The 228579-nt window shown below is 45.6% G+C and carries 232 protein-coding genes, 8 tRNA genes, 3 rRNA genes, 5 pseudogenes and 1 riboswitch (1 of these 249 only partly in view); of the genes and pseudogenes, 122 read left to right on the forward strand and 126 right to left on the reverse strand.

The window, feature by feature from the left end:
* The 4 genes from gshB to BOQ04_RS08700 form a co-directional block, all read right to left on the reverse strand.
* Positions 1-772 (reverse strand): glutathione synthase (gene gshB / locus BOQ04_RS08685; RefSeq protein WP_076024353.1); only part of this gene is annotated, 772 nt, incomplete at its 3' end.
* A gap of 18 nt (positions 773-790) precedes the next feature.
* Positions 791-2089: a glutamate--cysteine ligase gene (gene gshA, locus BOQ04_RS08690; protein WP_076024354.1), complete on the reverse strand. Its 1299-nt coding sequence runs from the start codon at positions 2087-2089 to the stop codon at positions 791-793.
* Between the two features lie 102 nt (positions 2090-2191).
* Positions 2192-3667, reverse strand: coding sequence for an ammonium transporter (locus BOQ04_RS08695; RefSeq protein ID WP_076024355.1), 1476 nt, complete (start codon positions 3665-3667; stop codon positions 2192-2194).
* Positions 3668-3682: 15 nt separating this feature from the next.
* Positions 3683-4021 (reverse strand): P-II family nitrogen regulator, encoded by a 339-nt coding sequence (locus BOQ04_RS08700; protein ID WP_076024356.1) that lies wholly within the window; start codon positions 4019-4021, stop codon positions 3683-3685.
* 228 nt (positions 4022-4249) lie between these two features.
* Here BOQ04_RS08700 and BOQ04_RS08705 point away from each other — a divergent pair, with 228 nt between their 5' ends.
* Complete coding sequence (locus BOQ04_RS08705; protein WP_420875843.1) at positions 4250-4459, forward strand: accessory factor UbiK family protein; 210 nt, start codon at positions 4250-4252, stop codon at positions 4457-4459.
* A gap of 29 nt (positions 4460-4488) precedes the next feature.
* On the opposite strand, the gene BOQ04_RS08710 is transcribed toward BOQ04_RS08705, so the two are convergent.
* From BOQ04_RS08710 to BOQ04_RS08720, 3 genes are read right to left on the reverse strand one after another with little or no spacing between them, the layout of a single operon-like run.
* Complete coding sequence (locus tag BOQ04_RS08710; RefSeq protein WP_143742182.1) at positions 4489-5073, reverse strand: hypothetical protein; 585 nt, start codon at positions 5071-5073, stop codon at positions 4489-4491.
* A 16-nt stretch (positions 5074-5089) separates the two neighbouring features.
* Positions 5090-5665 (reverse strand): pentapeptide repeat-containing protein, encoded by a 576-nt coding sequence (locus tag BOQ04_RS08715; protein WP_076024358.1) that lies wholly within the window; start codon positions 5663-5665, stop codon positions 5090-5092.
* Positions 5666-5685: 20 nt separating this feature from the next.
* A complete protein-coding gene (locus tag BOQ04_RS08720) occupies positions 5686-7380 on the reverse strand; it encodes an outer membrane beta-barrel protein (protein ID WP_083657575.1) in 1695 nt (564 codons plus the stop codon).
* A gap of 209 nt (positions 7381-7589) precedes the next feature.
* Between BOQ04_RS08720 and BOQ04_RS08725 the strand changes: the two genes are divergently transcribed.
* Together BOQ04_RS08725 and BOQ04_RS08730 are read left to right on the forward strand one after the other, a co-directional pair.
* The gene (locus BOQ04_RS08725) at positions 7590-7907 is read left to right on the forward strand and encodes an EF-hand domain-containing protein (protein ID WP_076024359.1); all 318 of its coding nucleotides are present in this window, start codon (positions 7590-7592) and stop codon (positions 7905-7907) included.
* Between the two features lie 145 nt (positions 7908-8052).
* On the forward strand, positions 8053-8418 hold the full coding sequence (locus tag BOQ04_RS08730) for a hypothetical protein (RefSeq protein ID WP_076024360.1): 366 nt from the start codon (positions 8053-8055) through the stop codon (positions 8416-8418).
* Positions 8419-8471: 53 nt separating this feature from the next.
* Here the strand turns inward: BOQ04_RS08730 and BOQ04_RS08735 are convergent, their stop codons facing one another.
* The 8 genes from BOQ04_RS08735 to BOQ04_RS08770 all read right to left on the reverse strand — a co-directional run bounded on the left by BOQ04_RS08735 (position 8472) and on the right by BOQ04_RS08770 (position 19382).
* Positions 8472-9983, reverse strand: a complete 1512-nt coding sequence (locus BOQ04_RS08735; RefSeq protein WP_076024361.1) for an efflux transporter outer membrane subunit — start codon at positions 9981-9983, stop codon at positions 8472-8474.
* An 8-nt stretch (positions 9984-9991) separates the two neighbouring features.
* Entirely contained in the window at positions 9992-10723 is a 732-nt protein-coding gene (locus BOQ04_RS08740; RefSeq protein WP_143742183.1) for a hypothetical protein, read from the reverse strand.
* 39 nt (positions 10724-10762) lie between these two features.
* Complete coding sequence (locus BOQ04_RS08745) at positions 10763-10978, reverse strand: hypothetical protein (protein ID WP_143742184.1); 216 nt, start codon at positions 10976-10978, stop codon at positions 10763-10765.
* Between the two features lies 1 nt (position 10979).
* Positions 10980-14231 (reverse strand): efflux RND transporter permease subunit, encoded by a 3252-nt coding sequence (locus BOQ04_RS08750; protein WP_076024364.1) that lies wholly within the window; start codon positions 14229-14231, stop codon positions 10980-10982.
* Positions 14232-14280: 49 nt separating this feature from the next.
* A complete protein-coding gene (locus BOQ04_RS08755; protein WP_083657576.1) occupies positions 14281-15552 on the reverse strand; it encodes an efflux RND transporter periplasmic adaptor subunit in 1272 nt (423 codons plus the stop codon).
* A gap of 266 nt (positions 15553-15818) precedes the next feature.
* Positions 15819-16337, reverse strand: coding sequence for a hypothetical protein (locus BOQ04_RS08760; protein WP_076024365.1), 519 nt, complete (start codon positions 16335-16337; stop codon positions 15819-15821).
* Between the two features lie 129 nt (positions 16338-16466).
* Entirely contained in the window at positions 16467-18188 is a 1722-nt protein-coding gene (locus BOQ04_RS08765) for an outer membrane beta-barrel protein (RefSeq protein ID WP_083657577.1), read from the reverse strand.
* Between the two features lie 471 nt (positions 18189-18659).
* The gene (locus BOQ04_RS08770; protein WP_076024367.1) at positions 18660-19382 is read right to left on the reverse strand and encodes a winged helix-turn-helix domain-containing protein; all 723 of its coding nucleotides are present in this window, start codon (positions 19380-19382) and stop codon (positions 18660-18662) included.
* A 124-nt stretch (positions 19383-19506) separates the two neighbouring features.
* Here BOQ04_RS08770 and BOQ04_RS08775 point away from each other — a divergent pair, with 124 nt between their 5' ends.
* Positions 19507-20196 (forward strand): response regulator transcription factor, encoded by a 690-nt coding sequence (locus BOQ04_RS08775; protein WP_158025493.1) that lies wholly within the window; start codon positions 19507-19509, stop codon positions 20194-20196.
* A 1-nt stretch (position 20197) separates the two neighbouring features.
* On the opposite strand, the pseudogene lipA reads toward BOQ04_RS08775, so the two are convergent.
* From lipA to BOQ04_RS08805, 6 genes and pseudogenes are all read right to left on the reverse strand, one after another.
* Positions 20198-21166 (reverse strand): annotated as a pseudogene (lipA, locus tag BOQ04_RS08780) (lipoyl synthase); the annotation flags it as partial.
* 53 nt (positions 21167-21219) lie between these two features.
* On the reverse strand, positions 21220-21864 hold the full coding sequence (gene lipB, locus BOQ04_RS08785; RefSeq protein WP_076024370.1) for a lipoyl(octanoyl) transferase LipB: 645 nt from the start codon (positions 21862-21864) through the stop codon (positions 21220-21222).
* Between the two features lie 11 nt (positions 21865-21875).
* On the reverse strand, positions 21876-22142 hold the full coding sequence (locus BOQ04_RS08790; RefSeq protein WP_076024371.1) for a DUF493 family protein: 267 nt from the start codon (positions 22140-22142) through the stop codon (positions 21876-21878).
* A 7-nt stretch (positions 22143-22149) separates the two neighbouring features.
* Positions 22150-22866, reverse strand: coding sequence for an alpha/beta hydrolase (locus tag BOQ04_RS08795; RefSeq protein ID WP_076024372.1), 717 nt, complete (start codon positions 22864-22866; stop codon positions 22150-22152).
* A 12-nt stretch (positions 22867-22878) separates the two neighbouring features.
* Positions 22879-23187, reverse strand: coding sequence for a (2Fe-2S) ferredoxin domain-containing protein (locus tag BOQ04_RS08800; RefSeq protein WP_076024373.1), 309 nt, complete (start codon positions 23185-23187; stop codon positions 22879-22881).
* Positions 23188-23194: 7 nt separating this feature from the next.
* The gene (locus tag BOQ04_RS08805; RefSeq protein ID WP_076024374.1) at positions 23195-24292 is read right to left on the reverse strand and encodes a VanZ family protein; all 1098 of its coding nucleotides are present in this window, start codon (positions 24290-24292) and stop codon (positions 23195-23197) included.
* A gap of 38 nt (positions 24293-24330) precedes the next feature.
* On the opposite strand from BOQ04_RS08805, the gene BOQ04_RS08810 reads away from it, so the two are divergent.
* Complete coding sequence (locus BOQ04_RS08810; protein ID WP_076024661.1) at positions 24331-25134, forward strand: biotin--[acetyl-CoA-carboxylase] ligase; 804 nt, start codon at positions 24331-24333, stop codon at positions 25132-25134.
* Complete coding sequence (locus tag BOQ04_RS08815) at positions 25131-25952, forward strand: type III pantothenate kinase (RefSeq protein WP_076024375.1); 822 nt, start codon at positions 25131-25133, stop codon at positions 25950-25952. The genes BOQ04_RS08810 and BOQ04_RS08815 overlap by 4 nt, the downstream gene beginning before the upstream one ends.
* On the opposite strand, the gene rfaE2 is transcribed toward BOQ04_RS08815, so the two are convergent.
* Complete coding sequence (rfaE2, locus tag BOQ04_RS08820) at positions 25949-26437, reverse strand: D-glycero-beta-D-manno-heptose 1-phosphate adenylyltransferase (RefSeq protein WP_076024376.1); 489 nt, start codon at positions 26435-26437, stop codon at positions 25949-25951. The genes BOQ04_RS08815 and rfaE2 overlap by 4 nt on opposite strands.
* Positions 26438-26525: 88 nt before the next feature.
* Here rfaE2 and BOQ04_RS08825 point away from each other — a divergent pair, with 88 nt between their 5' ends.
* From BOQ04_RS08825 to BOQ04_RS08845, 5 genes are read left to right on the forward strand one after another with little or no spacing between them, the layout of a single operon-like run.
* The gene (locus tag BOQ04_RS08825) at positions 26526-27098 is read left to right on the forward strand and encodes a glutathione peroxidase (protein ID WP_076024377.1); all 573 of its coding nucleotides are present in this window, start codon (positions 26526-26528) and stop codon (positions 27096-27098) included.
* Complete coding sequence (locus tag BOQ04_RS08830; RefSeq protein WP_076024378.1) at positions 27098-28486, forward strand: NAD(P)/FAD-dependent oxidoreductase; 1389 nt, start codon at positions 27098-27100, stop codon at positions 28484-28486. The genes BOQ04_RS08825 and BOQ04_RS08830 overlap by 1 nt, the downstream gene beginning before the upstream one ends.
* On the forward strand, positions 28487-29272 hold the full coding sequence (locus BOQ04_RS08835) for a DUF1365 domain-containing protein (RefSeq protein WP_076024379.1): 786 nt from the start codon (positions 28487-28489) through the stop codon (positions 29270-29272).
* Entirely contained in the window at positions 29269-30543 is a 1275-nt protein-coding gene (locus BOQ04_RS08840) for an SAM-dependent methyltransferase (protein WP_076024380.1), read from the forward strand. Before BOQ04_RS08835 ends, BOQ04_RS08840 begins: the two co-directional genes overlap by 4 nt.
* Positions 30524-31309: an SDR family NAD(P)-dependent oxidoreductase gene (locus tag BOQ04_RS08845; RefSeq protein ID WP_076024381.1), complete on the forward strand. Its 786-nt coding sequence runs from the start codon at positions 30524-30526 to the stop codon at positions 31307-31309. Before BOQ04_RS08840 ends, BOQ04_RS08845 begins: the two co-directional genes overlap by 20 nt.
* A 4-nt stretch (positions 31310-31313) precedes the next feature.
* Here BOQ04_RS08845 and BOQ04_RS08850 read toward each other — a convergent pair whose 3' ends face one another.
* From BOQ04_RS08850 to argS, 3 genes are read right to left on the reverse strand one after another with little or no spacing between them, the layout of a single operon-like run.
* Positions 31314-31955 carry a thiol:disulfide interchange protein DsbA/DsbL gene (locus tag BOQ04_RS08850; protein WP_076024382.1) on the reverse strand — a complete coding sequence of 214 codons (642 nt, stop codon included), beginning with the start codon at positions 31953-31955 and terminating at the stop codon, positions 31314-31316.
* Positions 31952-32572, reverse strand: a complete 621-nt coding sequence (locus tag BOQ04_RS08855; protein ID WP_076024383.1) for an SPOR domain-containing protein — start codon at positions 32570-32572, stop codon at positions 31952-31954. Before BOQ04_RS08855 ends, BOQ04_RS08850 begins: the two co-directional genes overlap by 4 nt.
* 39 nt (positions 32573-32611) lie before the next feature.
* Positions 32612-34339: an arginine--tRNA ligase gene (gene argS, locus BOQ04_RS08860; RefSeq protein ID WP_076024384.1), complete on the reverse strand. Its 1728-nt coding sequence runs from the start codon at positions 34337-34339 to the stop codon at positions 32612-32614.
* A gap of 35 nt (positions 34340-34374) precedes the next feature.
* Between argS and BOQ04_RS08865 the strand changes: the two genes are divergently transcribed.
* A complete protein-coding gene (locus BOQ04_RS08865; RefSeq protein ID WP_076024385.1) occupies positions 34375-34692 on the forward strand; it encodes a DUF1840 domain-containing protein in 318 nt (105 codons plus the stop codon).
* Here the strand turns inward: BOQ04_RS08865 and metH are convergent.
* Positions 34689-37433, reverse strand: coding sequence for a methionine synthase (gene metH / locus BOQ04_RS08870; protein ID WP_076024386.1), 2745 nt, complete (start codon positions 37431-37433; stop codon positions 34689-34691). The genes BOQ04_RS08865 and metH overlap by 4 nt on opposite strands.
* Positions 37430-38494, reverse strand: a complete 1065-nt coding sequence (locus BOQ04_RS08875) for a homocysteine S-methyltransferase family protein (protein WP_076024387.1) — start codon at positions 38492-38494, stop codon at positions 37430-37432. The genes metH and BOQ04_RS08875 overlap by 4 nt, the downstream gene beginning before the upstream one ends.
* 73 nt (positions 38495-38567) lie before the next feature.
* On the opposite strand from BOQ04_RS08875, the gene BOQ04_RS08880 reads away from it, so the two are divergent.
* A complete protein-coding gene (locus BOQ04_RS08880; protein ID WP_076024388.1) occupies positions 38568-39020 on the forward strand; it encodes a PhaM family polyhydroxyalkanoate granule multifunctional regulatory protein in 453 nt (150 codons plus the stop codon).
* Here BOQ04_RS08880 and BOQ04_RS08885 read toward each other — a convergent pair.
* Positions 38932-40017 (reverse strand): MBL fold metallo-hydrolase, encoded by a 1086-nt coding sequence (locus BOQ04_RS08885; RefSeq protein WP_076024389.1) that lies wholly within the window; start codon positions 40015-40017, stop codon positions 38932-38934. The two genes, BOQ04_RS08880 and BOQ04_RS08885, sit on opposite strands and share 89 nt — an antisense overlap.
* A 21-nt stretch (positions 40018-40038) precedes the next feature.
* Here BOQ04_RS08885 and BOQ04_RS08890 point away from each other — a divergent pair, with 21 nt between their 5' ends.
* A complete protein-coding gene (locus BOQ04_RS08890; protein ID WP_083657578.1) occupies positions 40039-40215 on the forward strand; it encodes a DUF1289 domain-containing protein in 177 nt (58 codons plus the stop codon).
* Between the two features lie 4 nt (positions 40216-40219).
* Here BOQ04_RS08890 and acuI read toward each other — a convergent pair whose 3' ends face one another.
* Entirely contained in the window at positions 40220-41203 is a 984-nt protein-coding gene (gene acuI, locus BOQ04_RS08895) for an acrylyl-CoA reductase (NADPH) (protein WP_076024391.1), read from the reverse strand.
* Positions 41204-41379: 176 nt separating this feature from the next.
* Here acuI and BOQ04_RS08900 point away from each other — a divergent pair, with 176 nt between their 5' ends.
* Together BOQ04_RS08900 and BOQ04_RS08905 are read left to right on the forward strand one after the other, a co-directional pair.
* Positions 41380-41880, forward strand: a complete 501-nt coding sequence (locus tag BOQ04_RS08900) for a flavin reductase family protein (RefSeq protein WP_076024392.1) — start codon at positions 41380-41382, stop codon at positions 41878-41880.
* A gap of 13 nt (positions 41881-41893) precedes the next feature.
* Positions 41894-42556 (forward strand): glutathione S-transferase family protein, encoded by a 663-nt coding sequence (locus BOQ04_RS08905; protein WP_076024393.1) that lies wholly within the window; start codon positions 41894-41896, stop codon positions 42554-42556.
* A 4-nt stretch (positions 42557-42560) separates the two neighbouring features.
* Here the strand turns inward: BOQ04_RS08905 and BOQ04_RS08910 are convergent, their stop codons facing one another.
* The 8 genes from BOQ04_RS08910 to BOQ04_RS08945 all read right to left on the reverse strand — a co-directional run bounded on the left by BOQ04_RS08910 (position 42561) and on the right by BOQ04_RS08945 (position 54050).
* Complete coding sequence (locus BOQ04_RS08910; RefSeq protein WP_076024394.1) at positions 42561-45596, reverse strand: efflux RND transporter permease subunit; 3036 nt, start codon at positions 45594-45596, stop codon at positions 42561-42563.
* A 7-nt stretch (positions 45597-45603) separates the two neighbouring features.
* Positions 45604-46743, reverse strand: a complete 1140-nt coding sequence (locus BOQ04_RS08915) for an efflux RND transporter periplasmic adaptor subunit (protein WP_076024662.1) — start codon at positions 46741-46743, stop codon at positions 45604-45606.
* A gap of 115 nt (positions 46744-46858) precedes the next feature.
* Complete coding sequence (locus BOQ04_RS08920) at positions 46859-48433, reverse strand: efflux transporter outer membrane subunit (protein ID WP_076024395.1); 1575 nt, start codon at positions 48431-48433, stop codon at positions 46859-46861.
* Positions 48434-48563: 130 nt separating this feature from the next.
* Positions 48564-50396 (reverse strand): glutamine--fructose-6-phosphate transaminase (isomerizing), encoded by a 1833-nt coding sequence (glmS, locus tag BOQ04_RS08925; RefSeq protein WP_076024396.1) that lies wholly within the window; start codon positions 50394-50396, stop codon positions 48564-48566.
* The gene (gene glmU / locus BOQ04_RS08930) at positions 50396-51868 is read right to left on the reverse strand and encodes a bifunctional UDP-N-acetylglucosamine diphosphorylase/glucosamine-1-phosphate N-acetyltransferase GlmU (RefSeq protein WP_076024397.1); all 1473 of its coding nucleotides are present in this window, start codon (positions 51866-51868) and stop codon (positions 50396-50398) included. The genes glmS and glmU overlap by 1 nt, the downstream gene beginning before the upstream one ends.
* Entirely contained in the window at positions 51865-52773 is a 909-nt protein-coding gene (gene ttcA / locus BOQ04_RS08935; protein ID WP_076024398.1) for a tRNA 2-thiocytidine(32) synthetase TtcA, read from the reverse strand. Before ttcA ends, glmU begins: the two co-directional genes overlap by 4 nt.
* A gap of 21 nt (positions 52774-52794) precedes the next feature.
* Complete coding sequence (locus tag BOQ04_RS08940; RefSeq protein WP_076024399.1) at positions 52795-53190, reverse strand: dihydroneopterin aldolase; 396 nt, start codon at positions 53188-53190, stop codon at positions 52795-52797.
* 29 nt (positions 53191-53219) lie between these two features.
* Positions 53220-54050 carry an SDR family oxidoreductase gene (locus BOQ04_RS08945; protein ID WP_076024400.1) on the reverse strand — a complete coding sequence of 277 codons (831 nt, stop codon included), beginning with the start codon at positions 54048-54050 and terminating at the stop codon, positions 53220-53222.
* Between the two features lie 37 nt (positions 54051-54087).
* Here BOQ04_RS08945 and BOQ04_RS08950 point away from each other — a divergent pair, with 37 nt between their 5' ends.
* The gene (locus BOQ04_RS08950) at positions 54088-55263 is read left to right on the forward strand and encodes a class I SAM-dependent methyltransferase (protein ID WP_233126751.1); all 1176 of its coding nucleotides are present in this window, start codon (positions 54088-54090) and stop codon (positions 55261-55263) included.
* A 12-nt stretch (positions 55264-55275) separates the two neighbouring features.
* On the opposite strand, the gene BOQ04_RS11030 is transcribed toward BOQ04_RS08950, so the two are convergent.
* The 3 genes from BOQ04_RS11030 to BOQ04_RS08965 are packed head-to-tail and all read right to left on the reverse strand — an operon-like array spanning position 55276 to position 59296.
* Complete coding sequence (locus BOQ04_RS11030) at positions 55276-56412, reverse strand: tRNA nucleotidyltransferase/poly(A) polymerase-related protein (RefSeq protein ID WP_076024402.1); 1137 nt, start codon at positions 56410-56412, stop codon at positions 55276-55278.
* Positions 56412-57320, reverse strand: coding sequence for a complex I NDUFA9 subunit family protein (locus BOQ04_RS08960; RefSeq protein WP_076024403.1), 909 nt, complete (start codon positions 57318-57320; stop codon positions 56412-56414). Before BOQ04_RS08960 ends, BOQ04_RS11030 begins: the two co-directional genes overlap by 1 nt.
* Before the next feature lie 14 nt (positions 57321-57334).
* Positions 57335-59296, reverse strand: a complete 1962-nt coding sequence (locus tag BOQ04_RS08965; RefSeq protein WP_076024404.1) for a lytic transglycosylase domain-containing protein — start codon at positions 59294-59296, stop codon at positions 57335-57337.
* Positions 59297-59367: 71 nt separating this feature from the next.
* Between BOQ04_RS08965 and BOQ04_RS08970 the strand changes: the two genes are divergently transcribed.
* Positions 59368-59985 carry a 5-formyltetrahydrofolate cyclo-ligase gene (locus BOQ04_RS08970; protein WP_233126753.1) on the forward strand — a complete coding sequence of 206 codons (618 nt, stop codon included), beginning with the start codon at positions 59368-59370 and terminating at the stop codon, positions 59983-59985.
* On the opposite strand, the gene metF is transcribed toward BOQ04_RS08970, so the two are convergent.
* The 3 genes from metF to metK form a co-directional block, all read right to left on the reverse strand.
* A complete protein-coding gene (metF, locus tag BOQ04_RS08975) occupies positions 59977-60813 on the reverse strand; it encodes a methylenetetrahydrofolate reductase [NAD(P)H] (protein WP_076024406.1) in 837 nt (278 codons plus the stop codon). The two genes, BOQ04_RS08970 and metF, sit on opposite strands and share 9 nt — an antisense overlap.
* A 32-nt stretch (positions 60814-60845) precedes the next feature.
* Positions 60846-62297, reverse strand: a complete 1452-nt coding sequence (gene ahcY, locus BOQ04_RS08980; RefSeq protein ID WP_076024663.1) for an adenosylhomocysteinase — start codon at positions 62295-62297, stop codon at positions 60846-60848.
* Positions 62298-62358: 61 nt separating this feature from the next.
* Positions 62359-62468, reverse strand: a riboswitch (S-adenosyl-L-homocysteine riboswitch).
* A gap of 57 nt (positions 62469-62525) precedes the next feature.
* Positions 62526-63692: a methionine adenosyltransferase gene (metK, locus tag BOQ04_RS08985; RefSeq protein ID WP_076024407.1), complete on the reverse strand. Its 1167-nt coding sequence runs from the start codon at positions 63690-63692 to the stop codon at positions 62526-62528.
* Positions 63693-63896: 204 nt separating this feature from the next.
* Here metK and BOQ04_RS08990 point away from each other — a divergent pair, with 204 nt between their 5' ends.
* The 3 genes from BOQ04_RS08990 to dapF are packed head-to-tail and all read left to right on the forward strand — an operon-like array spanning position 63897 to position 66593.
* Entirely contained in the window at positions 63897-64772 is an 876-nt protein-coding gene (locus BOQ04_RS08990) for a lysophospholipid acyltransferase family protein (protein ID WP_076024408.1), read from the forward strand.
* A gap of 10 nt (positions 64773-64782) precedes the next feature.
* Positions 64783-65682 (forward strand): LpxL/LpxP family acyltransferase, encoded by a 900-nt coding sequence (locus BOQ04_RS08995; protein WP_076024409.1) that lies wholly within the window; start codon positions 64783-64785, stop codon positions 65680-65682.
* Between the two features lie 47 nt (positions 65683-65729).
* Positions 65730-66593 carry a diaminopimelate epimerase gene (gene dapF / locus BOQ04_RS09000; RefSeq protein WP_083657594.1) on the forward strand — a complete coding sequence of 288 codons (864 nt, stop codon included), beginning with the start codon at positions 65730-65732 and terminating at the stop codon, positions 66591-66593.
* Positions 66594-66610: 17 nt separating this feature from the next.
* Here dapF and pyrE read toward each other — a convergent pair whose 3' ends face one another.
* Positions 66611-67279 (reverse strand): orotate phosphoribosyltransferase, encoded by a 669-nt coding sequence (gene pyrE / locus BOQ04_RS09005; protein ID WP_076024411.1) that lies wholly within the window; start codon positions 67277-67279, stop codon positions 66611-66613.
* 8 nt (positions 67280-67287) lie between these two features.
* Between pyrE and BOQ04_RS09010 the strand changes: the two genes are divergently transcribed.
* Positions 67288-68070, forward strand: a complete 783-nt coding sequence (locus tag BOQ04_RS09010; protein WP_076024412.1) for an exodeoxyribonuclease III — start codon at positions 67288-67290, stop codon at positions 68068-68070.
* On the opposite strand, the gene BOQ04_RS09015 is transcribed toward BOQ04_RS09010, so the two are convergent.
* The 12 genes from BOQ04_RS09015 to gatC form a co-directional block, all read right to left on the reverse strand.
* Positions 68067-69323, reverse strand: a complete 1257-nt coding sequence (locus tag BOQ04_RS09015) for an AmpG family muropeptide MFS transporter (protein ID WP_076024413.1) — start codon at positions 69321-69323, stop codon at positions 68067-68069. The genes BOQ04_RS09010 and BOQ04_RS09015 overlap by 4 nt on opposite strands.
* Positions 69320-69901 carry a methionine biosynthesis protein MetW gene (gene metW, locus BOQ04_RS09020; RefSeq protein WP_076024414.1) on the reverse strand — a complete coding sequence of 194 codons (582 nt, stop codon included), beginning with the start codon at positions 69899-69901 and terminating at the stop codon, positions 69320-69322. The genes BOQ04_RS09015 and metW overlap by 4 nt, the downstream gene beginning before the upstream one ends.
* Complete coding sequence (gene metX / locus BOQ04_RS09025) at positions 69898-71037, reverse strand: homoserine O-succinyltransferase MetX (protein WP_076024415.1); 1140 nt, start codon at positions 71035-71037, stop codon at positions 69898-69900. The genes metW and metX overlap by 4 nt, the downstream gene beginning before the upstream one ends.
* Entirely contained in the window at positions 71034-71687 is a 654-nt protein-coding gene (gene slmA / locus BOQ04_RS09030) for a nucleoid occlusion factor SlmA (protein WP_076024416.1), read from the reverse strand. Before slmA ends, metX begins: the two co-directional genes overlap by 4 nt.
* Positions 71688-71709: 22 nt before the next feature.
* Complete coding sequence (argB, locus tag BOQ04_RS09035) at positions 71710-72612, reverse strand: acetylglutamate kinase (RefSeq protein ID WP_076024417.1); 903 nt, start codon at positions 72610-72612, stop codon at positions 71710-71712.
* Positions 72613-72620: 8 nt separating this feature from the next.
* Positions 72621-72998: an RNA polymerase-binding protein DksA gene (gene dksA, locus BOQ04_RS09040; RefSeq protein ID WP_198929330.1), complete on the reverse strand. Its 378-nt coding sequence runs from the start codon at positions 72996-72998 to the stop codon at positions 72621-72623.
* A gap of 198 nt (positions 72999-73196) precedes the next feature.
* On the reverse strand, positions 73197-74258 hold the full coding sequence (locus tag BOQ04_RS09045) for a CobW family GTP-binding protein (protein WP_076024419.1): 1062 nt from the start codon (positions 74256-74258) through the stop codon (positions 73197-73199).
* A gap of 68 nt (positions 74259-74326) precedes the next feature.
* A complete protein-coding gene (locus tag BOQ04_RS09050; RefSeq protein ID WP_076024420.1) occupies positions 74327-75328 on the reverse strand; it encodes a tyrosine recombinase XerC in 1002 nt (333 codons plus the stop codon).
* Positions 75309-75983 (reverse strand): DUF484 family protein, encoded by a 675-nt coding sequence (locus BOQ04_RS09055; protein ID WP_076024421.1) that lies wholly within the window; start codon positions 75981-75983, stop codon positions 75309-75311. Before BOQ04_RS09055 ends, BOQ04_RS09050 begins: the two co-directional genes overlap by 20 nt.
* 26 nt (positions 75984-76009) lie before the next feature.
* Entirely contained in the window at positions 76010-77479 is a 1470-nt protein-coding gene (gene gatB, locus BOQ04_RS09060; protein ID WP_076024664.1) for an Asp-tRNA(Asn)/Glu-tRNA(Gln) amidotransferase subunit GatB, read from the reverse strand.
* On the reverse strand, positions 77479-78996 hold the full coding sequence (gene gatA / locus BOQ04_RS09065; RefSeq protein ID WP_076024422.1) for an Asp-tRNA(Asn)/Glu-tRNA(Gln) amidotransferase subunit GatA: 1518 nt from the start codon (positions 78994-78996) through the stop codon (positions 77479-77481). Before gatA ends, gatB begins: the two co-directional genes overlap by 1 nt.
* On the reverse strand, positions 78993-79286 hold the full coding sequence (gatC, locus tag BOQ04_RS09070; protein WP_076024423.1) for an Asp-tRNA(Asn)/Glu-tRNA(Gln) amidotransferase subunit GatC: 294 nt from the start codon (positions 79284-79286) through the stop codon (positions 78993-78995). Before gatC ends, gatA begins: the two co-directional genes overlap by 4 nt.
* A 61-nt stretch (positions 79287-79347) precedes the next feature.
* Here gatC and BOQ04_RS09075 point away from each other — a divergent pair, with 61 nt between their 5' ends.
* The 5 genes from BOQ04_RS09075 to rodA are packed head-to-tail and all read left to right on the forward strand — an operon-like array spanning position 79348 to position 84909.
* Positions 79348-80391 (forward strand): rod shape-determining protein, encoded by a 1044-nt coding sequence (locus BOQ04_RS09075; protein WP_076024424.1) that lies wholly within the window; start codon positions 79348-79350, stop codon positions 80389-80391.
* A gap of 21 nt (positions 80392-80412) precedes the next feature.
* A complete protein-coding gene (gene mreC, locus BOQ04_RS09080; protein WP_076024425.1) occupies positions 80413-81342 on the forward strand; it encodes a rod shape-determining protein MreC in 930 nt (309 codons plus the stop codon).
* Positions 81339-81863, forward strand: coding sequence for a rod shape-determining protein MreD (gene mreD, locus BOQ04_RS09085; protein ID WP_076024426.1), 525 nt, complete (start codon positions 81339-81341; stop codon positions 81861-81863). Before mreC ends, mreD begins: the two co-directional genes overlap by 4 nt.
* A 5-nt stretch (positions 81864-81868) precedes the next feature.
* Entirely contained in the window at positions 81869-83776 is a 1908-nt protein-coding gene (gene mrdA / locus BOQ04_RS09090; protein ID WP_076024427.1) for a penicillin-binding protein 2, read from the forward strand.
* Positions 83758-84909 (forward strand): rod shape-determining protein RodA, encoded by a 1152-nt coding sequence (rodA, locus tag BOQ04_RS09095; RefSeq protein WP_076024428.1) that lies wholly within the window; start codon positions 83758-83760, stop codon positions 84907-84909. Before mrdA ends, rodA begins: the two co-directional genes overlap by 19 nt.
* A gap of 86 nt (positions 84910-84995) precedes the next feature.
* Here the strand turns inward: rodA and BOQ04_RS09100 are convergent, their stop codons facing one another.
* Positions 84996-85280: an HU family DNA-binding protein gene (locus BOQ04_RS09100; RefSeq protein WP_015422181.1), complete on the reverse strand. Its 285-nt coding sequence runs from the start codon at positions 85278-85280 to the stop codon at positions 84996-84998.
* A gap of 103 nt (positions 85281-85383) precedes the next feature.
* The gene (locus BOQ04_RS09105; protein ID WP_076024429.1) at positions 85384-85758 is read right to left on the reverse strand and encodes a hypothetical protein; all 375 of its coding nucleotides are present in this window, start codon (positions 85756-85758) and stop codon (positions 85384-85386) included.
* A 168-nt stretch (positions 85759-85926) separates the two neighbouring features.
* Between BOQ04_RS09105 and BOQ04_RS09110 the strand changes: the two genes are divergently transcribed.
* On the forward strand, positions 85927-86823 hold the full coding sequence (locus BOQ04_RS09110) for an aspartyl/asparaginyl beta-hydroxylase domain-containing protein (RefSeq protein ID WP_233126773.1): 897 nt from the start codon (positions 85927-85929) through the stop codon (positions 86821-86823).
* 3 nt (positions 86824-86826) lie between these two features.
* Here the strand turns inward: BOQ04_RS09110 and BOQ04_RS09115 are convergent, their stop codons facing one another.
* A complete protein-coding gene (locus tag BOQ04_RS09115; RefSeq protein WP_076024431.1) occupies positions 86827-87123 on the reverse strand; it encodes a DUF167 domain-containing protein in 297 nt (98 codons plus the stop codon).
* Positions 87124-87151: 28 nt separating this feature from the next.
* Between BOQ04_RS09115 and can the strand changes: the two genes are divergently transcribed.
* The 6 genes from can to BOQ04_RS09145 all read left to right on the forward strand — a co-directional run bounded on the left by can (position 87152) and on the right by BOQ04_RS09145 (position 93393).
* Positions 87152-87817, forward strand: coding sequence for a carbonate dehydratase (gene can / locus BOQ04_RS09120; protein ID WP_076024432.1), 666 nt, complete (start codon positions 87152-87154; stop codon positions 87815-87817).
* A complete protein-coding gene (locus BOQ04_RS09125; protein ID WP_233126755.1) occupies positions 87798-88706 on the forward strand; it encodes an LpxL/LpxP family acyltransferase in 909 nt (302 codons plus the stop codon). Before can ends, BOQ04_RS09125 begins: the two co-directional genes overlap by 20 nt.
* Positions 88707-88739: 33 nt before the next feature.
* Positions 88740-89492 carry a metallophosphoesterase family protein gene (locus tag BOQ04_RS09130; protein ID WP_076024433.1) on the forward strand — a complete coding sequence of 251 codons (753 nt, stop codon included), beginning with the start codon at positions 88740-88742 and terminating at the stop codon, positions 89490-89492.
* Positions 89493-89499: 7 nt separating this feature from the next.
* A complete protein-coding gene (locus BOQ04_RS09135; RefSeq protein ID WP_076024434.1) occupies positions 89500-90918 on the forward strand; it encodes a protein kinase domain-containing protein in 1419 nt (472 codons plus the stop codon).
* Between the two features lie 53 nt (positions 90919-90971).
* Entirely contained in the window at positions 90972-91709 is a 738-nt protein-coding gene (locus BOQ04_RS09140; RefSeq protein WP_076024435.1) for a pseudouridine synthase, read from the forward strand.
* Between the two features lie 64 nt (positions 91710-91773).
* Entirely contained in the window at positions 91774-93393 is a 1620-nt protein-coding gene (locus tag BOQ04_RS09145) for a peptide chain release factor 3 (RefSeq protein ID WP_076024436.1), read from the forward strand.
* A gap of 6 nt (positions 93394-93399) precedes the next feature.
* Here BOQ04_RS09145 and BOQ04_RS09150 read toward each other — a convergent pair whose 3' ends face one another.
* Positions 93400-93636, reverse strand: coding sequence for a hypothetical protein (locus BOQ04_RS09150; RefSeq protein ID WP_076024437.1), 237 nt, complete (start codon positions 93634-93636; stop codon positions 93400-93402).
* 183 nt (positions 93637-93819) lie between these two features.
* Here BOQ04_RS09150 and BOQ04_RS09155 point away from each other — a divergent pair, with 183 nt between their 5' ends.
* Together BOQ04_RS09155 and BOQ04_RS09160 are read left to right on the forward strand one after the other, a co-directional pair.
* On the forward strand, positions 93820-94002 hold the full coding sequence (locus tag BOQ04_RS09155; protein ID WP_076024438.1) for a hypothetical protein: 183 nt from the start codon (positions 93820-93822) through the stop codon (positions 94000-94002).
* A gap of 49 nt (positions 94003-94051) precedes the next feature.
* Entirely contained in the window at positions 94052-94696 is a 645-nt protein-coding gene (locus BOQ04_RS09160; RefSeq protein WP_076024439.1) for a histidine phosphatase family protein, read from the forward strand.
* 50 nt (positions 94697-94746) lie between these two features.
* Here BOQ04_RS09160 and BOQ04_RS09165 read toward each other — a convergent pair whose 3' ends face one another.
* The 7 genes from BOQ04_RS09165 to BOQ04_RS09195 all read right to left on the reverse strand — a co-directional run bounded on the left by BOQ04_RS09165 (position 94747) and on the right by BOQ04_RS09195 (position 101398).
* Positions 94747-94986, reverse strand: coding sequence for a hypothetical protein (locus BOQ04_RS09165; RefSeq protein WP_076024440.1), 240 nt, complete (start codon positions 94984-94986; stop codon positions 94747-94749).
* A 56-nt stretch (positions 94987-95042) separates the two neighbouring features.
* Positions 95043-96245 carry a 3-oxoadipyl-CoA thiolase gene (gene pcaF / locus BOQ04_RS09170; RefSeq protein WP_076024441.1) on the reverse strand — a complete coding sequence of 401 codons (1203 nt, stop codon included), beginning with the start codon at positions 96243-96245 and terminating at the stop codon, positions 95043-95045.
* 23 nt (positions 96246-96268) lie between these two features.
* Complete coding sequence (locus BOQ04_RS09175; protein WP_076024442.1) at positions 96269-96913, reverse strand: 3-oxoacid CoA-transferase subunit B; 645 nt, start codon at positions 96911-96913, stop codon at positions 96269-96271.
* Positions 96910-97635 carry a 3-oxoacid CoA-transferase subunit A gene (locus BOQ04_RS09180; RefSeq protein WP_076024443.1) on the reverse strand — a complete coding sequence of 242 codons (726 nt, stop codon included), beginning with the start codon at positions 97633-97635 and terminating at the stop codon, positions 96910-96912. Before BOQ04_RS09180 ends, BOQ04_RS09175 begins: the two co-directional genes overlap by 4 nt.
* A 63-nt stretch (positions 97636-97698) precedes the next feature.
* Positions 97699-98979 (reverse strand): MFS family transporter, encoded by a 1281-nt coding sequence (locus BOQ04_RS09185; protein WP_076024444.1) that lies wholly within the window; start codon positions 98977-98979, stop codon positions 97699-97701.
* Between the two features lie 334 nt (positions 98980-99313).
* Positions 99314-100594 carry an MFS transporter gene (tcuC, locus tag BOQ04_RS09190; RefSeq protein WP_076024445.1) on the reverse strand — a complete coding sequence of 427 codons (1281 nt, stop codon included), beginning with the start codon at positions 100592-100594 and terminating at the stop codon, positions 99314-99316.
* Positions 100595-100714: 120 nt separating this feature from the next.
* Positions 100715-101398, reverse strand: a complete 684-nt coding sequence (locus BOQ04_RS09195; protein ID WP_076024446.1) for a haloacid dehalogenase type II — start codon at positions 101396-101398, stop codon at positions 100715-100717.
* Between the two features lie 192 nt (positions 101399-101590).
* Between BOQ04_RS09195 and BOQ04_RS09200 the strand changes: the two genes are divergently transcribed.
* Entirely contained in the window at positions 101591-101872 is a 282-nt protein-coding gene (locus BOQ04_RS09200; protein WP_076024447.1) for a DUF7352 domain-containing protein, read from the forward strand.
* A gap of 26 nt (positions 101873-101898) precedes the next feature.
* Here the strand turns inward: BOQ04_RS09200 and BOQ04_RS09205 are convergent, their stop codons facing one another.
* The 4 genes from BOQ04_RS09205 to BOQ04_RS09220 all read right to left on the reverse strand — a co-directional run bounded on the left by BOQ04_RS09205 (position 101899) and on the right by BOQ04_RS09220 (position 106405).
* Entirely contained in the window at positions 101899-102597 is a 699-nt protein-coding gene (locus BOQ04_RS09205) for a response regulator (protein WP_233126757.1), read from the reverse strand.
* Between the two features lie 12 nt (positions 102598-102609).
* Positions 102610-104112 carry a DUF4118 domain-containing protein gene (locus tag BOQ04_RS09210; protein WP_158025494.1) on the reverse strand — a complete coding sequence of 501 codons (1503 nt, stop codon included), beginning with the start codon at positions 104110-104112 and terminating at the stop codon, positions 102610-102612.
* A gap of 91 nt (positions 104113-104203) precedes the next feature.
* Complete coding sequence (locus tag BOQ04_RS09215) at positions 104204-105820, reverse strand: outer membrane beta-barrel protein (protein ID WP_076024450.1); 1617 nt, start codon at positions 105818-105820, stop codon at positions 104204-104206.
* 123 nt (positions 105821-105943) lie between these two features.
* Complete coding sequence (locus tag BOQ04_RS09220; RefSeq protein WP_143742187.1) at positions 105944-106405, reverse strand: hypothetical protein; 462 nt, start codon at positions 106403-106405, stop codon at positions 105944-105946.
* 114 nt (positions 106406-106519) lie between these two features.
* Between BOQ04_RS09220 and BOQ04_RS09225 the strand changes: the two genes are divergently transcribed.
* Complete coding sequence (locus BOQ04_RS09225) at positions 106520-106870, forward strand: DUF3147 family protein (RefSeq protein ID WP_076024452.1); 351 nt, start codon at positions 106520-106522, stop codon at positions 106868-106870.
* Between the two features lie 240 nt (positions 106871-107110).
* A complete protein-coding gene (locus BOQ04_RS09230) occupies positions 107111-107320 on the forward strand; it encodes a hypothetical protein (protein ID WP_076024453.1) in 210 nt (69 codons plus the stop codon).
* A 467-nt stretch (positions 107321-107787) separates the two neighbouring features.
* Here the strand turns inward: BOQ04_RS09230 and BOQ04_RS09235 are convergent, their stop codons facing one another.
* The 6 genes from BOQ04_RS09235 to BOQ04_RS09260 form a co-directional block, all read right to left on the reverse strand.
* Positions 107788-108894, reverse strand: a complete 1107-nt coding sequence (locus tag BOQ04_RS09235; protein ID WP_076024454.1) for a patatin-like phospholipase family protein — start codon at positions 108892-108894, stop codon at positions 107788-107790.
* Positions 108895-108982: 88 nt separating this feature from the next.
* Complete coding sequence (locus BOQ04_RS09240) at positions 108983-109372, reverse strand: tautomerase family protein (RefSeq protein WP_076024455.1); 390 nt, start codon at positions 109370-109372, stop codon at positions 108983-108985.
* A gap of 148 nt (positions 109373-109520) precedes the next feature.
* Positions 109521-109706 (reverse strand): hypothetical protein, encoded by a 186-nt coding sequence (locus BOQ04_RS09245; RefSeq protein WP_076024456.1) that lies wholly within the window; start codon positions 109704-109706, stop codon positions 109521-109523.
* A gap of 23 nt (positions 109707-109729) precedes the next feature.
* Positions 109730-111025, reverse strand: a complete 1296-nt coding sequence (locus BOQ04_RS09250; protein ID WP_076024457.1) for a lipase family protein — start codon at positions 111023-111025, stop codon at positions 109730-109732.
* A 122-nt stretch (positions 111026-111147) separates the two neighbouring features.
* On the reverse strand, positions 111148-112167 hold the full coding sequence (locus tag BOQ04_RS09255; protein WP_076024458.1) for a patatin-like phospholipase family protein: 1020 nt from the start codon (positions 112165-112167) through the stop codon (positions 111148-111150).
* A 135-nt stretch (positions 112168-112302) separates the two neighbouring features.
* Entirely contained in the window at positions 112303-112950 is a 648-nt protein-coding gene (locus BOQ04_RS09260) for an aquaporin (protein ID WP_076024459.1), read from the reverse strand.
* A gap of 242 nt (positions 112951-113192) precedes the next feature.
* Between BOQ04_RS09260 and BOQ04_RS09265 the strand changes: the two genes are divergently transcribed.
* Positions 113193-113618: a hypothetical protein gene (locus tag BOQ04_RS09265; protein ID WP_143742188.1), complete on the forward strand. Its 426-nt coding sequence runs from the start codon at positions 113193-113195 to the stop codon at positions 113616-113618.
* 33 nt (positions 113619-113651) lie between these two features.
* Here BOQ04_RS09265 and BOQ04_RS09270 read toward each other — a convergent pair whose 3' ends face one another.
* Both BOQ04_RS09270 and BOQ04_RS09275 read right to left on the reverse strand, forming a co-directional pair.
* Entirely contained in the window at positions 113652-114047 is a 396-nt protein-coding gene (locus BOQ04_RS09270) for a BLUF domain-containing protein (RefSeq protein ID WP_076024461.1), read from the reverse strand.
* A 220-nt stretch (positions 114048-114267) separates the two neighbouring features.
* Positions 114268-114927: a substrate-binding domain-containing protein gene (locus BOQ04_RS09275; protein ID WP_233126759.1), complete on the reverse strand. Its 660-nt coding sequence runs from the start codon at positions 114925-114927 to the stop codon at positions 114268-114270.
* Between the two features lie 394 nt (positions 114928-115321).
* Between BOQ04_RS09275 and BOQ04_RS09280 the strand changes: the two genes are divergently transcribed.
* Positions 115322-116902 carry an alpha/beta hydrolase domain-containing protein gene (locus tag BOQ04_RS09280; RefSeq protein ID WP_076024462.1) on the forward strand — a complete coding sequence of 527 codons (1581 nt, stop codon included), beginning with the start codon at positions 115322-115324 and terminating at the stop codon, positions 116900-116902.
* 7 nt (positions 116903-116909) lie between these two features.
* Here the strand turns inward: BOQ04_RS09280 and BOQ04_RS09285 are convergent, their stop codons facing one another.
* From BOQ04_RS09285 to sorA, 3 genes are all read right to left on the reverse strand, one after another.
* Positions 116910-117650 carry an alpha/beta fold hydrolase gene (locus BOQ04_RS09285; protein WP_076024463.1) on the reverse strand — a complete coding sequence of 247 codons (741 nt, stop codon included), beginning with the start codon at positions 117648-117650 and terminating at the stop codon, positions 116910-116912.
* A 102-nt stretch (positions 117651-117752) separates the two neighbouring features.
* Complete coding sequence (sorB, locus tag BOQ04_RS09290) at positions 117753-118064, reverse strand: SorB family sulfite dehydrogenase c-type cytochrome subunit (RefSeq protein ID WP_076024464.1); 312 nt, start codon at positions 118062-118064, stop codon at positions 117753-117755.
* A gap of 10 nt (positions 118065-118074) precedes the next feature.
* The gene (gene sorA, locus BOQ04_RS09295; RefSeq protein WP_076024666.1) at positions 118075-119295 is read right to left on the reverse strand and encodes a SorA family sulfite dehydrogenase catalytic subunit; all 1221 of its coding nucleotides are present in this window, start codon (positions 119293-119295) and stop codon (positions 118075-118077) included.
* Between the two features lie 348 nt (positions 119296-119643).
* Here sorA and BOQ04_RS09300 point away from each other — a divergent pair, with 348 nt between their 5' ends.
* Positions 119644-120051 (forward strand): GNAT family N-acetyltransferase, encoded by a 408-nt coding sequence (locus BOQ04_RS09300; RefSeq protein ID WP_076024465.1) that lies wholly within the window; start codon positions 119644-119646, stop codon positions 120049-120051.
* 99 nt (positions 120052-120150) lie between these two features.
* Here BOQ04_RS09300 and BOQ04_RS09305 read toward each other — a convergent pair whose 3' ends face one another.
* The 5 genes from BOQ04_RS09305 to BOQ04_RS09325 all read right to left on the reverse strand — a co-directional run bounded on the left by BOQ04_RS09305 (position 120151) and on the right by BOQ04_RS09325 (position 123262).
* Positions 120151-120414: a Txe/YoeB family addiction module toxin gene (locus tag BOQ04_RS09305; RefSeq protein WP_076024667.1), complete on the reverse strand. Its 264-nt coding sequence runs from the start codon at positions 120412-120414 to the stop codon at positions 120151-120153.
* The gene (locus BOQ04_RS09310) at positions 120411-120653 is read right to left on the reverse strand and encodes a type II toxin-antitoxin system Phd/YefM family antitoxin (protein ID WP_076024466.1); all 243 of its coding nucleotides are present in this window, start codon (positions 120651-120653) and stop codon (positions 120411-120413) included. The genes BOQ04_RS09305 and BOQ04_RS09310 overlap by 4 nt, the downstream gene beginning before the upstream one ends.
* 162 nt (positions 120654-120815) lie before the next feature.
* Positions 120816-122006 carry an MFS transporter gene (locus BOQ04_RS09315; protein ID WP_072582005.1) on the reverse strand — a complete coding sequence of 397 codons (1191 nt, stop codon included), beginning with the start codon at positions 122004-122006 and terminating at the stop codon, positions 120816-120818.
* A gap of 103 nt (positions 122007-122109) precedes the next feature.
* Entirely contained in the window at positions 122110-122343 is a 234-nt protein-coding gene (locus BOQ04_RS09320) for a DUF3106 domain-containing protein (protein ID WP_076024467.1), read from the reverse strand.
* 16 nt (positions 122344-122359) lie between these two features.
* Positions 122360-123262: a LysR family transcriptional regulator gene (locus tag BOQ04_RS09325; protein ID WP_076024668.1), complete on the reverse strand. Its 903-nt coding sequence runs from the start codon at positions 123260-123262 to the stop codon at positions 122360-122362.
* A gap of 198 nt (positions 123263-123460) precedes the next feature.
* Between BOQ04_RS09325 and BOQ04_RS09330 the strand changes: the two genes are divergently transcribed.
* Positions 123461-124207, forward strand: coding sequence for an SDR family NAD(P)-dependent oxidoreductase (locus BOQ04_RS09330; RefSeq protein ID WP_076024468.1), 747 nt, complete (start codon positions 123461-123463; stop codon positions 124205-124207).
* A gap of 47 nt (positions 124208-124254) precedes the next feature.
* Complete coding sequence (locus BOQ04_RS09335) at positions 124255-124545, forward strand: YciI family protein (protein WP_076024469.1); 291 nt, start codon at positions 124255-124257, stop codon at positions 124543-124545.
* A 186-nt stretch (positions 124546-124731) separates the two neighbouring features.
* Here BOQ04_RS09335 and BOQ04_RS09340 read toward each other — a convergent pair.
* A pseudogene (locus BOQ04_RS09340) lies at positions 124732-124923 on the reverse strand (HU family DNA-binding protein); the annotation flags it as partial.
* Positions 124924-125031: 108 nt separating this feature from the next.
* Here BOQ04_RS09340 and BOQ04_RS09345 point away from each other — a divergent pair.
* The 3 genes and pseudogenes from BOQ04_RS09345 to BOQ04_RS09355 form a co-directional block, all read left to right on the forward strand.
* Positions 125032-125526 (forward strand): annotated as a pseudogene (locus BOQ04_RS09345) (ATPase); the annotation flags it as partial.
* On the forward strand, positions 125523-125729 hold the full coding sequence (locus BOQ04_RS09350) for a hypothetical protein (RefSeq protein WP_076024471.1): 207 nt from the start codon (positions 125523-125525) through the stop codon (positions 125727-125729). The pseudogene BOQ04_RS09345 and the gene BOQ04_RS09350, both read left to right, overlap by 4 nt.
* A gap of 179 nt (positions 125730-125908) precedes the next feature.
* Entirely contained in the window at positions 125909-126322 is a 414-nt protein-coding gene (locus BOQ04_RS09355) for a hypothetical protein (protein ID WP_076024472.1), read from the forward strand.
* Positions 126323-126525: 203 nt separating this feature from the next.
* Here the strand turns inward: BOQ04_RS09355 and BOQ04_RS09360 are convergent, their stop codons facing one another.
* The 3 genes from BOQ04_RS09360 to BOQ04_RS09370 form a co-directional block, all read right to left on the reverse strand.
* Entirely contained in the window at positions 126526-126735 is a 210-nt protein-coding gene (locus tag BOQ04_RS09360; protein ID WP_076024670.1) for a BrnA antitoxin family protein, read from the reverse strand.
* Positions 126736-126746: 11 nt separating this feature from the next.
* Positions 126747-127025, reverse strand: a complete 279-nt coding sequence (locus BOQ04_RS09365; RefSeq protein ID WP_076024671.1) for a BrnT family toxin — start codon at positions 127023-127025, stop codon at positions 126747-126749.
* Between the two features lie 154 nt (positions 127026-127179).
* The gene (locus BOQ04_RS09370) at positions 127180-127713 is read right to left on the reverse strand and encodes a hypothetical protein (RefSeq protein WP_076024473.1); all 534 of its coding nucleotides are present in this window, start codon (positions 127711-127713) and stop codon (positions 127180-127182) included.
* Positions 127714-127926: 213 nt separating this feature from the next.
* Here BOQ04_RS09370 and BOQ04_RS09375 point away from each other — a divergent pair, with 213 nt between their 5' ends.
* The 3 genes from BOQ04_RS09375 (at position 127927) to BOQ04_RS09385 (ending at position 129009) form a co-directional block, all read left to right on the forward strand.
* On the forward strand, positions 127927-128250 hold the full coding sequence (locus BOQ04_RS09375; protein ID WP_072582000.1) for a type II toxin-antitoxin system RelE/ParE family toxin: 324 nt from the start codon (positions 127927-127929) through the stop codon (positions 128248-128250).
* On the forward strand, positions 128247-128558 hold the full coding sequence (locus BOQ04_RS09380) for a helix-turn-helix domain-containing protein (RefSeq protein WP_370623372.1): 312 nt from the start codon (positions 128247-128249) through the stop codon (positions 128556-128558). The genes BOQ04_RS09375 and BOQ04_RS09380 overlap by 4 nt, the downstream gene beginning before the upstream one ends.
* Before the next feature lie 103 nt (positions 128559-128661).
* Positions 128662-129009 carry a DUF3024 domain-containing protein gene (locus BOQ04_RS09385; RefSeq protein ID WP_072582001.1) on the forward strand — a complete coding sequence of 116 codons (348 nt, stop codon included), beginning with the start codon at positions 128662-128664 and terminating at the stop codon, positions 129007-129009.
* Between the two features lie 131 nt (positions 129010-129140).
* Here BOQ04_RS09385 and BOQ04_RS09390 read toward each other — a convergent pair.
* The 6 genes from BOQ04_RS09390 to BOQ04_RS09410 all read right to left on the reverse strand — a co-directional run bounded on the left by BOQ04_RS09390 (position 129141) and on the right by BOQ04_RS09410 (position 133276).
* Positions 129141-129216 (reverse strand) — tRNA-Phe (locus BOQ04_RS09390).
* A 149-nt stretch (positions 129217-129365) separates the two neighbouring features.
* Positions 129366-129548, reverse strand: coding sequence for a hypothetical protein (locus BOQ04_RS09395; RefSeq protein ID WP_076024672.1), 183 nt, complete (start codon positions 129546-129548; stop codon positions 129366-129368).
* A 138-nt stretch (positions 129549-129686) separates the two neighbouring features.
* Positions 129687-131894, reverse strand: a complete 2208-nt coding sequence (locus BOQ04_RS09400; RefSeq protein WP_076024474.1) for a beta strand repeat-containing protein — start codon at positions 131892-131894, stop codon at positions 129687-129689.
* 263 nt (positions 131895-132157) lie between these two features.
* Positions 132158-132442: a hypothetical protein gene (locus BOQ04_RS09405; protein ID WP_076024475.1), complete on the reverse strand. Its 285-nt coding sequence runs from the start codon at positions 132440-132442 to the stop codon at positions 132158-132160.
* A 194-nt stretch (positions 132443-132636) separates the two neighbouring features.
* Complete coding sequence (locus BOQ04_RS10860) at positions 132637-132783, reverse strand: hypothetical protein (RefSeq protein WP_198929323.1); 147 nt, start codon at positions 132781-132783, stop codon at positions 132637-132639.
* A gap of 52 nt (positions 132784-132835) precedes the next feature.
* On the reverse strand, positions 132836-133276 hold the full coding sequence (locus BOQ04_RS09410) for a DUF6641 family protein (protein ID WP_076024476.1): 441 nt from the start codon (positions 133274-133276) through the stop codon (positions 132836-132838).
* A 321-nt stretch (positions 133277-133597) separates the two neighbouring features.
* Here BOQ04_RS09410 and BOQ04_RS09415 point away from each other — a divergent pair, with 321 nt between their 5' ends.
* Positions 133598-134047: a hypothetical protein gene (locus tag BOQ04_RS09415; RefSeq protein ID WP_076024477.1), complete on the forward strand. Its 450-nt coding sequence runs from the start codon at positions 133598-133600 to the stop codon at positions 134045-134047.
* 57 nt (positions 134048-134104) lie between these two features.
* Here the strand turns inward: BOQ04_RS09415 and BOQ04_RS09420 are convergent, their stop codons facing one another.
* Positions 134105-134815 (reverse strand): AAA family ATPase, encoded by a 711-nt coding sequence (locus BOQ04_RS09420; protein WP_076024478.1) that lies wholly within the window; start codon positions 134813-134815, stop codon positions 134105-134107.
* Between the two features lie 58 nt (positions 134816-134873).
* Complete coding sequence (locus tag BOQ04_RS09425) at positions 134874-135836, reverse strand: hypothetical protein (RefSeq protein ID WP_076024479.1); 963 nt, start codon at positions 135834-135836, stop codon at positions 134874-134876.
* 143 nt (positions 135837-135979) lie between these two features.
* Here BOQ04_RS09425 and BOQ04_RS09430 point away from each other — a divergent pair, with 143 nt between their 5' ends.
* On the forward strand, positions 135980-136915 hold the full coding sequence (locus BOQ04_RS09430; protein ID WP_076024480.1) for a hypothetical protein: 936 nt from the start codon (positions 135980-135982) through the stop codon (positions 136913-136915).
* Between the two features lie 33 nt (positions 136916-136948).
* Here BOQ04_RS09430 and BOQ04_RS09435 read toward each other — a convergent pair whose 3' ends face one another.
* The 4 genes from BOQ04_RS09435 to BOQ04_RS09450 form a co-directional block, all read right to left on the reverse strand.
* Positions 136949-137515 carry a tyrosine-type recombinase/integrase gene (locus tag BOQ04_RS09435; RefSeq protein ID WP_076024481.1) on the reverse strand — a complete coding sequence of 189 codons (567 nt, stop codon included), beginning with the start codon at positions 137513-137515 and terminating at the stop codon, positions 136949-136951.
* A gap of 407 nt (positions 137516-137922) precedes the next feature.
* Positions 137923-138594, reverse strand: a complete 672-nt coding sequence (locus tag BOQ04_RS09440; RefSeq protein WP_076024482.1) for an aquaporin — start codon at positions 138592-138594, stop codon at positions 137923-137925.
* A complete protein-coding gene (locus tag BOQ04_RS09445) occupies positions 138591-139070 on the reverse strand; it encodes an arsenate reductase ArsC (protein WP_076024483.1) in 480 nt (159 codons plus the stop codon). The genes BOQ04_RS09440 and BOQ04_RS09445 overlap by 4 nt, the downstream gene beginning before the upstream one ends.
* Positions 139067-139396: an ArsR/SmtB family transcription factor gene (locus BOQ04_RS09450; protein ID WP_076024484.1), complete on the reverse strand. Its 330-nt coding sequence runs from the start codon at positions 139394-139396 to the stop codon at positions 139067-139069. The genes BOQ04_RS09445 and BOQ04_RS09450 overlap by 4 nt, the downstream gene beginning before the upstream one ends.
* A 94-nt stretch (positions 139397-139490) precedes the next feature.
* Here BOQ04_RS09450 and arsH point away from each other — a divergent pair, with 94 nt between their 5' ends.
* On the forward strand, positions 139491-140201 hold the full coding sequence (gene arsH, locus BOQ04_RS09455) for an arsenical resistance protein ArsH (RefSeq protein ID WP_076024485.1): 711 nt from the start codon (positions 139491-139493) through the stop codon (positions 140199-140201).
* Positions 140202-140332: 131 nt separating this feature from the next.
* On the opposite strand, the gene BOQ04_RS09460 is transcribed toward arsH, so the two are convergent.
* Both BOQ04_RS09460 and BOQ04_RS09465 read right to left on the reverse strand, forming a co-directional pair.
* The gene (locus BOQ04_RS09460; RefSeq protein ID WP_083657584.1) at positions 140333-141547 is read right to left on the reverse strand and encodes a tyrosine-type recombinase/integrase; all 1215 of its coding nucleotides are present in this window, start codon (positions 141545-141547) and stop codon (positions 140333-140335) included.
* A gap of 403 nt (positions 141548-141950) precedes the next feature.
* Positions 141951-142247, reverse strand: a complete 297-nt coding sequence (locus tag BOQ04_RS09465; RefSeq protein ID WP_076024486.1) for a hypothetical protein — start codon at positions 142245-142247, stop codon at positions 141951-141953.
* Between the two features lie 248 nt (positions 142248-142495).
* On the opposite strand from BOQ04_RS09465, the gene BOQ04_RS09470 reads away from it, so the two are divergent.
* On the forward strand, positions 142496-143644 hold the full coding sequence (locus BOQ04_RS09470) for an HPP family protein (RefSeq protein ID WP_076024487.1): 1149 nt from the start codon (positions 142496-142498) through the stop codon (positions 143642-143644).
* On the opposite strand, the gene BOQ04_RS09475 is transcribed toward BOQ04_RS09470, so the two are convergent.
* From BOQ04_RS09475 to def, 7 genes are all read right to left on the reverse strand, one after another.
* Positions 143620-145854 (reverse strand): OsmC domain/YcaO domain-containing protein, encoded by a 2235-nt coding sequence (locus BOQ04_RS09475; protein WP_076024488.1) that lies wholly within the window; start codon positions 145852-145854, stop codon positions 143620-143622. The two genes, BOQ04_RS09470 and BOQ04_RS09475, sit on opposite strands and share 25 nt — an antisense overlap.
* A gap of 98 nt (positions 145855-145952) precedes the next feature.
* Entirely contained in the window at positions 145953-146636 is a 684-nt protein-coding gene (locus BOQ04_RS09480; RefSeq protein ID WP_076024489.1) for a response regulator, read from the reverse strand.
* 2 nt (positions 146637-146638) lie between these two features.
* A complete protein-coding gene (locus BOQ04_RS09485) occupies positions 146639-148969 on the reverse strand; it encodes a sensor histidine kinase (protein ID WP_076024490.1) in 2331 nt (776 codons plus the stop codon).
* A complete protein-coding gene (locus tag BOQ04_RS09490; RefSeq protein ID WP_076024491.1) occupies positions 148966-149547 on the reverse strand; it encodes a DUF4390 domain-containing protein in 582 nt (193 codons plus the stop codon). Before BOQ04_RS09490 ends, BOQ04_RS09485 begins: the two co-directional genes overlap by 4 nt.
* Positions 149544-150860 (reverse strand): 16S rRNA (cytosine(967)-C(5))-methyltransferase RsmB, encoded by a 1317-nt coding sequence (gene rsmB / locus BOQ04_RS09495; RefSeq protein WP_083657585.1) that lies wholly within the window; start codon positions 150858-150860, stop codon positions 149544-149546. The genes BOQ04_RS09490 and rsmB overlap by 4 nt, the downstream gene beginning before the upstream one ends.
* Positions 150853-151857 (reverse strand): methionyl-tRNA formyltransferase, encoded by a 1005-nt coding sequence (gene fmt, locus BOQ04_RS09500; RefSeq protein ID WP_076024493.1) that lies wholly within the window; start codon positions 151855-151857, stop codon positions 150853-150855. Before fmt ends, rsmB begins: the two co-directional genes overlap by 8 nt.
* 9 nt (positions 151858-151866) lie before the next feature.
* Positions 151867-152382: a peptide deformylase gene (gene def / locus BOQ04_RS09505; RefSeq protein WP_076024494.1), complete on the reverse strand. Its 516-nt coding sequence runs from the start codon at positions 152380-152382 to the stop codon at positions 151867-151869.
* Positions 152383-152453: 71 nt separating this feature from the next.
* Here def and dprA point away from each other — a divergent pair, with 71 nt between their 5' ends.
* Both dprA and BOQ04_RS09515 read left to right on the forward strand, forming a co-directional pair.
* Positions 152454-153101, forward strand: coding sequence for a DNA-processing protein DprA (dprA, locus tag BOQ04_RS09510; RefSeq protein WP_076024495.1), 648 nt, complete (start codon positions 152454-152456; stop codon positions 153099-153101).
* Positions 153102-153334: 233 nt separating this feature from the next.
* Positions 153335-156007, forward strand: coding sequence for a DNA topoisomerase III (locus BOQ04_RS09515; protein ID WP_233126761.1), 2673 nt, complete (start codon positions 153335-153337; stop codon positions 156005-156007).
* Here BOQ04_RS09515 and mnmC1 read toward each other — a convergent pair.
* From mnmC1 to rpmH, 7 genes and pseudogenes are all read right to left on the reverse strand, one after another.
* Positions 155980-157068, reverse strand: a pseudogene (gene mnmC1 / locus BOQ04_RS10960) (FAD-dependent 5-carboxymethylaminomethyl-2-thiouridine(34) oxidoreductase MnmC1); the annotation flags it as partial. The gene BOQ04_RS09515 and the pseudogene mnmC1 overlap by 28 nt on opposite strands.
* A 29-nt stretch (positions 157069-157097) precedes the next feature.
* Positions 157098-158963: a phosphoenolpyruvate carboxykinase (GTP) gene (locus BOQ04_RS09525; protein ID WP_076024497.1), complete on the reverse strand. Its 1866-nt coding sequence runs from the start codon at positions 158961-158963 to the stop codon at positions 157098-157100.
* 86 nt (positions 158964-159049) lie between these two features.
* Positions 159050-160426: a tRNA uridine-5-carboxymethylaminomethyl(34) synthesis GTPase MnmE gene (gene mnmE, locus BOQ04_RS09530; protein WP_076024675.1), complete on the reverse strand. Its 1377-nt coding sequence runs from the start codon at positions 160424-160426 to the stop codon at positions 159050-159052.
* Between the two features lie 43 nt (positions 160427-160469).
* Positions 160470-162146 carry a membrane protein insertase YidC gene (gene yidC / locus BOQ04_RS09535; RefSeq protein ID WP_076024676.1) on the reverse strand — a complete coding sequence of 559 codons (1677 nt, stop codon included), beginning with the start codon at positions 162144-162146 and terminating at the stop codon, positions 160470-160472.
* 14 nt (positions 162147-162160) lie between these two features.
* Positions 162161-162499, reverse strand: coding sequence for a membrane protein insertion efficiency factor YidD (gene yidD, locus BOQ04_RS09540; protein WP_342394328.1), 339 nt, complete (start codon positions 162497-162499; stop codon positions 162161-162163).
* A complete protein-coding gene (gene rnpA, locus BOQ04_RS09545) occupies positions 162396-162713 on the reverse strand; it encodes a ribonuclease P protein component (RefSeq protein WP_198929324.1) in 318 nt (105 codons plus the stop codon). Before rnpA ends, yidD begins: the two co-directional genes overlap by 104 nt.
* A gap of 8 nt (positions 162714-162721) precedes the next feature.
* Positions 162722-162856 (reverse strand): 50S ribosomal protein L34, encoded by a 135-nt coding sequence (gene rpmH, locus BOQ04_RS09550; protein ID WP_011903922.1) that lies wholly within the window; start codon positions 162854-162856, stop codon positions 162722-162724.
* A gap of 224 nt (positions 162857-163080) precedes the next feature.
* Here rpmH and dnaA point away from each other — a divergent pair, with 224 nt between their 5' ends.
* The 10 genes from dnaA to BOQ04_RS09600 all read left to right on the forward strand — a co-directional run bounded on the left by dnaA (position 163081) and on the right by BOQ04_RS09600 (position 173779).
* Positions 163081-164523: a chromosomal replication initiator protein DnaA gene (gene dnaA, locus BOQ04_RS09555; RefSeq protein ID WP_083657597.1), complete on the forward strand. Its 1443-nt coding sequence runs from the start codon at positions 163081-163083 to the stop codon at positions 164521-164523.
* Positions 164524-164785: 262 nt separating this feature from the next.
* Complete coding sequence (gene dnaN, locus BOQ04_RS09560; RefSeq protein ID WP_076024500.1) at positions 164786-165901, forward strand: DNA polymerase III subunit beta; 1116 nt, start codon at positions 164786-164788, stop codon at positions 165899-165901.
* 11 nt (positions 165902-165912) lie between these two features.
* Positions 165913-168411, forward strand: coding sequence for a DNA topoisomerase (ATP-hydrolyzing) subunit B (gene gyrB / locus BOQ04_RS09565; RefSeq protein WP_076024501.1), 2499 nt, complete (start codon positions 165913-165915; stop codon positions 168409-168411).
* A gap of 3 nt (positions 168412-168414) precedes the next feature.
* On the forward strand, positions 168415-168909 hold the full coding sequence (locus tag BOQ04_RS09570; protein WP_076024502.1) for an SET domain-containing protein: 495 nt from the start codon (positions 168415-168417) through the stop codon (positions 168907-168909).
* Positions 168910-168926: 17 nt separating this feature from the next.
* Complete coding sequence (locus BOQ04_RS09575) at positions 168927-169166, forward strand: DUF3717 domain-containing protein (protein ID WP_076024503.1); 240 nt, start codon at positions 168927-168929, stop codon at positions 169164-169166.
* 71 nt (positions 169167-169237) lie between these two features.
* Positions 169238-170005: an ABC transporter ATP-binding protein gene (locus BOQ04_RS09580; RefSeq protein ID WP_083657586.1), complete on the forward strand. Its 768-nt coding sequence runs from the start codon at positions 169238-169240 to the stop codon at positions 170003-170005.
* Positions 170002-170706, forward strand: coding sequence for an ABC transporter ATP-binding protein (locus tag BOQ04_RS09585; protein WP_076024505.1), 705 nt, complete (start codon positions 170002-170004; stop codon positions 170704-170706). Before BOQ04_RS09580 ends, BOQ04_RS09585 begins: the two co-directional genes overlap by 4 nt.
* A 26-nt stretch (positions 170707-170732) precedes the next feature.
* Complete coding sequence (locus tag BOQ04_RS09590; RefSeq protein WP_076024506.1) at positions 170733-171935, forward strand: ABC transporter substrate-binding protein; 1203 nt, start codon at positions 170733-170735, stop codon at positions 171933-171935.
* Between the two features lie 3 nt (positions 171936-171938).
* Positions 171939-172823, forward strand: a complete 885-nt coding sequence (locus BOQ04_RS09595; RefSeq protein WP_076024507.1) for a branched-chain amino acid ABC transporter permease — start codon at positions 171939-171941, stop codon at positions 172821-172823.
* On the forward strand, positions 172820-173779 hold the full coding sequence (locus tag BOQ04_RS09600; RefSeq protein WP_076024508.1) for a branched-chain amino acid ABC transporter permease: 960 nt from the start codon (positions 172820-172822) through the stop codon (positions 173777-173779). Before BOQ04_RS09595 ends, BOQ04_RS09600 begins: the two co-directional genes overlap by 4 nt.
* Here BOQ04_RS09600 and BOQ04_RS09605 read toward each other — a convergent pair whose 3' ends face one another.
* From BOQ04_RS09605 to BOQ04_RS09615, 3 genes are read right to left on the reverse strand one after another with little or no spacing between them, the layout of a single operon-like run.
* Complete coding sequence (locus tag BOQ04_RS09605; RefSeq protein ID WP_420875850.1) at positions 173780-174790, reverse strand: phosphotransferase family protein; 1011 nt, start codon at positions 174788-174790, stop codon at positions 173780-173782.
* 19 nt (positions 174791-174809) lie between these two features.
* Positions 174810-175580 (reverse strand): SDR family NAD(P)-dependent oxidoreductase, encoded by a 771-nt coding sequence (locus BOQ04_RS09610; RefSeq protein WP_076024510.1) that lies wholly within the window; start codon positions 175578-175580, stop codon positions 174810-174812.
* A 4-nt stretch (positions 175581-175584) separates the two neighbouring features.
* Positions 175585-176745: an acyl-CoA dehydrogenase family protein gene (locus tag BOQ04_RS09615; protein WP_076024511.1), complete on the reverse strand. Its 1161-nt coding sequence runs from the start codon at positions 176743-176745 to the stop codon at positions 175585-175587.
* 238 nt (positions 176746-176983) lie between these two features.
* Between BOQ04_RS09615 and mnmG the strand changes: the two genes are divergently transcribed.
* The 15 genes from mnmG to priA all read left to right on the forward strand — a co-directional run bounded on the left by mnmG (position 176984) and on the right by priA (position 192025).
* On the forward strand, positions 176984-178903 hold the full coding sequence (gene mnmG / locus BOQ04_RS09620; RefSeq protein WP_076024512.1) for a tRNA uridine-5-carboxymethylaminomethyl(34) synthesis enzyme MnmG: 1920 nt from the start codon (positions 176984-176986) through the stop codon (positions 178901-178903).
* Positions 178900-179571 carry a 16S rRNA (guanine(527)-N(7))-methyltransferase RsmG gene (rsmG, locus tag BOQ04_RS09625; RefSeq protein WP_076024513.1) on the forward strand — a complete coding sequence of 224 codons (672 nt, stop codon included), beginning with the start codon at positions 178900-178902 and terminating at the stop codon, positions 179569-179571. The genes mnmG and rsmG overlap by 4 nt, the downstream gene beginning before the upstream one ends.
* Positions 179572-179583: 12 nt before the next feature.
* On the forward strand, positions 179584-180372 hold the full coding sequence (locus BOQ04_RS09630; protein WP_076024514.1) for a ParA family protein: 789 nt from the start codon (positions 179584-179586) through the stop codon (positions 180370-180372).
* Positions 180373-180378: 6 nt separating this feature from the next.
* Entirely contained in the window at positions 180379-181266 is an 888-nt protein-coding gene (locus tag BOQ04_RS09635) for a ParB/RepB/Spo0J family partition protein (protein ID WP_076024515.1), read from the forward strand.
* A gap of 68 nt (positions 181267-181334) precedes the next feature.
* Positions 181335-181829 carry an ATP synthase subunit I gene (locus tag BOQ04_RS09640; RefSeq protein ID WP_076024516.1) on the forward strand — a complete coding sequence of 165 codons (495 nt, stop codon included), beginning with the start codon at positions 181335-181337 and terminating at the stop codon, positions 181827-181829.
* Positions 181830-181878: 49 nt separating this feature from the next.
* Positions 181879-182754, forward strand: a complete 876-nt coding sequence (atpB, locus tag BOQ04_RS09645) for a F0F1 ATP synthase subunit A (protein ID WP_076024517.1) — start codon at positions 181879-181881, stop codon at positions 182752-182754.
* Positions 182755-182799: 45 nt separating this feature from the next.
* On the forward strand, positions 182800-183063 hold the full coding sequence (atpE, locus tag BOQ04_RS09650; RefSeq protein ID WP_076024518.1) for a F0F1 ATP synthase subunit C: 264 nt from the start codon (positions 182800-182802) through the stop codon (positions 183061-183063).
* 62 nt (positions 183064-183125) lie between these two features.
* Positions 183126-183596, forward strand: a complete 471-nt coding sequence (locus BOQ04_RS09655; RefSeq protein WP_076024519.1) for a F0F1 ATP synthase subunit B — start codon at positions 183126-183128, stop codon at positions 183594-183596.
* Position 183597: 1 nt separating this feature from the next.
* Entirely contained in the window at positions 183598-184134 is a 537-nt protein-coding gene (locus BOQ04_RS09660) for a F0F1 ATP synthase subunit delta (protein WP_076024520.1), read from the forward strand.
* A 45-nt stretch (positions 184135-184179) separates the two neighbouring features.
* Positions 184180-185721 (forward strand): F0F1 ATP synthase subunit alpha, encoded by a 1542-nt coding sequence (gene atpA, locus BOQ04_RS09665; protein ID WP_076024521.1) that lies wholly within the window; start codon positions 184180-184182, stop codon positions 185719-185721.
* A 17-nt stretch (positions 185722-185738) separates the two neighbouring features.
* The gene (gene atpG / locus BOQ04_RS09670) at positions 185739-186608 is read left to right on the forward strand and encodes a F0F1 ATP synthase subunit gamma (RefSeq protein ID WP_076024522.1); all 870 of its coding nucleotides are present in this window, start codon (positions 185739-185741) and stop codon (positions 186606-186608) included.
* Positions 186609-186663: 55 nt separating this feature from the next.
* Positions 186664-188064, forward strand: a complete 1401-nt coding sequence (atpD, locus tag BOQ04_RS09675; protein WP_076024523.1) for a F0F1 ATP synthase subunit beta — start codon at positions 186664-186666, stop codon at positions 188062-188064.
* 21 nt (positions 188065-188085) lie between these two features.
* Entirely contained in the window at positions 188086-188502 is a 417-nt protein-coding gene (locus BOQ04_RS09680) for a F0F1 ATP synthase subunit epsilon (protein WP_076024524.1), read from the forward strand.
* A gap of 15 nt (positions 188503-188517) precedes the next feature.
* Positions 188518-189630 carry a uroporphyrinogen decarboxylase gene (hemE, locus tag BOQ04_RS09685; protein WP_076024525.1) on the forward strand — a complete coding sequence of 371 codons (1113 nt, stop codon included), beginning with the start codon at positions 188518-188520 and terminating at the stop codon, positions 189628-189630.
* A gap of 265 nt (positions 189631-189895) precedes the next feature.
* A complete protein-coding gene (priA, locus tag BOQ04_RS09690; RefSeq protein WP_076024526.1) occupies positions 189896-192025 on the forward strand; it encodes a replication restart helicase PriA in 2130 nt (709 codons plus the stop codon).
* Between the two features lie 8 nt (positions 192026-192033).
* Here priA and gcvH read toward each other — a convergent pair whose 3' ends face one another.
* Positions 192034-192420, reverse strand: coding sequence for a glycine cleavage system protein GcvH (gene gcvH, locus BOQ04_RS09695; protein ID WP_076024527.1), 387 nt, complete (start codon positions 192418-192420; stop codon positions 192034-192036).
* Between the two features lie 72 nt (positions 192421-192492).
* On the opposite strand from gcvH, the gene BOQ04_RS09700 reads away from it, so the two are divergent.
* Positions 192493-193137 (forward strand): MBL fold metallo-hydrolase, encoded by a 645-nt coding sequence (locus tag BOQ04_RS09700; protein ID WP_425334243.1) that lies wholly within the window; start codon positions 192493-192495, stop codon positions 193135-193137.
* The gene (locus BOQ04_RS09705) at positions 193130-193342 is read left to right on the forward strand and encodes a hypothetical protein (protein WP_143742191.1); all 213 of its coding nucleotides are present in this window, start codon (positions 193130-193132) and stop codon (positions 193340-193342) included. Before BOQ04_RS09700 ends, BOQ04_RS09705 begins: the two co-directional genes overlap by 8 nt.
* Positions 193343-193368: 26 nt before the next feature.
* Here BOQ04_RS09705 and BOQ04_RS09710 read toward each other — a convergent pair whose 3' ends face one another.
* Positions 193369-194511 carry a fatty acid desaturase gene (locus BOQ04_RS09710; RefSeq protein ID WP_076024529.1) on the reverse strand — a complete coding sequence of 381 codons (1143 nt, stop codon included), beginning with the start codon at positions 194509-194511 and terminating at the stop codon, positions 193369-193371.
* Positions 194512-194596: 85 nt separating this feature from the next.
* Positions 194597-194672, reverse strand: a tRNA-Arg gene (locus tag BOQ04_RS09715).
* A gap of 104 nt (positions 194673-194776) precedes the next feature.
* On the opposite strand from BOQ04_RS09715, the gene BOQ04_RS09720 reads away from it, so the two are divergent.
* Positions 194777-195277, forward strand: a complete 501-nt coding sequence (locus BOQ04_RS09720) for a c-type cytochrome (RefSeq protein ID WP_076024530.1) — start codon at positions 194777-194779, stop codon at positions 195275-195277.
* 43 nt (positions 195278-195320) lie between these two features.
* Here BOQ04_RS09720 and rsmI read toward each other — a convergent pair whose 3' ends face one another.
* Positions 195321-196226 carry a 16S rRNA (cytidine(1402)-2'-O)-methyltransferase gene (gene rsmI, locus BOQ04_RS09725; RefSeq protein ID WP_076024531.1) on the reverse strand — a complete coding sequence of 302 codons (906 nt, stop codon included), beginning with the start codon at positions 196224-196226 and terminating at the stop codon, positions 195321-195323.
* Between the two features lie 109 nt (positions 196227-196335).
* Between rsmI and BOQ04_RS09730 the strand changes: the two genes are divergently transcribed.
* The 38 genes and pseudogenes from BOQ04_RS09730 to rplX form a co-directional block, all read left to right on the forward strand.
* Complete coding sequence (locus tag BOQ04_RS09730) at positions 196336-196938, forward strand: phosphoheptose isomerase (protein ID WP_076024532.1); 603 nt, start codon at positions 196336-196338, stop codon at positions 196936-196938.
* Between the two features lie 33 nt (positions 196939-196971).
* Positions 196972-197622 (forward strand): BON domain-containing protein, encoded by a 651-nt coding sequence (locus tag BOQ04_RS09735; RefSeq protein ID WP_076024533.1) that lies wholly within the window; start codon positions 196972-196974, stop codon positions 197620-197622.
* Positions 197623-197628: 6 nt separating this feature from the next.
* Positions 197629-197979, forward strand: a complete 351-nt coding sequence (locus BOQ04_RS09740) for a c-type cytochrome (RefSeq protein ID WP_076024534.1) — start codon at positions 197629-197631, stop codon at positions 197977-197979.
* Between the two features lie 834 nt (positions 197980-198813).
* Positions 198814-200346, forward strand: a 16S ribosomal RNA gene (locus BOQ04_RS09745).
* 59 nt (positions 200347-200405) lie between these two features.
* Positions 200406-200482, forward strand: a tRNA-Ile gene (locus BOQ04_RS09750).
* Between the two features lie 29 nt (positions 200483-200511).
* Positions 200512-200587, forward strand: a tRNA-Ala gene (locus tag BOQ04_RS09755).
* A gap of 269 nt (positions 200588-200856) precedes the next feature.
* Positions 200857-203730: ribosomal RNA gene (locus tag BOQ04_RS09760) — 23S ribosomal RNA — on the forward strand.
* A gap of 105 nt (positions 203731-203835) precedes the next feature.
* A 5S ribosomal RNA gene (gene rrf / locus BOQ04_RS09765) occupies positions 203836-203949 on the forward strand.
* The 16S, 23S and 5S rRNA genes sit together here with 5 tRNA genes alongside, the layout of an rRNA operon.
* 113 nt (positions 203950-204062) lie before the next feature.
* Positions 204063-204147: transfer RNA gene (locus BOQ04_RS09770), tRNA-Tyr, on the forward strand.
* A gap of 5 nt (positions 204148-204152) precedes the next feature.
* Positions 204153-204226: transfer RNA gene (locus tag BOQ04_RS09775), tRNA-Gly, on the forward strand.
* Positions 204227-204246: 20 nt separating this feature from the next.
* Positions 204247-204321 (forward strand) — tRNA-Thr (locus tag BOQ04_RS09780).
* A 76-nt stretch (positions 204322-204397) separates the two neighbouring features.
* Entirely contained in the window at positions 204398-205588 is a 1191-nt protein-coding gene (gene tuf, locus BOQ04_RS09785) for an elongation factor Tu (RefSeq protein ID WP_076024535.1), read from the forward strand.
* Between the two features lie 11 nt (positions 205589-205599).
* Positions 205600-205675: transfer RNA gene (locus BOQ04_RS09790), tRNA-Trp, on the forward strand.
* 21 nt (positions 205676-205696) lie between these two features.
* Positions 205697-206074, forward strand: coding sequence for a preprotein translocase subunit SecE (gene secE / locus BOQ04_RS09795; protein ID WP_076024536.1), 378 nt, complete (start codon positions 205697-205699; stop codon positions 206072-206074).
* Positions 206075-206083: 9 nt separating this feature from the next.
* Positions 206084-206656 carry a transcription termination/antitermination protein NusG gene (gene nusG / locus BOQ04_RS09800; protein WP_076024537.1) on the forward strand — a complete coding sequence of 191 codons (573 nt, stop codon included), beginning with the start codon at positions 206084-206086 and terminating at the stop codon, positions 206654-206656.
* Positions 206657-206824: 168 nt separating this feature from the next.
* Entirely contained in the window at positions 206825-207256 is a 432-nt protein-coding gene (rplK, locus tag BOQ04_RS09805; RefSeq protein ID WP_011901890.1) for a 50S ribosomal protein L11, read from the forward strand.
* Positions 207257-207258: 2 nt separating this feature from the next.
* Positions 207259-207960, forward strand: coding sequence for a 50S ribosomal protein L1 (rplA, locus tag BOQ04_RS09810; RefSeq protein ID WP_076024538.1), 702 nt, complete (start codon positions 207259-207261; stop codon positions 207958-207960).
* A 236-nt stretch (positions 207961-208196) separates the two neighbouring features.
* A pseudogene (gene rplJ, locus BOQ04_RS09815) lies at positions 208197-208721 on the forward strand (50S ribosomal protein L10); the annotation flags it as partial.
* Between the two features lie 159 nt (positions 208722-208880).
* On the forward strand, positions 208881-209255 hold the full coding sequence (rplL, locus tag BOQ04_RS09820) for a 50S ribosomal protein L7/L12 (protein WP_011901893.1): 375 nt from the start codon (positions 208881-208883) through the stop codon (positions 209253-209255).
* A gap of 226 nt (positions 209256-209481) precedes the next feature.
* The gene (gene rpoB, locus BOQ04_RS09825; protein WP_076024540.1) at positions 209482-213582 is read left to right on the forward strand and encodes a DNA-directed RNA polymerase subunit beta; all 4101 of its coding nucleotides are present in this window, start codon (positions 209482-209484) and stop codon (positions 213580-213582) included.
* Position 213583: 1 nt separating this feature from the next.
* A complete protein-coding gene (gene rpoC / locus BOQ04_RS09830) occupies positions 213584-217846 on the forward strand; it encodes a DNA-directed RNA polymerase subunit beta' (protein ID WP_076024541.1) in 4263 nt (1420 codons plus the stop codon).
* Positions 217847-218023: 177 nt separating this feature from the next.
* Positions 218024-218404, forward strand: a complete 381-nt coding sequence (rpsL, locus tag BOQ04_RS09835) for a 30S ribosomal protein S12 (protein WP_076024542.1) — start codon at positions 218024-218026, stop codon at positions 218402-218404.
* Positions 218405-218557: 153 nt separating this feature from the next.
* Positions 218558-219028, forward strand: a complete 471-nt coding sequence (gene rpsG, locus BOQ04_RS09840) for a 30S ribosomal protein S7 (protein ID WP_076024543.1) — start codon at positions 218558-218560, stop codon at positions 219026-219028.
* A gap of 34 nt (positions 219029-219062) precedes the next feature.
* On the forward strand, positions 219063-221165 hold the full coding sequence (fusA, locus tag BOQ04_RS09845; protein ID WP_076024544.1) for an elongation factor G: 2103 nt from the start codon (positions 219063-219065) through the stop codon (positions 221163-221165).
* Positions 221166-221215: 50 nt separating this feature from the next.
* Positions 221216-222406 carry an elongation factor Tu gene (gene tuf / locus BOQ04_RS09850; RefSeq protein ID WP_076024535.1) on the forward strand — a complete coding sequence of 397 codons (1191 nt, stop codon included), beginning with the start codon at positions 221216-221218 and terminating at the stop codon, positions 222404-222406.
* Positions 222407-222519: 113 nt separating this feature from the next.
* Complete coding sequence (rpsJ, locus tag BOQ04_RS09855; RefSeq protein ID WP_011901899.1) at positions 222520-222831, forward strand: 30S ribosomal protein S10; 312 nt, start codon at positions 222520-222522, stop codon at positions 222829-222831.
* 198 nt (positions 222832-223029) lie between these two features.
* Positions 223030-223686, forward strand: a complete 657-nt coding sequence (rplC, locus tag BOQ04_RS09860; RefSeq protein ID WP_076024679.1) for a 50S ribosomal protein L3 — start codon at positions 223030-223032, stop codon at positions 223684-223686.
* A gap of 11 nt (positions 223687-223697) precedes the next feature.
* The gene (gene rplD / locus BOQ04_RS09865) at positions 223698-224318 is read left to right on the forward strand and encodes a 50S ribosomal protein L4 (RefSeq protein WP_071464439.1); all 621 of its coding nucleotides are present in this window, start codon (positions 223698-223700) and stop codon (positions 224316-224318) included.
* Positions 224315-224629: a 50S ribosomal protein L23 gene (gene rplW, locus BOQ04_RS09870; RefSeq protein ID WP_076024545.1), complete on the forward strand. Its 315-nt coding sequence runs from the start codon at positions 224315-224317 to the stop codon at positions 224627-224629. The genes rplD and rplW overlap by 4 nt, the downstream gene beginning before the upstream one ends.
* A gap of 2 nt (positions 224630-224631) precedes the next feature.
* Positions 224632-225462, forward strand: a complete 831-nt coding sequence (rplB, locus tag BOQ04_RS09875) for a 50S ribosomal protein L2 (RefSeq protein WP_076024546.1) — start codon at positions 224632-224634, stop codon at positions 225460-225462.
* Between the two features lie 20 nt (positions 225463-225482).
* Positions 225483-225761: a 30S ribosomal protein S19 gene (gene rpsS, locus BOQ04_RS09880; protein ID WP_011901904.1), complete on the forward strand. Its 279-nt coding sequence runs from the start codon at positions 225483-225485 to the stop codon at positions 225759-225761.
* Between the two features lie 7 nt (positions 225762-225768).
* Positions 225769-226101: a 50S ribosomal protein L22 gene (gene rplV, locus BOQ04_RS09885; RefSeq protein ID WP_198929325.1), complete on the forward strand. Its 333-nt coding sequence runs from the start codon at positions 225769-225771 to the stop codon at positions 226099-226101.
* Positions 226102-226109: 8 nt separating this feature from the next.
* Positions 226110-226931 carry a 30S ribosomal protein S3 gene (gene rpsC / locus BOQ04_RS09890; RefSeq protein WP_076024547.1) on the forward strand — a complete coding sequence of 274 codons (822 nt, stop codon included), beginning with the start codon at positions 226110-226112 and terminating at the stop codon, positions 226929-226931.
* Between the two features lie 2 nt (positions 226932-226933).
* On the forward strand, positions 226934-227347 hold the full coding sequence (rplP, locus tag BOQ04_RS09895) for a 50S ribosomal protein L16 (protein ID WP_076024548.1): 414 nt from the start codon (positions 226934-226936) through the stop codon (positions 227345-227347).
* A gap of 13 nt (positions 227348-227360) precedes the next feature.
* Complete coding sequence (gene rpmC, locus BOQ04_RS09900; protein WP_076024549.1) at positions 227361-227555, forward strand: 50S ribosomal protein L29; 195 nt, start codon at positions 227361-227363, stop codon at positions 227553-227555.
* A 12-nt stretch (positions 227556-227567) separates the two neighbouring features.
* Positions 227568-227837 carry a 30S ribosomal protein S17 gene (rpsQ, locus tag BOQ04_RS09905; RefSeq protein WP_076024550.1) on the forward strand — a complete coding sequence of 90 codons (270 nt, stop codon included), beginning with the start codon at positions 227568-227570 and terminating at the stop codon, positions 227835-227837.
* Positions 227838-228024: 187 nt separating this feature from the next.
* Positions 228025-228393, forward strand: a complete 369-nt coding sequence (gene rplN / locus BOQ04_RS09910) for a 50S ribosomal protein L14 (protein ID WP_011901910.1) — start codon at positions 228025-228027, stop codon at positions 228391-228393.
* 9 nt (positions 228394-228402) lie between these two features.
* A protein-coding gene (gene rplX, locus BOQ04_RS09915) for a 50S ribosomal protein L24 (RefSeq protein ID WP_076024551.1) crosses the window boundary here: on the forward strand, positions 228403-228579 show its 5' portion. Its footprint extends 132 nt past the window's final position; only the first 177 of its 309 coding nucleotides appear in the window; it begins with the start codon at positions 228403-228405; its stop codon lies beyond the right edge, outside the window.

The following is a 228579-nucleotide window of genomic DNA, read 5'->3' on the forward strand; positions in this document are numbered from 1 at the left end:
CCAACCGCTCAGCAACTCTTTTTTCAGAATCAGTTAAAGGCATTGCTACACCCTTACCACCAGCGGCTAAGTTGCCACGAATTTCACTACCTTGCGGAATGCGCGCCAATGCGAATGGCACAACCTCCCCATCAATTAAAAGTACGCGCTTGTCGCCCTGGGAGATTTCTGGCAAGAAACGTTGAACCATTAAGGTTCTTGCACCATTCTCGCCTAGCGTTTCAACAATGCTCGCCAGATTAAGGCCGTCAGGCCCTACCCGGAAAATACCCATGCCGCCCATTCCATCTAAAGGCTTCACAACAATATCGGCATGCTGTTGATGAAAGGCTTGTACTGCCTCAAGCTCACGCGTCACCAAAGTTGGTGGAATCAGCTCCGGGAACTCAGTAATCGATAATTTTTCAGAGTGATCACGAATTGCTGCAGGATTATTCATGACCACAGCCCCCTGCCGGACAGCGGCGGATAACATCCAAGTGGTATTGAGATATTCAATATCAAAAGGTGGGTCGGTGCGCATCAGCACGGCAGAAAAACTATTTAATTTACGCTGCTCTATTTCACCTAACTCATACCAAGAAGTTCCACTTGGCTTAATTGCCACAGTCTGGCAATCGGCTACGACAAAATTATCTTTCCATAGAATTTGGCAACTTTGACAAAACCAGAGGCGATGACCTGCCCCTTGCGCAGCGCGCATCATTGCCAAAGTAGTGTCTTTATAGATCTTGAAAGACTCTAGGGGGTCGGCAATAAATAAAAAATCCATTTTTTATTTATTTAGCTATTAAGAAAATTCAGCATTGGGATCGGTGCGCTCTAGCTCTAAGGAGGCAGCCAACAGGGCTAGACGTGCAACTACACCATACAAATAAAAGCGATTTGGCGCAGCACTACCGGGCTTAGCAGATAAATCAGGCATGGAGTTTTGCTCAAAGGCCAAAGGCACAAAATGCATACCGGGTGCATTTAAATTCTCATTCGGGCCGCGATCTGTATGCACGCGGTAGAAGCCGCCAATGACATAACGATCAATCATGTAAACCACCGGCTCTGCCACGGCCTCATTTACTTTTTCAAATGAATAGACGCCCTCTTGAATGAGCACATCACTTACTTCAAGACCCTCTTTGACCACACTCATTTTATTACGGTCTTTGCGATTCAAACCTTTGAGCTGGGCTGGATCTTGAACAACCATCACACCCATGCCATATGTGCCAGCATCTGCCTTGACTACGACATACGGTTTTTCTTTAATGCCGTACTCACGATATTTTTTGGCAGTCTTTTTTAGAATCTGTTCGACGGCTGTTTGTAACTCATCTTCACCCTTACGCTCATGAAAATTCACATTCGAGCAACTCGTAAAGTAAGGATTAATCATCCAAGGATCAATGTTGACCACCTTGGCAAACTTCTTGGCCACTTCTTCATATGCGGCAAAGTGCGCCGACTTACGACGCACATGCCAGCCGGCGTGCAGGCCGGGCAATAAATATTGTTCGTGAATATTTTCTAGAACAGGGGGAATCCCAGCCGATAAATCATTATTCAATAAGATGGAGCAAGGATCAAAATCCTTTAATCCCAAGCGCTGCTTTTTCAGTCCAGTGCGCGCCAAAGGCTCCATTAATAAACGATTGCCATCGGGCAAATCAATCCAAGTGGGTTTTTTGATTTCATCAGACAAGCTACCGAGGCGAACATTCAAACCCGCTTGACGCAAGATCGATGAAAGCCGTGCGATATTTTGCAAATAGAAGGTATTACGCGTATGACGCTCAGGAATCAATAATAAATTTTTGGCTTCTGGGCAGATCTTCTCGATCGCAGCCATTGCTGCCTGAACCGCCAATGGGAGCATTTGTGGCGATAGGTTATTAAATCCACCTGGAAATAGATTGGTATCTACTGGAGCAAGCTTAAATCCAGAATTACGCAGATCAACCGAGCAGTAAAACGGTGGGGTGTGCTCTTGCCACTCCAGCCTAAACCAGCGCTCAATTGTTGGGGTTGCTTCTAATACCTTTGTCTCGAGTTCAAGCAAAGGGCCGCTCAGGGCAGTGATGAGATGTGGGACCATTTCATCATTGTAAGATTTTTAAAAGAAAGACGCGGGATACTGAGATCCCGCGCTTAAAAACTAGGCAGCCAAGCAAGCCTGCCCAATCAGGGTAAGTATGGATTAACTCTCGTAAGCGGTCTCGCCGTGGGAGCTGATATCCAAGCCTTCGCGCTCTTCGTCCTCTTTCACACGCAAACCAATCACGATATCGATCAATTTGAAGGCGATGAAGGATACAAGTGCTGACCAAATGACTGTGGTAATCACACCCTGAGCCTGAACCCAAAGCTGACTAGGAATGGAATAGTCTGGGCTAACAGCATTAGCAACATAATCCCAGATACCTGTACCGCCCAGAGCTGGATCAGCGAAGATGCCAGTCAACAAGGCGCCCAAGATACCGCCAACGCCGTGTACACCGAACACATCCAAACTGTCATCAGAGCCAAGCATACGCTTGAGGCCAGTAACACCCCACAAGCACACCACACCAGCAGCAGCACCGATTGCTAGAGCGCCCATTGGGCCTACAAAACCAGCAGCAGGGGTAATTGCAACCAAGCCTGCTACGCAACCAGAAGCTGCGCCCAATACTGAAGGCTTACCTTTGTGAACCCACTCACCCAATGACCAGCTCAATACTGCAGCTGCAGTAGCCAAATAAGTATTCACGAATGCCAATGCTGCACTGCCGTTTGCCTCTAAAGCAGAACCCGCATTAAAACCAAACCAACCGAACCACAAGAGAGCGGCACCAGTCATTACATAGACTAAGTTATGTGGCTTCATGGCTTCTTTACCGTAACCAATACGCTTACCGATAACGAATGAACCAACCAAACCAGCAATCGCCGCATTGATATGAACCACTGTACCGCCAGCAAAATCAAGTACGCCTTTTTGGAACAACCAACCAGCACGCGCAGTTACCGCTTCCAGTGAAGCAGCATCTTTGATGTCATCAGGACCAGGCCAGAACCAAACCATGTGTGCGATTGGCAAATAGCTAAATGTGAACCAAATCACCATGAATACTAAAATTGCAGAAAACTTAGCGCGCTCTGCAAAAGAACCAATGATCAAGCAGCAGGTAATGGTGGCAAATACTGCCTGGAATGCCATAAATACATACTCAGGAATAACAACACCCTTAGAGAAAGTAGCGGCTACAGAATCAGGAGTAATACCAGATAAGAACAAGCGATCTAATCCACCCAAGAATGGTCCACCTTCAGTAAACGCGATGCTATAGCCATAAAGGGACCATAAGACCGTAATTACCGAGAAAATGACCATACATTGCATGCAGATCGATAGAATATTTTTGCTACGTGTCAAACCGCCGTAGAACAAAGCCAAGCCCGGCAAAGTCATCAACAAAACCAAGGCAGTAGAAACCAACATCCAAGCTGTATCGCCTTTATTAGGTACGGCTGTAGGTGCAGTTGCGGCTGCGGCTGTACCAGCAGCTGGAGCTACTACTGCAGGCTTTTTAGCTTCATCTGCATGTGCTGGTGCAGTCACCATTACACCGGCTACGCCAAGACTTAAGGCAATCGCGCCGCCAGCGACAAGTTGTTTTATCCAAGTGAACATTTTTTACCTCTCTTATTAAAGGGCTGCCACACCGGTTTCACCGGTGCGAATACGAATGACATGCTCAATCGGAGAAACAAAAATCTTGCCATCCCCAATCTTGCCTGTACGAGCAGATTTTTCAATGGCTTCAAGCGCACGCTCGAGAATGCCATCTTCAACAGCCGCTTCAATTTTTACCTTAGGCAAAAAATCCACTACATACTCAGCACCGCGATATAGCTCAGTGTGGCCCTTTTGGCGACCAAAGCCTTTTACTTCAGTTACGGTAATGCCGGAAACGCCGACTTCCGATAAGGCTTCACGTACTTCATCAAGCTTGAAGGGCTTTATGATGGTAGTAATTAATTTCATACATTTCTCCGTTCAGGAAAAGAATTAAATAATCTTATTAAGGCGGAAAGAATCCACCTTCCACGCTAAAATAATGACTTAAGATACCTTGAATTGAATTAATAAATTCACGTTATCAATGCAAATGCACCAAAATAGTTCATTTAATTGCACCAAAATAAAGCACCACGGCTACCTATGAAAAAAACTGGCGAGATTCTTGAGCAAATTCAGCAAATTGCCTCTGGCATGCAAGCAAAAGTGGGGGATGCCATTCGCAACTCACCAGCGCAAGAGATTGAAAAGAACGTCAAAGCGCTCATGAATCAGGGTTTCCAAAAAATGGACTTAGTGACCCGCGAAGAATTCGAACTGCAATCTAAAGTTCTAGCCAAGACTAGAGAAAAGCTTGAGGCCCTTGAAAAGAAAGTGGCGGCGCTAGAGCAAGTCGGCAATTAAGCTCAAGCAGCAACTCACCCACCAATCCTCTAAAGAGGATGGAACTCTTCAAAAAAAGTAGCGTACTGCTCTTGAGAGAGCATTTGTTCCACAGTGCCACTTTTCACATTCTGTAGCAATACAGAAACCTGATAAATAAAAACTTCTCCCGCAGGAGTGCGTCTCACGATCCACCTTGATCGCATGAACTGCGAATGGTTTGGCATCTTCACTTCAAAATAATAATCTTTGACTGCAAAGCGCTGGTGATCGGCCGTTTGATAACTTGCTTCCTTAATGAGAGACGCATCTTTCACTAAATCAGCTTGTTGACTCAGTGCATTTTTCGAGCTTTCCAGGATGCCATCTTCAAGGCTAGCTTGATCTTTTTTGAGTTCAATAGTGCTAATTGAAAAAATGGCATCATCTATTTTTACAGCGTCTAGAACCTGCAAAATATCCTGATCTTGATATACCAGATGACGCTCAAGGTGTTCTGGCTTTGCCGGAAATAAAGCCGAGTACTGCGCTTGAGTAGATGTGACTGTGCGCCAATCTAATTGAGGGCTACAAGCGCAAAGCATAAAAGTCAGTAAGCCAATAAAGGCAAAGACTACAAAGGAACGTTTGAACAATTGATTTGGGAAAAAATTAATTACACTCACCCAAGCTACCTGGCTTGCATACGCGATCGCCCGTAACCCAAGTAGCGCCACCTAATTTGGCATATTCAAAGTTAGCATCATCAATATTAGCTCCCGTTAAGTCCGCATTAGACAAGTCAGCCGCAGTCAGATCGGCAGAGCTTAAATTTGCGCCCTTGAGATTTGCTTGTCGCAAATACACACCATACAGCCGAGCATGACTCAGATTGGCGCTTGAGAGATTTGCGCCAGTCAGGTTAGCGTAAGTGAGATTGGACTCCTTAAACGAAGTCTTCACCAACGTGGCATTCGTCAGGTTAGCCTCTTGCATAAGAGTCTCATTTAGATTGGCATTGCTCAAATTGGCATCAACCAAAATGGTTTGACTTAAATTGGCGTTCTCTAAATTCAAACCACTAGAGAGATTAGCCTTGGTGTAATCACAACCAGCCCAGGTGGTGCCTTTGAGCGCACCTGGTGCTGCAGATGCAATCGCTTGAGCCGACGGACAGTCAGCTGCAGCAGCAGTCAATGACAGCATAGCAAAACAAAGAGTGGTAGCAATAGAAATGAACTTAAGCATAGAAACTCCAAACTCTCTGATTAAAAGTGCCAAATAATATCGCCAGCCAAAACCGTTTGATTATTCCGATTGGGAGCAATCCCTAAATTAGAATTTCCATTAAAGGCGGCAGTATTTGCCTTCATGTAGCCAATCTCAGGACGCACTTCAATTTGTGGTGAGAACCAATGTTGCCAACCTACCGCAATATTACGGTAGGTGGTTGCCGTACCAGTACGTTGACCCTGATAGTCCCAATAAATTTCTGGACGTAATGAGAAATTATTCATTGGATCAGGAGAGTAATTGAGATAGCCAGTTAAGCCAGTTGATGAGGATGTACAAGTCAAGACGCTGGCATTTGCACACTGCGCCAAACTAGGGGCGTTGTATGGCATAAATTGAGATGCAAATGGCGAACCGTTATTGGCATAGATGGTTTGCACTGTGGAATTGAGGGCATTTGGCGCATTATTCTGATGCTCGTTGTACAGCTCTGCATCAAGATGCCAGTGCTCATCAATCTGGTGATACACGGTAATACCGTACCACTGTAAATTGTTGTAGCCGTAATTACCGCGATTGATATCATTGGCGCAAAAATTCACATCATCCTTGCCATCATCGGAGTTCCAACGACCGCAAAGGGTAAAGTTTGGATTGGCTCCTGGATCAACGCGAAAAGTGGTGCCTGGATAGAGCGGGTTAATCTGTCCAGCAGCAGGATTATTCGGGTAAGGATTTGTTTGCTTCTGATACATATGTGGAATCGTTGCTTCCGTACCATCGGCAACACCAAACTGGACAATCCAATTTTTATTGACTGCCAACGAGGCCATAATGCCGGTGTTGGTGTAGTTGTCATATGTATACGTCATTGAGTGCGTATACATATAGTTATTTGGTGCCAATTGGGCTTCAATATCTGGCAAAGAAATATAGCGACCCACCCGAATATTTAAGCCTTCCATTACAAATGGGGTATACCAGTCTGCATAAATCATTGGCGTATCCCAACCATTGGCCAGATTCTTGGTGATCAATTGATTACTGCCCAGGCCATAAGAGGTTGTGTAGCGATAGTCGGAACCATAAATTCCTGAGAGACGGAAACCCCAGTCATTGTGTTCTTTTTGAACCATATCTGGAAAGCGATCGATGTATAAAACAATTTGATTCAAATCCAAAGCATTTGGGTTGTAGTCATACGCTGCTGGTGAGTTACCACCGTGGCTCACTTTACTGGTACTGACATTTCCGCCGACGTCCACCCAGCCGTAAGCCTGGATATGATTTTCAAACATCCACTTACCAATATCGGTATCCCCAATAGCTGCCATCAATGGACTATCAACTGAGTTCGGAATGGTTGCGCCCAATGGATTGGTTCCGCCATAAGGCCACTCAGTAAAAGGCATTGGCGGAATAGTCTGGGCTTCTGGTGGGAAATCATCCCGACGCGACAAAGGACCATCAGGATCAACAGGTGGAGTAGCCTGCCCCATCTCTAACTTGTAATAATTTTTTAAGCGCTGCCAAAAACCTGTACCCAAATAATCATCAAGACAGGTGTACTCCTCATAAGGGTTGCAATCTGTGGCGCCAGGAGCTGGAATCACCGCAACCGTTGCCGATTCATCGGCGTAGGCCAACTGAAAAGCGAGGGAAAAAGTAATCCCTAACCCGCATAAGACAGTTTTTAGACCAAGGGATGACTTGGAGAATGCTCTTTTCATTAAATCATTACCGTTAGAAAGATATATATTGCAAATTTTAGTGTGGGGTAATCACTCAGTTTTGAATTGTGCACTTTGCTAGTGCAGAACTGGAAAGCGCTTGCACCAATTTGGTGGCGCCACAATATTTGATGGATTTTAGAGAATAAGTATCCTTATACTAATATCAAGTACTTAATTAAGCCGTATCCGTTTATTCAGGGTGTTTTATGACTAAGTTATTGAAGTTATTCTCTATTTTTGCAGTACTACTGGGGCTTTCTTTAGCCTACTCTGCATTTGGAGCCGGTGGATCACACTCTACGCCAACAGGAAATTACCAAATTACCAAAGGTGAGCCCTTGGTAAAGCGTCTCTTATTGCTCATGGATGCTGACAACGATGGCATGGTCTCTAAAACCGAGTTTATGAACTACATGTCAGCTGAGTTTGATAATTTGGATGTCAACAAGGCAGGCAAATTGGACATTACAGAACTCAAAAAACTCAATATCACTCAACCTCACACTGGTGGCGGTAGTAAATAAGCAGCAAGCTCTGCCTTGATCATCAAGACCTCAAAGATATGAACATGGGGTATTCACTGAATAATCCCCTATCAATTTTGAGGCATTATCTTCATTCATTGCATGATCCAACACAATTAATGCTCAAGCATTAGGGGAGACAAGTATGGCCATTTTTACAATCAAAGTGAGCGGCAATAAATCCTACGGAACCACGAAGTCTATTTCCAAGGTTATTTTGGATATGAACCTGCAATACCTCCGTGGCAGAAAAGACTACACCGTAGTGATGGTCGAGTACATACCGCTAGATCTTTGGGTCATTGGTGGAGTGCCATTAAGTGAACAGCAAAAAAATTGCATGATCATGAATGTCACTATTTCCGATTTAATCAATGACGAAGAGAAGGCAAACTTTATTCGTGAAACATTTGTAGCGCTCAATGAGGTGCTTGGCGACTTGCATCAAGATTCTTACATCTCTATTCACCAGTTTGATCAGAACTCATTTAGCTACAACCGACCTTTCTAATTGGCGTCGGCGCTATTTAAAGAGCCCTGTTGATGATTCACAGGGCTTTTTTATTAGTCTAATAACTTTTGCAAAGGCGATTGATTGGCCTGACTAGGCGTCTCCTTTGCTTTCTGTGCAGCTTGAGCCTGCTCAGGAGAAACCCAACCGCCACCCAATGATTGATACAGTGCAGCCGTATCGCCCAAGTAAACAGCAAATGCTTGCACGCGATTAATCTTAGATTGCAGATATTGTTGCTGCGCCATCAACATGCCAGGCTCAGATGCATAACCTAATTTCAGTTGAGATTGGGTCATTTCATAAACAGTCTTATTGGCCTGCTCACTGTCTTTTGCTAGCGCATATAACTTGCCATCATTATCAAGGGCATACAAAGTATCCGCTACGTTCTGAAATGCAGTCAGTACAGTTGCTTTGTATTGTGCAACGGATGCATCTAAGCCAGCTTCAGCTGCTTTTTGGCGAGCCGCTAAGGTACCGCCAGCAAAGATCGGCGCTGTGACACCACCGGTAAGACCCCAGATTGAATCATTGCCAAAGAGATTAGAAAATGCTGGGCCCGTCACGCCACCAACCAGCCCGGTGATGGAGAATTGTGGAATGCGGTTAGCAATGGCTACGCCAATTTGCGCATTACTTGCGCGCACCAATTCTTCGGCTGCACGTACGTCAGGACGTTGCGTAACCAAGCTAGAAGGCAAGGCATTTGGCAAGTTTTCAGGTATGTGCAAAGACTCCAAATTCGGCAATAGCAATTGTTCATTTGGAAACTTACCGCAATACACTGCCAACAAATCTAAGGCTTGCTCATGCATCTTTCTCAAAGTAGGTACTTGAGCTGCGGCAGCCGCATAAGCGGATTGCGCATTAGCTAAATCCATGCCACCCAAATAGCCTAAGCGCACCATATGACCCGTGTGCTCTAGCTGAAGACGCTGTGCCTCTACCGATTGAATGGCTGATTGCAGCTCTTCTCGGTAAACCGCTTCTTGTGCAGCTGTAGCAATAACGTTTGTGATGATAGTGATGCGCAAAGCATCTAATTGATATTGTTGTGAATTCGCTTGACCAACTAAGGACTCCACCGCTCTACGATTTCCACCAAAAATATCAGGCGTAAATCCAACGCTTAATTGCGCAGTTTGGAAGGTATAAATAGATGGCGGCGTTACGTTAATCGCAGGCTGAAGGTTGTTGCCAGTGCTCTGTCTTGAAACCGCATAGCCAGCATTGACCTGTGGAAAAAAGAAGCCCTGCTGCGCGATCACGTTTTGCTGCGCTACTCTCAAGTTAGCAGAAGCCGCTTCAATGTTCGGATTATTTTTAAGGGCCAACTCAACCAAATCATTTAACTGTGGAGAGCCGTAAGCTTTCCACCAATCTTGATCAATAGTAGAAGGTTTAGCCGTCTCAACGGCATTAGCATCACGCGTAAAGGATGATGTGCTTGCAGGTACGACATCCGGTCTTTTGTAGTCAGGGCCAACTGCGCAAGAAATTAAACCAGAGCCAACCAAGGCACCCAAGCTTGCAACTAGAATTCGTTTTTTGAAATTATGCATAGTAAGTATTAAGTTCTTTCACTGGCCGAAGTCTTGATTATTTGCCCACAAGACCAAAACAGAGCAATCAAAATAAATGGCGCATGCCCTAAAAAAGTAGATAGCACCGGCATCTTCAATGCCAGACTAATATGAATTGCTAGGGGAGCGATCACAATCGTTTGAAGCGTCACCAAGATCAAAAATGAAATCGGCGCCAACACCAAATCCATTAAAGATTTACTCAAAATAGAGAGGGGGTCTTCCAAGCTCACGGTATAGCGCGCTGAACTAGCTCCAATAAACAATAAACAAATAGCTTCAGACAGCGTATATGGAAGCAACGCCACCATCTCGTTTGGCAGCACTCCAACAGGGAGCGAAATACGTTGAATGAGATCGGCAATCACGCGGAACATCAGCAAGCCTAGCGCACCATAAAGAAACAAAGAGAAGGCGACAGATAACTGACTTTTAAGAGCAAGAATGCGCTTACCCAATAGCTTTGGCGCTAAACGCCAAGACGGCTTTTGAGTATTCAGAATATCTACGCAAGCGAAGACTAAGTACGGCCAAGTAAACCAAGCAAAAAACGGAATAAATAATGCACAGATCTGAATGAGAGCCGCAAACAATAGCAAACTCACAACAAACGAAGTATTTCCTGTCTGCAATTCTTGTAAATGCGAAACCCGCCCTGCAAGATCAAAACGAAACAGGCCTTTAACCCAGGCCATTTTGGCTAGAGTTGGTTTTCGCATTTCGAGGGCTTGAGTAGAGTGATTCATGGCGAGGGTTGATTATTTCTTCACCGGTTTTGCATCAGGCACATTCGGTGTTCCAGGAGCTGGACCACCTGTTGGTCCAGGCGTCTTCTTGGTCTGAGCTGGCGGACCGGCTGGAATCATAGGAGCAGCCGCCTTAGCCCCACCCACTTGTGCAGCTAAGGCTAAAGAAGAACTCGCTAAAACCAACAGGAAGCAGAGAGCCCTTGAGAACAAGAAGTGTCTTTTCATATTAGTGATGTGCATCTTCAGAAATATGACTTGGACCTTTGAGCTCGCCTTCCTCTTTGATCATCAGCAAGCAAAGTGCTGGAACCACGATCAATAGCATGATTGGGCCAATCAACAAGCCGCCCACAACTACCGTTGCCAGTGGTTTCTGAACTTGACTACCAATACCTGTTGCAATCGCTGCAGGGAAAAGACCGATACATGCTGACCATGCGGTCATCAGCATAGGTCGCATACGGTGTGTCGCAGCATGGTACATCGCATCGATACTATTCATCTTGCCGGTTTTATAGGTTTCATTGAAGTATGTAGTCATCAAAATACCGTTCATCACACTAATACCAAACAAGGAGATGAAACCAATTGCCGCAGAAATACTGAAATCAAGACCCGAAATCCACAGGCCTAAGATGCCTCCGCCAATCGCAAACGGCAAACCAGAGAGTACAAATACCACGTCGCGGACATTATTAAACAAGCAGTACAAGAGAATGATGATCACGATCAAAGTAATTGGAACAATCACCATCAAGCGAGCAGATGCTTTTTGCAAACTCTCGAACTCACCCGCCCACTCAATACGATAACCCCGAGCCAACGGTACAGCCTTAGCAATTCTCTGCTGCGCTTCGGAAACCGTACTACCCAAGTCACGACCACGCACGCTAAATTTAATTGGAATGTAACGCACAGTCGATTCGTGATAAATGAATGACGCCCCAGTATCTAGGCTGATATCAGCCACATCTTTAAGTGGAACGTAAGAGGTGCCACCGTTATTATTTTGGTAACCCACCCGCAACTCTTTGATCTTATCGATATCGTTTCGATACGATTTATCCAAGCGCACAGAAAGATTGAATTGGCGTGGCCCCTCCAACACAGTAGTAGCAACTTGATCAGAAAGGGCGGCCTGGATATAGGCATTGACATCACCCGTATTCAAGTTATAGCGCGCAGCTTTTTCACGGTTAATCTTAATATTTAAGTTGGGTTGACCGAGCACGTTAAAAATACCGAGATCATCAACACCTTTGATCTTAGCCATTACATCCTTAACTTGCACAGCATACTTCTCTAATTCTTTTAAATCAGGGCCAATAATTTTGACTGAGTTTGCACCCTTCACACCGGAGAGCGCCTCCTCAACGTTATCTTGAATATATTGAGAGAAGTTAAAGACAACGCCAGGTAATTCATCATTAAATTCTTTTTGAATCTTAGCCACCAACTGCTCTTTATCTTCACCCTTAGGCCATTCATCCATTGGCTTTAGCGGTACAAACAGCTCTACGTTTGAGAATGGCGAAGCATCGCTTCCGTTATCAGGACGACCGTGTTGCGAAACCACTGTAACCACCTCTGGATGACGTAGCAAGATTTCGCGCATCTTACGTGTTGGCTCAGTACCTGCGTTCAGACCCATGGTCATGGGCATCGCCGCACGAATCCACAAGTTTCCTTCTTCTAGGGCTGGTAGAAACTCAGAGCCTAAGCGTGAACCTGCAATTCCGCAGACCACCAAAAAGAGAACACCGTACATCACAGACTTCTTGCCATTGTTTAATGACCACTTGAGCAATGGCTCATAGCGCTCACGCAACCAACGCACAATGAATGTCTCTACTTCTTCAATATGCTCTGGCAACATATAGGAGCATAAGACCGGAGTAATTGTGAAGGTTGCAAGCAAACCACCGGTCAATGCATAAGCATAGGTTTTTGCCATTGGTCCAAAAATTTGACCTTCCACACCTTGCATCGTGAAGAGCGGAATAAATGCGGCTACTGTAATGACAACCGAGAACAAAACTGAGGTATCAATCTGACAGGCACTGATATAAATCATTTTTAAGCGGTCAGACCAAGGCTTGGATGCAGATCCCTCGCCACCACCATCAGCAACCTTAGGATCAATACCTAAACGACCCGAAGATAAATCACGCAACATACCCACTCGTTGGGCAGGCGTTGATTGAAAGTTTCTGAAAATATTCTCAACAAGAATTACCGCCGAGTCAACAATAATTCCGAAGTCCACCGCACCGATAGATAAGAGGTTGGCGTCCTCATCGCGCAACACCAAAATAATGATACTAAATAGCAATGCGAATGGAATGTTGATACCCACAATGATTGCGCTTCGTAGATCACCCAAGAAAATCCACTGGATAAAGAATACGAATAAACAACCTAAGACTAAGTTTTCTAATACGGTATGCGTAGTAACGCCAACCAAGCCAGAACGGTCATAGTAAGAAACAACCTTGACACCTGCCGGCAAGCTACCGTCAGTGTTCATCTTCTCAACCATCTCCTTGACTTTAGGAATCATGTCATTGGTATGTTGATTGCGACCCATCGCCACAATCGATGCAACTATGTCATCGTTATGGTCTTTACCAGCAATACCTAAGCGAGGGACAAAACCAACCTCAACGGTACCAATATCTTTCACACGAATCGGCACGCCATTCGTTTGAGAAAGAACGACGTTTTCAATATCTTTGGTGTGGTAACCATCAACAATGTTGTACTCACCACCATCATCAATCAAACCAACGCCACGGATGTTGATTGACTGCTGACCGTACTCAATCTCACGACCACCAACGTTAATATTCGAGCTCCCCAGATTAGTGAGCACTTGATTCAGAGTCATGCCATAAGCTTGTAGCTTGGCCATATCCACATGAACCTGGAATTCTTTAGTAGTACCACCCCAGCTATTGATCATCACAATTCCGGGAATGGTGGCGAGACGACGGGCAACAATCCAATCTTGAACTGTACGCAAATTGCTCAAACCAAATCCGGGAGGACCTACTACTTCGTAACGATAAATTTCACCCGTTAAGCTTGATTGCTGAATGGTGGGCACCAAATTGCCTGGCAAATTAATGTTTTGCTGAATTGCAACTGCAGCTTGTGAATAGGCAAAATAGAAATCAATACCGTATCTAAAAGTAACCCGCACAAATGACAGGCCATAGAAAGAAGTTGAGCGAATATTGGTAATGCCCGGAGTTGAATACAAACCAATTTCCATTGGAATGGTGTAGTACTTCTCCATCTCCTCGGCAGACAAACCGGGGGCCTGAGCAGTAATCTCCAGAATCACCGGCGCTGGATTTGGATAAGCCTCGATATTGAGTTTGCTAAAAGCAAACAAACCCGCCCCCAAGAAGACGAAGAGGGTTAATAAAATAATTGGGCGTCGTGAAAGGCCAAAAGCAATGAGCGACTTAATCACAAGAAATCTTTCTTAAATTTTTTCAATAGCAGTAATGGTTACTAAGCTCTTATTCGCCAACAACTAATAAGTTGCTGAGGAAAATAGCATTCGCGGTTGCAATCACTTCACCCTCTTGCAGACCTTCAGTAACTTGTACCAAGCCATTACTCCGAATTCCCAATTTCACAGAACGCACATTCATGTGTTTTCCGCCATCAGTGGTCACCCAAACTGTATTGGAGCCATCGCCTTCGCGTACAACTGCTTCAATTGGAACGGCAATTCCTTTGATTGGCGCATCGGCATGGACCACATAGTTGGCATACATACCACCACGCATCATGTTTTTAGGGTCGGCTACATCGGCACGCACATTAACCGTTCTAGTAACTGGATCAACGATGGAACCGACAATCTTCACCTTAGCTGTGAATTTCTCGTTGGGCAAAGCAGGCACAGTCACATCCAATTCTTGACCCTGTGCCAAGCGTGTACTTTCAGATTCAGGCGCATTGATCACCAACCATTTCATTGTTGGATCTGCCACAATAAATGGAGCAGGTGTATTGCCTGGCTGGACTAATAAACCAGGCTGAACATTACGCGCTACTACCTGACCATCCAATGGGCTTAACACTGCCAAAGTGGAATCCATCTTGCGCTTGGTTTCGATCTGCTGAATATCACTAGCTGACTTACCAAACATACGAACGGTATCGCGCGCCGCTTTTAAAGATGCATCTGCAGCAGTTTGATCGGCAACGTTTTGTTGATACTGCTGCAAAGAAATGGACTTTAATTCATATAACTGTTTTGCTCTGTTGAGCACAGCAGTAGTGTTGTCATAAACGCCCTTAGCGCTTAACAATGCGGACTCGGCACTAGCCAAATCTGGACTATCTACAGTAAAGAGTACATCTCCTTTTTTAACGGCATCACCTACATCAAAGTTCGCCTTAATGACTCTACCTTGATAGTTGGTAAATACTTGAACGGCTGAGTTTTGATTGAAATCAATGCTGCCGTATGCTGGAAATTCAGCGGTAAATTCAGCACTTCCAACTGCCTTGAGTGCGATAGTGGAAACCTGCTTTTCATTGAGAACAACGAAGGTTTTAGGTCCAGTCTCCACTTTCTCTTCTTCGGCATGCTTTAAGAATGGCAAGCCAAAGTACAAAATCAACACAATCACCACGCCGATGACAATCAGTGTGCGCTGCTTTTTAGTGAGCTTCGTATTCCAAGCAACGATTGCTTCATCAACGCTAGGCTTCACTTTGGTCGCATACCAAGCTTGGACACGTTGCTTTAGTTCATTTAGATTTTTTGGTGTATTCATTTTTTAATCAAATTAAGAATCGTTGCCGCTCAATGAAAAATTGTGCATTTGCACATAATAAAAACAATGCAAAAGCCTGTCTGCTGTCATAAATCGCAGTAAAAAAAGTGTAAAAATTAACTAATCCAGGTTTTGGGCATCAATTTTTTGCCCACACTATCTACCCGCTCATTCTAGTTATGCCAGATGGCTGAAATATTACTTATGCACCTTATTAGTGCACAAGTAACCCACCCTGGTTCACTAACCACAAAAACTAAGAACATCTACTCAGAACAAAATAACTCAGTAGTGGCAATTGGGGTTTGCTCATTGTCTGCAAAATAGATTTGTCCTTTACCAGTGCCCGTATTAATGTCAACAATGATGTAGATCTGTTTACCATTAATCTTCTGAGATTCACGGCTTTTTAAGGCAAATGCATTATTTTTGCGTACCAAAACATTAAATTCGATTTTGTGAGGATCGTCGATCGACTTTGTCATCTCTGCGATATTGTCGATCACCGCAAAATGAAATATGTCTTTCTCATCTTTCGTGGCCTTGCAGATGAATTTGACATCGCCACGGTCGTCTAATTTAGGCATTTTGGGATAGCGTTTTCGACAAATCTTTTCAATGTAACCCTCGGTAGTGCCTTCACCATATTTTGATTTCAAACTCTTATAGCAATCATCATAAGAGTAGTCGCCAAATATCCCCGCCCACGATGGACTGGACAAAGTTAATAAAACGATTGCGGTCAAACTAGCGCATAAGGTCACTATATTTGTTTTATTCGACATAAATGACTTCCTTAATCTTGAAATGACTTCAAGTGTAGTGCGAAACATCCTAATAAAAAAACAGCATGGGTTTAAATCCATGCTGTTTCTATTGATACAGATATTACTTAACTTCTACTTCAAACATACTTACCAGTGCCAGATAATGTCACCAGACCAAACTGTTTGATAGCGTGTTTGACCGTTGTTAAACACTGGGTTGGAAGCTGAGTACCATGCCACTTCAGGACGTACTTCGATCTGCGGGGAGAACCAGTGTTGCCAACCGAATGCATAGTTACGATAAATAGCACCCGCTGTAGAACCACCTAGAGCTGATTGATAGTTTGAAGCGCCAGTACGCTGACCTTGCGCATCCCAGTAAAACTCTGGACGGAATGACAGGTTGTTCAGAGGATCAATCTGATAGTTAATGTAAGTGACTGAACCATTGGCCATTGCTCTACAAGTCAAAGCATTAACGTTACCGCAAGCTGCTAAGTTCGGTGCATTGTAGGCAAACTGTGAAAATGGAGCCTGTGATCCTACACCAGCACCCGGGGATCCAGAATAGATACTCTGAACTTGTGCGTTTTGAATGTTAGGAACATTCTTCTGGAATTCGTTATAGAACTCAGTAGAAATATGCCAGTGTTCATCAAACTGGTGGTAGAAAGTAGCACCGTGCCATTGCAAGTTGTTGTAACCCCACTGACCACTATTGATGCCGTTTACAACACCCTGAACACTAGTCTTACCATCATCCGAGTTCCAACGAATTGCACCGGTAAAGGATGGCTTAGCACCTGGGTCTTGCAACATACCTTGAGTCTGAGAGCTCAATGCACCATTAGCAAGGTTGTAATTAGCCCCTTTACATGGATAAAGAACCGAACAGTTAATAGTGTTGGTAGTCCACATATGTTGCACGGTTGTGTCAGTACCAGCAGTTACACCAGCTTGCACTTGCCAGTTCTTGTCCAATGCCAATGTGCCTAAGATGCCTTCGTTCGTATAGTTGTCATAACCATACGTAATCGAGTGTGAGTACATATAGTTGTTTGGAGCCAACTGCGCTTCAATATCCGGAATCGCAATGTAACGACCAATACGAATATTCAAACCTTGTGCAACAGATGGCGTGAACCAATCGAAATAAGCCATCACAGCATCAAAGCCATACTGGAAGTTTTTGTTCATCAACTGGCCACTGAAGACACCGTATGAAGTGGTGTAACGATAGTCTTCACCGTAAATCATGTTCAGACGGAAGCCCCAATCGTTGTGCTCTTTTTGCACTGTATCTGGCAGACGCTCAACGTACTCAACGATTTGGTTCAATACAGGAACGTTCGGGTTGTAGTCATACGCTGCAGGAGCGTTACCACCGTGGGTGTTATTTGTACTGAAGTTAAAACCCGCGTTAGCCCAACCGTATGCTTGAATGTGGTTATCAATCATCCACTGACCAACAGTAGTGTTGGCAATCGCGTTCATGAACGGACTGTCAACCATGTTTGGCGTAGTGACCCCAATTCCAGGATTACCACCGTTTGGCCATTCAGTAAATGGCATTGGAGGCGTAGTTTGGGCCGCAGGTGGGAAATCTTCACTACGTGAGGGAGGTGCATTTGGATCGGCAGGAGCCGCATCTTTACCCATCTCTAATTTGTAGTAATTTGTTAAACGGTTCCAGAAACCATCACCCAAATACGAATCTAAACAGTCGTATTTGGCGTAGGGGTCACAAGGAACGGATTTCGCCGTTACCTGGGCTTCTGCGCTGGCGTTCTGCGCTACCCCAAATGCAGCGGCAGTAATAGCAACTGCCATTACCCCCTTGACTGCGTTACTTCGCCATTTGTTAGACATATCGTCCTACCTTTCATTTAAAACGCTAAAATTCCAAAAATCCGGAACAGCTGATTTGCATTGCATTCTTCATAGGAAATTCGGTGACACTTTTGTTACTCATTTATCCCATGTAGCTATGCTAAGAAAGTAAAGTAAAAAAATAATTATTAAATGGCTAAAAACGTAAAATAATTAATTAACGTCTTTCTGAGCCTTATAAATAAAGGCTCAAATTGATTTAATTTAATTAAAAAATAATTAAATTCAGATTCAAATAAGTAAAATAAAAATTAAAATAAAATGGGGGCATTGCTGATAAACCCAATAAAACCAAGGGTTTATAGGTGTTTCCCCTTATTTTTGAGCATGATCACTCAGGAGCGCCAATGTGGCAGCAGGCGCTAAAAATGAAAATAAAGACTTGAAGTCAGTTTTGTTGCAGATGCACAACAATCTGGCATCCCAATCAAGGCTGGTCGGTTGGAACGACTAAATGCTTTCATCCATAAACCGATAGCCCAAACCCTTATCCGAAACAATCCACTGGGGATTGCTTGCCGAGTCGCCGATTCTTTTGCGGATTTTGCCGATATAAAGAACTACATAGTGACTATTAAAGGGCTTATCGACCCCCCAAACATGGGAAAAAATTTGCTGCTGAGTCAGCAGTACACCTTTGTTTTTCTCAAAATATTTGAGGAGCCGATACTCGATGGGCGATAAGTTGCTAGTCTCGCCATTCAAGGAAATCGTGTGCTTTGTAAAGTCAATGACACAGTCGCCAAGTTGCATGATTTCCGAAGCCGGCGCCTTCTCAAACCCATATCTGCGTATCAATGCCTTCATTTTGGCTAGCATTTCACGGGGGGTCTCATTGGGACTGAGGCACTCATTCAAGCCTGTATTAATCAATGCCACTTTCTCATGACCCTCTAAAGCAATGCCATAAGTGGCAACTGGCAGCGTATCTTGAGCACGCAAGAGTTTGAGTTCCGCAAACAATCGATCCATGATGGCTTGATCTGCTCTGCCAAGCACAAACAGAATGATGTCCAAATGATGGACAGATTCGCTATTGATCTCAGTGAGAACTTGCAGATGCTCATCTGGAATCTCTGCGGCAAACGAGATGCTCATGAGATCGACAGGAGCGCCCAAAAAAATGCATCCAATCTTGCCAACCCAAGGCTGATTCTTAATAAATGCAGGCACTATCTATTTTTCCGAGGATGGTTGCATGATCATATGTAAACAGTATGAGCCCAAGGCCTTGCAAATGTTAGAATTTTTTCAAAGCTGGGGCCCAATAGCCCTCGCAATATATCATTGCTCCGAGATGATCACAATTTTAGTAATCGAAGACGAGAACTCGCTTCAACTTTTGTTGAAAAGACTATTTGGTCGAGAAGGCTTTAAAACCTTTGCCGCAAAAAATGGTAGCGAAGGCATGCAGTTGGCCAAGTCAAGACGTCCAGACTTAATCATCTTGGATCTTGGGCTTCCTGACGTCAATGGCCAGTATGTGATTTCTGAAATCCGTAAATGGTCTAAGGTGCCGATCATTGCTGTATCCGCCTTTAATGATGAAAACACCATCGTCAATATCCTAGAGCTGGGGGCAGACGCCTTTCTAGAAAAGCCTTTTTCCCTAGATGAGCTCAATGCGCGCATTCGCCTATTTCTGCGCAAGAAGATGATCGACAATTCCTCTGATTTATCACTGCAATTAGGTGATCTAAAAATTAGCAATTTAGACAGAAAGCTGCAGGGGCCCAAAGGCAGTATCAGCCTAAGCGTATTCGAATATCGCGTGCTCTCTCTTTTGCTCACTCAACCGGGGAAAATTTTCTCCCACGAAGAGCTGATCAATGAAATCTGGGGGCCATCCTACAAGCATGCCATTGGCTCACTACGAGTCAGCATTTGGGGAATTAAGAACAAGATAGCGGAAGCTGGAGAAACGCGCGAATTGATTTCTTCAATTCCTAAAGTGGGCTACTCCATCAACCCACTAGTCCTTACTTAAATCAAGCGATTTGATTTTCCATTAGGCCGGCATGATGGGCCTGCTGGTCAGCGTGATAGCTCGAACGCACCATAGCACCGACTGCCGCATGCGAAAAGCCCATGGCATAAGCCTCTTTTTCAAAATGCTTAAAGACATCTGGATGAACATAACGCTGCACTGGGAGATGATGTCCAGAAGGCGCTAGGTATTGGCCAATCGTGAGCATGTCAATATTGTGCTCGCGCATGTCGCGCATCACTTTCAAGATTTCTTCATCGGTTTCGCCCAGACCCACCATTAAGCCACTCTTGGTTGGGATATGCGGGAAGCGCTCTTTAAATTCTTTCAACAACTTCAATGAATGCGCATAATCAGCGCCGGGACGAGCCTGCTTGTACAGACGTGGCACGGTTTCTAAATTGTGATTCATCACATCAGGCAAACCTTGTGGCGCATGCTCAGAAAAAATATCGAGAGCCTTGTCAAGACGACCCCGAAAATCTGGCACCAATACTTCAATACGTGTCTTTGGCGAAAGCGCTCTTGATTGGGAGATGCAATCAACATAGTGCATGGCACCGCCATCACGCAAGTCATCACGATCAACACTTGTAATCACGACGTAATTGAGCTTTAAAGCAGCAATTGTTCTTGCTAAATTGCCTGGCTCTTTTTCATCCAGTGGATCTGGTCTACCATGCCCCACATCGCAAAATGGACAACGTCGTGTGCATTTGTCGCCCATGATCATGAAAGTAGCCGTGCCCTTACCAAAGCACTCACCAATATTGGGGCAACTGGCTTCTTCACATACTGTAACCAATTCATTCTCACGCAAGATCTTTTTGATTTCAGAAAAACGTGAATTGCCTGAGGCTGCCTTTACCCTAATCCAATCCGGTTTTTTCAATACCTCTGCCAACGGAACAATCTTGATTGGAATGCGCGCAGTCTTCTCGCTCGACTTTTGCTTACGCGTTGCATCGTAAGCCAAGTCTTGGCGTACTTCTTTATCGGAATTGATACTTGTTTTGTCAGTGGTCATGATTTGATCAATTGCTGTTGCAAATGCCCTAAGAGCGTTTGGCTAATAAGATCTATATTGTCCCCGATCCCAAGGGTTTGCATATCAACCGTCTTCAAACCCTCATAGCCGCAAGGATGAATACGGGCAAAAGCCCCTAAATCAGTGGCCACATTGAGGGCTAAACCATGATACGAGCACCCTTTTGAGACCTTTAAGCCCAGTGCAGCGATCTTAGCGCCCACCCAAGACTGGGATATTTCATCTTGTTCTGCCACATAAATGCCCGGTGCTCCAGCATGCCTCTCCGCCTTCAATCCATATTCAGCGAGCGTATCGATGAGGGCTTGCTCAATCCGCAAAACCAATTCTTTTACAAAGATACCTAATCGACGTAGATCCAAGAGCAGGTAAATCACAATCTGCCCTGGTCCATGATAGGTAATCTCACCCCCACGATCAACCTGCACCAATGGAATTTGATTGCTCGGTGAATGCAAATTACCCGCATCTCCAGCCAATCCCAAAGTAAATACCGGTGGGTGCTCTAAGACCCAAATCTCATCAGGAGTATCGCTATCGCGCTCTTGTGTAAATGAACGCATCGCTTCATAAGTCGATGAATAATCCACCAAACCCAAATGCTTGACTAGGATGGTCATGAAGACTGCAACTAGAGAACGATGCTCACGAGCGGATGAGTAGAGAGGGTGCGATACAACTCATCCAACTGCTCGCGACTGGTTGCAGTAATTGGCAAAGTCAGGCCTAAATAGTTACCATCTTTTGATGGCCGCTGCTCCACCTTGCTTTCATCAAAAGTCGGATCAAATTGTTTTGCAATGTGCACAATGGCCGGCAAATATTCTGGGCTAGCTTTGCCCATCACCTTAATCGGAAATTCTGATGGGTATTCAATTAAAGATTTTTCTTCAGTCATAGCGCTCTCACTTAATGCGATGATCAGGCATGCCTAACCAAGCGCCTGTAATAATGTTTCGGATGCAATGCAGTCTGCGATGAAAGAAGTGGTCTGCACCAGGCACCACCTGCACGGTTAACTCCTGTGGTCGCGCCCAATCCAGTACCGCACCCAAGGTAATGGTTTCGTCCACCTCACCATGAATCAATATCGTATCTGCTGGTACTGGCACCAACTCCCATTTGCCGGCAGCACTACCCACCATCACTAAACGCTCTGCCGGTCTCCCCAATTCAGCTAGGCGTTGCACAAGATGCGTGCCCACGTAACTTCCAAATGAAAAGCCAGAGACCACTAAAGGCAATGTATTGGCTGCACTCACCCATGCTTGATGCTCAATCGCAGGTAAATGCGCCCAACTCGATGGGGTGCGCATCCAATCAGTGACATGTAACAAGTCTTCTAGCTCGCCAACGCCATCATCATGAATTCCGCCGGTATCACCCACGCCACGAAAATTAGGCCGAACACTGACATAACCCAACTGATTAAAAGCGCGTGCCATCGTCTGCGCTACTTTGTTATCCATGGTTCCACCCATGAGCGGGTGAGGATGCGCTACTAAGGCTAGGCCACGCACTGCAAAGTGAGGGTCATTCTTGAGCTCATCTGGCAAATCAATTGACATCTGAATGGGGCCAACCAAGCCATCAATATGAATAATTTGTGTACGGCTGTTCATTTTGCAAACTTTCTAAACTAATTGCAAACGCTCTACAGGATTTCCTGCAATCAAATGAGACTGAATAATTTCTTCCACGTCTTCCGTATCAACCAATGTATACCAAACTCCAGACGGATAAACTACCAATACTGGGCCGTCAGCACATCGATCAAGGCAACCCGCCTTGTTGATGCGGATTTTGCCGGGCCCCGATAGACCAAGTTCTTTGATGCGATTTTTTGCGTACTCAAATAAAGCAAAGGCATTGTGTCGCTCACAACAATCCTCACCATTTGCGCGCTGGTTTAAACAGAAAAAAACATGGTGCTTAAAGCTCATACAAATTTCATTCAGAGTAAGTTTTAAAAGGCAGCGCATTTCGTACTGCCCAAATCAATGCCATTGGTAACCATACCACCGAAACCCATTGCATGAGCTCATTAAAATGCAATAGAGGCCCTTGATACCAATGGCGCATGGTTAAAACGAAATATGGATTATCAGGCAGTAAGTTGACTGCAATCGTTGCCGCAAGCAAGCAGAGAAAAGCAAGCCAAAATTTCATTGCATTGGAAAAGCGCAAAGCCCACCTGAGGGCCAGACTGGCTAAGGCCATTCCCCAAGCAGCCCCAGCGGTTAACCAGAGCAAGCTTAATTCAATCCCAAATTGCAGAGCAGTAAAAAAAATCTTGACTACGAGTGTTACACACAGCAGCTCATTGAGAATGCGCCATTGCGGCGCTTTGACCCTCATGCCCAAGGAAAGCAATAAAGCCGTCCCGAACCAGCAAACCGCGGTAATCACCGTTTCTTGGGCAACCTGATTGATGACGGTAGTGCCCCAATCAATCGAACCAAAAATGGCATGACCCCAAACACCCATCCCTAACCATGAACTTTGTGGATAAATCTGTGACCACGGAAATAAGATAAATAAGGCGCAAGCGCCCCAATTTGCCCCAAACCAAAGATCAAAGCGCCGCCGAATCGCACTGCCTGAAAGCCATTGAGGACCCAAAGGAATGGCGAGCAGGCCGCCCAAGAGACCTCCCAACATATTGGTCCACCAGTCGATTTGACTGGGTATACGCGTTGGCAACCAGGTTTGTAAAGATTCGACACTAAATGCCAAAATAGCCGTCAAGGTCAGCGTCATACCCAAGGCCACAAAGTTTTGCCAACGTGGATAAGCAGCAAATACCAACAAAAACCCCAAGGGAATATATGCCAAGATATTCACAGATACATCAAAAACCGTTATGAAACGCGGCAATGGCGCATCTAGCCAAGCCCATCCGGCAACCCCATTTTGAAAGTCAAAATCAAAGGGGTTTAAGCTCACGTAAATAATGAGCAAAGCATAAGCAATACTGATGACTCTGGCCAGAGGCATGGCCTGGAGCGGCCAAATAAACTTGCGGGGACGTATTTCTTCCGGATGCATTCCCCAATTCTAGGTCAGACCTTTCTACAATGGACAAAATGAGCACAAATTGCATCCTTGAACGCGTAGAAGAGACCCGGTCGACCAATGACGATCTGCTAGGGCGCTGGCGCGCTGGCGAGCTAAGCTGCCCAGTAGCCCGCATTGCCTATCGGCAAACCGCTGGTAAAGGCAGGGCTGGACGATCCTGGTTAGCAAACCCAGAAGACTCCCTTTGCTTTTCCTTAGCCTACCCCTTCAAAAAAAATATTGCTCAGCTGAGCGGCCTGAGTTTGGTGGCAGGGCTAGCAGTGATTACCGGCATCAGCACCGCCCTCAACTTGGACCTGACTACCCTACATCGACAAGGCTTACGACTGAAATGGCCCAATGATCTCTTAATCCATCAGGCTAAATTAGGTGGCATCTTGATTGAGGGTGGCCAAACAAAGCCTACAGAATCGACATGGATGGTGATTGGAGTAGGAATAAACCTAGGCCATGCCATGAAAATCCAGACTCAACTTCAATCTATCGGAGCTCAAAAGGTCGCCGCCTTAGATGAGTTGATGGGCTCTGAAAATGATGCGCTACCAGAAGTTGATTTCCTCTGGCTCAAGATCATTGAATCACTCGAACACTATTTAACCCAATTTGAAGAAGGCGGTTTTTCCCAGTTTCGCGACCAGTGGATGAAATGGGATGCCTATCAAGATCAAGCCGTTAGCATCTTAGGTGGGGGCAAGCAGCCGATTGAAGGGCTCGCTAAAGGTGTGGATGAGACTGGGGCCTTACTTCTCGAGCAGGCAGGTAAGATCATCACCATCCATGCCGGCGATGTTTCTTTGCGAGTTCAACCATGAGTCTGTATTTAGTATTTGATGTTGGCAATACACGCCTGAAATGGGCCGCCGTTGAATCCACCCAAAATCCCGCCGATCGACAAAAAAAGGGGTGGGCTTACTCTGGGTCTATTAGCACCAAGCTGCTTGCATCTGCAGATCACCGCACAGAACTGGCTGACTATATTGCCAAGACGATTCCCAAACCGGATGCCATTGGCTTTTGCTGTGTTGCTGGCAGCGAGGCTATTGCCAATCTTCAATCCCTCTTTCCCCAATGGAACGATGTCTCGTGGAAACAGCTACAAGGGGATAGCATCTATCCAGGCATTCGCACCTTGTATGCAGATCCTGTGAAATTAGGGGCTGACCGTTGGGCTGCCGTTATTGGAGCCCGCGCACTCGCGACTAGCAACACCCTAGTCATTAGCGCAGGCACGGCCACTACGATTGATTTATTAGGCAGTAACGGTGTTCATTATGGCGGCTGGATCATGCCTGGCTTGGCCTTGATGCAAGAAAGCTTGCATACCAATACCGCCCAACTGCCCCTAGTCGAAAGCGACCCTCGGCAAGCACAATCAGGGGGCTTTGGGCTTTCCACTACAGAAGCGATTGGCTTTGGCTGCGAAGCTGCTCAGTTTGGCGCCATTACACGCGCCGTGCAATTAGCCAAAGAAATCAATCACCCAATTGAGCGTATTTGGATTGATGGCGGAAATGCCCCAATTTTGGCAAAACAACTTGATCTCTTAGCTAAGCAATGTGGCCTATTAATAGAACCAATTGAAGGTTTAGTACTGCGTGGAATTTGGGCGTGGTTACTAAAGGCGTCTTAAGACCGAATACGCCCTAATAATTTTGTTGTAGAACGCTCATATAAAAACGGAATGGCAACCGCTGTTCCACCCCAGCTTTTTACCAGACGAGTTTCTTCCAAGGCATCAATCTCATAATCCCCGCCCTTCACATAAATATCAGGGCGAATTTGCGCAATCAGATTTACGGGGGTTTGCTCCCTAAACAGCACTGTCATATCAACACTAGCCAAGGCAGCCAGCAGGGCCTGGCGATCTTCTTCAGAATTAATAGGCCGGTCGTCGCCTTTGCCAAGCATCTTTACCGATGCATCCGAATTCACCCCCACCACTAAGCTAGCCCCCAAATCACGTGCTTGGGCCAAATAACTAGCATGCCCACGATGCAGAATATCAAACACCCCATTCGTGAAGACTAAAGGTCTAGGCAATTGGGCAATGCGAGCCTGCAAATCCCCTGGAGGACATACTTTTGACTCAAATGAAGGCGGTAGTAAGGTGCTCATGTCTCAATATTAATAGCATTGACTAAATCCCAGCGATATTGTCCAGAATGTCTTAGACTGGGCGCTATCCATTACAACGCCAAAGACCATGATCAAGCGCCTGCTCAGTACTAGCTTAATTGCCTTTTTTCTTCTCACTTCTATGATCGGAATGGTTCACGCTGCGCCGGCTACATGCAGTCCTCTACTTTCCCATACCTTCCCCCGCTTGCAAGATGAGACCCCTCAAAACCTATGTCAGTACCAGGGCAAGGTCATTCTGGTGGTCAATACAGCCAGTTATTGTGGCTTTACCAGTCAATACGACGGCCTTGAAAAACTGTATGCCAAATACAAAGATCAGGGGCTGGTTGTTCTGGGCTTTCCATCAAATGATTTTGGACAACAAGAGCCTGGCAGCAATAAGGAAATTGCTGACTTTTGCAAAAATACCTATGACGTCAAGTTTCCCATGTTTGCTAAATCATCAGTCAGCGGGTCTTCTGCCAACCCATTATTTAAGATGCTCATTGCAAAAACGGGCACCACACCGAAATGGAATTTTTATAAATACCTAATAGATCGCAATGGCAATGTGATCGATTCCTATAACAGCATGACTAAACCCACCAGCGAAAGCATTGTGAATGCAATTGAAAAATTGCTACAGGAAAAAATATAGTGAGCAAGAAAAAAGTTGCCATTATTGGCGCAGGAATATCCGGTCTTGGATGTGCCTACGCACTAAGAAATGATCCAAATATAGAAGTCACGATTTTCGAGGGTGGCTCGCATATTGGCGGCCATAGTAATACCGTTGATATGACCCTGCAGACACCAGCAGGACCCATCACCCATGGGATTGATACAGGATTTTTGGTTTTCAATCGCAAAACGTATCCCCGCCTTGTCAGACTCTTTGAAGAAATTGCCGTGCCAATTAGCGCATCAGAAATGTCATTTTCTGTTTCGATTGACCAAGGACGCTCCTCCTTCTTTCACAAAAAGATCGAGTGGGCGGGCAATGATCTCAATTCCTTTTTTGGCCAAAGAGTAAATTTGTTATCGCCGTCTTTTTGGAGAATGGCTTATGACATCCTCCGTTTTAATCGCTTGGCAACAAAGCTCGCTCATCAGCACATTGCAAATGAAACCGATTACCTAGAACCACAAGAGTCAATTGATCAATTTCTAAATCGTTACCGCTTTAGTTCTAGTTTTCGGGAAAATTATTTCCTGCCAATGATTGGTGCAATCTGGTCTTGCTCCGTAGAACAAATGCTGGAGTTTCCGATTCAAACCATGGTGCGCTTTTGCCATAACCATGGCTTACTCCAGATTCAAAATCGACCCCAATGGCTTACTGTCAAAGGTGGCTCACGTGAATATGTGAAACGACTTGTAGCGGTATTAGAAAGTCACCAGGTAAAAATAATCCGCGAAAGCGTTCATCAAATCAATGCGGCCTCTGAGGCTCAGCCCATGGTTGAAGTAATGAGCCAAGTTGGGTCTAGCTGGTTTGATGAGGTAGTCATGGCCTGTCATAGCGATCAATCACTTGGGCTGGTACATGGAATTACCCAAGAAGCTAAGCATATTTTGGCCTCGATTCCGTATCAACAAAATCGCGCCATCCTGCATACCGATCGGCATTTTTTACCGCAAGCAGAACGTTGTTGGGCTGCCTGGAACTACACCGCAAAATCCGGTGTTGCAAGCACTTCAACAAAACATGTCAGCGTGCATTACCTCATCAATCGCCTGCAACCCTTACCTCAGGCAATTGAACAAGTGCCTATCATTGTGAGCCTAAATCCTTTAACCAATCCTGATGAAAAACTCGTCCATGCGGAAATTGAATACGCCCATCCGGTTTTTGATATGCGCGCAATTCAGGCTCAAAAAGAATTGCCCCTCATACAGGGATTGAACTCCATTTGGTATTGTGGTGCGTGGACTGGATTTGGCTTTCATGAAGATGGCTTGCGCTCAGGTGAATTGGTAGCCAAGGATTTGCTGGAGAGCATCCACTCCCCGTCGCGATTCAACCCAAGCTCAAGCACTCAGTAAATGCATCAGGCAACTATTAATTTTGGCTTGGTAAAGCATCGCCGTTTTCGGCCTGCATCCAATGCATTTGGATATGGTGTTTTTACCTTATCCATACCCATGCGCTCACGAAAAAAAGAGTCTGACTTATTAAGTAAATGCGGTCTTGGGGATAATCAAAATAAATTATTGTCTTTCTTTGACAAAGATCATGGTGAAGGCGGCTCTGACAGCTTGCAATGGATTGAAAACATTCTTCAAGAAAATCAAATACCCCATGTTGATGGTGAAATTTGGTTGCAAACCTTTCCAAGGGTACTTGCTTACGTCTTTAATCCTGTCAGTTTTTGGATCTGCACTCGCGCTGACGGGCAAGTACAAGCAGTCTTAGCTGAAGTCAATAACACCTTTGGCGAGCGTCATTGCTATTTACTTTATAAGGAATCTGGTGAGGCCTTACGATCTGGTGAGACTCTCAAAAGTAAAAAGGTGTTTCATGTTTCTCCTTTTTGTGATGTCACGGGGGAATATCATTTCCGCTTCTTATTTCCCCAGGATAGTCAGAGCAAAAGGAATAGTGTTTGCAGAATCGAATTACACCGAGATGGTATGCCCTTGATTAATACCAGCATCAGCGGAATGAGCTCACCCCTTTCAAAGCGCGCCCTATATAGTGCTTTCTTGCGCTACCCACTAATGAGCTTAGGTGTGGTTATGCGCATTCACTGGCAAGCATTGAAATTATTTGTAAAAGGTGTACCCTTTCATTCAAAGCCAACACCCCCTGAATTTGAGGTTAGTAGATGAATCGCCCAGGCCAAACTTTACTCTCACGCCTATATTTTTCCAAGGCCGAGAAACCAAATACCCTGATACCCCGAAACCGCTGGAGCACCAAAACAGTCTTAAGCCTGTTAGTGCAATTGCGCGCTGGGCATCTGCGTCTGACACTCCCAGATGGTCAGATAAAAGAATTTGGCAAGCCGAACGATGAACTGCATGCCGATATAGACATTCTAGACTGGGCTGTATTTAAAGAGCTTCTCTCTCATGGTGATATTGGCTTTGCGGAATGCTACATTCGCGGCCAATGGAGCACATCGAACCTGAAAAGTCTTCTCGAGCTAGCTATTCGCAATCGCACAGTTTTAGAAAAAGCGATTTACGGGCACTGGCTTGGCTCCCTGTTTTATCGCTTGAAGCATTGGCTCAGGGATAACAGTAAAGAAGGCAGCCGCAAAAATATTCACGCGCACTATGACTTAGGCAATGCCTTTTACACCCTTTGGCTAGACCCAACGATGAGTTACTCGAGCGCATGGTTCTCTGGTGCCGATAAAGAATCGCTAGCAGAAGCACAAAAAGCAAAGATTGCCCGCATTCTGGACTCATTAAATACAAAACCCGGAGATCGCATCTTAGAAATTGGTTGCGGATGGGGCGGCGTGATGGAAGAGGCTTTGCGTAAACAGACCAGCATTACCGGCCTGACTTTATCTACCGAGCAGCAGGCCTTTGCACAGCATCGCTTAGAGGGGGTGCAAAAAGAACTTACAAGACCGCCTGGGTTTGAAGTGCGTCTGCAAGACTATCGTGACTGCAATGAGCAATTCGATGGGATTGCCTCAGTTGAAATGTTTGAAGCCGTTGGTGAAAAGCATTGGCCAGAATTTTTTCAGACTGTTGCAAAAAATCTCAAGGCAGGCGGTAAAGCATGCATACAAACTATCGTTATTGCAGAAGAATTTTTCGAGCGGTATCGTGCTGGCACTGACTTTATTCAGCAGTATGTATTCCCCGGGGGTATGCTGCCATCGATTGAGAGGTTTAGATCCAGCGCCGCCAAGGCCGGTCTAAAAGTAGAGGGTGAATTTGCCTTCGGACAGGACTACGCCAAGACCTTATGCATATGGCGAGATCAGTTCAATGCCAAACTACAAGAAGTCAAACAACTTGGATTTGATGAGGCATTTATTCGCTTGTGGAATTTTTATTTAATGTATTGTGCTGCTGGGTTTTCAGAGCGCAGTATTGATGTTGTGCAATTTACACTAAGCCATGAAACAAAACGGCATTGATACCTTTTTTGGTAAACGCATCTGGATTATTGGAGCCTCTAGCGGCATAGGCGAGGCATGCGCCAATGCGCTCATGGCTTCAGGAGCTAAGGTAGCCTTGTCAGCCAGACGAGTTGAACGCCTCAATATCATGGCAGCCAAAGCAAAAGACAATCACTGGGGGTCAGCATTGATTGTGCCACTTGATGTCACAGAGCAATCTCAGGTTGAGGAAGGCTATCAAACCATTCTCAATCTTTGGGGTGGTCTTGATATCCTACTGTTTGTATCTGGCGTATACGTTCCTCTGCGCGCCGATAACTTTGAATATGAAGCCGCGAAAAAAACCATTGATGCCAATCTTATAGGCCCAATGGGGGCTGTAGCTACAGTACTCCCCCATATGCTTCGAGCGCACTGCGGTCATATTGCAATTGTTGGTAGCGTTGCAGGCTATAGTGGGCTACCAAAAGCGCTTGCTTATGGCCCTAGCAAGGCAGGCATTATTAATTTTTGCGAAACCCTCTATTACGACTTATTGCCAACCGGGGTCAGCGTACACATGATTTCCCCGGGATTTGTTGCCACGGAGGCAACGGCGCAAAATGATTTTTATATGCCAGCACTCATTAGCGCAGATCAGGCAGCACAAGCAATTTTGCAAGGCATCAAGAAGGGGAAGTTTGATATTCACTTCCCCAAGCGTTTTTCGGGCTTTCTGAAATTTCTCAGAATTTTGCCCTACCCCATTTACTTCTGGTTTGTACGCCGCTTTTTAGCGATCTAAACGTTTACTTATATTTGTCTTTGCGGACCTTTTCGACCAAGTAATCCATCACCAAGAGCGCCTTCGCCTTAGTTCCAGCTATTGATGGTGAAGTGACATACTTTCCTTGAATCACCACGGTTGGTACGCCATCAATCCGATAGGCTTCAGCAAGCTGCTTGGCTGCACGCACTTTAGATACCACCGCAAAGGAATGGTAAGTAGTTAAAAAGGTATTGCGGTCTAAACCTTGAGCAACTGCCCAATCTGCGATTTCAGACTCCGTCAAAAGATGATTGTTGCTATGGTGAATCGTATCCATCACCTTAATATCTAAATTACTCTTACCCATTACTTGTAGGGTGTAGAACAACTGACTGTGTGGCAAAAAGTCATCACGAAATGCCACGGGCACTCTGCGGAATACAACATCTTTGGGTTGACGCTTTACCCAGGACATCAGATCTGGATCAAAGTCATAGCAATGAGGGCAGCCATACCAAAAGAACTCAATCACCTCGACCTTGCCCTTAGCTTCGACTGGTTGCGCAACTGGTAGGACGCGGTAGTCCAAGCCCTCTTCATATTTTTGAGCCTGGGCAACAGCAATACCACTTAAAGAAATCAGTGCAAGAAAAGTAATGAGTCTTCGATTAAAGGAAATCATGATTTATTCGATTTAATAATGGTTGATTTAACGCCCATGCCACTTAACTTATCGCGCACGGGATTGCTTTCTTCTGGGGTAGTAAATGGGCCAACACGCACACGCCATACAGTATTGCCATCGCTAGTCACTTCGCTCAATTGCGAAGAAATACCTTGAATCGCTAAATTCGCTTTCTGCGCATCAGCGTCTGCGCGTTGAGCATAAGCGCCCACTTGCAAGAAATAAATCGACTCCGCCTTAGGCGTAGCCACAGGGGCTGGGGCATCCGTTGATTTTTTGCCATTAACCAAATCACCAATTGGATCCGAACCATTAGAGGTCGGGACTGGCATGGATTTGCCCTTCAAGCCCTTATTCAAATCTAATGGTTCAGCTGGGGCTGGTGTCTCACCCTCTGCAGTCGCTGGGGCGGATTTAATCGTGAGCGGTAAATTGGGAGCGCGTACCCCAGGTCTTTCTTGTGGAGTATTTTTAGACATGTAAAAGGCGATAAAAAATGCGATGCCCAGACCCACGCCCAGACCCACAATAAAGCCTAAAATCGTGCCGCCGTACTCTGCACTATTGCTGCTCTCACGATGTATGAAGCCAGTTTGTTGATTCGATCTTTTCATCACATCCCCATCTTCTATGTTCACTTCATTGCCTGCAATTTACATCTTAGCCGGAGCGGATACACCTAGTAGTTTTAAACCATTTTCCAATACTTGGCGAGTGGCCGAGAGAAGTGCTAAGCGAGCCAGCTTAAGTGCCTGATCATCTATTAAAACTCGGTCTGCGTTATAGAATGTGTGGAAATCACCTGCTAGATCTCGCAGATAAAAGGCTAAAGCATGTGGCGCCAAATCGGCAGCGGCATCCGCAAGCACTTCAGGGTACTCAGCCAAACGGCGCAACAAGTGATCTGAAGCTTTACTATCGAGCAAGGATAAATCGGCTGCCACTAAGTCAGCAGCTTGTCCGCCCCACTGGGCCAGGATGGAGCAAATACGTGCATGTGCATACTGCACATAAAACACGGGATTCTCATCATTTTGCTGCAAAGCCAAGTCAATATCGAAAACAAATTCAGTATCTGCTTTGCGCGAAATCAAAAAGAAACGTACTGCATCACGCCCACGCTGCAGTGCAAGCTCACGCTCAGCAGAAGTCATTTCAGGCGTAACCCCGCCAGACCATTCGACTAAATCACGCACGGTGACATAGGAACCAGCACGTTTAGAGATTTTGACTTCCTCTCCATTGCGCATCACTGTAACCATTTTATGCAAAACATAGTCTGGGTAAGATTTTGGAATATCCCAGCCACGTTTTAAAGCAACGCCCTGCAAGCCAGAGCGAACACGGGCAATAGTTCCATGGTGATCGCTACCTTGAACATTAATGACCTTCTCAAAGCCACGCTTCCACTTACTAGTATGGTACGCAACGTCTGGTACAAAGTAGGTAAAGCTACCATCCGACTTACGCATGACGCGATCTTTATCATCACCATCATCAGTGGTTTTTAACCACAGCGCACCCTCGGCTTCGTAAGTCTTGCCAATAGTTTGTAAGTCATCCACAATTTGCGCAACACTACCGTCGGTATACAAAGACGACTCTAGGTAATAGCAATCAAATTGCACGCCAAAGGTTTTTAAATCAATATCTTGTTCATTACGTAAATAGGCAACTGCAAATTGACGAATAGCCTCGAGGTCTTCACGATACTCTGGAGATGCTTTGAAGGCTGTAGCAATTTCAGCAATATATTCACCGTTGTAGGCTTGTTCAGGCCAATTCGCATCGCCTGGCTTTAAGCCCTGCAAACGAGCTTGCACTGAGAGCGCCAGATTGGCAATCTGCACGCCAGCATCGTTGTAATAAAACTCGCGGTGTACAGCAATTCCTTGGGTGCCCAATAGATTGGCCAGGGCATCACCGAGTGCCGCCTGGCGGCCATGCCCAACATGAAGTGGTCCTGTTGGGTTTGCGGATACAAACTCAATCATGGCGCTTGGAACTACGCCGCTGCCTTGCGGCAACACGCCAAACTGGGATTTTGCGCCAAGTATTTCTGCAATGACTTTGGTTTTAGCAGCCTTAGTGAGGCGAAAGTTGATAAATCCGGGGCCAGCTATCTCACAAGAGGCAATCAAATCACCGAATCCAGATTGCTGCTGTAAGCGCTCAACTAAGTCCTGCGCCAAATCCCTTGGATTGAGCTTCCAGGCCTTTGAGAGTTGCAGCGCAATGTTGCATGCCACATCGCCATGATCAACTGCCTTAGGGCGCTCTAAACGGGGCTGCGGCACATCCCCAAAGCCACGATCCTGAGCAAGCCCCTGCAAGGCAGCGCTCAGCATGGAAATTAATTGGTTTTTATTATTTGACAACATAGAACAGTGAGTTTATCAGGTGGTAAGCTATACAAATGATCTATCAATTTCGCTCCAAAGCGGGTCCAGACGTCATTATGTTGGCTGATCTATCCCAACGAATATTTGATATCTTGGGTCGCCCGCTTGAATCTCGGGGAATCCTGACTACAGAACAATTGCCTAGTTTGATTCATATGCTAGAGACCGCCATTCTGAAGGATTTAGAGGATCGCGCCCAAATTAATACAGCAGAAGAGCCTGGAAGCACAAAACCGAAGCTCGCCGATCGATTGGGTCAGCGAGCTTACCCTTTTTTGGAGTTGATGAAGCAAGCCAATTCCATGGGCGAACCCGTCATGTGGGGCGTTTAATCTAAAGAGCTGGAAAGCTGACGGCGTACATTCTCAACAGAATCACCGCGCCGCTGGGCTAAATCCTCGAGCTGATCAGGGGAGATTTTGCCCACATTGAAGTAACGGGCATCCGGGTGTGCCAAATAGAAACCACTCACGCTAGAAGCAGGATTCATAGCCATTGATTCTGTCAATGTCATACCAATATCCTCAGAACCTATGACACGCAATAAATCCTCCTTAACCTCATGTGCCGGGCAAGCTGGATAGCCAGGCGCCGGACGAATACCACGGTACTCTTCATTGATCATTTGATCGTTGGTCAACATCTCATCCGTGGCATATCCCCACAAATCAGTGCGCACACGATGGTGCATGAGCTCAGCGAACGCTTCAGCCAAGCGATCAGCCAAGGCTTTCAACATAATTGCACTGTAGTCATCATGCTTGGCTTGAAACTCAGCGACTTTTTTCTCAACACCATGACCAGTAGTCACAGCAAAGCAACCTAAGTAGTCGGCCACACCAGAATCCTTTGGTGCAACGTAATCCGCTAGGCAGCGATTGGGTCGACGTAAGCCATCTACCACAGGGCGCTCAGCCTGTTGACGCAGGTTATGCCACACGAAAAGAGGGTGTTCACGCGACTCATCGCTATATAAAACAATATCGTCACCTACTGCATTAGCAGGATAGAAAGCGACTACAGCATCAGCTTGCAGCCATTGACCTTTAATCAATTTGTCGAGCAAGACTTGCGCATCTTCAAATACTTTGCGAGCTTCAACTCCAACTACTTCGTCATTTAAGATAGCTGGGAATTTCCCCGCTAAATCCCAAGTCTGGAAAAAAGGGGTCCAGTCGATGTATTTTGCGATATCACTTAAGGCAAAGTTCTTAAATAAGCGACGACCAATAAATTTTGGCTTCGCGGGTACATAAGATGCCCAATCAATTAGCTCACGATTTTTGCGAGCCGCCTCCAATGAGATAGTTGGCGCCGCCTTTTTATTCGCATGCTGCTCACGAATGCGTACATAGTCATCACGCAGCTCTTGAATAAACTTCTTAGCACTCTCATCCGAAAGCAAGCTAGAGGCTACCGATACCGAACGTGAGGCATCAGGCACGTAAACCACTGGTCCATCATAGTGCGGAGCAATTTTTACAGCGGTATGCACACGTGAAGTCGTTGCGCCACCAATCATTAATGGAATCTGACGCTCACGGAAATAATCATCACGCTGCATCTCTTGCGCAACATAAGTCATCTCTTCTAAAGATGGAGTGATTAAACCGGAGAGACCGACAATATCCGCCTTCTCTTCTTTGGCACGCTTGAGAATTTCTGCGCAAGGCACCATCACACCCATATTAGCCACTTCAAAGTTATTACATTGCAGTACAACAGTCACAATATTTTTACCAATATCATGGACGTCGCCCTTCACAGTCGCCATCACAATTTTGCCCTTGGCTTTTGCCTCACCACCGGCTGCAATGTGTAGGCGCTTTTCTTCTTCAATGTAAGGAATGAGTAAGGCTACTGCCTGCTTCATCACGCGCGCACTCTTAACTACTTGAGGCAAGAACATTTTTCCAGCGCCAAATAAGTCGCCGACGACATTCATGCCATCCATGAGTGGGCCTTCGATTACCTCAATTGGTCGACCGCCCGCACCCATGATTTGGGCACGCAACTCCTCGGTATCTTCTTCAATAAAGCTTGTAATGCCGTGAACGAGTGCGTGGGTTAAACGTTCACGCACAGGCGCTTCGCGCCAAACCAAATTCTCCACTTGCTTTGCACCACCACCTTTAAATTGATCAGCAATTTCAAGCAGACGCTCAGTAGGGGTTTTACCTTCTTTTTCTTTAAAGCGATTGAGAACGACGTCTTCTACGCGCTCACGTAGCTCTGGATCAAGATCAGCATACACACCCAACTGGCCAGCATTCACAATACCCATATCCATGCCTGCTTGGATAGCGTGGTACAGGAATACGGTGTGTATTGCTTCGCGCACGCGATCATTGCCGCGGAATGAGAAACTCACATTCGATACGCCGCCACTGACCTTTGCACCGGGGAGATTTTCTTTAATCCAACGCGTTGCATTAATAAAATCTACTGCGTAGTTATCGTGCTCTTCAATGCCTGTAGCAATCGCAAAAATATTCGGATCAAAAATAATATCTTCGGCCGGAAAACCAATCTCATTCACCAGCACTTTGTAACAACGCTGACAGATTTCTGTTTTACGCTCAAAGGTATCGGCTTGACCCTGCTCATCAAAAGCCATCACTACTGAAGCAGCGCCGTAACGACGGATCAAGCGTGCTTGTTTTCTGAAGGGTTCTTCACCCTCTTTCAGAGAAATCGAATTAACAATGGGTTTGCCTTGAATGCATTTAAGACCTGCTTCAATGACGCTCCATTTAGAAGAGTCAATCATGATGGGCACACGCGCAATATCTGGCTCAGAGGCAATGAGATTTAAGAAGCGAACCATCGCCGCCTCTGAATCTAACATGGCTTCATCCATATTGATGTCAATTACCTGCGCACCATTTTCAACTTGCTGGCGAGCAACAGCCAATGCCTCGTCAAATTGATTATTGAGAATCATGCGCGCAAACGCTTTAGAACCAGTGACATTGGTACGCTCACCAATATTCACAAAGCCTACGTCTGCTGTCACATTAAATGGCTCTAAGCCCGACAACTTCATTGCAGGCATTACTTTTTTATCGCTCATACTGCAGTCTCAGTAGCTTCGCGGTAAAAAGCGCGTGGCTTTCGTTTTGCAACAGCATTGGCTATTGCGCGAATGTGATCCGGGGTTGTACCGCAGCAGCCACCCACCAAGTTAACCAAGCCATCCTTAGCAAATCCATCAACTAAGCCTGAAGTAATGTCCGGTGTTTCATCAAAGCCGGTATCACTCATGGGGTTAGGCAGGCCAGCATTGGGGTAGCAGGAAACGGCTGCATCGCATATACGCGCTAACTCGGCAATGTAAGGGCGCATGAGAGCAGCGCCCAAAGCACAGTTCAAACCAAATGTCAGGGGCTTAATATGACGCAAGCTATTCCAAAACGCCTCTACAGTTTGCCCCGAAAGAATGCGTCCCGAAGCATCGGTCACCGTTCCAGAAATCATGACAGGCAAACGCTCGCCAGTTTCCTCAAAGAATTCATCCAAAGCAAATAGAGCGGCCTTGGCATTCAAAGTATCAAAAATTGTTTCCACTAAAAACAGGTCAACGCCACCTGCAAATAAACCTTCAATTTGTTCGCGGTAAGATGCTCGCAGCGCATCGAATGTGATGTTGCGTGCGCCTGGGTCGTTCACGTCCGGAGAAATGCTGGCGGTCTTCGGCGTTGGCCCAATAGCGCCAGCCGCAAAACGAGGCTTATCAGGCGTACTATATTTATCGCAGGCAGCGCGCGCCAATTTAGCAGAAACTTCATTCATCTCGCGCGCTAAACCAGCCATCTTGTAATCTTCTTGCGCTACTGAGGTCGCACCAAAAGTATTGGTTTCAATGATGTCTGCGCCAGCATCCAAGTACTGCTCATGAATGGTGCTAATAATCTGTGGCTGAGTTAATACCAATAACTCATTGTTTCCTTTGATATCGCCCGGGTGATCACTAAAACGTGTCTTAGCAGGCTGGCCACGATAATCTGCCTCTGTTAGCTTGTATTGCTGAATCATGGTCCCCATTGCCCCGTCCAATATGAGGATACGTTGCTTTAAAAGCTCGGGAAGCGCCTGACCGCGCGTATAGCGCTGGGATAAACCATTAGATTGCATTTTTTACCGGGATAACTCTCTAGAATCCCTTATTCTATTGGTAAATGCCACTCTTTATCTAACCGGAGTCTATATGTTTGGAACCATTCCAGAATTCAATCAAAGCATGGACATGCTAAAGACCATGTGGGGGCAAACGGCCGCAGGCCAAATGCCCGGGCAATTTCCCTTCACTACCGATGCCTCTAAGGCGGCAGGTGGGTTTGGAGCCGCTTTTCCTGGATTAGACGTAGACGAGCTCGAAAAGCGCATTAAAGACCTGAAAAGCGTCGAAAACTGGCTGAGCATGAACCTGAACATTCTCAAGTCAACCATTCAGGGGCTAGAAGTTCAGCATGCCACCATGATGGCGCTTAAATCATTTGGGGAAGCTGTATCTGCTGCAGGAGCTGCTGCTACGGGAACTTCTGAGGGTGCAAGCACCAAGGCGAAGAAGCCTACCGCACGCAAAACCGCAACACGCCGTCGTCGCAAAGCTGGCGATCCAACTTTCCTCGACGAAGTAGGTAATTCAGATGAGCAATAGCCTCGCCCATGGCAAAGGTCATTTGGTGAATATCTAATTCCCGCTTAAATAAAACCGGCACTATCTCACGAGCAGTTGCCGGTTTTTTGCAGGCGCTCATAGTATCGGCCAAGCGTTCATCGTGGTGCGTCTTTAGCTGAGCAATACGAGGCTTCATCCCGATAAATGGCTTGCCATGAGAAGGTAGGACTAAAGTGTCGTCAGGCAGGGGTAAATAGCGCTCCAAGGAATCGAGATATAAGCCGAGGGGATCACCATCCGGATCGGCGTCATACACGCTCACATTCGTTGATATTCGCGGCAACAACATGTCCCCAGAAATCAATACCCCGAGAGCCTGGCAATACAAGCTGGCGTGCTCAGGAGCATGACCATAACCCATGATGACTTGCCAAGCATGACCGCCGATAGCAATCATTTCACCATCCATGATGCGGCGGTATTGCCGTGGCACCCCAGGGACCATCTTGCTATAGTAATTTGCCCGCCCACGTATTTTTTCTAAGTCTTCTGGGGCATTTAATCCATGACGCTGAAAATGATCAGCCGAGCCGCCACTTCCGGCTCGAGCGCCTATGGCGGCGCCACCTTCTTTATGACTCAACCATTGCGCCGTTAAATAATCGGTCATGGAGATCCACAATGGGGCCTTCAACCGCTCACAGAGCCACTGAGCTAGGCCAATATGATCTGGGTGCATATGCGTCACAAGGACACGTAGCACCGGCAAACCTTCTAATTGGCTAGCAAATACAGTCTCCCAAGCCAACTGCGTTTCTTCGTTTGCAATACCGCAATCGACTATCGTCCAGCCAGATACACCATCGATAGAGTCACGCAAAAGCCATAAATTAATATGATCTAAGGCAAAAGGAAGTCGCATTCTCAGCCAACGCACTCCAGGAGCGACCTCAACCGTTGACCCCAATTCAGGTAATACATCACCTAAGGGATAATGAATAGCACTTTGAGAATCTGACTGATTTTTTGTATTCATATTTTTGATCTTAGGCTTGTCTTGATAACAGTTCCATCACCTTGCATTAATTGGTGCGACATCGACCCTTTAAATGGGTATTGTCGTGGATGCTATCGTACCCTGAATGAAATCGCCGCTTGGTCTGAGCTCACTAATGAAGACAAGCTCAAAGTTTGGGAGCAACTTCATGCTCGCAAACCTGAGCAAGCTTCTTAGAAGCCTATTGATTTACATCTACAATCACGCGCCCACGCACATTGCCCGCCATTAATTGGTCGGCATAAGTAATCGCATCTTGCAACGAAATTTCTTTAGAGATTTCATCTAAGGTATTGAGATCAACCAATTGACTTAATTGCTCATAAGCAGCAATGCGTTTTGCACGTGGCACCGTCACGCTATTGATGCCATACAGCGTTACACCACGCAAAATAAAAGGCGCGACCGATGATGGGAAATCCATGCCTTGCGCTAAACCACATGCGGCTACGGCACCATCGCTCTTGGTTTGGGCACAGGCATTTGCCAAGGTATGACTTCCTACGCTATCAACTACCGCTGCCCAGCGCTCTTTAGCGAGGGGCTTGCCTGGTGCGGACAGGGAAGCACGATCAATGATTTCATTGGCGCCTAATTTTTTCAAATAGTCTGCCTCATCAAGGCGTCCAGTGCTAGCCACAACAGTAAAACCAAGTTTGCTCAAAAGACTGACCGCAAAGCTGCCAACGCCACCGGCTGCGCCAGTAACCAATACTTCACCATCACTAGGCTTAGTTCCGTGTTTTTGTAGAGCCATAATGCACAGCATGGCGGTATAGCCTGCAGTACCAATGGCTAAGGCTTGTTTAGCAGTAAAACCCTTTGGAAGCGGAATGAGCCAATCAGCCCTCACGCTGGCACGCTGCGCCAAACCACCCCAATGGCCTTCGCCCACACCCCAGCCGTTTAACAAGACCAGATCCCCGACCTTAAAGTCAGGACTGGCGCTTTCAGTGACGCAGCCCGCGAAATCAATGCCTGGCACCATTGGAAAGCTACGCACTACTGGACCTTTGCCAGTAATGGCCAAACCGTCTTTGTAGTTCAAGGTCGAATAGAGAACATCTACCTTCACCTCACCTGCAGGGAGAGCAGCCTCTTCAAGCTGTTGGAGCTGTGCACGATAGCCCTGCTCATCTTTATTAATTACGATTGCTTTAAACATGTCACTTCCTTTTGTAAGCGTGTGTAGCCTCACAACAAATACTTAATAGGTTTATTCTAAGGAGCATTGTTGCCTAAAGAGGTTTCTGTGAAAAAAATTCTACTATTAACCGCAATTTCTGGCTTGGGTTTCGCCTTTTCCCACGCAGAATGCACTACAAGCCCACTCATCAAATAATGACGCCTTTTACATCGCAAGAATTACGCAAGGGATTTGCCTCTTTCGCAACCGGAGTGACGGTCATTACCTGCTTAGATGCGCAGGATCAATCGCACGGAATCACCATTAGCTCCTTTAATACAGTCTCACTCGAGCCGCCTCTCATTTTGTGGAGCCTAAAGAAGCACTCGCGCTTAATGCCTTTTTTTGAAGTTGGGCATAAGCAGTTGATTCATGTGCTTGAGCGCTCACAAGAAGCGCTGGCAATGCATTTTGCAACCGTGAAAGAAAATCAGTTCGTCAATATCGCCCACCAACGCGCAGCAAGCGGCTTAAATCAAATTGATGGTTGTGTGGCTTATTACGAATGTGAGACCGTCTCCGTCCATTTGGGCGGTGATCACAACATCATTGTGGCAAAGGTCTTGAATTTAAAAAATGATCCGGAGAAAGAACCCCTTATATTTGCGCGCAGCAAATTTGTGGGACTCAATCCAATGGATCTTAAAACCGCTTAAAAAGGAAATTCAAATGCGCTTATGGGGTAGAAAAAATTCTATTAATGTCCAAAAGATTCTGTGGACTCTTTTGGAGCTAGGCTTTGAAGAAGGTAAGGATTTCGAGCGCATCGACGCAGGCCTACAGTTTGGAAAAAATAACAGCCCTGAATTTCTAAAGCTCAATCCCAATGGTCTAGTACCCGTATTGGAAGATGAGGGCATCGCCCTGTGGGAGTCCAATACCATCATGCGCTATTTGGCGCGAACACATGATAAGCAAGGCCGTTTCCCAACTGACATTAACAGTCAGTATCAATCTGAAAAATGGATGGATTGGCAATTAAATGCGATGTGGCCAGACTTGAGACAGTCATTTTTGGGGCTGACACGCACTGCGCAAGCCGATAGAAACTACCCAGCAATACGTCAACAATTCCAAAATTCAAACAAACACTTTAGTGTGCTCGATCAGGCACTAGAAACTCAACAGTACTGCGCGGGTGAACGCTTTCATCTAGGTGATATTGTCCTTGCCCTATGCGTGCACCGCTGGATTTTATTAAATGAAACCTTCCCCGAAGAAACTGGTCCACGCACTCCATTAAAAAATATTGATGCCTGGATGGAGCGCATGAATAACAATACTCACTTTAATGAGTTTGCTGACAAGCAACTCAATATCGTCACGAAATAGTTTCTTACTCTTGCGTAAATTTCCTAGCGTGGTGATCGGCGCCAATAAATAGATACATTGCAGGCACCACGAATAAAGTAAATAGAGTACCAATAGATAAACCGGTAAAGATCACGATACCCATTGACTGACGCCCTGCTGCACCCGCCCCAGAGGCGACGACCAAGGGCAATACGCCCAATACCATTGCAGCAGTTGTCATTAGGATGGGTCTGAGACGAACACTGCTTGCCTCAATAATTGCATCTAACTTACTGCGCCCTGCGAGTTGTAATTCATTTGCAAATTCGACAATCAAAATTCCGTGCTTACTAATTAAACCCATTAACGTGACCAGACCTACCTGCGTATACACGTTTAAGGTGGTGAATCCCAGATTGATAAAGATCAGAGCACCAAACAATGCCAGTGGTACTGATACCAAAATCACAATCGGATCACGGAAACTTTCAAATTGAGCTGCGAGTACCAAGAACACGATCAGAATCGCAAAGAACATGGTTACTAAAAATCCGCCTGACTCTGCCATGAACTGGCGGGAAGGTCCTGCATAGTCCATGGTGTAACCGCTTGGCGCAACTTCTTTTAAGGTCTGGCGCATAAACTCCAACAAATCCGCCTGCGAAATAAATGGCGTACTCACCCCAGAAATCGTTGCTGAATTCAATTGCTGAAAGTGATTAATCGACTCTGGAACTACTTTTTGCTTAATCGTGGCAAAAGTGCGCGCCTGAATCATCACACCACTCGGCGTACGAATGTAATAGTCCAAGATTTGATCGGGATTTAATCGATCCACCTGTTTTACTTGTGGAATCACGCGATAAGACCTACCTGCAACGGCAAAATAATTAACGTAGCCACCACCCAATGCATTGGTAAGTGCGGCACCCACTTGTTGCTGGGTCATACCGAGCGCTGCAACTTTGTCACGATCAATTACCAAGACATCTTGCGGTTTATCAATCTTTAAATCTGAATCGACAAAAAAGAAATTGCCGCTGCGGCGCGCTTTATCCAATACCTGCTGCGCTACTTCATTGAGTAATTCATAAGACTCCGTACTATTAATAACCACTTGCACTGGTAAGCCTTGTGCGCCAGGTAAAGCAGGAAATTGAAATGCCGCCACCCTAGCGCCAGCAATCGAATTCCACTTATTCTGCATATCCTGCTGGAACGAAGTGGCGCCACGCTTACGCTCACCCCAGTCCTTGAGAATCACACCGCCGAAGCTGGTAGTAGGGCTGGTGATTTGGAAAATTTGCTGATACTCAGGTTCAGCAGCCGCAATTTGATAAATCTGATCGGCATACATTTGCATCTGGTTGACGGTACTATTCGGTGGCCCAGAAGCTTGCATCAACACAATGCCTTGATCTTCTGTTGGAGCAAGTTCAGCGCGCGCAGTTGCATAGAGATAAGCAACACCGCCCAAAAGCAATACACCCATCACAATAATGACTTGCCAGGTGCTCAATAGGTTACGTAAAGTGGCCTGATAACTATGATGGACTCTGTCAAAGATGTGATCAATCTTTTGTACAAAAGGAGACGCCTCTTGAGCTTCAGTAAAAATACGGGAGCACATCATTGGGGAGAGCGTTAGCGCAATTAAGCCTGAAACAGCAACAGCACTGGCTAATGTAAAAGCAAACTCAGTAAACAAAGCGCCTGTTAAGCCGCCCTGGAAACCAATAGGTATGTACACCGCAATAAGCACTACCGTCATCGCTAAGATTGGGCCGCCTAATTCACGAGCGGCAATCAAAGAGGCTTCTAGGGGTGACTTCCCCTCTTTCATATGGCGGTCAACGTTCTCCACCACAATAATGGCATCGTCTACGACTAATCCAATGGCAAGCACCAAAGCCAACAGGGTCAGCAAATTAATCGAGTAGCCCAGCATCTGCATTAAAAAGAAAGTGCCAATCAATGAGAGGGGCATAGCAATGACAGGCACTGCAACTGCACGATAGCTACCCAAGAAAAGGTAAATCACCACCGTCACAATCAATAGTGCTTCGAGTAGGGTATGAATGACTTCACTAATCGAGCTAGTGATAAATTGAGTGGAGTCATAAACCACTTTGCCAGTCATGCCAACTGGGAGTTGCCTCTGAATATCTGGTATCACCTTGCGGACTCGCTCAGCAACATCTAATAAGTTAGCCTGCGGCGCTACCTTAATACCTATAAAAACAGATTGCTTGCCACTAAAAGCGACATTGGTGTTGTAGTCCTCTGAACCCAGACTCACACTAGCGACTTGCTCCAAATGAACAATGTTGATGCCATCTTGCTTCACAATGAGCTTACGGAATTCTTCTAATGTGTGTAGATCGGTACCCGCAACCAAGTCGACGGCAACCATGTCTCCTTTGGTACTTCCAACGGCAGAAATGTAGTTGTTAGCAGCCATTGCGTTATATACATCATCAGCCGCAATGCCTAATCCAGCCATCTTTTCACGATCTAGCCAAGCTCGTAAAGCAAATTTTCTGCCGCCAATAATTTCAGCATTCTGCACGCCCTCAACTGAATCAAGCTTAGGCTTTACAACACGGAGTAAGTAATCGGTAATTGCATTACTGGGCAAGTTCTCACTATCAAAGCCCATGTACATGGCATCAGTAGACTGACCCATTTGTACCGTCAAGATTGGCTGTTGGGCTTGCACTGGAAGTTGATTCTTGACAGCACTAATTTGTGTCTGAATTTGCGTTAAGGCCGCATTTGAATCGTAGTTCAACTTGAGCGTTGCAACAATAGTTGAGACGCCACTCACGCTTGTAGAAGAAAGGTAATCAATCCCCTGCGCTTGAGAAACTGAAGCCTCCAGTGGTTGAGTAATAAAGCCTGCAATCGTTTCTGGATCAGCGCCGTAATAGGCGGTTGTTATCGTCACTACTGCGTTCTGAGTTTGCGGATATTGATTGATTGGCAAGGAGCCAATCGCCTTCAAGCCAAACACCAATACCAGCGCGCTCACAACCAGTGATAACACTGGCTTACGAATAAATAGGTCGGTCCATTTCATTGGGGACTTATTCCTGTGGCTTTGGATTAGGAGAGTTAGCGGGCAATACGGTATTGTTAATAATTAAAGGGGTACCATTTTTTAATTTAAGCTGTCCACTGGTCACTACCGTGTCGCCCTCTTGCAAGCCCTTCAAAATAGCAACCTGATCACCCCGGGTAGAACCAGTGGTTACAAATACTTGTTGAGCTTCTAATACAGGCTTACCTTCTTTATCTTTCTTATCCGTTGCTTTCGCAATAAATACCGTAGAGCCATATGGGTTATAGGTCACCGCTGTCTGGGGGAGAGTCAATAACTTGGTTTCTTGGCCGACTTTGATATTTACGTTTGCAAACATCCCGGGCAAAATTTTCTTATCCGGATTGGCCAATTGGGCTTCAATCTGAATATTACGAGTATTGGTATCCACCTTTGGACTAACTGCTGTGATCTTGCCAGTGAAGGTAGCATCCTTAAATGCATCGGTCGTCACGATAATGTCTTGCCCAACTGCAATTTGCTCGGCATTGCTTTGTGGCAGTGTGAAATCTAGAAAAATAGGATCTAGTGTTTGCAGGGTCATCAACTTATCGCCAGGATTGACATATTGACCTGGATTGATAGTCACAATACCAACGCGCCCACTAAAAGGCGCCTTTAAAGTCTTTTTAGCGACTAAGGCAGCTTGCTGTTCCACTTGTGCTTGCTTAGACTGGGCATCTGCTTTGCTGGTGTCATAGACATTCTTGCTAATCGCTTGAATTGCTAATTGCTGACGATCTCGCTCATTAATCACTTTCGCTAAATCAGCCAAAGCCCTTAAAGAATGTAGCTGGGCAACATCAGACGCATCATTTAATTTAATCAAGAGGTCTCCTTCTTGCACATCTTGACCTGATTTCACCGCCACTGTTTGCACCAAACCACCAAGCTCAGTACTTAATTCAACCCCCCTGAAAGCGCGTACATTTGCCACGCTAGTTAAATTAGGCTGCCATAGGGTAGAAGTAATATCCATCGTCGACACAGTTGCTGGAGGTAAGCCGGCCCCCGAGATAAATTTCTTAATCATGTAGCTCTTAAACTGGTTGAAACCAAAAATAAGGCCAAGCAACAAACAGACACAGCAGAGCATGATGATCATGCGACGACGCAGGGGATTCATCTCCTGTAATTTTGCATAGGCCCGAGTTGTTTTAAACCATGCACGTAAACGCATCTTCTGTCCAAGATAGCCAAAAACTGCTTTTATCTTTAGCCACACCGCAACCAGGGTGGAATTAATTTTCTCGAGGAGTGTCATTTGAGTTCTTACTTAATCCGTTAGTGAGATCGGCATTACTTAAAGAATTACTTTCGCTATGCGCTTGGAACGCTGGAGCTTCACGATTCCACCAACCACCTCCCAATGCGGCAAAGAGAGCCGCTGTATCTGAGAAGCGGGTTGCTTGTGCTTGAATCGATTTAATTTTGGCTTGCTGGTACTGGCTTTGGTAATACAAAACTGCTAGGTAGCTTTGGGTCCCCAACTTATATTGCTGCTGCACCAAGTCCAATGTTTCATAGGCATAACGCTCTGCATTGGAGGCGGCCTTCAATGACCTTGCGCCCGTATCTAAGGCACGCAAAGCATCAGCCACTTCTTTAAACGCATTTAATACTGTGGCCTGGTATTGATATACCGCCTGATCATAATTAGCCATTGCACCGCGACGTTGTGCCTGCAGTTGGCCGCCCTGGAACAGGGGTTGGAAGAGCCCGCCACCAACACTCCACAGCGCTGCACCCGGGCCAAAAAGTGCGCCCGTTGTCAAAGCCTCAGAACCCATGGCAGCTGTTAAATTCACCTGCGGTAATAAATTAGCAGTCGCCACACCCACTAGTGCATTAGTGGATTTAAGCTGGGCTTCAGCAGCCCGAATGTCAGGTCGCTGACGCACTAAATTCGATGGCAAAGAGAGTGGCAGCTTACTCGGTAAATTGAGGGTGCTTAGATTGAATGCCGCAATGTCTGCATTACCAGGAAGCTCCCCGGTATAAATTGCCAATTGATTGCGCGTAATTGATAGATTTTTCTCGTAGCCAATTAAATCACCTTGCGTGTTAGCTACTAATGCTTGTTGCGAAGTGACGTCAACCTTAGACACGGTTCCTATTTGCAATTGCTGCTCAGTAAGCTCAGCCAAGTTTTCTTGAGCCTTCAAAATTTCATCTGTAGCCTTCAATTGCGCCTCAAGCGCTGCCTCACGAATGGCTGAGGCAACTATATTCGAGGTGAGAGATAAGTACGCCGCTTCTAACTGAAATTGTTGGTACTCAGCTTGAGCTCGAGCGCTCTCAACTGTGCGGCGTGCACCACCAAACACGTCTAACTTATAGCTCACGTTAACCGTAGTGTTATATAAGTTATAAATATTGCTCCCATTCCCGGGCAGGCCAAAAGCAGCATTGGGTGTTTGTTGGCGACTACCGTTTGCCCTCAATCCTACGGCAGGAAAGTATTGACCGCCAATTTGTGCATTGACGTTTTCTTGAGCAGAGCGCAGTGCAGCATCAGCAGCACCTAGGGTTGGATTCTGCTGCAGAGCTTTTTTAATGAGGGCATTTAATTGGGGTGACTTGTAAAGCTCCCACCACTGCGCCGAAATATCAGCGTCCTTCACAAACTCTTGCGGTGTGCCTCCAGGGACATCTGGCACGGTAGCTAATTTTTCAGAAACGGGTGTTTTAGTAAATCCCACCACTTTAGGCACATCTGGCTGTTTAAAGTCTGGGCCAACTGCGCACGCACTCAATGCCGCCGCCATTAAGGGCAGAAGCAAATGCAATCTAGGGAAGCTCTTTAAAAAAAACATGAAGTGTTTCAATACCCTCTTTCTACAGCAGATATTTGAACACAGTTTTGCGACTTCGTTTTGTAAGGTCCTGATTTATCTAATTAAATTTGTTTACACACTGAGATGGAAGTCAAACTACAAATTAACCCTACTCGACGGTGACACTTTTTGCCAAGTTTCTTGGCTTGTCGACATCGGTACCTAAAGCACAGGCAGTGTGGTACGCGAGTAATTGCAGCGGCACGACATGCAATATGGGGGATAGATTCCCATAGTGCTCAGGCAAGCGAATGACTTGAATGCCTTCACTGCTAGTGATTTCAGTATCTTGATCTGCAAATACATACAACTTGCCACCACGTGCTTTTACTTCCTGCATATTGGATTTGAGCTTCTCGAGCAATTCATCCTTGGGGGCAACCGTGACAACGGGCATCTTATCCGTAACCAATGCCAATGGTCCGTGCTTGAGCTCCCCAGCAGGGTAAGCCTCAGCATGAATATAAGAGATTTCTTTTAGTTTGAGGGCACCCTCGAGCGCAATCGGATAGTGCATACCGCGACCAAGAAATAAGGCATTCTCACATTGAGAGAATGCTGCACTCCATGCAATGATTTGAGGCTCCAGCGCTAAGACGGCGTGCAAGGCTTTTGGCAAGTGGCGTAACTCAGCCAACAATTGCTTTTCTTTTTCTGGAGAAATTTTTCCCGCACGTTTAGCAAGTGACACCGCTAAAAGATAAAGGGCCACTAACTGAGTGGTAAAAGCCTTGGTAGAGGCAACCCCAATCTCGGCTCCTGCTTTTGTTAAAAATTGCCATTTGGTTTCACGCACCATTGCACTGCTAGCAACATTACATACTGCCAAAGTAAATTGATGGCCCAAGCTTTGTGCATGCCGTAATGCAGCCAAAGTATCCGCCGTCTCACCCGATTGCGAAACCACCACAACCAAGGTTTTCGGATTGGGCACAGTAGTGCGATAACGATACTCACTTGCAATTTCGACTTGCGTAGGAATGCCAGCAAGATCTTCAATCCAATACTTGGCTACGCAAGCAGAGTAATAACTAGTCCCGCAAGCAAGAATCAATATCTGCTCAAATTTTTTCCACTCTTCTGGATCCGCATGAAAAAGCTCGGGGCCAAATCCTGCAATATTAGCCAAGGTATCACCAATCGCCCTGGGTTGCTCAAAGATTTCTTTTTGCATGTAATGCTGATAGGGACCCAAATCAACGGAGTCGGCCTGTGCTGGCATCGGCTTATGCTGACGCTGTACAGCATTACCTGCTGCATCAATGATCTGTATACCTTCAGCCTGAAGAGCAGCAACATCACCCTCCTCTAGATAAAGCATGGAGTGGGCTCTACCTGCTAATGCAAGTGCATCCGAAGCCAGGAAATTCTCGCCCTCTCCAAGCGCCACAACGAGCGGCGAACCCACTCTAGCACCCACCAAAATATCTGGACAGTCCTGTGCAATCACACCAATAGCGTAAGCACCATGCAACCGAGGCAATACCGCTCTAACCGATGCGAAAAGATCTTTTTTACCTTGTGCTACATATTCTTGATGAATCAAATGCGCAATCACTTCTGTATCTGTCTCGGAAGTAAATAGATACCCCACAGACTTCAATTGTGTGCGTAACACTTCGTAATTTTCAATGATGCCGTTATGCACTACCGCAATCAATTCATTTGAGATGTGAGGGTGGGCATTTTCAGTATCGGGTTTACCGTGCGTAGCCCAGCGGGTATGGGCAATTCCCAGGGTGCCATGAAAATCTTTACCCTGCTCAGCCAATTCAGAAACACGCGCGGTCGTACGCGCACGTTTAATAGGGTGCTTGTTATCATCACCATTGATTACTGCAAATCCACAAGAATCGTAACCGCGATATTCAAGGCGACGTAGTCCTTCAATCAGGACGTCCACAATATTCTGACGTGATACACCTCCAACAATACCGCACATTATTTTTTACCCTTTGTGGATTTTGAGGCACTTTTTTTTGCCGCTGGTTTTTTGCTAACGGATTTTTTCTCTTGCTTCACAGGGCGTTGCCACTGTAAAGAAATTTGTTTTGCTCTAGAAACAGTCAGTTGATTCGGCGGGGCGTCTTTAGTCAGTGTTGTGCCTGCCCCTAAAGTTGCACCGCGTCCAACACGTACCGGTGCAACCAACTGAGTATCCGACCCAATAAATACATCGTCTTCAATAATGGTTTGATGTTTATTAACACCATCGTAATTACAAGTGATTGTCCCGGCCCCAATATTTACTCTAGAGCCCACAATGGAATCACCTACATAGGCTAAGTGATTAGCCTTGCTATTGGCAGCAATCTTGCTATTTTTTACTTCAACAAAGTTTCCGATGTGCACATCATTTGCTAAATCTGCACCGGGACGCAAGCGTGCATAGGGACCAATAATTGAGTGACTGCCCACTCGAGCACCATCTAAATGACTAAATGCATGTATCTGCACATTTTCTGCAAGTGTGCTGTTACGAATAATGCAATATGGACCGATCTGAGTACCAGCCGCTAAACTGACATCACCCTCAAAGACGCAACCTACGTCAATAAAGACATCAGTGCCACATACCAAGCTGCCACGAATATCAATACGCGCAGGATCAGCCAGCGATACGCCAGCATCTAACAGGTGATTGGCTAAACTTTGTTGGTGGACTCGCTCAAGGGAAGCGAGTTGATCACGACTATTCACGCCTACAGTTTCATATTCAAAATCTGCCTGTGCTGTTCGAATAGGAACACCATCTTTCACTGCCATGGCAATCACATCAGTTAAATAGTACTCACCTTGGGCATTACTGGCACGCAAGGACTTTAACCATTTCTTCAACGAGCCAGTTGGCAACACCATAATGCCGGTATTGATTTCAGCAATCGCTTTTTGCGCTGGCGTGGCATCTTTTTCTTCCACAATTTGCACAACGGATCCATCCGCATCACGCACAATACGACCATAGCCTGTTGGGTTATTCAAATTTTGTGTTAACAATGCGAGAGCAGATTCTTGACCACGCACACCATCAGCCAACTGCACTAGTTTTGACAAAGTTTTTTTAGTGGTTAGCGGCACATCGCCATAAAGCACTAAAGTAGGCTCTTGCACATCTAACTTGGAGAGTGCCTGCAATAGCGCATGGCCGGTACCCTTTTGTTCCGCCTGCAATACCGTGCTGACCTTAGAGACACTAGCATCAGCTTGGGCTGCTTTAGTTAAAAAGGTTTTAACATCTGCTGAGCCATGTCCTACAACCACAATCGGGCCTCTTGCAGCCTGCTTCCCTTGAAGCGCTAAAGCCGTGCCCAATACATGTGCAAGCAAAGGCTTACCAGCAAGTGTTTGAAGTACTTTAGGCAGCGCGGATTTCATCCGCTTGCCTTGCCCTGCCGCCAAAATGACAATATTCATAAAGATTGATTATAAATCCCAGGGATAACCGTGCCGCAAGCCAATTCATCGAGCTCGGTCTCATCAATTGCCTTATCTCCGCCGGATCGGGCAGCAATACCGCCCAATTGGGTTGCGACCTCTAAATTCTTAAAATCAAATGCTTCGCCGTCCATCAAATGGGATGGCACGATGTGGTGCATTGAGCGAAAAAGATTTTCAACGCGCCCCGGAAATTGCCTCTCCCAGTCCCGCAGCATTTGCTTCATAGCGCCACGCTGTAAGTTTGGCTGACTGCCGCATAAATTACACGGAATGATAGGGAAATTCATATCAACTGCATAACGCTCTAATAGCTTTTCTGGCACATAAGCCAAAGGTCGAATCACAATATGCTTGCCATCATCAGAGCGTAACTTAGGAGGCATGCCCTTTAACTTCCCTGCATAAAACATATTGAGCATGAGTGTTTCTAAGATGTCATCGCGATGATGTCCCAAAGCAATCTTAGTAGCACCCAGCTCATCGGCAACGCGATACAAAATTCCACGGCGCAAGCGGGAACATAAACCACAAGTCGTTTTTCCCTCAGGAATAACGCGTTTCACAATACTGTAAGTATCTTGCTCTTCAATATGAAAATCTACGCCTAAACTTTTTAAATAGTTTGGCAAAATTTCTTCTGGGAAATCCGGCTGCTTTTGATCCAAGTTAACAGCAACGATTTCAAAATGAATCGGCGCACGCTCCCGCAGCTTGAGCAAGATATCAAGCATGGCATAACTATCTTTCCCTCCCGACAGACAGACCATGACTTTATCGCCGTCTTCGATCATGCCAAAATCACCAATGGCTTGACCCACCAGACGGCATAACTTTTTTTCTAGCTTGTTTTCTTCGAAAACAACTTTACGAATATCACCCATCAGCTCAATATATTCTTTTGTTTAATTTTGTTTCATCCGAAATACTTCAACACCAACAGAATGGCAGTCGGGGTACACATCTGGTTTTGCAGTACTCACGCGGGCTGCCAATACTTTTGGGTGCATCAACATTGCCGCAACAATCTCATCACAGAAGGTTTCTTGTAAATGAATATGGCCCTGCATAGCCCGTGCCTTAATAGTTTCGCGCATGAAGTCATAATCAACTACTTCGTCCAATAAATCTTGTGTGGGTGTATTTTCTTTTAAGGGTATATATAAATCGACATTCAAAATGACGCGCTGTTCAGCCTTTTTTTCGAAGTCATGAACGCCAATGTTGATATAGATTTCATAATCGCGCAAAAATAAGCGGCGGCAATCCACTAAAGCGGGATGAGAAAGAATGGCATGCATAAATAGTGGCCTAAATAATTATTTGTAAATCAATTCGTTTTAAACATGACATCACGGTCAGATGGCAGCAAGTGCTGCCCACCATCAACATATAAGGTGGTTCCAGTGATGGCATTCGATTCTGCTAAAAAAACTGCTGCTCTAGCAATATCATTTGGGGTAGAGGACTTTCCAAGTGGCGTCATCTGATGCGCACTCGTAAATCCTGACTGCGTTTGATCGCCCGATGGCAAAGAAATCCCTGGGGCTAAACCAACAACACGTAGCCATGGTGCGAAATCCATTGCCAATAACTCCACAGAAGCAAGCAGCGCACTTTTTGATAAGGTATAGGATAAATAATCAGGATTTGGATTAATCAATTTTTGATCTAACAGCTGAATGACTGCAGGCAGTACGCTTTGAGCTGATTCTGTGCCAGCTTGCTTTGCCTTGATTGTCTTTTGCAATGCAAACATGAGCTGAGATAAAAGAATCGGAGCAGTCACATTAACCTGCATGTGCTCTTGTAGGCTTGCACCACTTAATGGCACTTCAGAGTTAGCGCGATCAAATTCAAAAATAGAAGCGTTATTCACCAAACAAGACAGATTAGTAAATTCATGGCTCACCGCTATAAATAGGGCCCGAACATCTTCTTCCTGGGATAACTCAGCCCGAAATGCTTTGGCCCTTCTGCCCAGGGCTTGTATTTCAGTTACTGTGGCCATAGCCTCAGACTCAGAACGCCCATAATGAACCGCAACGTCCCATCCTTGACGAGCAAACTCAAGGGCAATGGCCTTACCTAAACGCTTAGCAGCGCCGGTCACCAATACCGCTTTATTTTGCTGTGAAGGGGATATTGAACTCAAGTTCACCAAAATTCTCTTAGACTAACGAGCTATGGATATTACCTTGAGCAGCCTCGAAACGGAGCATACCGCCCTTCTATATCAAAAAATGGCGACTGAAATAGCCTCTGGAAGTGGGCAAATGCCCTTTTCTCGCTATATGGAGATGGCACTTTACGAGCCTGGAATGGGTTATTACAGCGCTGGTGCTCATAAATTAGGCATTGGAGGTGATTTCACTACCGCCCCTGAATTAAGCCCACTATTTGGCGCAGCCATCGTCTCAACCTTATTGCCCGTTTTGGAGGCCCTCAAAGCCAAAGGCTTACCCGCCCAGATTCTGGAGTTTGGTGCAGGCACTGGTAAGTTAGCCCAATCTATTCTGAAGCGCTTGCACGATCTGGGCTTTGCTTTGGATCGCTACCAAATTATTGAGATTTCACCGGACTTAACGCAAAGACAACAAAAAAGGCTGGGGAGTATCTCAGCAGAATTAGGCCTAACAACCGAATGTCAGTGGCTCAGCGCTTTACCCGAGCAATTTAAGGGCGTCATGATTGCTAATGAGGTGATCGATGCTATTCCTTGCGATGCTATTGTTTATCAAGATGGATTTTGGCATTGGCAGAACGTTTGCCTTCATGAAGGTCAACTTACCTGGCAAACCGGTGCGCCAGTCCCTCAAGATCTTTTACCCGAGCCACTACGAGTTGATAGCTATTCAGAAGGCTATGTCAGCGAGCTGCATCTTCAAGCAAATAGTTGGCTTCGTCAGATTGCAAAGCAACTGGATATGGGCTTATTTCTGACATTTGATTATGGCTTTCCGGAGAGCGAGTATTACCACCCACAACGCATTGAGGGCACACTAATGGCGCACCATCGCCATCATGCGATTCAAGATCCGTTTTATCTTCCTGGCCTATGCGACATCACGACACACGTCGAGTGGTCTCAAATTGCCCGCAATGCATTGGATGAAAATGCAGATGACGTGTACCTCACTAACCAAGCAGCATATTTACTTGATGCTGGTATCGGTGAAATTGCCCTAGAGAGTGCAGACCCGAGCAACCCTGAAGTCTTTCTACCTATCTCTAATGCCTTACAAAAACTACTATCGGAAGCCGAGATGGGTGAACTATTTAAGGCGTTTGCCTTCTCAAAGAATCTGCATACGTTACTACCGGGATATTCTCTTGAGGATCTACCTGGACTTCGCGGCAGAAATAGGCTGTAAACCAGCCTGGTTTTAATTATTTAGATTCAGCGCAGAGGTGATGGTGGCTAAGCGTGCCGCCTCAACTGCACTCCGAATGCGCTCACCATTCAGTTTGTCTTCAAGGGGAATGGTGGCAATAATTTCAGGTGCATTAAGCAGTTGTGCTTGTTGCATAGCAAGAATCAAGCTGTCCACCTTAAAACCAAGTTTGCGAGCTAGCTGCAATAACTTGTTGCCACGCTCAGGCTTACGCCAAACATCAGCGCGATTGAACCAAGCAAGCACATCGATTGCTTGAAATACACCACCTAAGCTCATCTTCAGAAATTGAATTAATTCACTAAAGATTTCACTAAAGTCGCGCACCTCTATTGGCATTCGAATGCACTCCGCCCAAGACCGTATTTCAGTAGCGGGCAAGTTCATCAAAGCCACTGCACAACGCTGCTCTAATACTGCCGCACTTGCATGTAAATGCGCACCCATGATTTCTCTCGCGGGCTCTTGTACTAATTGAGCTACCAAGCTTGCGGGCAAAATAGTTTGCGCAGCAGCCGTATCCAACAAGACTTGAAACATTCGCATCGGCTTATCCGCAATCAAGCCTCTGGCCAATTCTTGCCAGATTCGCTCAGGAGACAATGAATTGAGTTCACCCGATTGAACAATCGCCTTGAGTGCTTCGAGCGTTTCAGGGGCTACCGTAAATTGCGGAAAACGCGCTGCAAAACGAGCAATTCGCAGTAGGCGTAAAGGGTCTTCTGCAAAAGCATCTGATACATGCCGAAATACTTTCGCCACCAAATCTCTTTGGCCATTAAAAGGGTCAATAATTGGACCTACCAATGCACCACTCTCTGACACTTCTTGAGCCATAGCATTCATCGTCAAATCACGCCGCTCTAAATCTTGCTCTAGTGTCACCGAGGGATCGGCATGAAAGAGAAAACCTTTATAGCCTAAGCCTGTTTTGCGCTCCGTACGGGCCAAAGCATATTCAGCTTGTGTTTGGGGGTGCAAAAATACCGGGAAATCTTTTCCGACCGGTCGAAAACCTTTCGCCAACATCTCCTCTACGCTGGAGCCAACCACCACATAATCAATGTCATGCATCGGTAAACCCATTTGGGTATCGCGAATGGCTCCGCCTACCGCGTAGATTTTCATTACACCAAATCCTCGATAGCTCGACGACTGATGCCAAATACATCCATCAGTGCATCTTGGCCGCCTGGAGGCAAAATATTGGGTGTTTGCATAGATGCAATATTGTCACGGGACATGAGCGTCTTGATTGGCAAATACTCAAAAGCCAGGGCTTGTAAATAACCCACTAAATCAGGCGCCGGAATAACAATACAAGAGGATTTAGATTTACGCGCCGCCAATTGAACAATTTCTTTCATCGTCAGCACTGTCGCTCCAACCAGATCATAAGATTGGTGAGTAGCTCTTGGCATTTTCAATGATGCAGTAAATGCGCCCGCAACATCATCGACACTGACGGGCTGAAACTGTGCATCACTATGCGCTAAAGGTAAGGCTGGAAATAATTTGGTTAACTTAGCAAACAGATTAATGAATTCATCTTGCTCGCCAAAAATAACGGATGGGCGAAAAATAGTCCAATCTAAATTACTAGCCTTCACTGCAGCCTCACCGTCGCCTTTACTGCGCTGATACATCGATAAGCCCTGACTATCGGCACCCAGAGCACTCATATGCAAATAACGCTTTAAGCCATGCAACTGCATTGCAGTAATAATATTTTTTGGCAAATCAACATGCGCAGCCTTAAACACTTTGCCATAGGGTGTCGCAGGTTTATCGTGTAACACGCCGACTAAATTAATTACAGCACCAGTAGGCTTGATGCAAGCACAAAGGCTTTGCAATTCATCAAAGTCATTTACATCGGCATCTTCAATATGCACTGCAGGAAGAATACGGAAGTCACGTGCACTAGCAGGGTGACGGGTCGGAATTAAAACAGAATAACCCTCCCTTTGCAGGCGCGCTGCAAGTGTTCGCCCTACAAACCCATTGCCACCAATTAAAAGAATGTCGTATCTCATAAAACCCCAATGTCTTAAGGTAAATCAGAAGAATTAGCAGCTTTAGGGCTAATTACTCCCAGCCGTTGTTTTAGTGAAGGTGTTTGCCCCTGAATGACTGTCGTGTAGTAAGTTGAGTTTGCCAAGACATTCTTGACATAGGTACGCGTCTCATTAAATGGAATCGTTTCAGCAAAGATGGCGCCTTCTGTTGGCGTTGTTAATTTCTCACGCCATTGTTTAGAGCGTCCAGGACCTGCGTTGTATGCTGCTGAAGCCAAAACCCAGGATCCATCCAAATCCATCAATACCATATTCAAGTAATTACTACCTAAGGTGAGGTTGGTATTGGTGTTGCTCAACTGGTCATTGGTATAGGAGGTCATCCCAATTTTCTTGGCTACATATTTTGCAGTGTTGGGCATCACCTGCATCAAACCAGAAGCACCAACGGAAGATGCGGCATTCATAATGAAGCGCGATTCTTGACGTATTAATCCATAAGCCCAAGCCAAATTCAAATCAATTTGCCTGGCAATCGGAGAAAGCTCATCACGATAAGGGGTGGGATAGCGCAAACTAAAGTCATGCTCTTGCTTGGTACGATCGGCTGTATTGACAACACGGTCATATAAGTTGATTCGCTTGGCATATTCTGCGGCAGCCAATAATTGTTTGTCGCTCATATTACGCAACTCCCAATTCCACTCCCGATTGCCCTCAAAGCGCAAATTCATTGCGTATAAACGCTCGGCTCTAATAAAACCCTTGCGATTAGTCATTGCTTCTATTTCTGGCTCGGATACTTTAGTACGTGGAGGCGCATGATTTGGCCTACCCAATTCTTCACGCGCTAATTGGCCGTAGAAATTAAATTGGTCAGAAATTAATTCATAGTTTTCTCGCGCCTTGGCATCTTGACCATCCGCCTTTAATGCGCGCGCATACCAATACACCCAGGCTGGATCGCGATTGCGTACAGCTGGGTTCATACCCTCAATTGCACTCTTTACCAAGCTCCAATCTTTGGCGCGCAGTCCAGCGCGCACTTTCCACTCCTGCGTTTCAGCGGAGAGTAGTTCGTTATAGCCTAATTCTTGTTGCATGCGGTAAGCATCGGCTGCGTTTGAGTCGAGTTTTTTTCCTAAAAACTGCCCAATAACACCCCAAGCAACTGCTTGATTCTCTTTACTGTAACGAGAAGCCACCTGAGCAAAGTCTTTATACGCTTTTGCAGGATCGGTTTTGGCTGCCTTAACAATATCTGCGATTGGATCATCGCCACCTAAGCGGCGGGACATCGTATCAAAACCCATTTCATTAGCAGCGCGCCCAATTGCCTTTGCTTCACTTGCACTCATGCCACCAAACCCTACTAAGGCTGGTACTAACTCTTGACAGGCCTGCCCGAAATAGCGGGGATCAATTAAAACTGCACGCACATCAAGCCCTACTTTTGCAGGATTTTCACCTTGCGCCAATCTGGATTGCAAGGCGTAGCACTTCACTTGGGTGTCATCATCTAATACAAATTTGGCATATTGAGCATCAAAATTAGCCCAATCTTTTCGTTTGCCCAAAACCAATAGCCAATCATTACGCATCCGATCAGCTAAAGCACTGCCTTGATATTGAGTGAGAAATGCATTCACCTGAGAATCTGCAGAACTATCAGCACGCGCGCCACCAGCGCTATCAAACAACTGGGGCTTAATGCGAAAGTAAGCCACATAATCATCGTAGGGGTAATTGGTCAGACTTGCCGCCAATTGCTGCGTTTTAGCGACATCATTCTTTTTGGCTGCCTCGCGTAAATCGATAAAAATACGATCGCTATCAGTTAAATCGTTGGCCATTACCTTGCTAATATTGTTAGAACCGCTCTTTTTTGTTTTATCAGCGTGAGCCATAGGGGATGCCAGAAGAATTCCCAAGAGGAATGCCCCTGCGATTGCCTTGCCTTTTTTTGCGCTTACAAGCAACTTCTTTTTCACCATCAAACCCCATGTGTCTTTACCAAGCTCGCTGAGCTACTATATTCTTTAATTTTCGCCTGATAATGGTCGATATGCACGGCAATTCGTTAAAAACTCTTCGCCAAAGCTTGATTAGTCAGCGCAAAGCATTTGCGGCAGAGTCCGTATTCCCCCAAGCAAAAGAGGGTCTCATTACTTCCCTTCAGAATTTCCTGGCCATCAATGATGTTTTGCTGAGGTCAGTTGCCTTGTATTGCCCCATTCAGGATGAAATCGATCTACGCCCGGCCTTACTGGCTTGGGCCAATCAGGATGCCAAGCGGAGCTTACTGCTACCTTTTGCACGCCCAGATAAACATCTTGAGTTTTATCTATGGAAAGAGGGGGATACATTAAGCCCAAGCAAGCATGGCGTTCTAGAACCTAATCCAGGAAATATCGAGCGTCCCCAAATGGTGCCTGACTGCATCTTGCTACCCTGCGTAGGCTGGAATGCATCCCAGCTTGAAGGTAAACAACATTATTGGCGTCTTGGCTATGGCGGGGGTTACTTTGATCGCACGCTTGCACAATTACGTCATGCCAACCCAAAACTGCTATGTGTTGGCATTGGTTTTCATTGGCAAAAACTAACTGACAGCCAATGGGCTGCTCAGGCACATGATGAACCCTTGGATGCCCTCATTACTGAGTCCGGTTTACTATTTTGATTGCGCTAGATTGAGATTATCCGTAATCGCTAAAACAGCATCTGCTTGATTCAGAGAATAGAAATGCAATCCAGGAGCGCCAGCGGTCAATAACTGGTCACATAGGTCGGTAACCACTTCCTCACCAAATGCACGAATCGAAGCAATATCATCACCATACGACTGCAAACGCAAACGAATCCAGCGAGGGATTTCAGCGCCACAGGCATCAGAGAAACGTAATAATTGCGTACTATTGGTAATCGGCATAATGCCAGCGATTACAGGCTGGGTAACACCCAAATCATAAGCCTCATCTACAAAGCGAAAGTAAGCGTCGCTGTTGTAAAAATACTGGGTTACCGCTGAGTCTGCACCGGCTTTCATTTTTTGTACAAAGAAATCAATGTCACTTGCCGGTGATTTTGCTTGTGGATGCGTTTCGGGATAGGCAGCAACATCAATGTGAAACCAATCGCCAGTCTCGGTACGAATAAATTCAACTAATTCATTGGCATGATGAAATTCACCGTACTGACCCATGCCAGAGGGTAAATCGCCCCGCAAAGCAACAATGCGTTTTACGCCAAGCGCTTGGTATTGGTTAAGCATCTCGCGCACGCTGTCACGTGAACTACCCACACACGATAAATGAGGCGCTACAGCAGCCCCTGCCGCATGGATATCACTTACTACTTTTAAAGTACCTGATTGTGTCGAGCCACCGGCACCAAAAGTCACGGAATAGAATGCAGGCTTGAGTGTTTCACTTAAACGCTCACGCACCATGTGTAGCTTGCTCTCCCCTTCAGGTGTTTTAGGAGGAAAGAATTCAACGCTTAATTCCATGATTTTGGGCCTATATACTTTATATCTACAGATTAATAACGGTAGTGGTCAGCCTTGTACGGGCCTTCCTTGGTAACGCCAATGTAAGAGGCTTGCTGATCCGATAACACTGTCAACTCGGCATTCAGAGTCTTCAACTGTAAGCGTGCAACTTTCTCATCCAAATGCTTAGGCAAGGTGTAAACGCCAATCGGGTACTTATTGGTTCCAACCGCATTCCACAACTCAATCTGAGCAATCACTTGATTTGCAAAAGAAGAGCTCATTACATAGGAAGGGTGGCCCGTACCGCAACCAAGATTAACCAAACGACCTTTAGCCAAAATGATGATGCGCTTTTCAGGCTGACCATTGGCGGCCGGGAAAATGACATGGTCAACTTGTGGCTTGATTTCTTCCCACTTGTATTTTTCAATTCCGGCAACATCAATCTCATTATCAAAGTGACCGATGTTACAAACAATCGCTTGATTCTTCATCTTCACCATATGGTCATGCGTGATCACATGGTAGTTACCAGTTGCCGAAACGAAGATGTCGGCTTTATCAGCAGCGTAATCCATAGTGACAACGCGATAACCTTCCATTGCAGCTTGCAATGCGCAAATTGGATCAACTTCAGTTACCCACACTTGTGCAGATAAGGCACGTAAGGCTTGCGCAGAACCTTTACCTACATCGCCATAGCCACAAACCACAGCCACCTTACCGGCAACCATCACATCAGTAGCGCGCTTGATCGCATCAACCAAAGACTCACGGCAACCATAAAGATTGTCGAATTTGCTCTTAGTGACTGAGTCATTCACATTGATTGCTGGGAACTTCAACTCACCTTTAGCAAACATCTGATAGAGACGATGTACACCAGTAGTGGTTTCTTCAGTAACGCCCTTTACCTTTTCCAGGCGAGTTGAATACCAAGTAGGGTCTTGCGCTAATTTCTTTTTAATAGCTGCAAACAAAATAGTTTCTTCTTCGCTTGTCGGATGACCAATGCAGGCCTGATCTTTCTCAGCACGTGCGCCCAGATGCAACAACAAAGTAGCATCGCCGCCGTCATCCAAAATCATATTGGTAAAGCCGCCATCTGCCCACTCAAAAATACGGTGGGTGTAATCCCAATACTGCTCAAGGGTTTCGCCCTTAATTGCAAACACAGGTGTACCGTTCGCTGCAATTGCAGCAGCGGCGTGATCTTGTGTAGAGAAAATATTGCAAGAGGCCCATTGCACCTCGGCACCGAGTGCTTCCAATGTCTCAATCAACACAGCCGTTTGAATGGTCATGTGTAATGAACCGGTAATACGCGCACCGCGCAATGGCTGCTGTGCTGCAAACTCATCGCGAATAGCGATCAAGCCTGGCATCTCGGTTTCGGCAATCGCAATTTCTTTACGGCCAAAGTCTGCCAAAGAAATATCAGCAATTGCGCAACGCGTTGCGACAAAGTCTTGTAAGTTGAAATCAGAAACGGTATTCATGAATGCTCCAGCTAAATACGATTCAATGCTGGAGTGGGTACTCGCTAGCCATTGAATCATGGGTTAGCGAGCGCAGTTGCAATTAGCAAATTGGGGTGTGCCCAAAATTTACTCCCCTCAAGCCTGAGGCAATACTGGTTCTCAGCATTCCTTGCAGCGCTCCTTGAAGGTATGGCGAAATTGTAATCAATTTCGCCATCTTTGGCTTCAATACTAGTTATTTACTACTTATAGCCCTGCTGCAGCACGTAATGCAGGTGCTTTATCGCATTGCTCCCAGCTAAATTCTGGCTCTTCACGACCAAAGTGACCATACGCTGCTGTTTTGCGATATATCGGACGCAAGAGGTTCAGCATCTTGACGATGCCTTTTGGACGTAAGTCAAAGTGCTCAGAAACGAGTTGTGCAATTTTCTCATCAGAGATCTTGCCAGTGCCAAAGGTGCTCACCATCACTGAAGTGGGTTTAGCAACACCAATCGCATACGAAATCTGAATTAAGCACTTACTTGCCAAACCTGCGGCCACCACATTCTTTGCAACATAACGACCAGCATAGGCAGCTGAGCGGTCCACTTTAGATGGATCCTTCCCGGAGAAGGCGCCACCACCGTGGGGAGCTGCACCGCCGTAGGTATCTACAATAATCTTGCGGCCTGTTAAACCGCAATCGCCTTGCGGCCCACCAATCACAAAGCGGCCTGTTGGGTTCACTAAGAAATTAATGGCGCCTTTAATTAAATGCTTTGGCAGTACGGGTTTGATGATTTCTTCGATGACAGCTTCGCGCAATTTCTCAAGGGAGATATCTTCATCATGCTGAGTAGATAAAACGACGGTGTCGATTGAATCAGGCTTCCCATCAACGTAACGCAAGGTCACTTGTGACTTTGCATCAGGACGCAACCAGTTCAAACGGCCATCGCGACGCAGTTGAGACTGACGCTCTACCAAACGGTGAGACAAATGAATGGGTAGCGGCATGAGTTCTGCAGTTTCATCACAGGCGTAACCAAACATCAAACCCTGGTCGCCAGCACCTTGATCTAGACCGTCGTCGTGCGCCTTATCAACACCTTGAGCAATATCAGGACTTTGTTTGTCATAGGCAACCAACACAGCACAGCCCTTGTAGTCGATACCGTAATCAGTGTTGTCGTAACCAATTTCACGCAAGGTATTACGGGCTACTTGAATGTAATCCACGTTTGCGTTGGTTGTAATTTCACCAGCCAAAACCACTAAACCAGTGTTACAGAGAGTTTCAGCCGCAACCCGTGCAGTCGGATCTTGCGCCAAGATGGCATCTAAGATCGAATCAGAAATTTGGTCCGCTACTTTATCGGGGTGACCTTCAGAAACCGATTCTGAGGTAAAGAAGTAATCATTTGCCATTGCTGCATTCCTTTAAAAATTAACACTATCAATTGGACAACTCGACGTGCCAGGAACCACAACGGCGACGCTTTAGCAGAATTTTTGAATCGCTCTGCAAGTTGTCTTAACTCAGCGATAAATCAATTCTATCTGAAAAACGCCAAATCTTGCAATACGCTCAGTAAATTTGGCCATATCGCCAGCATTGAATATCATTGCTAAGTGCGTAAATTTCTTCTTCTAACAACACTCAATGCGATTGCAGCGCTTCCTTTGGCATTAGTACAGCTGATTGGGTCCTTTTTAGGACTATTAGCTTTTTTGGGCTCAAAACCATATCGCGAACTTTTTAAGCCTCAATATGAGGCTGTCATTTCAAAATACAAACTGCCAAATCATTTATGGGCTGCCGTTCGCGCATCTGGAATGCTGTTTTCAGATAGCCTGTGGATTTGGCGTAATCCGCAAAAAGCCCTCAAATTAGCGGAAGTACAAAACTGGGACTTAGTCGAAGAAGCCATTAACGAAGGGCACGGCTTAGTCATGCTCACACCCCATCTGGGCGGCTTTGAAATCATTCCTCGTGTGCTGGCACAACATTTCCCGGCCACCATCCTATATCGACCTTCTCGCCAAACATGGCTCAATGAGGTGGTTGAAGAGGGGCGCGCCTATCCCAATATGCACTTTGTACCCACCAACCTCAATGGCGTCCGGCAGATGACGCGGGCACTGACTCGCGGTGAAGCCATCGGTATTCTGCCCGATCAGGTACCTAGTGGCGGGGAAGGTGTTTGGGTACCCTTCTTTGGGCGCCCCGCTTATACAACGCCACTGCCAGCCCGTTTAGCGAGCCGGAATAACACGCCCGTGGTGATGTTTACTGCAAAACGCAAAGGTCTAGGTAAGGGCTGGCTGATGCAGGCAAGCAGACTTACACCACTCTCCGATGATCCAACAGTCGCAGCCGTAGAACTGAATGTCGCTATCGAAAACGCAATCCTAAAGGCTCCAGAACAATTTATCTGGGCGTACAACCGCTACAAACATCCGACTGGCGCTGAATTACCGCCAAGTAATGAATTGGTAAATTTATAATTAATCGAAAATGACTTGGCTTCAAAACCTGTTTAATTTTCTAGCGCTCAAACTGCTGCGCTTATTTGCATTCTTACCTTACAGCCTAACAATTTATATTGGTTATGGCTTAGGTTGGTTGGCTGCCCACATACCAAATGAACGCGCTCGGGTAGTCAAAACCAACCTGCGGCTGTGTTTTCCCAATTTGAGTGAAAAAGAAATTGACGCTTTAGCACTAGAACACTGGAAATTATTTGGGCGCAGTGTCATTGAACGCAGTCGCATTTGGCTCGGTAGTGGCAGGCAAATCACTGACATTGTCACCATTCGGTCGGCCATCACCCTTGGAGATCGTAAGCCTCGCCTACTCATCAATCCACACTTTGTGGGATTAGAGGGAGGCTTCATGGCTCTGTCAGTATTAGCCGCTGAACATGACTGGCCCAGAGGGGCAGGCCTATATCAAAACATGAAAAATCCATTCTTCAATCAAAAGATGATCGATTGGCGCAATCGCTTTGGTGGCAAGTCTATTGAAAGACAAAGTCGTCTACGTGATTTGATTCGCGAGATTCAGACGGGTAATTTTATTTTTATTGCCCCTGATATTGATCTTGGTCCTCGTGACTCAGTCTTTGTCCCATTCTTTGGCATTCAAACCAATACGATCACTTCAGTCTCCCGTTTGGCAAAATTAAGTGGTGCGGAAGTATGTCTCATGACTACCACCCTCAATCCAGACCGTAAGGGCTATACCTGCAACATTAGCGAACCGTTACCCAATTTTCCTAGTGATGATGTAGAGCAAGATACGGCTCGACTCAATCGCTATATCGAGGATCTTGTTCGCGAAAGACCGGCAGAGTACTATTGGGTACATAAGCGCTTTAAGCATCGCCCCGCAGGCGAACCCAGTCTTTATAACTAAATGGAATTCCTTTGAGCAATACAGCACGCAAACTTCGCTTTACTAAAATGCATGGCGCGGGCAATGACTTTATTGTGCTCAATGGCATTGACCAAGATTTAAGCAGCATTACTACAGAACAATGGAAGCAATTAGCGCACCGTCAATTTGGCATTGGTGCCGATCAAATTCTCTTGGTAGAAAAAGCCACTCGCCCAGATGCTGATTTTCGTTATCGTATTTTCAATGCAGATGGTGGCGAGGTAGAGCAATGTGGCAATGGGTCACGCTGCTTTGTACGCTATGTACAAGACCACGGGCTATCCAACAAAAATCCTTTGCGCGTTGAGGTAGCTCATACCATCCTCACACTGCTGTCCCATGAAGATGGGCAAGTAGAGGTGAATATGGGTGCACCTATTTTTGAACCTAGTCGTATTCCATTTAACCCGGCAGGTTTACCAAGCAAGCAAGACTTTCATGAAACTGTTTATGCCTTAGCTGTTAGTAATAATCCAGGTCATCATGATGACTGGATTAGCGTAGTGTCTATGGGCAACCCTCATGCAGTGCAAGTCGTAGTCGATGTTGAAAGCGCGCCTGTGCTTACAGAAGGTCCGTTGATTGAGAGTCATCCCGCTTTCCCAAACCGTGTCAATGCCGGCTACATGCAGATTATGAATCGCCATGAAATTAAATTACGTGTATTTGAGCGTGGGGCTGGCGAGACCTTGGCTTGCGGTACTGGTGCATGCGCGGCAGTCGTAGCAGGGATTCGTCGGGGTATGCTCGATTCACCCGCACTAGTTCACACCCGTGGTGGCGATTTAACAATTGGATGGGGCGGCATTCACAATAATGTTTGCGAGCCAGTCATCATGACTGGGCCCGCCATCACGGTCTTTGAAGGTGAGACTGATTTTCCTGCTTAAGTTCTTAGGCAGGAAACTTAAATACCATATTTTTCGCGGTAGGCTTTCACAGCCGGCAAATAGGCACCGAGCTGACTATCGCTTGAAGCAGTTAAGAAAGCCATCAAATCAGCTAAATTAGCAATCGCAATCACCGGCAAACCAAATTCTTGCTCCACCGCTTGAACTGCAGACTTGTCTCCAATCTCAGTGGCTGTTCCAGACTTTTCCATGCGATCCAAGGCAATGAGTACCGCAGCAGGCTCAGCCCCAGCAGCACGAATCAATTGCACCGACTCCCTTACCGAGGTACCGGCCGAGATCACATCGTCAATGATGACCACCTTGCCTTGAACGGGAGCGCCCACCAAGGTGCCGCCCTCACCATGATCCTTGGCTTCTTTACGGTTATACGCATATGGCACATTTCGACCAGCCTGCGCTAAAGCAATCGCGGTAGCGGCCGCTAAGGTAATCCCTTTATATGCAGGGCCATAGAGCATGTCATATTGAATGTTCGATTCTTGGAGGGCACGAGCGTAATACTGCCCCAGCGCGTTTAAGCGTACGCCGTCATTAAATTCGCCAGCATTAAAGAAATAAGGGGTCAGTCTGCCCGCTTTGGTTTTAAACTCCCCAAACGACAATACTTTTGCCTCTAAGGCGAAACGAATAAAGTTAACTTGATTTGAATTTTCTGAGCTCATAGGCCTACATGTTACGCATCATTTCCGCCAACCTCAACGGTATTCGTTCTGCAGTCAAAAAAGGCTTCCTGCCATGGATGACAAAACAGCAGGCCGACTTTGTCTGCCTACAGGAACTGAAAGCCCAGCGCGATGATCTGGACGATGCCATACTCAACCCAGATGGGATGCATGGCTTTTTCCATCATGCAGAAAAGAAGGGTTACAGTGGCTGCGGCATTTATACCCCCCATCAACCAGATGAAGTACTTTATGGTTTTGGTAATGAGGAGTTTGATGCTGAGGGCCGTTATGTTGAGGCTCGCTTCAAAGGCTTATCAATTCTTTCGGTATATATGCCCTCCGGCTCCAGCTCCCCAGAGAGACAGGAGGCTAAATTTCGCTACCTTGACGCCTTTCTGCCGCACCTCATCAAGCTTAAAAAGTCTGGTAGAGAAATCGTACTGTGTGGTGATGTGAATATTGCTCACAATGAAATAGATCTAAAGAACTGGAAAGGCAATCTCAAGAATTCTGGCTTTTTGCCAGAGGAGCGCGCTTGGCTGAGCAAGCTGTTTGATCAAGTCGGATACGTTGATGTCTATCGTCAAATTGAACCAGAAGCGACTGAAGCTTGTTACACCTGGTGGAGCAATCGGGGGCAAGCTTATGCCAAAAATGTGGGTTGGCGTATTGACTATCACCTCGCCACACCCGATATTGCAGCGACCGCACAATCGACTTCTATATACAAAGATGAGCGCTTCTCAGATCACGCGCCCTTGATTGTGGATTACGACTGGTCTATTTAAGTACGCTCAGATTCTGCCGTATGATTCCACGGGGCAATCTTGAGTAGCAACAGCATTCCCGGTAGCGCCAGAGCAAAACATAAGATGAAGAAATTAAACCAGCCCAAAGCTTCAACGATATAGCCGGTCATAGCATTAATAAAAGTACGTGGCACTGCAGCCAAGCTGGTAAACAAAGCAAATTGCGTTGCCGTATAGCGAGGGTCAGTAGTTTGAGCAATGTATGCAGTAAAAGCGGCCGTCCCCAGACCAACAGCAAAAGCTTCAAAGCCAATCACCCAAGCCAAGATCCATGGGCTTAGACCAACTTTGGCCAAAATAGCAAAGCCCAAAATAGCAATGGCCTGCAAGACGCCAAAAATCCATAGGCCGCGCGCAATGGTCATCCTCTGCAGCCAATAGGCGCCTAATAAGCCGCCGCCTAAGCTAGCCCAAAGACCGGCGTTCTTTGCTACCAAACCAATCTGTGTACGAGTAAAACCCAGGTCCATATAAAACGGCGTAGCCAAAGCGGTTGCCATGGAGTCGCCCAACTTATATAAAAAAATAAACGCCAGAATCGTGAATGCGTAACGCCAACCGCGTCGTGTAATGAATTCTTTAAAAGGCTCGATAACTGCAGCACGCAAAGTTTGAGGCGGCTTCCCGCGTAAAGTAGGCTCAGGCAACATCAGGGTTGTCAGAACGCCAATAGAAATAAATCCACCCGTAATTAAGAACACTGTGGACCAAGGCATAAAATCTGACAAGATCAAAGATAAAGAGCCGGGCACCAAAGTAGACAGCTTATAAGCATTTACAAATACGGCAGTGCCAGAACCTAACTGCGCATCAGTAAGCCATTCGCGTCGATAAGCATCGACCACAATATCCTGACTAGCAGAAAAGAATGCAACGACTGCTGCCAAGCCAACTACGATCCAAATCTCTGTTACGGGATTAAAAAATCCCATCGCCATTACCGCAGCCATGGTGATTATTTGTGTCACTAACATCCACCCCCGTCGTCTTCCTAAAAAAGGAAATGGATAGCGATCGAGAAATGGTGACCACAGAAATTTCCAGGTGTAGGGAAAACCCACTAAGGCAAATAGGCCAATTGCCTTCAAATCAACGCCGCCTGATTTAAGCCAGGCAGCTAGTAGGTTGTATAGGATGAATAAGGGTAGGCCACTAGTAAAGCCCAAAAAAGCACAGGCGATAAAGGCTTTGGTATTGCTAGGGCCTTTAAGTGAGGCAGAAGGTGTACTCAAGCGCGACGTATGCGAAACAGAGCCAAACTACCAAACAAATTGGGCATTAATGTAACTACCCGACCCTCATGCAAGATGCATTGATCAATGATTTTCAGACCAAGATTGGATGCCAGATTTTCAAAATCAGCCACCGTGAGTACGCGCACATTAGGCGTGTTGTACCACTGATATGGCAGGCTTTTGGATACAGGCATATGACCCAGTCCAACGGCTAAACGATGTGACCAGTGGCCAAAATTTGGAAAAGAAATAATAGATTCTTTACCAACACGCACCACTTCGCGCAAAATCTTTTCTGTTTGATGAATGGTTTGTAAGGTCTGAGATAAAACTACGGTGTCAAAACTAGCATCTCCAAAAAGAGCGAGTCCGCCCTCTAAATTTTGCTGAATGACATTGAGCCCCTTTTGTACACAAGCAAGTACGCGAGCATCATCAATTTCAACACCATAGGCTTGCACCGTTTTTTGTGTTTGAAGATATTCCAAAAAACTACCATCACCACAACCTAGATCTAAAACCTGGCTGTTGGGTGATATCCAATTAGCAATGGCAGAAAAATCAGCGCGCTTCATGAATGAACCTTATGCATTTTTTCAAAATACGCACGAATCAGATTATGGTAGCGCGGGTCATTCAACAAAAAGGCATCGTGGCCATGTGGTGCGTCAATCTCCGCATAACTGACCTGACTCTTATTGCTTAATAAGGATTGCACGATTTCGCGACTGCGATTTGGCGGGAAGCGCCAATCTGTTGAAAAACTTACCACCAAGAATTTCGCCTGAATATCTGCTAAGGCACGATCTAGACTACCACCATAACGTCGCGATGGATCAAAATAGTCCAATGCGCGTGTAATCAATAGATAGGTGTTGGCATCAAAATAATTGGAGAACTTATCACCCTGATGGCGTAAATAACTCTCGACCTCAAACTCAACATCAAAACTAAAGCGGTAGTCATTTGATTCACCATGAGGGCGCTGTAACTCGCGCCCAAACTTTTCAGCCATATCGTCATCTGACAAATAAGTAATATGGCCAACCATACGCGCGAGTCTTAAGCCACGCTTGGGTACTACTCCGTACTCGTAATAGTTCCCGCCATGGAAGTCTGGATCAGAGAGAATGGCATTGCGAGCGACTTCGTTGAAAGCAATGTTTTGTGCGCTGAGTTTTGGTGTGGAGGCAATCACTACGCAATGATCTAAACGCTTAGGGTATTGAATCGCCCAAGCCATCGCTTGCATGCCACCCAAGCTACCACCCATTACTGCCGCAAACTTACGAATACCTAATTTATCAGCCAAGCGCGCCTGGGTATTTACCCAATCCTCAACAGTAATGACTGGAAAGTTGGCACCATATGGTTTGCCATCTTCAGGATTAATACTCATTGGCCCAGTTGAGCCAAAGCAGGAGCCTAAATTATTAACGCCGATGACATAAAAATAATTGGTATCGACTGGCTTACCAGGTCCAATCATATTGTCCCACCAGCCAATGTCATTTGCATTATCGGGGCTTGGTCCCGCTACATGATGGGATGCATTGAGGGCATGGCAAATTAATACGGCATTGCTTTTATCAGCATTTAACTTGCCGTACGTTTCAATCACTAAGTCATAAGCAGGCAGAATGGCGCCACTTTGCAAAGGCAAGGGCTCGGCAAAATGGATGGTGTTTCTAGAGAGGTTTAGCTCGCTCATTCGGAGAGAAGAATGCGAAGACTAATGTCAGAAGCTTCAGTTGGTAGTTTTTTAAAACCGCTACGCGCAAAGCGATGCCAACGTCCCAAGACAAAACTCATCAACATGGCAGCCCGAATACCCACCTCATCTTGACTCACGTGTGACCATGCACCACCTTGAGTCTGGGCAATTCTTAATGCTTGCTTCAGTGATGCCTCGACACGATCTAGAACCTGAGTGATGCGCTCTTGTAAACGATCATCCTCCTGCAGCAAAGCATCGCCCAAGAGCACGCGAGTCATGCCGGGGTTTTTTTCCGCAAAGAATAAAAGCATTTGCAACATGCCGCGCGCTTGGGCAAGACCGGATTCTTCTTTTTGATTAATCTGATTAATTAAGCCAAATACAGTCTGCTCAATAAAGGCAATGAGCCCCTCGAACATTTGCGCTTTACTAGCAAAGTGACGATACAGAGCCGCTTCCGATACTTGTATTTTGGCTGCCAAGGCAGCCGTTGTGACCCGCTCACCTTTTGGATTTTGCAACATCTCCGCAAGCACTTGCAAGATTTGCAAACGGCGCTCGCCTGGGCGTGGGCGCTTACGTGTCTTACCGGCGTCAGCAACGCTGTTGTCAACTTCTGCTGCCGGCTCGAGGGAATCACGCATAGTCATATCGCTTATTGATTGATTACCTGGAACGGATCATGGTGCCGAAAGCTTGCTCAGTCAAAATTTCCAATAACAAAGAGTGCTCAATTCGGCCGTCAATAATATGCACTGAATTGACGCCGCTCTTTGCTGCATCTAATGCTGAAGAAATCTTAGGCAACATGCCACCAGAAATAGTGCCATCCGCAAATAGGGCATCAATTTCACGCGCAGTCAAATCGGTAATCAAAGTGCCATTTTTATCCAACACGCCGGGAATATTGGTCATCATGACTAATTTTTCAGCATGCAAAATTTCAGCCATCTTGCCAGCAACCAAATCGGCATTGATGTTATAGGCTTGACCCTCGTCGCTAAAGCCAATGGGTGATATCACTGGAATAAAGGCATCATCTTGCAATGCTTTTACTACTGCTGGATTAATAGCTTCAATCTCACCCACATACCCAATATCAATTGTCTCTCCAGGATTTTTTTCATCTGGAATTAACATTTTTCGCGCATGAATTAAGCCGCCATCCTTACCGGTCAAGCCCACAGCCTGACCGCCAAAGTGGTTGATCAACATCACAATATCTTGCTGCACTTCACCACCGAGAACCCATTCAACTACTTCCATGGTTTCGTCATCAGTGATGCGCATACCTTGAATAAAGTTACCGGTCTTACCGATCTTTTTGAGGGCTTCATCAATTTGTGGGCCGCCGCCATGAACCACCACTGGATTCATACCAACTAGCTTGAGCAAAATGACATCGCGCGCAAAACTTTCTTTGAGACGCTCTTCGACCATGGCGTTCCCGCCGTACTTGATCACAATAGTTTTGCCGTGGTACTGCCGAATATAAGGCAGAGCCTCAGCTAAGATCTCCGCCTTTAATAAAGGCGAGATATCTGCGAGAGAAGGTGATTGATTAGACATTTTTAAGATTAATCGCCAAACAGCTTTTGGCGTAATTCACGACGCTCTTGAGCCTCAAGAGATAAATTAGCAGTTGGCCTGGCAATCAAACGATTCAAGCCAATTGGCTCACCGGTTTCTTCGCACCAACCATAGTCGCCTGATTCAATGCGCGCTAAAGCTTGCTCTACTTTTTTGAGCAACTTGCGCTCACGATCACGCGTGCGCAATTCAAGCGCGTGCTCTTCTTCAATCGTTGCGCGATCGGCTGGATCGGGAACCAAAATATTTTCACGAAGGTGCTCTGTTGTTTCAGAGGCATTCTTCAAGATGTCATCTTTCAGGGTATTAAGCTTCTGACGGAAAAAATCCAACTGAGCAGCATTCATATAGTCCTTCTCGGACATTTTGAGCAATTCAGCTTCAGTGAGAGGCGCACCCTTTGGAGCTTTGCTAGCTGTCTTAGTAGCCGCAGTGGATTTTGTTGCTGTTTTAACCATCATTCATTCTTTCAGTGGATTTGAAGCATTATTGCCTCATTCTGCCAAAGTTTTAAGACCTTTTACCAATATTGACCGTGGCGGCGGATTGTACTCGCAATTTAACTAGGCCAAACAACCCTCAAGCCCCGCCAGTAGGGTATCTTTGGGTAGGTCGATGCCGATAAACACCATCCGGGTTTGCTTGTGCTCAGCACCCCAAGGACCGGCCAAATCGCTGCCCATCATCTGATGAACGCCCTGGAACACGACTTTTCGGTTACTTCCCTTAACGTAAAGCACCCCTTTGTAGCGCAGCATCTTCTCGCCAAAGATCTCCAAAATGCCTCCCAGGAAGTCTTCCAATTTTTTATGATCAAAGGGTTTATCACTACGAAAAACGAAGGATTGGATACGATCAGTATGGCCTGCATGGCCATGATGGTCGTGGGAGTGGTCGTGCCCACAATGACCATGGTCATGGTGATCATGGCCATGGTCGTGCCCGCAATTGCTGTGATCATGATCCTCGGCCTCCAAAAAATGGGGGTCAATATCCAGTTTGGTGTTGAGATTAAAGCCTTTTAGATCCAATACCGCATCTAAGGGCACAACCCCTTTAGAAATCCCAGCTATTGGGGCTCTCGGATTCATATGCATTAAACGGTTACGCAATGCATCCACCTCAGTAGGGCTGACTAAATCCGTTTTGGTGATAAATATTTGATCGGCAAAGCCCACTTGGCGCTGCGCTTCTTCATGTTCAGTTAATTGTTGTTGTCCATGCCTGGCATCTACCAATGTGACCACAGCATCCAATACATAGTGGTCGGCAACGTCATCATCCATAAAGAAGGTTTGCGCAACTGGCCCTGGATTAGCTACACCCGTGGTTTCAATGACCACGCGCTCAAAGCTAATTTTTTTCTCTTTACGCTGTTCCCATAAGGCATTTAAGGCCTCCACTAAGTCGCCACGGATGGTGCAGCAGATGCAACCATTGCTCATCTGCACAATATTTTCTTGGTTGTCCTGGACCAAAATATCGTTATCAATATTTTCCTCGCCAAACTCATTCTCAATCACGGCAATTTTCTTGCCATGTTGCTCAGTCAGAATGTGCTTTAGCAAAGTGGTCTTACCGCTACCCAGAAAGCCAGTCAGAATCGTTACAGGAATTAAAGCCATTAAAAATCCAATCTAAATCGAGTGTGTCGCGTTCTCAAACCGAGAAACCCCCTATATTACCGAGTTCCTCAGCCTTTGCCAGCCTTTGCTCTAGGATGGGCTTTGTCATACGCCTGCGCCAAATGCTGAAAATCCAAAGAAGTGTAGATCTGGGTGCTGGCAATGCTGGCATGACCCAACATCTCCTGAACCGCTCGTAAATCCTGTGAAGACTGCAAAACATGGCTGGCAAAGCTATGCCGCATCATATGCGGATGAACATGGGTTGGCAGACCGGCCCTAATAGCCAAGGAGCGTAGACGCGCTTGTACCGTACGGGGCGATAAACGCGCGCCCGTAGCAGAAAGAAAGAGGCCCGCAGAAATCATTTGTCTATCGAGTGTGTCCCTGTGCTCTCGCCATTTAGATAATGACGCCATTGCTGGCGCACCAACAGGGACAGAACGTCGCTTGCCTCCCTTACCTAGTACCGTCACCTCGCCCGCATCCCAATCCAACCAACCAGCCGACTCATGCTGACGATCCTTGCTTTGCATGACATCAATTCCGAGCAACTCGGAAAGGCGTAAACCAGAGGAATACAGCAAATCGATGATGGCGGCATCCCGAATCGACTCGAAATCATCCCTCTCTTGTGCTTCGCGTACAGCTTGATTTACCAAAGATAGGGCCTGTTCTACAGACAGGGCTTTTGGCAGCGACTTCAAACGCTTGGGTGCCTTGACATCATCAACTGGGTTGGCGAACAACTTATCGGCAGCATTGGCCACACCTGGACTCCGTCTGGCATCCCGCTCGGTTAACCAGTCATACCAACCACGCCAAGCTGATAGACCCCGGGCAATGCTTCTAGGGGATTTACCTTTGGCATGCATTCTGCCAGCCCAACGACGAATATGCGCATTGCTGACACACAATAGATCAGTCGTATCTTCGGCTGCAAAAAGCTGCAGTGCCCCCAAATCCATTTGATAGGCCTTAAGGGTGTGTGCGGACAACTGACGCAACACATGTAAGTCATGCAAGTATTCCTGCATGAGTGGATGCAGTTCAGTCAGTCGGGGATTCATATGCTTGGATACGATCCAAAGCTGCTGCCGTTAATTCAGCGATCTGACGCAGGTAAAAGGCACCCATATCAGCCGTGAAACGCGTGGCATCCGAACTAGCAAGCAGTAACACCGCCGGAGATTGAGGTGTAGCAGCGGCCTTACCTAGGGGTAAGCCGATAGCGACCATGCTTTGCCAATTTGGATCAATCATTGTTTGGGTTGCCAATAAATCCACACTCGCTGCCGCCAATTCTTTAGCAGACCCACATAAGGGAGTATCAACCCAAGGACCAAATGCAGCGTTTGGTGAGAGTAGTTGTGCAGACTCGACTTCAAACACATCAGCCAAACCAGAGGTAATTGCGTCCTCTACATCGGCCTTGTTATTTGCTTTCATTAAACGTAATAACCATGCTACTAAGCTTTGTTGGGTTTTATCGTTACGACTACCAAAGTGCAACATCTCACTTAAACGACGATTGAGCTCTTGATTCTGCGTGCGCAAGACTGTCATTTGTCGCTCTTGCAAAGAGATAGCTCGATCTTCATGCGGATGTTTAATACGAATTTCATTGAACAACTCTGCATAACGCTCAAAGAAACCTGGGGTGGAGCGCAACCACTCCGCTACCAATTCTTCTTGCTCAGCTTGCTTTGGATCAATCGCGCTCATCGTCTCTTTCTTTTTACAAATTGGTTTTAACTTAATTTCTTACGCAGCAACTCATTGACCTGACCTGGATTGGCTTTGCCCTGAGAGGCCTTCATGATTTGCCCGACCAAAGCATTAAATGCCTTCTCTTTTCCAGAACGGAATTCTTCAACTGATTTCTGATTGGCTACCAGTACCTGATCAATCATTGCCTCCAATGCACCACTATCGCTAATTTGCTTCAAGCCCTTCGCCTCGATAATCTCATCAACTGAACTCAGTGGTTTACCAGCTACGACATCTTCCCAGAGAATGGCAAAAATATCTTTCGCAATCTTGTTCGATATCGTGCCATCAGCAATGCGAGCAAGTATCGGTGCGAGATGTTCTGCCTTGAGGGGCGCATCTGCAGTGGCCATCCCTGCACGATTTAAAGCGGAAGCAAATTCACCTGTAATTAAATTAGCGGCAGCCTTCGCAAGAGACTTATCCACCAAAGTTAATAGAGTCTCAAATAATTTTGCGGTATCGCGATCCTGTGTCAGTAACTGTGCATCGTAGGCGCTCAGGCCAAAATCTCTTTGCCATCGTTCACGCAGTTGCGCAGGCAATGCCGGCATTTGGCTACGCACATCAGCAATCCAAGCCTGATCAATGACTACTGGCAATAAATCAGGGTCCGGGAAGTAGCGATAGTCATTCGCATCTTCTTTGCTACGCATGCTACGCGTTTCCTGTTTATCCGGATCGTATAAGCGCGTCTCCTGAACAACGGTGCCCCCATCTTCTATTAACTCAATTTGGCGGCGCACTTCATATTGAATGGCCTCTTCCAAAAAGCGGAATGAATTAAGGTTTTTAATTTCGCAGCGCGTACCAAATTCAACTTGTCCTTTAGGGCGCACTGAGACATTGGCATCGCAACGGAAAGAGCCTTCTTGCATATTCCCATCACATACCCCCAACCAAACAACTAAACCATGCAGCGCTTTTGCATAAGCCACTGCTTCTACTGCGCTACGCATGACTGGTTCAGTCACAATTTCAAGTAGCGGTGTACCAGCGCGATTGAGATCAATGCCACTAGAAGCTTCACCATGCGGACCAGTGAAACCTTCTTCATGAACAGATTTGCCCGCATCTTCTTCCATATGCGCTCGGGTGAGCTCAACAACCTTCACCTCATCGCCTACCAAAATTTCTAATTGGCCACCAACTACTACCGGAATTTCAAATTGACTAATTTGATAACCCTTTGGCAGGTCAGGATAGAAATAGTTCTTGCGCGCAAAAATGCTGGCTGGCGAGATCTTTGCACCTACCGCCAAACCAAAACGAATGGCGTGCTCTACCGCTTGGCGATTGAGTACAGGCAATACGCCAGGCAAGGCTAAATCAACAGCACATGCCTGTGTGTTGGGCTGAGCCCCAAAGCGCGTGCTTGCGCCACTAAAAATTTTTGATTGCGTTTGTAACTGCGCGTGAGTTTCTAAACCAATAACCACTTCCCATTGCATCATGCCACCTCGCTTGCTTGCCGCAAATGCCAATCGCTGGCCTGCTGATACTGATGCGCCACCTGCAATAAGCGCGCCTCAGAAAAATAATTCCCAATGAGTTGCATGCCGATGGGTAAGTCATTTGCATTAAAGCCGCAAGGCACACTCATTGCTGGTAGTCCAGCCAGATTCGTGGAAAGCGTATAAATATCTTCTAAATACATTTGTACTGGATCTTTGGACTTTTCACCCAAACGCCAAGCCACATCAGGAGCCACTGGTCCCAAAATGACATCGCATTGATTAAATGCCGCCTGAAAATCTGCCGCAATAATGCGACGAATCTTTTGTGCCTGGAGATAATAGGCATCATAGTAACCATGGCACAGTACATAAGTGCCAATCAAAATACGGCGTCTGACTTCAGCACCAAAACCTTCCGTCCGAGACTTTTGGTACATATCCCCAAGGTCTTTATATTCATTTGCGCGATGTCCATAACGTACACCATCGAAACGACTCAAATTGCTTGATGCCTCGGCGGGTGCCAAGACGTAATAGACTGGAATGGATAATTTGGTTTTAGGCAGACTCACCTCAACTAGTGTTGCCCCCAAATCTGCCAAAGCTTTCGCTGCAGCATTTACTGCATTTGCAACATCCTGCGCCAATCCTTCTGCAAAAAACTCTTTTGGCAGCCCCACTCGTAAGCCTTCTAAAGGTTTTGCGGAATTGGTGCTGCTATCTTGCCAGGGCTTATTGAGGAAACGACTGTAGTCCTCGCCCGAATCAGCCAAGGAGGTTGAGTCGCGCGGGTCATGAGAAGACATTGCCGTTAACAATAAAGCGCAATCCTCCGCCGTTTTACCCATAGGGCCAGCCTGATCTAAGGAAGAGGCATAGGCGATCATGCCGTAACGGGATACGCGCCCATAACTAGGCTTGATGCCAGTAATGCCACAAAAGGCCGATGGCTGACGAATGGATCCGCCGGTGTCGCTACCTGTAGCAATAGGGGCCAATCCGGCAGCTACGGCAGCAGCCGAACCACCGGAGGAGCCACCAGAGACATATTGACCATTCCAGGGATTTAAGACTGGTCCAAAGGCTGAATTTTCGTTAGAAGAGCCCATTGCGAACTCATCCATATTGGTCTTGCCAAGACAGACCATTCCTGCACCATGTGGATTTTTTTCACTTGGCATTCCGAGGTTTGCCACCACGGTGGCATCAAAAGGGCTTTGGTAGTTTTCTAGAATTTTGGAGGCTGCGGTCGACTTCCAGCCCCTAGTGACGAACACATCTTTGTGCGCCACCGGAATTCCGGTTAAACGCGTACCTTTACCGGCAGCTATTAATGTATCTGCTTTATTTGCTTGCTCTAAAGATAAGTGAGCATTCACATCAAGATATGCATTCCAACGTTTTTCAGCCTCAATACGACTCAAAAAGTATTGGGTCAACTCCATACTGGAGACCTCTTTTGCAGCCAACGCTTTGGCCATTAGGGCGATGGGGGTTTGGTGCCAACTCATTCAATCACCCTTGGAACTAAGAAATAACCATCCTGCTGGGCAGGGGCAGATTGCATGTTTTCAATGCGATGATCGGACTCGCTGACCTGATCGACCCGTAAAGGCTGAGCCAGCTCTCGCAGGAAAAGAATAGGGTGAGCCAAGGGCTCCAGACCAGAGGTATCGACTGCCTGCATTTCTTCCACCAGGGAGAAAACCGCCTGCAATTGAGGCAAAACTGCCTCGGCTTCTGCCTGATTTAACTCAAGCCTAGATAGGTGCGCAATGCGCTGGACATCATCAAGTTTCATAGGTCTCTGGAGTATCATTCCTATATATATTTATTAACACTTACTATTTTCCCACTACATCATGTTTGGTTTTTTCCGCAGCTACTTTTCTAATGACCTAGCCATCGACCTAGGAACCGCCAACACCTTAATTTACATGCGTGAGCGGGGTATTGTGCTTGATGAACCCTCGGTTGTGGCAATTCGCACAGAAGGTGGTCCAAGTGGCAAAAAGACCATTTTGGCCGTTGGCAAAGAAGCAAAAGCGATGTTAGGACGCGTTCCGGGCAATATTGAGGCCATTCGCCCCATGAAAGACGGGGTTATTGCTGATTTCACCATCACTGAGCAAATGCTCAAGCAATTTATCAAGATGGTTCATGAAAGCAAGCTTCTCAAGCCTAGCCCGCGCATCATCATCTGCGTTCCTTGCGGCTCAACTCAAGTTGAGCGTCGCGCAATTCGTGAATCTGCACTCGGTGCGGGCGCTTCACAAGTATTTCTGATTGAAGAGCCAATGGCTGCAGCAATCGGTGCAGGCCTGCCTGTATCTGAGGCGGCTGGCTCAATGGTGATTGATATTGGTGGTGGTACCACTGAAGTTGGCGTGATGTCATTGGGTGGCATGGTCTACAAAGGATCTGTGCGTGTTGGCGGTGATAAGTTTGACGAAGCGATTACCAATTACATTCGTCGTAACTACGGGATGTTGATTGGCGAGCAAACTGCTGAATTGATTAAGAAAACAATTGGCTCTGCATTCCCTGGCGCTGAAGTGCGCGAGATGGAAGTAAAGGGTCGCAATCTTTCAGAAGGTATTCCACGTAGCTTCACTGTCACTAGCAACGAAGTGTTGGAAGCTTTGACTGATCCACTCAATCAAATCGTCACTGCAGTCAAAGCTGCGCTCGAACAAATTCCTCCTGAGTTGGCATCTGACATTGCTGAGCGCGGCATGATGCTTACTGGTGGTGGCGCCTTATTGCGTGACCTAGACCGCTTACTCATGGAAGAAACTGGACTCCCGATTCATATTGCTGAAGACCCGCTCACTTGCGTTGCTCGTGGCTGCGGTATTGCTTTAGAGCGTATGGACAAATTGGGTGGAGTGTTCTCGCAAGAGTAAGCGATAACGTCGGCCAGGACATTGCGACATAGCGCCCCTCCACTTTTCAGACAGGGCATTCCCGCCTTAGTAAAACTGATTGTCTGTCTGTCGATCAGCATTGCATTAATGCTGATCGATTTTCGCTTTAAAGCCCTCGATCCGATTCGCAACAATGTGAATTGGGTATTGCGTCCACTTGAATACATCATGATGGCGCCCCGGAACTTGATTGAAGCTAGCTCAGACTATTTCACTACTCGCGGAACTTTAGATCAAGAGAATCGAGAAATGAAAGCACGTCAAGCGGAGCTCTCCCTGCTTGCCACTCAATCCGAATACCTCCAAGTAGAGAATCAGAATTTACGTCAGCTCATGGACTTACAAAAACAGGTTTCTTTCAAAACCTTGCCTGTTGAAATTTTGTTTAACCCACCAAATCCAATCTCACAACGCGTTGTAATTAATCGTGGCACCGATGATGGACTCAAACTTGGTAATCCGATTGCGAATGATGATGGCATTCTTGGTCAGGTGGTGCGCATCTACGATCACTCTGCAGAAGTATCTTTGCTAGAAGATCGTGATTTTGCCGTACCAGTGCAAGTCGCTCGCAATGGCCTTCGAGCCGCCGTATTTGGTGCGGGGCGCGGCAATCCTTTAGAGCTGCGCTATCTGCCCGTTGCCAGTGATTTAGAAGTAGGAGATGTTTTATTGACCTCCGGAATTGATGGCGTATACCCGCCAGGATTTGCAGTGGCGATCATTACTCGTATTGAGCGTAATGCAGACAAGAACTCTTCGAACGTATTTTGCGAACCAGTTGCTCCTGTCAATCGCTATCGCCAGGCTTTGGCCTTCCTTTACGACCCAAAATGGGAGGCAAAAGCCTCCACCAGCTCCAATAAGACTGGGGCCCCAGTCAATAATGCGCCCGGTCGTCGCCAGACCCGCGCCCGAGGAATGCAATGATCGACTTTCAAAGCGGCTACATTCTTCGCCCAGTAAACCCTGTATTTATTTACTTCAGTTTATTTTGCGCCTTAATGCTTAATCTCCTACCAATCGGAAACTACGGTTGGGTGCCAGATTGGCTCATTCTCTGCATTGTGTTTTGGAATATTCATCAGCACCGCTATGTAGGCGTTGTATGGGCCTTCTTATTCGGCCTGCTAATGGATGTACACAACTCCGATCTGCTTGGCCTGCATGCATTTAGTTACTCGCTGGTAGCCTATATCGCCATCTCTTGGCATCGCCGCATTACTGCATTAGCAGTTTTTACGCAGGCCTTTCACCTACTGCCAATCTTCCTCTTAGTTTCTTTATTTCCAGTCTTAGTGCACTGGATGCTTAGCGGGGAATTCTATTGGTGGGCTTTAACGGGCGCGATTCAAGCAAGCATTGAAGCTATGTTGTGGCCACTTGCGACGCGAATCTTGCTTGCGCCCCAACGTCGGCCAACTGACGTTGATCACAACCGCCCCATCTAAAGCCAATGGTTTCCTTTAAAAAGCCAGACTTAGACTCGTTCCAAGAGCGCATTCATATTGCAACCTGGTTTGTCACGTTTTGCTTTTTTCTGCTAATTACCCGACTAGTTTGGCTGCAATTGGTTAGCCATAATAAATATGCAGTTCTAGCAGAAAACAATCGCATTGCCGTGGTGCCAGCACCAGCTAGCCGTGGCTTGCTGATTGATCGCAACGGAATTGTGATTGGACGAAACTATTCCGCCCTTACTTTAGATATCAATGCTGAAGAGGTTCAAGGGAATGTGGACGAATTAATTGATCAGTTATCTGAAATCGTGCTCATTTCCCCCAGAGACCGACGCAATTTCAAGCGTTCTCTAGAAGATTCTCGAAAAATGGGGACAATTCCCCTTCGTTCAATGCTAACCGAGGCAGAAACTGCCCGCTTTATGGCCAATCGTTACCGCTTTCCAGGTGTTGAAATCCGCGCCCGAAGCTTCCGAGAGTACCCGTATAACGAATTGGCCTCCCACCTCATTGGTTACATTGGGCGCGTTTCACAGCGCGACAAAGAACGCATGCAAGCCGAAATTGAAGACTCTAAAGCCGATGATCCTGATGCACTTCAGGCATCTTTTTTGCCAGGCATTCAATACGTAGGCAAGATTGGTCTAGAACAAAGTTATGAAACTGTATTGCGTGGCGTACCAGGTTACGACCAGGTAGAAATTACTGCTGGTGGCAAACCTGTGCGCACACTTTCAAGCTCACCTTCAGTGCCAGGCAAAAATGTCATTCTGTCTGTTGATATCAAATTGCAATATTTAGTTGAACAGCTTTATGGAAACTTTCGTGGCGCATTTGTAGCAATCGAACCTCAAACGGGTGATGTCCTGGCATTCGTCTCTAAACCCAACTTCAATCCAAATGATTTTGTGGAAGGCATTGACTCAGTGACATGGAAGGAGCTGAATGACTCTCCACAAAAACCACTTTATAACAGGCCACTAAAAGGTATTTATCCACCCGGATCTACTTACAAGCCATTTATGGCATTAGGCGCCTTGGAGAATAAAAAGCGCACTCCATCACAAACTATTTTTGATCCCGGCTACTTTGATTTTGGCAATCACACATTCCGCGATGATAAAAAAGGTGGCCATGGTACTGTGGACATGCAAAAGTCGATTGTTGAATCGTGTGACACGTATTACTACATGCTAGCGCGCGATATGGGTGTAGATATGATTGCGGACTTTATGAAGCCATTTGGTTTTGGCCAAATCACTGGCATCGATTTACAAGGTGAAGCAAAAGGCGTCCTACCATCTACCACTTGGAAAAAGAATACCTTTAAAAAACCAGAGCAGCAAAAATGGTATGAAGGCGAAACGATCTCATTGGGAATCGGGCAGGGCTATAACGCCTTCACGATTTTGCAATTAGCACACGCAATGGCAAACCTCGCGAATAACGGCATCGTCATGAAGCCGCACTTAGTGAAGGCAATTGAAGATCCCTTTACAAGAAATCGCACCCTGACCACGCCCAAGGAAAGCTATCGAATTGAGCTCAAACCAGAAAACATTGAAGTGATCAAAAATGCCATGGTTGAAGTCAATCGCTCCGGGACATCTGCAGCTGCGTTTCAAGGAGCTGGATATACCTCTGGCGGAAAAACTGGAACAGCTCAAGTCTTTAGTTTGAATTCGAAAGATTACAAACATGGCGCCACTGCAGAGTTTCTCCGCGATCATGCTTTGTTCGAAGCATTTGCGCCTGCTGACAAACCAACTATCGTTATTGCGATGGTTGTAGAGAATGCAGGCTTTGGTGCGCAATATGCTGCACCGATTGCTCGCAAAGCCTTGGATTACTACATTGAAGGCAAATGGCCTAAGGAGGTTCCTGAATGGAAAAGAGCCCCATAACTAAATTACGCCAAGCCTTCTTTTATATTTTTGAAGGTTTAGATCGACGCTTAGGCCTTATTTTACTTGGCTTGGCGACGGTTGGCTTTTTAACTTTTCTTTCTGCAAGTCAAAATACGCCCGTATTGGTTGAAGATGAGTTGCGTAATCTTGCATTATCTTTTGTGGTGATGTGGATTGTTTCTCGGATCCCGCCAAAATGGTTAGAGCTTGCTGCAGTATGGATTTATAGCTTGGGCGTTCTATTGTTAGTTGCAGTAGCTGCCTTTGGATTAATTAAAAAAGGGGCGCGCCGTTGGCTCAATATTGGCGTTGTCATTCAGCCCTCTGAAATTATGAAAATTGCCATGCCTCTCATGTTGGCTTGGTACTTCCAAAAACGAGAAGGCATTATTAAGACTTGGGACTATGGTGTTGCTGCAGTGATTCTGGGCATCCCTGTTCTACTCATTGCACGTCAACCCGACCTAGGTACCGCACTCCTTGTTTTTGCAGCAGGTCTTTACGTCATCATTTTGGCTGGCCTACCCTGGAAATGGATTTTGCCTTTTGTTGCAATTGGTGTTGTTGGGATTTTGCTCATCATTATTTTTGGCGGCACGATCTGTCAACCGGATATAGCCTGGCCATTTATTCAAGATTATCAAAAGCATCGAGTCTGTACCTTGCTTGATCCAAGCAGCGATCCTCTTGGAAAAGGATTTCATACCATTCAATCAATGATCGCCATCGGTTCTGGCGGCTTCTTTGGCAAGGGATGGTTTCAGGGCACTCAAGCCCATTTAGAATTTATTCCAGAAAAACATACCGACTTTGTATTTGCAGTGTATTCAGAAGAGTTTGGCTTGCTTGGCAACTTTATTTTATTGGCGCTCTTTTTTGCACTCATCAAAAGAGGCTTGACGATCTCAGCAAGCGCCCCCAATTTATTTACCCGCCTCTTAGGTGCATCAGTCACTTTAATTTTCTTTACCTATGCATTTGTAAATATTGGCATGGTAAGTGGACTACTTCCGGTGGTCGGAGTACCCCTGCCGTTCATCAGTTATGGTGGCACTGCCTTAGTAACGCTAGGTTTTGGTGCTGGAATATTAATGAGCATTCATCGCCATCGCCGCTTGGTTCAAAGCTAAATTGGATTGAGATTTTTTATAGATCCTAGCTATTTGCAGAAATAAAAAAGCCCGGCATGCCGGGCTTTTTTCTAACAAAGTAAGAATTACTTCTTACGCTTGTTAACTGAATCTTTAAATGCTTTACCAGCAGAGAACTTAACAGTTTTAGCAGCAGCAATTTTGAGTGGCTCGCCAGTTTTTGGGTTACGACCCATACGCGCAGCGCGCTTACCAGAAGCAAAAGTACCGAAGCCGATCAGTTGTACTGAATCACCTTTAGTAACAGCCTTAATGATTTGCTCAATAGCAGAATTCAATGCAAATTCAGCTTTGGCTTTTGAGATCTCAGCATCGTCAGCAATAGCTGCGATTAGTTCTGCTTTGTTCAAGTGAAGCTCCTTATATATATTGATGTCAGCGCACATTACGCTTACATGATTTTAACCATAAAAAATTACAAAAATAAAGTTGCGCTACAGCAATTTTTACTACTTATTGATTTGGGTCATCCAAAACAGTTATATCCGAGACAAAATACTCCGTATCCCCAAAACATGTTGTTGGAAGACCGATGTGTTGTTGATACTGCAATGTGACCTTTTTACCTAAATTAGCGTTAATTTTTTGCGCCACAGCATCACTCGGGACTGTGAAAAAGAATTTTTCTGACATTGTTCCAGGCATGGAAACCATTGCTAACTCACCTTCCCAGGTCTTGCAGAGATACCCGCGGTTAGAAAATTTCTGCACATATCCAGCGCGCTCACCGCTGCCATAGCTCCAATTGAGCATTGCCCAGGTATAGGCTGCCAAGAGCGCCAAGCCAATAACTATAAGAACTAGAAGGGTTTTTATGAATTTATTCATCTGTTTTTCCTTATTAATAGGGCACTACGCACCAATTAGATGCCTATCGCTAAACATATTATTCATATACTTTAAGTATAGGGGTATATCCAGTAGAGAAAAGATAGCAATCGCTAGCCGCAAGAAATAAAATACAAGGATTCATCCTTATTGGTAAACCCTATGCAAGTGCGCCACATCGTCTTTTTTATTTTTATTGCCTCAGCATTATTTGTATATTTCCGAGGTAAGGTGCGTTTCGGCTTGGTTCGCTCTTTAATGGACTATCAAGTACTACTTGCTCCCATTAATACGCTTTTGTACCTTTTTTCAAAAGTCAAAAAGGGTGCGTTTATTCCTGTTGAACAGTTTCCAGAAATGCAAGTGTTGCAGGATAACTGGCAAATCATCCGCGACGAGGCCCTTTCTTTAAACAGTGACGGTGCAATTGCAGTGGCAACTGGCTATAACGATATCGGCTTTAACTCATTCTTTCGGACGGGCTGGAAGCGCTTCCACCTTTGCTGGTACGGCAAAGAAATGCCATCGGCGCAGGCTAAATGCCCCAAAACAGTCGCTTTATTGAACTCAATCCCTGCAGTCAAAGCCGCCATGTTTGCCTCACTACCCCCTGGCGCCACTTTGGTAAGACACCGTGACCCCTATGCCGGCTCTTTGCGTTATCACATTGGCCTAGTCACGCCGAACGATCCTAAATGCTTTATCGAAGTAGATGGGGAGCGTTATTTCTGGAAAGATGGCGAGCCGGTGATGTTTGATGAGACTTATATTCACTTTGCCGCGAATGAAACCGATCAACAGCGGATTATTTTGTTCTGTGATGTCGAGCGCCCCGTTTACACCAAGCTGGTACAAGTGATTAATCGCTGGTTTGGTCGCTACGTCATGAGTGCTGCATCCTCGCAAAATGAGGTAGGAGAGCAAGTAGGGTTTGTTAATAGACTCTTTTGGTATTTTTACCAACTCAGAGCGCAGGCCAAGAAGCTCAAAGCAAAACACCGCTCTGTTTATTACATTGGTAAATGGGTACTTATTTTGGGAATTCTGTGGGCAATCTTCTGGTGAACCTCAGGGGCTCAGGATCTGGACGATTTGCTCAGGCGTAATAGAGCCCCAAATTTCCACTCTTTTGACGCGGCTATTTTGACCAGATAGAAACTGAATTTGTTTTTGCGGCACCTTTAATTGCTTTGAAAGCCAAGCCAAAAGCAATTCATTTGCCTTGTTCTCTAGCGCAGGGGCTTGTAAAGAGATTTTTAAGCAGCCATCATGCAAGCCAACAACCTTAGTTTGTTTAGCACCCGGCTGGCAGTGCAAGCTCAGCGCAATACCTGTAGAAGTTTGTTTCAACCAAATTGGCGTCATAAAAGTGCTTTAAACTGAAAACATCATTATGAAGAACTCCAAACCTTTAGAACAGCTATTTACCAATAATCGTGTTTGGGCGCAAAGCATGGTTGCTAAAGATCCCGAATTCTTTCAGCGCCTTGTCTCTCAACAGGCTCCCGAATATCTTTGGATTGGCTGCTCAGATAGCCGCGTACCTGCTAATGAAATTGTTGATTTATTACCCGGTGAATTATTTGTTCATCGCAATGTAGCAAATGTAGTCGTTCATACCGATTTAAATTGCTTATCAGTCATTCAGTTTGCGATCGACTTGCTTAAGGTTAAGCATATTTTGGTAGTAGGTCACTATGGCTGTGCAGGTGTACATGCCGCTTTAAGCGACCGCCGCGTAGGCCTTGCCGACAACTGGTTGCGCCATGTAAAAGATGTCCACCAAAAACACGAGCGTTACTTAGGCGATTTCATACCAACACCAAAACGACAAGACCGTTTATGCGAGCTCAATGTGATCGAGCAAGTGGTCAACGTTTGTGAAACAACGATTGTCCAAGATGCTTGGTCACGCGGACAAGATCTTACTGTTCATGGCTGGACATATCGCCTCGAAACAGGCCTTGTGAATGATCTTGGCATGTCTATTAGCTCATCCGAAGAATTGGCTATGCGCTACCCAGAGACATTGAGTCGTTATGAAATCGAGTCTACATAATTTGCTTCAGACTCTCTCAAATTACACCGTAGTTGCTTTTTTAAAAATCCTATCAATTCTTCCTTATAAATTATTGGTAGCGCTAGGGTATGGTCTTGGGTATATTGCGGCCCGTATACCGGGTGAACGCAATCGGGTTGTTAAAACCAACTTGCATTTGTGTTTTCCAAATTTGAACTCCCACGAGATTGAGGTCTTAAGCAAGCAACACTGGCGTTTGCTAGGCAGAAGTCTGGTGGAAAAAAGCGTGATCTGGTGCGGTAGCTCACAGCAATTAAGTCGCATGATTGAAGTGCAATCAGCAGTTGATCTAAAGGATAAGAAACCACGTATATTAGTTAATATGCACTTCACTGGAATTGAGGGCAGTATTATTTTGAGCGCGCTCTCGAAAGAAAAGGGTTGGCCTAGAACCTCGGGATTTTTTCAAAGAATGAAAAGCCCATTCTTTAATCGAAAAATTGTGGAATGGCGCAATCGCTTTGGTGGCAACTCAATAGATCGCCAGGGAAATTCTCTAGAGCTGATCCGCGAAATTCGTAAGGGTAATTTCATCATCATTGCGCCTGATATCGATTTGGGCCTAAAAGATTCTGCTTTTGTACCTTTCTTCGGCATATCGACAAATACGATTACCGCTATTTCGCGCCTCGCATCTATCACTGGGGCGGAAGTTTGCTTGATGATTACCACTCTCAAAGCAGATGAAAGTGGCTATATATGCTCGATTAGCAAACCATTCGAGCAATTTCCAACCGACAATCCAGTGGCTGATACAGCCAAGCTGAATGAGTATTTTGAAAAAGAGATTCGTTTACGACCGGCAGAATATTATTGGGTTCATAAGCGTTTTAAAAACCGTCCTTTAAACGAAACCAATCCATATTAGCCGCCCACTTCCATTTTGTCCTATCATTTGAGGATGACTGAACGTATTGGATTTTTTGCCGACCTGCATAGCAATTTAGAAGCCTATGAAGCCTGTATGGCTAAGGCGCAAGAGCTTGGGGTGACGCGCATGGTTTTTTTGGGGGACCTAGTAGGCTATAACGCAGATCCTTGCGCGCTCGTCGATCGTATTGGCGATCTAGTGGCTGCAAAAAAAGCAATTGCAATTGTTGGTAATCATGATGAAGCAGTCTTTAAAGACTATCGCGATCAGATGAATCCCCATGCAAATGCTGCTATTGCTTGGACAAAGACACAATTAAGCAGTGCGCAGGTGCAATTTTTAAAAGATCTACCCCTCATCATTCATGAAGAAGATCGATGCTTTGTGCATGCATCAGCATATAACCCGTCTGAATGGAATTACGTTACCGATAGCATGAGCGCTTGGCAATGTGCACAAAGCTCTGGCACCACATATACCTTTGTTGGCCATGCCCACGAGCAAGCCCTCTTTTATCAAAGCGCTGTAGGCAAACTCATTCGCTTTGCACCCCATCCAGGTGATGAAATTCCAGTGATGAAACATCGCCAATGGGTCGGTGTTGTGGGCTCTCTTGGGCAACCACGGGATGGTAATCCTGAGGCCTGTTTTGCTATCCTTGAGCCTGCTACAGAAGCCCTGACGTTTCACCGTGTGCCCTATGATCACTTTACAGCCGCAGAAAAAGTAAGAAGTGCTGGCCTACCTGAAGAGCTAGCCAATCGCCTCATTACTGGCAAATAAACTGCTCATGGATGCCAGGCCAAACATCGAAGCAGTTGACGATATCTTTCAAGAAGGCAAGGTGGTCGATGGTTTTGTATTGGGCAAAGAAGTGCATCGCGGAGGTATGGCCAGCTTATTTTCTGCAACCAAAGAAGGCATTGATCTCCCCATTCTTTTAAAAATTCCACGGGTTGGCAGGGATCAGCCCGTAGAAAGCTTGATTGGATTTGAAACTGAATTAACCATCTTGCGAGCTCTCAAGAGCCCTTATGTTCCCCAATATTTAGGCTCTGGCAATATGGCAACCCGTCCCTACATAGCAATGGAGCGGGTCGGTGGCCACCCCTTAGAAGACCAGATCAAAGAGGGCAAGCAATTTAGCATTGAAGAAGTGATTCAGATAGGAGCGGATTTAGCTCAGGCAGTGCAATCTTTACACTCTCAAGATGCTATTCATCTTGATATCAAGCCCGACAATATTTTGATTGATGAGAAGGGCAAATTAAGTCTAATTGATTTTGGCCTTTCACATCATGAACGTTTTCCTGATTTGCTGGCCGAAGAAATGCGAAAAGGCATCGGCTCGGCGCCTTACATTGCACCCGAACAAGTTTTTGGAATTCGCTCTGACTATCGCAGTGATATTTTCTCTATTGGCGTGATCTTGTATGAATTACTTACAGGTCAGCTTCCATTTGGCAATCCGCAGACCATGAGTGGCTTACGCAAGCGAATGTGGGCCGAAGCTTTCCCGCCACGCGCCATTCGCAAAGAAATTCCTCGCTGGCTACAAGAGGTTGTATTACGTTGCTTGGAGGCAAGAGCAGATGATCGCTATCAAAGCGCTACCCAACTACGTCAAGCATTGCGCGAACCAGATACCATTACGCTGACAGAGCGCTCTGAACGTGTTGCCCCGGTCAGTCTCTGGGAGAGTATGAAGCGTTGGTTTAGTGCTGCGGGTTATGAACCCTCCCCCAGCCCACGCCCAAGCAAGGGCAATCAAAATGCACCACTCATTATTGCGGCTATCGACACACGCCAGTCAGATCAAGAATTGCGTGAACGCATGCAAATGACTGCTAAAAATGTTCTGTTAGTCTATCCCGAAGGTCGCCTCGTCTGTCTTAGCACTATTGCAAGCACACCCACATTTGAGGGCAATCAAGAAAGTCAAACTGCCAGCGGTATAGTGCGTAACCATCTCGTGCAACTCATGGAATGGGCTAAACCACTTAAACTTCCTCCCGAGCGGATTTCATATCATGTTCTAGAAGCGCTAGATCCGGCAACCCGCATTGTTGAGTTTGCCAAAGACAATGAGGCTTCTTTGATTATTATTGGAGGCTCTCATAAGCTACCTAATAAAGTAGCGCCCTGGAGAACCTCCATGACCAAAATTGTTGAGGAAGCGACCTGTAGCGTGCATATCGTACGCGTCTAGCATCTATGCCCGGATTTAATCAATAAGTTAGCCATTTGCTTGATAATGTCCCCATGGAAGAAAAAGTTCGCGTTTCAAAACTACTCTCTGAGTTGGGCCTCTGCTCTCGCCGTGAGGCCGATTCCTACATTGAACAAGGTCTGGTGACGGTTGACGGCGAAGTAGTAAATGAGCTGGGCGTCCGGGCTTTTCGCCATCAAAAGATTGAGTTGCAATCGGTTGCAAAAGCACAGCAGGCCTCTAGAGTAACTGTGATCTTAAATAAGCCGGTGGGCTTTATTTCTCACTTTGACGACGAACAAGAATATAAGCCAGCCGCATCCCTTATCACCCCAGACAACTACTTTGGTAGTCCTCTGGATAAAGGTCGTAGTCCACGTTTTAATACCCGCGGCCTAGCGCCTGCTGGCCGTTTAGATATTGACTCAACCGGCATGCTTGTTCTTACACAAGACGGTCGTATTGCCAAACTACTCATCGGCGAGAACAGCCCAATTGAAAAAGAATATCTAGTGCGAGTAGAGGGTGCACTTTCATTTGAGGATTTAGATAGACTCAAACATGGCCTCTCCCTAGACGGCGTTGCCCTCAAACCAGCCCAAGTAAGTTGGCAGAACGAAGATCAGTTACGCTTTGTGCTGCGAGAAGGCCGTAAACGTCAGATTCGCCGCATGTGTGAAATGGTGGGTCTTAAGGTCATCGGCTTAAAGCGTGTGCGAATGGGTCGAATTTCACTGGGTCCACTGCCACCTGGGCAATGGCGCTTTCTGAGACCTGAAGAGCAGTTCTGAGAAGGCAGTACCCGCTTATAATTCTGTCCAGACCTAGATTAAGGGCAGAATTACCATCGATACTATTTCATCAAGCACTCCCGGCGCAGAAGTTCTTCGCCGCCGCAGTTTTGCCATCATCTCTCACCCAGATGCGGGTAAGACTACGCTGACTGAAAAACTGCTCCTTTATGCTGGAGCAATTCAAATTGCCGGTAGTGTGAAGGCTCGTAAAGCCAGTAGACATGCCACCTCAGATTGGATGGAAATTGAGAAACAGCGTGGCATTTCGGTAGCAAGCTCGGTGATGCAGATGGAATACCGTGACTGCATCATCAATTTATTAGACACGCCAGGTCACCAAGATTTTTCTGAAGATACGTATCGGGTATTAACCGCGGTTGACTCTGCCTTAATGGTAATTGATGCAGCCAATGGTGTTGAATCTCAAACCTTGCGCTTGCTTGAGGTTTGTCGTGCTCGTAATACACCTATTGTTACCTTCATTAATAAGATGGATCGCGAAGTAAAGCCGCCCATGGAATTAATGGATGAAATTGAATCTGCACTTGGTATTGAAGTAGTGCCATTCACATGGCCTGTCGGCATGGGCAAATCTTTCGCGGGCGTGATTGATATTGCGAACTCGCAAATGCGGATGTTTAAAGCGGGTGAAGATCGTGTTACTGAAGACTCACACGCCATCGTTGATATCAATGATCCGGCGCTCAAAGAGCGCTTGGGCGATGATCTAGAGAATGCTTTAGCTGAAGTTGATTTAATTAAAAATGCCATGCCTGCATTTGACCGCGAAGCCTTCTTAGCAGGCCGCCAATCCCCTGTATTTTTTGGCTCAGCGATTAATAATTTTGGGGTGCGAGAAATTTTGAATACCCTAGTTGAGCTCGCGCCATCGCCAGGTTCACGCAAAGCATTGCAACGTGAAGTCAGCCCCGCAGAAAATAAATTCTCGGCCGTAGTCTTCAAGATTCAGGCCAATATGGATCCAGCGCATCGCGACCGAGTTGCCTTCTTACGTATCTGCTCTGGCCACTTCCAACGCGGCATGAAACTCAAGATTTGCCGCAATGGTAAAGAAGTTCGCACCAACAATGCCCTCTCCTTTTTATCGCAACGCCGTGACATTTTGGACGAGGCTTTCCCGGGTGACATCATAGGCCTGCCCAATCATGGTCTGCTCCGCTTAGGCGACACGCTGACTGAAGGCGAACAATTGCAATTTACTGGCTTGCCATTTTTTGCTCCTGAAATTTTCCGTATGGTTGAGTCGGCCGACCCCTTGCGCTCCAAGCAATTGCGAACCGGGTTAATGCAGCTGGGCGAAGAAGGTGCGATTCAAGTTTTCAGGCCGATGACTGGTGGCACCATGCTACTAGGTGCATTTGGTCAACTGCAATTTGAGGTGGTGAGTCATCGCCTGCAAACTGAGTATGGTGCTGAGGTGAGGCTTCTTCCTGCTCGTTACAGTCTAGCGCGTTGGGTAAGCTCTGATGATCCTGTGGCGCTCAAGAAATTTACCCAAGAAAATATTCACCGCATGGCCGAAGATGTCGTTGGTGCATCTGTATTTTTAGCCTCTCACAAATCAGAACTAGATGTTGCGCAGCAACGCTGGGAATCCATTCAATTCCATGCCCTACGAGAGCATGCGGGTCTCATTTATCAGTCAGACTTAGCGGGTTAACTAGTCTTATTTTTGGTAGCTGCAGTCAAAAACCGCAACCAGAGCACTATCGGTTTTTCTGAATGAGGCAACCTTGCCGTATTGAGCACAATACAAGGTGGCTTTTTGATTTAACTGTGCAATCGACTCATCACTGCTATTCAAATAAGTGACATGATTAGCGTCAGATGCGTCGGTATACACTGCAGCGCAAGCCATCAAATTGAGGCTCATGAGTAACAAAGGATATAAAAATTTATTCATAATGTGCTTTCAGCTTTTACTCAGCCTTGATTCGATCAGTAAAACATGAATCTAACATTCTTATGATACGCCAGGGGAATATAGCTGTTATGCTGATCAGTGATCACTATTCTGCGCCCTAGCTAGGGAAGTCTCTTGGGTTGGACCCTCGGATTTATCATTCCAATACTCTAGGACACCATCATGGCTGTAGGCCAAAATCAACGCAATCGCAAAAATGACTCTATGCTTACCAAAACCGGTAAAGCCCGATTGGGTCCACTCAATCTTGCACAACTAACAAAATTGCTTGAGACAAGTACTAAACCAAAAGAAAAAGACAAAATCCAAAGGGCCCTAAATAAGCTCAATCTATTAGCAGCATAATGAATAAGCCCCACACGGGGCTTTTTTAATGCCGTTTTATCATTAGTGAATGAATACAACTCGCTTCTGCCTCATACGTCATGGAGAAACCGCCTGGAATGTGGAACGACGCCTGCAAGGCATGACGAACACTCCACTAAACATACGTGGCAAAGCGCAGGCTCTGCAATTGGCGCAAGCTATGAAGATCTCAGACTTGCAATTTCATGCGCTCTATACAAGTGATCTACAGAGAGCTGCTGATACCGCCAATGCCATTGTGAATCTATTTAATGTAGACGCAATTCCCCATCAGGGCTTGAGAGAGCGCCACTTCGGGGCCTTGCAAGGGCTCACTGTAGTCGAGGCTCCCGATCAGCAGCCCCAAGTATGGGAAGCACACCTCGCTAGAGACATAGACCATGATCTCAATGGTGGAGAAAGTATTTCTCAATTTGCAAAACGGGTTCAAGATACACTTGAGCAGATTCGCCAAGCCAATCTTGGAAAAACCATTCTGCTTGTAAGTCATGGGGGCGTCTTAGATATGGCTCATAGACTGGCAAGACGTGAGGCATTGAATGCGAAACGCGCAGCCTCCGTCCCGAATGCGTCATTTAACTGGCTCATTCATGATGGAAGCGGATGGGAAGTTGGGCAATGGGCTGACACACGCCATCTAGAACATGTTTCCCTAGAAAATATTGATCTTTAACTTGATGCAATAAAAAAACCGCCCGCAGGCGGTTTCTATATTTGCAGCAATTATCTGCGGATGTGCGCGTGACGTGCAGCATCTTGAGACATACCTTCGCCTTTTGGCTTAGCTTCTAAAGCCTCTTTTTGCGCTGTGATTTCTTTACGGCGCTCTTTACAAGAGCCAGCAATTTCTTGAAGTGCCTTACGAGCTCTAGCAGCAGATGCTTTAATGCCTTTTTCCTGGAACTTTTCATTTTCCGCTTTATAAGCTTCAAAGGCTGCAATTAATTTTTCGTGATGAGACATCAGAATTCTTTTTTATAGTGATTAAAAATACTAGAACTACTTTACTGCAAATAGCATTAAACACGCTCAACAATTAAGGCAATTCCTTGACCAACCCCAATACACATCGTACATAAAGCGTAGTGACTGCCAGTAGCATGCAAGCGATTGATAGCCGTAGTCACTAAGCGGGCTCCAGAAGCACCCAGTGGGTGGCCTAGGGCAATGGCGCCACCCCAGGCATTTACACGCGCGTCATCGTCGGATAAACCAAGATAGCGTAGCACTGCTAGTCCTTGGGCAGCAAATGCTTCGTTGAGTTCAATCACATCCATCTGCTCAAGCTTTAAGCCTGTGAGTGCCAATACTTTTTCAACTGCAGGCCCGGGGCCAATGCCCATAATGCGCGGGGCAACTCCACTGACTGCCATGCCGACTACTCGCGCTTTTGGAGTTAATCCGTTTTTAACTGCCATGGCCTCATTTGATAACAATAGTGCGCAAGCCCCATCATTGACGCCACTAGAGTTACCAGCGGTTACCGAGCCATCGGAGCGAACAATCCCCTTCAATTTAGCCAATGCTTCTGCGCTGGTTGCACGCGGATGCTCGTCTTTATCAACGACCAGTGCATCGCCTTTCTTCTGGGCAATTGTCACAGCACAAATTTCGCGTGCCAAGTGACCCGCCTGTTGGGCAGCTAATGCCAGTAGCTGGCTACGCATAGCCATACGATCTTGGGCCTCTCGCTCAATCTTAAAATCGATCGCAACATTCTCAGCCGTCTCTGGCATGGAATCAACCCCATACTGCTCTTTCATCAATCGGTTGATAAAACGCCAGCCAATGGTTGTGTCATAGACCGCATTGTTGCGACTGAAGGCACTCTCAGCCTTGGGCATCACAAAAGGAGCGCGGCTCATACTTTCTACCCCGCCCGCAATCATGAAGCTAGTCTCGCCCGATTTAATTGCGCGCGCAGCTGAACCAACGGCATCCAAACCCGAGCCACATAAGCGATTTAATGTCACTCCAGAAACCTCCACTGGCAACCCAGCCAAGAGGCTACTCATGCGAGCCACATTGCGATTATCTTCACCGGCTTGATTAGCGCAGCCAAATATCACGTCATCCACTAAGCCCCAGTCTACAGTGGGATTGCGTACCATTAAGGCCTTTAGCACAATCGCGCCGAGATCATCAGCACGAATACTGCTGAGAGCGCCACCATAACGACCAAATGGAGTGCGAATCGCATCGCAAATAAATGCATCTGTCATAAAGCGCTTTCTAGAAAAAAATATTACGAGCGAATTGGCAAGCAGACCAAATCTTCTAACTGAGCATGATCAAGACCTTCAACCATGTCGATTAATTTGAGACCCTCAGACGTACACTCTAAGGTAGCAAGATCAGAATAAATTCTTTTTACACAGGCAATCGCAGTTAAAGGATAGCTACATGTGGCAACGACTTTACTCTCGCCTTTTTTCGTCAAGAGATCCATCATCACCCAAGTCTGTTTTGCGCCGATTGCTAAATCCATTGCACCACCTACAGCCGGAATGGAACCTACTTCACCGGTACTCCAATTTGCCAAATCCCCTGTAGCTGATACCTGAAAAGCGCCAAGCACACAAATATCCAAATGGCCGCCACGCATCATCGAGAAACTATCTGCATGATGAAAAAATGCGCCACCCGGCAATAATGTCACCGGCTGTTTACCCGCATTAATGAGATCAAAATCTTCAGCCTCCTGACTTGGTGCTGGACCCATCCCCAAAATACCGTTTTCGCTATGAAGAATAATTTCTACGCCAGCAGGCAGATGATTTGCTATTAAGGTAGGCTGGCCGATGCCAAGATTAACGTAAGCCCCATCAAACATATCTTGCGCAACTCGCTTTGCAAGCTCTTCTTTGCTACGTCTGTGATATTGACTCATGCTGCATCCTTACTTTTTTTAAAGCCGCCAGCCGCAGTTGCCACATGATCTATCTTCACAATCTTAGACACAAAAATACCAGGCGTTACGATTGTCTCTGGATCAAGCACGCCTAAGTCGACAATCTCATGCACCGTTGCAACCGTATATTTAGCAGCGGTTGCCATGACAGGGCCAAAATTGCGCGCTGCTTTTCGATAAACTAAATTGCCCCAACGATCACCCTTCTCTGCTTTAATGAGTGCAACATCGCCATAGATTGGATACTCCAGCACGTGAGGCTTGCCATGAATAATGCGGGTTTCTTTGGGACTGCCATCGGCATTTTTCGCCATCTCCGTTCCAAACCCAATTGGGGTATAAAAGGCGCCTATGCCTGCGCCAGCCGCACGCAAGCGCTCCACCAAATTGCCCTGGGGAACGAGCTCAAGCTCAATCTTGCCACTACGGTAGAGCTCATCAAAAACATAAGAATCAACTTGACGTGGATAACTACAAATAATTTTGCGTACACGACCCGTTTTCAGCAAAGCTGCCAGCCCTGCTTCTGCATTCCCGGCATTATTGTTTACCACCGTCAGATCGCGGGCCCCTTGTTCAATCAGGGCATTGATTAGTTCATTGGGGTTGCCAGCAGTGCCAAAGCCGCCGATCAAGATAGTAGAGCCATCGGAAATGGCAGAGAGTGCCTCTTGAATAGAGGGCGCTATTTTATTAATCAATTTCTTGCTCCGCTAAGTCGTCGCGAGGGCGCCTTATTCGGCGCCCCGCTTACTCCAATAGCATTAGTGATCGTTTAAGAGGTACTCAGGTTTTTTAGGTAAGCGGAAACTTACTACAAAAGCAATTACGAGCATTCCGGTAACGTACCAATAAAACAAAGACTCATGACCTTCTGCCTTAAAGCTGAGTGCCACAAATTCTGCTGAGCCGCCAAACAAGGCATTGGCAACTGCATACGATAAGCCAACACCTAAAGCACGCACCTCAACTGGAAACATTTCTGCTTTAACAATTCCAGAGATGGACGTATAAAAGCTCACAATGGCGAGCGCGCAAGAAATCAGTGCAAATGCTACCCATGGCTCTGTGACACCCTGCAAAAGCATCATGATAGGAATAGTACAAATTGCCCCTAAACCACCAAACAGCAACATATTATTTCTACGACCAATGCGATCAGATAAGGCGCCGAATAAAGGCTGCATCAGCATGTATGCCAATAAACAGCCCGTCATAATGCCACTGGCTGTTTTAATCGACATATGCGCAGTATTGACCAAATACTTTTGCATATAGGTTGTAAAGGTATAGAAGCTAAGTGATCCACCTGCGGTGTAACCCAGAACCGTAAAGAATGCTTTCTTATGGTAACGAAATAATGCTTTGATGCTGCCCGCATCTTTATTTTCACTGGCGAGATTATGAGCGGTCTCGGTTAAGGTTTTACGCAACATGAGTGCAATCACAGCTGCTGCCGCACCAACAACAAATGGAATACGCCAGCCCCAGTCTCTCATTTGTGCATCGTCTAAAAACTGCTGCAAGATGATAATCACCAACACCGCAAGCAACTGACCTCCAATGAGCGTGACATACTGGAAGGAGGAGTAAAACCCTCTTTGTCCCTTCATAGCGATTTCGCTCATATATGTTGCTGTAGCACCATACTCACCACCTACTGACAGGCCTTGAAACAGTCTTGCTACCAACAACAAAAATGGCGCCCAAATACCGATGCTGTCATAACCTGGCAAGCAGGCAATTAAGAGAGAGCCTGCACACATCATTGCTACGGAAATCACTAAAGATTTTTTTCGGCCATGACGATCTGCTAGGCGGCCAAACAACCAACCGCCAATAGGGCGCATTAAAAATCCTGCAGCAAAAACCCCCGCAGTATTTAAAAGCTGAACGGTGGGGTCTGCCTTTGGGAAAAAAATATGTGCAAAGTAAACTGCACAAAAGGCATACACATAAAAATCAAACCACTCCACTAGATTTCCTGAGGATGCTGCAAATATGGCAAAAATTCTTTGCCGCTTTTCGCTGACTGTATAGCTCATGACTGTCTCTCCAAATATGGATTTTTATATTTATAAAATTTATCGACCCTAGTAAGCCAGTCGACACAATCCTCCTAATACGCAGTTTATCAAGCAAACCAAAATATTCAAAAAAGGATAAAGGGGGGACAAGAAAGAAAAAAGCCACCCCAAAGGGTGGCTTGCAAATAAAACTTATGGAGGTGAGACTAAAGAATGAATCAAAACTACAGTTTCATAATAGTGTCATCAATTTCTTGGGATTTTCGGTTTCGCATTCTTTAGGTGCCAAGCATCCCAAAATGGTGCAGACTCCTCTTAAATGTTCAATTTTGCAGGTTTTATGAGAGCCTTATCAATTTTTCACCTTAATAATGCCCCGATAAATCAAAAATGTAGCCAATAAACCGAGGCCGCCTGCCATGGCCATCCAATAACCTGGGGCAGCCTTATCGCCTGTCGATTCAATGAGCCAAGTAGAAACCAGAGGTGTAAATCCACCAAAAAGCGCAGTGGCTAAGCTATATGCCAATGAGAACCCTGTGGTTCTAATGTTGCTTGGAATAATTTCCGTCAAAGCCACTACGGTTGCTCCGTTATAACTGCCATACAAGAATGACAGCCATAGCTCTACCGCCAACATATGCTCAAAGCTAGGTGAGCCAACCAACCAACTGAGGATCGGATAAGCAGTAATTAGGGTCAATGCCGAAAATAATCCCATAATTGGCCAACGCCCAATACGATCAGAGAGAGCGCCCATTATTGGCAACCAAAAGAAATTGGAAATACCAACAGCAAACGTCACAATTAAGCTATCGACAATAGTCAGCTTTAAAACACTCTTGCCAAAAGTTGGGGTGTAGACAGTGATCAAATAGAACGACACTGTTGTCATTACTATCAGCATCATTCCAGCAAGGACTAACTGCCAATTGAGGACGAGAGATTGCAAAATTTCTTTAAAACTAGGGTGGTGCTTTTTTGCTAAGAATACTTCGGTTTCCTGAAGTGAGCGTCGAATCTGAAAAACAATGGGGATGATCATGCATCCAATGAAGAAAGGAATGCGCCAACCCCAATCGGCAACCATCTCTTTGCTCATAAACTCATTGAGGATGTAGCCTAAGGCGGCTGAAAAAATAATGGCCACCTGTTGACTGGCTGACTGCCAACTGACATAAAAGCCCTTATGACCCGGGGTTGCCATCTCAGAAAGATACACAGATACGCCACCTAGCTCAACACCTGCAGAAAAGCCTTGCAACAAACGGCCAACCAACACTAGCAATGGTGCAAACAATCCAATCGTCGCATAACTTGGAATGAAAGCAACCATTGCAGTTCCGGTTGCCATAATTCCCAAGGTAAGCACCAAGCCCTTACGTCGACCAATTCGGTCAATATAACCACCCAGCAAAATAGCGCCCAAAGGACGCATTAGAAAGCCCGCCCCAAAAGTTGCAAAAGTTAACATCAGTGAAGCGTATTCGCTATCTGAAGGAAAAAAAGCTTTAGAGATGTAAGTGGCATAAAAGCCAAAAAGAAAAAAATCATACATCTCAATAAAGTTGCCGCTGGTAACGCGAACCACCGTGGAAAATTTTGACTGCGGCTTAGCTATAGATGCGCTCATTTTGTCTCTATTATTTTATGAATGGATATTTACTGCTTATCTAACTTATCGCGTGCTATATCAAGCAGTATCAACTGAAAACATCAAAAAAATCAATCTGATATTTTCCCTGAGTCAAACTTAGATAATTGCCAATACATCGCTTAATTGAGAGCCTTCGTAATCTGGCTGCTCACCAATTTCCTCAAATGGGTGCCCCAGACGGTTGACCCAAAACACATGAAAGCCATACCATTTCGCTGCAAGAGCATCCCATGCATTGCTAGAAACAAACAAAACCTCCTCTTTCTGCACCGGAAATGTCTTTAAGAGCAAGTCATAGGCTTGGGGTGCAGTTTTGAATAAGCGAGCCTCCTCAACAGTAACAACTTGATCAAGGTAAGGCCCCAGTCCGTTGCTCTGAACAACGGTGGCAAGCATCTCTCGGCTGCCATTAGACAAAATGGCCGTGGTAATGCTTTTTTCTTTAATGCTCCTCAAAACTGACAAGCTATCTGCAAATCCAGTGAGCTTGGCATACTGATCCATCAACCGCTTCTCATTTTCCGCAGTAAGATCAAATCCCATACGTTTAGCTACATAACGCAAGGAACGGATTGTGAGCTCCCAAAAAGGGAGGTAATGCTTGCTGCCATTGGGATTTGGATCACTCATGGTAACCAAGCGTGTGTATTCAATTTGACGATCGCGCCACATCAATGCAAATTGAGGACCATGCCCTGGGAAAAGCTCTTCCGCAAGCTGCCCCATGGAGTACACATCAAATAACGTGCCGTATGCATCGAAAGCAACTAACTTGTACATGCGATTCCCATCTTTAGAAATTTTCTTACATTGTGCTCTAAAACCATCTTACCTATATAGACTGTGATCTAGGTCAAACTCATTCGCTTTATTTTCTAATAAAAATTAGCCATTTAAAGCCTTACAGGATTACCATGTTAACAATGCGGCGCCGAAGCCAAACGTCTTAATTGATCCATACGAGCTCTTAATATGAAAATTATCTACAAATATCCGATTGAACATGTATCCAATGGCTCAAGAAATATCATTCCCATTCAAAAGGGTGCGCAAATCTTAGATATTGAATATCAAGGAACGCAACTGACTATTTGGGCTTTGGTAGAAAAGGACGCGCCACTAGAAGATAACGAATTCGTCATCTTTTCAACTGGCCACACAGATCCACTACTTGATGATCCAAATTTAGTCTATTTGGCCTCAGCACAACACCACACTCACTTTTTACATGTTTTCAAGCTAGAAAAAAGCTAGTTTTTTGCTCGCACTAACTTCGATATTCACTCTATCTCTAGACGATAGCCAACGCCGGCCTCAGTGAGTAAATAGACAGGTCGTGCAGGCTCATCCTCTAGCTTCTGACGCAAGTGACCAACGTAAATTCGCAAATAATGATTCGACTCAATACGACGACCACCCCAAACTTCTTTTAGTAGCTGTCGGTGCGTCATAATTCTGCCTTTGTTGACCAAAAATATATTGAGTAATTGAAACTCGATCGGGCTCAAGTGAACCTCTTCGCCGCGCTTGAGTACTTTACGAGCACTCAGATCAACTTCAATATTGCCAAACTGAAATTTAGGAGAGAGGGTTTCACTGGCAGATCGACGACGCAAGAGAACACGAATGCGCGCCATTAATTCGGCCATGCCAAATGGTTTTGTCAAATAGTCATCAGCACCTGCATCTAGGGCCTTCACTTTCTCGTGCTCAACAATACGGGCAGATAAAACCAAAATGGGTAGTTCTGACCAACGGCGTATATTCTCAATGAGGGTAATTCCATCGGCATCTGGTAAACCCAAATCAAGCACAACTAAATCTGGTGGCGCCTTCACAATCTCAGAAATAGCAGCCGCCACGCTGCCTGCATAGCCAGAGGCTAAATCCATTCCCTCTAGGATTTTCAAAATCATATCCCGGATCTCAGGATCATCTTCAACTACTAAGACATATGGTTTATTTTGTTTGGGTGTCAAAATTGATGGGCCTCACTCAAGATCAAGGTCGAAGTTGGGAGCGCTAATTAAGGGCAATTGAATCACTACCACTGCGCCATTGCCATCTGCAACGTTTTCTGCCCAAATGGTGCCGCCATGCGAATCGATAATCGTTTTGCATATGGCTAAACCTAAGCCACCGACTACAGAATCATTATCGCCCTTAGCAAATGCCTTAAACAGAGAGGTGGGCGATTTTGTAAATCCAGAACCATAATCTCTTACCTCAATCTCCACAAACTCCTTACGACGCCTAGCATTAATCTCTATTACCGAATCGGGCCCAGAATATTTTGCGGCGTTATCTAATAAGTTATAAATCACGCGCTCCATTAACACCTCATCAAAATAAAGCGGTGGAATCTCTGGATCAATTGATATCTCTACCTTACGATAGGAAAATAAAGATGAAAAATATTTAATACTAGTGCCGATGACCTCTTCGATTGGCTGCCATGCCTTCTCTAATGTAGGCTTCTGGGTTTGTAACTTCACAATTTCTAATAAATTATTGATCTTGTTTGAAAGTCGCTTTCCTTGATTCGCAATGGTAGTGAGCGTGTGGTTGCTATTCACATCTAGGTTGGCTGCCTTGCTTTGCACCTCTTCTGCCAGGCCAATAATTTTGGTTAGCGGTGTACGTAAGTCATGCGACAAAGAAGATAAGATAGCGCTACGCAAGCGCTCAGTGGCCGCCTCAACTTTGCTAGCTTCGTCTGACCGAGCCAATTGCAGCTTTAATACTGCTAGTGCAATCAAATCTGCAGCAGTTTGAAGAAACTGCTCTCGTCCATCTTTTTTACTAAAGGGGCTCAAATCTTTAGCTAGCAATACACCAAACTTCTTCCAGTCCGATTGAATGGGTATAAAAATTTCGCATTCAAGATTAGGATCAGGTTCTGATGGGGGAGTTGCCACAGACCCATCCATGATTGCCATGACTTGCTCTATGTGTTGAGTATTTTGAGGAATGATTATCTCCTCTTCATTTAAAAGATACATACTCAACTCAGCCTTGATGGCTGGCTGTAAGCTTGTCAAGCTAGCGGCGATCACTTGTTCGATATTCTGAGCCTTAAATAAGCCTTGGGATAAATTTTGCAAGGCAAGGCTCATTGAGGCTCGACGCGTAATATCGGCTATTTTTTCTTTAAGGCTTGATACAAAATTTCCGGTAATTAATCCAATGATCAACATCACCGCGAGCGTAATTAAATATTGCAGATCCTCGACATCAAATGAATAAAGCGGCGCAACAAAGAAGAAGTCAAAAAATGCAACATTTAGAAAGGCTGAGACAACAGCTGCGCCACGTCCAAATGCAAGAGCAGCCAGAAAAGTGCTGAGCAAAAAGATCATAGCAATATTGGCATAGTCAATAAAGCCGCCGAAAGACCAGCAAAGAGCAGTCACTCCCATTGCAATTAAAAAACAGAGGGAAATTGTCTTTATTAGAGCCCGGATACTAAGGGCATTCATATTGGGTATTTTCATCATCCCATTTTCCACCCAAAAGACTAAATACAAAATAGAAAACCACCCGGAGGTGGCTCTCTCTAAAGCGATGCAACTTCGATAACTTCGCTTACCAGTGCCAAATGATATCGCCTGAAAAAACAGTAAGATTTTTCATATTGGGTGCCATTCCTAAATTGGCATTCCCATTAAATGCGGCCTTATTTGCTGTGTAATAAGCTATTTCTGGGCGCACCTCAATTTGTGGCGAGAACCAGTGCTGCCAGCCAAAAGCTAAGTTACGGTAAGTAGCAGCTGTTCCAGTACGCTGTCCTTGTGGGTCCCAATAAATTTCTGGACGCAAAGATAAGTTATTTAATGGATCAATCTGATAGTTTAAGTAAGTTACAAATCCTTTTGCTGTTGCAGTACAAGTTAATGCTGCTGCATTACTACAAGAAGCCCAGCCCGGTGAGTTATATGCAAAAGTGAGCGGAGTCCAAATTGGGCCGCCATTATTACTCGTCATGACATAACTATTATTCAAGTTGGGAACATTATTTTGATGCTCCTGATAAACCTCAGAGGAAATATGCCAGTGCTCGTCGAAGGTGTGATAGAAGGTTAGGCCATACCATTGCAGGTTGTTATAACCCCATGTCCCGCTATTAATACCATTAGCAGTTGCCTGCAAATTGGTTTTTCCATCATCCGTGGTGTATCGAACCGCAAAAGTGCCGGCAGGATTTGCGCCTGGATCTTGCCTAGTAGTTTTATTCGGGAAAAGTGCATTAGGGGCTGGGTTATTAGTAGTTGACCATGAATGATTCAAAGATGAGTCTGTACCCCCCTCAATACCTGCTTGAATAATCCAATTCCTGTCCACGGCTAACGAAGCAATAATTCCTTCGTTTGTATAGTTATCGTAGGCATAGGTCATGGAATGCGAATACATATAGTTATTTGGCGCCAACTGTGCCTCGATATCTGGCACAGAAATATATCGCCCCACACGAATATTCAAACCTTGCATTACAAAGGGCGTATACCACTCGGCATAAAGCATGGGGGCATCCCAGCCGTTAGCCAAATTTTGATTTAAGTACTGTCCGCTCATCACACCGTAAGAAGTGGTGTAGCGATAATCCTGACCATAAATCATGGATGCTCTGAAGCCCCAATCATTGTGATCTTTTTGCACCATATCCGGAATACGTTCAACGTATTCAACAATTTGATCCAAGGCTAATGAATTTGGATTGTAGGAATAAGCAGCGGGCGCATTTCCACCATGTACCGAAGCATTGCTAAAGTTAAATCCAGCATTAGCCCAGCCGTACGCTTGGATGTGATTGTCAATCATCCACTGCCCAAAGGCGGTATCAGAAATTGCATTCATAAACGGACTATCCACCGCATTAGGGAGAGAAACGCCAAGTGACGTGGTGCCACCATAAGGCCATTCTGTGAAAGGCATTGGTGGCATAGTCATGGCTGCGGGAGGAAAATCTTCGCGCCGAGTGGGGGGCGCATTTGGATCAACTGGCGCAGCATCCTTGCCCATCTCTAACTTGTAGTAATTGGTCAGGCGATTCCAAAACCCTGTGCCGAGGGCTGAATCTAAACAGCTATAGTCTTGATAGGGATCACAAGTTTTTACACTGACAGATGCATTGTCTGCATAAGCCGATCCCAATATAACCATAAGCGCACCACCCAGAAATAGGCGTTTTCCAATTTGCCGCATACATACCCCTTTTTAACTAAATCATGTCGAGCTTTAGTAAGCTCGGTTTTAGTTAGAGTAAACAACGAGGTATAAAAATGGTGTAAAAACGCCTTAGTATCGTTGATGGTAGTGACATTTTTGTCATAAACCAAACATCAAGCCAAGCGATAGGCCAATACTTCTTTCGCTCGATGCCCCCACCCCATAGTTATATTCTGGACTAATAAACCAGCCCATCTCTTTTGAGGTCCAGACCATTAAATCAAGAGCAAAAGAAATTCCATATTGATTGATGGGGCTTGCACCTGAAGTAGCGTGCGTGATTGCAGGCCCCGCCCCTACCATCAGCTCAATATTGTGAGTCACCTCAAATGGCTTCTTAAACAAAATTTGACCTCCCAATGTATGCAGGTAGCTTGAGCTAAGGTATTGGGTGCCAAGCTCAATCTCAAGTAAATCCTCAATCACTAAAAACTCCACTGAGGCTGTGGGGCCGACATTGCTTGTTACCTCACTCACACTCTTCTCAGCCGCACCCCCCAACATCAAAACCAACGCATGTCCTTCTGGCTCTTCTGCAGCAAGCACAGGCAATGAGGTCATACCCATCAATAGAGTCGCCAAAAATATAAGGAGGCGTCTTTTCATGAATCAGTTAACCGTTAATTAATGAGGGTCATTAATATCTTAAGCTAGCACTTCTTTTGTAAGGCCTTTATGACTTGGATTATCGCCAAATATTTACTAAGCGCAGGAATGGTTGTATTTATTTCTGAAGTAGCAAAACGCAGTGATCGCCTCGGCGGTCTTTTGGGGGCGCTACCAGTCATGACATTGCTTACGCTGACTTGGCTCTATTTTGAAAATCAAGGCGTTGAAAAAATTGCCAACCATGCTTATTACACATTTTGGTATGTCATACCCACCTTACCAATGTTTTTATTATTTCCTTATTTATTACCCAAAATTGGGTTTTGGCTCACGATGGGTGCGAGCATAGGCATCACCATGATCTGCTTTCTTCTATTTGCGCTTTTGATCAAAGGATTTGGAATAGAGTTGATGTAAATCCAACATTGCTCCCAATGACTGTTGGCTTTGTTTGCTCTAGCTTGCTCATCAACAATAGGCGTTCACGCATTTACATGCCGACTTATTAACAATTAATGTCAGTTTGATGACGCACTCATAAGCTCTACCCCCAAAGTTCTAGAGCTAAGGTTGTATATCTAATAGGCAATATATTTTTTACTATGAGACCAACATCTATTGCACTCATTAGTTACGCAACCATCACGGGAATTAAGCATGAATAAAGAGCGGCTTGCTATTGAATCAAAAATCGTTCGTCACCCACGTTTTTATGAGCTAGCTCGAATTCCTAATTATCAACTAGAGCTGCGTAGCGAACATCAATTAGATGGTGCTAATGCAATTACTGATAGCCCGCCAAATAGTCTGCGTGCATTTTTCTTTGATAGCGCTAATGAGGTTCGACTTTCTTCAGCCCGCTCATAAAGATCGTAAGAATAGGATCCTGATAAGTATCGATCTAACTTCGAATAAATACCGTCCTTACTGACTACGGAGCTATGTCCAGAACCCATTACGCGCAATCCCGCCATTCCTTTTTCTAGCTCAGCTGGGTCATTGTTAAAGAAGCGACGGTGAATACATTGGCGTCCTAGCGCCACCATTAATAAGTGATTTGCATATATTGAAAAACATATATGCTGGTATACGCAATTTAAATCAGCGGCCACCTTGGCAAGCAAGTGGCATCTCATTTATGGTCAGGTCTTTTGTATCATCGCAATTAATACCTATCGGCGAAGTGCTGCTGGCTGCGCATCCACCTAGCACCAATAGAAATATCGCCAACAAAACAAAACTCAATAATTTTTTCATCTTATTACCTTATCAATAGTCTTTTACTGCGCCTATTTATTCACACTCATATATCTTCACTTTTTCTGCATGCAAAATTAAGCCCAAAATGTTTTGATATTGGATGCCTCCATTTTTGAGCGTTCATATCCTCTATGTAATGCTACCTCAATCTGTTTTGGGTCTAGCAGGTTAACACCAGGGGGTGTACCTGCCACCACCCACTTTACCTTTGTGCCCGTAGCCTCTACATCTTTAATATTTTGGGCGATTGGGTGGGGGATGGTTGTCAATATTGCACCCGTTACACCATCTGTCAGCGTGATGATCAAAGCCCTTTTGGAGCCCGCCACCAAATCTACATGAGCAGGATTAGAGCAAATACCACCATCCATTACAAAACGCTGACCCAACAGTGTCGGGCCGGCGACCCCTGGTAATGAGCTACTAGCAGCTGCACCATGCGCCAGGGGAATATTATTTTTTCTTGCAGTCTCTTGGCTGACCACCAAACGCTCGCCGGTATAGCAATCGATTCCGGTAGTATGCATCCGACTACTTGGCCAATCTGTTTTGCTATCCCCAGTTAAAAGCGCGGCTAGTTTTTCGATTCGATCGCTATTTAATTTATTATCAGCTGCCAATGCTGCAGCGCCTATGACTCTGCGAGTTTCAATACTGCCATCACTTGCGCTCATATTGATTTGATCGGCCCTCATCTGACTTACATTAGGGCTAGCAATTGGAGCCATCTTAGAGAAGATGGCTGGGAATTTTCCAAAAAAATCAAACTCGGTGCGTAAGCGTAAAAATTCACCGGAGAGTAAAGATGATCCCATGTAAGAACCAGCAGAAGTGCCCACTACCATTTCTGGAATTTGAGCCATATCCAAGCCAGCCTCATAAAGACCATGAAAGAAACCGCAATACCAAGCAATATAGTATTCCCCGCCCCCACCAAGCACCATTGTGCGATCAAGACCTTTAGCTAGCTTGGAAACTGTGGGCTTAGTAGCAATTGGAATTGCCAAGCCATCATCAGAAAATAATTTCTTGGATATTTCATTGGCCTTTATTTCAATACTAGACTTTGCGCCTGCTGCTTGTGCACTTGGAATATCCAATACCATTCCACAGGCCCCTGCGATTGCAGCTGAACTAATAGCTGATGTTTTTAAGAAGTTACGGCGGGAAGATTGGGTCATGTCAGCTCCATTGATGATTTATCAATTTATAGCAGATCCTAAAAGCAAAAAACCACCATAAGGTGGTTTTCTTCTTTTTAATAGCCTTTTAATCCTTTGGCGCGTATTGCATCTCGCCATTGCCAAATGACCAGTTTTCTTTATTCACTTCCACCAGGTTGATAAAGATATCTTGCGGCCTTACTTTAAGCCTCTCTACGATGCCGTCGCATATTGCTTTGTAGAAAACTTTCTTCATTTCAGTGGTTCTGCCTGCATTCAGGGTTACTTGAATAAAGATGATGTCCTCTGAATACTCAATACCCAAATAGCTTTTAGGTATTACTAGTTCATTGCTGTCGTGCCTGGTGATGACTTGGAACTTATCATCTTCTGGCACATTAATATGCTCTCGCATGGCACCATAGACAATATTACCCACTTGCTGGGCAAAGTCTGTTGGATGTTTTTTGCTTAAATCGATTCTGACAAAAGGCATATGCAATCCTTAGTTTTAGATAATTATTTTAAAAATAGTCCGGCCCAAGTTCAATAAAACCAAGGCGATGATTGAGGTGACCAATAACATTCAGGGCTCCTGATACATTTCATAAGCATTGGCTAGTAAATGGGCCAAAAGCGGCCCACTAGCCTTCATCTTCCCATGGAAATCGCGCCCGACTTAACTCTTCCATTATTTCGCGCTTACTTTGCACGCGTCTCCTGAGGCCATTCGCATCTTGCAGACGTTGCTCATAGTCAGAGAGGCCTTCTAACCCTTCTTTTTTCGAGCTTTCAGCCTCACCATTTTCTAAGCTGGCTTTATTAGTCATATATCAATATATGCCAAGAATTCCTAACTCTTTGGACATCCATTTGCCAACGATTTGCCTGCAATACGATCCTTCACCCACTCCAGATACATTGGCGCTGCAACACCAGGAGTTGTAAAGTGAGTTTGCTCACCGGGCAGCTGGTTTCTTCCAACATTTGCACCCAGAGCACACATCTGCTTTTGGTAGAGCTCATGCATCACCGGAGGAACGGCAGTATCTTTAGTGCCCCAATAAATTACCACTGGTGCTACAGGTTTTACTGGCTTTACACTGCCCTCAATAAAAGCCTTTACCCATGCCAAGGAATTACTTGCTTGAGGCTTTAAGAGAGATTTGTAATTATCTCCGTAAGCATAATTAAATGTGTCTGCCAATACATGGATACATTTATTTGCTGACAACTTGTCAACCGCTTTCACACCATCATCAGTCAGCACATCACTCAACTTCAGACTAGGAAATGCTGCCTGAGTCCCCCAAAGGCCCATTACATAATGAGCAAACAAGAATACGTTTGGCACATTAGCTTGAGTAAAGCCGTTCATGAGCTTGGCTGCTCCAGCCTCATCATTCGGTACATTTGGAAGCATGACAGCCACATCTTCTGGTGCTAGCGCAACAAAACCAAGGTATTGCAGGTTATCTGCAGCGGTGCCTTGCATAGCCTGATACTCAGGCAAGCTAGCAGCAGCGATAGTTGCTCCGCCACCCTGGGACCAGCCATAAACCACAGTCTTCTTGCCCGCACCTATTTCTTTCATTGAGCTGGCTGCTCTGGCAGAGTTAATCACATCCCTGCCGTTAGTTTGAGCCACTGCATATTGATGCTTGCCGCCACCGCCAAGACCTTGGTAGTCTGTGGCAACAATGACATAGCCCTCTTTAATAAATGCCTCCACATTGGGAATGCCATAGTCAGTCCAAGAATTGCCATCCACTAAAAAATACTCATTTAATGGGGCGGTTGGATCAATAATCTGGGATGGGCCGCAATTTTGTGCGGAGCCAGTAGTGCCATGCGCCCAAGCCAAGATGGGCCTTCCCTCAGCTGGGCCCTTACCAATAGGTGCAATGAGTAAGCCAGTCGCAATGGTCTTACGCTCCATAGCATCGGATGATATATAAGCAATCTTCCATGCTTGAGCACCCTTTACTGATGTCTTGATTTTCTCTTTCTTGATAATTTCCCCAAGCTTGCCGTTGGGTTGCATTGTCTGCAAGGATTCATAGAAAGGCGGGACTAGTGGCTGGGCAAACACGCTTGAAAAAGTAAGGCATGTACAGGTCAATACCAAGCGAAGGGCGAATGATTTCATGTTATTTTTCCAGAGCGAAAAAGATGTAAAGATACTAGCAAATGTAGACAAGAAGATCCAATGCAAAATAAAAGCTAGCCGAGGGTAGTTTTGGTATTTTTTGATGTCCCAACCCTAAAGCCTTATGACCAAAAACGCTTCATCTCTGGTAAGTCTTGCATTCCTCGCTCAAACCCATATTGAATGGCGGGCTCCATAATTGCAGGGTCTACAACGCTCAGTGTTTTTCTACCAGGAAGCATACCAACCACTACCAGCTTTGTTTTTGTTCCGCCCGCTTCCAAGTCTTTCACTTCCTGCAAAATCGTATTAGGTAAATGATTTAAACGTAGGCCAGCTTTTTCTTGCTCAATGGTATCTGCCAAAGCGATGACCAATGCCCTCTTGGATCCAGCCACAATATCGCAATGGGTTTCAGTTGAGCCAATACTGCCATCCATGCAGACGCGATCTTTAACCCAAGTAGGGCCAGTCACACCAGGGGCGGATGCGCTTGCAGCACAAGCGGTTGTAACAGGAATACCAGCGTCAGGGGCGATCACTAAACGCTCAGCGGTGTAACAATCAATCGTGGTGATATACATCTTCGGAGGAATATTTTTCATATCGCCTAAGAAGACTTTCATATTCATTTCAAACTTATCTTCCGGGATAGATCTCGCCGCCATTGCGGCGTGTCCAATCGCCTGAATCGTAGCAGGACTGCCATCTTTGGCATCAATGCCCATCTTCATCACCCGCTCTTGGCTTGGTGAGAATTTTTTTGTAGGCACTAACTTAGCCATTATTTTTGGATAGTCGGCCAGCAAGTTAAATTCTGCAGAAAATAGATCAAGACGGCCGCCCAATAAAGCTGAGCCCAATACCGCACCCGCAGATGTACCAACCACAATATCTGCTAAACGCAGGTCAATGCCATTCGTTAGCATCGCATGAAAGTAGCCCACTAAAAATGAGCTCATGTATTCAGAGCCCCCACCCAAAACAATAGCCCTATCTTTACCAATGCCCGGAGGATTTTGATAGGGAATGGGATGAGCCAAACCGTCATCCCAGTTGGCAGTAGATTCTTGAATCTTCTTGGCTTCAAAAGCCTCAACCTCTGCAATCGCCTTGCTCGATGGACTTGAAGTTTTCGCCAATATTGGATTACTCGCAACAGCGGCAACCCCAAAGGTAGAAGTCTTAAGGAAATTACGACGAGATGATTAAGTCATATTGAATCCGCTAATGATTTATGTAAATTCTATCTAAATATAACAATGATAAAAACCGGCTCAAGACTTTTGTTTTGAGAAAGAAAATATCCCAATCATTACCAAAGCCGCCAATACTTCAGCCGTTACAAAACCTAAGACATTGCTGGGAGCAATGCCCACAAAAGTATTTGTGAAACTTCTTGCCAAGGCAACAGCAGGATTGGCGAAGAAGGTAGATGAAGTAAACCAATAGCCTGCTGTTACTGTTAACGCAACAAGCATTGGCACTCGATCTTTGACCTCTTTATCACCTATATGAATGACTGAAAGTAAAACGAGCGTTGACATGAATTCGCTTAACCAAATTCCTAATCCCGCTCTAACCTTAGTTGATTCTTGAATTATAGGTAAGCTAAACATGAGGTGTGTCAGCCATATTCCGCAGAGAGCCCCGGCAAATTGGCACAAGCAATAACCCAACATCTTTTTCAAATCCAAATAACCCAACTTCCAAAACATCAAAGTGACTACGGGATTAAAGTGGGCACCAGAGATGGGTCCTAGCAATGTAATCAAAGCGTATAAACCTGCTCCTGTAGCAATGCTGTTTCCTAGTAACGCTATTGCGGCATTACCAGAGTCTAAGGTCTCACCCATAATTCCTGAGCCAGCAACGATAGCCAATAGCATGGCGGTACCAATGAATTCGGATAGATAAGATTTCATAGTCAGATCATAAAGCCCGAGTATGAAAAAACGCCCGCAGGATGTTTTGGTGTCTATTCCTGCCTGCACCCTATAGAAATTAACCCTAATACATATCACTATGACCCCTTAAAACAGGGTCATCGGTATAAACCAGTAGTGGAACCTCATTTAAATTGCGCTCTGCGGAATTAGTATGGGCTCTTAATTCAATATCCAGCGCCATTTTGGCTGGTCAACCAATGATTGGGCTGGATGAGCAAATGAAAGATCGTATTAATGAATTTCTAGCCAATGGCTATCTAACCGCAACTTCCATTATTAAATTTGATTGCTTTAAGTCCTATGAAGAAACCACCACTTATCTTCAAGGTGTAAACAAAATTCGTTTTGGCTATCTTTACCACTACAGCTCCTTAACCTACGATGCCAATGCCGAAACGCCCAAGCAATCCGAAGATGGAAATTATTACGATCTTCCAGAACCCTTAAAAGCTATCTGTGGCGATATTTGGAAAACAATTACAGAAATTAAAATAGGGGACTTTAAGCTGAAAGCGAAAGTGACCTCCCTGCTCAATGAAGATAGCAACTTAGAAATAGATAATTTTTTATTAACTGTTGGGTTTGAGCCAACCCATCAAAACATGATTTACAGCAACGGAGTTCAAGTAACAAAACTGTTTTGATAAGGCCATCTTATGTGGGGAGGGAAGTGACCCCTAAGCACCCCTCAAGGCTATCAGCAATGGATGGCCCATTGGAAACTCCACGTCTTCAATAGCCGCAGTAACTTCAGGTAAGGTCTTGGCAACCTCTTCACTTCCCTGAAAAACCATTGTCCATTTACTAAAACTTCGTTCTCTGATAGATTTTGCCTCTATTAGGCGAACATTTTTATGTCTGCTATCTTTTTGAATTTTTTGCCACAAGGCTTCGATATCTTTTTCAAGCCCCTCAATCACTTGACCAAATTGATTGTTCTCATAAATAAGCGCGCCAGTAATACCTAGCGCTTGATTCTTAGAATACGAGTGATATAGAAGCCTCATCAAGCCCAAAAAGGACATATTTTGGGCTGGCTCACTCACATAAGTTAATTCGATTAGTTGAGACATTCACAAATACTAGAGAGCTCTAGGACTAATTACTCTAGGCGTTTACCCCATCATGAAAAGATGAACCATCCCCAAACAAAATTACTCTTTTAGGGAGCAGAAGATGAAAAAACCACTTGAGAGTGGTTTTGATGTTTCTGCGAGTCCTTAAGCACTTAGAGATATGTATTTCATAATGCCAAACGAGCTGAAGCCATACGCCTTAATAATGCGAAACTAGTTAATGCTTATTGGAGGCTGGCACCAAACCGGTCTCTTCAATCGCTTGGGCATTTTGGGGGGCACTTAAGAACATAAGTAAGGCCTGTGATTCTCTGGGAACTTTAGAGCTGGCAACAACAGCGCCAGAAAACGTTGTGATTAGCTGAACCTCTTGTGGAATCAGCCCAATGATATCGATCCCCTTAACTGCTTTGGGCTCACTTCGCTGTTGACAGCCTATCTCCGCTTCTCCCTGCGCAACAATTTCACCAACTGGTGTAGCAGGAATTTGCCTGGCTTTTCCAGCCATTTGCTCTGTAATTCCAAGCTTATCCATCAACTCGTTTTTGATGTATTCGCCGCTAGCGCTATCCGAATAAGCCACTGTTTTTGCATTGAGCAAAGCCGCTTTAAATTTAGCGACTGTACTGATATCTGGCTTAGCGGCCCCTTGCTTTACTGCACACGCAATTGGTGAATTTGCCAAAACAACTTTACTTCCTGGAATAAGCTTCCCTTGCGCCATTAGATCATCAAGCGAACTACCGACCATAATTACCACATCAATTTGTTCGCCACGATCTAGGCGAACTGGAATAGCATTTTTAGTTATTCCCATTGAAGGGCCCCAACCTGAAATCAATTTGTTTCCTGTTTGCTTTTCAAATTCAGGAGCCAATTCTTTATAGGCCTGAGCAAAGCCCCCCCGAACTCACCACTTGAATTTCAGCTGCCGGCACTCCAGTAGCAGCAAGCAAAATAAATCCAATGCAAATATTTTTTATAAACAATAGTTTCATTATGTCTCCATTTTTATTTTCTTAAGGATAAAGCTTTTAATGATTTATTAACTTAACCCTCGGTTGTTTAACTGAATTTTATATTCTGCTAAGCTCAATCTAAAAAACAATTTCAACATCAATTTCTTTCATCATATATTGGCAGAATCTTTCGAGCTATTTTTTAATCCAAAGCTAGAAAATACAATAAAAATTGTCGGCAAGCTTGCCGATAGCTTTGCAACAGCTCAATAAAAGAGGTAAGCTGTTCAATCATTAATAGTCCTTATAGTCATGGCCATCATTCATATAAAACGCATTGCTTTATTTCTCATCTCTATTTCACTCAGCTGTGTAGCACATGCTGAACTTACACGCCTAGAAATTACGAGCATTGAGCCTTACGGAACATTTCTCAGTGGCAGCTATGTCATTCTTAAGGGAAGGGTTCATGGTGAACTATCGCCCAGCGAAAATATACCCGGGCTTAAGCAATTACAAACCAATAATTACGGAATGGTTGAATATTCTGCTAATGTTGTACTAATCATGCCCGATGAAAATGGTCACTCAAATGGTGGATTAATTATCGATATCCCCAACCGAGGCCGTGCTTATGCTCAAGCACTTTATAACGCACCCAGGGGATTACCTTTTCTCTCCGGAACATTTGCTCAGGGCACTGGATACTTGCAAGATGTTGGCTTTAGCACAGCCGAGATTTACTGGGAGCTAGGTCAAGGGGCTCAATTGCCATCATTCATCGATGCGCAGGGTGAAAAACAATATGTAGAAGGTGTCGGGTTTGCCATTGTTAGGGATGCAAGTAACTTTTTTGCGCACCGCGCGCATGACTCCGAAGGCAATCTCAATCCGTTTGCTGGAAAAATTAGTCGCCTGCTGGCTAGTGGCAAATCTCAAACTGGTCGCTTTCTAAAAACGTTCTTGCTAAATGGCTTCAATATGGTTGGCCACGAAAGAGTTTTTGATGGCATGCACATATTTGTTTCTGGCGCTGGACTATTGCCTATCCTACAAACCGGAGTGGGGCCAGAATCCAACGGCAACAATGCGCCAAGCTTCGCCAATCCCGAGATGAGAGGTGTCCACGAAGAAGTGCTGACGATCGCTGAGATCAATAAGCGAGTACAAGCTCGGGGTGAACTGCCGCCCAAGCTGATTCTTATTTCAAGCACTACAGATTACTACTCTCTTAGAGCCTCATTAGGACGCACTGGCGCAAGTGGCACTCATGACTTACCTTTGCCAGCCAACGTCAGAATGTACGATATTGCAGGTGCTTCACACGTTCTGCTACCCATACAAAATGAAGATTGCAAAATACCTGTGGCCACACTAGATTGGACCCCCGTGTCGCGCGCCACCTTGGCACGCTTAGATCAGTGGGTCATTAACAATACGGCGCCACCACCAACAACCTTGCTTCAACTTCAACTCGCTCAAAACATGCCTGCTACCCTGAGGGCACCTAAACACTTAGCTAGCGCTGTCATACAAACTCCTCGACTCGATGCTGATGGCAATGCGATCGGCGGCGTGCGTCTGCCCGATCATGCAGTCCCCTTAGGCACAAATGGAGGCCAAAATGAACCTCAAACTTTTACTTGCTCTCTTGCGGGCTCTTACATCGCCTTTGCCAAAACTAAAGCTGAGCGAGAGGCCGCGCACGATACCCGCCCATCTATTGAGGAGCGCTATAAAAACCAAGATGATTATGTCAATCAAGTCCGTAGTGCCTCGATTAAATTAATGCAGGCAGGCTTTTTATTACCCGATGACGCCGCCGTGATTATTGCAAACGCCGCAGCAAACCCAATTTTTGGGGAGGTTCAGAAAGATAAAAACCCGCGCTAACTTAAAGCTATTCGTGCAAAATGAAATCTGCTGCATCCTTAATTAGCTCGGTTTCATTTTGATTAAAGCCATGGTGGGCTAGCGATAAGCACTCCTCGCCAGTGCTCATACCGCCATCAATCAAGATAAGTTGAGATCGCGAGTCTTTTGGCCTATCTTTGATGACTGCTTCAGATGCAGATTTGGGGGTGCTCGAACATCCATCATGGATGTGATGAATTGCCAGAACAGGCAATTTTCCATCCCCATCCATCGAGACCGTTCTATAGGTGCCAGCAATAATCACGCCGCTTATCATCTGCTGCTGCTCCAATCCACTATTAGCAAATTCTGAAACACTTACGGTACCCATGCTATGGCCAAATAACCAAATGGGTATATTTAATTTTTCTTTGTAATATTTAACGACATTTAAAATTCTTTGCCGATGATCTCGAGTCGACCTCGAATTATTTCTTCCATTACCTAATCCATATGGTGTGTCGACCAGTACGGCATCGATTCCATATTGAGCCCATAGCTCAATAGACCTTACAAAAGTATGAGTATTGGTGGTTGATCCATCGTCTTGTAAGCGCAAAACACCGCTGCCGCCTGGAAAAAGGAGAACAACTGCTTGGGGATGTTTTGCTGCCAATAAAAATGTTCTAGTGGGAGCATCATTTTTATAAGAAACATCAAAAACTTGAGCTTTTGCCTGAATTGAAACTAGAGTACCAAGTAAGGTCAGCAAAACAAATATTTTCATGGAATAGTTTTACACCTAATCAAGTGCAAAATCCACCCGGGTTGGTTTTTGCACTTCTTGGCAGTCCGGGGCGGAATCGACCAGGGCTGAGGATACCTAACCTTATTTTCTATTAGCTCCATAAGTCTTGTTGAGGTAATCCACAATGATAGGAACCTCCTCATCAGTAATCGGCGCCTTAAAGACATTCTTCATCCTTAAAACTTGGGCATTCCAGTAACCAACTCCCGTATTAGGCGGCTGATATTCTGCGTAGTGAGCAGAGTGACAAGCAGAGCATTTTTGTAAGGTAAGCTGATAACCTGGCAAATCTGATGGTCTCCATAAAACAGTATCGGCTGGCAACTCAATTGTTTTAGCTTGTGCCATTTGCGCCAAAGCAAGAGCAGATATAAGAAGAAGTAATTTTTTCATATTCTTCTCCTTAAACCGCAGTGACCTTGACGGTCTCCACGATATTTCGCATATAACCAGCAGGCATCCAAGTTGCGGTCATTGGCTGAACTTGACCGGCATGATTAAAGGCTCTAACCCTTAAGTCCAATGTGCCTTTTTGTTTTGGCGTAAATTCAACACGCCACTCTCTAAATGAGAAACGACCCAAGTCTTGACCCAATCTCGCCTCTGTCCAATTTTGTCCATTGTCCTGAGAGAATAAAACTTTCTTTATTCCATAGCCGGCATCAAAGGCAATGCCTCGAGCTTGAGTAGGCTTACCAACAGTCACAGCGCTATTGTCTGTGAAGTTCGTAATAAAAGAGCGAATCGTAAATTGATTAATTGGAATCGTTTTAGAAGGGGCCGTTCCAGGCGCAACGCAATTACAGTCGTTATCGGGAATGCGATAAGCGGGATTCATCCAATAGCCGTTGTATACATCATCAACCACTTTAATTTCGCTTAAGTGCTTGACCCAATAGGTTCCGTAGTAACCAGGCACAATTAATTTAATTGGATAACCATTTAAGAAGGGAATGTCTGTTCCATTCATTTGGTAGGCAACCATGACATTGCCATCCATAGCATGGTCAATATCCAAACCTTTTACAAAATCAGAATCACTTGGCAATACTGGCTGATCCAATCCATCAAAGGTTACCTGCTTAGCGCCGCGACCGGGGTTAGCCGCTTTCAAAATATCTTTTAAGGCAACACCAACCCAAGCGGCATTACCCATAGCGCCATTACCCAATTGACCACCATTGACCCTAGGCTCAAATAAGCCACGACTGTTACCAGAGCATTGATTCACCGCAACAATGCGCTGGGATGGGAAGTTTTTCTTTAAAGACTCTAGAGAAATCTCTAAAGGCTTTTCAACATTGCCGCCAACTTTTAACCGATAAGTAGTGGGATCAATCGATGTTGGAATGCCAGCCATGTGATAGCGCACAAAGAATTCATCATTTGGCGTAATGACATGATTGTCGTAATACTTAAAAGGTGTCTCTAATTGCGGTGGCCTAGAGGTCAGCACAATCATGGGCTTCTTTTCAGGAAAGGCCATGAGCTCACGCTCGCCATAGGCAATAGGTAAATTAGTACTCTCTGCTCCCAAAGCCCAGGATGGCAATAAAGAACTGGCTCCACCAGCCAATGCCGCAGTAATGACTTTACGTCTATTGGTAAAGTTCTCTGAATTCATGGATATCTCCTCCACAGTATTTTTTAAGCTCATGTCAGCATAGCTACTTTTATAGAAGCATGCGTTAGTGATTACCCTCGGCACTAATTAAAAATATCGTTTTAAACGACATTGACTGGCGCAGGGATGAATAATTGATTTGTCCTTTTAAAGGACGGTTCTAGATAGTGGTATCCGACTCAAATGGCGCCTAATCCTGCCAAGCCATAAAAGAAAATAGCCCAACAAGTGGGCTATTGAGATTCTTGGTGGCCCGGGGCGGAATCGAACCGGGGCCGAGGATGCTATATCCTGGTTTTACTTTTTTACTAGGCCTATATAGACTGGTATTTTATTAAGTGTAAAGCTATGAAAATCGCCTATTCCAGTTCGACCAATATCTCTGCTGATCAAGCAATCGATTTATACATCAGGTCGACACTTGGGGAAAGGCGCCCCATTCATAATCGCAAAGCATTTGAGAATATGTATAAGTATGCCAATCTGATTGTTTCAGCCTGGGATGGCGATAAGTTAGTAGGTATTGCTAGGTCATTAACTGATTTCTCATATGTTGCGTATCTATCTGATCTAGCTGTAGATGTTCAATATCAAAAGCAGGGCATTGGAAAGCAATTGATTGAGAAAACTAAATCAGATCTCGAGCCAGAATGTATGTTGGTTTTACTGGCCGCCCCAAAGGCAAGAGAATACTATGGGCCCCTTGGTTTTGAACAACACCCAAGTGCCTGGATCCTGAAGAAGGGTGTGAAATAAAAATAGCCCAACAAGTGGGCTATTGAGATTCTTGGTGGCCCGGGGCGGAATCGAACCAGGGCCTAGGATGTCAAACTCTACCCTAGACTAATACCTACTTTATTCATAGTGAGTCCACATTCTTAAGATTCGAACCGTCTTCTCCTTGCGCAAAATTTCATAAACTAAGCGATGTTGAATATTAATTCTGCGTGAGTGAGCCCCCTTTAGATCACCAACTAACTTCTCATAAGGTGGCGGATTTTGGAGAGGATCAACTTCTAAAATATCTAATAAAGCCTGAGCTTTATCTTTAAGGCCTGCGGCAGATAGTTTTTTAGCGTCCTTAATGGCATATTTGGAATAAGCTAAATTCCAAGTCACCACTTCAATGCCCTTTTACTTTTAGTAATAGGCTCAGCCATAGCGTCTTTGATTGACTCACGCATTCCTGGAATGGCCAATAGATAAAGTGTTTCCTGAATAGCGCTCCAATCTTCTTCAGATACTAAAACGGCATTTGCTCGCTTACCAGAAATGACTACTGGCTTGTGTGAATCTGCCGCTTGATCAATTAAACGGTAGAGACCTGCTCGAGCTTCACTTGCAGTTAATGTGGTCATGATTTCACTCCTTTTCAAAATAGTACGCAAAAGCGTACGCTTTGTCAAGTGACCATCTCATCCGCCAAACCAAAAGAAAATGCCCCGCACGGAGCAGGGCATTCTTTGAGTTTGGTGGCCCGGGGCGGAATCGACCAAGCCTAAAGATATCCAATCCTAGCTCTAGACTTGTAATCTTCTAAAGACTTTTTTCAAACCCAAAGTCAGCGGTAGCACCATTAATACTGAGCCAGCAATTAGGGCAATAGTATTAGGGACTCCCAGCCTATCGCCGACAAAACCATAAACAAGGGGTGAAATAGCACCAGAACCAATTGTTACTGTATAAAACACTCCAAATGCTCTTGATCGCATGTGCGGTGGAACTAACTCGGGGACAGTTCCATAAAGCCCAGAGGATGTTCCATTTAAGGCAACACCAACTAATGGCAGCATCAACATAACAACATCAACATTTAGCGGCAAGGTTAAAGCCATCAGAATAGACGTAGCAATCTCTGTTATTAAAGTGGTTTTGATTACGCCAAATCGAGCTGCGATAAACCCGCAAACAAATTTACCTGCGGCGCCACCAGCAAAAGTTAAACTCAGCGCAAAGCCTACCTGCGTGACTGTGGCGCCTTTAGACATTAATAAAAAAGGTAGTAGTGTTAGAAACCCCATACGAGTAGCGCTATCGATAGCAGCAATTGACGATAAAGAAATAAAGCCTAGATTAAGAAAGTTGCTGCCTGCACCTTTTCCGCTTGTATCACTTGATGCCTTATTTAACTGGGTCTTAGAGTGATTGGTAACTGTTGTTTTAGGTAGAACAACTGCTAAGAACATTACAGCCAACAATCCCAAGAGCCCCATCACGCTGGTTACGGTATGCCAATCCCAGACTGCCAATAAAGCCGCACAGAGTGATGGCAATAACACCTTCCCTATATCGCCAGAAAAGTTATATGTGCTCAGAGCACCCCTTAATTCCGAGCCTTCAAAAGCATGGGAAGTTAATGAGGAGGAGAGGGGGTGTTGAACACTTGCGCCAATACCACTAAGAATTAAACAGGCCGCCAAACCTAAAAAACTGGTAGTCCAACCAGACAATAAAAACCCAATTGCCGCAATCAGAGTGCCGAATAGCAATAGGCGTTTTTCACCGACCTTTTCTGACAACATGCTTGATGGAACTTGTAAGGAAGCCATCGCCCCCGAATATAAAGTCTTTAAAGAGCCAACTTCAGCAAGCGATAGACCAAATGCCATTTGCCAAATGGGAAACATGACATACAGTAGGTCGGTATATCCATCATGAAGAATATGGGCACCACAACAAGACCCCAGGATTCTTTTCTTGAGCGCTTTCATAGCAACAATGTAACCGAGCCCAAATGAAAAAACCACCAGCAGGTGGTTTTGGTGTTTCTTGATGGCCCGGGGCGGAATCGACCAGGGCTGAGGATGTCTGATCCTAACTGGATTGTTTGTGCCACTTCTGCTTTTCCTCGGGACTCATATTTTCCCATTTGGCTTTACGGGCTTTCATCTCAGCCTGCTCTTCAGGCGTTAATCCATCAAAGAAAGCCTTTCTCTCGGCTTTCATTCTTTCTTTTTGCTCAGGAGTAATTGATTGCCATTGAGCCTTCATTTTCTCGTGAACCAACTTGCGATCTTCAGGGCTTAAAGCTTTCATTTGATCGCGCATCTTATGCCAGTATTCTTTACGCTCTTCTGGAGTCGGACTTGCGTTGGATCAGTTCGGAAAACCGTGACAAGAACAATTTCAGAATCGGTGAGGCATTGGTTTTGTTGTAGCCGATCGACAGATCAATCATCGGCACCTTTCCGGCCAGCGGCCGACTGACGACGGATGCGGGCATCAGATTTTCAACATAGGCCGGTATCAGCGTGACACCGCGTGTCGACACCACCAGGGACATGACCATGGCGGGGTTGTCCACGTTTTGGCTGGGCTTGATCTGCACCTTGGCGCGCGTCAGGTAGTCGTCGATCACCGCACGCAGAACCCTGGCTTTGCCACCCATACCGATAAAGGATTCACCAACCAGTTCATGGGGCCGGATTTCGTTGTGCGACGCAAGGGGATGGTCGTTCGGCATCAGCACCACCAGCGGCTCCTTGCTGACCACCTGGTAGTTGAGATCAAAGTCCGGCTCGGCGCGCATGAAGGCCAGATCCAGCGTGCCCCGCGCAACGGCTTGCGCCAGGTCCGGTGAGTAGCCGCTGGACACCGTGACGTCGACATTCGGCAACTCGTCGCGCAGAACTTGCATGGCCTGGGGAAGCCAGGTCATTTCCTGTCCCGTGATGAAGCCCAGCGCAAAGCGCTGCTTGGCAGGTTGCGCCGCCTTACGGGCGGCCTCCACCGCCGCGTCGACCTGGATCAAGGCCAGGCGCGCGTGGTCCATAAAAGCCTGGCCTGCGTCGGTCAGCTTCACGCCCTGGGCGCTGCGACTGAACAAGGCGACGCCGACCTGGTATTCCAGGTCCCGAATCTGACGGCTCAGCGAGGGCTGTGAGGTGTGCAGGCGCTGCGCGGCCGCCAAGGTCAGGCTGCCGGTTTCCGCAACCGCCATGAAATACCGAAGATGCCGCAATTCCATTTCAACTCCTTGGACGGTCCACTGTAACCCATGCCTCCAAAGCATGCCTACCTGCAAACAAAGTCTTTTTCAAAACCACCACCAGCTTCTACATTTACACCAGTGGAAGCGTGCTTTGGAATCGTTCCAAAGCGTAACAGACCCATCTATTGGCTGCCCCGCCATACCTTTCAGTAATACCTCACAGGAGTTTTCAGCATGAATAAGCCCGTCGTCCTTATCACCGGAGCCCTGACCGGCATCGGCCGCGCCACCGCTTTGGCCTTTGCCCGCAGTGGCGCACACCTGGTGGTTTCCGGCCGCCGCCTGCCCGAAGGCAAAGCCCTTGAAGTCGAACTGCAGCAACTCGGCGCGCAAGCCGTCTTTATCTCCGCCGACGTGCGCCACGACGATGCGGTGCGCGAGCTGGTCGATCAAACGGTGGCGCGCTTCGGCCGCCTCGATGTGGCCGTGAACAATGCAGGCACCGAAGGCCAGCCTGGTCTCATCGTCAACCAGACCGCCGAGAGCTACCAGGCCACCTTCGATACCAATGTATTGGGTACCTTGCTCAGCCTTAAGCATGAGCTGCGTGTGATGACCACCCAAAAGAGCGGCAGCATCATCAACATCTCGTCCACCTATGGCCATGCGGGCGCCGCCTGGGCTTCGGTGTATGCGGGCAGCAAACACGCGGTGGAAGGCTTCACCAAATCGGCCGCGCTGGAGGTGGCTGCAACGGGCGTGCGTGTCAACGCCGTGGCGCCCGGACCGACCGACACCGGCATGCTGGATCGTTTTACCGGCACGCCGGAAAACAAGGCGGCTTTGGTGGCGGGTGTGCCACTGGGCCGTGTGGGCAAGCCCGACGACATCGCCGCCGCCATTCTGTATCTGGCGTCCGCAGGCGCGGCCTTTGTGACCGGCCAAATCGTTACGGTCGACGGTGGCAAGTCTGCGGGTTAAGACCTGCACGTCCCCGCGCCACATTCACACACCAGGAGATGCACACCATGTTTTTAATTTCACTGACGCTCACGGCAACCGCTGACCAAATCGAGCCCCACAACAAGGCGCACGGCGAATGGGTCAGGCGCTACATCACCGAAGGAAAATTTTTGCTCGCGGGCCAAAAGAAGAACAGTTCGGGTGGCGTTCTGCTGGCCACTGGACTGGATGCCGTCGAACTCGCACGGGTTCTGGGCGAGGACTCCTACGTCATGGCATCACTCGGAAGCTATGAAGTGACCGAATGCGCCATCAAGCTCACACAGCCCTGGCTGGAAGGGTTGAAGGCTGCGTAAGCAGAGCCCGGACAGCAGGGGCGGGCCTACAAGGCCCTCCCCTTGGCGTTCAGCAATTCATGGGTGTCCTCGGCCAATGAAATGGGTTGGATCAGACATGCGGGACTGGAGTCACCCCAAAGCTGCCTTCATTGGAAGTCGGCTACCGCGGCACTGCGGGTTTACGTTTTGCTCCAGACCCGACCTTCATTTACGCTGACTCTTTGCGGGAGCAACCTCTTCACTGGGCAGATCGACAGCCTCACGCAACGCTTTGCCTGGCTTGAAATGCGGCACACGCGCCGCAGGAATTTCCACTGGAGCGCCGCTGCGCCGGTTACGGCCCATCCGCGAGGCACGGTGGATGACTGAGAAACTACCGAAGCCCCTGATCTCAATGTGCACGAGGTCTGATCGGTTCATTTGCTCCGAAGGATAAGGCAGCTTTTTCAGGATTCGCCCAAAAAGCGCGTTCAAAAGCCATTTGGGCGCGTTTTTAGACCGCCACTAACAGGACCCAACGGCGCAGGCAAAACCACGTTTGCCCGTGACTTTTTGCCAGCGGAAGCCCAAACGCTCAGGTTTATCAATGCCGACTTGATTGCTGCTGGCTTGGCTCCCTTCAATCCTGAAACGGCCTCCTTTAAAGCTGGCCGCCTAATGTTGGAAGAAATTGATGAGTGCGTGGATGCTGGACACAGCTTTGCGTTTGAAACCACGCTTTCAGGCTTGGCCTATTTGAAAAAAATTGCGGTCTGGCAGCATCTTGGCTACCAAGTGAAGCTTTGGTTCCTGTCTCTGCCCAATGAGGACATAGCAGTTTCAAGAGTTGCACGCCGTGTTCTACAAGGTGGTCACAACATCCCTGAGGACGTTATACGCAGACGTTTCAAAGCAGGCCTTGAAAACTTCCATGAGCGTTACAGCAAGGTTGTGAACTCATGGGCGTTTTATGACAGCTCAGGCATGCACCCTAAACTAATTGACTGGAGCAACAAATGAACACCAAAGACATTCGCACCTCCACCGATCCAGATCTAGCTGGCTCATACGCAGCAATGGAACGTGCAGCACGTGCCGCTCAAGATCTCGCTATCAAAACCAACACGGGTATCGTTGTAGCAGTTGATGGCAAAACAGTTGAATTGACTGCTGCTGATTTGATCAAAATGCGTGACCAAGAAGCACAGCAGTCACACCACTGAGCTGATAACAGCGCTAACCCACTAGCCAGCTTCGCGCTGGCTTTTTTGTGCGAGCTACTATCGCGCGCGTGATAAGTACTTGATGCACACCTACCAAGCATCAGTTAAGGCACTAGTCAAAAGCCGCAGAACTAAACAAAGCTAGCCTCTATCATTTCTTTCCAGAAGGCAAAGAAGCGATGGCAATAGCCACCTTAGAAATGGTCAAACATAGTGTTCAAGAGAACATAGTGAATGTACTCGCTGGTGATGACTCGATTAAGAGCAGGCTTAAAACGGCTTTGAAAAACCTCGATAGTTTTTATGATGGCGGCCAAAAAGCTTGTCTCCTAGAACTCATGAACTCGAGCACCACAGGCAAAGCCGTCAAGAAGTTGATTGCTCAAGTGTTTGATATGTTGATTAAAGGGTTTGCTTCTTTTTATGCTGAAGTGGGTTTTTCTAAAACTGATTCAAAAGTTCAAGCAGAAAACACAGTCATTGGGATTCAAGGAGCTTTAGTACTATCCCGCGGTCTGGACTCAAAAGATCCATTCAAAAGACAGCTCAAGAAGATTGAGCAATTGGCGTTAGCAAAAATTAATTCCAATTAATGTCGTTTTAAACGACATCGACTGACGCAGGGATGAATAATGAATTTGTCCTTTTAAAGGACATTTCTATATAGCGATATCCGGCTCTAATGGCATCTACATCTGACTCCCCAAATGAAAAAACCACCCGAAGGTGGTTTTGGTATTTCTTGGTGGCCCGGGGCGGAATCGACCAGAGCCTAGGATGCCCAATCCTAGCTAGACTACTTCCAGCTAAGGTTTAACTTCTTACGAGATGCCGCACAATCTCTCAAATAAAGGTTAATGAGGCTTTGATAAGGAATGCCCACCTCTTCTGATACAGACTTGAAGTAACTCACTGAATCCTCATCCAATCTAATCGTAATGGGCTTCTTGAGCATAGAAGCATATGGATTTTTACGGGCTTTTGAGAAATCATATTCTTTACGCATTTTCATCACCTTTAATAAGCTTTTGACTCTTTAGGAGTTGCCTTACGAGCCGAAATAATACGGACAACATTGCCTTCCCTTCGATAGCAATGACAAACCAAAACTACACGAAGAGAATGGCTTACTCCCAGCAAGATAAATCTGTCTTCATCCTCCGAATGATCGGGATCGGAAATTAACTTAGCACTTTCATCATAAAAAACAGATTTCGCCTCTTCAAAAGAAATGCCGTGTTTCTTCAGATTGGCTGATGCTTTTCTGGGTTCCCATTCAAATCGCAATGAAGTCATATGTACATTGTACATATATTATTTGGGGTAAGCAACCAGGCTTAAAAATTCTGGTTCACGCAACCTTTCCGCAGGACTAAATGAAAAAACCACCCGAAGGTGGTTTTGGTGTTTCTTGGTGGCCGGGGCGAAGTCGACCAGGGCCAAAACAGAGCTATCCGTTCGAATACTCCGGATTAAAGGTTTGAAATAAGGCAATTCCAATACAAGCTAAGAATAATGCTAATGAGGTGTAATTCATTGTCTTAACTCGACGAACTAAACAGTCATATTTTAAAAAGCCCGCAATGGCCAATAAAGTTGCAAGTACTGCCAAGAGAGATAGATTAATCAGCAATAAAGTTACAACATTCCAAAAGCCTGTCGCTCCTGGCACTAAATCTTGATGAACAATATATTGCTCTTTACCGGCACCAAAAACACCTACAAAAAAAGTGCCCAGCCAATTGGCCCACAGTGAAATATAGAGAGAGATAGTCGCAATCTTTTTTGAAAAAACTGGCAACGTTAATTGTGGCCACATCCAAGCAAATGCAAAGAATACTAGCGCCTGAACGACGCCAATTAAATGGGCTTGTAATATTCCGATTTGGGCAATTGCGTAAGGTGAGTAAATGGGCACCAATAATCCACACATCAGCATCAATAAGCCTGATATTAAGAAATATCTATTGAAGTGAAAATTCATTTTTTGCCCTAATTACTAAAGTTGAATTCTTCAATATTAGACTAAAAGCTTATTCTTACAAATGAAAAAACCACCCGAAGGTGGTTTTGGTGTTTCTCGGTGGCCCGGCTCGGAATAGACCAGGACCTAGGATGTTTAATTCCGCCTCTAGACTGTTGCTTTAAAAGACAATTTACTCTTGCTCAATGTTAACAAATTTGTTAACATACACGGATGAGCTATTCCATCCTTTATTACAGCGAGCAGGTTCAAGAAGACATTATGAATCTTCCCGACACGCTTCAAGCTCGCTATATTGGATTGACCACTCGAATGATTGAGCATGGGCCGAATTTAGGCTTGCCTCATACGGATTCATTTGGCGGCGGCTTATTTGAATTAAGACTTAAAGGGGCTGAAGGTATCGCCCGAGTTTTCTTTTGTACGATGGTGGAGAAAGAAATAGTGATGCTCCATAGCTTTATTAAGAAGACTCAAAAGACGCCTGAGAAAGAATTAAAGATTGCGAAAGCACGTATGAAGGAGTGGAAAAAATGACAACACAGAAGAAAACAAAAATGCTTACCCATAAACAAATGATAAGCAAAATGCTTAAAAAGCCAGCTGTAAAAGCCGCAGTCAAAGAACTTGATCGCACTGAATTTGCTATTCTTGATGAGATTCTTACGGCAAGGAAAGAGGCTGGATTAACGCAAGCTCAAGTGGCAAAAAAGATGGGAACACAAACCCCAGCTATTGCTAGATTAGAAAGCTCTCTGGCTACCGGCAAACATTCCCCAAGCCTAACTACCCTAAGAAAATATGCGGCGGCCTTGGGCAAGAGAGTTGAGCTTCATTTAGTCTGAGGACGTCTATATCCACTGTAATCATTTCACCCATAATTCATAATAGCTATGTTTGAAATAAAATTGATTGATCAGTTTTACTTTCTGGGACAACTAATCAGATATGGCATTTAGCATTGAACAGCTAGGGGATATTGACTATTTGGTCGGGCAGTGGTGTCTGCTTCTGGCTCCACTTGAAATCAAAAAAGATCTTGATTACGATTACGAAATCGATGGCCAGACTGTAAGTGTTTTTGAAGTTCGCCCTTTGTGGCGTGGAAAACCAGGAGAGTTAACTCGACGACCGTTTGTAAAATTTCGGTATATACAGTCTGAGGCTCTGTGGCATATTTATTGGATGCGAGCCAGCGGAAAATGGCAAGCCTATGAGCCAAATCCAATCTCAAAAGATCTCAATGAGGCATTACAAGTTATTGATGCCGATCAATATGGCTGTTTCTTTGGATAACAAGCTTGGGTTAGTCACCCTAGTTGCATTGCCTTGACTATTAGCTACTCCAGAATAAAAAACAAGATTTATAGTGTCGATGCTAACTTTCAAATGAAAAAAGAGAGCTAGAAGCTCTCTTTTTGAATTCTTGGTGGCCCGGGGCGGAATCGAACCACCGACACAAGGATTTTCAATCCTCTGCTCTACCGACTGAGCTACCAGGCCAAGACTTGGAATTATAAATGAAAGTGTGAATGGGCTTGCTAAATGAGCCTACTGTGGCTAACTCTTGGAAAAACCTTGTAAATCCTAGCTTTGTGCGGATTTTCTATCCTTCCTACGGTAGAGGGTGAGATAGAGGGTTGCTTAAGACTCTATGGCTTTACAGCCCCGGCCTTCTGTAGCTGTTGTTGTGCCTTAGCGACTTGCTGACGCTGTCGCTCCGCTTTAACAGCCTCCTGACTGCGCTTAACTTGTTGCTTAAGCGTGTCTATACGCTGTTGCTGTGGCGTCAGTGGCTTTATAGATTTGATAGTTTCTACTTCTTTAATAAGCATCAATATATTTAGCAGGCTAGGTTTAAGTAAAAGCAGGCTTTTTGAAGGTGAAAAACCCTGCGTTTTAATAAACCCCTTATTCAAGACAACAAAAAACCCGCCGAAGCGGGTCTATTGTTTGATTCAAATTAACACCGTTTACAAACCAACCGTATACGTCGCCATCACTGTGGTTGTTTGAACTGCTTGGTAGGGCTCTTGTCTATAGATGCCTGTGATACCTAAACGTTGATTCTTCTCAACATCATAGTAAGCACCAACAGTAGCTGTTGGTCTGGTCTTGACTGGATTGGCATTGAAGTTAATCGGGGTTAATCCAGTGATACCAGTGGCAGAGTAAGTTCCGTTGCTTGTATTGGTATCTGTCTCAACACCAGCACTAGCAAACGCAGTTGCTTGTGGGATGAACCTATATTGGGCACCAACACCAGCTAATGCTGTAGTGGCGTTTGTATTTAATGCTGAGTATGTCAGTGGTGCTGTTACAGAACTAGTAGCTTGTTCTGAGTAGCCATTCATATTGTTTTGTGTGTAACGAACACCAACATATGGAGATACGATCACATCAGGAGTAAAACCAAATCCATACTTAGCTGTTAGCTGTGCGCCTTGGCTATTGAGTTGTGAGGAACCAGAACCAGCCTCACTAGTGCCTACTACTTGGCGTGTAACTGTCGTGTTCTTTTGACCATAAGCCGCAGATACTTTTACTTCTGTACCAGTGCCATTCAAGCGCTCATTCCAAGCACCGAACAATCCAATGAGTGGTGTGTTGTTGCCAAGATTCACAGTGGAGCCTGCGTTGTTTACTGATAGATTCTGGTCTGCGTAAGCGCCAATACGAACAGATGGCATTACACGATATGCGGCAATTAAGAGTGCGCTGGTATTGTTTAATCCGTTGGCTGCTGATACTTGGGTATTGCGGCCACCAGCAGATACGCAAACATTATTAGCACCGAACACATTACAGTCGTAAGTAAAGCTATTAGCAAGAACGGTATTTTGAAGTGTGAAGGTGTTTTGTAATGCGGATGCTGTGTTGACGAGAGATTGTTGTGTGTCGGCTGTGGAGGCGCCAGTAACAATTAAATCCCAAATAGTTCCAGAAGAATTGTTTAGGCTCCAAGTAAAGCCGTTGTAATTACCCTTGGTGTTATTAAGATTGCTTGATAACACGCCAGACAAAACGCTTGAATAGGTACCCTTATTAAGGGTTGACGCGGCTACGCCAGCAACTCCGCCGCCATAAATTCCGAAGGTAGTGGCACCACTAATACCATTTACGGCTAGCTGACCATAGCTCGTTTTGCTATTAATAATGATGTTGTAGTTAGTGGGTAAATTTTGATAGAAAGTTAGCGGGCCATTTGTATTGCCAGCACCCTGTCCGTTATTCAGCGTGGTAATTGTTCCGTAGTTCACAATCCCGTAGTCAGGGCCAGTAATGCTTGCGGTATTAGTGAGAGCATTAATTGTTCCGCCGTTTTGAATGCCGATGTAGCCACTTATCAAACCAGAACCACTATTGGTCAAATTACCAATAGTGCCATTGTTATTGATGCCCATTTGCGGGTTGGTGGTTCCGGCAGTAATTGAGCCGGTATTAGCAATGCTGTTGATCAATCCAGAATTAATAATTCCATATGTTGTACCTGTTATTGAGCCACTATTTTGAATCGAGTCAATGGTTGCTAAAACGGTGTTGGTTCCAGAAATATTATTGCCAGAGTTATATATGGCGTAGTTTGAGCTAATGGTCCCTGAATTTACAATTGAACCAATTGTGGTCGTTGAGCTTACACCCGAATAGCCAAACCCACCAACAGAGGCCGTATTAAATATGCCGTAAGACCCTGAACCCGTTATTGTTCCCGTATTAGTAATTGATCCGATGGAAACATGTGAGGTGCTATTGTTACAGCCCGAAGGGCAACCAAGGGCGGCATCACTCAGAATGGCGTAATCACTTCCTGTAATTGAGCCAGCATTATTGATCGCATTAATAGTTGAGTAGATTGACTTATTGGCGCCACTCGCAGCCGACTCAATCAAAATACCATAAAAACCGGAACCAATCGATCCTGTTGCCGCATTGGTAATAGTGCCAACAGTAATATTAGATGGAGATGTACTACTAAAAAAATTAATGCCGAAGTTTCCACTGCCAATTGTTCCGGCATTTGTAACTGAATTAATATCGCTAGCTACTGTTACTGTTGGACAACTTTGGCTGCTACCAACGGCAATATTTGATCCTGAGCATGTTTGGGCGCTCACATCAGCAATCGCAAACAAAATAAAACCGGTTACTAATGCGATATTTTTAATATTAAGTAATTTCATTTTTTATTTTTCTTAGATTTTTCTAGCCAACCAATTCAGTAACTAGGTATTGGCAGCCTATTTTCACCAAATTCCATATAAATCACAATAACTACTATCAATTTTGAGTATTAACCCTAGCCCCATTGCCCACTAAACAACAAAAACCCGCTCACATCAATGCGGCGGGTCTTTGTGTATCAAACAGCTTATTTACAAGCCCACCGTATACGTCGCCATTACGGTCGTTGTTTGAACTGCTTGGTAGGGCTTATGAGCAACCACTAACCATCAACCCTTCCCTCAAAAGTCTCATTTGATGAATCTAAAAAGACTTCCTCTTCGCCCAAATTATTAGACGCCAAAATATCAAATAGTTCCGCATGCAATTCCTCATTGCCAATAAAGCAGTCGATAAACTTCTTTTGGGAGCTTACATCAACATCCTCGCATCGCCCCTCCTCCTGAACGGCCTCAATTTCCGCCTTTATTCGCCTCCAATTAGAGGCATTCAGATCAATTGCAATTTCGTTGACTGAGGCGATAATTTTAGAGACTATTAATTTCATATTTTGAGCCCTTAGAAGTCATAGCTCAACTTTACCAAGCTCTTGCTGTCCAGCCTTAATCTTTTGCCTGGCACGCTCAGCTTTTACAGCCTCTTAATCTCTCTTGACGCGATCTTTCATTGATTTAAGTCTAGCTTGCTCTGGACTTAAGGGTTTGATTGGAAGTTTATTGGCTATTTCATTAAAACGCATAGTTACCCAATCTGTAGAGGTTGGTGGGGCACATTACTAGCGCCGAAAATTGCCTTGAAGAGTGCATAGGCTTGAGCTTGATTTTGAGCGAAGAGAATCGTCTCAACCCATAGTCCGCTTGCATTTACTGTTGCCTTATATCTTTTCATACAAGTATTTATCGCAAGCAAGGTGTCGTGCTTAACACGACACCCCTGCCCCTTACTTCTTAAACCCTAGCTTCAATGCCCCGCTAGCTGACTCAATTTGAGCATCAAGCTCTCCCGCTTCTACAGCCTGCTTAACCAGCTCAAGCGCCTTCACTAAGTTTTGTGCACTATCTACTTCAACGCTGTGCTTGCCTTTAGCAAGCTCAATCACTTTAGTGCCGTATTTGACTGACACGCAGACTTTGCCAGCTTCATTCTTAAACCACCACTCGCGAATACGCTTGGGAATTTCTACTTGGCGACGCAAACCAGTTTCTTTATCTTTAACGCTTTTGAACTTAGTAACAACAAATGGCGTGCCATCTATATGACTTTTGGCTAGCTGGATTTGCTCCCACAACTTGCTAGAAAGCTTGTTCCTGCGAAATACGATTGCAGGGATATGGGTAGGTTTTTTAGCTGTTGTTAGCTTGAGTGATTCCAATGCGCTCATTTAATTTTCCTTGTTTGTTAATGGGCACATTTAATTTATTACCTGATTTGGGATTTGGTCGACCTCAATTTGTCCAAAACCACCAAATATCGCCAATATTTTTGTTTGTTTTCCTTTAGCAAAGCTAAATAAGTGTGAGTGGCGAAGTGAGTTGCGAATGAGTGGCTATAGAAATAAGTTGCGAATGAGTTACTACTTGGGACAAATGAGTAACTCTGACTCGTAACTACGCAACCCGAAGCAAGCAACCTCTCTTTTGAGATCTGCAACTTCTACGCAACTAACTGCGCCACTCACTGCAACCAATAAGGAGAAATCAATATGCAGAAAGAAATCGCAGTTCGTTTGTTTCAAAATGCCAAATACGGCACAACCTACGCTAAAGGTGTTCGCCATCAAGCTCTATTTAATGCCACCGCAGACATTAAGAATCCTAAAGTCAAATATGTCTTGGATTTTTATACTTATGAGCATTGGGAATTTCTGGCCAAAGAAAATCAACTAGAGATAGTCAATCAAGTTCGTAACGAAGTAGATAAGGACACGCTGGTTAGCTGGATAGTGCGTTATGACTTGGCAACAAAGACTAAAACATCCGTCTATGGCTTTGGCACTTTAAATATGAAATCTAATGAATTAATACTATGTGTATTAGATGGTGAGGCAAAAGTGGAGGATAGCTGGAAACTCACGGCTAAACCTTGTAGAGCTATTGCTGGAAAGAATGTTGCTGAACTCCTAGCAACTAATAGTGAACTAGCCAGCTGGTGATTGAGAAAAAACCACTGTCGTGTTTGGCACGACAGTGGTGATGGGAAATACAACAGCTTACTGGGGCAATCTTCCACCCAACTTCACGCCTGCAATCATCACATCACTAGCAAAAGTTCTCAAAGAGCCTTTTGCTTTATGTGCAATCGCTGTAATAGCCGCTACAGGCAATGCGGTGGAAACAAGAGACATCTTCTGCAGTATGCTTTGTCCTATTGAAACATAGGCATTAGCATCTGCCGACTGGTTCATTTCAATCAAAAAGCTACGATTGATAATGCCATCGTCAATACGGTCAAGATAATTGGTTGTAAAGATGAACTGACAACGCTTCAAGTCCATGACTGATTTAAGTGACTGCTGTGCAGATACAGTGAGCTTATCCACCTCATCAAACAAGAAGTAGTCAGTTTGACCATAGTGGTGAAAAGGATTTCGGCTATTGCACATGGTGATCTGCTTAACAATCGCCGTGCTACTTAAACCCCCTCCACAACGAAATATCTCAGGGATAGCATCTTCAACTACCTGCATTTGCCCAATAGGGCTTGTTTGTGGATAGTTACCTGCATACGCTGTTTCAAGCAGGCTAGGCAATAAAAATCCTAAAGTGCTTTTACCAGTGCCATAAGTGCCATGCAGCAAAATGCCACTTTTGCCATTAAATGGAAATGGCAATTGGCGACTGAGAATGAGCTCCAATACTTCTCGCTCTGTTGAATTGTTAATCAAAAAGTCGTCTAAACAACTGGGTGCAAATAAGGACATAGTCCCTCCTATTAAGTGTAAAAAAGGGGCTATGTAAATACATAGCCCCAATGGTTAATTAAGCAAACTCAGCTTGCAGTTGCTCTGTAGCCTGTGTTTCTGTCACAAAAACATTGTTAAATGCTTCTGTCGCTTTCACTGCTTGTGCTTTTTCTGCAATTTCTTGTGCAGTCTTAGCAATTTGCTTGGCTGCCTTGTCTTCTGCTTTCGCTTCTGACTTTTGCACTTTTGCGGCTTCTTCTTCTGCTTTTTTCAGCGCATTAAGTTGTTCACGCTTTTTAGCTTGTGCCAGTGTGTAATACGCTGCCAACGCAGTATTCACAGCACCATCGTGACGAACTACAGCGTTTACTTCAAATTCGCCTGTAGGCAAGTAAGTGGCCACAAACACCACTTGCTTGTCCACCCAGTCTGCATTTGCCTTAACTGTTTCAGCGTCAAACTTCACCTTACTGATCACAGCTTCGCTTACTTCGGCTTTAACAAGCTCAGCTCGCTTAGTGGCTGACAAAGGCTTAGTGCCACCCATACGAATTTGCTCAACACCACCGTTTTCTTGCAAAAATGCAACCAAGTCATCAGCTCCAACCTCTTGTCGCAATGCTTCACGCAAAGCAATTGAATATGCTGAAACACGACGACGATCAACACCAAATACACACTTAACAACACGAGTCATATCGTGTGTTGTGGCGCCAAAGCTATTGGTATAGCCCTTGTCAGCGATAAATGCCTCCATCGCCTCTAGCTTAGCTTTACGCACTTCTTTGTCAGCGTCTTGCTTCATCACCAGATAAAAGCTGTAAGCCTGCTTCAAAATGCCGTATAAGCGATTATTAGACTGAGCAAGTTCAACTGTTTCCCAGCTAATACGGGCTGACTCCAAAGACTTCAATTGCTCAAATGCGCTAGGCTGAGCAGCGGGTGTCGTGTCAAACACGACAACCGTTGCAGGCACATTCAGGGCTGCCAAGTTAATTGAAGGATTTACTGCGTTTACTGCCAAAGTTGCTGTTGTCATAAGGTTTCTCCTTTTAATGACGGGTTAGTAAATATGCGGACTGCTTTTGGTTTGTTTCGCTGCCCACAACCCCTACTATCCGCATTAACTATTTAATTGGTCATAGTTGATATATACTGTTAATCCTATATAGGTAAAGGCTTATGCGGTATATCAGAGGCATTCAAAAGGGGATTGGGCGATTACGCTCCCGCACCATTGAGGAGGAGCTCAGTTATGCCCGCACTAGCGTTAGGCGTTGGTGGTGGGAGTATTTGCGGCTTAGCAAAGACTATTGGCTGATTTGCCAAACCTCCTCCAACCCCATGAATCCACGGACAACGGATGAAGGCATGCGTTGGCTATATAGAAAATTTGGGGATATTCACAGCGTGGATTTTGATACTTGGTATGAAAAGAAAGGCTCATACCTGTTTAGAGAGCAGGTTGAATTGCCCAAAGTAATGGAGGTTGCCGATGACCTTAGTAATTTATCCGAAGAGCGGGATGGCAAGCTATTGCTAGAGATTCCACTGTCCATGAGTCAGGCATCTATCAATCGACAGATCAATCGCATACTGAAAAAACATATCAGTGAACGCCCCACCAATAAATTGGAAACAAGTAAGTCAGAATTTCCAATTAACCCTGTCTTGTATCGCTTGCCTACTTTGCAAAAAATGCACGAAGTCTGGTGCTTGCATAGAGAGTTGATTGCTAAGACTGTTGCATTGGGTGACGCAGTGGATAAGTATTCGACTAAAGGTGATTTATTTCGGATTGGCAAAGTTTTACGATTAAGTCCAGCCAACGAGAGCCCAGCCGAAGATCCATTCATTCATCACAAGCGGCTAAACATCATGCGAGCTACAGTAAGCCGTTACTTAAATCGCGCCAATATGTTGATTGGCAATGTGGAGATAGGTCAGTTTCCTCGCTTTACAAAAATTTCCCCAATCGAAAGATTTAGCAAGGGGCAAAGAGAATCCCATAAAGAGCTAGAAAAACTTTGGTGGGAACTGGATTTAACTTCGACACTAAGTGGGACAAAGATAGAGGATGCCAAGAAGATTGTTTATAGCTGGTATGGTAATAAGTAGTGTCGTGTTGATCACGACACTATTAACAATTAGTTATATCAACTCAACGGCCGCTCTTTTCATATCGTCATTCACATCAATGTATTTTTGCGTCACAGCGATACTCTTGTGTCCCGCTAGGCTAGCCAAGATGCGCACAGAGATGCCCTTGTTTGCCAAGGTCGTAATAAATTGCCTACGACCACTGTGGCTACTAGCGCCAGCGATACCTGCTCGCTTATAAAGCCAAAAGAAGTGCTGGCATAGGGTATTGGGTGTCCAGCCCAAACGCTTAGATGTATGGAACAAGGGAATGTCAGGCATGGTGATATGTCGGGTTTTGAGATACACAGCCAATTCTTCTTTTAGTTTTGCTGGCAAGAACACCGTTCTGCCGTCATTCCCTTTAGTTTGCTGTGCACTTAAACGAATTTCACTTTTAATCGTGCCATCTTCATTTAATACATCTCCCATTTTTAATTGGGCAATTTCTTTAACGCGAAGTCCTGCCCAGTATCCCATGAGCAACATTGCGCGATTGCGCTGTGCATAAGTTGTGCTGCTGATGTAGCGTAAGACTTGTTCTAATTCATTTGTGGTGAGTGTTTTTGCTTGAGCCATTTTTGTCCTTTAGATAAATAAAACTGTGTATGCAGTTTGTATTCTTTTGCTCAAAAGGACGACCAGTTTGCGTCAAAAATAATCTTTCCAAGAATCAATGACTTAGCATTTAGCGCCACCAAAGAAAATAGCAATAATCTTTGGTGGCGCTAAATATATTTATACAAATCGTGGGATAAAGACGACGAATTTAAGCAAACACCTCAAATCAGCTCTACACGCTTAAACCAGGGGGTTCCCTGATGCACAGCTATTTGGCGCCGCAATTAGTTTGCATATAGACGGTTTTTGAGGGGGTTGTGATGTCGTGTTTAACACGACACCTTACTTAACGACTGCTTATTACTTCAAAGCAGTCGTTTGTATTACATATTTACCGCTGGCAACTTTCGACCCAAAGAAGACTATCAAAGCCCTCTTGTATAGCTCTTGCTATCTTTTGGCTCAACTAAGGCAAGAATTCCGACAATCAGTAGTGCCGCTAAAACTTCAGCTACAACAAATCCTAATACATCACTAGGAGCAATTCCCACAAAGGTATTGGTTAAGCTCCTTGCCACTGCTACTGCTGGATTGCTAAAGAAGGTAGATGAAGTAAACCAGTAGCCCGCTGTAACTGTCAAAGCAACCAACATTGGAACCTTATCTTTAGCCTCTTTATCTCCGATGTGAATTACCGAGAGCAATACGAGTGTTGATACAAGCTCACTCACCCAAATACCCAATCCTGTTCTGACTTTGGTAGATTCTTGAATAATTGGCAGGCTGAACATTAAATGTGTGAGCCATATTCCAGCAATAGCGCCTGTGAACTGACAAACCCAATAGCCCAACATCTTTTTCAAATCGAGATGCCCTAGCTTCCAAAACATCAAAGTGACTACTGGATTAAAGTGAGCTCCCGAGATGGGTCCTAGCAAAACAATTAAAGCGTAGAGTCCTGCCCCAGTAGCAATGCTATTTCCAAGTAAAGCTACTGCGGCATTACCAGAACCCAATGTCTCGCCCATAAAACCAGAGCCCGCTACTATTGCCAAAAGCAATGCTGTGCCCACAAACTCACAGACATAACTTCTCATGCTTTTGTATGGATATCTTTTAGGCTCATTGAATCTAACTTGTCTAATGGCATATCAGCTAAAAGATTAATACGCTTTTTGAGTCCAATCATCACATCTTTAAATGCTTTGCGCTTATCTTCATCGGTGCCTTGGACTTGGGATGGGTCAGGAAATCCCCAGTGTGCTGTTGCTGGATTGCCAGGCCAGAATGGACATTGCTCACCAGCGGCTTGATCACAAACAGTAATGATGAAATCCATCTTAGGAGCATCGGGCAAACCGTATTCGTCCCAGCTTTTGCTTCTCAACTTGCTTTGGTCGTAACCCATTTCTTTAGTCAACTCTGCCGCAAATGGATTAACAGAGGTGCCAGGACTAGATCCTGCTGAATAACCAACAAATAATCCACTGGGATGGGTTGATGCTAATGCTTCACCTAATACAGAGCGGGCGGAGTTATGGGTACAGAGAAACAGGATGTTGTATTGCTTCATTTGACTTTGGCTTTCTTCAAAGGTTTAACGGGAGTACAGGATTTACCGCCACAGCAGTTATCTAATAAAAATTCACTTAGCTTTTGAACTTGCTCGGCATTAGGTCTATAGATGAGATTACGACTTTGACGCTCTACCAATAAAAGCTCGGCATCTACTAAATCTTTTAGGTGAAAGCTGAGGGTGGCATTGGGGATACCGAGTTTTTCAATAATTTGACTTGGGGTTAACCCAAGATCGCCACGCTGGACAATGAGGCGAAACACATTTAGTCGGGTTTCCTGCCCTAAAGCGAGAAAAGCAGAGATAGCGTTATCATTGTTCATATTTCGAATTATATGGAAATATATGACAGTTTTATGAAAGCGTATTCTTCATAGTCGCCTACCTGTAATAGCACTCTGTAACCAATAATCATCCATGCCTGACCTTTCTAATATCGATAAAGCACTCTTTCACAAGCCCACCCTTGATGAATTAACTGTTAAATCTTCCCAAAGTCATCCACCGAGAATCTTGCTTTTATACGGCTCACTCAGGGAGCGGTCATTTAGTCGCCTCCTAGCCGAAGAAGCTGAGCGAATCTTAGAGGCAATGGGTTGTGAAACACGATTCTTTAATCCCAAGGGATTGCCGCAAGTAGACGATGCCCCTGAAACACATCCCAAAGTAGTGGAACTAAGAGAGTTGGTTCAATGGGCAGAAGGAATGGTTTGGAGCAGTCCTGAGCGACACGGAGCTATGACAGGATTAATGAAATCGCAGATTGATTGGATCCCACTTAGCGTTGGCGCTGTAAGACCCTCACAAGGCAAGACGCTGGCTTTATTACAAGTAAGCGGCGGATCACAATCTTTTAATGCGGTTAATCAAATGCGAATTTTAGGTAGATGGATGCGGATGATCACCATTCCCAATCAATCATCCGTACCTAAAGCATTTTTAGAGTTTGCCGACAATAATCGAATGAAGCCATCCGCCAATTACGATCGTGTAGTTGATGTGATGGAAGAGTTAGTTAAGTTCACTCTATTAACCAGATCAGTTTCGGGCCATTTAACCGATCGCTACAGTGAGCGCAAAGAGAGTGCTGAGGAATTATCTAAAAGAGTAAACCAAAGAAGTTCTTAATTAATCTTATGCCGTTAAGGCTGCTATTGGCCGTTCTCTGCCCACCAAACTCATAAAATCACCCTATTTTGAGTGTCTGCAGTCTGTCCAATATCAGCCTGTCGTGTCAAACACGACACCCTTGCCCCTGTTTATGCCAACCTATCTGCTGCCATTGTTGCCGTCATCTTGCTGTAATGCCTCTCAATCATATTCACACTAGTTCCCATTTGCCGTGCAAGCGTATGTATATCAATGCCGCTTGCTAACGCAAAAGTAGCATAAGTGTGTCGCAAGCTATACAGCGTTCGGTTTAAGCCACCACTATCCTTACGCATACTGCTTCGCACCATTAAGTTTCTAAATATATTTTCCATATTGCTTATCTGTGTGTTGTCAGGCAAACAAAAGATGGCTTTGTCTAACTTAGCTTCAATTAGTCCATTTAAGTTTGTGTAGTCCAACTTATGCCAACGCATTAGACGCTCAAATACCTTTATCACTTCGTGCTTAGCAATCAGATAGCGTGGACCAGTCTTGCCGCTTACCCAAACACGCAAATATTTTTTATTACCAATCCAATGCCATTGCAAGTGCTTCCATCGCAAGCGTAGTGCTTCTGTGCCGTGTCGCACTCCAGTGTTTACCAAAAATTCTATGTAAGCAACACACAGCGTTCGCATTAGTCTTGTGCGTTCTGTATAGCTACTCTTTACCCAAGTCTCTGTATAACTTATCAACTCAATAATTTCTTCTTTACTAAAAGCTGGGCGAGGCTGACTACGCTTGCCTTTGCTGTCCAACATCGGCACAGCACGATTGTGTGCAACATAGCCACGCTCTCTCGCTAAATTCACAACACGAATGTATGCACTTGCGTGATTGCGTTTCGTGCTTGCCATCGGCACTTTATTCATTTCAGTAATTCGCCACGCATCAAAATCTGCAAGCATCTCTGTCGTAATTTTTTCTACTTCGTAGGCGCCAAAAAAAGGAATGAGATATTTGTTAATTGCAAAAATGTAATCTCTATAACAACGACGACCAATGTTGTTATCCAATGCTCTACTCATATTTGCAATTTCATCTAACGCAATCTGCTTAAATGTTTTCGTAGTGATTGCCAAGCCAGCATCTGTTTTTATTTTTACAGTTTCAATAATTGCAATCGCATTTATCTTTGCTTGCTCTATGTCGTCTGTATTTGTTGTAGTGCTGTGCCACTTGTTGTTCGCTAACTTAAATCGCACTTGCCACTGCACCGACTGCGGACGCTTATACAGCAAGGCTTTGCCGTCCATCAGCCTTACTTGTTTAATAGTATTTGCGTCAAACTGTGTTGTAAATAATTGTTGTAGTGAGGACATACACTTAAGTATGTTTTCAAATGCCAACTTGGACGACGATTAGTTTTTTATCGTCGCAAAAATCCCACGCAATACTCTGCGAACAAAATTATGTGTGTGATTTTTTTATTGAGTGCCGCAGATTTTTCTGCGAATTGAACGGCGCTGTGAAGAGAAGCTTTTGACTAATGTTTACAACTGTCAAACATCGAAAAATATTTTTTTCAATCCTCTGCTCTACCGACTGAGCTACCAGGCCAAGACTTGGAATTATAAATGAAAGTGTTCGTCAGCTTGGGAAAAGTGGAAAACTGTCCTTACTCTCGAAAAAATGCCTTAAATCCTTGATTCGCCGGGATGGCAAACCCTACTGCACGATAGTTGGTGGAGATGTAGAAATCCTCTTTTGATAGGAGTCTAATTACTAGACGCTCAGTTCTTCTTGGTTCAAAAGAGATTTTCTACTGGCAAGGTATTTGACACCTTTGGCTCCATAGTTTTCAGTATGGATTTGATTGGGTAACAAATGAAATACATCGCCCGCTAAGAAAGTGCTTTTTATGCCGCCGATGATGATGTCAATTTGACCCTCAATTATCAGGGCTTGAACTTCGTATGGGTGTGAATGTAAATCCAAAAAACCACCTAATTCACGCTCCACTAAAACCGGCTCGGGAAACCCCTCTTTTGTTAACTTCTCTATAAATACTTCTTGCTTCATTTATTTGGTAACCATCATTTATCAATCTTCATTGTAGTTACATTACTGCTTTGCAAAAATGATCTAGGTCACACTACACCATCGTAATTCCCTTGATGCTTAATTGTCGTGCTTCCCAACAAATGGGGAGCAGATAATATGCGATCCTCTATCTATCGTGACCAGGCAAATCAGATTGAGCGATCCAATACAATTGAGGCGCGATAACCTTGCTTACCGAGGTCACTATTAATTATTCAAGGAATGTCATGAATTTGAAGAAGTTTTTTGAACCCTTAAATATATTAAATAGCACTCCCGTGCCTTGGTCTGAGCATTGGAGGTCCGCAATTGGGGGGCTCTTAGGGGGCGGTCTGGTTGCATTTCTAGCGAAATTTATTGGGGACTTCGTTCAGATAAACGAATGGGCCATGGCATCCCTAGGTGCAAGCGCTCTTTTAATATTCGTATTGCCCTCAAGCCCAATGGCCCAACCTAAAGCAGTTATTGGCGGAAACATCATTTCAGCATTAGTAGGAATTTCGTGTGCCATTTTTATTCAAGACCCAAGAATTGGTGTGCCGGTTGCTATTGGAGTGTCTATATTTGCCATGCTTTTCTTTAACTGCCTTCATGCGCCAGCAGCTGCTACAGCCTTAAGCGCAGTTCTTGGTCATATTATTAGTTATCGCTTTGCACTGTTCCCGGTATTAATAGACTCGGTACTACTGGTATTAGCGGGCATTATTTACAATAGGGCAACAGGCAAATCCTATCCACACATACCGCAAGCTCCTAGCCCCCAAGCAAAACCTAAAAATACCAGCCAAGATGACTCCTCTGAACTCAACTCGGTATTAGCCCAATACAAAGAATTTTTTGATATCAATACAGATGATCTCACCAATATCATCAAGCAAGTAGAGCTGCGCGCATACGAGCAGAAATTAAAGTCGATCACCTGCTCAAAGATTATGAGCGCCCCTGCAATTACGGTTCAAATGGCAACCCCTCTTGAGAAGGCCTGGATTTTGCTAAGAAAAAATCACATAAAAGCGTTGCCAGTAGTAGATAAAAATTCTAGGGTGATTGGCGTCATTACTCTAGAAGATTTTCTACAATATGCTGCAGTAGACTTTGATCAGACATTTGGCCAAAGAATTAAAGGTTTTATGCGACAAGGCCTCACTCGATCCTCGGCTAAATTAATGGACGCCTACCCCAATGCAGTAGGTCAAGTGATGCGAAAGCCTGTAAGAGTCATAAGCTCCAATCGCAATGCATTAGATTTAGTCGATATCTTCGAAGGTCACGGCCACCATCACCTGCCCGTTATCGATCAAAACCAAACTTTGGTTGGAATTCTCACTCAATCAGACTTTGTAAGAGCAATTCATAGCTCCCTACAATCGACCTGATGATTGGACCCTTGAGAAGGTGGCACTTTGGCCCGAGCAGCATGCAATTTTCTATAGCTATCGATCAATCGGTGATGTCGCTCTAGACCTTCCAACTTCATGCTAGTTGGCGTCAAACCATAAAAACGGATAGTGCCCTCCACAGATCCGATGACCGCATCCATTCTGGAATCACCAAACATTCGACGGAAGTTGGCTTCGTAATCCCCGATAGCCAAGTCCTCATTGAGTAGCGTCTCTAGCACTACATCCAAGGCTTGATAAAACAATCTGCGTTCAACGGTGTTGTCGTTGTATTGCAAGAAGGCGCCCACCAATTCGTGAGCCTCCTCAAATTGCTTTAAAGCAAGATGAATAAGCAACTTCAACTCCAGCACTGTTAGCTGACCCCAAACTGTATTTTCGTCAAATTCAATACCGATCAACGAAGCAATATCACCGTACTCATCAAGCTCGTTATTTTCTAAGCGCTCAAGCAATGCAGCGAGGGCTTTATTGTCCAGACGATGTAAATTCAAAATATCAGCACGAAATAAGAGGGCTTTATTGGTGTTATCCCAGATCAAATCTTCTATTGGATACACTTCGGAATAGCCCGGTACCAAGATACGACAGGCAATTGCACCTAGCTGATCGTATACCGCCACGTATGCTTCTTTGCCAAGAGACTCAAGAATGCCATACAAGGTGGCTGCCTCATCCACATTCGAGTTTGTGCCTTGGCCAGAAAAGTCCCACTCAACAAAATCATAGTCTGACTTACTGCTAAAAAAACGCCACGACACAATGCCACTTGAATCAATAAAGTGTTCAACAAAATTATTGGGCTCGGTCACCGCCTCACTTGCAAAAGTGGGTGGAGACAAATCATTTAGACCTTCCAAACTACGGCCTTGCAGCAGTTCTGTCAAACTGCGTTCAAGCGCCACCTCTAAACTTGGATGCGCTCCGAATGAGGCAAACACGCCACCGGTTCGGGGGTTCATCAAGGTGACGCACATCACTGGGTACACGCCCCCCAAGGAAGCATCCTTAACTAGCACTGGGAAACCCTGCTCTTCTAGAGCACGAATACCCGCCAGAATATCGGGATACTTTTCTAGCACTTCTTGAGGTACATCTGGCAGGGCAATTTCACCTTCCAGAATTTCTCTTTTAACAGCGCGCTCAAAAATCTCCGACAAACATTGCACCTGTGCTTCAGCAAGGGTATTGCCAGCACTCATGCCGTTGCTGCCATAGAGATTTTCAATCAGATTAGATGGGAAATAGATAATTTCTCCATCAGACTGCCGCTCATATGGCAATGAGCAAATCCCTCGCTCTACATTCCCCGAGTTAGTGTCAACAAGATGTGACGCTCTTAGCTCACCATCAGGGTTATAAATTTGTAGGGAGTAAGCATCCAGAATTTCAGCGGGTAGCGCATCCTTGGGTCCGGACTGAAACCAGCGCTCATTTGGGTAGTGGACAAAGCTTGCCTTAGCCAGGTCTTCACCCCAAAATACGCCGGCATAAAAATGGTTATTGCTCAAGCGCTCGATATACTCACCCAGGGCTGAAGCAAGTGCGCTTTCTTTGGTCGCACCTTTGCCATTGGTAAAGCACATTGGTGAATGCGCATCACGAATATGCAAAGACCACACATTAGGAATAATGTTGCGCCATGAGGCGATTTCAATCTTGATTCCTAAATTGGCCAAGATGCCAGACATATTGGCGATGGTTTGCTCCAGCGGCAGATCCTTGCCAGCAATATAGGTGCTGCTCTTAGGATCTGGCTTCAACGACAATAAAGTCTGTGCATCCGCATCAAGATTTTCCACCTCCTCAATGACAAACTGCGGCCCAGCTTGAACTACTTTTTTAACTGTACAACGCTCAATCGATCGCAATATACCCTGGCGATCTATAGCAGAAATATCCTCAGGCAACTCAACTTGGATCTTGAGAATCTGTTGGTAGCGATTATCCGGATCAACAATATTATTTTGTGAGAGTCGGATATTTTCCGTAGAGATATTGCGCGTATTGCAATACAGCTTCACAAAATACGCCGCACATAAAGCGGAAGAAGCTAAGAAGTAATCAAAAGGGCCTGGGGCAGAACCATCACCCTTATAGCGAATAGATTGGTCGGCAATGACTGTGAAGTCATCAAACTTCGCTTCAAGACGCAGCTTATCGAGAAAGTTGACCTTAATTTCCATGGGGATAATTCCAAAATGGTGTGGCCGCCATTATCCATCGGAAAGCCAAGAGCAGGTGATCCAAACTCAGGGCTAGCTGCCAATATGAGTGTTAAAGGCTAACTCTCGCTTTTGTTGCGCGAGGTATCAATCCCAAGGGCTTTGAGCTTGCGATAGAGATGGGTGCGCTCTAGGCCGGTGTACTCAGATATTTTTGTCATGCTACCGCCCATGATGAGCATCTGATGCTCAAAGTAAGCCTTTTCAAATAAATCCCTAGCCTCTCTGAGGGGGAGGTCAAAATAGGTTTTAGCAATTCCACTGATATATTCACCCTCTGGCGGCAATAGCGCCGACTCCACCACTGCCGTCTTTGGAACAGAAGTACTTGCGGGTGTACCTTGCGAAATCTTTCCCTCTTCAGGCTCAACAAATTTTGGCGAGCTTTCGAGAGCCTTACTAACGGTCTTTAATAGCTTTTGCAAAGCAATTGGCTTTTCGAGAAAGTTAAGGGCACCAATGCGAGTTGCCTCAACCGCGGTATCGATAGTGGCGTGTCCCGACATCATGACTACTGGCATCGTCAACTGACCGGTCTTTGACCACTCCTTTAATAGCGTAATGCCATCGGTCTCCGGCATCCAGATATCAAGCAAGACCAAATCGGGGCGCATCTGCTCACGAATTTTTCGCGCTTGTGCTGCACTTTCCGCCGCATAAATAGTATGGCCCTCATCCGTCAAAATCTCATTTAAGAGCTCACGGATGCCCATCTCATCGTCGACCACCAAAATACTAGCCATTCTTATGCCGCCTCTTTAGCGAGATTCATAAACAATATTGATACCTGCGCACCAACCACTAACTCTCCCTGCATACGATTACGAATTTCTATTTTGGCACCATGATCATCAATAATTTTTTTAACTACAGCCAAACCTAGTCCCGTGCCTTTAGTTTTTGTTGTTACATACGGCTCAAATGCTCTGACTAATATCTTAGCTGGAAATCCGGAGCCTGAGTCACTTATTGTCAGTCGTACCGCATGTTGCACAACCCCCTCGGTCTCGCCATAGGGCACTAGTTTTGTTTTTACTTCCACTGGTGCATTCTGGTTTGGGCCCTCTAAGGTCGCGTCTTGTGCATTCTGTAACAAATTGTGGATGACCTGTCTTAACTGAGTTGTATCGCCCATAATATCTGGACAACTCATGTCTAAATCTATTTTGATCGGACTGCCTTCATATAGCCCCAAGATTTCAGTGGTTAAAGTATTGATCGACACTGGTTTTAACTGGGGCGCTGGTGTCTTTGCAAAATCCCTAAAGTCATTGACCATCTCTTTCATCGCTTGAACTTGACGAATAATAGTTTGCGTACTGCGATTCATCATTTCTTCCTGCTCGGGATTTAATTTTCCTGCCAGCTTATGCTGCAAACGCTCTGCAGAAAGCTGGATTGGAGTCAAAGGATTTTTGATCTCGTGTGCCAAACGCCTTGCAACCTCGCTCCAGGCAATTGAGCGCTGGGCACTAACCACATCAGTAATGTCATCAAAGACCACCATACGTAAGTCTTGAGCAAGCTCTGTACCACGCACAAAGAGGGTTACCCCTAGCTCATTCTCAAACTCATTGGTTGTGTGTAATTGAATTTGCTTTTGCCATACAGGCGCATCTTGCTGCTCACTCTTCAGCCGCTCTTTTGAGTCGCCCTCTGTGCCACTGGCAACCGCTAGTTTCATCGTTGCAAAGCCATCTTTAATCGCCTGCTCAAACTCCAGTAATGCAGGGATCTCACTCAGAGGCCTGCCATCAAGTTGAGTTAGGTCTTTAGCAAAAATACGATCTGCTCCAGCGTTACTTGAGACAACATTGAAGTTTTTATCAAAAATGCAAACCCCGGCAGTTAAATTTCCCAGTACCGTCTCTAAAAAGGTTTTTGATTCCTGCAATGAATTACGCGTATCCGAAAGCTGCCTGGTCATCACATTAAACTGGCGAGTGAGCATACCTAACTCATCGCCAGTATCTAATTCTGGCTTGGGCGATAAATCTCCCTGTGCCACTGCTTGCGTTCCCCTGAGCAACATTAGTAGAGGCCTAGCTAGCTGGCGACCAAGCAGTAGGGCCAGAGTAACCGCAACAAATAAGGAAAAAAATAAAGTTAAGGTCAGGGTACCAGCAAACATTTTGCGCAACCCGGCGCGCCCCAAGGCTTTTTCTTGATAGTCGCTATAAGCAGCCTGTACCGCCATCGTATTTTTAGTAATGCCCTCTGGCATTACTTTTATCAACTGCAAATACCAAAGCTCTTTTTGGTATTGAGGGTTTAGTCCAAAACCATGTCCGCTGGCGCGCTGCTCTTTTGTAAGTGGAATGATTGCACGCAAGCGGTAGGCCTGTGGTTGGCTTGAAGTTTGTGGTTCATCAATCAACCCTGCGCCTTTTAATTTAGATGCTTGATTCATCAGGTCTGCTGACGGCGGGCTTGAGGGTGTTTGCAATGCCGCTGAGGCTGCAGTAGCAACTACCACTTGTTGACCATTGAAGATCGTAATTTCTTGCAGGCCAAACTGATCGCGCAGACGAGACAACAAGAGCGTTAGTTCCGCTGGGCTTGCTTGATTTGGTGAGCTTTGAATTTGATCAGCAACTATTCGTCCCTCGTCTTGCAACTCTTGAAGCGAACCACTTAAGGTTGCGCGCCCCAATTCCAGCCCAGCCTCTAGGGCAGATTCGACCTTCACATCAAACCAAGTTTCAATACTGCGTGATACAAACTGCATGGATACGCCGTAAAGAATGAGGCCCGGCACAACACCCACTAAAGCAAAAATCATTGCCAACTTCGCAATCAGCCTTGTGCCAAATCGCCCCTGATACCAACGAATTGCGATGACTACCACCAGAGTTAGAATCACCAAAGTGAGGCCAATGCCGATCACTACGTTGGCTGCATAAAGCCAAATAAAATAGTTATCAAAAAACTCGGTATTCGATGAGGCCACCAAAAGCATTACCAACAATAGCAATGCGAACACGCCGATAACACCAGCCGCGATCGGAAGAAATCGCCTTCTAAGCGCGACCTTATCGAGAAAGTTCAAATTAATGAGGTCTGACAATATTGTCATCGCGCAAATATATTAGGGCTGTTAAAGGAGAATGGGAAGCGCACCCAGTCACTCGAAACATTCCAGTCGCGATTATTTAATGCATTGACCTGAAATGGTTTTGGCAGCTTGCTTAAATCTAAAGTCATACGCAATCCCGCGCTATAGGATTTACCTTGGTCTACTTGCGAGCTATCAAAAACGTGCCAGCCGCCAATACTGCCTACGGCTTGCAATGCTTCTGGCATTGTTTTTGCAGTAAAGGTAAAGCCATCAGATGCAATACGATATTGCTGAGTCAGTGGCTGATAAGAAAGGCGGGTTTGCCTTTGAGCAACCGCAGCCTTCTCCTCAAACCAATACCAACGGCCCCGAGTTAATTCAAATTCAGTTTGAAAATATAAAACTACGCCTTTTTGTACCGCCTCTTCAAGGCCGGGGGCTAATTCAATTTTAAATGCCGCATTTAACAACCATTCATTATCCGAGCGCTCAATCTCAGCAGATTTGATTTTGATGCCCTCTGCCCTAGCAGTGACCGAGACAAAACTCAGCGCCACCAGGCAACAAAAGATAAATTGTTTAATGCGTTGGCTCATGAACCATTTTTCTTAAACAAGGCATAGTAAAAGCCATCATTGGCTTCTGTGGGCAAAATCTGCCCCGGCGAACTTAATCGTACCGCATTGGCATGCTCGGTCGCAAACCATTGCGCCTGATCTTCGCCCTCTTCAGGAAAAACTGAGCAAGTTACATATAAAAGCAGGCCCTCTGGCTTTAGCATCTTCCATGCTTGAGCCATAATTTCACGCTGCTTATGCTGCAAAGTCCGAATATCGGCCTCACGCCTTAAAAAAGGAATATCGGGGTGGCGAGAAACAATGCCTGAGGCAGAGCAAGGCGCATCAAGTAAGATTTTGTCAAAAAGCTGGCCATCCCACCAAGCTGCTTTTGATGCATCACCCCGCACCACACGCACATGCTCCGAACTTAAGCGCAGGCGATCTAGGTTTCCAGTAATTTTCCCCAGGCGCCCCCCATCGAGCTCAAGGGACAGCATTTCACAATCTGCGAGCTCCAACAAATGTGCCGTTTTTCCACCTGGGGCAGCACATGCGTCCAATATCTTCTCACCTGGCTGCGGGTTTAACAGGGTTGCTGCCACCTGCGCACCGCTATCCTGCACTGAAACAGCCCCACTATAAAAACCTGGCAAGTCAATCACTGGCACCGGATCTCTTAAGAGTAAAGCGGAGTTTAGTTTGACTCCAGCCACCTCTTCAATAGGGGTAGCAGCAATATTGGCCTCATTTAATAATTCTTGATACTGGTCTCGCGTGTATTGACGTGTATTCACACGCACAATTAATGATGCACGTTGGGCCTGTGCGATTTGCAATCCTTGCCACGACTTTGGATAGTTGCGCTTTAGATTGGCACGCCACCAGGGCGGGAAAAACATTGGGATCGGATCGGGTGGGTAACGCACCTCTCCTTCGGGTGGGTTGACAATGAGGCTAACCTTTCGGAGCACCGCATTTACTAAACCCTTGGCATACAAGGTCTTGTCATACTGCTCGCAAGCCTGCACTGCTTGATCAACGATAGTGTGTGCTGCATACCCCTTGCCATCTGAGGTTCCCTGTAAAAATAGCGCAATGGCAACACTCAAAAGATGATCCACTTCAACCGGGGGTGGTTTTGGGATAAATTGCTTGATCAGCTCATGTGAACGAACCCATTTTCGCAAAGCATCAAATGTCAGGCTTTGCACAATCGGGCGCTCATGAGGCTCAAGCTGATCGAGCACCTCAGTAAGAGAGCGGCCACTCATCACCTCTCCAACGGCCTGTGCCGAAATAGTAATGGCCTCTGAAAGTGGCAGGCTACGTAATGTTTTGTGATCAGTCAACCGATTCCCTTTGGAAATGCACTGCATTGTGTTGCGCCATGATGAGCTGCAAAATTGCACTGGCTGGCATGCGCTTGCCGCCTGGTCTTTGCATCTCAAGTATTTCAATTACGTCTTTGCCGCACTGTATATAAACACCCTCATCATGCACACCCAATACTTGACCTGGCTGCCCCACAGGAAATGACCGCTCCTGGCTAGCAACGCGAGAATTCCAGAACTTGAACGTTACACCCACAGCCGAGCTGTTGGCCCCAGGAAAAGGATTGAAGGCCCGAATTCGATAATCAATTTCTGCAGCACTCAAACTCCAGTCAATATCCGCTTCGTTCTTGAGTATTTTTTCTGCATAGGTCACACCATCGCTCAATTGGGCTGTTGTGTGCAATGGGCCACGCGACTCAAGTAAGCGCAATGTTTCATTAATTAATTCTGCGCCCAAGCTTGCAAGACGGTCATGCAGGGTGGCGCTTGTTTCATGATTTGCAATCTCAATTTCACGGACCAACACGGTATCGCCCGTATCTAGGCCCGCATCCATTTTCATAATGCTGACACCCGTTTTTAGATCGCCCGCTTCTATTGCCCTTTGAATTGGGGCCGCTCCACGCCAGCGAGGTAAAAGTGAGGCGTGGATATTAAAACAACCCAATCGCGGTGGCGCCTCTGCAAGATCAAGAATTTCCTGAGGAAGAATCAACCCATACGCAACTACCACCATTACATCAAAATCGGTATGGGCTAGTTGAGCATAAGCAGCCTGAGCTTCGAGTTGCTTGCTTGAATCAGTGCTATTGCGCTTAAGCGACTCTGGCTGCAAAACAGGAATATTTTTTTCTAGTGCAAATTCTTTAACGGGACTGGCTTGCAAATGCATGCCTCGGCCCGCACGCCGATCCGGCTGTGTCAGCGCCAAAACAATTTGATGTCCGGCAGCATCGATAGCGCGCATGGCTTGTGCTGCAAATTCTGGGGTACCAGCAAAAACAATTTTCATGAGGTGCGCTTAGCGCTGACCCGCCAACTCTTTGGCGCGTTTTTTCATTTTGAGTGAAATGCGATTTCGCTTCAAAATGGAGAGGTACTCAACAAAGACTTTGCCCTGTAAGTGATCCATTTCGTGTTGCAAACAAACTGATAAAAGGCCATCGGCCTCTATTTCAAACTCCTTGCCATTGATATCAAGTGCTTTCACTCGAATATGGTCCGGTCTTTCAACTTCATCATAGTATTCGGGCACAGAGAGGCAGCCCTCACGCCACGCCTTCTTTTCTGGGCTGGCCCAAACGAGCTCTGGGTTAATGAATACCATGAGCTCGTTTTGGTTTTCTGAAACATCAATCACCACAATCCGCTCATGAATATCTACTTGCGTGGCCGCAAGACCAACTCCAGGGGCGTCATACATTGTGTCCGCCATATCGGCAACAATTTTCTTTATGCGCGCGTCTACCTGGGTGACCGGTTTGGCAACCTTATGCAAGCGCGGATCGGGATAACAAAGGACTGGTAATAGAGCCATGTAGGAATTATCCAACAGAGTAATCAGTCTGTCCCAATTGCTGAAAATAAACCTGCACTCAAAATAAGCTGATGCAAACCCTCTCTCCAGCACATCCCCACTATCCAAAGAGATTTCATGATCTTTACGACCCCCCAAAACTCCTCTATATAGATGGGGATCAAACACTCCTAGCGCGCCCCATGATTGCGATTGTGGGGGCAAGAATGGCCACACCAACTGGAATGCATCACGCCAGGGTCTTTGCGCAAACCCTTTCAAAGGCTGGGTTCCTAGTGATTTCAGGTTTGGCGCGCGGTATTGATGGGGCCGCCCATCGCGCCTGTCTTGAGTTAGGCCCTGGATTTTCAACCATTGCAGTCTGTGGAACGGGGTTAGATAGGGTCTACCCTCCAGAACACCTTAATTTAGCTCAATCTATTGCCGCAGAAGGGCTATTAATATCGGAACATCAACCGGGAGTGGGTGCAAAAGCATTTCATTTCCCGCGCCGCAATCGCCTGATTGCTGCGCTAGCACTGGGGGTGGTTGTTATTGAGGGCGCAGAGCGCTCGGGCTCACTGATTACGGCCCGGCTTGCATGTGAGTTGGGGCGAGAGGTCTTTGCTCTCCCTGGCGCCATTCATCACCCCCTCAATGCAGGCTGTAACCGCTTAATTCAGGAGGGGGCAAAGCTAGCAAACTCTCCAAAAGACGTTCTAGAGGAGCTCTTAATTTAGATGAATCCATTTTTAACCAATTAAAAGTCATGTTTTATATGATTAATAAAATGAGTGAGCACTTACTAATAATTTTTTGTTTTTCGTGTAGCAAGGCTATTTTGGACTTTTACTAATTTATCGGTTAATAATAAAAAAGGGTGGATCGCTAGACTAAATCCCAATTTGGTTTAAATTGATCATCCCTTTTCCCCATTAAAAACAGAGTTTCAGGCTCATATTTAGGCAAACGCGTGGCTAAAGCATCTACCAAAAGCAGCTCAAAAACATCAAGTATTGACCACCCCAAGGCGCTCATCATTGCCGAGAAGCCATCGGTTGCTAACGATATTGCAAAGGCACTGGGCGGGTTTACGAAATACGACGATTATTTCGAAAGTGATGATTATGTAATTTCATCTGCCGTTGGCCACCTGCTCGAAATTGGTGCCCCTGAAGAATACGACGTGAAACGTGGCAAATGGTCTTTTGCCAACCTACCCGTAGTGCCTCCTTATTTTGACTTACGCCCCATTGTCAAAACCGAATCTCGCTTAAAAGTGTTGCAAAAGCTAATCAAACGCAAGGACATTGACACCCTAATCAATGCATGCGACGCAGGACGTGAGGGCGAACTCATTTTCCGCCTCATTGCACAGCACGCCAAAGCTCCGCAGCTAGTCAAACGTCTTTGGTTGCAGTCTATGACTCCAAACGCCATTCGGGAAGGGTTTGTATCACTACGTAGCGATGAGGATATGCAGCCGCTGGCCGATGCCGCTCGCTGCCGCTCAGAAGCGGATTGGTTGGTTGGCATTAATGGTACGCGGGCCATGACCGCATTTAATAGCAAAAGCGGAGGCTTCTTTTTAACCACCGTAGGTCGTGTCCAAACACCAACGCTATCCATTGTTGTGGAGCGTGAAGAATTAATTCGCAAGTTTGTTTCCAAAGACTACTGGGAAGTAAAGGCTGAATTTATTGCGGCGGCCGGGGTATACGAAGGCCGTTGGTTTGATCCAAAGTTTAAAAAAGATGTTGCTGCACCAGATGCGCGTGAGAATCGCCTCTGGAGTGAGGCAGCCGCCCAAAGCATTGTGGCGGCATGTCGCGACAAAAAAGCTACCGTCACAGAGGAAGCAAAACCGGCAACGCAACTTGCCCCCCAATTATTTGACTTAACTAGCTTGCAACGCGAGGCGAATGCGCGCTTTGGCTTCTCCGCAAAAAATACATTGGGCTTGGCACAAGCTTTATATGAACGCCATAAAGTACTTACCTACCCTCGTACTGATGCAAAGGCGCTGCCAGAAGATTATTTGGATACCGTCAAACAAACGATGGAAAACCTGGCGAAGCATTCTCAAGAATATCGGCCATTTGCCGAACAAATCTTAGCGGGTGACTCGAAAGATTCAAAAACCAAGTCAGGCACCGGGTGGATTAAGCCAAACAAAAGAGTTTTTGATAACTCCAAAATCTCAGATCACTTTGCAATCATTCCAACATTGGAATCTCCTAAATCATTAAGCGAACCAGAGCAAAAACTGTATGACCTGGTGGTACGTCGCTTCTTGGCAGTGTTTTATCCCGCGGCTGAATTCCGCGTCACCACTCGCATCACCGAAGTATTGGGCCATCACTTCAAAACCGAAGGGCGCGTACTTGTGAATCCTGGTTGGCTAGCCGTCTACGGCAGATCCAACCAAGCGGATGACGAGCTCGTAGCTGTGCAAGAGGAGGAAACCGTTCAAACGGAATCCATCGCTGCAATCCCCTTGAAAACTAAACCCCCGGCACGCTATACAGAGGCTACTTTGCTCTCAGCAATGGAGAGTGCGGGCAAATGGGTGGATGATGATGAGATGCGCGAAGCCATGGCCGAAAAAGGTCTTGGAACCCCAGCTACGAGGGCTGCAATTATTGAGGGCTTACTTGCTGAAAAATATATAGTACGCGAAGCCCGCGAATTAATACCCACAGCAAAAGCATTTCAGCTGATGACCCTATTGAGGGGTTTGGACGTAGAGGAATTAACGCGTCCGGACCTGACTGGTAGCTGGGAAAACAAACTATCCCTCATTGAGCGCGGGCAGATGAAGCGCGACACCTTCATGCAAGAAATTGCCCAAATGACCCAGCGCATTGTCAAACGCGCCAAAGAATATGACAGCGATACCATTCCTGGCGACTATGCAACCTTGTCTACGCCTTGCCCGCATTGCAAAGGCTCAGTCAAGGAAAATTACCGGCGTTTTGCCTGCGAGAAATGCGGCTTTACCATCAGTAAAACACCGGGTGGACGAGCCTTTGAATACCCTGAAGTAGAAGAGCTATTGCGGGAAAAAACGATTGGACCATTGCAGGGATTCCGCAGCAAAATGGGTAGGCCGTTTGCAGCCATCATTAAGTTGTCTGAAATTCCGGAAGATGATGCCGATTATCCAAACGCCGGATTTAAGTTGGAGTTTGACTTTGGTAACACCCAAGAAGATGAAACTGAGGCTGTAGACTTTACTGGACGATTCGCATTGGGTGTATGTCCAAAATGTTCCGGTGCGGTTTATGAAGATGGCATGCGTTACGTCTGTGAAAACAACACCGGACCAAACAAAACCTGTGACTTCAAAACCGGGAAGGTTGTGCTCCAACAAGAAATATCTGCTGAACAAGTTCAAAAGTTACTCAAAGAAGGCAAGACAGACTTGTTAGCCAACTTCAAGTCCAATCGAACGGGTCGAGGATTTAAAGCTTATTTAGCCTTGGGTCCTGATGGAAAAATTGGTTTTGAGTTTGAAGCCAAGGCGCCCAAGGCGGAGGGCGCTGCTAAGGTGCCGGCGAAGAAACGCGCCGGTGCTAGTGCCGCCACCAAATCAGCAGCCAAGCCAAAACGTGCGTCTAAGGCTAAATCATCTTCAAGCACTTGAGCGCAAATCAGCTTGGCCGCTAGAGCCGACCATAAAATGCCCCTCGAACCCAGGGCAGTAGCGAGGAATACCCCTGGGCGCTGAACAAGCCGTCCAATGATAGGCAGTCGATCCCCAGCAACACAACGCACCCCCACAAAGCTGCCTTCCCCCTTTAGATCTGCACAACTGGCCTGCTCATAATCAAGCAAGCGTCTTGCCTGTTCGCGATTAAAGTCATCACTGCTTTGGCGAGCACGCAGATCTTCCTCGCCCTCATCAAAACTAGAGCCCACTACCCAGCGGTAGTCACTACCTTCAAACTCCTGAGCCGGCAAACAATATCCATCGCCCGAAAGAGCGACCTTAGGAAGCCTGTTTGCCCATTCTGATTTTTTTGATACTGAAAAAATACTTAACTGTCCGCGTACTGGCTTTAGTGGAAGCCGAATATCAACGCTTGCCATTAAGGCTTTTGTGCCCATTGCTGCAGCAATAATGACCTTATCCGAGCTCACAATCGATTGCTTATCTTTGTTGAGCAAAGCCCACTTTCCATCAAGCCATTGTAGGCTCTCAACGCCAACACCCCAAAGACACTGAAGATGCTCGTGCGGGGATAATAAGCTTTGCGCAGCTATGCTTAAATCTAAAGATGCACCCCGCGGTAGCCAAACTCCGCTTTGTGAAATGCCGCAAGTTTTCTGAGCCTCTTTTGCGTCCAATGCCAGAGCCATTTGCTCGTCTAGGCCTAAAGAGCGCAAATATTGAGTCATCTCTTCGCGATGAAATGTTTTGCCACTTCTTGTTGGTTGAAATACGCCGTGCTGATTCCAAGTTGCGCCCCAGCGTTCCTCGGCCAATAAAAAAGCGACGCGGGTTAGGCGCAGCAGGCGAGGTGAGCCCCTCCCAATATGAGGGTGGGCTATCGCATAAGGGTGACTTGAGCAGGCAGCTGCGGGACCGGTAGCGCTATCAATCAGACAGACTGATTTTCCCAGTTGCAGTAACTCATTGGTAATGGTTGCGCCTGCAATACCAGCCCCAATCACCACTATTTCATGGTGTTGGGGTTTAGACATGTAATTTAAATGTGGGGCGGATTTTAGTATTAGGCGTTTAAGCGCTCTTCAATCTTCACGCGCGTCTCTAAAAGTTCTTTTGGGAGACGGTCGCCAAGATGTTCAAACAATTCGGTATGTAGCTTTAACTCCTCCTGCCAATCTTCTGCGGCAATCGCAATAGCCTTCGAGAATTTTTCAGCAGAGAAATCTAAGCCGCCCCAATGCATGTCAGCATACTCGGGAGAAATTCCAAATGGTGTTTCTACTCCACTTGCCTTGCCCTCGGCACGACCCAAAATCCAAGAGAGTACGCGCATATTTTCTCCAAAACCAGGCCACACAAATTTACCATCTTCGTCTTTACGGAACCAATTAACGCAGTAAATTTTTGGAAGTGTGGCACCCTCAGCTGATAGCTTTTTACCCATATTGAGCCAGTGCTGGAAATAATCGCTCATGTTGTAACCAGCAAAAGCAATCATTGCAAATGGATCGCGGCGTACAACACCTACCTTGCCAGTAATCGCTGCGGTAGTTTCTGAGCCCATGGTTGCAGCCATGTAAACCCCTTCAATCCAATTACGCGCTTCGCTTACTAGCGGTACGGTAGTCGAGCGTCGCCCACCAAATAAGAAAGCATCAATTGCAACACCCTCGGGATTATCCCAATTGGGATCAACAGCGGGGTTATTTGTTGCAGCTACAGTAAAGCGAGAATTTGGATGGGCTGCCTTGCGTCCAGCAGCACCATCTGCAGGGGTCCAATCTTTTCCTTGCCAGTCAATTAAATGATCTGGCGGCGTATCGGTTAGGCCTTCCCACCACACATCGCCGTCATCAGTTAAGCCAACGTTCGTAAAGATCACATCTTGATTTAAAGAATCAATACAGTTTTGATTGGTTTGACGATTGGTGCCAGGAGCCACACCAAAATAACCAGATTCTGGATTAATCGCAAATAAACGTGTTTTACCTGTGACAGGGTCTTTGCGAGGCTTGATCCATGCGATGTCATCGCCAATGGTTGTGACTTTCCAACCCTCGAAACCTTTGGGGGGAATCATCATGGAGAAATTGGTTTTTCCGCAAGCAGATGGGAATGCAGCTGCAATATGGTATTTCGTACCCTCAGGTGAAGTGACGCCAAGGATCAACATATGCTCAGCCAACCAACCTTGGTCACGCCCCATATTAGATGCAATCCGCAATGCAAAACATTTCTTGCCCAACAATGCATTACCGCCATAACCCGAACCAAAAGACCAAATCTCTCGTGTCTCTGGATAGTGAACGATATATTTGGTTTTGTTATTTGGCCAGGCCATATCCTTTTGACCGGCCATTAAAGGCACGCCAACTGTGTGTACACAAGGAACAAAATCGCCATCTGCGCCCAATTGATCAATCACTGCTTTTCCCATGCGGGTCATCAACTTCATATTGATAGCAACATAAGGACTATCAGAAAGCTCAACGCCAACGTGTGCAATTGGTGATCCAATTGGCCCCATTGAAAATGGCACTACATACATTGTTCTACCGCGCATTGAACCATCGAAGAGTGGCTGCAGGGTTGCTCGCATTTCACTTGGCTCCACCCAATTGTTAGTTGGGCCAGCATCTTCTTTTTTCGCAGAACAAATAAATGTGCGATCCTCGACTCGAGCTACATCATCTGGATCAGAAAGCGCCAAAAAGGAATTTTTACGTTTAGCTGGATTGAGGCGTTTAAAGACGCCGGCCTTCACCAACTTTTCGCAAAGCATTTCGTATTCTGCCTCGGAGCCATCACACCAATAAATATGATCTGGTTTGGTAAGGGCTGCCGTATCAGCAACCCACTGAATTAATCGTTTATTTTTAACGTAGTCTGGTGCGTTTACATTGACTACTGCCTGATTATTTGTGGTCATCAAGTCCCCCATTCGGTGTTTTTATGGTCTGACGAGTTTAGCATTTTGGGCTTGTTTTTTTGATCAAGCCAATGAGTGCAAACCCTTTATTTACCGATGCAAAACTGGCTGAAAATTTTTCCCAAAAGATCGTCTGGAAGGAGTTTTCCTGTAATTTGACCCAAATGGTCTTGTGCCAAACGCAGCTCTTCGGCAAATAATTCAAGAGAAATGTTGCCATTTGCCGCAAATACTTCTGATTTTTTTAAGTGTTCGGCGGCACGCTCGAGGCAATCTAAATGCCTACGCCTTGCCAAAATCGCGCCCTCCTGAGAGCCGCTCCACCCAATAATTTCTAAAATTTTTCTCTTTAGGCCATCAACACCTTCGCCTGTTTTTGCCGATATAAACAAAGTCTCTTCATGGGCTGTTTTTTTAAGCTCGGGGGCCAATAAATCCGCCTTGTTGATGACCTCTAATACAGGGCATTTTGGTGGCAGCTCCTTCAATATTTGTGACTTTAAATCGCCATCAATGAGCTCATCTGTTTGGTTTGAGTTTGGATCTTTCAAAAAGATCACCAAGTCAGCCAAACGAATGGCCTCCCAAGAGCGCTCAATCCCTTTTGATTCAACTAAATCATCGGTTTCGCGCAAGCCCGCGGTATCAATGATGTGCATTGGTATGCCGTCTATATGGATGCTCTCTTTAATACGATCCCTAGTGGTTCCAGCGATAGGGGTAACAATGGCAACTTCTTCTCCAGCAAGTCGATTTAGTAATGAGCTTTTACCAACATTCGGGGCCCCCGCTAAAACCAACTGGACTCCATCTCGCAATAGCTTTCCTTGTTTTGCGTTTTCTCTTAAGGATGACAACTTGGCGCTCACAGCTTGAAGTCGTTGTTTGGCTTGTGCGTTTTCCAAAAACTCGATTTCTTCTTCGGGAAAATCGAGTGTGGATTCCACCAAAATTCTTAATTGAGTAATTTCTTCAATCAAACCATCCACATCAGCAGAGAAGGCGCCCTGTAAAGAACGCGCGGCTCCTCGAACGGCGGCCTCGCTTTGCGCATCAATTAAATCGGCGATGGCTTCCGCTTGAGCCAAATCAATTTTGTCATTCAAGTAAGCACGCAAGGTGAACTCGCCTGGCTCAGCAATCACAAGGCCCTTATCTTTGCCAAGCTCTAAGCAGCGCTTCATTACCAAAGCTAAAAGGTGGGGGCCGCCGTGACACTGCAACTCCAAAACATCTTCCCCGGTAAATGAAGCGGGGCCTATGAAATAAATTGCAATAAGTTGATCGATAACACTCCCATCGGCATCTCGAAAACTTAATAATTTAGCTTGGCGTGGCTCAAGCGATTTTTGCAGGAGGATAGTTGTGAGCTCGGCCAAGTCTGGCCCGCTAATACGTATCACGCCCACACCACCTTTGCCTGATGCAGTGGCTACAGCAATGATGGGTAACTTTCTAGTCATCATTGCTGTATTCCTTAAGGTGGGCACTTAACTAGCTAGCGCTTTATTTGGCTGGCTTTTTTCCAAACAATTTATTAATTTGCCATTGCTGTGCAATTGATAAAAGGTTGTTGGTTACCCAATATAAAACCAGACCGGCGGGGAAGAAGAAGAACATTACCGAGAAAATAATCGGCATATACATCATCACTTTTGCTTGTACAGGGTCTGGTGGAGTAGGGTTCAACTTGGTTTGTACAAACATGGAGATAGCCATGATGATTGGCAAAATGTAATATGGGTCTGGGACCGATAGATCATGAATCCACAGCACCCAAGGTGCGCCACGCATTTCTACAGACGACAACAATACCCAATATAAAGAGATAAACACCGGAATTTGAATGACCACCGGCAAACATCCTCCCAGTGGATTGATTTTTTCCTTGCGGTACATCTCCATCATCGCTTGATTGAGCTTTTGTGGGTCGCCCTTAAACTGCTCCTTCATCAACGCTAGTCTAGGTTGAACCTCTTTCATGCGTGCCATCGATTTATAGCTTGCAGCCGAAAGTGGGAAGAAAACCAATTTAATCAGAATGGTGAGGAGGATGATGGACCAACCCCAGTTACCAACCAAGTTATGTATTTTTTCTAATAACCAAAAGATTGGTTTTGCCAAAATGGTGAGATATCCATAATCTTTCAACAACTCCAATCCTGGCGCAATCTTTTCTAAAGCACGCTCTTCTTGGGGGCCAATAAACAGCTGAGCCTTTTCAACAACAGTGCTACCTTGTGCAACAGCACCTAAGGGGGTTTGCATGCCCACTCGATAGAGATCGTTGTCAATTTTTCCAGCGTAGATATCTCGTACAAATTTATCACCCGGAATCCATGCGCTAGCAAAGTAATGCTGCACCATAGCAACCCATCCAGATTGACCAGCTGGAATCTGTGAGGGGAATGACGCTTTATTTTTTTCTATGTCTGTAAATTGAATTTTTTTATACTTCTCTCCATCCGTATAGATGGCTGGACCAGTAAAGGTGCTTGCTGAAAACGCTCCACCAAATGGTCCAATTTTTTTCTCTTGCGAGCCGTCGCGAACAATTTCTGTATAAAGAATAATTGGCGTACCGTTAACATTTGTTTGTGTGATGCGATGACCAACATCAACCACATAGCTACCCGGAGTCAAAATAAATGTTTTTTCTAGCCTCACGCCATTGCGCTCACTCACTAAGGTCATGAATGGGTTTCCAGAACCATCTTTGCCAGAAGCAAGTAACTTGAAGGTACTGTTATGGTTTGGAAGGTCGGCATTGCCAGCTGCAATGAGGCCCGAGCGAGCAAAATATTTGTGGTTAGCGTTGTATTGAAAGAGCTCGACAGGCTCATTGTTCTCTGCAACGAGAGATTTCAAGAGTTTCGCATCGATAACATTTGCGCCATTTGCGCTAATTTGTAAAACCAGCACATCATTTTGCAAGGTAAATCGTTCTGCACTTTCTACAGCAGCAGAGTTGCTTGCTACAACCTGTGCGGGTGCAGATGCGGCACCAGCTTGCATAGGCACATCATTTTTTTCGCTACCAGCTTTTGTTACGGGTGAAGAATTACTGCTTACAGGTGCGCCCCCAAATAACGAAGGCTTGCCCTCATGAATGAGCCAGTTGTTATAAAGCATTAAGCCTGACAGTGCGAATACAGCCCAGAGAATTGTTTTTTTAAAGTCCATTTGCATTCACTTAATTAATGATGTGTTTGTTTTACCGCAGGATCATAACCACCGTGTGACAGTGGGTTACACCGCAGTATGCGCCATGCTGACATGCCAAAGCCCTTTATAAAACCATAATGCTTAAAGCATTCGCACGCATACTGCGAGCAGCTGGGTACATATTTGCAGTGCATTCCGAGATAAGGGCTTAGCAACACTTGATAGCCCCTGATTAATTTAACTGCAACCGTGTTAACGAGCCGCATATTAAATAAGCCCTTGGATTTGAGTGCGCAGCAGAATTTTTTCTTTTTTCCGAAGCTTGCCGCGAGTGCCTCGGCCAATGGGGCTTTTGAGTTTAACCACAACATCGCTTTTTAAATCGCTTGCCTGCGCGGTTCGAATTAGTTCCCGAATCATTCGCTTTAGGCGGTTACGATCTACTGCGCGCTTTGCCAGTTTTTTAGCTACGGCAATGCCCAAATCTGGCTCTATACCTTTTTCAGGCTGTGCAAAGTACAAGCCCCAACACAAACTAGTCTTGGGGCGTGTTTTAAGTAACTCTGAAATCCTTGCGCTATTCAAGGATTAAATTAAACAGCGAGGCGTTTGCGACCTTTTGCGCGGCGAGCATTTAAGACTGCACGACCACTTTTGGTTTTCATGCGAATACGAAAGCCGTGGGTACGCTTACGACGTGTTACTGAGGGTTGATATGTTCTTTTCATGATTGATCCCGGGGAAACCAAGTATTTTCCTTGTTGCGAGCCAAAAGGTCAATCAATGTAACTAAATATATAGGTATTTTTCACTATATTTACCTATTTATTTGGGTATCCCTATGATAAATATAGAATTTTTTCTTTTGTACACAAGTTATCCACAGCTTTTCCACGGTTTTCTGCCTTGTGGATAACTTTCGGGCGTAGCTACAATGGATCCTCAAAAAATTATGAGCAACCTACAGAATCCAGCCGCCTTGACTTCAATAAACCCATTGGGCTTTTGGGATGCCGCCTTAGGCACCCTCTCCCGCGAACTCTCACCCCAGCAATTTAAGACTTGGATACAGCCCCTTACCTTCATAACTTTTGAAGAGAGTGAGCAGTCACTCACTATAGGCGCGCCCAACCGATTTAAGCTTGATTGGATTAAAAAAACTTTTGCAGACCGTTTCCAAGAATTAGCGTCTGAGTATTTTGGCCAATCGACTACATTAAATTTTGTATTAGATATAGATGGTGGTTCTCCAGATTTAACCCCAAAGAATAAAGAATTAACAACCGAAAATAATGAAGCCTCTGTTGCTCTTCAATCAAATTCTTTGATTGAAGATGAGGTTTTGGTTGAGGAGCAGTCTTTTGAAATTGAAGATCACTCCAAACTTAATCCCAACCTAACTTTTGACACCTTTGTTACGGGTAAAGCAAACCAGCTGGCTAGGGCGGCCTCTATTCAGGTTGCCCACAACCCTGGGGCATCCTATAACCCCATGTTTCTTTATGGTGGGGTTGGTCTTGGAAAAACCCATCTGATCCACGCGATTGGCAACCACCTTCTCAAAGAAAAGCCGAACGCACGGATTCGCTATATTCATGCAGAACAGTACGTCTCTGATGTTGTTAGGGCATATCAACAAAAAGCTTTTGACCGCTTTAAGCGCTATTACCACTCACTAGACCTATTATTGATTGATGACATTCAGTTTTTTAGCGGCAAATCTCGAACCCAGGAAGAGTTTTTCTATGCCTTTGAGGCCCTTCTAGGCAATAAATCACAGGTTATTATTACCAGCGACACCTATCCTAAAGAGATGGCTGGAATTGATGATCGACTCATTTCCCGCTTCGACTCGGGTTTAACGGTTGCTATTGAGCCCCCCGAATTAGAAATGCGCGTAGCTATTTTGATGAAGAAGGCTGCCAACGAAGGTATCCCAATGAGTGAGGATGTGGCTTTTTTCGTAGCCAAGCATCTTCGATCCAACGTTCGCGAGCTTGAAGGAGCTTTACGCAAAATTCTAGCGTTTGTTCGCTTCCACGGGCGGGAGGTCACTATTGAGGTTGCAAGAACGGCCCTAAAGGACCTTCTTTCAATCCAAAATAGACAAATTTCTGTAGAAAATATCCAAAAGGCGGTAGCGGATTTTTACAGTATTAAGGTAGCTGATATGTATTCCAAGCGAAGACCCGCCAATATTGCGCGTCCGCGCCAAATAGCCATGTTTATGGCTAAAGAATTGACGCAAAAAAGTCTACCGGAAATTGGCGAACTGTTTGGTGGTCGTGACCACACCACCGTTTTACACGCCGTTCGCAAGATCGCGGATGAGCGCTCGCACGATGGACAGCTTAATCATGAAATTCATGTGATTGAGCAAACCCTGAAGGCCTAGTTTTGCCTGTGGATAAGTTTGTGGATAGCCCAATGGATAACTTTGGGGATTGTATGTGGATAAATTGTGGAAAGGTCGCGCTTCATGCAAAAATAGGGTATTGAGAAAAAGTTACCCAATATTTATGCAGCGTTTATACAGAAGTTGTCAACAAGTTTTTTTGTTTGTAAGCACTTGTTTTAAATGTAGTTTTTGACTTATCCACTGAAATCGGAAGCCTTATTATTACTACTAATAAGATATATACAAGGATTTAAAAGCAATGCAATTAGTTAACGCCTCGCGAGATAGTTTATTAAAACCATTACAAGTGGTTAGTGGCATTGTTGAACGTCGTCATACTTTGCCGATTTTGGCCAATTTGTTATTTAAGAAACAAGGTGAGAGAGTTTCTTTTATTTCTACTGATATAGAAATTCAGATTACGACCAATGCTTCTTTTGGTGTTGGTGCTGAAGATGTCACAACTACAGTGGCCGCTAGAAAATTGCTAGATATTTTGCGCGCTCTACCTGAGGGCCCGGTAAGTTTGAATTTAAAAGACAATAAGATGGTTGTTCAGAGTGGCAAAAGCCGCTTTTCATTGCAGACCCTGTCTGCAGCAGAATTTCCAATTATGCAAAGTGTGGGTGAAGTTACCGCTAGCTGGCAGATGTCTCAAAAAAGTTTTCGCCAACTTATCAGCCAAGTTCATTTTGCAATGGCTCAACAAGATATCCGTTATTACTTAAATGGCATGTTGTTGGTTATTGAGGGTAAAGAGGTGGTCGCAGTAGCTACTGATGGACACCGTCTTGCTTACTCTCAAGTTCAGTTAGCGCAAACACCATCCGGTTCTGGGCAGAGACAGGAAATTATTGTTCCGCGTAAGACAATATTAGAGTGTCAACATCTTCTTGAGGACTCCGATGAACCTTTAGAGATAAGCCTTACATCTAACCAAGTGAAATTTACATTTGGAGATATTGAGCTTATCTCCAAATTGGTTGAAGGTAAATTCCCTGACTTCCAACGCGTTATTCCAAAAGGGCATAAAAATTCTTTAGTTGTTGGACGTGATGTTTTGCAAGCAGCTCTTCAAAGGGCAGCCATTCTAACAACTGATAAATTCAAAGGTGTGCGCTTCTCCTTATCACCCAATCGCATCACCGTTCAATCTACCAATGCGGAGCAAGAAGAGGCGCAGGAAGAGATTGAAACCGAATATGCTGGTGACTCTGTAGAGATAGGTTTTAACGTGAGTTACTTGTTGGATGTTTTATCGAACTTGAAAAATGAAAAAATCCAAATCAGCCTAGGTGATGCAAACAGTAGTGCTGTGATTACCTTACCTGGATCAGAAGATTTTAAGTATGTTGTGATGCCAATGCGCATTTAATTTAGAAAAAAATGACTGAAGAAAAAAAAGTAGTAGAGCAGTACGGTGCATCATCAATTCAAATCCTGGAGGGCTTGGAAGCAGTTCGTAAGCGCCCTGGAATGTACATCGGAGACACATCCGATGGTACCGGTTTGCATCATTTGGTTTTTGAGGTTTTAGATAACTCAATTGATGAGGCATTGGCTGGCTATTGCTCTGAGATTACCGTTGTAATCCAAACTGACAACTCAATTTCTATTGTTGATAACGGTAGGGGTGTACCAACCGGTATTAAGTTTGACGACAAGCACGAACCAAAAAGAAGTGCCGCAGAAATTGTAATGACTGAATTACATGCTGGTGGTAAGTTTGACCAGAACAGTTATAAAGTTTCTAGTGGTCTTCATGGTGTGGGTGTAAGTTGCGTTAATGCCTTATCTAAATGGTTGAAGTTAACCATCCGTCGCGATGGTAAAACCCACTATATGGAATTTGCGCGTGGCGTAATTCAAAACCGTAATATCGAAGAAATCAATGGCGTACTAACTTCACCAATCACTGTAACTGGAGAAACCGAGTTATCTGGGACAGAAGTTCACTTTTTAGCTGATGAAGAAATCTTCGGCCACGTTGAATTCCATTATGAGATTCTGGTTAAGCGCATTCGCGAACTTTCATTCTTAAATAATGGCGTTCATATCAAATTAATTGATCAACGCACTGGGCAAGAAGAAGATTTTGCCTTTTCTGGCGGCGTAAAAGGTTTTGTTGAGTACATCAACCAAACCAAAAATGTACTACATCCAAACATTTTTTACGCAGAAGGTATCCGCCCTTCGGATTTGGGTGGCAACATCACCGCTGAAGTATCTATGCAGTGGAATGATAGTTTTAGTGAACAAGTTCTTTGTTTTACAAATAACATTCCTCAGCGAGATGGTGGTACCCATTTAACTGGCCTTAGGGCGGCGATGACGCGCGTCATTAATAAATATATTGATGAAAATGAAGTTGCAAAAAAAGCAAAGGTTGAAATTTCAGGCGATGACATGCGTGAAGGTTTGGCGTGTGTATTGTCGGTAAAAGTTCCTGAGCCAAAATTCTCCAGTCAAACAAAAGACAAACTAGTTTCAAGTGAAGTTCGTGGACCTGTTGAGGAAATTGTTGCAGAGGCTTTGAGTGCCTACCTACAAGAGCGACCAGCAGACGCAAAAATCCTTTGTGGAAAAATTGTGGATGCTGCACGAGCTCGTGAGGCTGCCCGCAAAGCGCGTGATATGACACGTCGTAAGGGTGTGTTGGACGGCCTTGGTTTACCTGGAAAACTCGCTGATTGCCAAGAAAAAGACCCAACCAAGTCTGAATTATTTATTGTCGAGGGAGACTCCGCGGGGGGCTCTGCTAAGCAAGGGCGTGATCGTCGTTTCCAAGCCATTCTGCCGCTAAAAGGTAAGATTTTGAATGTCGAGAAAGCGCGCTTTGACAAAATGTTGGCCAGCCAAGAAGTTGTCACACTAATAACCGTGCTTGGAACGGGTATTGGTGTAGAGGAATACAAAGCTGATAAGTTACGCTATCACCGCATCATTATCATGACCGACGCGGACGTTGACGGTAGCCACATTCGCACTCTTCTACTCACCTTTTTCTATAGACAAATGCCTGAGTTGATTGAGCGTGGACATATATATATCGCTCAACCACCTTTATATAAGGTGAAGTTTGGAAAAAATGAACAGTACATTAAAGATGATGCTGAATTAAATCAGTTACTATTAAAAATTGCCCTTGAATCAGCCTCACTCCAATCCCCAACTGGTGAGGTAATTGAGGGCGCTGATTTAATTGAACTTGCAAAACACTATCAAGTGATTCAATCAGTGGTTGATCGTTTATCTAGAACAATTGATGAAGACGCATTGCGTGCCATTGCATCCGGCACTCAACTCAATTTAGATACCGAAAAATCTGCATATGAATCGGCAGAACGTTTAAGGACTGCTTTATCTGCCTCGCTTAATCCACTTGCACTTCCACCAGAAATTATTGTTCAAAAAGAAGATCGCACAGAGCGTTTTAGATTATTACTGTCACGTCGCATTCATGGAAACTTAAAGCTATCAGCCATTAATTCTGATTTTGTACATGGCGATGATTATCAAAGTTTGTCTAATGCAGCCGCAGTATTATCTGGAAAAGTTTTACCTGGCTCAAAAGTACGCCGCGGGGATCCAGATAAAAACCAAAAAGAACAAGTTATCCAGGATTTCAGGGCCGCCTTCTCTTGGTTGCTGTCAGAGGCTGAGCGTGTACTAAGTCGACAGCGTTACAAAGGTTTGGGTGAGATGAACCCATCCCAGTTATGGGAAACAACCATGGATGCTGGATCGCGCACTTTATTGCAGGTCAAAATTGAAGATGCAATTGCAGCTGATCAGGTCTTTACTACATTAATGGGTGATGAGGTTGAACCACGTCGCGCATTTATCGAAAAGAATGCGCTCATTGCACGAAATCTAGATGTTTAAGTGATGAAAAATAAAAAAGTCAAACCACCAAAGGTGGATCGGGATGCCATCACCGTAAAAACTTCACCAATCCATGGAAAAGGTGTTTTTGCTGCGAAGCAAATTAAAAAAGGCGACGCTATTATTGAGTATAAGGGTGAAAGAATTAGCTGGAAGTTGGCTGAAAAGCGCCACCCGCACGACCCTAAAGATCCAAATCACACCTTCTACTTCTCTCTAGAAGGTGGACGTGTGATTGATGCTAAATACGGTGGCAATGCTGCTCGATGGATTAATCACTCATGCAAACCAAACTGTGAAACACAGGAGGGTAGCTTTGGTGGTGAGCCGCGCGTTTTTATTTATGCCAAAAGAACACTAAAAGTGGGGGAAGAGCTTTTTTATGACTATTCCCTCGACATAGAAGGCCCCATTACAAAAGAACTCAAAAAAGACTATGAATGTCGTTGTGGTGCTAAAAAGTGCCGCGGTACGATGTTGGCAATCGAAGATAAGTAATTTAATTAAACAATCAAATGCTGTTCTTATCTATTCAAGAGATTGAGGCTGCAATAAATTATTGGCGCAGTCAATCCCCCGCCAAAGGGGATGAGTTGAGTTTGTGTGTTGAGGTGTCCTCCCTAGCCAAGCCATATGCCATGATGATTGTCCAGGGTTCCCAGCGCATTCCAATGGACCTCCTAGATGCGTCTGCCAAAAGTGCAATCCAAAAATACCTCACACAATTAAACATCAAAAATACTGAGCCGACCTAGGGTTAATGCTATATAGAGTTTATCGTGGCTAGTCTATCCTAATGTTCTTATCCCATAGAGGGTAAAAAGGCTTGGGTGTGGAAGAGACAATATTAAAAACAATTGGACTAGGAAAGTCCTTCTTAGGTTTTTCTGCGGTTACAGACGTTAATTTAAGCGTATCGCGCGGATCTATACACGCGCTTATTGGCCCCAATGGCGCAGGCAAAACCACCTGCTTTAATCTGCTTACCAAATTCTTGGAGCCTACCCAGGGGCAAATTCTATTTAATGGTATTGATGTGACCCATGAGCGGCCAGCGCAAATTGCACGCCGCGGGGTGGTTCGATCATTTCAAATCTCAGCGGTTTTTCCCCACCTTACGGTTTTGGAAAATGTTCGAATTGCGCTTCAAAGAGAATTAAATACAGAATTCTTTTTTTGGAAATCTGGAGCTTCATTAAATGCGCTCAACGGTCGCGCACTGGAGCTTTTGCATGAGGTTGGTTTGGAGAGCTTTGCTAATGAGTTGGCCGCCAATCTGGCTTATGGACGCAAGAGGGCGCTGGAGATTGCAACAACTCTGGCGATGGAGCCAGAGCTGATGTTGCTCGATGAGCCCACACAGGGTATGGGACACGAGGATGTTGAGCGAGTAACCGATTTAATTCAAAGGGTTGCAAAAGGGCGAACTATTCTGATGGTTGAGCACAATATGAAGGTTGTATCTTCGATTGCCAATCGAATTACCGTGCTTCAACGTGGGGCCATTTTGGTTGAGGGCAATTATCAAGAGGTTTCAAACAACCCCTTGGTGGTTGAGGCCTATATGGGAAGTCATGGAGGAGATTCTCTATGAGCTCCAAAGCCTTAGAGGTGGATGCTCTCCAATCTTGGTATGGAGAATCTCACATCTTGCATGGCCTTCGTTTCTCTGTCGCCGATGGAGAAGTAGTCACCCTTTTGGGTAGAAATGGTGCCGGACGCAGCACCATTCTAAAAACAATCTTAGGCCTCACCAGCAAAAGAGCTGGTTCCATTAAGGTGTATGGGACGGAAACTATTGATATGGCGACCTATCAAATAGCGCGTCTTGGTATTGGGTTTTGTCCCGAAGAGCGCGGCATTTTTTCAAGCCTAACGACGGAAGAAAATCTACTTCTGCCGCCGAAGATTGCTTCTGGTGGAATGGGTTTGGATGAGATTTATGAGATGTTTCCCAATCTTTATGAAAGACGTAACAGCCCTGGCACCAGATTATCGGGTGGTGAACAGCAAATGCTGGCTATGGCTAGAATTTTAAGAACGGGCGCTAGATTGTTGTTGCTCGATGAGATAACTGAGGGTCTTGCGCCGGTGATTGTTCAAAAGTTGGGTGAGGTCGTATCCAAACTAAGGGATAAAGGCTTTACGATCATCTTGGTGGAGCAAAACTTTAGGTTTGCGGCGCAGTTGGCCGATAGACACTATGTTGTAGAGGGTGGTTTGATAGTTGAAGTGGTTGAGCGAGCTGAATTAGGTACAAAAGCCCAGTTACTAAACGGCTATCTAGGCGTTTAATTAAATAATTTCTAAAAGGAAAAATAATGAGACAAACTTTAATTTCGATGGCTGCCGCAGCTTTTTTTGCGGTTGCGGGTAATGCTAGCGCGGCTGACCAACCCCCTTTGAAAATCGGTTTTATTACCGATATGTCTGGTTTGTACGCTGATATTGATGGTCAGGGTGGCTTAGAGGCCATCAAAATGGCGGTTGCCGATTTTGGTGGCACCGTATTGGGCAGAAAGATTGAGATTGTTTCTGCTGACCATCAAAATAAGGCAGACATTGCTGCATCTAAAACAAGAGAGTGGATTGACCAAAATGGCGTTAACGTCATTATTGGGGGAACCAACTCTGGGACAGCACTAGCAACAGCAAAGGTGGCAGCGGAGAAAAAACGTATCTACATTAACAATGGTGCTGGTACCTCTGCGCTTACAAATGAACAATGCAGCCTGTATACGATTCACTACACCTATGACACCATCGCGATGGCCAATGGTTCTGCCAAAGGCTTGTTAGATAAGGGTTATAAAAATTGGTTTTTCTTAACGGCGGATTATGCGTTTGGTTATGCGCTCGAAAAAGATGCTTCTAATGTTGTTCTTGCGAACGGTGGAAAAGTGTTGGGTGATGTAAAGCACCCGCTCAATGCGAGTGATTTTTCATCTTATCTACTGCAGGCGCAGAGCTCCAAAGCACAAGTTCTGGGTTTGGCTAATGCTGGCGGCGACACAATTAACTCTGTAAAGGCCGCAAATGAGTTTGGCATTACAAAAACGATGAAGCTTGCGGGTTTATTGGTTTTCATTAGCGATGTACATGCAATTGGTATTAAAAATGCACAAGGTCTTTTAGCAACAACAGCGTGGTATTGGGATCAAAATGATCAAACACGTAAATTTGCTGGCCGCTTTATGGAGAAAATGAAGCGCATGCCTGGCATGGTTCAGGCCGGCGATTATTCCTCAACTATGACCTATCTCAATGCAGTGAAAGCTGCTGGTACGGATGATTCAGATAAAGTGATGGAGCAGTTACGTAAAACCAAAATTAATGACATGTTTACAAAAAATGGATATATCCGTAAGGATGGAACCATGGTTCACGACATGTATTTGTATGAGGTTAAATCACCAGCCGAAGTTAAAAGCCCTTGGGACTACTACAAATTGGTTTCTTCGTTATCAGGAGAAAAAGCGTTTGCAATTCCACCTGATTCAAAATGTGCATTACTAAATAAATAAATCTTGGAAATTTTCGGCCTCTCCACTTCCGCTCTGTTAAGCCAACTCCTTTTGGGGTTGGTTAACGGTAGCTTTTATGCTGTCCTCAGTTTAGGGCTTGCTATTATTTTCGGCCTTTTAAATGTGATCAATTTTTCACATGGGGCTATGTTCATGTTGGGTGCGATTGTCACCTGGATGGCTGGGCAATATTTTGAAATTAACTATTGGGTAATGCTTTTACTGGCACCATTCATTGTTGGTCTTCTAGGCATTGTGATTGAGCGCTTATTTTTACGGCGTCTTTATCAACTAGACCATCTTTATGGCTTGCTGTTAACTTTCGGTTTAACGCTTTTTATAGAGGGTGTTTTGCGATCGATTTATGGCGCATCGGGTCTTGCTTACAGTACTCCCGAGTTGTTAAGTGGAGCAACGGACTTGGGCTTTATGGTTCTGCCAAACTATCGCGCCTGGGCGGTTTTCTCGTCTTTGACGGTGTGCTTTGTTACTTGGTACGTCATTGAAAAAACCAGTATCGGTTCTTATTTGCGCGCTGGAACAGAAAATCCAAAACTGGTTCAAGCATTTGGTGTGAACTTTCCACTAATGACAACCTTAACCTATGGTTTTGGCGTTGCGCTCGCCGCGTTTTCTGGTGTGCTTGCAGCGCCTATCATTCAAATCTCCCCTTTAATGGGCTCCAATCTGATCATTACCGTTTTTGCTGTGGTTGTAATTGGTGGAATGGGATCCATTATGGGATCCATTCTTACTGGTTTAGGTTTGGGCTTGGTAGAGGGGCTTACCAAAGTGTTTTATCCACAGGCATCGAGCACTGTAGTCTTCGCGATTATGGTGATTGTTTTATTGTTTAGGCCGGCAGGTTTGTTTGGACGTGAAAAATGAAGTTAGCCAAACCCATTATTCTTCTGGCTTCAATTGGTATCGCAATAGCGTTGCCGCATTTCTTCTATCCAATATTTTTGATGAAGATTTTGTGTTTTGCTCTATTTGCGGCAGCATTTAATCTACTGCTTGGATATACAGGTCTTTTATCCTTTGGTCATGCCGCCTTCTTTGGTGGAGCTGGCTATTGCGCAGGTTACTTTATGCGGGACATGGGTGTTGGTCCCGCCATAGGAATTACCATTGCCGTTTTATTTGCTGCCGCTTTAGGCGCCCTGATTGGGGGTTTAGCAATTAGACGTCAAGGTATTTATTTTTCCATGATTACTCTCGCGCTTGCGCAAATGTTTTACTTTGTTTGTGTGCAGGTGCCAGCGTCTGGGGGTGAGGATGGTTTTCAGGGTATCCCGCGTGGTGATTTATTTGGTTTAATTAATCTGCAGAATGATCTGAATTTATATTATTTGGTTTTATGTCTTACTGTAGCTGGATTTTTATTTATCAAGCGAATTATTTCTTCACCCTTTGGCCAGATCCTTAAGGCAATTAAAGAAAATGAGCCGCGTGCAATTTCTTTGGGTTACAACGTAAATCGTTTTAAGTTTTTGGTGTTTATCTTATCTGCAGCGCTTGCTGGTTTGGCTGGCAGCACTCAAGCATTGGTCTTGGGTTTTGAGACTCTCACTGATGCACATTGGACAATGTCGGGCCTTGTGATTTTGATGACATTGGTTGGTGGTGTAGGGACCATGCTTGGTCCATTTGTGGGTGCGCTGGTAATTGTGTTGCTTGAGCATCGAGTTGGTGAGATTGGTAGCTTTTTATCTCAAGTAACCGGCGTTGCTTGGTTTAACTCACTGGGCGAGTCCGTCACGATCGTGACAGGATTGATATTTGTTTTCTGTGTAATGGCATTTCGTCGTGGCCTGGTTGGCCTCTTTATTAAACAGAAATAACTATTTTTGCTGGGCGCACGCCCAACCAATATCTGCAAGTGCCCCAGCCTTTTTGCCGTTTTCAACAGCATCACTCGCATTGGCATTGCCATCCATTGCACGTTTCGCAATACCATGCAAAATTGCGGCAATACGAAATAAGTTGTACGCCATCAAGAATGGCCAATGCTCAACCACTGGCCGTCCAATTTGTTTTTCATACATGGCGATATATTCTGATTCACTTGGAATTCCGAGCGAGCTGAAATCAAGCCCCGCTATACCGCGCCACAAACTGGGGGGGATGCGCCAGGCCATACATTGATAGGAAAAATCTGCCAGCGGGTTTCCTAGGGTTGATAGCTCCCAATCCAAGACCCCAATGACCCGCGCTTCGGAATGATGAAACACCAAATTATCCATACGAAAGTCACCATGAATGAGGGTGGTTTCATCTTCACTGGGGATGTGTTCGGGTAACCAATCTATTAATCTGTTTAACGAGTCTGGAATGGGAATATTGGCTTCGCGCACCTGACGAGACCAGCGGGCAACCTGTCGAGAAAAGTAATTGCCAGGCTTACCAAAGCTTTCCAATCCTAGCGCCACATAATCAAGTTGATGAATAGCTGCGATGGTTTTATTCATTTCGCAATAGATGGCACTGCGCTCATCCGCACTTAGCCCTAGTAATGATTGGTCTATGAATACGCGCCCATCTAAAAACTCCATGATGAAAAATGCCGTACCAATCACATTTTCATCTTTGCAATAAGCCAACATCTTCGGCACAGGCACTGCGCTGTTGGCCAATGCTTTCATGACCCTGTACTCTCGATCAACAGCATGCGCTGATGGAAGTAGAACGCCTGCCGGCTTCTTTCTGAGCACAAAGTGATCATTGCCGCTGCTGATTTTGTAGGTGGGATTTGATTGACCGCCAGTGAGCTGACTCAACTCTATCGGGCCATTAACAAGACCAATATCTTTTAAATAATGCGCAAGAGCTTCTTGAAAGGAGACATTCGTCATGTTCATGCTTAATCGTTTTTTAGAGACCACTTACTAGGTGGCCGCCATCTACTGCAATGGTGGAACCGCTCATGGCTTTACTAGCATCTGATGCTAGTAACAACAAGGGGCCATTTAAGTCATCCAGCTCATTAAATCGTCGCGAAGGTATGCGGGGCAATATTTTTTGCCCTGCATCACTTACTAAAAACTCTCGATTGAGATCGGTGATCACATATCCTGGCAAGAGTGCGTTCACTCGAATTTGATGGCGCGCTAATTCAAGCGCCATCACCTTGGTACTTTGAATGACCCCCGCTTTTGAGATTACATAAGGGGCTGCGCCACCAATGACGCGCTCCCCCAAAATCGATGCAATATTAACAATGCTTCCTGATGAGTTTGCAGCTATCAACCTTCTTGCTGCTTCTGTTGCAACTAGCCAAGATCCCTTTAAATTGGTGTCCATCACCCGATCCCAATCTTCCTCAGTGTGATCAAGTAATTTTCCTGTGCTACTAACACCCGCATTATTGATAATGATGCTTGGCAGTGACCACTCAAGAATTTGATCAAAACACCGAACAACACTCTTTTTATTTGTGACATCCAACTCAAAGGCTTTGGCTTGTCCACCAAGATCCTCAATCTCGCGAACAGTAGTCTCTAGTTGACTAATGCGACGTGATGCAACTGCCACCCTCGCCCCGGCCTGAGCAAGCAATAAAGCGGAGTGTTTGCCAATACCACTGGATGCTCCAGTAATGAGCGCCGTCTTATTCTCTAACTTAAAAAGTTGCTCAAGCACCATCAATTTATTTATTTCCAATTAGTTTGCGAGCCATGCTCCAGCGATGCACTTCACTTGGACCATCATAGATTCTGAATCCGCGCATATCTTTAAAGATTTTCATCAACTGGGTTTCCCCGGTGACGCCTTGACCGCCCAAAATTTGTACACAGCGATCCACCACCCGCCACTCTGCTTCTGAGCAAATTACCTTAGCTCGACTAGATTCGAAGTTGCCACGTTCACCCCGATCTAATAGTAATGCGGTGTCCCATATATGTAGTCGTGAAGTGTGCAGGTCCATATTGTTGTCTGCAATCATGAAGCCAACACCCTCATGCTCTCCTAGGGTTTTTCCAAAAGCTTGACGTCGTTTTGCATAAGCAATCGCAATATCTTGCGCGCGTCGTGCTTGACCCAACCAGCGCATGCAATGCGTTAAACGTGCCGGCGCTAAACGAACCTGAGCATTTTTAAATCCCTTACCTAGCTCACCTAATATTTGATTGCCCGGAATGCGCAGATTTGTGAACTGCAGGACGCCATGCCCACCTGTAAAGCAGCTATCAAGCGCATCCATATTTCTAAGCAACTCAATTCCAGGGGCATTCATGTCTGAGAGAAACATGGTTGCACTGCCATCATCCAGGCGCGCCATGATGATTACAAAATCAGCGCCATCAGCGCCGGTGATAAACCACTTTGTACCGTTGATGATGTAATCATCGCCATCCTTGGTTGCTGTTGTGCTCAGCATCGAGGGATCTGAGCCTGCACCGGGCGACGGTTCTGTCATTGCAAAACAAGAGCGGGCCTTACCTGCAACTAAAGGCCTGAGCCAACGTTCTTTTTGTTCAGGCGTGGCAATCTCCTCTAGCAAATGAATATTTCCCTCATCAGGAGCGTGAATATTCATTGCGATTGGCCCCAAACTTGAATAGCCGGACTCTTCAAAGACAATTGCTTTCTCAATATGACTAAGACCAAGCCCGCCCATTTCAACTGATGCGTGTGGTGTCAGTAGACCCGCCTTGCGCGCTAGCTCAATAAGCTCTTTGCGTAATTCATCAGAAGGCCCGTGCTCACTTTGGCGTGGATCATTTTCAAAGGGAGTGATTTGATCTTTTATGAATGATCGCGTCTTTTCCTGCAGCTCTAATAGTTTTGGTGATAGTGATAGATCCATTTTTTGATTGTATAGCCACTAATTAACAATAGATTTCTTCTCAGGCTCTGTTTTATTTGGACAAGTTGGATCTCCACGCCCGGTTTAGGGATGCATGTAGGTTATTGCACATTTACAAAATAATCAATTAAATCAATAACTTATGAAGCTTATTACCATGGGACTACATAATTTTTCAAGCTTTGTTTCACGTGAAACAAACAAAATGCTATGATCATCGCCCTATCAGAGGCAAATCATGCGTTATTCAAAAAGTTTCGATGTCATAGTTGTTGGTGGCGGACACGCTGGGACTGAAGCCGCCCTTGCTGCAGCTCGTATGGGCTGCGATACGTTATTAATTACCCATAGCATCGAAAATCTCGGTGCAATGAGCTGTAATCCATCTATAGGTGGAATTGGCAAAGGTCATCTAGTAAAGGAAATTGATGCCATGGGCGGCGCCATGGCAGCAGCAACGGATGAGGCGGGAATACAGTTTAGGATATTAAATTCCAGCAAAGGCCCTGCAGTCCGCGCAACTCGTGCTCAAGGCGATCGAGTTTTGTATAAGGCAGCAATTCGTCGCCGCTTGGAAAATCAAGACAACTTAAGCTTATTTCAAGCTGCTGTGGATGATTTAATAGTGGTTGGCGATGAGGTTTGTGGTGTCTTAACCCAAATGGGCCTAGAATTTTTTGCCAAGAAGGTGGTTTTAACCGCAGGCACCTTTTTGGATGGCAAGATTCATGTTGGTTTAAATAATTATGCGGGTGGCCGTGCTGGCGATCCTGCTGCAATATCGCTTTCAGCTCGCCTGAAAGAATTAAAGCTCCCCCAGGGCAGATTAAAGACGGGAACCCCACCCAGAATTGACGGTAGAACGATTGATTTTTCGGTAATGTTGGAACAGCCGGGCGATCTGGATCCCTTGCCGGTGTTTTCTTATTTGGGTAGGCCAGAAAATCATCCAAGACAGGTTCCGTGCTGGATTTCTCATACTAATGAGAAAACCCATGAAATTATTCGCGGTGGTCTCGATCGTTCGCCAATGTATACAGGCGTCATTGAGGGTGTTGGGCCGCGCTATTGCCCTTCTATTGAGGACAAGATTCATCGTTTTGCCTCCCGAAATAGTCACCAGATCTTTTTGGAGCCAGAGGGCTTAACTACAAACGAGTTTTATCCCAATGGTATTTCAACCAGTTTGCCCTTTGATGTTCAGTGGGATCTGGTTAGAAGCATTCGTGGAATGGAGTCGGCGGTCATCGTTTGTCCTGGCTATGCTATTGAGTACGATTATTTTGATCCGCGCCAACTGCGACACAGCCTAGAAACCAAGGTAATTTCAGGTTTGTATTTTGCCGGTCAAATTAATGGCACAACCGGATATGAAGAGGCTGCAGCACAAGGCATGTTGGCTGGAATCAATGCTGGTTTGGCTGCAAAAGGAAAAGAGCCTTGGATTCCTAAGCGAAGTGAGTCCTATATTGGGGTTCTAGTGGACGATCTCATTACTAGGGGTGTTCAAGAGCCCTACCGTATGTTTACAAGTCGCGCAGAGTATCGTTTAAGTTTGCGCGAAGACAATGCCGACTTACGCCTAACTGAAATAGGCAGAAATCTTGGTTTGGTGGATGATTATCGTTGGGAAGTCTTCTGCAGGAAACAAGAGGCTGTTTCACGTGAAACAGCCCGTCTACAAGAAATTTGGGTTGGCCCAAAGCATGAGGTTGCCAAAGCGGTATCTGAACTGCTTGGACAAGACTTATCTCATGAGTGTAGTTTGGCTGAGATTTTGAGGCGCCCTGGCGTTAGCTACGATGCGCTTACATCGCTCGCGGGGGGTGAGTGGTCTGCGGGGGTTCTGGATGATGACCTTGGTTTGGCCCAACAAATTAGTGATCAGGTTGAGATTTCGGTTAAGTACCAGGGATATATAGATCGGCAAGCGGTTGAAATTGCCCGCCAAGAGCACAACGAAAGTTTCCCGCTCTCGGAGTTTTTGGACTATACCCAGGTGCTGGGATTATCAAAAGAAGTGCAGCAAAAACTGAACTTCCATAAGCCAAGCACTTTAGGTCAGGCCGGAAGAATTTCGGGTGTGACGCCTGCTGCATTATCTTTGTTGCTGGTGCACCTTAAAAAGGGCTTGGGCAGAACCCAGGAGTCGGTGTGAGTGAGGGCTTGATCGCTCTTGGAATAGAGGATCTGGGTCTCAATCTAGGCCCTGAAAATATTGCTGATTTAGATATATTTCTTCATGAAATGGGCCGGTGGAACCAGGTGCATAACTTGACGGCAATCGAGGGTGAAAGTGAATCTATCAAACTTCATCTCATTGATTCTATTGCGGTTTTGCCTGTAATGAGGCGGTTTTTAGAAGGCCCAAACCCCCTCATTGCGGACTTGGGCTCAGGTGGCGGTCTGCCTGCAATACCTATTGCCATATTGCAACCAGAGTGGCGGCTCACCTTAATTGAGGCTGTGCGAAAAAAGACTGCATTTTTGCAGCATATTCGTGGGAAATTAAAGCTGCACAACATCACGGTCTTGAGTGAGCGCGTAGAAGTTGTTGCGGTGCAGCAATCAGGCGTATTTGATGCCGTAATTTCCAGGGCGTTTACGAACTTAGCTCGATTTTTAGAGCTTTCTTTGCCACTGTTAAAGCCCAACGGATTGGTGTTTGCTATGAAATCAAAACGAGCTGATGAAGAGATGCAAGATGTCAATCTGAGTCAATGGCAACTCATTGCCGATATCCCTCTGCATATCCCTCATACAACGGTCGAACGCAGACTTTTAGTGTTGAGCCCCATAAAAATATCACCCACCCTCTCTGAATAAAAAAATCTATCCATGGCAAAAATATTTTGTATTGCAAATCAAAAAGGCGGTGTTGGTAAAACAACTACAGCTGTTAACTTGGCCGCTGGATTGGCTGGGCATCAGCAACGCGTTTTACTGGTTGACCTTGATCCACAAGGGAACGCAACTATGGGCTCAGGCATTGAAAAAACAGATTTAACTACGAGCGTTTATCAAGTATTAATTGGGCTTGCAACAGTGAAGGAGTGCGCAAAAACTTGTGAAAGCTCCGGCTTTGATGTGTTGCCAGCAAATCGTGATTTGGCGGGTGCGGAAATCGAATTGGTTGATTTGGAATTACGAGAGCAAAGGCTGAAGAATGCACTTGCTGCAGTCGCCGATGATTACGATTTTATTTTGATTGATTGTCCGCCAGCACTTTCTCTTTTAACCTTGAATGGATTGTGCGCTGCTAACGGAGTGATTGTGCCAATGCAGTGCGAGTATTTTGCATTGGAAGGTTTGTCCGATTTGGTCAATACGATTAAACAAGTTCATGCAAATTTAAATCCAGACCTCATGATCATTGGCTTGCTGCGTGTGATGTTTGATGCTCGGATGACTTTGCAGCAGCAAGTGTCTGAGCAATTGCTTGAACACTTTGGCGACAAGGTTTTTAAAACCATTATTCCTCGTAACGTCAGATTGGCTGAGGCCCCATCTTATGGGCTTCCTGGCGTTGCATTTGACAAGTCATCGCGCGGAGCAAAGGCGTATTTAGAGTTTGGCGCTGAAATGATTGAGCGCATTAATCAACTGCAAACACTAGGAAGATATTAAAAAATTATGGTTGCTATTAAGAAAAAAGGTTTGGGCCGCGGTTTAGAGGCATTGCTTGGTGACAAAGCTACAACCCAAGCTCAGGTTGAAATTAACCGTTTGCCATTGACGGCATTGCAGGCTGGTAAATATCAACCGCGACAAAAGATGGATGCGGGTCCACTGCAGGAGCTTGCCGAAAGTATTCGTGAGCAAGGTGTAATGCAGCCACTGTTGGTTCGATTGGTAGGCGCAGGAAAGTATGAAATTATTGCGGGAGAGCGTCGCTTTAGAGCAGCAACCCTGGCCGGATTGAAAGAGGTTCCTGTTCTGGTTTCGGGTGCTGATGATCAAGCAGCTGCAGCGATGGCTTTAGTAGAAAATATGCAGCGCCAAGATTTGAATCCTTTAGAGGAGTCACAGGGATTGGCTAGGCTCATTGAAGAGTTTGGTTTTACCCATGAACAGGCTGCCAAAGCGGTTGGTAAATCACGCAGCGCCATTTCTAATTTGTTGCGCCTGATTCAATTGGCAAAACCAGTGCAAGCGATGTTGCTGGCTGGCGAAATTGATATGGGCCATGCTCGCGCCCTGCTGCCTTTGCCTGGTGCCAGCCAAGTTGCTTTGGCTCAGAGAATAGCCGCCCAAGGTTTATCGGTCCGCGAAGCGGAGAGAATGGCTGCAGCCTTAGCTTTGGCTGGGGGTCAAATCGGCGACAAAAAAGCAAAAAGTAAAGAGGGGGCGCATTCGCCATCCCGAGATCCGGATATGCGCCGTTTATCCCAAGAAATTGCAGATGTAATAGGCTTAAATGCGGAATTTAAGTTTAAAGGCAGGGGTGGGGAGCTCAGGATTCGTTTTAGCCAATTTGATGAGCTCGATTCTTTGTTAAGAAAACTGGGTGTTCAGGAGTAGTTTTAAATGAAAAAGAGCCCAAAACATTTGACCTATTGCAGTGCACACATTAAACTCTCGGGGCTAAATTGATTCCTCAAAAAAATCAATTTTCCAAGGCAAATGAGTGGGATGAGCCAGAAGAAGAATATATTCGGGCCTACAGTAAGGCGGAAATTATTGCGTTGCAGCAAAACAACGCAAATAAATACCCCCCAGTATCGCCTTGGAAAGTAGTGGCTGCGCAGACCTTGGTAACGATGGTCAGTATGGTTGCTTGGGCAGTTTTTGGAGGGTCTGTAGGGGTAAGCCTTTATACTCAGTCGGCCTTTCTCGGTGGTTTAATTAGCGTCTTGCCTACAGGATTGTTTTTAGTACGACTGGAGTTGGCAAAAAAGACGTCGAAATTAAAACCAGAAGGGTTTTTGGCAGCATTGGTCACGGGCGAATTTATTAAAATTGCCACCACCTTAATGCTGTTTTTAGGAATTGCTTATCTCGTTCCTGGCATAGCATGGGTCCCCTTGTTGGTGACCTACTTTCTTGCCTTGAAATGTATGTGGTTGGTGTATTTAAGGCGCTAAGTAAGCGCTAGTAGTAACAACTGAGATTGAACAAAGGACTAGTTAAGAGATGTCTAGCGAAGTAAACCAAGCCCACGAGGCAATCGAGAAAATGACGCCAACGGCGTACATTTCCGAGCATTTACAAAACCTAACAAGCACGGGTGCACATCAGGCATCCATTGTTGATTTCAGTGTTATCAATTTAGACACCATCTTTTGGGCCTCATTAATGGGTCTTATCGCAGTTTTCGTTCTATTGATTGCTGCACGTCGTGCAACCCCAGGTGTCCCAGGTCGTTTTCAGTGTTTGGTTGAAATGATTGTTGAGATGGTGGATGCCCAAGCGAAAAGTATTGTTCATGGCGACCGCACTTTCATTGCGCCATTAGCTTTATTTGTTTTCTTTTGGATCATCCTTCTCAATACTTTAGATTTAATCCCGGTAGATTGGGTTTTGGGCGTAAACCAGTTCATTGGTAATTTTGGTGGCCACGTTCCGCATAACCGCCTTGTGCCAACCACCGATTTAAATGCCACGATGGGCATGTCTCTGTCAGTATTGGTGTTGGTATTTTTCTATAGTTTCAAAGTCAAAGGCTTTGGTGGCTTCCTGCACGAGTTGATCTCTGCACCATTTGGTGCGAAATGGTATCTGGCGCCTTTCAACTTGGCTCTAAATATCATTGAGTACCTTGCCAAAGGCGTGTCATTGGGTATGCGACTTTTTGGCAATATGTATGCCGGAGAATTGGTCTTTTTATTGATCGCATTATTGGGTAGCGTTTGGACCTTTAACTTAGATTTAACCCTGTTCGGATTGGTGGGCCATGTTATTGCAGGTTCAGCCTGGGCCATCTTCCACATTTTGGTTATTTTGTTGCAAGCTTTCATTTTCATGATGTTGACCTTGGTTTACATCGGGCAAGCACATAGCCATCACTAAGATTTTATTTTTAACTTACCTCTTTTAACTTCAGGAGTCAGCAACATGGAACATCTCGCAACTATTCAAGGTTCAACAGCTATCTGTATCGGTATCATCATTGGTTTGGGCGCTATTGGTGCCTGTTTGGGTATCGCATTGATGGGCGGTAAATACATTGAAGCTTGCGCACGTCAGCCAGAATTGATGGAGCCACTCCAAACTAAGATGTTCCTCTTGGCTGGTTTGATCGACGCTGCGTTCTTGATCGGCGTTGGTGTTGCAATGTTGTTTGCTTTCGCAAACCCACTGCTCGCAGTTATTAAGTAATTGTTTTGGCGTGGATGGCCTAGAGTCATCCAACCGTTCTCAACAATACTGAAAGGAATATCGTGAATCTGAACGCGACCCTATTCGCGCAAATGATCGTCTTCTTTGTCTTATGGTGGGTAGTTGCACGCTTTGTGTGGCCACCCCTGGTTAAGGCATTGGATGAACGCTCAACCAAAATTGCTGATGGTTTGGCTGCGGCCGAGCGCGGAAAAGAAGCTCTCGCATTGGCAAATAATGTCGCAGAGCAAGAATTAACCAAAGCACGCCAAGAAGGTGTGCAACGTGTAGCTGAAGCAGAAAAACGTGCGCAAATGTCTGCCGAAGAAATTCGTGCCAACGCACAAGCAGAGGCTGCTCGTATTATTTCTCAAGCTAAACAAGAAGCAGACCAACAGATTACCCGTGCACGCGAAGTATTGCGCGCTGAAGTAGCTGTGTTGGCTGTAAAAGGTGCCGAGCAAATTTTGCGTCGCGAAGTTGATGCAAAAACGCACGGTGCATTGCTTGACCAACTAAAGGCAGAGCTTTGATATGGCTGAATTAGCCACTATTGCGCGCCCTTATGCCGAAGCACTTTTTGAAAGTGCAGCGCCTGCTGAGCTTGCCAGTTCTTTGGAGCAGTTAAACGAACTGGCACAGCTTGCTGTATTGCCAGAAGTGGCTGTGTTGTCAAATAACCCAAAAGTTTCGGCTGATGATTTAAGCAAATTGCTTTCCGGCATGGTCAAGACCAAACTAGACGGCAAGATCTCTAGCTTTTTGAGTCTAGTGAATCAAAACCATCGCTTGTCCGCCATTCCTGAAATTGCACGTCAATTTGAGGAAATGAAGAATCAAAGCGAAGGTGCATCAGAAGTAATGATTACTAGTGCGTTCCCTTTAGAGGGTGCTGCATTAACGGATTTGTTGTCAAGTTTGAAGAAGCGTTTTGGGGGTAAAGAATTGCGCCCAACTATTCAAGTAGACCCAGCGTTGATAGGCGGAGTGCGTATTCAAGTTGGCGATGAAGTGATGGATAGTTCTGTCAAAGCACGGTTAGCTCAAATGCAAGCAAGTCTTGGCGCATAAGTTATCCCTATTAAGAACATACGAAATAAGACCCAGGAGTAAGTAATGCAACTCAACCCTTCCGAGATCAGCGAGCTGATCAAAAGCCGAATTAGCGAAATGGGTGTTGATTCCCAGCTTCGCAACGAAGGCACTGTTATTTCAGTGACCGACGGTATTTGCCGTGTACATGGCTTGTCTGGTGTGATGCAGGGCGAAATGTTGGAATTTCCTAACAACACTATCGGCCTCGCGTTGAACCTTGAGCGTGATTCAGTTGGTGCTGTGGTATTGGGTGAATACACCCACATTAAAGAAGGCGATCCAGTTAAATGTACTGGTCGTATTTTGGAAGTTCCGGTTGGTCCAGAGTTGCTTGGCCGCGTTGTAAACGCGCTCGGTCAACCGATCGATGGTAAAGGCCCAATTAATACCAAGTTAACCGACTTCATTGAAAAGGTTGCGCCAGGCGTGATCGCTCGTCAGTCCGTCAGCCAGCCGGTACAAACTGGTTTGAAGGCGATTGATGCGATGGTTCCTATTGGTCGTGGTCAGCGCGAGTTAATCATTGGCGATCGTCAAACTGGTAAAACCGCTGTTGCAGTTGATGCGATCATTAACCAAAAAGGTAAAGGCGTTTATTGCGTTTACGTTGCTATTGGTCAAAAAGCTTCTACTATTGCCAACGTTGTGCGCAAGCTCACAGAGTTGGGTGCGATGGAGTACACCGTTGTTGTTGCAGCAAGTGCCTCTGAGTCTGCTGCAATGCAGTACCTCTCTGCATATGCTGGTTGCACTATGGGTGAATACTTCCGTGATCGCGGTGAAGATGCTTTGATCGTGTATGACGATTTAACAAAACAAGCGGTTGCATACCGTCAGATTTCTTTGCTATTGCGCCGTCCACCGGGCCGCGAAGCATATCCTGGCGACGTTTTCTATCTCCACTCACGTTTGCTTGAGCGCGCTGCTCGTGTAAATGCTGAATATGTTGAGAAATTTACAAATGGCGCAGTAAAAGGCAAGACCGGTTCCTTAACCGCTCTGCCGATTATTGAAACTCAAGCTGGCGACGTCTCTGCTTTCGTTCCAACCAACGTCATTTCGATTACTGACGGTCAGATCTTCTTGGAAACTGACTTGTTTAATGCTGGTGTGCGTCCTGCGATTAACGCTGGTATTTCTGTTTCTCGCGTTGGTGGTGCAGCTCAAACTAAAGTGATTAAAAAGTTATCAGGCGGTATTCGTACTGACTTAGCTCAATATCGTGAGTTGGCTGCGTTTGCGCAGTTTGCCTCCGACCTTGATGAAGCTACTCGTAAGCAGCTTGAGCGTGGTCGCCGTGTTACTGAATTGTGTAAGCAGGCTCAATACAAGCCTTTGCAGGTTTGGGAAATGGCGGCTTCTTTATTTGCTGTGAACAATGGCTACTTTGATGACCTCGAAGTCAAAAACGTATTGGCATTCGAAAAAGGCTTACAAGATCATTTGAAATCTAAATATGCAGATTTGGTTGCGCGTATTGAAGAGACTAAAGACTTGAGCAAAGATGACGAAGCTGCTTTGCGTGCCGCGATTGAGGATTACAAGCGTTCAGCCTCTTTCTAAGAGGGCCCGCATAAATCATGGCAAGCACAAAAGAGATACGATCAAAGATCAAGAGCGTGCAAAACACGCGCAAGATCACGAAGGCAATGGAAATGGTCGCCGCATCCAAGATGCGCCGCGCCCAGGAGCGCATGCGTAATGCGCGCCCTTATGCCGAAAAAATTCGTGAAATTGTGGCCAACCTTTCTAAAGCTAATCCTGAGTTCCGCCCTGCTTACATGGCAACTCGTGAAGTGAAGAAAGTTGGCACTATTTTGGTCACTACAGACAAAGGTTTATGCGGCGGTTTGAATACCAATGTATTGCGTTTGATTGCAAACCAGGTGCGCGATTTCCAAGAGGCCAATATCGGTGTTGCTTACACTGCGATTGGTTCCAAGGGATTGCAGTTTTTAAATCGTTCAAAAGCAAAATTAATTTCTCAAACAATCCAGTTGGGTGACACCCCACACATGGATACCTTGATTGGGGCAATTACGGCCCAATTAGAAGCATTTGAGAATGGTGAAATTGATGCTGTTTACTTAGCTTATACCCGCTTTGTAAATGCAATGAAGCAAGAACCTGTTTTAGAAAAGCTATTGCCATTGGAGCCAGCAGCTATTGCCCCAGAGGATAAGACTGGTAATTCTTGGGATTACATTTATGAGCCTGATGCTGAGTCCATTTTGAATGGACTCCTAAAGCGCTACGTAGAAGCAATGATCTATCAAGCTGTTGCAGAGAACATGGCCTCCGAGCAGTCTGCTCGCATGGTCTCCATGAAGGCTGCTTCAGATAACGCTAAGAACGTTATCGGCGAATTGCAATTGGATTACAACAAGACACGACAGGCTGCTATTACCAAAGAGTTGTCAGAGATTGTTGGTGGAGCGGCTGCGGTTTAAGCAGTCAGCGTTTAGAAATACGAAAGAATTTAGGAATTGAAAGCGGAGAGATGCGATGAGTAACGGAAAGATCGTGCAGTGTATTGGTCCAGTGGTGGATATTCAGTTTCCACGCGACAAAATGCCAAGCATTTATGATGCGTTGACATTGGTTGAGAGTGGTGAAAAATCATTCGCTGAAAAAGGTTTAACTTTTGAAGTTCAGCAACAAATTGGCGATGGCGTTGTACGTGCAATTGCCATGGGCGCCAGCGACGGTTTGCGTCGCGGCATGGAAGTCGCCTCCACAGGCAAGCCAATTTCTGTTCCTGTTGGCCCAGCTACACTTGGTCGCATCATGGATGTATTGGGTCGCCCAATTGATGATGCAGGCCCGATTGCAACAGAAGAGCGTCGTGCGATTCACCAGCCAGCACCGAAGTTTGATGAACTATCCCCTTCAGTCGACTTGCTAGAGACTGGTATTAAGGTGATCGACTTAGTTTGCCCATTCGCTAAAGGCGGTAAGGTTGGCTTGTTCGGTGGTGCGGGTGTTGGTAAGACCGTGAACATGATGGAATTAATTAATAACATCGCTAAACAACACTCAGGTTTGTCGGTGTTTGCTGGTGTTGGTGAGCGTACTCGTGAAGGTAATGACTTCTATCATGAGATGAAAGAATCAAACGTGATCGATAAGGTTGCCATGGTTTTCGGTCAGATGAATGAGCCACCTGGCAACCGTTTGCGCGTTGCGTTAACTGGTTTGACAATGGCCGAAGCTTTTCGTGATGAAGGCCGTGACATTTTGTTCTTCGTTGACAACATTTACCGTTACACGCTGGCCGGTACTGAAGTATCAGCTTTGCTGGGCCGTATGCCATCCGCTGTGGGTTATCAGCCTACATTGGCAGAAGAGATGGGCAAGTTGCAAGAGCGTATTACTTCCACTAAGACTGGTTCTGTAACATCTATTCAGGCCGTTTACGTTCCTGCGGATGACTTGACTGACCCATCTCCTGCTACCACCTTCTTGCACTTAGACTCTACAGTTGTGTTGTCGCGTGACATCGCTGCATTGGGTATCTACCCTGCGGTTGACCCACTTGATTCAACTAGCCGTCAGTTAGACCCACAAGTGGTTGGTCAAGAGCACTATGAAGTCGCGCGTGATGTTCAAATGACATTGCAGCGTTACAAAGAATTACGCGACATTATTGCGATTTTAGGTATGGACGAATTGTCACCAGAAGACAAATTGGCTGTATCACGTGCTCGTAAGATTCAGCGTTTCTTGTCACAACCTTTCCACGTTGCAGAAGTATTTACTGGTTCACCAGGCAAATATGTTCCTTTGAAAGAAACCATCCGTGGTTTCAAAATGATCTGCAGCGGTGAATTGGATCACCTGCCTGAGCAAGCGTTCTACATGGTGGGTTCAATTGATGAAGCCATTGAGAAAGCCAAGAAGCTTTAATCGAATTCATCTAGGGAAATTATGTCAACCATACGCGTCGATGTAGTAAGTGCTGAGCAATCCATTTTTAGTGGGGAGGCTAAGTTTGTGGCTCTTCCAGGCGAAAGTGGTGAGCTCGGTATTTTGCGCGGCCACACCCCTTTGATTACACGTATTCGTCCCGGTTCTGTTCGTATTGAAAAGGCCGATGGTGATGAAGAATTTGTTTTCGTAGCGGGCGGCTATTTAGAGGTTCAGCCAGATCGCGTCACTGTTTTAGCAGATACTGCGATTCGTGGTCACGATCTCGATGAAGCTAAAGCAACAGAAGCTAAAAAGCGTGCCGAAGAGGCAATGCAAAACCGCACCAGCGATTTTGATATGGCCTTGGCTCAATCTGAGTTTGCAGTAGCAGCCGCTCAGTTGGCTGCCATTGCACGTTTCCGTCGTAAAAAGTAAGAACCGGTCTATTCCTTGTTGTTAAACGACCGGTTTCTACGAGCCTGCCTGGGCGAAGCGGTAGATCAAACTCCGCTTTGGCTCATGCGACAGGCCGGTAGATATCTCCCAGAATACAATGCAACGCGTGCTAAGGCCGGGAGTTTTTTAGGTCTAGCAAAAAATCCAGCATATGCAACCGAAGTAACGCTCCAACCGCTGGACCGCTACCCCTTGGATGCAGCTATTCTATTTTCGGATATCTTGACCATCCCCGATGCTATGGGGCTGGGGCTTAAGTTCACCACTGGTGAAGGGCCTAGCTTTGATCACCCCCTGCGCACGGAAGATGCGGTAAAAAAATTACGTGTTGCTGATATGAGTCAGCTGCAGTATGTATTTGATGCTGTCTCAGAAATTCGTAAAGCGTTAATTCAAGATGGCAAGCAACGTGTTCCATTAATTGGTTTCTCAGGAAGCCCTTGGACTTTAGCTTGCTACATGATTGATGGCTCGAGCTCGGACGATTTTCGTCATGCCAAAACCATGATGTTTAGTCGCCCTGATTTATTGCAACATATTCTCGATATCAACGCTCAATCAGTGGCTAGTTATTTAATTGAGCAAGTCAAAGCTGGTGCACAAGCTCTAATGATTTTTGATACTTGGGGTGGAATGCTCCCGGACGGCTGGTATCAAAAAATGTCTTTGGCATCGATGAAAAAAGTGATTGATCTACTGCCACGCGAATATAACGGCAGAAAAATTCCTGTCATTATGTTTACTAAAGGCGGCGCCATCTGGCTTAACGATATGGCGCAAGTTGGGGCGGATGTGATTGCGCTCGATTGGACTATTTCATTAAGCCGGGCACGCAAACAATTGCTCTCACTAAATAAGCCCTTGGCAATTCAAGGCAATCTCGATCCCTTAATTCTTTTTTCAGAACCAAAACAAATTGCTGATCAGGTCCATGCTCTATTAGACGACTTGGCTGCCGCGCCCGCTTTAAAGCCAGGACTGCATCCTTTAGATGGCCACATCTTTAATTTAGGTCATGGCATTTCACAATTTACACCTCCAGAAAGCGTCACTGCCCTTGCTGATGCTGTGATATCTAAATCAAAAACCCTTAGATCAAAGCACTAACGCCAAGTGTTTGCTAACTTTGGGCAAAAGAGGCGTTCAAAGTTATGCACAATTATGTGACATGATTTAAATTCAGTAAGATTGAGAGAAATGATTAGATTGCTCTTTTAGTTGTGCCTCTAACACATTGTTTTTATTCAATAAAATTGAATAATTAGGGGTTTCCCTTAAAAACTTCAATTTTTCAAAGCGGTCCCGATAATAGAATAAGCTGATGATATCCACAGAGTTATCCACAAGCTAAAGCGAAAATTGAAGTAAAAAAATGCCAGATCCCATAGTTGTCCAAGTGGTAGTTGATAAGCCCTTATCTCAAGGGTTTGACTATCTTTGGGACGCAAAACAGTTGGGAGCGCTTCCTCAGGTTGGCCAAATTATTGAAGTGCCCTTTGGGCGTGGGCAAGAAATTGCAGTGGTAATAAAAGTAAGTGCACACTCTGATTATCAAATCGACAAAATAAAGTATGTTGACAAGGTGTCGCCCCTACCTCCACTCAATTTAGCGCTGCTGCGTTTGATAAACTTCGCTAGTCAGTACTACGTCCATACGCTTGGTGAAACTATTCTTCCAACAATCCCACAGATGTGGAAAAAAGCAGATTCATGGAAGAAAAATGTAGACAAAATAAATGAGGCAAGAAAGAAAAATCCAAAGGCAATAGGCTCTCAAAAAGAAGGATTCATTACAGCTGAACAATTAAATGCAGAGCAAAAAAAAGCATTAGAGGCCCTAAACAATCCTAGCAACTCTGGAACCAAGTTCCGCACGATTTTGCTCCAGGGTCAAACTGGCAGTGGTAAGACCGCAGTATTTCTAAATTGGATCAGCGGGATTTTGGAGGAAAAAGATGCGCAAGTGCTGTTGCTGGTTCCGGAAATCAATTTAACGCCGCAACTAGAAAGACGTGTGCGTGCCTATTTCCCAGATAAGATCATGGCAGTCTTGCATAGCGGTGTAACAGAAAAGAAGCGCGGTATTGCTTGGTATGAGGCAATGACAGGTAAAGCACAAATTATTTTGGGAACAAGATTGGCTGCTTTAACACCAATGCCAAATTTAAAAGCAATCGTGGTCGACGAGGAGCACGATACAAGCTATAAGCAACAAGAGGGAACCAGATACTCAGCAAGGGACTTGGCAATATGGCGCGCGCATGATGGGCAGCTCCCAATCGTACTTTCTTCAGCCACCCCTTCTTTAGAGACTTGGATTGCTGCCAAGGCGGGGCGATATGAATATATTCGCTTGGATCAACGTGCCCAAGGGGCTAAGTTGCCCAGGGTGCATCTAATTAACACCCGTGATCCTCGCAATCAATATAGCCCAGGAGACCAAGGTGCCCCAAAGACGAAAAGCCTGATTAGTAAAACGCTTGCTCAGGCAATTAGCAAAAATTATCAAGAGCAAAAGCAAAGCTTAATTCTGATTAATCGCAGAGGATACGCGCCGGTACTTAGTTGCAGTAGTTGTAATTGGTTATCAAAGTGCTCGCAATGTTCTTCATATATGGTGATGCATAAGCCAGGAGCATTAGGAAAAAGGTCTGTATTAAATTGTCATCATTGTGGATTGGTTAAATCAATACCGCAGTTTTGTCCCGATTGTGGAAATGCAGATCTGAAAACCCTTGGACAGGGAACGCAAAAGCTGGAAGATAGTATTGAGGAGATGTGGCCACAAGCCAGGGTGCTGCGTGTGGATGCAGACTCTAGCAGAAAGAGTAAAGGTGCAGAAGAGCTCTTTCAGGAAATACACGATGGCAATGTCGATATTGTAGTTGGCACACAAATGATTGCGAAGGGCCATGATTATCAAAACATAGGATTGGTTGCTGTTTTGGATGCAGATGCTAGACTCTATTCAGCAGACTTTCGGGCTGCTGAAAGATTATTTGCGCAGCTAGTACAGGTTGCCGGGCGAGCGGGAAGAGCTGGCGCCGAGGGAGAGGATGGTGGAGATATTTATATAGAAACACAGTATCCAGAGGCACCAGTATTTCAGTATTTGCTCAGGCATGATGTGGATGGATTTATGGCTTACATCGCGCGTGAGCGAGATGAAGCAAAACTACCCCCTTTTACTTATCAAGGCTTGGTTCATGCTGAGGCAAAAAGTCTCGAGAAGGCGATTGGTTTCTTAAATGAATTGAAGGCGCGCCTTAAGCAGCATGGGATGGTGCCCATAGATGTATATGTATACGATCCGGTTCCCAAAACAGTCATGCGCGTGGCTGGGTCAGAGCGCGCACAACTGGTAATAGAGTCTACCAATCGAAAACTATTACAAGAAATCCTAGAAAATATTGACCGCGATTTACGCCAACAATCTCAGGGACGCATTAGCAAGGTATCGCGCATTCGATGGTTGGTTGAGCGCGACCCAATTGCAATTTAAGTGGGTCTTTAGGCGCCAGCAGTGCTACTGTAAGTCGGAGCATCCAATAAATTCAGTAGTTCTGCAGCAAGCTCTGCGCCCGGTTTAATTTTAAAAAGCCAAGTTGAGTATGGTGCTTGATTTACTATTTCAGGCGAGGACTCAAGCGCCTGATTTAAAGCCACAATTTCACCGCTGACGGGTGCATGGATGTCGCTAGCAGCCTTAACAGATTCAATTACCGCAATCGCCTCCCCTTGCTTAACGACTTGCCCTAGTTTGGGTGCTTGAAAAAACATCACATCTCCAAGAGCCTCTTGCGCATGATTGCTAACGCCAACCCACACAAGACCGTCGTCCTCTAGGGATGACCATTCATGGGTTTGAGCAAATTTAAATGTTTCTTGGGCGTTCATGTTTTATCCTTTAAGAATATTTTATCTTTACTCCCATAAACAACCATTGTATTTATACGAGAGCCAGCTTATATGCCGATCAAATTAGGAATAGTTCCCGTTACCCCATTTGAGCAAAACTGCTCGATTCTGGTTTGTCAGGAGACTGGAGACGCGGCCATTGTTGATCCAGGTGGCAATATCCCAAAGATTTTGGAAGGCGTAAAGCAAATGGGTGGTACTGTGAAAAAGATTTTGCTTACCCATGGGCACTTAGACCATTGTGCGGCGGCTAAAGACTTGTCTGAGCAGTTGCATGTGCCAATCGAGGGCCCGCAAATTGATGAACGTTTTTGGATTGATCAACTACCAGAGCAAACGGAGCGGTTTGGATTTGGGCATGCCAAAGTCTTCGAGCCTGATCGCTGGCTCAATGATGGTGATCATGTAAAAGTCGGTAATGTTGATTTAGAGGTCTTTCACTGCCCCGGACATACGCCTGGGCATGTTGTATTTTTTGATAAAGAAGATCGCCTGGCACTAGTCGGCGATGTCCTGTTTGCGGGCTCTATCGGTAGAACAGATTTCCCCCGAGGTAATCACGCAGACTTAATTAATGCGATCAAAACTAAATTGTGGCCCTTGGGCGATGATGTACAGTTTGTTCCTGGCCATGGGCCAATGTCTACCTTTGGGGCGGAACGATTAAGCAATCCCTATGTTGGGGATAATGCGTAAGGAATTAGGTTTTAGCAGATCCAGTGCGGTGCGTGCGATTGTAAAGACAGCTCGCACAAATCCAGCGTTGCTTGCGATTACTAGTTGGAATCCAGGTCCCACCTTCGAGGCGCTTTTCACGGCTACAAGAAGAACAAAACTTGAGGCTCTGAGAGGTATCTTGGGTGGCGGCTGGAGTAGAGGTAGTCATGGGCAATCCGGGTAAGGCAAATCTTATTCAGAGTGTCTATTTTACCCGTTTTGTCCCGCTGGGGCTGGGCTCAATACAACCCTGACTGATTCGGCTGTTTTATTGCCATCAAAATCAAGCCATGCTTTGTTTTCAAAGTCATAGAGTTTGCACTTCCGAGCAGTATCGAAATACCAACTCCATGAGAACTTTTGAACAAAAATACGCTCAGGAAGGATAGTTTCGAGGGTATTTTGAGCTTCTTGAAGGCGGTATAGGGGTACGCTCATGTCTACATGGTGAGCAGTGTGTTCCATAATGTTGTGCATTAGTGCGCCCCAAATCCAGTTAAAAGTGAGGTGCACTGTAGTAGAAACAAAAGGTTGGGCGCGCAACCACTCGGACTTTTTGTCATACCAAGAGACCGAAGGATGAGTGTGGTGAACATACACTACAAAGCCAATCATGCCATTCCAGAATAGGAAAGGAACCGCAAATCCCATGATCAGACCAAGCCATACTGATTGGCCGGTTGCGAGAGCTCCAGCAATGAGGCAGGCAATCCAAACAATGGCAAAAGCGCTTACCAGTAGGTTATCTTTGAGGAAGATGGGACGATCGCCCGGTTTATTTTGGGCATTTGGGAAGTACTCTCTTCTCCACCAAATCTCAATTAAATAGTAAAAAACGGGCCCCCAACCACTACGATAGAGATGCTCTAGGGCCTTGCGGGACGGGGATAAGGCGTCATATTCTGCTTTTGAGAGCGGCGCCCAAACAAAGTCAAAACCCTTCAGATTGGTTTGGCCATGGTGCACTACGTTGTGCCCTACATCCCATAGGCTATATGGTGTTAAGGATGGCAGAAAGGCAATTCGACCAAGAACTTTATTAAGTTCGCGGTTTGGGGTGAAGCTTTGATGGCAAGCATCATGACCCAAAATAAAAATTCTGCCAGTTACAAAACCAGCTACCACACCGAAGACTAGCTTAAGCAGCATGTTTTCTGCAAAAACGGTGCCAGCAATGCAGGCTAGCCATAAGGAGGCGTCTATTAAGAGCAACATCAATGCCCTGCCTGTTTCACCTTGAGCCATGGGGATGAGCCAACTACGAATGATCTTTCTATGTGGCAAAGGTAGATCAGGAGCCAACGGATTGGCAATAGACGGTTCTGAAAGGGTCGGATTTAAGTGATTAGGCATGATAAGAATCAATAATTTAGGAGCAAATGATAGCCTTTTCCACAATTTTCTGCATGATGTAGGTCAAAGCCCCCCTACTTATTATTGGCGCGCCCGGCAGGAATCGAACCTGCGACCCTTGGCTTCGGAGGCCAATACTCTATCCACTGAGCTACGGGCGCCGGCGATAAATAAGATTACCTCGCTATTGTAAGTGCCTATAGTTAAAGCACTCGTTATAATCTTCGCAAAGTAACCCTATAAACCGTCAAACGATAAAAGTCCTATGAGCAACGAGCACGGAACACTAATTAAGTCCCCTAAACAATTGATCATCATGGTATTTGCCAGCTTTTTTGTACCATTGATCATTATTTTGTTGTTAATGGTTTTTGTTAACAATGGCAAGCGGACCGATTCAAGCCCATCAACTGACCAGCTGATTAAGCCCGTGGCTCAGCTCAATTTTCATGATGCAAGTGCGCCTCGTGAAATGAAGACCGGTGAAGAGGTATATAAAACCGTATGCTCTTCCTGCCATGCTACTGGCGCTGCTGGGGCTCCTAAGTTTGGCGATACAGCCGCTTGGGCGCCACGCATTGCTAAAGGCTACGATGCTTTAATGACTTCCGTTCTCAAGGGTAAAAATGCAATGCCAGCTCGTGGCGGCTCAAGCCCAGATGATGTGAGCGATTACGAATTGGGGCGCGCAGTGGTTTATATGACTACTGCTGCAGGCGGTAAGTTCCCTGAGCCTAAGGCTCCAGCAGCCCCTGCTGCTAAATAGTATTTCAATTCACAATAAGAAGGCTGGCTATATGCCAGCTTTTTTATTGCTCCTCACTAGGAGGCTTTGCATCTAAAGCAACTTGATAGGCCTCTTTTTTAGATATCCCTAAGGTTTGCGAGAGAACCGCGGCAATCTCTTTGCTGCCCAAATACGGACTTAGGGCATTGGCCCAAAGCAGTAAAGAGGCGTGATCTGCAGTCTCTCCATCATTTGCTTTGCGCCCTGCTATTAAAAGTACGAATTCACCTTTGAGGCTTTCTGCATCCTCAAGCCATTTTGGTATGTCCCCAATACTGAGTGCAACTACTTGCTCAAATTTTTTGGTGAGCTCCCTACCGACTACGATTTGACGATCAGATGGGAGTGCTGTTGCCAGCACAGCCAGCGTATCGCGAATGTGGTGTGGCGATTCAAAGAAAATACTTGTTTTGGTGCTGGCATTGAGTTCGTGAAGCAGCGCATCGCGATCTTTGGCCTTGTTGGGCCAGAAGCCCAAAAACTGAAAGCGCCCTTCAGAGCCCAACAACACCGAGCCTCCAACAGAAATTGCTGAAGAAACCGCACTAGCCCCTGGAATAGGAATGACACGAAAACCGGCTTTTTGAACTTCATTGACTAATCTAGCGCCTGGATCAGAAACGCCTGGCGTGCCGGCATCAGAAATATAGGCCCAACGTTCATTGTTTCTGAGGCTTTGAATAACTGCTTGCGCTCCCTCCACTTCATTGTGTTCGTGAAGTGCCATGCATTTTTTATGGATGCCAAATTGCTGCAATAAGGCGGCGCTATGACGCGTGTCTTCACAGGCAATGCCATCGACTGCATTGAGGACATGAAGGGCGCGTAATGTAATGTCGCCTAAATTTCCAATGGGAGTTGCAACCATATAGAGCGCTCCCGCTGGGAGATCTTGTTGCTTGAGAAAGTCAAAAGTGCTCAGTTCCATATAGTGCGTCTTTGCGTGTTAATTGATCGAATTAATAAGAGCATACGTGGCTTTTTGTAGGCAGACGCATAAGAAGTAAAACCGCCCTACTTTGGCGCATAATATTGTTATGAATAAAGAAACTATTGAACGCTTGCGCATCCGCGCATCCCAACACTTCTTGGATAGCATTGCCGTCAAGCAAGAGGCGGAGAAAACACTACCTGAACTTGTTGCACGTGGCGTAATGGCTATGGCACAGTGTTTGCAATCCGGCGGGAAGGTGATGGCTTGCGGTAATGGTGGATCAGCGGCAGATGCTCAACATTTTGCGGCTGAATTAATTGGGCGATTTGAGCGTGAGCGACAAGAGCTGGCGGCTATTGCTTTGACAACAGACTCATCGATTCTTACTGCTGTAGGAAATGATTACAGCTACGATGAAATTTTTAGCAAACAAGTGCGCGGGCTTGGAAAAGAAGGCGACATCCTATTGGGGATTTCAACATCAGGAAATTCTAAAAATGTAATTAAGGCAATAGAGGCAGCTAAAAAAATGGGCATTAAGGTGATCGCCTTCACTGGAAATGGTGGTGGCAAAATTGCAAGCTTGCTCGATCAGGATGATATTCATCTTTGTGTTCCCTCTAGTCGAACTGCGCGTATTCAAGAAACCCATCTAGTGCTGCTGCATGGTTTATGTGATGGTGTAGATCACCTGATGTTTGACTAATACATTATTGACCCGTTAATAGAAAGCATCCCCATGTTCATCAAGTCGATCACTAAATTTGTTATTGCCTCTTCATGCATCTCGCTGCTATCTGCATGTGCTGTTGTTGCGGTCGGCGGCGTTACAGCGGGTGCTACTATCATGGCAGATCGTCGGACGCCAGCCGTGCAAGCAATTGACAAAGGGATTGAGCTCCAGGCAGAGAACGCATTGGACAAGCGCTTTGGAGACAAAGCAAATATTAATGTCACCTCCTTTAATCAAAAGGTATTGCTGACTGGTGAGGTGCAAGACGATGGCATCAAAAATGAAGCCGGGGATTATGTGAAGAGCATGAAGAATGCTCGTAGTTCATTTAATGAATTAGTGGTTGGGCCGATTAGTAGTTATACCGCTCGTGCGAGCGACTCTTATCTTGAGTCAAAAATTAAAACCCAAATGATTTTTACTGATCAATTGCCATCGAACTCAATGGCAATTGTTGCAGAGGGCGGAAATGTTTATTTAATGGGAATATTGACGCAGAATGAAGCTGCCTTAGCTAAGAAGGTAGCGAGCAATACAAATGGAGTAAAAGAAGTTTTTGCTTACTTTGACATTATTTCCGACGCAGAAAAAAATCGTCTAGAAAAGCAAGGTAAGGCTGACGATACCCAGCCTAGCAGCCCGCCAGTAAACAAATAAAAAGCAATGGGCGCTTGGCCAATCGCAAAAAAAAGCGTCTGCGCGCTAGCTGCCTTTTTATCTATCGCTTCAGCACACGCTAGCAACGATACTGAAATGGCACTTGATATTGCTAAAAAAAATGCATGTTTGGGTTGTCATGCAGTGTCTAAAAAAATAGTGGGGCCAAGCTATCAAGACGTTGCTCTTAGGTATAGAAACAATCCGCAGGCAATTGCTTTTTTGAAAAATAAAATACGCAATGGTGGGGTGGGTTCTTGGGGTGTGGTTCCGATGCCTGCCAATAGTAAATTGAGCGACTCAGACTTAACTTTGCTTACACAGTGGATCTTGCATGGGGCTCCTAGTCCCAATTGAGCTATCGGTAGAGGGATATCCTCTTATCAGTTGGTAAGCCATGAATTGTTATCGCCCCCTTGCTTGGTGGCAGGCGTACCCGCTAAAAACGCATGCTTCTTGGATTGGGCTCTTAATTAGAGTTTTCCATTGCCCCAAAACTAGTGTCGCCAAGCTAAATAGTCAGATCGACGACGAAATATAGGATTTCTGGGGCAACATCACCATGGTTCTTTTAGGCCGCTAGCCCAGATAAATAAGGGGTCTTAGGCTGTTTGCTAGAGGGGGTGAGAAGAAACTGTAGCGATACAGATGGACCGGAAACCCAGGTGCTGTATGGCTTCCAGCCTGTTTCCCCACCTTTCGGAGAGTGACGTACCAAAAATTAGTAGATTTACCCTCAACATATTGAGAAAAAACAATCAAAACTACAAAAAACACCTAAAAAAGAGTGATTTTTTTCTGGCCTAGTGTGAAAAATCCTCTAAAAATGGAAATATTTTGAATTTTTTTTAAAATATTTTCAATTTATATCTCATTGTTTTAAAAGGATTTATTTAAGAATTAAGAAAAATCTTCGCTTTTTTTTATGAAATAGACGACGAAAGGTGTTGACGACTGTGAAAAACGGGTATAAAGTCTCATCTCTCTGCTGCAACGTTTTAACGAAATACGAAACGCGAGTCAGCCCTCTTTAAAAATTAGTCAACCGATAATTGTGGGTACTAGGCAAAAGCATCCAGTCCTTCGGGACAGATGTAAATAAATAGTACTCATAGACAGTAAAAAGATTTGGTTTTATTACCAAGTCAATTTCTTGAATGAGTGCGACGATCCGCAAGGATCACAGGAATTGAACTGAAGAGTTTGATCCTGGCTCAGATTGAACGCTGGCGGCATGCCTTACACATGCAAGTCGAACGGCAGCACGGGTGCTTGCACCTGGTGGCGAGTGGCGAACGGGTGAGTAATACATCGGAACGTACCTTATCGTGGGGGATAACGCAGCGAAAGCTGTGCTAATACCGCATACGCCCTGAGGGGGAAAGCGGGGGATCGAAAGACCTCGCGCGATTAGAGCGGCCGATGCCTGATTAGCTTGTTGGTGGGGTAAAAGCCCACCAAGGCGACGATCAGTAGCTGGTCTGAGAGGACGATCAGCCACACTGGGACTGAGACACGGCCCAGACTCCTACGGGAGGCAGCAGTGGGGAATTTTGGACAATGGGGGAAACCCTGATCCAGCAATGCCGCGTGAGTGAAGAAGGCCTTCGGGTTGTAAAGCTCTTTTGTCAGGGAAGAAACACCGGCTCTAACACAGTCCGGGAATGACGGTACCTGAAGAATAAGCACCGGCTAACTACGTGCCAGCAGCCGCGGTAATACGTAGGGTGCGAGCGTTAATCGGAATTACTGGGCGTAAAGCGTGCGCAGGCGGTTATACAAGACAGGCGTGAAATCCCCGGGCTTAACCTGGGAATGGCGCCTGTGACTGTATAGCTAGAGTGTGTCAGAGGGGGGTAGAATTCCACGTGTAGCAGTGAAATGCGTAGATATGTGGAGGAATACCAATGGCGAAGGCAGCCCCCTGGGATAACACTGACGCTCATGCACGAAAGCGTGGGGAGCAAACAGGATTAGATACCCTGGTAGTCCACGCCCTAAACGATGCTGACTAGTTGTTCGGGATTTACATCCTGAGTAACGTAGCTAACGCGTGAAGTCAGCCGCCTGGGGAGTACGGTCGCAAGATTAAAACTCAAAGGAATTGACGGGGACCCGCACAAGCGGTGGATGATGTGGATTAATTCGATGCAACGCGAAAAACCTTACCTACCCTTGACATGTCACTAACGAAGTAGAGATACATTAGGTGCTCGTAAGAGAAAGTGAACACAGGTGCTGCATGGCTGTCGTCAGCTCGTGTCGTGAGATGTTGGGTTAAGTCCCGCAACGAGCGCAACCCTTGTCTTTAGTTGCTACGCAAGAGCACTCTAAAGAGACTGCCGGTGACAAACCGGAGGAAGGTGGGGATGACGTCAAGTCCTCATGGCCCTTATGGGTAGGGCTTCACACGTCATACAATGGTGCATACAGAGGGTTGCCAACCCGCGAGGGGGAGCTAATCTCAGAAAATGCATCGTAGTCCGGATCGTAGTCTGCAACTCGACTACGTGAAGCTGGAATCGCTAGTAATCGCGGATCAGAATGTCGCGGTGAATACGTTCCCGGGTCTTGTACACACCGCCCGTCATACCATGGGAGTGGGTTTTGCCAGAAGCAGTTAGCCTAACCGCAAGGAGGGCGACTGCCACGGCAGGGTTCATGACTGGGGTAAAGTCGTAACAAGGTAGCCGTATCGGAAGGTGCGGCTGGATCACCTCCTTTCTAGAGAAAAGATGCTGGAGCTATAGTGCCCACACTTATCGGTTGACAATAAAAGCCACGGGTCTGTAGCTCAGCTGGTTAGAGCACTGTGTTGATAACGCAGGGGTCGTAGGTTCAAGTCCTACCAGACCCACCATCAGCAGTGATATGGACTAAGTGGACGTTGGGGGATTAGCTCAGCTGGGAGAGCACCTGCTTTGCAAGCAGGGGGTCGTCGGTTCGATCCCGTCATCCTCCACCAACATCTAAATGTCAAAACTAAGCGAACATTTAATCGTTTAGTTTTGCCATTTATGGCTGTTCTTTAAAAATTTGAGTAAGCAAAGTGTCTAATGTTTCTTTGAGAGGACATTAGACAATGTAATAAGGGTAAAGATTGAATCATCAATCAGTAATATCAAACGAGTTTTTACAAAGTTCTTAACAAGTACTTACAGTTTGGATTACGGCAAACATGTCAGAAGTAGAAGTAAAACCTGTAACGGTTACTAGCAATGGTGCTCGTTATAGGATCAAGTGAATAAGTGCACATGATGGATGCCTTGGCGATTACAGGCGACGAAAGACGTTATAACCTGCGATAAGCCCCGGGGAGCTGGTAAATAAGCTTTGATCCGGGGATTTCTGAATGGGGAAACCCACCACTTTTGTGGTATCCATACCTGAATACATAGGGTATGAGAAGCGAACCTTGTGAACTGAAACATCTAAGTAGCAAGAGGAAAAGACATCAACCGAGATTCCCAAAGTAGTGGCGAGCGAAATGGGAAGAGCCTTCTAGTGATAGCTCAGTAATTAACAGAATGGAATGGAAAGTCCAACAATAAAGGGTGATAGTCCCGTATGTGAAAATTATTGGGTGGTACTAGGCTAGAGACAAGTAGGGCGGGACACGTGAAATCCTGTCTGAATATGGGGGGACCATCCTCCAAGGCTAAATACTCGTAATCGACCGATAGTGAACAAGTACCGTGAGGGAAAGGCGAAAAGAACCCCGGGAGGGGAGTGAAATAGATCCTGAAATTGTGTGCATACAAACAGTAGGAGCCTCGTAAGGGGTGACTGCGTACCTTTTGTATAATGGGTCAGCGACTTACATTCAGTAGCAAGCTTAACCGAATAGGGAAGGCGTAGCGAAAGCGAGTCCGAATAGGGCGTTAGTTGCTGGGTGTAGACCCGAAACCAGTTGATCTATCCATGGCCAGGTTGAAGGTGCGGTAACACGTACTGGAGGACCGAACCCACTAACGTTGAAAAGTTAGGGGATGAGCTGTGGATAGGGGTGAAAGGCTAAACAAAACTGGAAATAGCTGGTTCTCTCCGAAAACTATTTAGGTAGTGCCTCGTGTATCACCGTAGGGGGTAGAGCACTGTCATGGTAGTGGGGTCCATTGCGGATTACTGCGCCATAGCAAACTCCGAATACCTACGAGTGCAAGCACGGGAGACAGACATCGGGTGCTAACGTCCGGTGTCAAGAGGGAAACAACCCAGACCGCCAGCTAAGGTCCCTAATATATGCTAAGTGGGAAACGAAGTGGGAAGGCTAAAACAGTCAGGAGGTTGGCTTAGAAGCAGCCATCCTTTAAAGAAAGCGTAATAGCTCACTGATCGAGTCGTCCTGCGCGGAAGATGTAACGGGGCTAAGCATATAACCGAAGCTGCGGATCACAGCAATGTGATGGTAGGAGAGCGTTCTGTAAGCCTGTGAAGGTGTCTTGTAAAGGATGCTGGAGGTATCAGAAGTGCGAATGCTGACATGAGTAGCGATAAAGGGGGTGAAAAGCCCCCTCGCCGTAAGCCCAAGGTTTCCTGTTCAACGTTCATCGGAACAGGGTGAGTCGGCCCCTAAGGCGAGGCAGAGATGCGTAGCTGATGGGAACAAGGTTAATATTCCTTGACCATTGTTAGATGCGATGGGGGGACGGATCGCGGAAAGTTGTCCGGGTGTTGGAAGTCCCGGTTCTTGCGTTGGAGATGGCTATTAGGTAAATCCGGTAGCGTAATTCAAGGGCGTGAGACGAGCGAATTTATTCGCGAAGCAATTGGAAGTGGTTCCAAGAAAAGCCTCTAAGCTTCAGTCTAACAAGACCGTACCGCAAACCGACACAGGTGGGCGAGATGAGTATTCTAAGGCGCTTGAGAGAACTCAGGAGAAGGAACTCGGCAAATTTGCACCGTAACTTCGGGATAAGGTGCGCCCTTGTAGCTTGACCGTGAACAACGGGAGGGCGAAAGGGTTGCAATAAAAAGGTGGCTGCGACTGTTTAATAAAAACACAGCACTCTGCAAACACGAAAGTGGACGTATAGGGTGTGACTCCTGCCCGGTGCTGGAAGATTAAATGATGGGGTGCAAGCTCTTGATTGAAGTCCCAGTAAACGGCGGCCGTAACTATAACGGTCCTAAGGTAGCGAAATTCCTTGTCGGGTAAGTTCCGACCTGCACGAATGGAGTAACGATGGCCACACTGTCTCCTCCTGAGACTCAGCGAAGTTGAAATGTTTGTGATGATGCAATCTACCCGTGGCTAGACGGAAAGACCCCATGAACCTTTACTGTAGCTTTGCATTGAATTTTGAACCGGTCTGTGTAGGATAGGTGGGAGGCGTTGAAAGCGGGATGCTAGTTCCGCTGGAGCCAACCTTGAAATACCACCCTGGTTTGTTTGAGATTCTAACCTTGGCCCATTATCTGGGTCGGGAACAGTGCATGGTAGGCAGTTTGACTGGGGCGGTCTCCTCCCAAAGTGTAACGGAGGAGTACGAAGGTACGCTTGGTACGGTCGGACATCGTACCTAAAGTGCAATGGCAAAAGCGTGCTTAACTGCGAGACCGACAAGTCGAGCAGGTGCGAAAGCAGGTCATAGTGATCCGGTGGTTCTGTATGGAAGGGCCATCGCTCAACGGATAAAAGGTACTCTGGGGATAACAGGCTGATACCGCCCAAGAGTTCATATCGACGGCGGTGTTTGGCACCTCGATGTCGGCTCATCTCATCCTGGGGCTGTAGCCGGTCCCAAGGGTATGGCTGTTCGCCATTTAAAGAGGTACGTGAGCTGGGTTTAAAACGTCGTGAGACAGTTTGGTCCCTATCTGCCATGGGCGTTGGAGATTTGACGGGGGCTGCTCCTAGTACGAGAGGACCGGAGTGGACGTACCGCTGGTGTACCTGTTGTTTCGCCAGAAGCATCGCAGGGTAGCTATGTACGGAAGAGATAACCGCTGAAAGCATCTAAGCGGGAAACTTGCCTGAAGATGAGATCTCCCGTAGGTTAAACCTACATAAAGGGTCGTTGAAGACCACAACGTTGATAGGTCGGGTGTGTAAGCGCAGTAATGCGTTGAGCTAACCGATACTAATTGCCCGTTAGGCTTGATCCTATAACCAGCACTATTGTGTTGGATGTTTGCCAGATTTAATCTGCATCCTTATTACATGCTTACTCAAATCGAGTTGTTGATTTATCAGCAACTCAACCCTCTACGCCCGGTGACCATAGCAAGTTGGAACCACTCCTTCCCATCCCGAACAGGACAGTGAAACGACTTTACGCCGATGATAGTGCGGATTACCCGTGTGAAAGTAGGTAACTGCCGGGCACCAACGTGACGCCCAGACCCAAAAGGTCTGGGCGTTTTTACTTGTGCGAAGCGTATTTACGGGCTTTAGAGATTGACAGAAACTCCATTTGGAGTCAGAATATTGGGTTGACGGAGGGGTGTCCGAGTGGCTAAAGGAGGCAGACTGTAAATCTGTTGGCTATGCCTACGTAGGTTCGAATCCTACCCCCTCCACCAGATGTGCGGGATTAGTTTAATGGTAAAACAGCAGATTTCCAATCTTCGGTCAAGAGTTCGATTCTCTTATCCCGCTCCAGAATTTGTAGTAAATGATTGGCCCATGTGGCTCAGTGGTAGAGCACTCCCTTGGTAAGGGAGAGGTCGGCAGTTCGATCCTGCCCATGGGCACCAAGGTTGATGTATTTAAAATGTGTAGTTCATTCGTAACTGGATTGGTTTTTAGAGTTAACTAAAGGCAGACAAAAAAATGGCAAAAGAAAAGTTTGAGCGGACAAAACCGCACGTAAACGTTGGCACTATTGGTCACGTTGACCACGGTAAAACCACATTGACAGCAGCAATTGCAACCGTGCTCTCCAAAGCATTCGGTGGCGAAGCAAAAGCATATGATCAGATCGATGCTGCTCCAGAAGAAAAAGCACGTGGTATTACGATTAATACAGCACACGTTGAGTACGAGACAGCAAACCGTCACTATGCTCACGTTGATTGCCCAGGACATGCTGACTACGTTAAGAACATGATTACCGGTGCTGCCCAGATGGACGGCGCTATTTTGGTTTGCTCTGCTGCTGACGGCCCAATGCCACAAACACGTGAGCACATCCTCTTGGCTCGCCAAGTGGGCGTTCCATACATCGTGGTGTTCTTGAACAAGTGCGACATGGTTGATGACGCTGAATTGTTAGAACTCGTAGAAATGGAAGTTCGTGAACTTCTTTCTAAGTACGACTTCCCAGGCGATGACACTCCAATCGTTCAAGGTTCTGCTAAGTTAGCCCTTGAAGGCGACGAAGGCCCATTGGGTAAAGAAGCCATCATGAAATTGGCTGAAGCTTTAGATACCTATATCCCAACTCCAGAGCGCGCTGTTGACGGTGCCTTCTTGATGCCTGTAGAAGATGTGTTCTCTATCTCTGGTCGCGGTACTGTAGTGACTGGTCGTATCGAGCGCGGTATTGTTAAAGTTGGTGAAGAGATTGAAATCGTTGGTATTAAGCCAACTCTCAAAACCACTTGTACTGGCGTTGAAATGTTCCGCAAATTGCTCGACCAAGGTCAAGCAGGCGATAACGTTGGTATCTTGTTACGCGGCACAAAACGTGAAGAAGTTGAGCGTGGCCAAGTATTGGCTAAGCCAGGTTCTATCACTCCACATACTCACTTTACAGCCGAGGTTTACATCTTGGGTAAAGATGAAGGTGGTCGTCATACTCCATTCTTTAACAACTATCGTCCACAGTTCTACTTCCGTACAACGGACGTGACTGGTTCAATCGAGTTGCCAAAAGACAAAGAAATGGTGATGCCTGGTGATAACGTCACAATTACCGTAAAACTCATCGCTCCTATCGCGATGGAAGAAGGTTTACGTTTTGCAATCCGTGAAGGTGGCCGTACTGTTGGCGCCGGTGTGGTTGCTAAGATTTTGGCTTAATTAAGAAATATAGGGGTGTAGCTCAATTGGCAGAGCGTTGGTCTCCAAAACCAAAGGTTGGGGGTTCGATGCCCTCCGCCCCTGCCACGATTTGAACTGAAAGTAATAATGTCTCAACATACAGCAAGTCATACAGAAGCAAAGAGTAGCTGGGTCTCCGGACTGGCTGCTCTTGTTGTCGTTGCAGCGTTGGTTTTGTATTACACGCTCATCGATCAATCTATGCTCATTCGATTAGTTGTATTGTTTGGTGGCATTGCTGCTGCAGTTTTAGTTGTGGCCCTTTCTCCAGATGGACGTCGTTTTATCCATTATGCAAAGGATTCATGGTACGAAGTAAAGAAAGTTGTTTGGCCTACTCGTAAAGAGACCACACAAATGACTTTGGTTGTATTTGGTTTTGTATTGATCATGTCTTTGTTTCTGTGGATCGCAGACAAATTAATTGAATGGCTAGTTTTTTCAGCCTTTCTTGGCTGGAAGTGAGTAAGAAAAATGATTGATTCTGAAGTAGCCGCAAATCCTCAAGCCACAGGCAATATGCGTTGGTACGTTATTCATGCCTATTCTGGCATGGAGAAAAGTGTAAAGCGCGGCCTCGAGGAGCGCATTGGCCGTTCTGGGATGGTGGATAAATTTGGCCGTATTTTGGTTCCTTCCGAAGAGGTTGTTGAAATCAAGTCAGGCGCAAAATCTGTATCTGAGCGCCGTTTCTTCCCAGGCTACGTCTTGATTGAGATGGAAATGACCGATGAAAGCTGGCATTTGGTTAAAAACACACCAAAAGTAACTGGTTTTGTTGGTGGCGTTCGTAATCGTCCAAGCCCGATTTCTACAGCAGAAGTATCCAAAATTATGGATCAAATGCAAGCCGGAGTTGACAAACCAAAGCCTAAGACCTTATTTGAGGTAGGTGAGATTGTTCGCGTTAAAGAAGGTCCTTTTGTGGATTTCAACGGGAATATTGAAGAAGTTAACTACGAGAAGTCAAGATTGCGCGTTTCTGTTACAATTTTTGGCCGCGGTACCCCAGTTGAGCTGGAGTTCGGACAAGTAGAAAAGATGTAAAAACAAGGACTTAGTCCGGTTTTGTAGTTAAGTAGTTTGTTGTGCAAGATGGTTATTTAGATTTAGTAATTAACCGAGGAGCGGAGCTAGCAAGCCAAAAAACTAGCGAAGCGTTTACTCAACAGCGGTCTTTCCTAATGAGGTAAGGCGCGCTTTTAGGAGCAATTAATGGCAAAGAAGATCATTGGCTTTATTAAGCTGCAGATCCCTGCAGGTAAAGCAAATCCATCACCTCCCGTAGGTCCAGCTTTGGGTCAACGCGGCCTTAACATTATGGAATTCTGTAAGGCGTTTAATGCTCAAACACAGAGCATGGAGCCAGGTCTTCCAATTCCAGTTGTGATTACAGCGTTTGCTGATAAGAGCTTCACATTCATCATGAAGACTCCTCCAGCAACCATCATGATCAAGAAGGCTGCGAAGATTGAAAAAGGTTCACCACGCCCTCATACCGATAAGGTAGGAAAAATTACACGTGCTCAAGCGGAAGAAATCGCTAAAGCAAAAATGCCCGATTTGACAGCCGCCGATATGGATGCAGCTGTACGCACAATCGCTGGTAGCGCCCGTTCCATGGGCATCACTGTGGAAGGTCTCTAATCATGACTAAATTATCCAAACGTTTAAAAGCAATCGAATCTAAAGTTGATCGCAATAAGTTTTACCCACTCGAAGAAGCGTTGAATCTTGTTAAAGAGTGCGCTACTGCCAAATTCGATGAATCTATCGATGTTGCAGTTCAATTGGGTATTGATGCGAAGAAATCTGATCAAGTTGTGCGCGGTGCTGTTGTGCTCCCAGCTGGTACAGGCAAGCATGTTCGCGTTGCTGTTTTTGCACAGGGCGAAAAAGCTGAGCAAGCCAAGGCTGCTGGTGCAGAGATTGTTGGCATGGAAGATCTCGCTGAGCAAATTAAAGGCGGAAATATCGATTTTGATATTTTGATTGCATCTCCAGACACAATGAAAATTGTTGGTACATTGGGACAAGTATTGGGTCCACGTGGTTTGATGCCGAATCCAAAAGTAGGAACCGTTACTCCAGACGTAGCTACTGCAGTTAAAAATGCAAAAGCTGGTCAAGTTCAGTTCCGTGTAGATAAAGCCGGTATTGTTCACGCCACTATTGGTCGTCGTTCATTCGAGCCAGCTGCGTTGAAATCAAACTTACTCGCATTGCTTGAGGCTTTAAATAAAGCGAAGCCACCTGCATCAAAAGGTATTTATTTAAGAAAAGTTGCGGTAAGCAGCACCATGGGTGCAGGCGTACGCGTTGACCAAGCATCGTTACAGGCGGCTAAGTAAGTCGCAGTAGCAAAAAAAGAACTTTGGGTCGACTTTCATTCTTTGAGTGGGAGTCGAACATCAAAGACCGTTGGTGAATTAGTTGCTTCTAAAGAATTGATTCTTAATCGTTACGAAAGTAATAGCCAGCGCAGATGGCGACCCTGAAAAAATTTCACAAGATTCTCTTGTGACAAATGATCAGACGCTGGTGTGTAACCCCAACTGGAAACAGTTGGTTTTTAAGGAGTTAAACCGTGCCTTTGAATGTACAAGACAAAAAAGCGATTGTTGCTGATGTCGGCGCTCAATTGGCTGGAGCTCAAACAGTCGTGCTCGCTGAATACCGTGGTATTCCAGTAGAGCAGTTGACAAAGCTACGTGCTAGCGCACGTGACCAAGGTGTATATCTTCGCGTTCTGAAGAACACATTGGCACGCCGTGCTGCACAAGGCACACAGTTTGAGCCCCTTGCTGATTCGATGGTTGGCCCCTTGATCTATGGCATCTCTGCTGATCCGATTGCTTCGGCAAAAGTATTGCAGAACTTTGCTAAGACTCAAGACAAGCTTGTCATCACTGCTGGCTTATATAACGGCAAGTTGTTAGACGTTGCAGGCGTAAAAGCCCTCGCAACAATTCCAAGCCGCGATGAGTTGTTATCGCAGTTGTTGGGTGTGATGTTAGCCCCAGTTTCTGCAATGGCTCGCGTATTGGGCGCAGTAGCAGCACAAAAGGCAGAAGGAGCACCAGCTCCGGTAGCCGAAGTGGCAGCACCTGCAGTTGAAGCAGCAGCACCGGCAGAAGTAGTTGCCGAGGCCGCCGCTCCAGAAGCAGCTGCTGAGCCTGCAGCTGCAGCCCCAGAAGCTGGAACAGAAGCAAACGAAACCCCTGCCGCTGAATAAGCGACAGATTAACTATTTAAGTATTAGGAGCTAAAAATGGCGATTACTAAAGAAGAAATTATTGATGCAGTAGGCAGCATGTCTGTAATGGATTTGAACGACTTGGTTAAGGCGTTCGAAGAGAAGTTTGGCGTTTCAGCTGCAGCGATGGCTGTTGCTGGTCCTGCTGGTGCTGCTGGTGGCGCAGCTGCTGAAGAGCAAACAGAATTCACTGTTAACTTGCTCGAAGCTGGCGCAAACAAGGTTTCAGTAATTAAGGCTGTTCGCGAAATTACTGGTCTTGGCCTCAAAGAAGCTAAGGACTTGGTTGATGGCGCACCGAAGCCAATTAAAGAAGCTGTTGACAAGAAAACAGCTGAAGAAGCTAAGAAGAAGCTTGAAGAAGCTGGCGCTAAAGCAGAACTCAAGTAATACACACTGTGCTGGCGCTTCTCAAAAAGGAGTGCTAGCCCTGTTGGGTTTGACCATTAGTGGTCAAACCCGATTTCATTTCTGATTGAAATCGGGTTTGCCTTCTGATACGACTGCAGAATGCAAGTTTGGTCGGACACTAAATCTTTCGGTTTAGTGTTGTCCGCCAGTGGTTGGTAGTGGCCAACCGCCAAATCTTTGTACAGTCGCTGAATTCGGAGATGAAATGAACTACAGCTTCACCGAACGCAAGCGAGTCCGTAAAAGCTTTGCTAAGCGAGTAAATAATCACCAGGTTCCATACCTGATCGCAACGCAGCTGGAATCCTACGCTAAATTTTTACAGGCTGATAAGCCTGCCATGTCTCGTCTTAATGAGGGACTCCAGGCCGCATTTACATCGGCATTCCCAATTGTGTCGAATAACGGCTATGCACGCATGGAATATGTGTCATACCAGTTGTCACAGCCACCGTTTGACGTCAAAGAATGTCAACAACGTGGTTACACATTCCACTCTGCCTTACGCGCTAAAGTTCGCTTGATTATTTATGATCGCGAAGCGCCTACCAAGGTTAAAGAAGTAAAAGAGAGTGAAGTCTATATGGGTGAAATTCCACTCATGACAGACAATGGCTCTTTCGTTATTAATGGTACTGAGCGTGTAATCGTTTCTCAGTTGCACCGTTCCCCAGGCGTGTTTTTCGAGCACGATAAGGGCAAGACCCATAGCTCAGGTAAGTTGCTATTCTCAGCACGCATCATTCCTTACCGTGGTTCATGGCTCGACTTTGAGTTTGATCCAAAAGATATCCTCTATTTCCGCGTTGATCGTCGTCGTAAGATGCCCGTCACCATTTTGCTCAAAGCAATTGGTTTAAACAACGAACAGATTCTTGCAAACTTCTTTAACTTTGATCATTTCGCATTGACCGCTAATGGCGCATCAATGGAGTTTGTGCCAGAACGTTTGCGTGGCCAGTTGGCAAACTTTGATGTGCTCGACAAGAATGGCGTAGTTGTCATTCAAAAAGATAAGCGCATCAACGCAAAACATATTCGTGAGCTTGAAGCAGCTAAAACCAAGAACATCGTTGTTCCAGATGATTACTTGATTGGCCGCGTTGTTGCACGCAACATTATTGATCCAGATTCTGGTGAAATCTTAGCTTACGCTAATGATGAAATTACAGAAGAATTGTTGGCTACCTTGCGTGATGCTGGCATCAAGCAATTGGAAACGATTTACACCAATGATTTAGATTCTGGTGCATACATTTCTCAGACATTGCGTACTGATGAAACTGCCGATCAAATGGCTGCTCGCATTGCCATCTATCGCATGATGCGCCCTGGTGAGCCTCCAACAGAAGATGCTGTTGAGGCCTTATTTCAGCGTTTGTTCTATAACGAAGATTCATACGACTTGTCCCGCGTTGGACGTATGAAAGTAAACAGCCGCTTGAATCGCGCTGAAATGGAAGGCCCAATGGTCTTGTCCAATGAAGATATTTTGGACACGATTAAGTCTCTCGTTGATTTGCGTAACGGTAAGGGCGAGGTTGATGATATCGACCACTTAGGCAATCGTCGCGTACGTTGTGTTGGTGAGTTAGCAGAAAATCAATTCCGCGCAGGTTTGTCACGTGTTGAGCGTGCTGTTAAAGAGCGTCTTGGTCAAGCTGAAACAGAAAACTTGATGCCGCATGATTTGATTAACAGCAAGCCAATCTCTTCAGCGATTCGTGAGTTCTTTGGTTCATCACAGCTGTCTCAGTTTATGGATCAAACCAACCCACTTTCAGAGATCACGCATAAGCGTCGTATCTCCGCATTGGGACCTGGTGGTTTGACACGTGAGCGCGCAGGTTTTGAAGTGCGTGACGTGCATCCAACCCACTACGGACGTGTTTGCCCAATCGAAACTCCAGAAGGACCAAACATTGGTTTGATCAACTCACTCGCGTTATTTGCGCGTTTGAATGAGCATGGTTTCTTAGAGACGCCTTATCGTAAAGTTTCCAATAGCAAAGTAAGCGATGAAGTTGTTTATCTTTCCGCTATTGAAGAAGCTAAATACGTCATTGCTCAGGCGAATGCCTCGATTGACAAGAGCGGCAAACTATCCGATGAATTGGTTTCAGCGCGTCAAGCTGGTGAGACCATGATGGTTAGCCCAGAGCGCATTGATTTTATCGACGTTGCTCCTAGCCAAATCGTTTCTGCTGCTGCTTCACTCGTACCATTCTTGGAGCACGATGATGCGAACCGAGCCTTGATGGGTGCAAACATGCAACGTCAAGCGGTACCTTGCTTGCGTCCAGATAAGCCATTGGTTGGTACAGGCTTAGAGCGTATTGTTGCGGTTGACTCCGGTACGGTTGTTTTAGCAACACGCGGCGGTATTGTGGATTATGTAGATGCGAACCGTGTAGTGATCCGTGTAAACGATGACGAGACTGCTGCTGGTGAAGTTGGTGTAGATATTTACAACCTCATCAAGTACACCCGCTCAAACCAAAACACCAATATCAACCAACGCCCCATCGTTCAGGTTGGTGATCGTGTAGCCCGTGGTGACGTTGTTGCTGATGGCGCCTCTACTGACTTAGGTGAATTGGCTTTGGGTCAAAACATGACTGTGGCATTTATGCCATGGAACGGATACAACTTCGAAGATTCAATCTTGATCTCTGAGAAGGTTGTTGCTGATGATCGATACACTTCGATTCATATTGAAGAGTTGTCGGTTGTTGCTCGTGATACCAAACTTGGTTCAGAAGAAATTACACGCGATATCTCCAACTTGGCAGAGTCACAACTGTCTCGTTTAGATGAAAGCGGTATTGTTTACATCGGTGCTGAAGTTGAAGCTGGTGACGTATTGGTTGGAAAAGTTACTCCAAAGGGCGAGACAACTCTCACCCCTGAAGAGAAATTGCTCCGCGCGATCTTTGGTGAAAAAGCATCTGACGTTAAAGATACTTCTTTGCGCGTTCCCTCAGGAATGATCGGTACCGTTATTGATGTCCAAGTCTTCACACGTGAAGGTATCGAACGCGATGCACGTGCACAATCAATCATTCAGGAAGAATTACAACGCTATCGCTTGGACTTGAATGACCAGTTGCGTATTGTTGAAGGCGATGCCTTCATGCGTTTAGAAAAACTGTTAGTTGGCAAAGTTGCTAACGGCGGACCTAAGAAATTAGCTAAAGGCACTAAGATCGACAAGGCTTATCTTGATGACTTAGACAAGTATCATTGGTTTGATGTCCGTCCGGCCGATGATGAAGTTGCCTCACAAGTTGAAGCGATTAAATCCTCGATCGAAGCAAAACGTAAACAGTTTGATGAAGCTTTTGAAGAGAAGCGTACTAAGCTGACTCAGGGTGATGATTTGCAACCTGGTGTTACGAAAATGGTTAAGGTTTACTTGGCTGTTAAGCGTCGCTTGCAGCCTGGTGACAAGATGGCTGGCCGTCACGGTAACAAGGGTGTGGTTTCTAAAATCGCTCCGGCAGAAGACATGCCATTTATGGCTGACGGACGCCCTGTTGACATCGTCTTAAACCCATTGGGTGTTCCTTCCCGTATGAACGTTGGTCAGATCTTGGAAACCCACTTAGGTTGGGCTGCACAAGGTATTGGTAAGCGTATCGATGAGATGGTTCGTGAGCAGGCTAAACAAGCTGAGCTTCGCAAGTTTATGAAGCAGCTTTACAACGAAACTGGTCGTCAAGAAGATATCGACAACTTTACCGATGAGCAAATCACTGTTTTGGCTGAAAATTTGCGCCAAGGCTTGCCGTTTGCTACGCCGGTATTTGATGGTGCTACAGAAGCAGAAATCGGTCGTATGCTCGAGTTGGCCTATCCAGAAGATGTAGCTCAATCTTTGAAGATGACCCCATCACGTCAACAAATGATTCTGTGTGACGGCCGTACTGGTGATCAATTCGAGCGTCCAGTCACTGTTGGCGTAATGCACGTCTTGAAACTCCACCATTTGGTCGACGATAAGATGCATGCACGTTCAACCGGACCTTACTCGTTGGTAACGCAACAGCCATTGGGTGGTAAAGCCCAGTTTGGTGGTCAGCGCTTTGGTGAGATGGAAGTTTGGGCCCTCGAAGCATACGGTGCTTCATATGTCTTGCAGGAAATGCTGACAGTGAAGTCCGATGACGTCGCAGGCCGTACCAAGGTTTACGAAAACATCGTCAAGGGCGAGCACACGATTGATGCTGGCATGCCCGAATCCTTCAACGTGTTGGTAAAAGAAATCCGCTCGTTGGGTATTGACATTGACATGGAGCGCAACTGATATGAAAGCATTGCTCGATTTATTTAAGCAAACGCAGGGTGATGAGCAGTTTGATGTCATCAAGATTGGCCTCGCATCCCCTGAGAAAATTCGCTCATGGTCTTTTGGTGAAGTTCGCAAACCAGAAACCATCAACTATCGGACATTTAAGCCCGAGCGTGATGGTTTGTTTTGCGCCAAAATTTTTGGACCAACCAAAGACTACGAGTGCTTATGCGGTAAGTACAAGCGCTTAAAGTTCCGTGGCGTAATCTGCGAAAAGTGCGGCGTTGAAGTTACTCTCGCTAAAGTGCGTCGTGAGCGTATGGGCCACATTGAGTTGGCAGCCCCTGTTGCACACATCTGGTTCTTGAAGTCCTTGCCATCCCGTTTGGGTATGGTTCTCGATATGACCTTGCGGGATATCGAGCGCGTTCTCTACTTTGAAGCATATGTAGTAGTTGATCCTGGCATGACCCCTGAAGGCGCTATGAAGCGTGGTCAGATTATGTCTGAGGACGAGTACTATGCCAAGACTGAAGAGTTTGGTGAGGGTGCTTTCACTGCCATTATGGGTGCCGAGGGCATTCGTGATCTCTTGCGTTCGATTGATATCGATCGTGAAGTGGAAACTATTCGTGCTGATTTAAAAGCAACTGGTAGCGATGCCAAGATCAAGAAATATGCCAAGCGCTTAAAAGTGCTCGAGGCATTCCAGACCTCAGGTATCAAGCCTGACTGGATGATCATGGAAGTGTTGCCAGTATTGCCACCTGAGTTGCGCCCATTGGTGCCATTGGATGGCGGTCGATTTGCTACTTCTGATTTGAACGACCTCTATCGTCGTGTGATTAACCGTAACAATCGTCTTAAACGTTTGTTAGAGTTGCGCGCTCCAGAGATCATCGTTCGCAATGAAAAACGGATGTTGCAAGAAGCGGTTGACTCATTGCTCGACAACGGTCGTCGCGGCAAGGCTATGACTGGTGCTAACAAGCGTCCTCTCAAGTCATTGGCTGAGATGATTAAAGGTAAGAGCGGTCGTTTCCGTCAAAACTTGTTGGGTAAACGTGTTGACTACTCTGGTCGTTCAGTCATCGTAGTTGGTCCTACACTGAAATTGCATCAGTGCGGTTTACCAAAATTGATGGCCTTAGAATTGTTCAAGCCATTTATTTTCAACAAGCTTGAGACTTTAGGAATTGCAACCACAATTAAGGCTGCGAAGAAGGAAGTTGAGAGTCAGACGCCAATCGTTTGGGACATTCTCGAAGAAGTAATTCGTGAGCATCCAATCATGTTGAACCGTGCGCCGACATTGCACCGCCTCGGTATTCAGGCTTTTGAGCCAATGCTGATTGAAGGTAAGGCAATCCAATTACATCCATTAGTCTGCGCGGCATTTAACGCTGACTTTGACGGTGACCAAATGGCGGTTCACGTTCCTTTGTCGCTCGAGGCGCAAATGGAAGCGCGTACATTGATGTTGGCTTCGAACAATGTATTGTTCCCAGCGAACGGCGAACCATCTATCGTTCCTTCACAGGACGTAGTGTTGGGTCTGTATTACGCTACTCGTGACAAGATCAACGGTAAAGGCGAAGGCATGGTCTTTGCTAATATCACTGAAGTAGTACGTGCATACGAAGCAGGTCAGGTTGAATTAGCCTCTCGCGTTGCTGTGCGTATTACCGAGTTTGAGATTGTGGATAAAAAAGCAGAGGGCGATGCCCGTTTTGCTGAAAAAACCAAGATCTATCAAACTTCAGTGGGCCGTGCCATCTTGTCAGAAATTCTGCCTAAAGGTATGTCTTTCGAGGAAATTAATAAGCCCCTGAAGAAAAAAGAAATCTCACGTTTGATTAACACTTCATTCCGCAAGTGTGGTCTGCGTGAAACAGTTATTTTTGCTGACCGCCTATTGCAGTCTGGTTTCCGTTTGGCGACGAATGCCGGTATTTCAGTGGCGATCGACGATATGCTGATTCCTACTTCTAAAGAGCGCATCATCACTGAAGCATCTACCAAGGTTAAAGAGTATGACAAGCAGTTCATGTCAGGTCTCGTAACCAATCAAGAGCGTTACAACAACGTGGTTGATATTTGGGGTGCCGCAGGCGACCAAGTTGGTAAGGCGATGATGGATGAGTTGTCACATGTTGACGTGCTCGATCGTAACGGTAAGACTGTGCGTCAAGAATCTTTCAACTCCATCTACATGATGGCAGACTCTGGTGCGCGTGGATCTGCTGCGCAGATTCGTCAGTTGGCAGGTATGCGTGGTTTGATGGCCAAGCCTGATGGCTCCATCATTGAAACCCCAATTACTGCGAACTTCCGTGAAGGTTTGAACGTGTTGCAGTATTTCATCTCAACCCACGGTGCTCGTAAGGGTCTGGCTGATACAGCGTTAAAGACAGCGAACTCTGGTTACTTGACACGTCGTTTGTGCGATGTAACTCAAGACCTCGTAGTTATTGAAGAAGATTGCGGTGCAACTTCTGGCGTAACAATGAAAGCCTTGGTTGAAGGTGGCGAAATTATCGAAGCATTGCGCGATCGTATTTTGGGTCGTGTATGTATCGGCGACATCGTTCACCCTGATACACAAGAAGTTATTGTGCCTAACGATACCTTGCTCGACGAAGATCATGTTGATCAAATCGTTGCATTGGGTATCGACGAAGTGAAGGTTCGCACCGTATTGTCTTGCTTAACTCGCTTTGGCTTGTGCGCTAAGTGTTATGGACGTGACCTCGGTCGCGGTGGTTTGGTCAACGTTGGTGAGGCGGTTGGTGTTATCGCTGCTCAGTCCATCGGTGAGCCAGGTACACAGTTGACGATGCGTACTTTCCACATCGGTGGTGCAGCGTCACGTGCCTTGGTTGCAAGTAATATTGAAGCCAAATCAAATGGTTCCTTGAAGTTCTCCGGCACGATGCGTGTTGTGAAGAACGCCAAGGGTGAGCAGATCGTGATTTCACGCTCTGGTGAAGCCTTGATCGTTGATGACAATGGCCGCGAGCGCGAGCGTCATAAAGTGCCATATGGTGCAACTCTCTTGTTAAAAGAAGATGCAGCGGTAAAGGCTGGCGCAAGCTTGGCGACATGGGATCCATTAACTCGCCCAATTATTTCTGAGTACGCTGGTATCGCTCGCTTTGATAACGTCGAAGAAGGCGTAACCGTTGCTAAACAGGTTGACGAAGTAACTGGCCTCTCCACCTTGGTGGTGATTGACGGTAAGCGTCGTTCTGCTGCAAGCAAAGGCGTTCGCCCAATGATCAACTTGGTTGATGAAAAGGGTGGAGAAGTGATGATTGCGGGCACTGATCATCCAGTAAACATTGGCTTGCAGGTTGGGGCTTTGATTACGGTTAAAGATGGTCAGAAGGTTGAAGTTGGTGAAGTATTGGCGCGTATTCCGATCGAATCACAGAAGACTCGTGACATCACCGGTGGATTACCACGCGTTGCTGAATTGTTCGAAGCGCGTTCACCAAAAGATGCTGCCGTATTGGCAAAAGTAACCGGAACCGTTTCCTTCGGTAAAGAAACCAAAGGTAAACAACGTTTGGTTATTACTGATATGGACGGTGAAGCAAATGAATTCTTGATTCCTAAAGAGAAGCAAGTTCTTGTTCACGACGGTCAAGTTGTGAATAAGGGCGAGATGATTGTGGAAGGTCCTGCCGATCCACATGACATCTTGACTCTCAAAGGCATCGAAGAGTTGGCAATTTACATCGTTGACGAAGTGCAAGACGTGTATCGTCTCCAGGGTGTGAAGATCAATGACAAGCACATTGAAGTGATCGTGCGTCAGATGTTGCGTCGTGTTCAGGTAACTGATCCAGGCGATACATCCTTCATTACCGGTGAGCAAGTCGAGCGTTCAAAGCTGTACGACGCAAACGATGCTGTGATTGCCCAAGGTAAACATCCAGCACAGTTTGAGAACGTGTTGCTTGGTATTACTAAAGCATCCTTGTCGACAGACAGCTTCATTTCAGCGGCTTCTTTCCAAGAAACCACTCGTGTATTGACCGAAGCAGCAATTATGGGCAAAACCGATACACTCCGTGGCCTCAAGGAAAACGTCATTATTGGTCGCTTGATCCCTGCTGGTACTGGCTTGTCTTATCGCCGTGCGCGCAAGGTCAGAGAGCAATTTGAGCGTGATCGCGCGCAGATGATTGCCGCCGAAGAAGAAGCAATGGCTGATATGCCTGTAGAAGTAGAGGCTGAAGTGATTGCTCCTGCTGGAGAGGCTGATCCAAGCTAATTTGGTAATTCTGGCCTGAAATGGCCAGCTTTTTCCTCATTTGGTTGACGGAAAGAGCTGGTCAGGCTAGAATGCTGAGTTCTACTGATTCAGAAGAGGGTCTTTTTGACCTAGAAATTCTCTAAGTCATTGATTTTCTTTAAGAAAGCAACAAAGAAGTACTAACCGAGCTATTTTATGCCAACAATTAATCAATTATTACGCAAGCCAAGAAGTCGGCTGATCGTTAAAAGTAAGAGCCCTGCGCTGCAAAACAGCCCGCAGCGCCGTGGTGTATGTACCCGTGTATATACAACAACTCCTAAAAAGCCAAACTCTGCGTTACGTAAAGTAGCCAAAGTTCGCTTAACCAATGGTTTTGAAGTCATTTCATACATTGGTGGCGAAGGCCATAACCTCCAGGAACACTCAGTTGTCTTGATCCGTGGTGGTCGTGTAAAGGATTTGCCGGGTGTTCGTTACCACATCGTTCGTGGCTCACTTGACTTGCAGGGTGTTAAAGACCGTAAGCAGTCACGTTCCAAGTACGGTGCTAAACGCGCCAAGAAAGCTGCTTAATAGTAGCTTGATGTTTTTGCAGTAAGTCATTGTTTGTCGGACTTAAAAGACAAGTAAGTGGTTGTTCCGTCTAAGAAATTTTTTCTTAGATAGTAGGGCAACTAGAGTGGGTGATCCATGTGGACCACCCCCAACTGAACTGAAGGAGTAGCTATGCCACGTCGTCGTGAAGTTCCCAAACGGGAAATCCTGCCTGATCCTAAATTTGGCAATGTAGAAGTAGCAAAATTCATGAACGTCCTCATGTTGGACGGCAAGAAATCGGTTGCAGAGCGCATCGTTTACGGTGCCTTTGATCACATCGAGAAAAAAGCAAATAAAGAGCCGCTCGAAGTTTTTTCAACTGCCATGGGTAATGTAAAGCCAATGGTTGAGGTAAAGAGTCGTCGCGTTGGTGGTGCTAACTATCAAGTTCCTGTTGAGGTACGCCCATCACGTCGTTCTGCTTTGGCAATGCGCTGGTTGCGCGAAGCCGCTAAAAAGCGTGGCGAAAAATCTATGGCCCAACGTTTGGCTAACGAATTATTAGAAGCTGCTGAAGGTCGTGGCGGCGCAATGAAGAAGCGTGAAGAAGTTCACCGTATGGCTGACGCTAATAAAGCGTTCTCACATTTCCGCTTTTAATTGTTAATCGAATAGTAAAGAAAAGGCACCAACAGTGGCACGTAAAACCCCCATCGACAAATACCGCAATATCGGTATTTCTGCGCATATTGACGCAGGTAAAACAACAACTACAGAACGCGTTTTGTTCTACACCGGTGTAAATCATAAGATTGGTGAAGTACATGATGGCGCAGCTACCATGGACTGGATGGAGCAAGAGCAAGAGCGTGGTATCACCATTACTTCTGCTGCTACTACTACGTTCTGGAAGGGAATGGCAGGCAATTTCCCTGAGCATCGCATCAATATTATTGATACCCCGGGACACGTAGACTTCACCATTGAAGTTGAGCGTTCAATGCGTGTTCTTGATGGTGCATGCATGGTTTACTGTGCTGTGGGTGGTGTTCAGCCACAATCAGAAACAGTATGGCGTCAGGCAAATAAGTACCAAGTTCCTCGTTTGGCTTTTGTAAACAAGATGGATCGCACAGGCGCGAACTTCTTCAAGGTCTATGACCAAATGAAGCTGCGCCTTAAAGCAAACCCAATCTTGATTCAAATTCCAATCGGCGCAGAAGAAAACTTCAAAGGCGTTATCGACTTGGTAAAAATGAAGGCCATCATTTGGGATGAGGCTTCACAAGGTACTAAGTTCACTTATGAAGAGATCCCTGCTGAATTGCAAGAGTCTGCTCAAGAGTGGCGCGAGAAGATGGTTGAAGCGGCTGCTGAAAGTTCAGAAGAGTTGATGGAGAAGTATCTCGGCGGCGAAGAGTTGACTGAGGAAGAAATCAAGACTGCATTGCGTCAACGTACTATTGCCAATGAAATTGTTCCAATGTTGTGTGGAACTGCGTTCAAAAATAAAGGCGTTCAGGCGATGTTGGATGCAGTAGTTGAATTGCTGCCTTCCCCATTAGATGTTCCGCCGGTCCCTTGTGAATTGGAAGACGGTACACCAACAACCCGCGAAGCTTCTGATAATGCCAAGTTCTCTGCTTTGGCATTTAAGATCATGACGGACCCATTTGTTGGTCAGCTGATCTTCTTCCGTGTTTACTCCGGTGTGATGAAGTCAGGCGACACAATCTACAACCCTATCAAGGGCAAGAAAGAGCGTGTTGGTCGTTTGTTGCAAATGCATGCAAACCAACGTGAAGAAATTAAAGAAGTTTACGCAGGTGACATCGCTGCAGCCGTTGGTCTGAAAGATGCAACTACTGGTGAAACTTTATGTGATCCAGATAGCATTGTTATTTTGGAGCGCATGGTATTCCCAGAGCCTGTGATCTCGCAAGCGGTTGAACCTAAGACAAAAGCTGACCAAGAAAAAATGGGTCTTGCCTTGAATCGTTTGGCACAAGAAGATCCTTCTTTCCGCGTGAAGACTGATGAAGAATCAGGCCAAACCATTATTTCCGGTATGGGCGAACTTCACTTGGAAATTTTGGTTGACCGCATGAAACGTGAGTTTGGCGTAGAGGCAACTGTTGGTAAGCCGCAAGTTGCATACCGCGAAACCATTCGTAAAGTTTGTGAAGAAATCGAAGGTAAGTTTGTTAAGCAGTCTGGTGGACGTGGACAATATGGTCACGTGGTATTGAAGTTAGAGCCACAAGAGCCAGGCAAAGGTTTTGAGTTCGTTGACGCTATTAAAGGTGGTGTAGTTCCTCGTGAATACATTCCTGCGGTAGAAAAGGGAATTATCGAAACATTGAATTCTGGTATTTTGGCTGGCTATCCAGTTGTTGATATCAAGGCAACATTGTTCTTCGGTTCATACCATGACGTTGACTCCAACGAAAACGCATTTAAGATGGCGGGTTCTATGGCATTCAAGGATGGTATGCGTAGAGCATCTCCAGTATTGCTTGAGCCAATGATGGCCGTTGAAGTTGAAACACCAGAAGATTTCATGGGTAACGTAATGGGTGACCTCTCATCCCGTCGCGGTATTTTGCAAGGTATGGATGACATTCCAGGCGGCGGTAAGATTGTTCGCGCTGAAGTGCCATTGGCAGAGATGTTTGGTTATTCAACTGGCTTGCGCTCGTTGACCCAAGGTCGCGCTACCTACACCATGGAATTTAAGCATTATTCCGAAGCACCTAAGAACGTTGCTGAAGCAGTTATGGCTGCTAAAGCGAAGTAATTTATCCACATTATTTTGAATATTGACTAGCTAAGAAGGCAGACAAAAAAATGGCAAAAGAAAAGTTTGAGCGGACAAAACCGCACGTAAACGTTGGCACTATTGGTCACGTTGACCACGGTAAAACCACATTGACAGCAGCAATTGCAACCGTGCTCTCCAAAGCATTCGGTGGCGAAGCAAAAGCATATGATCAGATCGATGCTGCTCCAGAAGAAAAAGCACGTGGTATTACGATTAATACAGCACACGTTGAGTACGAGACAGCAAACCGTCACTATGCTCACGTTGATTGCCCAGGACATGCTGACTACGTTAAGAACATGATTACCGGTGCTGCCCAGATGGACGGCGCTATTTTGGTTTGCTCTGCTGCTGACGGCCCAATGCCACAAACACGTGAGCACATCCTCTTGGCTCGCCAAGTGGGCGTTCCATACATCGTGGTGTTCTTGAACAAGTGCGACATGGTTGATGACGCTGAATTGTTAGAACTCGTAGAAATGGAAGTTCGTGAACTTCTTTCTAAGTACGACTTCCCAGGCGATGACACTCCAATCGTTCAAGGTTCTGCTAAGTTAGCCCTTGAAGGCGACGAAGGCCCATTGGGTAAAGAAGCCATCATGAAATTGGCTGAAGCTTTAGATACCTATATCCCAACTCCAGAGCGCGCTGTTGACGGTGCCTTCTTGATGCCTGTAGAAGATGTGTTCTCTATCTCTGGTCGCGGTACTGTAGTGACTGGTCGTATCGAGCGCGGTATTGTTAAAGTTGGTGAAGAGATTGAAATCGTTGGTATTAAGCCAACTCTCAAAACCACTTGTACTGGCGTTGAAATGTTCCGCAAATTGCTCGACCAAGGTCAAGCAGGCGATAACGTTGGTATCTTGTTACGCGGCACAAAACGTGAAGAAGTTGAGCGTGGCCAAGTATTGGCTAAGCCAGGTTCTATCACTCCACATACTCACTTTACAGCCGAGGTTTACATCTTGGGTAAAGATGAAGGTGGTCGTCATACTCCATTCTTTAACAACTATCGTCCACAGTTCTACTTCCGTACAACGGACGTGACTGGTTCAATCGAGTTGCCAAAAGACAAAGAAATGGTGATGCCTGGTGATAACGTCACAATTACCGTAAAACTCATCGCTCCTATCGCGATGGAAGAAGGTTTACGTTTTGCAATCCGTGAAGGTGGCCGTACTGTTGGCGCCGGTGTGGTTGCTAAGATTTTGGCTTAATTAGTAGTAAAAAATATTTAGCGGTTTGCTAACCGGTGACATCAGTGCTGCTGATGTCACCGTGCTCTTTAGATTGATAACGTGGCAGCACCACAACGCTCTTTGGAATTAATATGCAAAACCAAAAAATTCGTATTCGTCTTAAAGCATTTGATTACCGTTTGATCGACCAGTCGGCTGCTGAAATCGTTGATACAGCTAAGCGTACTGGTGCCGTTGTTAAGGGACCAGTTCCTTTGCCAACGCGTATTGAGCGTTTTGATATTTTGCGTTCACCACACGTAAACAAAACATCACGTGATCAATTAGAGATTCGCACCCATCTGCGTTTAATGGATATTGTTGATCCCACAGAGAAAACAGTGGATGCTTTGATGAAATTAGACCTGCCTGCAGGTGTAGACGTCGAAATTAAGTTGCAGTAATTCAGTATTTTCAGTCTTTGCTCTTGCCAAGACTGGATTTTCGGGATAGAATCTAAGGCTTCGCTCATTTAATTGGGCGAAATTGTTGATTTTATTAGCATTAAAAACGTTATAACTTATTGATTTAGAAGTACTTTTACTTGTAAATCACTTAAATTAAATTTTGCCGACCAATCGAAGTCGGCGTGGAGCATGAATATGAGCTTAGGCTTAATCGGTCGCAAGATCGGCATGACCCGTCTATTTACGGACGAAGGGGAAGCAATTCCTGTCACTGTAATTGACGTGAGCGACAACCGAGTTGCTCAAATCAAGACCCAGGAAACTGATGGCTATAACGCTATCCAGTTGGCCCATGGGACACGTAGAGCTACACGCGTTACCAAATCTATGGCTGGACACTTTGCAAAAGCAGGTGTGATGGCTGGTAATGCACTCAACGAATTTCAATTAGATGCAGCAAAAATTGCAGAAATGACAGCGGGTCAAGTTATTCCTGCTGAAGCTGCATTTGCTGCTGGCCAAAAAGTGGATGTGCAGGGTGTAACGATTGGTAAAGGCTATGCCGGTACTATCAAGCGCCATCACTTCGCTTCTGGTCGTGCTTCCCACGGTAACTCACGTTCACATAACGTGCCAGGTTCCATCGGTATGGCACAAGATCCAGGCCGTGTATTCCCAGGTAAGCGCATGACCGGCCACCTTGGTGATGAAACACGTACTGTACAAAATTTAGTCATCGCACGCATTGATGCAGAACGCAATCTCATCATGGTTAAAGGCGCTATTCCAGGCGCCCCAGGCGGTAAAGTAATTGTTACTCCAGCGGTGAAGACACCGTTGAAGAAGAAATAAGGAGAGCGAATATGGAACTTAAGCTTCTCCAGGATAACGGTACTTTAGGCGCAGGTGTTCAAGCCTCTCCAGAAGTATTCGAACGCGAATATAACGAAGCATTGGTACACCAAGTAGTTGTAGCTTACCAAGCAAATGCACGTAGCGGTAACCGCGCACAAAAAGACCGTGAGCAAGTTAAGCACACAACCAAGAAACCTTGGCGTCAAAAAGGTACTGGTCGTGCACGTGCTGGTATGAGCTCATCCCCACTGTGGCGTGGAGGTGGTCGTATATTCCCGAATTCTCCAGAAGAGAATTTCAGCCAAAAAGTAAACAAGAAAATGTACCGCGCTGGTATGAGATCTATTTTGTCTCAGTTAGCCCGTGAAGGTCGTTTGAATGTGGTTGATCAATTTAATCTTGATGCTCCAAAGACCAAAGTTTTAGCTGACAAAGTAAAAGCGATGGGATTGGACTCTGTATTGATTATTGTTGATCAAGTTAGCGAGAATTTGTACTTGGCATCACGTAACTTGCATAAAGTTGCTGTATGTGAGCCACAGCACGCCGATCCATTAGCTTTGGTTCAATACAAAAAAGTATTGGTAAGCAAATCAGCGATTGCAAAAATTGAGGAGTTGCTTAAATGAGCCAAGTCCGTAAAAACGATCACAGCTTGATGAAGGTTCTGCTTGGACCAGTGATCTCTGAAAAAGCCACTATGGTTGCAGAGAAGAACGAACAAGTGGTATTCCAAGTTACTCGCGACGCTAACAAAAGCGATGTGAAACAAGCGGTCGAATTGCTCTTTAAAGTGCAAGTTGACTCAGTCCAAATCGTCAATCAAAAGGGTAAGCCTAAGCGCTATGGCCGTTTTGAGGGTCGTCGCGATCACACTAAGAAGGCCTACGTAAGCTTGAAGCCAGGTCAAGAAATTAACTTTGAAGCGGAGGCGAATTAATCATGCCTTTGATGAAGACAAAACCGACCTCACCAGGTCGTCGTTCAATGGTCAAGGTGGTAAATCCAGACCTGCATAAAGGTAAACCTTTTGCAGCTCTGTTAGAGCCACAGTTCCAAAAAGCGGGTCGTAATAATAATGGCCACATCACCACTCGTCACAAGGGTGGTGGTCATAAGCATCACTATCGCGTTGTTGATTTCAAACGCAACGACAAAGATGGTATTCCAGCAAAAGTTGAACGCTTGGAATACGATCCAAACCGCAGTGCAAATATTGCTTTGATCGTGTTTGCTGATGGTGAGCGCCGCTATATTCTTGCTGCTAAGGGCATGACTGTTGGTCAGGCTTTGATGAGTGGCGCAGAAGCTCCAATCAAATCCGGAAACAATTTACCAATTCGTAATATCCCAGTTGGTAGCACGATTCACTGTGTTGAAATGTTGCCAGGTAAAGGTGCACAAATTGCACGTTCAGCTGGTGGTTCGGCAGTATTGCTAGCACGTGAAGGTGTTTACGCACAGGTTCGTTTGCGCTCTGGTGAAGTGCGTCGTATTTTGATCGACTGCCGCGCAACCATTGGTGAAGTTGGCAATGAAGAGCATAGCTTGCGTGTTATTGGTAAAGCTGGTGCAAACCGCTGGCGTGGTATTCGCCCAACCGTTCGCGGTGTGGCAATGAACCCAGTAGATCACCCACATGGTGGTGGTGAAGGTAAGACTGGCGAAGGCCGTGTTCCTGTATCTCCATGGGGCACTCCAACCAAAGGTTATCGTACACGTCGTAACAAGCGTACAACATCAATGATCGTTCAACGTCGTAACAAGCGTTAAGCGATTAAGGAAAAATAGATATGACACGTTCAGCTAAAAAAGGTCCTTTTTGCGACGCCAGCTTAGTAAAAAAAGTTGAAGTAGCACAGGCCAACAAAGACAAAAAGCCGATTAAAACTTGGTCACGCCGTTCAACAATTCTTCCAGACTTTATTGGTCTGACAATTGCTGTTCATAACGGTCGTCAGCACGTTCCGGTTTATGTATCAGAAAACATGGTGGGTCATAAGTTAGGCGAATTTGCCTTGACCCGTACTTTCAAAGGTCACGCTGCTGACAAGAAAGTAACGAAGAAGTAAGGGGATGATGATGGAAGTTAAAGCTATTCACAAGGGTGCCCGCATTTCTGCGCAAAAGACACGTTTGGTCGCAGACCAAATCCGTGGTTTGCCGATTGCTCGCGCATTAAACATTTTGAACTTCAGCCCCAAGAAAGCTGCCTTCATTGTGAAAAAAGTTGTTGAGTCCGCAGTGGCCAACGCTGAACACAATAAAGGTGCTGATATTGACGAGCTCAAGGTATCAGCAATTATTGTTGATAAGGGCACTTCCTTGAAGCGCTTTACAGCGCGCGCCAAGGGTCGTGGCAATCAAATTGAAAAACAAACTTGTCACATTAGCGTGACCTTGAGTAACTAAGGAAAGATATGGGCCAAAAGATAAACCCCACCGGATTCCGACTCTCGGTAACGAAGAACTGGACATCTAAGTGGTATGCAAACAATACTGATTTTGCAAAGATGCTCAAAGAGGACGTAGATGTCCGCATCTATTTGAAGAAGAAGTTAAAGAATGCATCTGTTAGCAAAGTGGTAATCGAGCGTCCTGCAAAGAATGCACGTATTACGATTTATAGCTCACGTCCAGGTGTTGTAATCGGTAAAAAAGGCGAGGATATTGAAGTTCTCCGTCGCGAATTACAAAAGCGTATGGGCGTTCCAGTCCATGTAAATATCGAAGAAATTCGTAAGCCTGAAGTTGATGCGCAATTGATCGCTGATTCCATTACTCAACAGCTCGAAAAACGTATCATGTTCCGTCGCGCCATGAAGCGTGCGATGCAAAATGCAATGCGTCTTGGTGCACAAGGTATCAAGATCATGTCTTCTGGCCGCTTAAACGGTGCTGAAATTGCACGTCGTGAATGGTATCGTGAAGGTCGCGTACCACTTCATACATTGAAGGCTGATATTGATTACGCTACTTCTGAGGCTGAAACTACATACGGCATTATTGGCGTAAAAGTTTGGGTTTACAAAGGCGATACATTAGGTCGTGGTGCTGATGCTCCAGCGGTTACTGTTGAAGCAGTAGCTGATGAGAAAAAGCCACGTCGCGCACCATCTAAAACAGCAGCGCGTAAGCCTGCCGGTGATGCAAAGCCATTAGTTGCGACTAAGCCAGCAGTAAAGCGTGCCCCTAAAGCCGTTGAAGCTGCAAGTGCTGAAACGCAGAAGTCAGGAGAGTAAGCATGCTACAACCAAAGCGTCGTAAGTATCGTAAGGAACAAAAAGGCCGCAACACTGGCGTTGCAACACGTGGTAGTTCTGTAGCCTTTGGAGACTTTGGATTGAAGGCCGTCGGCCGTGGACGTTTAACCGCTCGTCAAATTGAGTCGGCACGTCGCGCAATGACCCGTCACATTAAACGTGGTGGCCGTATCTGGATTCGTATTTTCCCAGACAAGCCAATTTCACAAAAACCTGCTGAAGTTCGTATGGGTAACGGTAAGGGTAACCCAGAGTACTACGTAGCTGAAATTCAACCAGGCAAGATTTTGTACGAGATGGATGGTGTGAATGAGACTTTGGCGCGTGAAGCTTTCAAGCTTGCTGCTGCTAAGTTGCCTTTGCAAACTACATTCGTGATTCGCCACTTAGGTTGATCGGATAGACATTATGAAAAAGACAGAATTAGCAACTAAAGATCTGGTTGCCTTAAACGCAGAATTAACTGAGCTCTTGAAAACAGGTTTCAAGCTCCGTATGCAAAAGGGTACTCAGCAACTCACTAATACCAGCCAATTGGGTAAGAATAAGCGCGATATTGCACGCGTGAAGACTTTCATTACCCAAAAAACTGCACAGAAATAAGGAAAAAGGGATATGACAGAATTATCTAAACCCTTGCGCCGCACCCTCGTGGGTCGTGTCGTTAGCGACAAAATGCAAAAAACTGTGACTGTACTAGTTGAGCGCCAAGTAAAACATGCGCTTTATGGCAAGTATGTAGGACAGTCCAAAAAGTACCATGCTCATGATGAAGCTGGACAATACAAGATGGGTGATACCGTTGAAATTGCTGAATCTAAGCCAATTTCACGCACTAAATCTTGGGTTGTTACCCGTTTAGTTCAAGAGTCCAAAGGTATTTAAAGAAATATTAGGGATTTTGGTAAAAATACTTGCCAAATCCCTATTTTATGTAGTATGATAGAAGGCTTCTCTGGTTTTATTGTGAGAAGCAGTGTTTTTTCATTAATTCCGGGTTTTAGCTTTCGCTAAATCCCATTGACGGAACCAAGACTGTTTGCCTATGGCAAATAAGTTGGGAATTAAAAAAATGATTCAGACCGAAAGTAGATTACAGGTCGCCGATAATACTGGCGCCAGTGAAGTTTTGTGCATCAAGGTATTGGGCGGCTCTAAGCGTCGTTACGCCAGTATCGGTGATGTCATCAAAGTTAGCGTGAAATCCGCTGCTCCACGTGGCCGTGTAAAAAAAGGTGACATTTACAACGCCGTAGTAGTGAGAACTGCTAAGGGTGTTCGCCGTCCAGACGGTTCATTGATTAAGTTCGATGCAAACGCTGCGGTATTGCTCAACGCTAAGTTAGAGCCAATTGGCACACGTATCTTTGGACCAGTAACGCGTGAATTGCGTACTGAGAAGTTCATGAAGATCGTTTCTCTCGCCCCAGAAGTTATTTAAGAGGCTGATATGAAAAAGATTCGTAAAGGTGATTCCGTAGTTTTGTTGACTGGCCGTGATAAAGGCAAGCAAGGAACTGTTACAGCTGTCCTCGATGAGAAATTAGTCATCGAAGGCGTGAATATTTACAAAAAGAGCGTTAAGCCTAATCCAGCTGCTGGTGTAACCGGTGGCCTGATTGACAAG

Source organism: Polynucleobacter sphagniphilus (genome assembly GCF_001953355.1).
In the GTDB taxonomy this organism is placed as follows: Bacteria; Pseudomonadota; Gammaproteobacteria; order Burkholderiales; family Burkholderiaceae; genus Polynucleobacter; species Polynucleobacter sphagniphilus.

Coding starts and splice junctions, on each gene's coding strand:
- gshA (WP_076024354.1), bottom strand. CDS start 2,089: ATGGTCCCACATCTCATCACTGCCCTGAGCGGCCCTTTGCTTGAACTC.
- BOQ04_RS08695 (WP_076024355.1), bottom strand. CDS start 3,667: ATGTTCACTTGGATAAAACAACTTGTCGCTGGCGGCGCGATTGCCTTA.
- BOQ04_RS08700 (WP_076024356.1), bottom strand. CDS start 4,021: ATGAAATTAATTACTACCATCATAAAGCCCTTCAAGCTTGATGAAGTA.
- BOQ04_RS08705 (WP_420875843.1), top strand. CDS start 4,250: ATGCAAGCAAAAGTGGGGGATGCCATTCGCAACTCACCAGCGCAAGAG.
- BOQ04_RS08715 (WP_076024358.1), bottom strand. CDS start 5,665: ATGCTTAAGTTCATTTCTATTGCTACCACTCTTTGTTTTGCTATGCTG.
- BOQ04_RS08720 (WP_083657575.1), bottom strand. CDS start 7,380: ATGAAAAGAGCATTCTCCAAGTCATCCCTTGGTCTAAAAACTGTCTTA.
- BOQ04_RS08725 (WP_076024359.1), top strand. CDS start 7,590: ATGACTAAGTTATTGAAGTTATTCTCTATTTTTGCAGTACTACTGGGG.
- BOQ04_RS08730 (WP_076024360.1), top strand. CDS start 8,053: ATGGCCATTTTTACAATCAAAGTGAGCGGCAATAAATCCTACGGAACC.
- BOQ04_RS08735 (WP_076024361.1), bottom strand. CDS start 9,983: ATGCATAATTTCAAAAAACGAATTCTAGTTGCAAGCTTGGGTGCCTTG.
- BOQ04_RS08740 (WP_143742183.1), bottom strand. CDS start 10,723: ATGCGAAAACCAACTCTAGCCAAAATGGCCTGGGTTAAAGGCCTGTTT.
- BOQ04_RS08745 (WP_143742184.1), bottom strand. CDS start 10,978: ATGAAAAGACACTTCTTGTTCTCAAGGGCTCTCTGCTTCCTGTTGGTT.
- BOQ04_RS08755 (WP_083657576.1), bottom strand. CDS start 15,552: ATGAATACACCAAAAAATCTAAATGAACTAAAGCAACGTGTCCAAGCT.
- BOQ04_RS08760 (WP_076024365.1), bottom strand. CDS start 16,337: ATGTCGAATAAAACAAATATAGTGACCTTATGCGCTAGTTTGACCGCA.
- BOQ04_RS08765 (WP_083657577.1), bottom strand. CDS start 18,188: ATGTCTAACAAATGGCGAAGTAACGCAGTCAAGGGGGTAATGGCAGTT.
- BOQ04_RS08775 (WP_158025493.1), top strand. CDS start 19,507: ATGATCACAATTTTAGTAATCGAAGACGAGAACTCGCTTCAACTTTTG.
- lipB (WP_076024370.1), bottom strand. CDS start 21,864: ATGACCATCCTAGTCAAGCATTTGGGTTTGGTGGATTATTCATCGACT.
- BOQ04_RS08790 (WP_076024371.1), bottom strand. CDS start 22,142: ATGACTGAAGAAAAATCTTTAATTGAATACCCATCAGAATTTCCGATT.
- BOQ04_RS08795 (WP_076024372.1), bottom strand. CDS start 22,866: ATGAACAGCCGTACACAAATTATTCATATTGATGGCTTGGTTGGCCCC.
- BOQ04_RS08800 (WP_076024373.1), bottom strand. CDS start 23,187: ATGAGCTTTAAGCACCATGTTTTTTTCTGTTTAAACCAGCGCGCAAAT.
- BOQ04_RS08805 (WP_076024374.1), bottom strand. CDS start 24,292: ATGCATCCGGAAGAAATACGTCCCCGCAAGTTTATTTGGCCGCTCCAG.
- BOQ04_RS08810 (WP_076024661.1), top strand. CDS start 24,331: ATGAGCACAAATTGCATCCTTGAACGCGTAGAAGAGACCCGGTCGACC.
- BOQ04_RS08815 (WP_076024375.1), top strand. CDS start 25,131: ATGAGTCTGTATTTAGTATTTGATGTTGGCAATACACGCCTGAAATGG.
- rfaE2 (WP_076024376.1), bottom strand. CDS start 26,437: ATGAGCACCTTACTACCGCCTTCATTTGAGTCAAAAGTATGTCCTCCA.
- BOQ04_RS08825 (WP_076024377.1), top strand. CDS start 26,526: ATGATCAAGCGCCTGCTCAGTACTAGCTTAATTGCCTTTTTTCTTCTC.
- BOQ04_RS08835 (WP_076024379.1), top strand. CDS start 28,487: ATGCATCAGGCAACTATTAATTTTGGCTTGGTAAAGCATCGCCGTTTT.
- BOQ04_RS08840 (WP_076024380.1), top strand. CDS start 29,269: ATGAATCGCCCAGGCCAAACTTTACTCTCACGCCTATATTTTTCCAAG.
- BOQ04_RS08845 (WP_076024381.1), top strand. CDS start 30,524: ATGAAACAAAACGGCATTGATACCTTTTTTGGTAAACGCATCTGGATT.
- BOQ04_RS08850 (WP_076024382.1), bottom strand. CDS start 31,955: ATGATTTCCTTTAATCGAAGACTCATTACTTTTCTTGCACTGATTTCT.
- BOQ04_RS08855 (WP_076024383.1), bottom strand. CDS start 32,572: ATGAAAAGATCGAATCAACAAACTGGCTTCATACATCGTGAGAGCAGC.
- argS (WP_076024384.1), bottom strand. CDS start 34,339: ATGTTGTCAAATAATAAAAACCAATTAATTTCCATGCTGAGCGCTGCC.
- BOQ04_RS08865 (WP_076024385.1), top strand. CDS start 34,375: ATGATCTATCAATTTCGCTCCAAAGCGGGTCCAGACGTCATTATGTTG.
- metH (WP_076024386.1), bottom strand. CDS start 37,433: ATGAGCGATAAAAAAGTAATGCCTGCAATGAAGTTGTCGGGCTTAGAG.
- BOQ04_RS08875 (WP_076024387.1), bottom strand. CDS start 38,494: ATGCAATCTAATGGTTTATCCCAGCGCTATACGCGCGGTCAGGCGCTT.
- BOQ04_RS08880 (WP_076024388.1), top strand. CDS start 38,568: ATGTTTGGAACCATTCCAGAATTCAATCAAAGCATGGACATGCTAAAG.
- BOQ04_RS08885 (WP_076024389.1), bottom strand. CDS start 40,017: ATGAATACAAAAAATCAGTCAGATTCTCAAAGTGCTATTCATTATCCC.
- acuI (WP_076024391.1), bottom strand. CDS start 41,203: ATGTTTAAAGCAATCGTAATTAATAAAGATGAGCAGGGCTATCGTGCA.
- BOQ04_RS08900 (WP_076024392.1), top strand. CDS start 41,380: ATGACGCCTTTTACATCGCAAGAATTACGCAAGGGATTTGCCTCTTTC.
- BOQ04_RS08905 (WP_076024393.1), top strand. CDS start 41,894: ATGCGCTTATGGGGTAGAAAAAATTCTATTAATGTCCAAAAGATTCTG.
- BOQ04_RS08910 (WP_076024394.1), bottom strand. CDS start 45,596: ATGAAATGGACCGACCTATTTATTCGTAAGCCAGTGTTATCACTGGTT.
- BOQ04_RS08915 (WP_076024662.1), bottom strand. CDS start 46,743: ATGAATCCCCTGCGTCGTCGCATGATCATCATGCTCTGCTGTGTCTGT.
- BOQ04_RS08920 (WP_076024395.1), bottom strand. CDS start 48,433: ATGTTTTTTTTAAAGAGCTTCCCTAGATTGCATTTGCTTCTGCCCTTA.
- glmS (WP_076024396.1), bottom strand. CDS start 50,396: ATGTGCGGTATTGTTGGAGGTGTATCACGTCAGAATATTGTGGACGTC.
- glmU (WP_076024397.1), bottom strand. CDS start 51,868: ATGAATATTGTCATTTTGGCGGCAGGGCAAGGCAAGCGGATGAAATCC.
- ttcA (WP_076024398.1), bottom strand. CDS start 52,773: ATGGGTGATATTCGTAAAGTTGTTTTCGAAGAAAACAAGCTAGAAAAA.
- BOQ04_RS08940 (WP_076024399.1), bottom strand. CDS start 53,190: ATGCATGCCATTCTTTCTCATCCCGCTTTAGTGGATTGCCGCCGCTTA.
- BOQ04_RS11030 (WP_076024402.1), bottom strand. CDS start 56,412: ATGAAAATCTACGCGGTAGGCGGAGCCATTCGCGATACCCAAATGGGT.
- BOQ04_RS08960 (WP_076024403.1), bottom strand. CDS start 57,320: ATGAGATACGACATTCTTTTAATTGGTGGCAATGGGTTTGTAGGGCGA.
- BOQ04_RS08965 (WP_076024404.1), bottom strand. CDS start 59,296: ATGGTGAAAAAGAAGTTGCTTGTAAGCGCAAAAAAAGGCAAGGCAATC.
- BOQ04_RS08970 (WP_233126753.1), top strand. CDS start 59,368: ATGCACGGCAATTCGTTAAAAACTCTTCGCCAAAGCTTGATTAGTCAG.
- metF (WP_076024406.1), bottom strand. CDS start 60,813: ATGGAATTAAGCGTTGAATTCTTTCCTCCTAAAACACCTGAAGGGGAG.
- ahcY (WP_076024663.1), bottom strand. CDS start 62,297: ATGAATACCGTTTCTGATTTCAACTTACAAGACTTTGTCGCAACGCGT.
- metK (WP_076024407.1), bottom strand. CDS start 63,692: ATGGCAAATGATTACTTCTTTACCTCAGAATCGGTTTCTGAAGGTCAC.
- BOQ04_RS08995 (WP_076024409.1), top strand. CDS start 64,783: ATGACTTGGCTTCAAAACCTGTTTAATTTTCTAGCGCTCAAACTGCTG.
- dapF (WP_083657594.1), top strand. CDS start 65,730: ATGCATGGCGCGGGCAATGACTTTATTGTGCTCAATGGCATTGACCAA.
- pyrE (WP_076024411.1), bottom strand. CDS start 67,279: ATGAGCTCAGAAAATTCAAATCAAGTTAACTTTATTCGTTTCGCCTTA.
- BOQ04_RS09010 (WP_076024412.1), top strand. CDS start 67,288: ATGTTACGCATCATTTCCGCCAACCTCAACGGTATTCGTTCTGCAGTC.
- metW (WP_076024414.1), bottom strand. CDS start 69,901: ATGAAGCGCGCTGATTTTTCTGCCATTGCTAATTGGATATCACCCAAC.
- metX (WP_076024415.1), bottom strand. CDS start 71,037: ATGAGCGAGCTAAACCTCTCTAGAAACACCATCCATTTTGCCGAGCCC.
- slmA (WP_076024416.1), bottom strand. CDS start 71,687: ATGCGTGATTCCCTCGAGCCGGCAGCAGAAGTTGACAACAGCGTTGCT.
- argB (WP_076024417.1), bottom strand. CDS start 72,612: ATGTCTAATCAATCACCTTCTCTCGCAGATATCTCGCCTTTATTAAAG.
- dksA (WP_198929330.1), bottom strand. CDS start 72,998: ATGTCCGAGAAGGACTATATGAATGCTGCTCAGTTGGATTTTTTCCGT.
- BOQ04_RS09045 (WP_076024419.1), bottom strand. CDS start 74,258: ATGGCTTTAATTCCTGTAACGATTCTGACTGGCTTTCTGGGTAGCGGT.
- BOQ04_RS09050 (WP_076024420.1), bottom strand. CDS start 75,328: ATGAATCCCCGACTGACTGAACTGCATCCACTCATGCAGGAATACTTG.
- BOQ04_RS09055 (WP_076024421.1), bottom strand. CDS start 75,983: ATGAGCGCGATTGATCCAAAGCAAGCTGAGCAAGAAGAATTGGTAGCG.
- gatB (WP_076024664.1), bottom strand. CDS start 77,479: ATGCAATGGGAAGTGGTTATTGGTTTAGAAACTCACGCGCAGTTACAA.
- gatA (WP_076024422.1), bottom strand. CDS start 78,996: ATGAGTTGGCACCAAACCCCCATCGCCCTAATGGCCAAAGCGTTGGCT.
- gatC (WP_076024423.1), bottom strand. CDS start 79,286: ATGAAACTTGATGATGTCCAGCGCATTGCGCACCTATCTAGGCTTGAG.
- BOQ04_RS09075 (WP_076024424.1), top strand. CDS start 79,348: ATGTTTGGTTTTTTCCGCAGCTACTTTTCTAATGACCTAGCCATCGAC.
- mreD (WP_076024426.1), top strand. CDS start 81,339: ATGATCGACTTTCAAAGCGGCTACATTCTTCGCCCAGTAAACCCTGTA.
- mrdA (WP_076024427.1), top strand. CDS start 81,869: ATGGTTTCCTTTAAAAAGCCAGACTTAGACTCGTTCCAAGAGCGCATT.
- rodA (WP_076024428.1), top strand. CDS start 83,758: ATGGAAAAGAGCCCCATAACTAAATTACGCCAAGCCTTCTTTTATATT.
- BOQ04_RS09105 (WP_076024429.1), bottom strand. CDS start 85,758: ATGAATAAATTCATAAAAACCCTTCTAGTTCTTATAGTTATTGGCTTG.
- BOQ04_RS09115 (WP_076024431.1), bottom strand. CDS start 87,123: ATGACGCCAATTTGGTTGAAACAAACTTCTACAGGTATTGCGCTGAGC.
- can (WP_076024432.1), top strand. CDS start 87,152: ATGAAGAACTCCAAACCTTTAGAACAGCTATTTACCAATAATCGTGTT.
- BOQ04_RS09125 (WP_233126755.1), top strand. CDS start 87,798: ATGAAATCGAGTCTACATAATTTGCTTCAGACTCTCTCAAATTACACC.
- BOQ04_RS09130 (WP_076024433.1), top strand. CDS start 88,740: ATGACTGAACGTATTGGATTTTTTGCCGACCTGCATAGCAATTTAGAA.
- BOQ04_RS09135 (WP_076024434.1), top strand. CDS start 89,500: ATGGATGCCAGGCCAAACATCGAAGCAGTTGACGATATCTTTCAAGAA.
- BOQ04_RS09140 (WP_076024435.1), top strand. CDS start 90,972: ATGGAAGAAAAAGTTCGCGTTTCAAAACTACTCTCTGAGTTGGGCCTC.
- BOQ04_RS09150 (WP_076024437.1), bottom strand. CDS start 93,636: ATGAATAAATTTTTATATCCTTTGTTACTCATGAGCCTCAATTTGATG.
- BOQ04_RS09155 (WP_076024438.1), top strand. CDS start 93,820: ATGGCTGTAGGCCAAAATCAACGCAATCGCAAAAATGACTCTATGCTT.
- BOQ04_RS09160 (WP_076024439.1), top strand. CDS start 94,052: ATGAATACAACTCGCTTCTGCCTCATACGTCATGGAGAAACCGCCTGG.
- BOQ04_RS09165 (WP_076024440.1), bottom strand. CDS start 94,986: ATGTCTCATCACGAAAAATTAATTGCAGCCTTTGAAGCTTATAAAGCG.
- pcaF (WP_076024441.1), bottom strand. CDS start 96,245: ATGACAGATGCATTTATTTGCGATGCGATTCGCACTCCATTTGGTCGT.
- BOQ04_RS09175 (WP_076024442.1), bottom strand. CDS start 96,913: ATGAGTCAATATCACAGACGTAGCAAAGAAGAGCTTGCAAAGCGAGTT.
- BOQ04_RS09185 (WP_076024444.1), bottom strand. CDS start 98,979: ATGAGCTATACAGTCAGCGAAAAGCGGCAAAGAATTTTTGCCATATTT.
- tcuC (WP_076024445.1), bottom strand. CDS start 100,594: ATGAGCGCATCTATAGCTAAGCCGCAGTCAAAATTTTCCACGGTGGTT.
- BOQ04_RS09195 (WP_076024446.1), bottom strand. CDS start 101,398: ATGTACAAGTTAGTTGCTTTCGATGCATACGGCACGTTATTTGATGTG.
- BOQ04_RS09200 (WP_076024447.1), top strand. CDS start 101,591: ATGAAAATTATCTACAAATATCCGATTGAACATGTATCCAATGGCTCA.
- BOQ04_RS09210 (WP_158025494.1), bottom strand. CDS start 104,112: ATGAAAATACCCAATATGAATGCCCTTAGTATCCGGGCTCTAATAAAG.
- BOQ04_RS09215 (WP_076024450.1), bottom strand. CDS start 105,820: ATGCGGCAAATTGGAAAACGCCTATTTCTGGGTGGTGCGCTTATGGTT.
- BOQ04_RS09220 (WP_143742187.1), bottom strand. CDS start 106,405: ATGACCTCATTGCCTGTGCTTGCTGCAGAAGAGCCAGAAGGACATGCG.
- BOQ04_RS09225 (WP_076024452.1), top strand. CDS start 106,520: ATGACTTGGATTATCGCCAAATATTTACTAAGCGCAGGAATGGTTGTA.
- BOQ04_RS09230 (WP_076024453.1), top strand. CDS start 107,111: ATGAATAAAGAGCGGCTTGCTATTGAATCAAAAATCGTTCGTCACCCA.
- BOQ04_RS09235 (WP_076024454.1), bottom strand. CDS start 108,894: ATGACCCAATCTTCCCGCCGTAACTTCTTAAAAACATCAGCTATTAGT.
- BOQ04_RS09240 (WP_076024455.1), bottom strand. CDS start 109,372: ATGCCTTTTGTCAGAATCGATTTAAGCAAAAAACATCCAACAGACTTT.
- BOQ04_RS09245 (WP_076024456.1), bottom strand. CDS start 109,706: ATGACTAATAAAGCCAGCTTAGAAAATGGTGAGGCTGAAAGCTCGAAA.
- BOQ04_RS09250 (WP_076024457.1), bottom strand. CDS start 111,025: ATGAAATCATTCGCCCTTCGCTTGGTATTGACCTGTACATGCCTTACT.
- BOQ04_RS09260 (WP_076024459.1), bottom strand. CDS start 112,950: ATGAAATCTTATCTATCCGAATTCATTGGTACCGCCATGCTATTGGCT.
- BOQ04_RS09265 (WP_143742188.1), top strand. CDS start 113,193: ATGAAAGATCGTATTAATGAATTTCTAGCCAATGGCTATCTAACCGCA.
- BOQ04_RS09270 (WP_076024461.1), bottom strand. CDS start 114,047: ATGTCTCAACTAATCGAATTAACTTATGTGAGTGAGCCAGCCCAAAAT.
- BOQ04_RS09280 (WP_076024462.1), top strand. CDS start 115,322: ATGGCCATCATTCATATAAAACGCATTGCTTTATTTCTCATCTCTATT.
- BOQ04_RS09285 (WP_076024463.1), bottom strand. CDS start 117,650: ATGAAAATATTTGTTTTGCTGACCTTACTTGGTACTCTAGTTTCAATT.
- sorB (WP_076024464.1), bottom strand. CDS start 118,064: ATGAAAAAATTACTTCTTCTTATATCTGCTCTTGCTTTGGCGCAAATG.
- sorA (WP_076024666.1), bottom strand. CDS start 119,295: ATGAATTCAGAGAACTTTACCAATAGACGTAAAGTCATTACTGCGGCA.
- BOQ04_RS09300 (WP_076024465.1), top strand. CDS start 119,644: ATGAAAATCGCCTATTCCAGTTCGACCAATATCTCTGCTGATCAAGCA.
- BOQ04_RS09310 (WP_076024466.1), bottom strand. CDS start 120,653: ATGACCACATTAACTGCAAGTGAAGCTCGAGCAGGTCTCTACCGTTTA.
- BOQ04_RS09315 (WP_072582005.1), bottom strand. CDS start 122,006: ATGAAAGCGCTCAAGAAAAGAATCCTGGGGTCTTGTTGTGGTGCCCAT.
- BOQ04_RS09320 (WP_076024467.1), bottom strand. CDS start 122,343: ATGCGCGATCAAATGAAAGCTTTAAGCCCTGAAGATCGCAAGTTGGTT.
- BOQ04_RS09325 (WP_076024668.1), bottom strand. CDS start 123,262: ATGGAATTGCGGCATCTTCGGTATTTCATGGCGGTTGCGGAAACCGGC.
- BOQ04_RS09330 (WP_076024468.1), top strand. CDS start 123,461: ATGAATAAGCCCGTCGTCCTTATCACCGGAGCCCTGACCGGCATCGGC.
- BOQ04_RS09335 (WP_076024469.1), top strand. CDS start 124,255: ATGTTTTTAATTTCACTGACGCTCACGGCAACCGCTGACCAAATCGAG.
- BOQ04_RS09350 (WP_076024471.1), top strand. CDS start 125,523: ATGAACACCAAAGACATTCGCACCTCCACCGATCCAGATCTAGCTGGC.
- BOQ04_RS09355 (WP_076024472.1), top strand. CDS start 125,909: ATGGCAATAGCCACCTTAGAAATGGTCAAACATAGTGTTCAAGAGAAC.
- BOQ04_RS09360 (WP_076024670.1), bottom strand. CDS start 126,735: ATGCGTAAAGAATATGATTTCTCAAAAGCCCGTAAAAATCCATATGCT.
- BOQ04_RS09365 (WP_076024671.1), bottom strand. CDS start 127,025: ATGACTTCATTGCGATTTGAATGGGAACCCAGAAAAGCATCAGCCAAT.
- BOQ04_RS09370 (WP_076024473.1), bottom strand. CDS start 127,713: ATGAATTTTCACTTCAATAGATATTTCTTAATATCAGGCTTATTGATG.
- BOQ04_RS09375 (WP_072582000.1), top strand. CDS start 127,927: ATGAGCTATTCCATCCTTTATTACAGCGAGCAGGTTCAAGAAGACATT.
- BOQ04_RS09380 (WP_370623372.1), top strand. CDS start 128,247: ATGACAACACAGAAGAAAACAAAAATGCTTACCCATAAACAAATGATA.
- BOQ04_RS09385 (WP_072582001.1), top strand. CDS start 128,662: ATGGCATTTAGCATTGAACAGCTAGGGGATATTGACTATTTGGTCGGG.
- BOQ04_RS09395 (WP_076024672.1), bottom strand. CDS start 129,548: ATGCTTATTAAAGAAGTAGAAACTATCAAATCTATAAAGCCACTGACG.
- BOQ04_RS09400 (WP_076024474.1), bottom strand. CDS start 131,894: ATGAAATTACTTAATATTAAAAATATCGCATTAGTAACCGGTTTTATT.
- BOQ04_RS09405 (WP_076024475.1), bottom strand. CDS start 132,442: ATGAAATTAATAGTCTCTAAAATTATCGCCTCAGTCAACGAAATTGCA.
- BOQ04_RS10860 (WP_198929323.1), bottom strand. CDS start 132,783: ATGAAAAGATATAAGGCAACAGTAAATGCAAGCGGACTATGGGTTGAG.
- BOQ04_RS09410 (WP_076024476.1), bottom strand. CDS start 133,276: ATGAGCGCATTGGAATCACTCAAGCTAACAACAGCTAAAAAACCTACC.
- BOQ04_RS09415 (WP_076024477.1), top strand. CDS start 133,598: ATGCAGAAAGAAATCGCAGTTCGTTTGTTTCAAAATGCCAAATACGGC.
- BOQ04_RS09420 (WP_076024478.1), bottom strand. CDS start 134,815: ATGTCCTTATTTGCACCCAGTTGTTTAGACGACTTTTTGATTAACAAT.
- BOQ04_RS09425 (WP_076024479.1), bottom strand. CDS start 135,836: ATGACAACAGCAACTTTGGCAGTAAACGCAGTAAATCCTTCAATTAAC.
- BOQ04_RS09430 (WP_076024480.1), top strand. CDS start 135,980: ATGCGGTATATCAGAGGCATTCAAAAGGGGATTGGGCGATTACGCTCC.
- BOQ04_RS09435 (WP_076024481.1), bottom strand. CDS start 137,515: ATGGCTCAAGCAAAAACACTCACCACAAATGAATTAGAACAAGTCTTA.
- BOQ04_RS09440 (WP_076024482.1), bottom strand. CDS start 138,594: ATGAGAAGTTATGTCTGTGAGTTTGTGGGCACAGCATTGCTTTTGGCA.
- BOQ04_RS09445 (WP_076024483.1), bottom strand. CDS start 139,070: ATGAAGCAATACAACATCCTGTTTCTCTGTACCCATAACTCCGCCCGC.
- BOQ04_RS09450 (WP_076024484.1), bottom strand. CDS start 139,396: ATGAACAATGATAACGCTATCTCTGCTTTTCTCGCTTTAGGGCAGGAA.
- arsH (WP_076024485.1), top strand. CDS start 139,491: ATGCCTGACCTTTCTAATATCGATAAAGCACTCTTTCACAAGCCCACC.
- BOQ04_RS09460 (WP_083657584.1), bottom strand. CDS start 141,547: ATGTCCTCACTACAACAATTATTTACAACACAGTTTGACGCAAATACT.
- BOQ04_RS09465 (WP_076024486.1), bottom strand. CDS start 142,247: ATGAAGCAAGAAGTATTTATAGAGAAGTTAACAAAAGAGGGGTTTCCC.
- BOQ04_RS09470 (WP_076024487.1), top strand. CDS start 142,496: ATGAATTTGAAGAAGTTTTTTGAACCCTTAAATATATTAAATAGCACT.
- BOQ04_RS09475 (WP_076024488.1), bottom strand. CDS start 145,854: ATGGAAATTAAGGTCAACTTTCTCGATAAGCTGCGTCTTGAAGCGAAG.
- BOQ04_RS09480 (WP_076024489.1), bottom strand. CDS start 146,636: ATGGCTAGTATTTTGGTGGTCGACGATGAGATGGGCATCCGTGAGCTC.
- BOQ04_RS09485 (WP_076024490.1), bottom strand. CDS start 148,969: ATGACAATATTGTCAGACCTCATTAATTTGAACTTTCTCGATAAGGTC.
- BOQ04_RS09490 (WP_076024491.1), bottom strand. CDS start 149,547: ATGAGCCAACGCATTAAACAATTTATCTTTTGTTGCCTGGTGGCGCTG.
- fmt (WP_076024493.1), bottom strand. CDS start 151,857: ATGAAAATTGTTTTTGCTGGTACCCCAGAATTTGCAGCACAAGCCATG.
- def (WP_076024494.1), bottom strand. CDS start 152,382: ATGGCTCTATTACCAGTCCTTTGTTATCCCGATCCGCGCTTGCATAAG.
- dprA (WP_076024495.1), top strand. CDS start 152,454: ATGCAAACCCTCTCTCCAGCACATCCCCACTATCCAAAGAGATTTCAT.
- BOQ04_RS09525 (WP_076024497.1), bottom strand. CDS start 158,963: ATGACCACAAATAATCAGGCAGTAGTCAATGTAAACGCACCAGACTAC.
- mnmE (WP_076024675.1), bottom strand. CDS start 160,426: ATGACTAGAAAGTTACCCATCATTGCTGTAGCCACTGCATCAGGCAAA.
- yidC (WP_076024676.1), bottom strand. CDS start 162,146: ATGGACTTTAAAAAAACAATTCTCTGGGCTGTATTCGCACTGTCAGGC.
- yidD (WP_342394328.1), bottom strand. CDS start 162,499: ATGTTGTGGTTAAACTCAAAAGCCCCATTGGCCGAGGCACTCGCGGCA.
- rpmH (WP_011903922.1), bottom strand. CDS start 162,856: ATGAAAAGAACATATCAACCCTCAGTAACACGTCGTAAGCGTACCCAC.
- dnaA (WP_083657597.1), top strand. CDS start 163,081: ATGAGCAACCTACAGAATCCAGCCGCCTTGACTTCAATAAACCCATTG.
- dnaN (WP_076024500.1), top strand. CDS start 164,786: ATGCAATTAGTTAACGCCTCGCGAGATAGTTTATTAAAACCATTACAA.
- gyrB (WP_076024501.1), top strand. CDS start 165,913: ATGACTGAAGAAAAAAAAGTAGTAGAGCAGTACGGTGCATCATCAATT.
- BOQ04_RS09570 (WP_076024502.1), top strand. CDS start 168,415: ATGAAAAATAAAAAAGTCAAACCACCAAAGGTGGATCGGGATGCCATC.
- BOQ04_RS09575 (WP_076024503.1), top strand. CDS start 168,927: ATGCTGTTCTTATCTATTCAAGAGATTGAGGCTGCAATAAATTATTGG.
- BOQ04_RS09585 (WP_076024505.1), top strand. CDS start 170,002: ATGAGCTCCAAAGCCTTAGAGGTGGATGCTCTCCAATCTTGGTATGGA.
- BOQ04_RS09590 (WP_076024506.1), top strand. CDS start 170,733: ATGAGACAAACTTTAATTTCGATGGCTGCCGCAGCTTTTTTTGCGGTT.
- BOQ04_RS09600 (WP_076024508.1), top strand. CDS start 172,820: ATGAAGTTAGCCAAACCCATTATTCTTCTGGCTTCAATTGGTATCGCA.
- BOQ04_RS09605 (WP_420875850.1), bottom strand. CDS start 174,790: ATGACGAATGTCTCCTTTCAAGAAGCTCTTGCGCATTATTTAAAAGAT.
- BOQ04_RS09610 (WP_076024510.1), bottom strand. CDS start 175,580: ATGGTGCTTGAGCAACTTTTTAAGTTAGAGAATAAGACGGCGCTCATT.
- BOQ04_RS09615 (WP_076024511.1), bottom strand. CDS start 176,745: ATGGATCTATCACTATCACCAAAACTATTAGAGCTGCAGGAAAAGACG.
- mnmG (WP_076024512.1), top strand. CDS start 176,984: ATGCGTTATTCAAAAAGTTTCGATGTCATAGTTGTTGGTGGCGGACAC.
- BOQ04_RS09630 (WP_076024514.1), top strand. CDS start 179,584: ATGGCAAAAATATTTTGTATTGCAAATCAAAAAGGCGGTGTTGGTAAA.
- BOQ04_RS09635 (WP_076024515.1), top strand. CDS start 180,379: ATGGTTGCTATTAAGAAAAAAGGTTTGGGCCGCGGTTTAGAGGCATTG.
- atpB (WP_076024517.1), top strand. CDS start 181,879: ATGTCTAGCGAAGTAAACCAAGCCCACGAGGCAATCGAGAAAATGACG.
- atpE (WP_076024518.1), top strand. CDS start 182,800: ATGGAACATCTCGCAACTATTCAAGGTTCAACAGCTATCTGTATCGGT.
- BOQ04_RS09660 (WP_076024520.1), top strand. CDS start 183,598: ATGGCTGAATTAGCCACTATTGCGCGCCCTTATGCCGAAGCACTTTTT.
- atpA (WP_076024521.1), top strand. CDS start 184,180: ATGCAACTCAACCCTTCCGAGATCAGCGAGCTGATCAAAAGCCGAATT.
- atpG (WP_076024522.1), top strand. CDS start 185,739: ATGGCAAGCACAAAAGAGATACGATCAAAGATCAAGAGCGTGCAAAAC.
- atpD (WP_076024523.1), top strand. CDS start 186,664: ATGAGTAACGGAAAGATCGTGCAGTGTATTGGTCCAGTGGTGGATATT.
- BOQ04_RS09680 (WP_076024524.1), top strand. CDS start 188,086: ATGTCAACCATACGCGTCGATGTAGTAAGTGCTGAGCAATCCATTTTT.
- priA (WP_076024526.1), top strand. CDS start 189,896: ATGCCAGATCCCATAGTTGTCCAAGTGGTAGTTGATAAGCCCTTATCT.
- gcvH (WP_076024527.1), bottom strand. CDS start 192,420: ATGAACGCCCAAGAAACATTTAAATTTGCTCAAACCCATGAATGGTCA.
- BOQ04_RS09700 (WP_425334243.1), top strand. CDS start 192,493: ATGCCGATCAAATTAGGAATAGTTCCCGTTACCCCATTTGAGCAAAAC.
- BOQ04_RS09705 (WP_143742191.1), top strand. CDS start 193,130: ATGCGTAAGGAATTAGGTTTTAGCAGATCCAGTGCGGTGCGTGCGATT.
- BOQ04_RS09710 (WP_076024529.1), bottom strand. CDS start 194,511: ATGCCTAATCACTTAAATCCGACCCTTTCAGAACCGTCTATTGCCAAT.
- BOQ04_RS09720 (WP_076024530.1), top strand. CDS start 194,777: ATGAGCAACGAGCACGGAACACTAATTAAGTCCCCTAAACAATTGATC.
- rsmI (WP_076024531.1), bottom strand. CDS start 196,226: ATGGAACTGAGCACTTTTGACTTTCTCAAGCAACAAGATCTCCCAGCG.
- BOQ04_RS09730 (WP_076024532.1), top strand. CDS start 196,336: ATGAATAAAGAAACTATTGAACGCTTGCGCATCCGCGCATCCCAACAC.
- BOQ04_RS09735 (WP_076024533.1), top strand. CDS start 196,972: ATGTTCATCAAGTCGATCACTAAATTTGTTATTGCCTCTTCATGCATC.
- BOQ04_RS09740 (WP_076024534.1), top strand. CDS start 197,629: ATGGGCGCTTGGCCAATCGCAAAAAAAAGCGTCTGCGCGCTAGCTGCC.
- tuf (WP_076024535.1), top strand. CDS start 204,398: ATGGCAAAAGAAAAGTTTGAGCGGACAAAACCGCACGTAAACGTTGGC.
- secE (WP_076024536.1), top strand. CDS start 205,697: ATGTCTCAACATACAGCAAGTCATACAGAAGCAAAGAGTAGCTGGGTC.
- nusG (WP_076024537.1), top strand. CDS start 206,084: ATGATTGATTCTGAAGTAGCCGCAAATCCTCAAGCCACAGGCAATATG.
- rplK (WP_011901890.1), top strand. CDS start 206,825: ATGGCAAAGAAGATCATTGGCTTTATTAAGCTGCAGATCCCTGCAGGT.
- rplA (WP_076024538.1), top strand. CDS start 207,259: ATGACTAAATTATCCAAACGTTTAAAAGCAATCGAATCTAAAGTTGAT.
- rplL (WP_011901893.1), top strand. CDS start 208,881: ATGGCGATTACTAAAGAAGAAATTATTGATGCAGTAGGCAGCATGTCT.
- rpoB (WP_076024540.1), top strand. CDS start 209,482: ATGAACTACAGCTTCACCGAACGCAAGCGAGTCCGTAAAAGCTTTGCT.
- rpoC (WP_076024541.1), top strand. CDS start 213,584: ATGAAAGCATTGCTCGATTTATTTAAGCAAACGCAGGGTGATGAGCAG.
- rpsL (WP_076024542.1), top strand. CDS start 218,024: ATGCCAACAATTAATCAATTATTACGCAAGCCAAGAAGTCGGCTGATC.
- rpsG (WP_076024543.1), top strand. CDS start 218,558: ATGCCACGTCGTCGTGAAGTTCCCAAACGGGAAATCCTGCCTGATCCT.
- tuf (WP_076024535.1), top strand. CDS start 221,216: ATGGCAAAAGAAAAGTTTGAGCGGACAAAACCGCACGTAAACGTTGGC.
- rpsJ (WP_011901899.1), top strand. CDS start 222,520: ATGCAAAACCAAAAAATTCGTATTCGTCTTAAAGCATTTGATTACCGT.
- rplC (WP_076024679.1), top strand. CDS start 223,030: ATGAGCTTAGGCTTAATCGGTCGCAAGATCGGCATGACCCGTCTATTT.
- rplD (WP_071464439.1), top strand. CDS start 223,698: ATGGAACTTAAGCTTCTCCAGGATAACGGTACTTTAGGCGCAGGTGTT.
- rplW (WP_076024545.1), top strand. CDS start 224,315: ATGAGCCAAGTCCGTAAAAACGATCACAGCTTGATGAAGGTTCTGCTT.
- rplB (WP_076024546.1), top strand. CDS start 224,632: ATGCCTTTGATGAAGACAAAACCGACCTCACCAGGTCGTCGTTCAATG.
- rpsS (WP_011901904.1), top strand. CDS start 225,483: ATGACACGTTCAGCTAAAAAAGGTCCTTTTTGCGACGCCAGCTTAGTA.
- rplV (WP_198929325.1), top strand. CDS start 225,769: ATGATGGAAGTTAAAGCTATTCACAAGGGTGCCCGCATTTCTGCGCAA.
- rpsC (WP_076024547.1), top strand. CDS start 226,110: ATGGGCCAAAAGATAAACCCCACCGGATTCCGACTCTCGGTAACGAAG.
- rplP (WP_076024548.1), top strand. CDS start 226,934: ATGCTACAACCAAAGCGTCGTAAGTATCGTAAGGAACAAAAAGGCCGC.
- rpmC (WP_076024549.1), top strand. CDS start 227,361: ATGAAAAAGACAGAATTAGCAACTAAAGATCTGGTTGCCTTAAACGCA.
- rpsQ (WP_076024550.1), top strand. CDS start 227,568: ATGACAGAATTATCTAAACCCTTGCGCCGCACCCTCGTGGGTCGTGTC.
- rplN (WP_011901910.1), top strand. CDS start 228,025: ATGATTCAGACCGAAAGTAGATTACAGGTCGCCGATAATACTGGCGCC.